The sequence below is a fragment of the Streptomyces sp. NPDC017246 genome (genome assembly GCF_044331325.1).
Taxonomy (GTDB): Bacteria; Actinomycetota; Actinomycetes; order Streptomycetales; family Streptomycetaceae; genus Streptomyces.
The window spans coordinates 56,206-279,675 of record NZ_JBIRMW010000001.1 but is presented as its reverse complement, the minus strand read 5'-3'; the positions used below and the strand labels follow the sequence as shown (position 1 = coordinate 279,675).

204 protein-coding genes, 4 tRNA genes, 1 other RNA gene, 4 pseudogenes and 1 riboswitch (2 of these 214 cut by a window edge) are annotated in these 223,470 nt (G+C 72.7%); of the genes and pseudogenes, 102 read left to right on the top strand and 111 right to left on the bottom strand.

From position 1 onward, the window contains the following. On the bottom strand, positions 1-188 hold the 5' end (the start) of the coding sequence (locus ACH4MY_RS01315) for an MFS transporter (protein ID WP_397995836.1). Its footprint begins 1,264 nt before the window's first position; the window shows 188 of its 1,452 coding nt (coding positions 1-188); it begins with the start codon at positions 186-188; its stop codon lies beyond the left edge, outside the window. Between the two features lie 52 nt (positions 189-240). On the opposite strand from ACH4MY_RS01315, the gene dusB reads away from it, so the two are divergent. From dusB to ACH4MY_RS01300, 3 genes are all read left to right on the top strand, one after another. Beyond that, on the top strand, positions 241-1,377 hold the full coding sequence (gene dusB / locus ACH4MY_RS01310; protein WP_397995833.1) for a tRNA dihydrouridine synthase DusB: 1,137 nt from the start codon (positions 241-243) through the stop codon (positions 1,375-1,377). A 355-nt stretch (positions 1,378-1,732) separates the two neighbouring features. After that, complete coding sequence (ppdK, locus tag ACH4MY_RS01305) at positions 1,733-4,444, top strand: pyruvate, phosphate dikinase (RefSeq protein ID WP_397995830.1); 2,712 nt, start codon at positions 1,733-1,735, stop codon at positions 4,442-4,444. 567 nt (positions 4,445-5,011) lie between these two features. Then, the gene (locus ACH4MY_RS01300; protein WP_397995828.1) at positions 5,012-6,034 is read left to right on the top strand and encodes a helix-turn-helix domain-containing protein; all 1,023 of its coding nucleotides are present in this window, start codon (positions 5,012-5,014) and stop codon (positions 6,032-6,034) included. Between the two features lie 37 nt (positions 6,035-6,071). Here ACH4MY_RS01300 and ACH4MY_RS01295 read toward each other — a convergent pair whose 3' ends face one another. Beyond that, positions 6,072-7,229, bottom strand: coding sequence for an alkaline phosphatase PhoX (locus ACH4MY_RS01295; RefSeq protein ID WP_397995825.1), 1,158 nt, complete (start codon positions 7,227-7,229; stop codon positions 6,072-6,074). A gap of 239 nt (positions 7,230-7,468) precedes the next feature. Here ACH4MY_RS01295 and ACH4MY_RS01290 point away from each other — a divergent pair, with 239 nt between their 5' ends. Both ACH4MY_RS01290 and ACH4MY_RS01285 read left to right on the top strand, forming a co-directional pair. Beyond that, complete coding sequence (locus ACH4MY_RS01290) at positions 7,469-7,918, top strand: group III truncated hemoglobin (protein ID WP_397995822.1); 450 nt, start codon at positions 7,469-7,471, stop codon at positions 7,916-7,918. A 111-nt stretch (positions 7,919-8,029) separates the two neighbouring features. Then, positions 8,030-8,446: a VOC family protein gene (locus ACH4MY_RS01285; RefSeq protein WP_397995819.1), complete on the top strand. Its 417-nt coding sequence runs from the start codon at positions 8,030-8,032 to the stop codon at positions 8,444-8,446. A gap of 12 nt (positions 8,447-8,458) precedes the next feature. Here ACH4MY_RS01285 and ACH4MY_RS01280 read toward each other — a convergent pair whose 3' ends face one another. The 6 genes from ACH4MY_RS01280 to ACH4MY_RS01255 form a co-directional block, all read right to left on the bottom strand. After that, the gene (locus tag ACH4MY_RS01280; protein WP_397995817.1) at positions 8,459-9,223 is read right to left on the bottom strand and encodes an SDR family NAD(P)-dependent oxidoreductase; all 765 of its coding nucleotides are present in this window, start codon (positions 9,221-9,223) and stop codon (positions 8,459-8,461) included. 111 nt (positions 9,224-9,334) lie between these two features. Beyond that, on the bottom strand, positions 9,335-10,738 hold the full coding sequence (locus tag ACH4MY_RS01275; RefSeq protein ID WP_397995814.1) for an MFS transporter: 1,404 nt from the start codon (positions 10,736-10,738) through the stop codon (positions 9,335-9,337). Between the two features lie 93 nt (positions 10,739-10,831). Continuing rightward, complete coding sequence (locus tag ACH4MY_RS01270) at positions 10,832-11,416, bottom strand: TetR/AcrR family transcriptional regulator (protein ID WP_397995811.1); 585 nt, start codon at positions 11,414-11,416, stop codon at positions 10,832-10,834. A gap of 37 nt (positions 11,417-11,453) precedes the next feature. After that, entirely contained in the window at positions 11,454-11,807 is a 354-nt protein-coding gene (nirD, locus tag ACH4MY_RS01265; RefSeq protein ID WP_397995808.1) for a nitrite reductase small subunit NirD, read from the bottom strand. Then, positions 11,804-14,350: a nitrite reductase large subunit NirB gene (gene nirB / locus ACH4MY_RS01260; RefSeq protein ID WP_397995805.1), complete on the bottom strand. Its 2,547-nt coding sequence runs from the start codon at positions 14,348-14,350 to the stop codon at positions 11,804-11,806. The genes nirD and nirB overlap by 4 nt, the downstream gene beginning before the upstream one ends. A gap of 1 nt (position 14,351) precedes the next feature. After that, positions 14,352-15,551 (bottom strand): NAD(P)/FAD-dependent oxidoreductase, encoded by a 1,200-nt coding sequence (locus ACH4MY_RS01255; protein ID WP_397995803.1) that lies wholly within the window; start codon positions 15,549-15,551, stop codon positions 14,352-14,354. Between the two features lie 217 nt (positions 15,552-15,768). Here ACH4MY_RS01255 and ACH4MY_RS01250 point away from each other — a divergent pair, with 217 nt between their 5' ends. Then, entirely contained in the window at positions 15,769-17,301 is a 1,533-nt protein-coding gene (locus ACH4MY_RS01250; RefSeq protein WP_397995800.1) for a ferric reductase-like transmembrane domain-containing protein, read from the top strand. A 272-nt stretch (positions 17,302-17,573) separates the two neighbouring features. Further along, positions 17,574-18,359: a sulfite exporter TauE/SafE family protein gene (locus tag ACH4MY_RS01245; protein ID WP_397995798.1), complete on the top strand. Its 786-nt coding sequence runs from the start codon at positions 17,574-17,576 to the stop codon at positions 18,357-18,359. A 62-nt stretch (positions 18,360-18,421) separates the two neighbouring features. On the opposite strand, the gene ACH4MY_RS01240 is transcribed toward ACH4MY_RS01245, so the two are convergent. The 5 genes from ACH4MY_RS01240 to ACH4MY_RS01220 form a co-directional block, all read right to left on the bottom strand. Next, positions 18,422-19,060 (bottom strand): class F sortase, encoded by a 639-nt coding sequence (locus ACH4MY_RS01240; RefSeq protein WP_397995795.1) that lies wholly within the window; start codon positions 19,058-19,060, stop codon positions 18,422-18,424. Between the two features lie 88 nt (positions 19,061-19,148). Further along, complete coding sequence (locus ACH4MY_RS01235) at positions 19,149-19,655, bottom strand: hypothetical protein (protein WP_397995792.1); 507 nt, start codon at positions 19,653-19,655, stop codon at positions 19,149-19,151. A gap of 363 nt (positions 19,656-20,018) precedes the next feature. Next, the gene (locus ACH4MY_RS01230; RefSeq protein ID WP_397995789.1) at positions 20,019-20,429 is read right to left on the bottom strand and encodes a hypothetical protein; all 411 of its coding nucleotides are present in this window, start codon (positions 20,427-20,429) and stop codon (positions 20,019-20,021) included. Continuing rightward, a complete protein-coding gene (locus ACH4MY_RS01225) occupies positions 20,426-22,132 on the bottom strand; it encodes a right-handed parallel beta-helix repeat-containing protein (RefSeq protein WP_397995786.1) in 1,707 nt (568 codons plus the stop codon). Before ACH4MY_RS01225 ends, ACH4MY_RS01230 begins: the two co-directional genes overlap by 4 nt. A gap of 40 nt (positions 22,133-22,172) precedes the next feature. Further along, entirely contained in the window at positions 22,173-22,934 is a 762-nt protein-coding gene (locus ACH4MY_RS01220) for an aminotransferase class IV (protein ID WP_397995783.1), read from the bottom strand. Positions 22,935-23,038: 104 nt separating this feature from the next. On the opposite strand from ACH4MY_RS01220, the gene ACH4MY_RS01215 reads away from it, so the two are divergent. The 4 genes from ACH4MY_RS01215 to cutA are packed head-to-tail and all read left to right on the top strand — an operon-like array spanning position 23,039 to position 28,013. Further along, positions 23,039-23,653, top strand: a complete 615-nt coding sequence (locus ACH4MY_RS01215) for an NADPH-dependent FMN reductase (RefSeq protein ID WP_397995780.1) — start codon at positions 23,039-23,041, stop codon at positions 23,651-23,653. Positions 23,654-23,665: 12 nt separating this feature from the next. Further along, complete coding sequence (locus ACH4MY_RS01210) at positions 23,666-25,399, top strand: ABC transporter ATP-binding protein (RefSeq protein WP_397995777.1); 1,734 nt, start codon at positions 23,666-23,668, stop codon at positions 25,397-25,399. Further along, positions 25,396-27,300 carry an ABC transporter ATP-binding protein gene (locus ACH4MY_RS01205; protein ID WP_397995773.1) on the top strand — a complete coding sequence of 635 codons (1,905 nt, stop codon included), beginning with the start codon at positions 25,396-25,398 and terminating at the stop codon, positions 27,298-27,300. The genes ACH4MY_RS01210 and ACH4MY_RS01205 overlap by 4 nt, the downstream gene beginning before the upstream one ends. Continuing rightward, positions 27,297-28,013 (top strand): divalent cation tolerance protein CutA, encoded by a 717-nt coding sequence (gene cutA, locus ACH4MY_RS01200; RefSeq protein ID WP_397995770.1) that lies wholly within the window; start codon positions 27,297-27,299, stop codon positions 28,011-28,013. The genes ACH4MY_RS01205 and cutA overlap by 4 nt, the downstream gene beginning before the upstream one ends. A 48-nt stretch (positions 28,014-28,061) precedes the next feature. Here the strand turns inward: cutA and ACH4MY_RS01195 are convergent, their stop codons facing one another. The 3 genes from ACH4MY_RS01195 to ACH4MY_RS01185 all read right to left on the bottom strand — a co-directional run bounded on the left by ACH4MY_RS01195 (position 28,062) and on the right by ACH4MY_RS01185 (position 31,744). Next, positions 28,062-30,158 (bottom strand): molybdopterin oxidoreductase family protein, encoded by a 2,097-nt coding sequence (locus ACH4MY_RS01195; RefSeq protein WP_397995767.1) that lies wholly within the window; start codon positions 30,156-30,158, stop codon positions 28,062-28,064. A gap of 110 nt (positions 30,159-30,268) precedes the next feature. Beyond that, a complete protein-coding gene (locus tag ACH4MY_RS01190) occupies positions 30,269-30,955 on the bottom strand; it encodes a vancomycin high temperature exclusion protein (protein WP_397995765.1) in 687 nt (228 codons plus the stop codon). Positions 30,956-30,994: 39 nt separating this feature from the next. Beyond that, positions 30,995-31,744, bottom strand: a complete 750-nt coding sequence (locus tag ACH4MY_RS01185; RefSeq protein ID WP_397995762.1) for an aquaporin — start codon at positions 31,742-31,744, stop codon at positions 30,995-30,997. A 79-nt stretch (positions 31,745-31,823) separates the two neighbouring features. Between ACH4MY_RS01185 and ACH4MY_RS01180 the strand changes: the two genes are divergently transcribed. The 6 genes from ACH4MY_RS01180 (at position 31,824) to ACH4MY_RS01155 (ending at position 39,420) form a co-directional block, all read left to right on the top strand. Then, positions 31,824-32,510 (top strand): hypothetical protein, encoded by a 687-nt coding sequence (locus ACH4MY_RS01180; RefSeq protein WP_397995759.1) that lies wholly within the window; start codon positions 31,824-31,826, stop codon positions 32,508-32,510. 198 nt (positions 32,511-32,708) lie between these two features. Then, a complete protein-coding gene (locus ACH4MY_RS01175) occupies positions 32,709-33,563 on the top strand; it encodes a sirohydrochlorin chelatase (protein WP_397995756.1) in 855 nt (284 codons plus the stop codon). 35 nt (positions 33,564-33,598) lie between these two features. Further along, complete coding sequence (locus ACH4MY_RS01170) at positions 33,599-34,954, top strand: deoxyguanosinetriphosphate triphosphohydrolase (protein WP_397995753.1); 1,356 nt, start codon at positions 33,599-33,601, stop codon at positions 34,952-34,954. A 120-nt stretch (positions 34,955-35,074) separates the two neighbouring features. Beyond that, complete coding sequence (locus tag ACH4MY_RS01165) at positions 35,075-36,334, top strand: NAD(P)/FAD-dependent oxidoreductase (RefSeq protein ID WP_397995751.1); 1,260 nt, start codon at positions 35,075-35,077, stop codon at positions 36,332-36,334. A gap of 29 nt (positions 36,335-36,363) precedes the next feature. After that, a complete protein-coding gene (dnaG, locus tag ACH4MY_RS01160) occupies positions 36,364-38,262 on the top strand; it encodes a DNA primase (protein WP_397995748.1) in 1,899 nt (632 codons plus the stop codon). Positions 38,263-38,310: 48 nt separating this feature from the next. Continuing rightward, on the top strand, positions 38,311-39,420 hold the full coding sequence (locus ACH4MY_RS01155) for an RNA polymerase sigma factor (protein WP_397995745.1): 1,110 nt from the start codon (positions 38,311-38,313) through the stop codon (positions 39,418-39,420). Here ACH4MY_RS01155 and ACH4MY_RS01150 read toward each other — a convergent pair. The 6 genes from ACH4MY_RS01150 to ACH4MY_RS01125 all read right to left on the bottom strand — a co-directional run bounded on the left by ACH4MY_RS01150 (position 39,417) and on the right by ACH4MY_RS01125 (position 46,254). Further along, positions 39,417-40,481: a TerD family protein gene (locus ACH4MY_RS01150; protein WP_397997336.1), complete on the bottom strand. Its 1,065-nt coding sequence runs from the start codon at positions 40,479-40,481 to the stop codon at positions 39,417-39,419. The genes ACH4MY_RS01155 and ACH4MY_RS01150 overlap by 4 nt on opposite strands. Positions 40,482-40,483: 2 nt before the next feature. Further along, positions 40,484-40,678, bottom strand: a complete 195-nt coding sequence (locus ACH4MY_RS01145; protein ID WP_397995742.1) for a TerD family protein — start codon at positions 40,676-40,678, stop codon at positions 40,484-40,486. Between the two features lie 34 nt (positions 40,679-40,712). Then, on the bottom strand, positions 40,713-42,665 hold the full coding sequence (locus ACH4MY_RS01140) for an ABC transporter ATP-binding protein (protein ID WP_397995738.1): 1,953 nt from the start codon (positions 42,663-42,665) through the stop codon (positions 40,713-40,715). Then, positions 42,665-44,398 (bottom strand): ABC transporter ATP-binding protein, encoded by a 1,734-nt coding sequence (locus tag ACH4MY_RS01135; protein WP_397995736.1) that lies wholly within the window; start codon positions 44,396-44,398, stop codon positions 42,665-42,667. The genes ACH4MY_RS01140 and ACH4MY_RS01135 overlap by 1 nt, the downstream gene beginning before the upstream one ends. Positions 44,399-44,472: 74 nt before the next feature. Beyond that, positions 44,473-45,912 carry an FGGY family carbohydrate kinase gene (locus tag ACH4MY_RS01130; RefSeq protein ID WP_397995733.1) on the bottom strand — a complete coding sequence of 480 codons (1,440 nt, stop codon included), beginning with the start codon at positions 45,910-45,912 and terminating at the stop codon, positions 44,473-44,475. A gap of 30 nt (positions 45,913-45,942) precedes the next feature. Beyond that, positions 45,943-46,254, bottom strand: a complete 312-nt coding sequence (locus ACH4MY_RS01125; RefSeq protein WP_397995731.1) for a YtxH domain-containing protein — start codon at positions 46,252-46,254, stop codon at positions 45,943-45,945. A 159-nt stretch (positions 46,255-46,413) separates the two neighbouring features. Between ACH4MY_RS01125 and ACH4MY_RS01120 the strand changes: the two genes are divergently transcribed. The 3 genes from ACH4MY_RS01120 to ACH4MY_RS01110 all read left to right on the top strand — a co-directional run bounded on the left by ACH4MY_RS01120 (position 46,414) and on the right by ACH4MY_RS01110 (position 46,807). Then, positions 46,414-46,486, top strand: a tRNA-Asn gene (locus ACH4MY_RS01120). Between the two features lie 5 nt (positions 46,487-46,491). Continuing rightward, a tRNA-Asn gene (locus tag ACH4MY_RS01115) sits at positions 46,492-46,567 on the top strand. A gap of 163 nt (positions 46,568-46,730) precedes the next feature. After that, a tRNA-Ile gene (locus ACH4MY_RS01110) sits at positions 46,731-46,807 on the top strand. 126 nt (positions 46,808-46,933) lie between these two features. On the opposite strand, the gene ACH4MY_RS01105 is transcribed toward ACH4MY_RS01110, so the two are convergent. The 5 genes from ACH4MY_RS01105 to ACH4MY_RS01085 form a co-directional block, all read right to left on the bottom strand. Beyond that, positions 46,934-47,167, bottom strand: coding sequence for a hypothetical protein (locus ACH4MY_RS01105; protein ID WP_397995728.1), 234 nt, complete (start codon positions 47,165-47,167; stop codon positions 46,934-46,936). Continuing rightward, positions 47,164-47,823, bottom strand: a complete 660-nt coding sequence (locus tag ACH4MY_RS01100; protein ID WP_397995726.1) for a hypothetical protein — start codon at positions 47,821-47,823, stop codon at positions 47,164-47,166. Before ACH4MY_RS01100 ends, ACH4MY_RS01105 begins: the two co-directional genes overlap by 4 nt. Before the next feature lie 58 nt (positions 47,824-47,881). Continuing rightward, positions 47,882-48,562: a hypothetical protein gene (locus ACH4MY_RS01095; protein WP_397995724.1), complete on the bottom strand. Its 681-nt coding sequence runs from the start codon at positions 48,560-48,562 to the stop codon at positions 47,882-47,884. A gap of 212 nt (positions 48,563-48,774) precedes the next feature. Continuing rightward, complete coding sequence (locus ACH4MY_RS01090) at positions 48,775-50,829, bottom strand: phosphocholine-specific phospholipase C (RefSeq protein WP_397995721.1); 2,055 nt, start codon at positions 50,827-50,829, stop codon at positions 48,775-48,777. A 234-nt stretch (positions 50,830-51,063) separates the two neighbouring features. Next, the gene (locus tag ACH4MY_RS01085) at positions 51,064-51,480 is read right to left on the bottom strand and encodes an organic hydroperoxide resistance protein (protein ID WP_397995718.1); all 417 of its coding nucleotides are present in this window, start codon (positions 51,478-51,480) and stop codon (positions 51,064-51,066) included. Positions 51,481-51,596: 116 nt separating this feature from the next. On the opposite strand from ACH4MY_RS01085, the gene ACH4MY_RS01080 reads away from it, so the two are divergent. Continuing rightward, a complete protein-coding gene (locus ACH4MY_RS01080) occupies positions 51,597-52,079 on the top strand; it encodes a MarR family transcriptional regulator (RefSeq protein WP_328944799.1) in 483 nt (160 codons plus the stop codon). A 72-nt stretch (positions 52,080-52,151) separates the two neighbouring features. On the opposite strand, the gene ACH4MY_RS01075 is transcribed toward ACH4MY_RS01080, so the two are convergent. From ACH4MY_RS01075 to ACH4MY_RS01055, 5 genes are all read right to left on the bottom strand, one after another. Further along, positions 52,152-53,384, bottom strand: coding sequence for a beta-ketoacyl-[acyl-carrier-protein] synthase family protein (locus ACH4MY_RS01075; RefSeq protein WP_397995715.1), 1,233 nt, complete (start codon positions 53,382-53,384; stop codon positions 52,152-52,154). Beyond that, complete coding sequence (locus tag ACH4MY_RS01070) at positions 53,384-53,614, bottom strand: acyl carrier protein (protein WP_397995712.1); 231 nt, start codon at positions 53,612-53,614, stop codon at positions 53,384-53,386. The genes ACH4MY_RS01075 and ACH4MY_RS01070 overlap by 1 nt, the downstream gene beginning before the upstream one ends. Positions 53,615-53,705: 91 nt before the next feature. After that, positions 53,706-55,352, bottom strand: coding sequence for a prenyltransferase/squalene oxidase repeat-containing protein (locus ACH4MY_RS01065; protein WP_397995709.1), 1,647 nt, complete (start codon positions 55,350-55,352; stop codon positions 53,706-53,708). A 74-nt stretch (positions 55,353-55,426) separates the two neighbouring features. After that, positions 55,427-55,927, bottom strand: coding sequence for an NUDIX domain-containing protein (locus ACH4MY_RS01060; protein WP_397995707.1), 501 nt, complete (start codon positions 55,925-55,927; stop codon positions 55,427-55,429). Then, positions 55,924-57,183, bottom strand: coding sequence for a cytochrome P450 (locus ACH4MY_RS01055; protein WP_397995704.1), 1,260 nt, complete (start codon positions 57,181-57,183; stop codon positions 55,924-55,926). The genes ACH4MY_RS01060 and ACH4MY_RS01055 overlap by 4 nt, the downstream gene beginning before the upstream one ends. A gap of 132 nt (positions 57,184-57,315) precedes the next feature. Here ACH4MY_RS01055 and ACH4MY_RS01050 point away from each other — a divergent pair, with 132 nt between their 5' ends. Then, positions 57,316-58,575 carry a wax ester/triacylglycerol synthase domain-containing protein gene (locus ACH4MY_RS01050; RefSeq protein ID WP_397995702.1) on the top strand — a complete coding sequence of 420 codons (1,260 nt, stop codon included), beginning with the start codon at positions 57,316-57,318 and terminating at the stop codon, positions 58,573-58,575. Positions 58,576-58,817: 242 nt separating this feature from the next. Here the strand turns inward: ACH4MY_RS01050 and ACH4MY_RS01045 are convergent. Next, positions 58,818-59,371: pseudogene (locus ACH4MY_RS01045) on the bottom strand (MFS transporter); the annotation flags it as partial. A 58-nt stretch (positions 59,372-59,429) separates the two neighbouring features. On the opposite strand from ACH4MY_RS01045, the gene ACH4MY_RS01040 reads away from it, so the two are divergent. The 3 genes from ACH4MY_RS01040 to ACH4MY_RS01030 all read left to right on the top strand — a co-directional run bounded on the left by ACH4MY_RS01040 (position 59,430) and on the right by ACH4MY_RS01030 (position 65,021). After that, positions 59,430-59,876, top strand: coding sequence for a GNAT family N-acetyltransferase (locus ACH4MY_RS01040; RefSeq protein ID WP_397995700.1), 447 nt, complete (start codon positions 59,430-59,432; stop codon positions 59,874-59,876). Positions 59,877-59,974: 98 nt separating this feature from the next. After that, positions 59,975-61,171, top strand: coding sequence for an MFS transporter (locus tag ACH4MY_RS01035; RefSeq protein WP_397997333.1), 1,197 nt, complete (start codon positions 59,975-59,977; stop codon positions 61,169-61,171). A 154-nt stretch (positions 61,172-61,325) separates the two neighbouring features. After that, on the top strand, positions 61,326-65,021 hold the full coding sequence (locus tag ACH4MY_RS01030; RefSeq protein WP_397995697.1) for a S8 family serine peptidase: 3,696 nt from the start codon (positions 61,326-61,328) through the stop codon (positions 65,019-65,021). Positions 65,022-65,145: 124 nt separating this feature from the next. Here ACH4MY_RS01030 and ACH4MY_RS01025 read toward each other — a convergent pair whose 3' ends face one another. From ACH4MY_RS01025 to ACH4MY_RS01010, 4 genes are all read right to left on the bottom strand, one after another. Further along, positions 65,146-66,597: an acyl-CoA synthetase gene (locus ACH4MY_RS01025; protein ID WP_397995694.1), complete on the bottom strand. Its 1,452-nt coding sequence runs from the start codon at positions 66,595-66,597 to the stop codon at positions 65,146-65,148. A 545-nt stretch (positions 66,598-67,142) separates the two neighbouring features. Beyond that, complete coding sequence (locus tag ACH4MY_RS01020) at positions 67,143-68,378, bottom strand: nitrate/nitrite transporter (RefSeq protein WP_397995691.1); 1,236 nt, start codon at positions 68,376-68,378, stop codon at positions 67,143-67,145. A gap of 72 nt (positions 68,379-68,450) precedes the next feature. Then, positions 68,451-70,004, bottom strand: coding sequence for a GAF domain-containing protein (locus ACH4MY_RS01015; protein WP_397995688.1), 1,554 nt, complete (start codon positions 70,002-70,004; stop codon positions 68,451-68,453). Positions 70,005-70,068: 64 nt separating this feature from the next. Then, positions 70,069-71,130: a rod shape-determining protein gene (locus ACH4MY_RS01010; RefSeq protein ID WP_397995686.1), complete on the bottom strand. Its 1,062-nt coding sequence runs from the start codon at positions 71,128-71,130 to the stop codon at positions 70,069-70,071. Between the two features lie 252 nt (positions 71,131-71,382). Here ACH4MY_RS01010 and ACH4MY_RS01005 point away from each other — a divergent pair, with 252 nt between their 5' ends. Beyond that, complete coding sequence (locus ACH4MY_RS01005; RefSeq protein ID WP_397995683.1) at positions 71,383-72,378, top strand: hypothetical protein; 996 nt, start codon at positions 71,383-71,385, stop codon at positions 72,376-72,378. A gap of 86 nt (positions 72,379-72,464) precedes the next feature. Here the strand turns inward: ACH4MY_RS01005 and ACH4MY_RS01000 are convergent, their stop codons facing one another. Continuing rightward, complete coding sequence (locus ACH4MY_RS01000; protein ID WP_397995681.1) at positions 72,465-72,893, bottom strand: MarR family winged helix-turn-helix transcriptional regulator; 429 nt, start codon at positions 72,891-72,893, stop codon at positions 72,465-72,467. 105 nt (positions 72,894-72,998) lie between these two features. On the opposite strand from ACH4MY_RS01000, the gene ACH4MY_RS00995 reads away from it, so the two are divergent. The 5 genes from ACH4MY_RS00995 to ACH4MY_RS00975 all read left to right on the top strand — a co-directional run bounded on the left by ACH4MY_RS00995 (position 72,999) and on the right by ACH4MY_RS00975 (position 78,166). After that, the gene (locus ACH4MY_RS00995) at positions 72,999-74,018 is read left to right on the top strand and encodes an NADP-dependent oxidoreductase (RefSeq protein WP_397995678.1); all 1,020 of its coding nucleotides are present in this window, start codon (positions 72,999-73,001) and stop codon (positions 74,016-74,018) included. A 64-nt stretch (positions 74,019-74,082) separates the two neighbouring features. Then, positions 74,083-74,505, top strand: coding sequence for an organic hydroperoxide resistance protein (locus ACH4MY_RS00990; RefSeq protein ID WP_397995675.1), 423 nt, complete (start codon positions 74,083-74,085; stop codon positions 74,503-74,505). Between the two features lie 199 nt (positions 74,506-74,704). Continuing rightward, the gene (locus ACH4MY_RS00985; RefSeq protein ID WP_397995672.1) at positions 74,705-76,438 is read left to right on the top strand and encodes a serine/threonine-protein kinase; all 1,734 of its coding nucleotides are present in this window, start codon (positions 74,705-74,707) and stop codon (positions 76,436-76,438) included. 56 nt (positions 76,439-76,494) lie between these two features. Further along, positions 76,495-77,334 carry an EI24 domain-containing protein gene (locus ACH4MY_RS00980; protein ID WP_397995669.1) on the top strand — a complete coding sequence of 280 codons (840 nt, stop codon included), beginning with the start codon at positions 76,495-76,497 and terminating at the stop codon, positions 77,332-77,334. 13 nt (positions 77,335-77,347) lie between these two features. Beyond that, positions 77,348-78,166 carry a pectate lyase gene (locus tag ACH4MY_RS00975; protein ID WP_397995666.1) on the top strand — a complete coding sequence of 273 codons (819 nt, stop codon included), beginning with the start codon at positions 77,348-77,350 and terminating at the stop codon, positions 78,164-78,166. On the opposite strand, the gene ACH4MY_RS00970 is transcribed toward ACH4MY_RS00975, so the two are convergent. After that, the gene (locus tag ACH4MY_RS00970) at positions 78,157-79,158 is read right to left on the bottom strand and encodes a LysR family transcriptional regulator (protein ID WP_397995663.1); all 1,002 of its coding nucleotides are present in this window, start codon (positions 79,156-79,158) and stop codon (positions 78,157-78,159) included. The two genes, ACH4MY_RS00975 and ACH4MY_RS00970, sit on opposite strands and share 10 nt — an antisense overlap. A gap of 76 nt (positions 79,159-79,234) precedes the next feature. Here ACH4MY_RS00970 and ACH4MY_RS00965 point away from each other — a divergent pair, with 76 nt between their 5' ends. Further along, complete coding sequence (locus ACH4MY_RS00965) at positions 79,235-81,496, top strand: M4 family metallopeptidase (RefSeq protein ID WP_397995660.1); 2,262 nt, start codon at positions 79,235-79,237, stop codon at positions 81,494-81,496. 102 nt (positions 81,497-81,598) lie between these two features. Here ACH4MY_RS00965 and ACH4MY_RS00960 read toward each other — a convergent pair whose 3' ends face one another. Both ACH4MY_RS00960 and ACH4MY_RS00955 read right to left on the bottom strand, forming a co-directional pair. Then, positions 81,599-82,321 carry a carbon-nitrogen hydrolase family protein gene (locus tag ACH4MY_RS00960; protein WP_397995657.1) on the bottom strand — a complete coding sequence of 241 codons (723 nt, stop codon included), beginning with the start codon at positions 82,319-82,321 and terminating at the stop codon, positions 81,599-81,601. Positions 82,322-82,328: 7 nt separating this feature from the next. Continuing rightward, positions 82,329-83,321 carry a LysR family transcriptional regulator gene (locus ACH4MY_RS00955; protein ID WP_397995654.1) on the bottom strand — a complete coding sequence of 331 codons (993 nt, stop codon included), beginning with the start codon at positions 83,319-83,321 and terminating at the stop codon, positions 82,329-82,331. Positions 83,322-83,379: 58 nt separating this feature from the next. Between ACH4MY_RS00955 and ACH4MY_RS00950 the strand changes: the two genes are divergently transcribed. Continuing rightward, on the top strand, positions 83,380-84,177 hold the full coding sequence (locus ACH4MY_RS00950) for an NAD(P)-dependent oxidoreductase (protein WP_397995651.1): 798 nt from the start codon (positions 83,380-83,382) through the stop codon (positions 84,175-84,177). 29 nt (positions 84,178-84,206) lie between these two features. Here ACH4MY_RS00950 and ACH4MY_RS00945 read toward each other — a convergent pair whose 3' ends face one another. Beyond that, entirely contained in the window at positions 84,207-84,782 is a 576-nt protein-coding gene (locus ACH4MY_RS00945; protein ID WP_397995648.1) for a TetR/AcrR family transcriptional regulator, read from the bottom strand. A 163-nt stretch (positions 84,783-84,945) separates the two neighbouring features. Here ACH4MY_RS00945 and ACH4MY_RS00940 point away from each other — a divergent pair, with 163 nt between their 5' ends. After that, entirely contained in the window at positions 84,946-87,402 is a 2,457-nt protein-coding gene (locus ACH4MY_RS00940; protein ID WP_397995645.1) for a glycoside hydrolase family 3 protein, read from the top strand. Between the two features lie 62 nt (positions 87,403-87,464). On the opposite strand, the gene ACH4MY_RS00935 is transcribed toward ACH4MY_RS00940, so the two are convergent. Next, on the bottom strand, positions 87,465-88,370 hold the full coding sequence (locus ACH4MY_RS00935; RefSeq protein ID WP_397995643.1) for an SGNH/GDSL hydrolase family protein: 906 nt from the start codon (positions 88,368-88,370) through the stop codon (positions 87,465-87,467). A gap of 259 nt (positions 88,371-88,629) precedes the next feature. On the opposite strand from ACH4MY_RS00935, the gene ACH4MY_RS00930 reads away from it, so the two are divergent. Together ACH4MY_RS00930 and ACH4MY_RS00925 are read left to right on the top strand one after the other, a co-directional pair. Further along, on the top strand, positions 88,630-89,124 hold the full coding sequence (locus ACH4MY_RS00930; protein ID WP_266891520.1) for a DUF3145 domain-containing protein: 495 nt from the start codon (positions 88,630-88,632) through the stop codon (positions 89,122-89,124). Positions 89,125-89,175: 51 nt separating this feature from the next. Continuing rightward, complete coding sequence (locus ACH4MY_RS00925) at positions 89,176-90,702, top strand: PQQ-binding-like beta-propeller repeat protein (protein WP_397995638.1); 1,527 nt, start codon at positions 89,176-89,178, stop codon at positions 90,700-90,702. A gap of 68 nt (positions 90,703-90,770) precedes the next feature. Here ACH4MY_RS00925 and fabF read toward each other — a convergent pair whose 3' ends face one another. The 5 genes from fabF to fasR form a co-directional block, all read right to left on the bottom strand. Beyond that, the gene (fabF, locus tag ACH4MY_RS00920) at positions 90,771-92,033 is read right to left on the bottom strand and encodes a beta-ketoacyl-ACP synthase II (protein WP_397995636.1); all 1,263 of its coding nucleotides are present in this window, start codon (positions 92,031-92,033) and stop codon (positions 90,771-90,773) included. A 79-nt stretch (positions 92,034-92,112) separates the two neighbouring features. Continuing rightward, complete coding sequence (locus ACH4MY_RS00915; protein ID WP_030220891.1) at positions 92,113-92,361, bottom strand: acyl carrier protein; 249 nt, start codon at positions 92,359-92,361, stop codon at positions 92,113-92,115. Positions 92,362-92,419: 58 nt separating this feature from the next. Continuing rightward, entirely contained in the window at positions 92,420-93,451 is a 1,032-nt protein-coding gene (locus ACH4MY_RS00910; RefSeq protein ID WP_397995632.1) for a ketoacyl-ACP synthase III, read from the bottom strand. Positions 93,452-93,469: 18 nt separating this feature from the next. Further along, on the bottom strand, positions 93,470-94,387 hold the full coding sequence (locus tag ACH4MY_RS00905; RefSeq protein ID WP_397995630.1) for an ACP S-malonyltransferase: 918 nt from the start codon (positions 94,385-94,387) through the stop codon (positions 93,470-93,472). Between the two features lie 89 nt (positions 94,388-94,476). Then, positions 94,477-95,658, bottom strand: coding sequence for a fatty acid biosynthesis transcriptional regulator FasR (gene fasR / locus ACH4MY_RS00900; RefSeq protein WP_317877325.1), 1,182 nt, complete (start codon positions 95,656-95,658; stop codon positions 94,477-94,479). A gap of 105 nt (positions 95,659-95,763) precedes the next feature. Here fasR and ACH4MY_RS00895 point away from each other — a divergent pair, with 105 nt between their 5' ends. Next, a complete protein-coding gene (locus ACH4MY_RS00895) occupies positions 95,764-96,474 on the top strand; it encodes a pirin family protein (protein ID WP_397995627.1) in 711 nt (236 codons plus the stop codon). Between the two features lie 4 nt (positions 96,475-96,478). Here ACH4MY_RS00895 and ACH4MY_RS00890 read toward each other — a convergent pair whose 3' ends face one another. Continuing rightward, positions 96,479-97,648: an Ig-like domain-containing protein gene (locus tag ACH4MY_RS00890; protein ID WP_397995624.1), complete on the bottom strand. Its 1,170-nt coding sequence runs from the start codon at positions 97,646-97,648 to the stop codon at positions 96,479-96,481. Between the two features lie 207 nt (positions 97,649-97,855). Between ACH4MY_RS00890 and ACH4MY_RS00885 the strand changes: the two genes are divergently transcribed. The 5 genes from ACH4MY_RS00885 (at position 97,856) to ACH4MY_RS00865 (ending at position 103,609) form a co-directional block, all read left to right on the top strand. After that, positions 97,856-99,031, top strand: coding sequence for a lipid II:glycine glycyltransferase FemX (locus tag ACH4MY_RS00885; RefSeq protein WP_397995622.1), 1,176 nt, complete (start codon positions 97,856-97,858; stop codon positions 99,029-99,031). Further along, on the top strand, positions 99,028-100,692 hold the full coding sequence (gene murJ, locus ACH4MY_RS00880; protein ID WP_397995620.1) for a murein biosynthesis integral membrane protein MurJ: 1,665 nt from the start codon (positions 99,028-99,030) through the stop codon (positions 100,690-100,692). The genes ACH4MY_RS00885 and murJ overlap by 4 nt, the downstream gene beginning before the upstream one ends. A gap of 51 nt (positions 100,693-100,743) precedes the next feature. Further along, positions 100,744-101,427, top strand: a complete 684-nt coding sequence (locus tag ACH4MY_RS00875; RefSeq protein WP_397995618.1) for a response regulator — start codon at positions 100,744-100,746, stop codon at positions 101,425-101,427. A 92-nt stretch (positions 101,428-101,519) separates the two neighbouring features. Beyond that, entirely contained in the window at positions 101,520-102,950 is a 1,431-nt protein-coding gene (locus ACH4MY_RS00870; protein ID WP_397995615.1) for a sensor histidine kinase, read from the top strand. A 20-nt stretch (positions 102,951-102,970) separates the two neighbouring features. Next, positions 102,971-103,609, top strand: coding sequence for a hypothetical protein (locus ACH4MY_RS00865; RefSeq protein WP_397995612.1), 639 nt, complete (start codon positions 102,971-102,973; stop codon positions 103,607-103,609). Positions 103,610-103,631: 22 nt separating this feature from the next. Here the strand turns inward: ACH4MY_RS00865 and ACH4MY_RS00860 are convergent, their stop codons facing one another. Next, on the bottom strand, positions 103,632-104,462 hold the full coding sequence (locus ACH4MY_RS00860; protein WP_397995610.1) for a serine hydrolase domain-containing protein: 831 nt from the start codon (positions 104,460-104,462) through the stop codon (positions 103,632-103,634). Positions 104,463-104,513: 51 nt separating this feature from the next. Between ACH4MY_RS00860 and ACH4MY_RS00855 the strand changes: the two genes are divergently transcribed. Then, positions 104,514-104,924 (top strand): MerR family transcriptional regulator, encoded by a 411-nt coding sequence (locus tag ACH4MY_RS00855; protein ID WP_397995608.1) that lies wholly within the window; start codon positions 104,514-104,516, stop codon positions 104,922-104,924. Then, on the top strand, positions 104,921-105,946 hold the full coding sequence (locus ACH4MY_RS00850) for an aldo/keto reductase (protein ID WP_397995606.1): 1,026 nt from the start codon (positions 104,921-104,923) through the stop codon (positions 105,944-105,946). The genes ACH4MY_RS00855 and ACH4MY_RS00850 overlap by 4 nt, the downstream gene beginning before the upstream one ends. A gap of 17 nt (positions 105,947-105,963) precedes the next feature. On the opposite strand, the gene ACH4MY_RS00845 is transcribed toward ACH4MY_RS00850, so the two are convergent. From ACH4MY_RS00845 to ACH4MY_RS00815, 7 genes are all read right to left on the bottom strand, one after another. After that, positions 105,964-107,181, bottom strand: a complete 1,218-nt coding sequence (locus ACH4MY_RS00845; RefSeq protein WP_397995604.1) for an acyltransferase — start codon at positions 107,179-107,181, stop codon at positions 105,964-105,966. Further along, on the bottom strand, positions 107,178-108,158 hold the full coding sequence (locus ACH4MY_RS00840) for an alpha/beta hydrolase (RefSeq protein ID WP_397995602.1): 981 nt from the start codon (positions 108,156-108,158) through the stop codon (positions 107,178-107,180). Before ACH4MY_RS00840 ends, ACH4MY_RS00845 begins: the two co-directional genes overlap by 4 nt. Before the next feature lie 351 nt (positions 108,159-108,509). Beyond that, the gene (locus ACH4MY_RS00835) at positions 108,510-109,190 is read right to left on the bottom strand and encodes a response regulator (RefSeq protein ID WP_397995599.1); all 681 of its coding nucleotides are present in this window, start codon (positions 109,188-109,190) and stop codon (positions 108,510-108,512) included. Further along, complete coding sequence (locus ACH4MY_RS00830; RefSeq protein WP_397995596.1) at positions 109,187-110,590, bottom strand: sensor histidine kinase; 1,404 nt, start codon at positions 110,588-110,590, stop codon at positions 109,187-109,189. The genes ACH4MY_RS00835 and ACH4MY_RS00830 overlap by 4 nt, the downstream gene beginning before the upstream one ends. A 223-nt stretch (positions 110,591-110,813) precedes the next feature. Further along, complete coding sequence (locus ACH4MY_RS00825) at positions 110,814-111,707, bottom strand: DUF4429 domain-containing protein (RefSeq protein WP_397995593.1); 894 nt, start codon at positions 111,705-111,707, stop codon at positions 110,814-110,816. A 65-nt stretch (positions 111,708-111,772) separates the two neighbouring features. Then, on the bottom strand, positions 111,773-112,987 hold the full coding sequence (locus tag ACH4MY_RS00820) for an alpha/beta hydrolase (RefSeq protein WP_397995590.1): 1,215 nt from the start codon (positions 112,985-112,987) through the stop codon (positions 111,773-111,775). A 116-nt stretch (positions 112,988-113,103) separates the two neighbouring features. Next, positions 113,104-113,763: a TetR/AcrR family transcriptional regulator gene (locus tag ACH4MY_RS00815; protein WP_397995587.1), complete on the bottom strand. Its 660-nt coding sequence runs from the start codon at positions 113,761-113,763 to the stop codon at positions 113,104-113,106. A gap of 117 nt (positions 113,764-113,880) precedes the next feature. Between ACH4MY_RS00815 and ACH4MY_RS00810 the strand changes: the two genes are divergently transcribed. Together ACH4MY_RS00810 and ACH4MY_RS00805 are read left to right on the top strand one after the other, a co-directional pair. Then, positions 113,881-115,503 (top strand): MFS transporter, encoded by a 1,623-nt coding sequence (locus ACH4MY_RS00810; RefSeq protein ID WP_397995585.1) that lies wholly within the window; start codon positions 113,881-113,883, stop codon positions 115,501-115,503. Between the two features lie 127 nt (positions 115,504-115,630). Continuing rightward, a complete protein-coding gene (locus tag ACH4MY_RS00805; protein WP_397995582.1) occupies positions 115,631-116,035 on the top strand; it encodes a peptidase inhibitor family I36 protein in 405 nt (134 codons plus the stop codon). On the opposite strand, the gene ACH4MY_RS00800 is transcribed toward ACH4MY_RS00805, so the two are convergent. Together ACH4MY_RS00800 and aceE are read right to left on the bottom strand one after the other, a co-directional pair. Beyond that, positions 116,016-116,867 carry an ion channel gene (locus ACH4MY_RS00800; RefSeq protein ID WP_397995580.1) on the bottom strand — a complete coding sequence of 284 codons (852 nt, stop codon included), beginning with the start codon at positions 116,865-116,867 and terminating at the stop codon, positions 116,016-116,018. The genes ACH4MY_RS00805 and ACH4MY_RS00800 overlap by 20 nt on opposite strands. 218 nt (positions 116,868-117,085) lie before the next feature. Next, a complete protein-coding gene (gene aceE / locus ACH4MY_RS00795) occupies positions 117,086-119,818 on the bottom strand; it encodes a pyruvate dehydrogenase (acetyl-transferring), homodimeric type (protein ID WP_397995577.1) in 2,733 nt (910 codons plus the stop codon). 428 nt (positions 119,819-120,246) lie between these two features. Between aceE and ACH4MY_RS00790 the strand changes: the two genes are divergently transcribed. The 6 genes from ACH4MY_RS00790 to ACH4MY_RS00765 all read left to right on the top strand — a co-directional run bounded on the left by ACH4MY_RS00790 (position 120,247) and on the right by ACH4MY_RS00765 (position 124,684). Then, the gene (locus tag ACH4MY_RS00790; protein ID WP_266891447.1) at positions 120,247-120,669 is read left to right on the top strand and encodes a DUF3052 domain-containing protein; all 423 of its coding nucleotides are present in this window, start codon (positions 120,247-120,249) and stop codon (positions 120,667-120,669) included. Positions 120,670-120,789: 120 nt separating this feature from the next. Further along, on the top strand, positions 120,790-121,248 hold the full coding sequence (locus ACH4MY_RS00785; protein WP_397995574.1) for a peroxiredoxin: 459 nt from the start codon (positions 120,790-120,792) through the stop codon (positions 121,246-121,248). Between the two features lie 183 nt (positions 121,249-121,431). Continuing rightward, a complete protein-coding gene (locus ACH4MY_RS00780; RefSeq protein ID WP_267043387.1) occupies positions 121,432-122,007 on the top strand; it encodes a TerD family protein in 576 nt (191 codons plus the stop codon). Between the two features lie 82 nt (positions 122,008-122,089). Then, positions 122,090-122,665 carry a TerD family protein gene (locus tag ACH4MY_RS00775; RefSeq protein WP_397995572.1) on the top strand — a complete coding sequence of 192 codons (576 nt, stop codon included), beginning with the start codon at positions 122,090-122,092 and terminating at the stop codon, positions 122,663-122,665. A 29-nt stretch (positions 122,666-122,694) separates the two neighbouring features. After that, the gene (locus tag ACH4MY_RS00770; RefSeq protein ID WP_397995570.1) at positions 122,695-123,843 is read left to right on the top strand and encodes a DUF475 domain-containing protein; all 1,149 of its coding nucleotides are present in this window, start codon (positions 122,695-122,697) and stop codon (positions 123,841-123,843) included. Positions 123,844-123,946: 103 nt separating this feature from the next. Continuing rightward, positions 123,947-124,684, top strand: coding sequence for a Tellurium resistance (locus tag ACH4MY_RS00765; protein WP_397995568.1), 738 nt, complete (start codon positions 123,947-123,949; stop codon positions 124,682-124,684). Positions 124,685-124,699: 15 nt separating this feature from the next. Here ACH4MY_RS00765 and ACH4MY_RS00760 read toward each other — a convergent pair whose 3' ends face one another. Then, the gene (locus tag ACH4MY_RS00760) at positions 124,700-125,617 is read right to left on the bottom strand and encodes a TerD family protein (RefSeq protein ID WP_397997331.1); all 918 of its coding nucleotides are present in this window, start codon (positions 125,615-125,617) and stop codon (positions 124,700-124,702) included. A gap of 177 nt (positions 125,618-125,794) precedes the next feature. On the opposite strand from ACH4MY_RS00760, the gene ACH4MY_RS00755 reads away from it, so the two are divergent. Genes ACH4MY_RS00755 through ACH4MY_RS00745 form a run of 3 tightly spaced genes read left to right on the top strand, consistent with a single transcriptional unit; the run spans position 125,795 to position 130,620 of the window. Beyond that, on the top strand, positions 125,795-126,991 hold the full coding sequence (locus ACH4MY_RS00755; RefSeq protein WP_397995565.1) for an HpcH/HpaI aldolase/citrate lyase family protein: 1,197 nt from the start codon (positions 125,795-125,797) through the stop codon (positions 126,989-126,991). A gap of 18 nt (positions 126,992-127,009) precedes the next feature. After that, on the top strand, positions 127,010-129,781 hold the full coding sequence (locus ACH4MY_RS00750) for a phosphoribosyltransferase domain-containing protein (protein WP_397995563.1): 2,772 nt from the start codon (positions 127,010-127,012) through the stop codon (positions 129,779-129,781). 11 nt (positions 129,782-129,792) lie between these two features. Next, positions 129,793-130,620: an HAD family hydrolase gene (locus tag ACH4MY_RS00745; RefSeq protein WP_397995561.1), complete on the top strand. Its 828-nt coding sequence runs from the start codon at positions 129,793-129,795 to the stop codon at positions 130,618-130,620. Positions 130,621-130,657: 37 nt separating this feature from the next. On the opposite strand, the gene ACH4MY_RS00740 is transcribed toward ACH4MY_RS00745, so the two are convergent. The 3 genes from ACH4MY_RS00740 to ACH4MY_RS00730 form a co-directional block, all read right to left on the bottom strand. Beyond that, entirely contained in the window at positions 130,658-130,870 is a 213-nt protein-coding gene (locus tag ACH4MY_RS00740) for a zinc ribbon domain-containing protein (RefSeq protein WP_397995558.1), read from the bottom strand. Between the two features lie 190 nt (positions 130,871-131,060). Beyond that, positions 131,061-132,530, bottom strand: coding sequence for a hypothetical protein (locus tag ACH4MY_RS00735; RefSeq protein ID WP_397995556.1), 1,470 nt, complete (start codon positions 132,528-132,530; stop codon positions 131,061-131,063). A gap of 77 nt (positions 132,531-132,607) precedes the next feature. Further along, entirely contained in the window at positions 132,608-133,378 is a 771-nt protein-coding gene (locus ACH4MY_RS00730) for a DUF4097 family beta strand repeat-containing protein (RefSeq protein WP_397995553.1), read from the bottom strand. A 205-nt stretch (positions 133,379-133,583) separates the two neighbouring features. Here ACH4MY_RS00730 and ACH4MY_RS00725 point away from each other — a divergent pair. The 3 genes from ACH4MY_RS00725 (at position 133,584) to ACH4MY_RS00715 (ending at position 135,225) form a co-directional block, all read left to right on the top strand. After that, positions 133,584-133,658: transfer RNA gene (locus tag ACH4MY_RS00725), tRNA-Val, on the top strand. Positions 133,659-133,699: 41 nt separating this feature from the next. Further along, positions 133,700-134,284, top strand: coding sequence for an SMI1/KNR4 family protein (locus ACH4MY_RS00720; protein ID WP_397995551.1), 585 nt, complete (start codon positions 133,700-133,702; stop codon positions 134,282-134,284). Positions 134,285-134,517: 233 nt separating this feature from the next. Then, positions 134,518-135,225, top strand: coding sequence for a hypothetical protein (locus ACH4MY_RS00715; RefSeq protein WP_397995548.1), 708 nt, complete (start codon positions 134,518-134,520; stop codon positions 135,223-135,225). Between the two features lie 58 nt (positions 135,226-135,283). Here ACH4MY_RS00715 and ACH4MY_RS00710 read toward each other — a convergent pair whose 3' ends face one another. After that, entirely contained in the window at positions 135,284-135,406 is a 123-nt protein-coding gene (locus tag ACH4MY_RS00710; RefSeq protein ID WP_397995544.1) for a hypothetical protein, read from the bottom strand. 115 nt (positions 135,407-135,521) lie between these two features. On the opposite strand from ACH4MY_RS00710, the gene ACH4MY_RS00705 reads away from it, so the two are divergent. Beyond that, positions 135,522-136,262 carry a DUF4231 domain-containing protein gene (locus ACH4MY_RS00705; RefSeq protein ID WP_397995541.1) on the top strand — a complete coding sequence of 247 codons (741 nt, stop codon included), beginning with the start codon at positions 135,522-135,524 and terminating at the stop codon, positions 136,260-136,262. Between the two features lie 72 nt (positions 136,263-136,334). Here ACH4MY_RS00705 and ACH4MY_RS00700 read toward each other — a convergent pair whose 3' ends face one another. After that, positions 136,335-136,784 (bottom strand): lamin tail domain-containing protein, encoded by a 450-nt coding sequence (locus ACH4MY_RS00700; protein ID WP_397995538.1) that lies wholly within the window; start codon positions 136,782-136,784, stop codon positions 136,335-136,337. Between the two features lie 126 nt (positions 136,785-136,910). Here ACH4MY_RS00700 and ACH4MY_RS00695 point away from each other — a divergent pair, with 126 nt between their 5' ends. Continuing rightward, positions 136,911-137,717, top strand: a complete 807-nt coding sequence (locus ACH4MY_RS00695; RefSeq protein ID WP_397995535.1) for an MBL fold metallo-hydrolase — start codon at positions 136,911-136,913, stop codon at positions 137,715-137,717. Here the strand turns inward: ACH4MY_RS00695 and ACH4MY_RS00690 are convergent. Then, entirely contained in the window at positions 137,659-138,417 is a 759-nt protein-coding gene (locus tag ACH4MY_RS00690) for a GntR family transcriptional regulator (protein WP_397995532.1), read from the bottom strand. The genes ACH4MY_RS00695 and ACH4MY_RS00690 overlap by 59 nt on opposite strands. Before the next feature lie 188 nt (positions 138,418-138,605). Between ACH4MY_RS00690 and ACH4MY_RS00685 the strand changes: the two genes are divergently transcribed. Further along, complete coding sequence (locus ACH4MY_RS00685; protein ID WP_397995529.1) at positions 138,606-138,827, top strand: hypothetical protein; 222 nt, start codon at positions 138,606-138,608, stop codon at positions 138,825-138,827. A gap of 197 nt (positions 138,828-139,024) precedes the next feature. Further along, the gene (locus ACH4MY_RS00680; RefSeq protein ID WP_397995526.1) at positions 139,025-139,285 is read left to right on the top strand and encodes a DUF2277 domain-containing protein; all 261 of its coding nucleotides are present in this window, start codon (positions 139,025-139,027) and stop codon (positions 139,283-139,285) included. Here ACH4MY_RS00680 and ACH4MY_RS00675 read toward each other — a convergent pair. The 3 genes from ACH4MY_RS00675 to ACH4MY_RS00665 all read right to left on the bottom strand — a co-directional run bounded on the left by ACH4MY_RS00675 (position 139,245) and on the right by ACH4MY_RS00665 (position 141,549). Continuing rightward, complete coding sequence (locus ACH4MY_RS00675; RefSeq protein ID WP_397995523.1) at positions 139,245-139,874, bottom strand: DedA family protein; 630 nt, start codon at positions 139,872-139,874, stop codon at positions 139,245-139,247. The genes ACH4MY_RS00680 and ACH4MY_RS00675 overlap by 41 nt on opposite strands. A gap of 305 nt (positions 139,875-140,179) precedes the next feature. Continuing rightward, on the bottom strand, positions 140,180-140,713 hold the full coding sequence (locus ACH4MY_RS00670; protein WP_397995520.1) for a DoxX family protein: 534 nt from the start codon (positions 140,711-140,713) through the stop codon (positions 140,180-140,182). A 185-nt stretch (positions 140,714-140,898) separates the two neighbouring features. After that, entirely contained in the window at positions 140,899-141,549 is a 651-nt protein-coding gene (locus ACH4MY_RS00665; protein WP_397995518.1) for an HNH endonuclease family protein, read from the bottom strand. Between the two features lie 198 nt (positions 141,550-141,747). On the opposite strand from ACH4MY_RS00665, the pseudogene ACH4MY_RS00660 reads away from it, so the two are divergent. After that, a pseudogene (locus ACH4MY_RS00660) lies at positions 141,748-142,500 on the top strand (ABC transporter permease); the annotation flags it as partial. Positions 142,501-142,712: 212 nt separating this feature from the next. On the opposite strand, the gene ACH4MY_RS00655 reads toward ACH4MY_RS00660, so the two are convergent. Both ACH4MY_RS00655 and ACH4MY_RS00650 read right to left on the bottom strand, forming a co-directional pair. Next, positions 142,713-143,381, bottom strand: a complete 669-nt coding sequence (locus ACH4MY_RS00655) for an HAD-IA family hydrolase (RefSeq protein ID WP_397995515.1) — start codon at positions 143,379-143,381, stop codon at positions 142,713-142,715. A 311-nt stretch (positions 143,382-143,692) separates the two neighbouring features. Beyond that, on the bottom strand, positions 143,693-144,748 hold the full coding sequence (locus ACH4MY_RS00650; protein WP_397995512.1) for a peptidoglycan-binding protein: 1,056 nt from the start codon (positions 144,746-144,748) through the stop codon (positions 143,693-143,695). 285 nt (positions 144,749-145,033) lie between these two features. On the opposite strand from ACH4MY_RS00650, the gene ACH4MY_RS00645 reads away from it, so the two are divergent. After that, positions 145,034-147,106 (top strand): DHA2 family efflux MFS transporter permease subunit, encoded by a 2,073-nt coding sequence (locus tag ACH4MY_RS00645; protein WP_397995509.1) that lies wholly within the window; start codon positions 145,034-145,036, stop codon positions 147,104-147,106. A 112-nt stretch (positions 147,107-147,218) separates the two neighbouring features. Then, positions 147,219-148,028 (top strand): hypothetical protein, encoded by an 810-nt coding sequence (locus ACH4MY_RS00640; RefSeq protein WP_397995506.1) that lies wholly within the window; start codon positions 147,219-147,221, stop codon positions 148,026-148,028. A 61-nt stretch (positions 148,029-148,089) separates the two neighbouring features. Here ACH4MY_RS00640 and ACH4MY_RS00635 read toward each other — a convergent pair whose 3' ends face one another. Continuing rightward, the gene (locus ACH4MY_RS00635; RefSeq protein WP_397995503.1) at positions 148,090-148,575 is read right to left on the bottom strand and encodes a GNAT family N-acetyltransferase; all 486 of its coding nucleotides are present in this window, start codon (positions 148,573-148,575) and stop codon (positions 148,090-148,092) included. A gap of 152 nt (positions 148,576-148,727) precedes the next feature. Beyond that, positions 148,728-149,051, bottom strand: coding sequence for an antibiotic biosynthesis monooxygenase family protein (locus ACH4MY_RS00630; RefSeq protein WP_397995500.1), 324 nt, complete (start codon positions 149,049-149,051; stop codon positions 148,728-148,730). A gap of 12 nt (positions 149,052-149,063) precedes the next feature. On the opposite strand from ACH4MY_RS00630, the gene ACH4MY_RS00625 reads away from it, so the two are divergent. Further along, positions 149,064-150,218, top strand: coding sequence for a serpin family protein (locus tag ACH4MY_RS00625; RefSeq protein WP_397995497.1), 1,155 nt, complete (start codon positions 149,064-149,066; stop codon positions 150,216-150,218). 51 nt (positions 150,219-150,269) lie between these two features. Beyond that, positions 150,270-150,923 carry a hypothetical protein gene (locus ACH4MY_RS00620; RefSeq protein ID WP_397995495.1) on the top strand — a complete coding sequence of 218 codons (654 nt, stop codon included), beginning with the start codon at positions 150,270-150,272 and terminating at the stop codon, positions 150,921-150,923. 27 nt (positions 150,924-150,950) lie between these two features. Here ACH4MY_RS00620 and ACH4MY_RS00615 read toward each other — a convergent pair whose 3' ends face one another. The 3 genes from ACH4MY_RS00615 to ACH4MY_RS00605 form a co-directional block, all read right to left on the bottom strand. Continuing rightward, positions 150,951-151,619 (bottom strand): O-methyltransferase, encoded by a 669-nt coding sequence (locus tag ACH4MY_RS00615; RefSeq protein ID WP_397995492.1) that lies wholly within the window; start codon positions 151,617-151,619, stop codon positions 150,951-150,953. Continuing rightward, positions 151,616-152,713 carry a DUF2330 domain-containing protein gene (locus tag ACH4MY_RS00610; RefSeq protein ID WP_397997328.1) on the bottom strand — a complete coding sequence of 366 codons (1,098 nt, stop codon included), beginning with the start codon at positions 152,711-152,713 and terminating at the stop codon, positions 151,616-151,618. The genes ACH4MY_RS00615 and ACH4MY_RS00610 overlap by 4 nt, the downstream gene beginning before the upstream one ends. Before the next feature lie 134 nt (positions 152,714-152,847). Beyond that, the gene (locus ACH4MY_RS00605; protein ID WP_397995490.1) at positions 152,848-154,095 is read right to left on the bottom strand and encodes a cytochrome P450; all 1,248 of its coding nucleotides are present in this window, start codon (positions 154,093-154,095) and stop codon (positions 152,848-152,850) included. A 251-nt stretch (positions 154,096-154,346) separates the two neighbouring features. Here ACH4MY_RS00605 and ACH4MY_RS00600 point away from each other — a divergent pair, with 251 nt between their 5' ends. Further along, entirely contained in the window at positions 154,347-155,516 is a 1,170-nt protein-coding gene (locus ACH4MY_RS00600; RefSeq protein WP_397995487.1) for a steroid 3-ketoacyl-CoA thiolase, read from the top strand. A gap of 180 nt (positions 155,517-155,696) precedes the next feature. Here the strand turns inward: ACH4MY_RS00600 and ACH4MY_RS00595 are convergent, their stop codons facing one another. From ACH4MY_RS00595 to ACH4MY_RS00565, 7 genes are all read right to left on the bottom strand, one after another. Continuing rightward, entirely contained in the window at positions 155,697-156,098 is a 402-nt protein-coding gene (locus ACH4MY_RS00595) for a transglycosylase SLT domain-containing protein (protein ID WP_397995484.1), read from the bottom strand. 284 nt (positions 156,099-156,382) lie between these two features. Next, on the bottom strand, positions 156,383-157,255 hold the full coding sequence (locus tag ACH4MY_RS00590; RefSeq protein WP_397995481.1) for an ECF transporter S component: 873 nt from the start codon (positions 157,253-157,255) through the stop codon (positions 156,383-156,385). Further along, positions 157,252-159,039 carry an ABC transporter ATP-binding protein gene (locus tag ACH4MY_RS00585; protein ID WP_397995478.1) on the bottom strand — a complete coding sequence of 596 codons (1,788 nt, stop codon included), beginning with the start codon at positions 159,037-159,039 and terminating at the stop codon, positions 157,252-157,254. The genes ACH4MY_RS00590 and ACH4MY_RS00585 overlap by 4 nt, the downstream gene beginning before the upstream one ends. Further along, on the bottom strand, positions 159,036-160,139 hold the full coding sequence (locus tag ACH4MY_RS00580; protein ID WP_397995476.1) for an energy-coupling factor transporter transmembrane component T: 1,104 nt from the start codon (positions 160,137-160,139) through the stop codon (positions 159,036-159,038). Before ACH4MY_RS00580 ends, ACH4MY_RS00585 begins: the two co-directional genes overlap by 4 nt. 141 nt (positions 160,140-160,280) lie before the next feature. Further along, positions 160,281-160,955: an SCO2322 family protein gene (locus ACH4MY_RS00575; protein WP_397995473.1), complete on the bottom strand. Its 675-nt coding sequence runs from the start codon at positions 160,953-160,955 to the stop codon at positions 160,281-160,283. After that, on the bottom strand, positions 160,952-162,202 hold the full coding sequence (locus ACH4MY_RS00570; RefSeq protein WP_397995470.1) for a prenyltransferase/squalene oxidase repeat-containing protein: 1,251 nt from the start codon (positions 162,200-162,202) through the stop codon (positions 160,952-160,954). The genes ACH4MY_RS00575 and ACH4MY_RS00570 overlap by 4 nt, the downstream gene beginning before the upstream one ends. Positions 162,203-162,277: 75 nt before the next feature. Beyond that, positions 162,278-162,413, bottom strand: a riboswitch (cobalamin riboswitch). A gap of 170 nt (positions 162,414-162,583) precedes the next feature. Beyond that, on the bottom strand, positions 162,584-163,633 hold the full coding sequence (locus ACH4MY_RS00565) for an MBL fold metallo-hydrolase (protein ID WP_397995467.1): 1,050 nt from the start codon (positions 163,631-163,633) through the stop codon (positions 162,584-162,586). A gap of 159 nt (positions 163,634-163,792) precedes the next feature. Here ACH4MY_RS00565 and ACH4MY_RS00560 point away from each other — a divergent pair, with 159 nt between their 5' ends. From ACH4MY_RS00560 to ACH4MY_RS00545, 4 genes are all read left to right on the top strand, one after another. Continuing rightward, positions 163,793-165,256 carry an aldehyde dehydrogenase gene (locus ACH4MY_RS00560; RefSeq protein WP_397995464.1) on the top strand — a complete coding sequence of 488 codons (1,464 nt, stop codon included), beginning with the start codon at positions 163,793-163,795 and terminating at the stop codon, positions 165,254-165,256. Beyond that, a complete protein-coding gene (locus ACH4MY_RS00555; protein ID WP_030321717.1) occupies positions 165,256-165,489 on the top strand; it encodes a ferredoxin in 234 nt (77 codons plus the stop codon). Before ACH4MY_RS00560 ends, ACH4MY_RS00555 begins: the two co-directional genes overlap by 1 nt. 193 nt (positions 165,490-165,682) lie before the next feature. Further along, complete coding sequence (locus ACH4MY_RS00550; protein WP_397995461.1) at positions 165,683-166,270, top strand: hypothetical protein; 588 nt, start codon at positions 165,683-165,685, stop codon at positions 166,268-166,270. A 100-nt stretch (positions 166,271-166,370) separates the two neighbouring features. After that, entirely contained in the window at positions 166,371-166,913 is a 543-nt protein-coding gene (locus ACH4MY_RS00545; RefSeq protein ID WP_397995459.1) for a hypothetical protein, read from the top strand. Positions 166,914-167,089: 176 nt separating this feature from the next. Here the strand turns inward: ACH4MY_RS00545 and ACH4MY_RS00540 are convergent, their stop codons facing one another. Then, entirely contained in the window at positions 167,090-167,716 is a 627-nt protein-coding gene (locus ACH4MY_RS00540) for a TetR family transcriptional regulator (protein WP_397995457.1), read from the bottom strand. A gap of 227 nt (positions 167,717-167,943) precedes the next feature. Here ACH4MY_RS00540 and ACH4MY_RS00535 point away from each other — a divergent pair, with 227 nt between their 5' ends. The 4 genes from ACH4MY_RS00535 (at position 167,944) to ACH4MY_RS00520 (ending at position 172,130) form a co-directional block, all read left to right on the top strand. Next, on the top strand, positions 167,944-169,278 hold the full coding sequence (locus ACH4MY_RS00535) for a glycosyltransferase family 4 protein (protein ID WP_397995455.1): 1,335 nt from the start codon (positions 167,944-167,946) through the stop codon (positions 169,276-169,278). Between the two features lie 73 nt (positions 169,279-169,351). After that, positions 169,352-170,086 carry a class I SAM-dependent methyltransferase gene (locus ACH4MY_RS00530; protein ID WP_397995452.1) on the top strand — a complete coding sequence of 245 codons (735 nt, stop codon included), beginning with the start codon at positions 169,352-169,354 and terminating at the stop codon, positions 170,084-170,086. Then, positions 170,083-171,171 carry a prenyltransferase gene (locus ACH4MY_RS00525; protein WP_397995450.1) on the top strand — a complete coding sequence of 363 codons (1,089 nt, stop codon included), beginning with the start codon at positions 170,083-170,085 and terminating at the stop codon, positions 171,169-171,171. The genes ACH4MY_RS00530 and ACH4MY_RS00525 overlap by 4 nt, the downstream gene beginning before the upstream one ends. A gap of 134 nt (positions 171,172-171,305) precedes the next feature. Next, entirely contained in the window at positions 171,306-172,130 is an 825-nt protein-coding gene (locus tag ACH4MY_RS00520; RefSeq protein ID WP_397995448.1) for a DUF2690 domain-containing protein, read from the top strand. Positions 172,131-172,172: 42 nt separating this feature from the next. Here ACH4MY_RS00520 and ACH4MY_RS00515 read toward each other — a convergent pair whose 3' ends face one another. From ACH4MY_RS00515 to ACH4MY_RS00505, 3 genes are all read right to left on the bottom strand, one after another. Beyond that, positions 172,173-173,108, bottom strand: a complete 936-nt coding sequence (locus tag ACH4MY_RS00515; RefSeq protein ID WP_397995446.1) for a hypothetical protein — start codon at positions 173,106-173,108, stop codon at positions 172,173-172,175. A 93-nt stretch (positions 173,109-173,201) separates the two neighbouring features. Beyond that, positions 173,202-173,651, bottom strand: a complete 450-nt coding sequence (locus tag ACH4MY_RS00510; RefSeq protein ID WP_397995444.1) for a hypothetical protein — start codon at positions 173,649-173,651, stop codon at positions 173,202-173,204. A 110-nt stretch (positions 173,652-173,761) separates the two neighbouring features. After that, a complete protein-coding gene (locus ACH4MY_RS00505; RefSeq protein ID WP_397995441.1) occupies positions 173,762-174,592 on the bottom strand; it encodes a helix-turn-helix domain-containing protein in 831 nt (276 codons plus the stop codon). Positions 174,593-174,830: 238 nt separating this feature from the next. Between ACH4MY_RS00505 and ACH4MY_RS00500 the strand changes: the two genes are divergently transcribed. Continuing rightward, entirely contained in the window at positions 174,831-175,379 is a 549-nt protein-coding gene (locus tag ACH4MY_RS00500) for a hypothetical protein (protein WP_397995439.1), read from the top strand. Between the two features lie 8 nt (positions 175,380-175,387). On the opposite strand, the gene ACH4MY_RS00495 is transcribed toward ACH4MY_RS00500, so the two are convergent. The 3 genes from ACH4MY_RS00495 to ACH4MY_RS00485 form a co-directional block, all read right to left on the bottom strand. Then, complete coding sequence (locus tag ACH4MY_RS00495; RefSeq protein WP_397995436.1) at positions 175,388-176,398, bottom strand: LLM class F420-dependent oxidoreductase; 1,011 nt, start codon at positions 176,396-176,398, stop codon at positions 175,388-175,390. 127 nt (positions 176,399-176,525) lie between these two features. After that, positions 176,526-177,386, bottom strand: a complete 861-nt coding sequence (locus tag ACH4MY_RS00490) for a DUF5336 domain-containing protein (RefSeq protein WP_397995433.1) — start codon at positions 177,384-177,386, stop codon at positions 176,526-176,528. Between the two features lie 109 nt (positions 177,387-177,495). Beyond that, the gene (locus ACH4MY_RS00485) at positions 177,496-178,467 is read right to left on the bottom strand and encodes an N-acetylmuramoyl-L-alanine amidase (RefSeq protein ID WP_397995430.1); all 972 of its coding nucleotides are present in this window, start codon (positions 178,465-178,467) and stop codon (positions 177,496-177,498) included. Positions 178,468-179,034: 567 nt separating this feature from the next. Between ACH4MY_RS00485 and ACH4MY_RS00480 the strand changes: the two genes are divergently transcribed. After that, positions 179,035-180,507: a hypothetical protein gene (locus ACH4MY_RS00480; RefSeq protein ID WP_397995427.1), complete on the top strand. Its 1,473-nt coding sequence runs from the start codon at positions 179,035-179,037 to the stop codon at positions 180,505-180,507. 109 nt (positions 180,508-180,616) lie between these two features. Here ACH4MY_RS00480 and ACH4MY_RS00475 read toward each other — a convergent pair whose 3' ends face one another. Both ACH4MY_RS00475 and ACH4MY_RS00470 read right to left on the bottom strand, forming a co-directional pair. Beyond that, positions 180,617-181,249 (bottom strand): class I SAM-dependent methyltransferase, encoded by a 633-nt coding sequence (locus ACH4MY_RS00475; RefSeq protein ID WP_397995424.1) that lies wholly within the window; start codon positions 181,247-181,249, stop codon positions 180,617-180,619. A 50-nt stretch (positions 181,250-181,299) separates the two neighbouring features. Next, positions 181,300-181,710: an ATP-binding protein gene (locus ACH4MY_RS00470; protein WP_397997326.1), complete on the bottom strand. Its 411-nt coding sequence runs from the start codon at positions 181,708-181,710 to the stop codon at positions 181,300-181,302. Here ACH4MY_RS00470 and ACH4MY_RS00465 point away from each other — a divergent pair. The 3 genes and pseudogenes from ACH4MY_RS00465 (at position 181,615) to ACH4MY_RS00455 (ending at position 182,798) form a co-directional block, all read left to right on the top strand. Continuing rightward, positions 181,615-182,129 (top strand): annotated as a pseudogene (locus ACH4MY_RS00465) (helix-turn-helix domain-containing protein). The gene ACH4MY_RS00470 and the pseudogene ACH4MY_RS00465 sit on opposite strands and share 96 nt — an antisense overlap. Next, positions 182,089-182,373 carry a DUF397 domain-containing protein gene (locus ACH4MY_RS00460; RefSeq protein ID WP_397995421.1) on the top strand — a complete coding sequence of 95 codons (285 nt, stop codon included), beginning with the start codon at positions 182,089-182,091 and terminating at the stop codon, positions 182,371-182,373. The pseudogene ACH4MY_RS00465 and the gene ACH4MY_RS00460 overlap by 41 nt, the downstream one beginning before the upstream one ends. Positions 182,374-182,375: 2 nt before the next feature. Then, entirely contained in the window at positions 182,376-182,798 is a 423-nt protein-coding gene (locus ACH4MY_RS00455; protein ID WP_397995418.1) for a hypothetical protein, read from the top strand. 134 nt (positions 182,799-182,932) lie between these two features. Here ACH4MY_RS00455 and ACH4MY_RS00450 read toward each other — a convergent pair whose 3' ends face one another. From ACH4MY_RS00450 to ACH4MY_RS00440, 3 genes are all read right to left on the bottom strand, one after another. Next, the gene (locus tag ACH4MY_RS00450; protein ID WP_397995416.1) at positions 182,933-184,618 is read right to left on the bottom strand and encodes a DUF4157 domain-containing protein; all 1,686 of its coding nucleotides are present in this window, start codon (positions 184,616-184,618) and stop codon (positions 182,933-182,935) included. A gap of 160 nt (positions 184,619-184,778) precedes the next feature. Further along, positions 184,779-185,207 carry a DUF4259 domain-containing protein gene (locus ACH4MY_RS00445; RefSeq protein ID WP_397995413.1) on the bottom strand — a complete coding sequence of 143 codons (429 nt, stop codon included), beginning with the start codon at positions 185,205-185,207 and terminating at the stop codon, positions 184,779-184,781. 218 nt (positions 185,208-185,425) lie between these two features. Next, on the bottom strand, positions 185,426-186,190 hold the full coding sequence (locus ACH4MY_RS00440; protein ID WP_397995410.1) for a hypothetical protein: 765 nt from the start codon (positions 186,188-186,190) through the stop codon (positions 185,426-185,428). Positions 186,191-186,357: 167 nt separating this feature from the next. On the opposite strand from ACH4MY_RS00440, the gene ACH4MY_RS00435 reads away from it, so the two are divergent. From ACH4MY_RS00435 to ACH4MY_RS00420, 4 genes are read left to right on the top strand one after another with little or no spacing between them, the layout of a single operon-like run. Further along, positions 186,358-188,583 carry an acyl-CoA dehydrogenase gene (locus tag ACH4MY_RS00435; protein WP_397995407.1) on the top strand — a complete coding sequence of 742 codons (2,226 nt, stop codon included), beginning with the start codon at positions 186,358-186,360 and terminating at the stop codon, positions 188,581-188,583. Positions 188,584-188,595: 12 nt separating this feature from the next. Further along, on the top strand, positions 188,596-189,816 hold the full coding sequence (locus ACH4MY_RS00430; protein ID WP_397995405.1) for a lipid-transfer protein: 1,221 nt from the start codon (positions 188,596-188,598) through the stop codon (positions 189,814-189,816). A 49-nt stretch (positions 189,817-189,865) separates the two neighbouring features. Beyond that, positions 189,866-191,323: an MFS transporter gene (locus ACH4MY_RS00425; RefSeq protein WP_397995402.1), complete on the top strand. Its 1,458-nt coding sequence runs from the start codon at positions 189,866-189,868 to the stop codon at positions 191,321-191,323. Between the two features lie 10 nt (positions 191,324-191,333). Then, positions 191,334-192,629 carry a phosphatidylserine/phosphatidylglycerophosphate/cardiolipin synthase family protein gene (locus ACH4MY_RS00420; protein ID WP_397995399.1) on the top strand — a complete coding sequence of 432 codons (1,296 nt, stop codon included), beginning with the start codon at positions 191,334-191,336 and terminating at the stop codon, positions 192,627-192,629. Positions 192,630-192,650: 21 nt separating this feature from the next. Here the strand turns inward: ACH4MY_RS00420 and ACH4MY_RS00415 are convergent, their stop codons facing one another. The 4 genes from ACH4MY_RS00415 to ACH4MY_RS00400 are packed head-to-tail and all read right to left on the bottom strand — an operon-like array spanning position 192,651 to position 196,056. Next, positions 192,651-193,256: a response regulator gene (locus ACH4MY_RS00415; RefSeq protein ID WP_397995396.1), complete on the bottom strand. Its 606-nt coding sequence runs from the start codon at positions 193,254-193,256 to the stop codon at positions 192,651-192,653. Further along, a complete protein-coding gene (locus ACH4MY_RS00410) occupies positions 193,253-194,419 on the bottom strand; it encodes a sensor histidine kinase (protein WP_397995393.1) in 1,167 nt (388 codons plus the stop codon). Before ACH4MY_RS00410 ends, ACH4MY_RS00415 begins: the two co-directional genes overlap by 4 nt. Positions 194,420-194,428: 9 nt before the next feature. Then, a complete protein-coding gene (locus ACH4MY_RS00405; protein WP_397997323.1) occupies positions 194,429-195,148 on the bottom strand; it encodes an ABC transporter permease in 720 nt (239 codons plus the stop codon). After that, positions 195,148-196,056, bottom strand: a complete 909-nt coding sequence (locus ACH4MY_RS00400; protein WP_397995390.1) for an ABC transporter ATP-binding protein — start codon at positions 196,054-196,056, stop codon at positions 195,148-195,150. The genes ACH4MY_RS00405 and ACH4MY_RS00400 overlap by 1 nt, the downstream gene beginning before the upstream one ends. Before the next feature lie 275 nt (positions 196,057-196,331). On the opposite strand from ACH4MY_RS00400, the gene ACH4MY_RS00395 reads away from it, so the two are divergent. Genes ACH4MY_RS00395 through ACH4MY_RS00385 form a run of 3 tightly spaced genes read left to right on the top strand, consistent with a single transcriptional unit; the run spans position 196,332 to position 199,264 of the window. Then, entirely contained in the window at positions 196,332-197,186 is an 855-nt protein-coding gene (locus ACH4MY_RS00395) for a MaoC/PaaZ C-terminal domain-containing protein (RefSeq protein ID WP_397995388.1), read from the top strand. Between the two features lie 43 nt (positions 197,187-197,229). Beyond that, positions 197,230-198,306 carry a Zn-dependent alcohol dehydrogenase gene (locus tag ACH4MY_RS00390; RefSeq protein WP_397995385.1) on the top strand — a complete coding sequence of 359 codons (1,077 nt, stop codon included), beginning with the start codon at positions 197,230-197,232 and terminating at the stop codon, positions 198,304-198,306. A 13-nt stretch (positions 198,307-198,319) separates the two neighbouring features. Then, on the top strand, positions 198,320-199,264 hold the full coding sequence (locus ACH4MY_RS00385; RefSeq protein WP_397995382.1) for a 3-oxoacyl-ACP reductase: 945 nt from the start codon (positions 198,320-198,322) through the stop codon (positions 199,262-199,264). Positions 199,265-199,394: 130 nt separating this feature from the next. On the opposite strand, the gene ACH4MY_RS00380 is transcribed toward ACH4MY_RS00385, so the two are convergent. Together ACH4MY_RS00380 and ACH4MY_RS00375 are read right to left on the bottom strand one after the other, a co-directional pair. Further along, a complete protein-coding gene (locus tag ACH4MY_RS00380; RefSeq protein ID WP_397995379.1) occupies positions 199,395-199,523 on the bottom strand; it encodes a hypothetical protein in 129 nt (42 codons plus the stop codon). A gap of 48 nt (positions 199,524-199,571) precedes the next feature. Beyond that, positions 199,572-200,753, bottom strand: coding sequence for a hypothetical protein (locus tag ACH4MY_RS00375; protein WP_397995377.1), 1,182 nt, complete (start codon positions 200,751-200,753; stop codon positions 199,572-199,574). 259 nt (positions 200,754-201,012) lie between these two features. On the opposite strand from ACH4MY_RS00375, the gene ACH4MY_RS00370 reads away from it, so the two are divergent. The 5 genes from ACH4MY_RS00370 to ACH4MY_RS00350 all read left to right on the top strand — a co-directional run bounded on the left by ACH4MY_RS00370 (position 201,013) and on the right by ACH4MY_RS00350 (position 206,305). Then, complete coding sequence (locus ACH4MY_RS00370) at positions 201,013-202,050, top strand: ABC transporter substrate-binding protein (protein WP_397995374.1); 1,038 nt, start codon at positions 201,013-201,015, stop codon at positions 202,048-202,050. Positions 202,051-202,283: 233 nt separating this feature from the next. Further along, positions 202,284-203,114, top strand: a complete 831-nt coding sequence (locus ACH4MY_RS00365; RefSeq protein ID WP_397995372.1) for a Nif3-like dinuclear metal center hexameric protein — start codon at positions 202,284-202,286, stop codon at positions 203,112-203,114. After that, positions 203,111-203,854, top strand: coding sequence for a zinc ribbon domain-containing protein (locus ACH4MY_RS00360; RefSeq protein WP_397997320.1), 744 nt, complete (start codon positions 203,111-203,113; stop codon positions 203,852-203,854). Before ACH4MY_RS00365 ends, ACH4MY_RS00360 begins: the two co-directional genes overlap by 4 nt. Then, a complete protein-coding gene (locus ACH4MY_RS00355; protein WP_397995369.1) occupies positions 203,854-205,362 on the top strand; it encodes a bifunctional RNase H/acid phosphatase in 1,509 nt (502 codons plus the stop codon). The genes ACH4MY_RS00360 and ACH4MY_RS00355 overlap by 1 nt, the downstream gene beginning before the upstream one ends. Before the next feature lie 121 nt (positions 205,363-205,483). Further along, entirely contained in the window at positions 205,484-206,305 is an 822-nt protein-coding gene (locus tag ACH4MY_RS00350; RefSeq protein WP_397995366.1) for a GNAT family N-acetyltransferase, read from the top strand. Between the two features lie 64 nt (positions 206,306-206,369). Here the strand turns inward: ACH4MY_RS00350 and eda are convergent, their stop codons facing one another. Together eda and yaaA are read right to left on the bottom strand one after the other, a co-directional pair. Then, positions 206,370-207,008, bottom strand: coding sequence for a bifunctional 4-hydroxy-2-oxoglutarate aldolase/2-dehydro-3-deoxy-phosphogluconate aldolase (eda, locus tag ACH4MY_RS00345; RefSeq protein ID WP_397995364.1), 639 nt, complete (start codon positions 207,006-207,008; stop codon positions 206,370-206,372). Positions 207,009-207,081: 73 nt separating this feature from the next. Beyond that, positions 207,082-207,849, bottom strand: a complete 768-nt coding sequence (gene yaaA / locus ACH4MY_RS00340) for a peroxide stress protein YaaA (protein WP_397995361.1) — start codon at positions 207,847-207,849, stop codon at positions 207,082-207,084. Between the two features lie 167 nt (positions 207,850-208,016). Between yaaA and ACH4MY_RS00335 the strand changes: the two genes are divergently transcribed. After that, positions 208,017-209,459 (top strand): RNB domain-containing ribonuclease, encoded by a 1,443-nt coding sequence (locus tag ACH4MY_RS00335; protein ID WP_397995359.1) that lies wholly within the window; start codon positions 208,017-208,019, stop codon positions 209,457-209,459. On the opposite strand, the gene ACH4MY_RS00330 is transcribed toward ACH4MY_RS00335, so the two are convergent. After that, on the bottom strand, positions 209,404-210,267 hold the full coding sequence (locus ACH4MY_RS00330; protein ID WP_397995356.1) for a hypothetical protein: 864 nt from the start codon (positions 210,265-210,267) through the stop codon (positions 209,404-209,406). The genes ACH4MY_RS00335 and ACH4MY_RS00330 overlap by 56 nt on opposite strands. Beyond that, positions 210,264-211,037: a MerR family transcriptional regulator gene (locus tag ACH4MY_RS00325; protein WP_397995353.1), complete on the bottom strand. Its 774-nt coding sequence runs from the start codon at positions 211,035-211,037 to the stop codon at positions 210,264-210,266. The genes ACH4MY_RS00330 and ACH4MY_RS00325 overlap by 4 nt, the downstream gene beginning before the upstream one ends. Positions 211,038-211,170: 133 nt before the next feature. On the opposite strand from ACH4MY_RS00325, the pseudogene ACH4MY_RS00320 reads away from it, so the two are divergent. Together ACH4MY_RS00320 and rnpB are read left to right on the top strand one after the other, a co-directional pair. Further along, positions 211,171-211,747, top strand: a pseudogene (locus ACH4MY_RS00320) (Uma2 family endonuclease). A gap of 30 nt (positions 211,748-211,777) precedes the next feature. Further along, positions 211,778-212,176: RNase P RNA component class A (gene rnpB / locus ACH4MY_RS00315), an RNA gene on the top strand. 67 nt (positions 212,177-212,243) lie between these two features. Here the strand turns inward: rnpB and ACH4MY_RS00310 are convergent. Together ACH4MY_RS00310 and ACH4MY_RS00305 are read right to left on the bottom strand one after the other, a co-directional pair. After that, complete coding sequence (locus tag ACH4MY_RS00310) at positions 212,244-212,765, bottom strand: DUF1203 domain-containing protein (protein WP_397995350.1); 522 nt, start codon at positions 212,763-212,765, stop codon at positions 212,244-212,246. A 239-nt stretch (positions 212,766-213,004) separates the two neighbouring features. Continuing rightward, entirely contained in the window at positions 213,005-213,982 is a 978-nt protein-coding gene (locus ACH4MY_RS00305; RefSeq protein ID WP_397995347.1) for a helix-turn-helix transcriptional regulator, read from the bottom strand. Positions 213,983-214,130: 148 nt separating this feature from the next. Between ACH4MY_RS00305 and ACH4MY_RS00300 the strand changes: the two genes are divergently transcribed. After that, positions 214,131-214,592, top strand: a complete 462-nt coding sequence (locus ACH4MY_RS00300) for a VOC family protein (protein WP_397995344.1) — start codon at positions 214,131-214,133, stop codon at positions 214,590-214,592. Positions 214,593-214,601: 9 nt separating this feature from the next. Here ACH4MY_RS00300 and ACH4MY_RS00295 read toward each other — a convergent pair whose 3' ends face one another. Then, positions 214,602-215,789, bottom strand: coding sequence for a serine hydrolase domain-containing protein (locus ACH4MY_RS00295; RefSeq protein WP_397995342.1), 1,188 nt, complete (start codon positions 215,787-215,789; stop codon positions 214,602-214,604). A 136-nt stretch (positions 215,790-215,925) separates the two neighbouring features. Here ACH4MY_RS00295 and ACH4MY_RS00290 point away from each other — a divergent pair, with 136 nt between their 5' ends. Both ACH4MY_RS00290 and ACH4MY_RS00285 read left to right on the top strand, forming a co-directional pair. Next, the gene (locus ACH4MY_RS00290; protein ID WP_397995339.1) at positions 215,926-217,230 is read left to right on the top strand and encodes a sensor histidine kinase; all 1,305 of its coding nucleotides are present in this window, start codon (positions 215,926-215,928) and stop codon (positions 217,228-217,230) included. Beyond that, positions 217,227-217,913, top strand: a complete 687-nt coding sequence (locus tag ACH4MY_RS00285; RefSeq protein ID WP_397995336.1) for a response regulator — start codon at positions 217,227-217,229, stop codon at positions 217,911-217,913. The genes ACH4MY_RS00290 and ACH4MY_RS00285 overlap by 4 nt, the downstream gene beginning before the upstream one ends. A 141-nt stretch (positions 217,914-218,054) precedes the next feature. Here the strand turns inward: ACH4MY_RS00285 and ACH4MY_RS00280 are convergent, their stop codons facing one another. Next, positions 218,055-218,489: a hypothetical protein gene (locus tag ACH4MY_RS00280; RefSeq protein ID WP_397995333.1), complete on the bottom strand. Its 435-nt coding sequence runs from the start codon at positions 218,487-218,489 to the stop codon at positions 218,055-218,057. 254 nt (positions 218,490-218,743) lie between these two features. Here ACH4MY_RS00280 and ACH4MY_RS00275 point away from each other — a divergent pair, with 254 nt between their 5' ends. Further along, positions 218,744-219,067 (top strand): nuclear transport factor 2 family protein, encoded by a 324-nt coding sequence (locus ACH4MY_RS00275; protein WP_397995331.1) that lies wholly within the window; start codon positions 218,744-218,746, stop codon positions 219,065-219,067. Positions 219,068-219,186: 119 nt separating this feature from the next. On the opposite strand, the gene ACH4MY_RS00270 is transcribed toward ACH4MY_RS00275, so the two are convergent. Next, on the bottom strand, positions 219,187-219,963 hold the full coding sequence (locus tag ACH4MY_RS00270; protein WP_397995329.1) for an SDR family oxidoreductase: 777 nt from the start codon (positions 219,961-219,963) through the stop codon (positions 219,187-219,189). A 101-nt stretch (positions 219,964-220,064) separates the two neighbouring features. Here ACH4MY_RS00270 and ACH4MY_RS00265 point away from each other — a divergent pair, with 101 nt between their 5' ends. Then, on the top strand, positions 220,065-221,705 hold the full coding sequence (locus ACH4MY_RS00265; RefSeq protein ID WP_397995327.1) for an alkaline phosphatase D family protein: 1,641 nt from the start codon (positions 220,065-220,067) through the stop codon (positions 221,703-221,705). A 46-nt stretch (positions 221,706-221,751) separates the two neighbouring features. Here the strand turns inward: ACH4MY_RS00265 and ACH4MY_RS00260 are convergent, their stop codons facing one another. Then, positions 221,752-222,756, bottom strand: a complete 1,005-nt coding sequence (locus ACH4MY_RS00260; RefSeq protein ID WP_397995325.1) for a Gfo/Idh/MocA family protein — start codon at positions 222,754-222,756, stop codon at positions 221,752-221,754. Between the two features lie 77 nt (positions 222,757-222,833). Here ACH4MY_RS00260 and ACH4MY_RS00255 point away from each other — a divergent pair, with 77 nt between their 5' ends. Continuing rightward, positions 222,834-223,470: the start of a Bcr/CflA family multidrug efflux MFS transporter gene (locus ACH4MY_RS00255; protein ID WP_397995322.1), read on the top strand. 740 nt of this gene lie beyond the right edge of the window; only the first 637 of its 1,377 coding nucleotides appear in the window; it begins with the start codon at positions 222,834-222,836; its stop codon lies beyond the right edge, outside the window.

The window sequence follows — 223,470 nt, the reverse complement described above, 5'->3', positions numbered from 1 at the left end:
ACCAGGGTGTACGCGTCGATGACCCACTGCAGTCCGGCGACGGAGGCGCCCAGGTCGCGCCGCAGGGAGGGCAGGGCGACATTGAGCGCGGTGTTGTCCAGGCTGACGATCAGCAGACTCATGCAGCAGATCGCCAGGACGACGAGTTGCCGGCCCCGGGGGAGCTGCGAGCGTGTGAGCTCGGGCATGTTCGGATAGTACGGCTAACTAATGACCGCCGCAGTACGCGACAATGGGCCAATGACCGCGTTCTCCCCTCTTGCCATCGGCCCGCACATCGTGGAGCCGCCGGTGGTGCTCGCCCCCATGGCCGGCATCACCAACGCCCCCTTCCGTACCCTCTGCCGCGAGTTCAGCGGCGGCAAGGGGCTGTTCGTGAGCGAGATGATCACGACGCGCGCCCTGGTCGAGCGCAACGAGAAGACGATGCAGCTCATCCGCTTCGACGCGACCGAGCAGCCGCGCTCGATCCAGCTGTACGGCGTGGACCCGGTGACGGTCGGCAAGGCCGTACGGATGATCGTCGACGAGGACCTCGCCGACCACATCGACCTGAACTTCGGCTGCCCGGTCCCCAAGGTGACGCGGAAGGGCGGCGGCTCGGCCCTGCCCTACAAGCGGCCGCTGCTGCGCGCGATCCTGAACGAGGCCGTGACCAACGCGGGCGACCTGCCGGTCACGATGAAGATGCGCAAGGGCATCGACGACGACCACATCACCTTCCTGGACGCGGGCCGGATCGCGGTGGAGGAGGGCGTCACGGCGATCGCCCTGCACGGGCGGACGGCGGCCCAGCACTACGGCGGTACGGCGGACTGGGACGCGATCGCGCGCCTCAAGGAGCATGTGCCCGAGATCCCGGTGCTCGGCAACGGCGACATCTGGTCCGCCGACGACGCCCTGCGGATGATGCGCGAGACGGGCTGTGACGGCGTGGTCGTCGGACGCGGCTGCCTGGGGCGGCCGTGGCTCTTCGCGGACCTGGTGGCGGGCTTCGAGGGCACCGGCGCCTATGCCGCGCCCGGGCTGCGGGTGGTCGCGGACGCGATGGTGCGGCACGCGCGGCTGCTCGGCGAGTGGCTCGGCGACGAGGCACGCGGTGTCATCGACTTCCGCAAGCATGTGGCCTGGTACCTGAAGGGCTTCTCGGTGGGTTCCGAGATGCGCAAGAAGCTCGCGGTCACCTCCTCCCTGGACGAGCTGAGCGCTCAGTTGAGCGAGCTGGACCTGGATCAGTCGTGGCCGGTGGGTGCGGACGGCCCGCGTGGCCGTACGTCCGGAAACAACCGAGTTGTCCTGCCTGACGGCTGGTTGAAGGACCCGTACGACTGCTCCGGCGTGAGCGAGGAAGCCGAGCTGGACACGTCCGGCGGCTGAGATTCGGCCTTTCCGGGGGAGTGATCCTCGCCACCCTTGAGGGGGGTGGTGCTCAGATGAGCAGGTTATGAACGGCTGCACCGCCTGAAGGGTGGCACGGGGTGCCACCCTTTTTGCGTTCAAGAATTGAACGCAAGTGCTCGTATGCGCGCTCATTCGAGCGACTTCCCTCTGCTTTGAGTCATGCAGCCTTCGGGGTCTGAAAACGGAAGCTACCTGCTGGTTACTTTCGAAGTGCTGGCGGACGGGTGGTTAAGGCCACGTGACCGCTAGGCGTACCTCCCCAGAAGCCTTCGATCTGGGTATGTTCCTCGCCGTCAGGGCAGCCAACCGAGTCATCGAGGAGTCGGGACCCGTGTCGGAAAACAATGATCAGAAGTTCGTGTACGACTTCACCGAGGGCAACAGGGACCTGAAGGACCTGCTCGGTGGCAAGGGCGCGAACCTGGCCGAGATGACCAACCTCGGTCTGCCGGTCCCTCCCGGGTTCACGATCACCACCGAGGCGTGCAAGGTCTACCTCGAGAGCGGCTCGGAGCCGGTCGAGCTCCGCGACGAGGTGAGCGCCCACCTCGACGCCCTCGAGCAGCGGATGGGCAAGAAGCTGGGCCAGGCGGACGACCCGCTGCTGGTGTCCGTCCGCTCCGGAGCCAAGTTCTCCATGCCGGGCATGATGGACACGGTCCTCAACATCGGCCTCTCCGACGCGTCCGTCGTCGGACTCGCCCGCCAGGCCGACAACGAGCGCTTCGCGTGGGACTCGTACCGCCGCCTCATCCAGATGTTCGGCAAGACCGTCCTCGGCGTCGAGGGCGAGCTCTTCGAGGACGCGCTGGACGAGGCCAAGGCCGCGAAGAAGGTCGCCAGCGACACCGACCTCGACGCCGCCGACCTGAAGAAGGTCGTCAAGGGCTTCAAGAAGATCGTGAAGGCCGAGACCGGCCGCGACTTCCCCCAGGACCCGCGTGAGCAGATGGACCTCGCCATCGAGGCTGTCTTCAACTCCTGGAACACCGACCGCGCCAAGCTGTACCGCCGCCAGGAGCGCATCCCCGGCGACCTCGGCACCGCGGTCAACATCTGCTCGATGGTCTTCGGCAACCTCGGCCCGGACTCCGGCACCGGCGTCGCCTTCACCCGCGACCCCGCCTCCGGCCACGCCGGCGTCTACGGCGACTACCTGCAGAACGCGCAGGGCGAGGACGTCGTCGCCGGTATCCGCAACACCGTGCCGCTGGCCGACCTCGAGTCGATCGACAAGACGTCGTACGACCAGCTCATGCACATCATGAACACGCTGGAGACCCACTACAAGGATCTCTGCGACATCGAGTTCACCATCGAGCGCGGCCAGCTCTGGATGCTCCAGACCCGCGTCGGCAAGCGCACCGCCGGTGCCGCCTTCCGCATCGCCACGCAGCTCGTGGACCAGGGCCTGATCGACGAGGCCGAGGCGCTCCAGCGCGTCACCGGCGCCCAGCTCGCCCAGCTGATGTTCCCCAAGTTCGACGAGGACGCCAAGGTCGACCAGATCGGGCGCGGCATCGCCGCCTCCCCGGGCGCCGCGGTCGGCAAGGCCGTCTTCGACTCGTACACCGCCGTCAAGTGGTCCCGGTCCGGCGAGAAGGTCATCCTGATCCGCCGCGAGACCAACCCGGACGACCTGGACGGCATGATCGCCGCCGAGGGCATCCTCACCTCCCGCGGCGGCAAGACCTCGCACGCCGCCGTCGTCGCCCGCGGCATGGGCAAGACCTGTGTCTGCGGCGCCGAGGAGCTCGAGGTCGACACCAAGCGCCGCCGGATGACCACCTCCGACGGCCAGGTCGTCGAGGAGGGCGACGTCGTCTCCATCGACGGCTCCACCGGCAAGGTGTACCTCGGTGAGGTACCCGTCGTACCGTCCCCGGTCGTCGAGTACTTCGAGGGCCGCATGCACGCCGGCGCCGACGACGCCGACGAGCTCGTCGCCGCCGTGCACCGGATCATGGCCTACGCCGACCGCGTCCGCCGGCTGCGCGTCCGCGCCAACGCCGACAACGCCGAGGACGCCAACCGCGCCCGCCGCTTCGGCGCCCAGGGCATCGGCCTGTGCCGTACCGAGCACATGTTCCTCGGCGAGCGCCGCCAGTTCGTCGAGCGGCTGATCCTGGCCGACACGGACACCGAGCGCGACCAGGCCCTGGAAGCCCTCCTGCCGCTGCAGAAGACCGACTTCGTCGAGCTCTTCGAGGCCATGGACGGGCTGCCCGTCACGGTCCGGCTGCTCGACCCGCCGCTGCACGAGTTCCTGCCCGACATCACCGAGCTGTCGGTACGCGTGGCTCTCGCCGAGTCCCGCAAGGAGCCGCACGAGAACGACCTGCGCCTGCTCCAGGCCGTGCACCGGCTGCACGAGCAGAACCCGATGCTGGGTCTGCGCGGTGTCCGCCTCGGCCTGGTCATCCCCGGCCTGTTCACCATGCAGGTCCGGGCGATCGCCGAGGCCGCGGCCCAGCGCATCGACGCCAAGGGCGACCCGCGCGTCGAGATCATGATCCCGCTCGTCGGCACCGTCCAGGAGCTGGAGATCGTCCGCGAGGAGGCCGAGCAGGTCATCGCCGAGGTCCGGGCCCGGACCGGCGTGGAGCTCAAGCTCGCGCTCGGCACCATGATCGAGCTGCCGCGCGCCGCCGTGACCGCCGGTCAGATCGCCGAGGCCGCCGAGTTCTTCTCCTTCGGCACCAACGACCTGACGCAGACGGTCTGGGGCTTCTCCCGCGACGACGTGGAGGCCTCGTTCTTCACCGCGTACCTGGAGAAGGGCATCTTCGGCGTCAGCCCCTTCGAGACCATCGACAAGGACGGTGTCGGCGCGCTCGTGCGCAGCGCCGTCGAGGCCGGCCGCGCCACCCGCCCCGACATCAAGCTCGGTGTCTGCGGCGAGCACGGCGGCGACCCGGAGTCGGTGCACTTCTTCCACGAGGTCGGTCTCGACTACGTCTCCTGCTCGCCCTTCCGGATCCCGGTGGCGCGACTGGAGGCCGGCCGCGCGGCGGCCGAGTCGAAGGGCAGCGACAGCCGCTGAGTCCTGCTGAACGGGGGGTCAGGAGTGGCGGTCGGGCCCTCCTGAACCCCCGTTCAGCAGCGGGAATCACGGAACCACCTCGGTACGGCCGGGGTCGCGGTCGGTCATCTCTCCACCCTCACCGGCGGGCGGCGGCTCCGGAAACACAGCGACGGGACGGACACCTTTGTGTGGAGGTGTCCGTCCCGTCGTTTGTTTGTTGAGCGGATGTGAGTAGTTGTTCAATTGCCTCTGATTGAATTATTGGCCATTGAACTTCTTCGCTTCCTCACCGCAAAGAATGGAGCGGGCGCGACCCCCGGATCCCCACCCGGAGGCCGCGCCCTTTACCGATGCCGGGCAGGTGAGCCGCAACCTCGCCGACCGCCGCCGGACGGGCAAAGCCCCCCACGGTCTTCACCACGTCACCTCGGTCCTGAAGGTTTCCTGCCCGACCCGTACAGCTTTTCGGTTCCGCCCCGATTGCCGCGATGCTTTTCAACTGTGGCTGAAACACCCTGGTAACGTGCAGTGATGCTGTGCATACTCGTTGTCGGGGGTGGTTGCGAGTGCACAGGTGGGGACGTCATGCTGCGGATTCATTTCACCGGAAACGACCTGGCGGGGGTGCGAACGGCCGCCCGGCCGGACGTTCTGTGGGAAACGATTCTGAGCTTTCACCGTTTAAGGGACCGGCGGGGCCCCGTCGTCTTCGGAGAATGGCGCTCCGAAACCCGGATGCGGCTCGGCGGTGAGACCCGGCTCCTGGCCGCGCTCGTTCCCAGCCGCGGCTATTTTCCCGACTTCCTGACGCCCGCGGAGGGCGTTCACGGGCTCGACGAAGGCCTCCAGGCGATCCGCGCGACCGACCCCGGCCGGCTGCGCGGCGAGCTCTCCCTGCTTGCCGCGGACCGCTCCGGCGGGCGGACCGTACCCCACTCGCTCCGCGCCCTCACCGACGGCGGCGCCGGGCCCTTCGACCGGCTCATGGGGGCCCTGCGGAGCTACCACCGGGCCGCCGTCGAGCCCTACTGGCCGCACATCCGGGCCCGGGTCGAGGCCGACCGCGCCCGCCGCGGACGCGCTCTCCTGGACGGCGGAGCCGACGAACTCCTCGCCTCGCTGCCGCCGATGCTGCGCTGGCGCGCGCCCGTCCTGGAGGCCGACTATCCGGTCGACCGGGACGTCCACCTCGACGGGAGGGGGCTGCTGCTCCAGCCCTCGTACTTCTGCCGGGGGACCCCCGTCGTGCTGCGCGACCCCGCGCTGCCGCCGGTCCTCGTCTACCCCGTCACCCACGGCGAGGCACCGACCGTCCGCCCGCCCGGCGGCTCCTCGCTCGCCAAACTGGTCGGCCAGACCCGCTCGACCGTCCTGCACGCCATCGGCGACGGCGGTACGACCAGCGAGCTCGCCCGCCGGGCCGGGGTGTCGCTCGCCTCGGCGAGCCAGCACGCGGGCGTCCTGCGCGAGGCCGGGCTCATCGCGACACTGCGCCACGGCAACGCGGTCCTGCACACCCTGACACCGTTGGGCGCCGCCCTGCTCGGCGGCGCCCAACGGAAGGTAGACCTGCGCTGTTACGCGCGGAACGGGGCCGTCACCTCGTAGCCGTCGGAGGGTGGACGGGCCCGTCACCGCGCCGCTGTCACGTGCGGAACGGGCCCGTCACCTCGTAGGTGATGCCGCCGGAGGAGCTGCCGCTCGTGCCCCGCTGGCTGGAGAAGTACAGGCGCCTGCCGTCGGGGGAGAAGGCCGGTCCGGTGATCTCCGAGGAGGACTGGCCGCTGATCCGCAGGAACGGCGCGACGACATCGTCCGGGGTGATCACACAGATCTCCATGTTGCCGCCGTCCTCCGCGACGAACAGGTCGCCCGAGGAGGTGCCGGTGACGTTGTCGACACCGGTGAGCGGGGCGCCGCCGCCGGAGACCAGCGAGTCGTCGTAGGCCAGCTCGTACGTACCGGCGGCGAGGTCGATCTGCCAGACCCGGTTGTCGCCCTTGGTGGTGAACCAGACGGTGTCGTCCGCGTAGTAGCAGCCCTCGCCGCCGTTGAACTTCTTCGCGGCGGCCACCTGGCTGCGGGTCGCGGTCGGCGAGCCGTCCGGGTCCGGCACGTTCTGCCAGGTGAAGGAGCCGGAGGCGGCGGTGCCCGCGACCAGGACCTGGAGGGTGCCGGAGGAGAGGTTGCCCCAGGTGGTCGGGATGAAGCGGTAGAAGCAGCCGTTCGTCTCGTCCTCGGTCAGGTAGACGACCTTGCGGACCGGGTCGGCGGCGGCGGCCTCGTGCTTGAACCGGCCCATCGCGTCACGGCGGTACGCGGTGCCGCCCCACGGATTCGCCTCGTAGACGTAGCCGAGGGACACCTCCTCGCAGGACAGCCAGGTGTTCCACGGGGTGGCGCCGCCCGCGCAGTTCTGCCGGGTGCCCGAGAGGATGCGGTACGCGCCGGTGATCGTGCCGGCCGAGTCGAACCGCACCGCGCTCGCGCCGCCGCTCGGGTTGATCTCCGAGTTCGACACGTAGATCCAGCCCGTGCCGTCGACGAAGCAGGCGCCGCCGTCGGGCGCGCTGTGCCAGGCGTACGAGGTGCCGGGGACCGACTGGCCGGACCGGGCGATCACCCGGCTGGTGAACCCGGCGGGCAGCAGGATGCCGTTCGCGTCCGCCGCACCGAGCGCCCCGTAGGGACCCGCGCCCGGCTGGGCGGGGGCGGCGAAGGCCGCGCCGTGCCACAGACTGCCGCCGAAGGCGGCGGCCGACGTGCCGATGACCGCTCCACGCAGGAAACTGCGTCGCTCCACGTCTCACTCCTGAGAAGGGTGGTGAACCGCCCCGCCACGCCGGTCGGGCGACGGGGTCGCGCGCTTCCGGAACCTAGGAGTACGGAGTTGACTGTGCGGCAACTCGGGGTGAAGGGGAAGAGGCGGGGCGCTGTCGGGCACGCCCCGCCGGACGGGCGCGAGGCGGGGGCGCCGGCCGGTGCGCCCCGGGGGACCTTCGGCACTTGGGGCCGGGCGGGTCCGGAGGGGAGACTGGGCGTATGCGCGCCACCCGGGACATCAGCGATCGTGACGACCTCGACGTGCTGTTGCGCCGTTTCTACACCGCGGCCTTCGCCGATCCGCTCATCGGGCCCTTCTTCACCGAGATCGCCGGCACCGACCTGGAGGCCCATCTGCCGCGCATCACCGACTTCTGGGAGCGTGCCCTCTTCCGTACCGCCGACTACGGCCGTGACGCCTTCGCGCCGCACGCCGCCCTCCACGCCGCCCGGCCCCTCACCGCCGCCCACTTCGGCCGGTGGGTGCAGCTCTGGCACGCCGCCGTCGACGGCCTGCACACCGGGCCGCGGGCCGAGCGGGCCAAGGCGCAGGGCGAGCGGATCGCCCTCGCCCTGCTGCGGCGGCTCGGCGGGCCCGGGGTGGACACCCGAGGCGCGGGCGGCGGATTCGTACCCTTGGCGGCCTTCGAGCTGCGCTCCGTGGCCTGAGCGCAAAAAATCCTCGGGAGAGCGATGAGTTACGGGCAGGAGGCCCGTCTACCTCGTGAAAGCGCCGGAACGCACTCAGCGGGCCGGCCGACCCAAGGAAGAGAGCGCATCATGGCCGCCCCGCAGATGATCTTCGTGAACCTGCCCGTCAAGAGCGTCGACGCCAGCAAGGCCTTCTTCGAGAAGCTGGGCTACTCCAGCAACCCGCGGTTCAGCGACGAGACCACCGCCTGTGTGGTCTTCAGCGACACGATCTTCGCGATGCTGCTCGAAGAGCCCAAGTTCACGTCCTTCATGGCACCCGGCAAGGAACTCTCCGACGCCACCAAGACCACCGAGGTCCTGGTCACCCTGAGCGCCGAGAGCCGCGAGAAGTGCGACGAGCTGGCGGACGCCGCCCTCGCCGCCGGCGGCACCCCGGCGAAGGAGCCGATGGACCTCGGCTTCATGTACGGCCGCTCCTTCACCGACCTGGACGGCCACCACTGGGAGATCTTCTGGATGGACCCGGCGGCCGCCCAGGGCTGAGCCCCGCGCGTGTCAGGCGGAGACGCCGCCGTCGATCACCAGGTCCGTGCCGACGGCGGAGCCCGCCGCGTCCGACGCGAGGTACAGCACGGCCGCCGCCACCTCGGCGGCGGTGGAGATCCGGCCGAGCGGAGACTCCTGCTTCATCCGGACCTCGCGCTCGGCCTCCGTCTCGCCGGGCCGCAGCGACATCGTGGACTCGGCGGCGCCGGGGCTGACCGCGTTGATGCGGACCCCGTCGGCGATGTGGTCCAGGGCCGCGGCCCTGGTCAGCGCCGAGACCGCCGCCTTCGAGACCTGGTAGCCGAAGACCCCCGGGATCCGGACGTGCGGGCCCAGGTTCGACGCGATGTTCACGATCGCCCCGCCGCCGTGCGCCCGCATGTGCGCCACCTCGGCCTGGAGGGCGTGCAGCACCCCCGTGACGTTGATGTCGAGCAGCGTCGCCCAGTCGTCCAGCGGGAAGTCGGCGGCGCTGTGGCCGCCGCCCCGGAAGACCCCCGCGTTGTTCACGGCCACGTCGAGACCCCCGAAGACCTCGACCGTGCGCCGGACCAGCTCCCGGGTGGACTCGGCACTGGCCACGTCGGCGGTGACGGCCGCGGCGGTGCCCCCGGCGGCCTCGATCAGCGCGACCGTCCCGGTGAGCGGTTCGGCGGTACGGCCTGCGGCGACGACCTTGGCGCCCTCGGCGGCGAAGGCGAGCGCGATGGCCCGGCCGAGACCGGAACCGGCGCCGGTGACGAGGACGACGCGGTCGGTGAAGCGTGCGGACATGTCGGTCAACTCCTGTGGGGATGATGGTCGGTTGCTCAGGACCCTGCGATGTGGACCCTGTGATGCGGGCTCTGCGATGCGGACCCTGTGGTGCGGGCCGGGTGGTCGGGGCTATGGGGTGCGGATCGTGGTGACGGCGGCGAGCGCCGCGAACAGGGCGGCGGCCGCCGCCAGCGACACCGCGTCCCCGCCGAGGGTGAGCAGCGCGGCGAAGAGCACGGTCGGCCCCAGCTCCATCGCCGTGTTCAGGACGCCGCCCGCGAGGCCCGCCCGGTGCGCCGGGACGCCCTCGGTGGCCAGGACGGCGGCGCCCGCGAAGGACAGGGCGCCGCCCGCCGGCAGCAGGAGCAGGCCGGGCAGCAGGCCGTACGCGTACGGCACGGAGCCGTCGAAGCCCGCCACGGCGAGCAGTCCGAGGCCGGCGGCGGCCGTCCCGAGTCCTGCCGCGGTCACCCGCCCGGGGCCGTACCGCCCGATCAGCGGGCCCGCGAGCCGTCCCGAGCCGAGCAGGGCGACCGCGAAGGGCACGAAGGCGGCCGAGGTGAGCAGCTCGTTCCAGCCGCGCCGCTGCTGGAACGAGAGGGAGAGCAGGACGAAGACCGTCGCCGTGCCGGCCGCGGTGAGGCCGATCGCCGCCAGGCCGAGGGCCCGGCGGCGATCGCGCAGGAAGTCCGGGGGCAGCAGGGGGTCGGCGGTGCGTCGCTCCACGGCGCCGAAGGCGGCGAGCAGGACGAGCCCGGCGAGGAGGGGCGCGAGGACCGGGGCGGAGCCCCAGGGGTGGGCGTCGGTGAGGACGAGCGCGTAGCTGGCGAGCGTGATCCCGGCGGTGGCGAGCAGGGCGCCGGGGAGGTCGAGGGTGCGGCGGCGGGCCGGGGCCCTGCCGGGCCCGGTCGCGCCCGGGGCCCCGTCGAGCCCGGTCGCGGGCAGCGCTCTCGGCGCGAGCAGCAGGGCCGCGACGGTCACCGTGACGGGGACGGCGAACGTGCCGCGCCAGGAGGTGGCGGCCGCGATCGCCCCGGAGAGCAGGTTCCCCGCCGTCGCGCCGAGCACGGAGAGGCCGCCCCAGGTGGCCATCGCCCTGCCGTACGCGGCCGGTTCGGGGAACAGGGTCCGGAGCAGTGCCATCGCCGCCGGGGCGACGAGCGCCGCGCCGACGCCCTGTCCGAACCGGGCGGCGAGCAGCGCCTCGTATCCGGGGGTGAGCGGGGCGAGGGCGGAGGCGGTGCCGAAGAGCAGGAGGCCCGCGGTGAGGGTCCGGCGTCCGCCGAAGCGGTCGGCGAGCCGTCCGCCGAGGAGGAGCAGTCCGGCGAAGGTCAGTCCGTACGCGGCGCTCAGCAGGATCAGCTGGGCGCGGTCGAGCCGGAACTCGGTGCCGATGCGGGGGAGGGGTACGGCGAGCGACGCGAGAGTGAAGATGAGCGTCATCTGCACGGCCCCGAGGAGCATGAAGCCGCCGCGTGCGAGGCGCCCGTCGGCGGTGCCCCCATGGGGCTCCCGCGCCTTCGTCAACGACATTCCCATCCCCCTGTACTTGACCGTACATTCCAGAATAACCACCGAAGAAAAGGCGCCCCCCGTGGGCGCCCGTTCCTCGGTCCCGCGTCGTCCTCAGTCCAGCAGGCTCAGGGCCTGTTCCGCCGCGTCCCTGACCCTGGCCGGGTCGCTCGACACCTTGCCGACCACGCGGACGCCCTGCAGCAGGACGAGGAGCATCCTCGCCAGCGCGCGCGGGTCCCGGCCGGCCGCGAGTTCGCCCCCGGCGCGGGCCCGGGTGAGCGCCGCGTACAGGAGCGTCTCGACCTGCTCCCAGCTGAGCTCGACCCGGCGTGCCACCGCCGTGTCGTGCGGCCCCAGTTCCGCCGCCGAGTTGGTGACGAAGCAGCCGTTCAGGCGCTGCCCCTCCGCGGACGCCTCGGCGGCGAAGCGGCGGACCAGCGCGCGGACGGCCGGCAGGGCCGGGCCCGGCGCGGACAGCTCCTCGACGAGCCGCGGGTCGCGGGTCTCCAGGTAGCGGTCCATGGCCTTCAGGTACAGCTCGTGCTTGTTCCCGAAGGTCGCGTAGATGCTGGCCCGGCCGACGCCGAGGTGCTCCACGAGGTCCGACATCGTCGTCGCCTCGTAGCCGCGCGCCCAGAACAGTTCGAGTGCGGCCCTGAGCGCGGCGTCGGGATCGAATTCCTTGGTCCTGGCCACAAGGAGACCGTACGACCATCTGGAACGAGCGGTCAAGTTACTTCGTGCGCACCTGATACACCGCGACCATGACCTCGTCGTCGTCCAGGCACTGCCCCGTCTCCAGGTCGAAGCGCTGCTTCAGAAGCGGCGACGCCACGAACGGCCGCCCCTCGGCCGAGCCGACGAGCCCCCGGGAGAGCACCTGCGCCCCCGTGAACGGGTCGCGGTTGTCGATCGCGTACAGCCGCCCCGACCGGTCCCGGAAGACCGCCGCCTGCCGGCCGTCCGGCAGCAGCGCCGCCACACCCCGGCCCGGGGTCAGCCGGGACTCCTCGCACACCGCCACCCAGGAATCGGGGGAGGGGGAGATCTCGAGCGTCGTCGTGGTGAGAGTCGTGAGGGTCGTCATCGGGAGGAAGCCCCTTCCAGCGTGCTGTTCGTCCTGCCGAGCGTCAGGATCGTGAGGTCCGGCTTGATCTGGTCGCGCTCCGGCACGAAGCGGACCGAGGGGTCCGGCGCGTCCGGCGCGTTCACGAAGGAGACGAAGCGCCGCAGCCGGTCCGGGTCGTCGAGGGTCTGCGCCCACTCGTCCTGGTAGTCGTCGACGTGCGCCGCCATCAGCCCCTCCAGCTCGTCGCAGAGCCCGAGGGAGTCGTGCACCACCACGTCCTTGAGGTGGTCGAGGCCGCCCTCCAGGCGCTCCAGCCAGGTCGACGTCCGCTCCAGGCGGTCCGCCGTCCGGATGTAGAACATCAGGAACCGGTCGATGAGGCGGATCAGTTCGGCGTCCGACAGGTCCTGGGCGAGCAGGTCCGCGTGGCGCGGGGTCGCGCCGCCGTTCCCGCCGACGTACAGGTTCCAGCCGTTGGCCGTCGCGATGATCCCGAAGTCCTTCGACTGCGCCTCGGCGCACTCGCGGGCGCAGCCGGAGACCGCCGACTTGAGCTTGTGCGGGGCGCGCAGGCCCCGGTAACGCAGCTCCAGCTGGATCGCCATCTTCACCGAGTCCTGCACGCCGTAGCGGCACCAGGTCTGCCCGACGCAGGACTTCACCGTGCGCAGCGACTTGCCGTACGCGTGCCCCGACTCGAAGCCCGCGTCGACCAGCCGCGTCCAGATCGCCGGCAGCTGGTCCACCCGGGCGCCGAAGAGGTCGATCCGCTGACCGCCGGTGATCTTCGTGTAGAGGCCGAAGTCGCGGGCCACCTCGCCGATCACGATCAGCCTGTCCGGGGTGATCTCACCGCCGGGGATGCGCGGCACCACCGAATACGAGCCGTTGCGCTGCATGTTGGCGAGGAAGTGGTCGTTGGTGTCCTGGAGGGAGGCCTGCTCGCCGTCCAGGATGTAGCCGTTGTTGAGGGAGGCGATGATCGAGCCGGCGGTCGGCTTGCAGACCTCGCAGCCCTCGCCGCCCCGCGCCTCCGGCCGCCCGTGCGAGTCGAGCAGTGCCGCGAAGGAGGTGATCCGCAGGGTGCGGGCGATCTCGTACAGCTCGCTCCGGCTGTAGGAGAAGCAGCGGCAGAGCCCCTTGTCGGCGGGCGCCGGCAGCAGCTTCTCGATCACCTTGACGCAACTGCCGCAACCGGTACCGGCCTTGGTGCACTTCTTCACCTCGGCGAGCGAGGAGCACTCGCCGATCGCGTGCTTCGTGACGTTGTGGCAGGAGCAGATCACCGCGTCGTCCGGCAGCGCCGAGGGACCGAGCGCCACCGGGGCCCCCGCACCGGCCGGAAGCACCAGCTGCTCGGCGGAGACGGGCGGCACGGTGCCGGTGAGCGGGCGGAGCAGACCGTACTGCTCGGCGTCGCCGACCAGGACACCGCCGAGGAGGACGCCCTCGCCGCTCACGACCAGCTTCTTGTAGACGCCCGAGCGGGAGTCGGAGTACACGACGTCGAGGCAGCCCTCGGTCGTGCCGTGCGCGTCGCCGAACGAGGCCACGTCCACACCGAGCAGCTTCAGCTTGGTCGACATGTCGGCGCCCGTGAAGCCGTTCCCGGCGTCGTCCGCCAGGGCGGCGGCCACCGTCTGCGCCATCTCGTAGCCCGGCGCCACCAGGCCGTACACCCGCCCGTCGGTGGCGAGCGCGCACTCGCCGATCGCGAAGACCGCAGGGTCGGAGGTGCGGCACTGCTCGTCGACCGCGATGCCGCCGCGCTCCCCGACGGTCAGACCGCAGTCGCGGGCCAGCTGGTCCCGGGGCCGTACACCGGCCGAGAACACGACCATGTCCGTGGCCACTTCGGAACCGTCCGACAGCTTCATGCCCGTCACGGCGCCGTCCGCCGTCACGACCTCCTGCGTACCCGTCCCGGTGTGGACGGTCAGCCCCATCCGCTCGATCGTGCGCAGCAGCGCGGCGCCGCCGCCCTCGTCGACCTGCACCGGCATCAGACGCGGCGCGAACTCCACGACATGGGTGTCGAGCCCGAGGCCCTTCAGGGCGCCGGCCGCCTCCAGACCGAGCAGACCGCCGCCGACGACCGCGCCGGTCGTCGCCGTCTTGGCGTACTCCTCGATCGCGAGCAGGTCCTCGATCGTCCGGTAGACGAAACAGCCGCGGGCGTCCTTGCCGGGCACCGGCGGGACGAACGGGTACGAGCCGGTGGCGAGGACGAGCGAGTCGTACGCGAAGACCTGCCCGGAACGGGCGGTGACCGTACGGGCCTCCCGGTCCACCGACTCCGCCGGATCGCCCACGTACAGCTCGATGCCGTGCTTCTCCATGAAGCCGGCCTCGACCATCGACAGGTCGTCGGGCGTCTTCCCGGAGAAGTACGAGGTCAGCTGCACGCGGTCGTAGGCGGGACGCGGCTCCTCGCAGAGGACCACGATCCTGGCCCGCTCGGTGACCCCACGGTCGGCGAGCGACTCCAGGAACCGCTGGCCGACCATTCCGTGGCCGACCAGGACGATCGTCGGGGTGTGCGCGGTCATGTCAGCGCTCATGTCAGGAGCCTCCGTCGTGGGTGAGCAGGTGGAGCAGGGGGGCCTGCGGGAGGGCTTCGTCGCCCTCCCAGGCCCGGGCGAGCGCGCCGACCGCGGCCAGGTCGCCGAGGAGGACGCCCCCGACGAGCCGGTCCCCGCGGACGACGACCTTGCGGTACGCGCCCCGGGTCGCGTCGTTGAGCTGGACGACGTCGTCGCCGGGCAGAGCCGTGACCTCGCCGAAGGCGGCGAGGTCGAGCGGGGCGGCGCCGCCGAGGGTGAGGCGGGTGAGGGCGCGGGTGCCGGTGTAGCGCGCGGCGGAGTCCACGGCCGTCTCGGCCAGCAGGATCTCCGTCAGCGCGTCGGCCTGTTCCAGGGCGGGGCCCGCCAGGCCGTAGACGCGGCCCGCGTGTTCCGCGCAGTCGCCGACCGCGTGGATGTACGGGTCGGAGGTGCGGAGTTCGTCGTCGACCACGATGCCGCCGGCGACGTCGAGACCCGCTTCCCGGGCCAGGGCCACCCTCGGGCGGACCCCGCAGGCCAGGACCACGACCTGGGCGTCGAGCACGAAGCCGTCGGCGAGTTCGACCGCCGTGACCTCGCCGTCCCGCTGCCGCAGCCCGCTGACCCGGCACTCCGTGTGCACCTCGACCCCGAGGGACTCGACGTGTTCGCGGAGCAGGGCCGAGGCGTGGACGTCCAGCTGGCGTTCCATCAGGCGCTCGCCCTGCTGGGTCAGGACCACCTCCGCGCCCAGCGCGGCCAGGGCCCGCGCCGCCGAGACCCCGAGGAGCCCGCCGCCGATGACCACCGCCCGCACCCCGGGCCGTACCCGGTCGCGCAGCGCCAGGCAGTCGTCGAGCGTACGGAAGGCGTGGACGCCCTCCGGCAGTTCCGCGCCGCGCAGTCCGCGCAGCGGCGGCAGCACCGGGTTGGAGCCGGTGGCGAGGACGAGCCGGTCGTAGCCGACGAGCGAACCGTCCGCGCACTCCACCGTCCGCGCCGCCCGGTCGATCCGCACCGCCCGCGTCCCGAGCCGTACCGGCTCCCGGGTCCCGGGCAGGGCGATCACCTCGGGGGCGTACCGCCCGGCGAGGACGTCGGCGAGCAGCACCCTGTTGTACGGGGCGTGCGGCTCCTCGCCGAGGAGGGTGACGGGCAGGCGCTGGGCGAGCCGGGCGCCCGCCGTTCCGCCCCCGACCACCACGATCCGTGTACTCATGACAGGAAGCGTGCGCGGCCGGTGTTACCCGACGGCATCCCGACTGTTTCCCGTACGGAACGCTGATCTCCGTCCCCGGGCCCGCCCGCTGTGAGGCCGGGCGGGGTGGCCGTCAGGATTAACCCGTGGTCAGGCTCGGCTCAAGTCAGTCTTAAGGATCGGGGGGAGGGAGCTGAGCTGGGGATTCCCGTATACGGGCGGACCTAGTGTGCCGGATGTGACCACCGAGGCCAGCCATCCTCTTTATGTTTCCCTCCGCTCCGAGCCGTTCCCCACCGCGCCGATATCCGCCCCGCCGATAGGGGCCGTGCCCGTGCCGACGGCGCCCGTGCCCGCTCCGGCTCCGCCCGCACCGGCCGCGTCCGCACCGCCCGCACCGGCCGCGTCCGCACAGGCCGCGTCCGCACAGGCTTCGGCCCCGCCCGCTCCGCCCGTACCGGCGCTGAGGCTTCCTCCCGAGCGGCTGCGGAACGCGGTCCTCGCCGGTGCCGGCGCCGTGGCCCTCCTCTGGGGCGTCCAGGCCCGGCCCTCCGCACGGCTCGACTCCCTCTTCGCGTCCGGCGCCCACCTCACCGGTCTCCTCGCCGGATACGGCGTCCTCGTCCTGCTGCTCCTCATGGCCCGCGTCCCGGCCGTCGAGCACGGTGTCGGCGCCGACCGGCTCGCCCGCTGGCACGCCCACGGCGGCCGGTACGTCCTCGGCCTGATCGGCGCCCACGCGCTCCTCGCCCTCTGCGGGTACGCCGTGCACACCCACACCGACCTGGTCACCGCCACCGGGGACCTCCTCGCGTACGGGGCGATCGCCACCGCGACCGCCGGCACCGCCCTGTTCGTCGCCGTCGGGATCACCTCGGCCCGCGCCGTCCGGAGCAGGCTCCCGCACGAGACCTGGCGGGCGGTCCACCTCGGCGCGCTCCTCGCCGCCGCCCTCGGCTTCGTCCACCAGCTCGCCGGACCCGACCTCGCGGGCAGCCTCCTCACCCGCTGGCTCTGGTCGATGGCCCACGGCACCGTCGCCGTCCTCCTCCTCTGGTACCGGCTCGTCGTCCCCGTCCGCGCCGCCCTCCGCCACGACCTGCGGGTCGTCGAGGTCCGCGACGAGGGCCCCGGGGTCGTGTCGGTCCTCGTCCGGGGCAGGGGAGTGGCCCGGCTCCGCGCCGAACCCGGCCAGTTCTTCCGCTGGCGCTTCCTGCGTCGCGGGCTCTGGGCGACCGCCCTGCCCTTCTCCCTCTCCGCGCCGGTCCGCGACGACACCCTGCGGATCACCGTCAAGGCGCTCGGCGACCACACCCGCCGCATCCGCCGGCTCCGCCCCGGCACCCGGGTCCTGGCCTCCGGCCCCTTCGGCGCGCTCACCGCCCACCGCCGCACCCGGCGCAAGGTCCTGCTGCTCGCGGGCGGCGTCGGCATCACCCCGCTGCGCGCCCTCTTCGAGACGCTGCCCGGCGGTCCCGGTGACGTGACGCTCCTCTACCGGGCCTCGAACGAGGCCGGTCTCGTCCTGCGCGAGGAGCTGGAGGCCATCGCCCGTGGACGGCGGGCCGCGCTCCACTTCCTGCTCGGCCGCTCGGACGACTCCTACGACCCTCTCGCGCCGCGCGCCCTGCGCCACCTGGTGCCCGACCTCGCCGCCCACGACGTGTACCTGTGCGGCCCGCCCGCGATGGCGAAGGCCGCCACCGCCAACCTCATCCGGGCCGGGGTACCGGCCACCCGTATCCACAGCGAGGACTTCGACCATGCGTAGAACCGTGCGTAGGACCATGCGGAGAGCCGGGCGCCGATCGGCCCAGGGCAGACACGGCGCGCCGCGCGTCCCGGCCGTCGCGTCGGCCCGCCGCCGGCTCGCCGCCTCCCTCATCGGCGCGGGCGCGCTCGCGGCGACCCTCCTCACGGCCTCCGTCACACCGGCCGCGCCGCCCGCCCCCGACCGGGAGCCGGGCGCCGCAAGCTCAGACGTAGCTCAACTCTCCAGAGATTGATGGACGGGGCAACGATCGCCTCCCTAGGCTCAACGGCATGCCCGAGATCTCGCTGACCACCCTTGTCCTGCTCTGCCTCGCCGCGCTCGTGGCGGGCTGGATCGACGCCGTGGTCGGCGGCGGCGGGCTGCTCCTGCTGCCCGCCCTGCTGCTCGGGCTGCCGAACGTGCAGGCCGCGCACATCCTCGGCACCAACAAGGCCGTCGCGATCGTCGGCACCACCGGGGCCGCGATCACCTACGTCCGCAAGGCGCCCGTCCAGGTCTGGACGGCGGTACGCATCGGGCTGGCCGCCCTCACGGGCTCCATGGCGGGCGCGTTCTTCGCGGCCGGCATCAGCAGCGACGTCCTGCGCCCGGTCATCATGGTCGTGCTGCTGGCCGTGGCGGCCTTCGTGATGCTGCGGCCCTCCTTCGGCGCGAGGGCCGAGGGGGAGGAGCGGGCGCCGCTGACGCGGGCCAGGATCGTGACCGCGATCGTCGTGGTCGGCGGCGGGATCGGCTTCTACGACGGTCTCTTCGGGCCCGGCACCGGCACCTTCCTGGTGCTCGCCCTCACGGCCGTCCTCCACCTCGACCTGGTCACGGCCTCCGCCACCGCCAAGATCGTCAACGTCTGCACCAACGCGGGCGCGCTCGCGATGTTCGCGTACCAGGGCAGCGTCTACTGGCAGCTCGCGGGCGTCATGGCGGTCTTCAACCTGATCGGCGGGACGGTCGGGGCACGGATGGCGCTCAGCAAGGGAGCCGAGTTCGTGCGCGGGGTGCTGCTCGTCGTGGTGCTCTCGCTGGTCGCGAAGCTCGCCTTCGACCAGTGGGCGTGACGGGCCGGCTCGGCCCGCTGCGGTGACCGGGCCGGCTCGGCCCGCTGCGGTGGCCGGACGGCTCAGCCCGCTGCGGTGACGGGCTGCCGCACCCCGATGAGGTGGCCGTACGCGACGACGTTCCCCTCGTAGCCGTTCTTCTTCGAGAAGCCGCCGCCGCAGGTGATCACGCGGATCTCCGCCCGGTCCGCCTCGTCGTAGACCTTCCGGTCCGGGAAGTCCTTGTTCCCGTACACCTCGACCGCGTCGACCGTGAACACGGCGGTACGCCCGTCCTCCCGGTCCACCTCGATCCGGTGGCCCTTCTTGAGCGCGCCGAGCGTGTAGAAGACGGCCGGCCCGTCCGCGTTGTCGACGTGGCCCGCGACGATCGCCGTGCCCTTGGCGCCGGGCGGGGTGCCGTCCCCGTACCAGCCGGCCATGTTCCGGTTCCCGGCCGGCGGTACGTCGAGCGCGCCGTTCGAGGCCAGGCCGAGCCGCATCATCGGGGTGTCCACATCGGTCTCGGGGATGCGCAGCCGGACGGGCGCCGAGGGCGGCAGCGGGTCGGCGGCGGCGTCGGTGTGCACGCTCGGACCGGCGGCGAAGGCCTGTGCGGCCGACGGTACGGGCGGGGTGACGTACTCCGAGCCGTTCTGGACGAGCCAGAGCCCGACGCAGGTGGCCACGGCTATGGCCCAGCCCTTGCTCCTGTTGCTCACCTGGGTTCCCTCGGTCGGTTCGGGATGTGGCCCTGCCCCCGCCGGGCCGTGTTCGGGCGCGCGGTGGGGGCAGGACAGGCGGGTGGTCTCAGTGCCCCTGCGCGCCGCTCGCCCGGCGGCGCAGGAACAGGACCCCGCCCACGGCAGCCGCGGCCAGCACCGCCGCGCCCGCCGTGACCTGGGCGGTGTCGGGGCCCACACTGCCCCCGACACCGGTCTGGACGTGGCCGCTCGGACGGCGGTGCTTGACGGTCAGGTCGCCCCGGGCCGTCTTGCCGTTGTCGCAGGCCACGCTGATGCCGTAGGTACCGGCCTTGGCGTGCTCCGGTACGTGGAACTGTCCGACCACGACCTCCTTGTGCGTGCTCGGATTCAGCTGGAACTCGCCCGCGCCGAGCGAGTTCGCGTCCCCGACGCCGTGACCGTGCTTGCCGCAGGCGAGCGTGTTGACGGTGACGGTGGTGCCGGGGTCGGCATCGGAGGGGAAGAGTTCGAGCCACTCGGAGTCGTTGGCGAACGCCGAGGGGGCGGCGAGGACTCCGATCGCGGCGACCGTCAGCGCGGTACCGGTGAACAGGCGGACAGTGGTGCGCATGGGGGGCCTCCGGGGCGCGCGAGCGGTCGAGCGGGCGGTCCTCCCGGGAGGGACTTCCCGGAACGACCTTCTGTGACCGAGATAAGAGCCGCCGCGCGCCCCGCGCCTGCTGATGAGGCATCAGGATTGGGCCGTCCGATACGGTGTGTCGCCTGGATTTCCGGAGTTTACGCAGGTCAGGGCAGGTCTTTTGGCCTCGGTCGACGCCTCGTGCCGAACGGGTGACCGAGGTCCCGGCCCATCGGCCGGGCCCGATACCGGCTCCCCCCGCGCCCGGCCGGGCCCGGCGCCCGGTCCGTACGTTCAGCCCGTTCAGCCCGTTCCGCCCGGCGCCCGGCGCCCGGTCCGCCCGGTCTATCCGGTCTATCCGAGCCCCGTCAGGCCGCCGATCGCCGCCAGGGCCCATTCCTGCGCCCCGATCGTCGTGCCGGCCGCGACGCCGGTGGCCACGGGGGCGAGCGCTCCCCTGAGGGTGGTCAGCGCGCGGCGCAGCCGGCCCTCCTCGACGGGCTCCGGCCGGGTGATCACCGCCAGGACCTCCGCGGCCGCCTCCTCGGCGTCCTGCCGGTCCTGCTCGCCGAGGCCGGCCCGGGGGAGTTCCCGGAGGAGCTCGTTCACCCGCTCCGCGAGTTCCTCGTACCCCGGCGCGACGGTGCTGTTGCTCTGCTGGTTCTGGGTGACGGTCCCGTTGTTCCAGGCGAGCTGGGAGTGGGAGACGTCGCCGTTGAAGACCGGACCGCCGTCGCTGCCGGGGGTGTTCCGCTGATCGCTCATGAGGGGGAGTCCTCTCCTTCGGTCTGCTGCTGGACGACGTGGTCGTTGTTCCAGGCGAACTGGGCGCCGTGGACGTCGCCGTGGATGACCGGGCCCTCGAACCGGTTGACGATCGTCGGTGCGGGCCCGGGGGGCGGCGCGGCCTCCCGGACGACCGGGAGCGAGGTGCGCAGCGAGACCAGCTCGACCTGGCCGTTGTGCTGCACGGCCTTGCCCCTGGTGCCGTTGACCGAGCAGTCCGCGAGGCGGCCGCTGCACTCGCCGCCGAAGACCGCCCCGGCGACCGCGCAGTCCGTGAACGTACTGTTCGCGACGTCCAGGTAGGCGGAGTCCCGGGCGCAGATTCCGATCCCCTCCGAGTCGGTGACGGTGAGGTTCCTCGCGAAGAGCCTGCCGTTGCCCGTGCCTGCGACCCCGCCGCTGGTGACCTCGCTCGCCTCGCAGTCGTGCAGGAACAGCTGGGCGTGCTCGGTGACGCCGAAGCCCACCGCCCCGCGCACGGCCGTCACCCGCCTGAGCGTGACCCTGGTCTGGCCTGCGGCGGTGACGGCGGGCAGCGAGAAGTCGCGGAAGACGGTGTCGGTGAGGTCGGCCGTGGTGCCGCTGTCCCCCTGGGCCTCCAGGCCGCACGGGCAGCGCTCCACCCGGACGTGGTCGAACACGGCGGCGGATCCGCTCCGGACCCGCAGTGCGAGGCTGGTCAGATCCTCGACCCGGAGGTGGGTGAAGCGGCCCCGGGCGCCCTCCGTGACGGCGATGCCGACGTTGCCTCCGGTGATCAGTCCGCCGTGCATCTCCGGGGCGCCGCCCTTGGTGGCGAACACGGCGACGTTGCCCGCGTTCACGACGTGGCAGTCCTCGAACCGGCCCCGGGCCTCGGTCTGGACGTTGATGCCGGTGTCGTGGCAGTCGGTGAGGACGCAGCCGCGCACCAGCGGGTCCGCGCCGCTCGCCGCGGCGATCCCGTGCCGCGCGCCGGTGATGTTCGTGTGGTCGACGGAGCCCCGGGACTGCTCGGTGAACACGATCCCCTCCGCGTGGACGGCGGTGATCGTGCAGTCCGTCACGGTGAGCCGCGCCCGGGCGTCCGCCCAGAGGGCCGCCTGTCCGGTGCCGGTGAGCTCGCAGCCGACGACCTCGGCCTGGGCGTCGCTGACGCGCAGACCGTGGATGCGGCTGCCCTCGATCCGACTGCCCCGGACCGTGACACGGGCCCCTTCGAGTACGGCGATCGCGTTGTCCGCGGCGTCGGTGAACCGGCAGCGCTCGACGAGCCCCGCGCCGCCGGTGAAGAGCGCCCGGCCGTGCGCGATCACACCGTCCCGCAGGGTGACGGAGGTGTGCGGCCGGGCGTGCAGGGCGACGCCGTTGTGCGCCCAGATCTCGGTGTGCTCCAGCGTCAGCGCTCCGCTGTGGCAGCCGACGACGTCCGCCTCGCGGCCGACCAGGGTGAGGCCCTGGACATGGACGGATCCGTAGGTGTCCAGGACGGTGCTCCGGGGCCGGCCGACCACGACGGAGCCGGGGCCCTCGGCCGCGACGAGCCGGACCTCGCCCCGGACGGTGAGCGTCTCCTCGTACCGGCCGGGCGCGATCTCGATCAGCGCCGCCCTGCCCCGTGCCTCCGCCGCCCGGAGCGCCGACGCGATGTCGGGGTGGGCGCGGCGGCCGCCGCGCGGCGAGACGACGTATCTCGCGATCATTCCGGTGAACTCCCCCCGTGTGAACTCCCGCCGCGGAGCTCTACAGCTCGTCCCACTCCGCCGAGTCGTACGCCGAGTACACCCGGCCCATCAGCTCCTCGTCCACTTCGAAGGCGACCTCGTCGATCGCCGTCACGGGCGCGATGGAGCGGGAGTTGGTGACGAAGGCGGCCCGGTAGCCGGAGAGGTCGGCCAGGGTGACCGGGCGCCGGACCGATTCCAGGCGCGGTGCCAGGAGGGCCATGGCGATGCCTTCGAGGCAGGGCGCCGAAGGCCGGACCACGGAAGTCCCGTCCCAGAAAGCGATGTTGGTGACCGCCCCTTCGGCGATCTCCCCGTACGGGGAGGTCAGCAGGGCCTCGTCGTAGCCGGCGCGCGCGGCCGCCTCGCGGTGGTAGTTCTGGCCGAAGCCGCCCAGGTGCTTGATGTGGGGGGCGGGCCGCCAGTAGTCGACGGTCGTGAGCCGCTGCGGGGCGCCGGGGCCGTCCGGGGCGGGGGCGGCGACGGTCACGGCGATCCGGACGTCGGGGTACACGTACACCCGTACCGAGCCGTCCCGTACCCCGGCGGTCTCCAGGGCTCCGGTGATCAGGGCGCGGACCCGCTTGCCGTCGAGTTCCCGGTCGAAGAGCTCGCGGGTGGAGCGGTCGAGGCGGGCGAGGTGCAGTTCGAGGCCCTTCACGCGCCCGTCGCGGACCTGCATCGCCGTGAAGTGGCCGAAGCCGGTCATGAGGGCGGCGAGCAGTCCCGGGTCGGTCGCCGTGACGCCGTCGATCTCGATGTGTGGGGGCGGAGTCGTCATGCACTCACCGTACGTCCCGGGAAAGGGCCTTGGGGAAGGGCGTCGGAAGGGGGGAGGGATCACCGCTTGACCTCAACCAAGCTTGAGGTACCACGATCATCGACATGGACATCACGAACGCCGTTCCGGCCACCGTCTCCCCCGCCCCCCTCACCCTCGCCCTCGTCGTCGCCAGCGACCGCGAAGGCCGCTTCGGCCACGTCGTCGCCGACTGGTTCCGCTCCCGCCTCGCCGAGCGCGAGGACTTCACCGTCACCGTCGTCGACCTCGCCGAGACCGACCTCCCCACCTCCCTCTCCCACCACCCGTCCCCGGCCGTCGTCGCCGAACTCGCCAAGGTCACACCGGTGCTGGACGGAGCCGACGCCTTCGTCGTCGTCACCCCCGAGTACAACCACTCCTTCCCCGCCTCCCTCAAGAACCTGATCGACCGGCACTACACCGAATGGCAGGCCAAGCCCGTCGGCTTCGTCTCCTACGGCGGCATCTCCGGGGGTCTGCGGGCCGTCGAGCAGCTCCGCCAGGTCTACGCCGAGATGCACGCCGTCACCGTCCGCGAGACCGTCTCCTTCCACCACGCCCACGGACAGTTCGACGAGGACGGACGCCACAAGGACCCCGCCGGCGCCGAGATCGCGGCCAAGGCGCTCCTCGACCAGATCGCCTGGTGGGGCACCGCCCTCAAGGACGCCAAGTCCGTCCGCCCGTACGGCGCGTGAGGAACCGCCATCATGCTGCTGCGACTCCTCGTGCCCCGCCTCCGGCCGTACCGGACCCTCCTCGTCCTCCTCGTCGCCCTCCAGCTCGTCCAGTCCCTGGCCTCCCTCGCCCTGCCCACCCTCAACGCCGGCGTCATCGACGAGGGCGTCCTGCGCGGGGACACCGACCGTGTCCTCGGCGGCGGCGCCACGATGATCGCTGTCACCCTCCTCCAGGCGGCGGTGGCCGCCGCCGCCACCTACACCGGCGCCAGGGTCGCCATGGGCGTCGCCCGCGACCTGCGCTCCGAAGTCTTCCGCCGTGTCCAGGAGTTCTCCGCGCGGGAGCGGGGCCGCTTCGGCGCCGCCTCCCTCATCACCCGTACGACCAACGACGTCCAGCAGATCCAGACGTTCACCGTCCTCGTCCTGACCATGCTGGTCGCCGCGCCCCTCCTCTGCTTCGGCGGCATCGCCATGGCCCTGCGCCAGGACGTTCCGCTCGCCCTGGTCCTGTTCCTCTTCGTGCCCGTGATGGCGGGGGCGGTCGGCGCGATCGTCCTGCGGATGCGGCCCCTCTTCCGGGGCATGCAGGGGCGCGTCGACCGCACCAACCGGGTGCTGCGCGAGCAGATCACCGGCGTGCGGGTGGTCCGTGCCTTCGTCCGCGACCGGCACGAGCGGGAACGGTTCGCCGCCGCCAACGACGAACTCCGCTCCGTCGGCCTCCGGGCCGGCCGCCTCCAGGCCCTGATGTTCCCGACGGTGCTCATCGTCTGGGAGCTCACGACCGTCGCCCTGGTGTACGTCGGAGCCCACCGCATCGAATCCGGCGACCTCCAGCCGGGCGGCCTCGTCGCCTTCCTCGGCTATCTGCTCCAGACCTCGATGTCCGTGATGATGGTCCTCTTCCTGCTCATGAACATGCCCCGGGCCGAGGCGGGCGCCGAGCGCGTCCGCGAGGTGCTCGACACCCGCTCGTCCGTCACCCCGCCGGCGGAGCCGGTGCGGCCCCGGAACAGCCGCGGGCATCTGGAGGTCCGGGGCGCGGACTTCCGCTACCCGGGTGCGGAGGAGTCCGTCCTCGTGGACGTCGGGCTGGTCGCCCGGCCCGGCGAGACGACCGCGATCATCGGCTCGACGGGCAGCGGGAAGTCGACCCTGCTCGGGCTCGTGCCCCGGCTCTTCGACGCCACCGGCGGCGAGGTCCTCGTCGACGGCGTCGACGTCCGAAGGCTCGACCCCGGCCTCATGGCGAGGACCGTGGGGCTCGTCCCGCAGAAGCCCTACCTCTTCTCCGGAACAGTCGCCACCAACCTGCGGTACGGAAAGCCCGACGCCACCGACGAGGAACTCTGGCACGCCCTGGAGGTCGCCCAGGCCACCGAGTTCGTCCGGGGACTCGACGAAGGCCTCGACGCGCCCGTCTCCCAGGGCGGCACCAACTTCTCCGGCGGGCAGCGGCAACGCCTCGCCATCGCCCGCGTCCTCGTCGCCCGCCCCCGCCTCTACCTCTTCGACGACTCCTTCTCCGCCCTCGACCCCCGGACGGACGCCCGGCTCCGCGAGGCCCTCCGCGAGGAGACGGCCGACTCGGCCGTCGTCATCGTCGCCCAGCGGGTCTCCACCATCCGCGAGGCCGACCGGATCGTCGTCCTCGACCGGGGCCGCAGCGTCGGCACCGGCACCCACACGTCCCTGATGCGGGACAACGCCACCTACCGGGAGATCGTCCTCTCCCAGCTCACCGAGGAGGAAGCCGCATGAGTACGGCCACGGCGAGCCGCGCCGACCGCACGGGAAGCGCCCCGAAGGGCGCGCCCACCGGATCCGCCCCCGCCCGCACCGGCCCCTCCCCGCAGCGTGGCCCCGGCCTCCCCGCCACCCCCGCCCTCGAACGCTCCCTCTCCTTCCGCTCCTCCGGCCTCCGCCTGCTCCGCACCCTCGCCCCCGACCGGGCCCGTCTCCTCGGCGTCCTCGCCGCCGGTGCCGCGGCCGTCTCCCTCTCCGTCCTCGGCCCGCTCTTCCTCGGCCGCGCCACCGACCTCGTCGTCACCGGCGCCACCGGTCCGGCCGGGGTCGACTTCGCGGCCGTCGGCCGGGTCCTCGCCCTCTCCGCGGCGGTCGTCGCCGGCGCGTCCCTCTTCACCTGGATCCAGCTGCGGATCGCCACCACCGTCGTCCAGCGGGCCGGCCACCGCCTCCGCGAACAGGCCCAGCACAAGCTGGGGAAGCTGCCCCTCGGCTACCTCGACCGGCAGTCGCGCGGCGAGGTCCTCTCCCGCACCACCAACGACATCGACAACATCACCCAGACCCTCCAGCAGGCCTTCAGCCAGATGACCCGCGCCGTGCTGACCCTGGTCGGCGTCCTCGTGATGATGTTCTGGATCTCCCCGGTGCTCGCCCTCGTCGCCCTCGCCACCGTGCCCGTCTCGGTCGCCGTCGCCGCCTTCGCCGGGCGCCGCGCCCAGCCGCAGTTCGTGAAGCAGTGGGCCGTCACCGGCCGCCTCGGCAGCCATGCCGAGGAGATGATCACCGGCCACACCGAGGTCGTCGCCTTCGGCCGGCGCGCCGAGGCCGTCCGCCGCTTCGACGAACTGGGCGAGGAGCTGTACCGGGCGAGCTTCCGCGCCCAGTTCGTGTCCGGGTTCATCCAGCCCGCGCTGACCTTCGTCGGCAATCTGAACTACGTCGTCATCGCCGTGGTCGGCGGACTCCGGGTGGCGAGCGGCACCCTCTCCGTCGGCGACGTGCAGGCCTTCATCCAGTACTCCTACGAGTTCAACGGCCCCATCACCCAGGTGGCCGCGATGACCAACCTCCTCCAGTCCGGAGTGGCCTCCGCCGAGCGGGTCTTCGACCTACTCGACGCCGAGGAGGAGGGCCCGGACCCGGCGGAGCCGCAGCGCCCCGCCCGGCTGACCGGCAGGGTCTCCTTCGAGAAGGTCGCCTTCCGCTACGAGCGGGGCAAGCCGCTCATCGAGGACCTGTCCCTCACGGTCGAGCCGGGCCGGACCGTCGCGATCGTCGGCCCCACCGGGGCGGGCAAGACGACCCTGGTGAACCTGCTCCTGCGCTTCCACGAGGTGACCGGCGGCCGGATCACCCTGGACGGCGTCGACACCGCCGCGATGACCCGGGAGGAGCTGCGCTCCGGCATCGGCATGGTCCTCCAGGACACCTGGCTGTTCGGCGGCACCATCGCCGACAACATCGCCTACGGGGTGCCCGGCGAGGTCTCCCGCGAGCGGATCGTGGACGCCGCGCGGGCCGCGCACGCCGACCGGTTCGTGCGCACCCTGCCCGCCGGGTACGACACCGTCCTCGACGAGGACGGCGGAGGCCTCAGCGCGGGGGAGAAGCAGCTGATCACGCTCGCCCGCGCCTTCCTCTCGGACCCGGTGATCCTCGTCCTCGACGAGGCCACCAGCTCCGTCGACACCCGCACCGAGCTCCTCGTCCAGCAGGCCATGTCCTCGCTCCGCGCGGGCCGCACCAGCTTCGTCGTCGCCCACCGGCTCTCCACGATCCGGGACGCGGACACCATCCTGGTGATGGACAGCGGCTCGATCGCCGAACAGGGCGGCCACGAGGAACTCCTCGCCGCCGGGGGCGCGTACGCCCGGCTGCACGCGGCCCAGTTCGCCCGTACGGTGGAGACGTGATCGTCACCGTCCGCACCACCACCGACGCTCGCGCCAAGGCCGAGGCCCTGGCGCACGGCGCCGTCGAGGCCCGGCTCGTCGCCTGCGCGCAGATCTCGGGGCCCGTCACCTCCGTCTACCACTGGCGGGGCGCGATCGAGAGCACCGAGGAGTGGCAGGTGCTGTTCAAGACCACCGAGGCCCGCTACCCGGCCCTTGAGGCACACCTCCTCGCCGCCCACGACTACGAGACGCCCGAGATCCTCGCCACCCGGGTGACCCGGGTCAGCGAGGGCTACGCGCGCTGGGTCGAGCGGGAGACCGCGGCGGCCCCGGTGTTCGAGAGCCCGGCGGACGACGAGCGGCCGTTCTTCGTGTACGGGACGCTGCGCCCGGGCGCGTACAACCACGACCGGTTCCTCGCCGGCCGGATCGGCACCGAGGCGGACGCCGTGCTGCACGGGGCGGTCCTGTACGACGGGCCCGGCTATCCGTACGTCGTCCCGGCGGAGGAGGGCCGGGTGGTCGGCACCCTGCTCACACCGGCGGACGGCTCCTACGGCGAACTGTTCGGCCTGCTCGACCGCCTGGAGCTGCCCGTCGGGTACGAGCGGGTGGCGATGGACGTCGTACGGGCGGACGGGGCGAAGGTGTCCGCATGGGTGTTCCTCGCGGCGCCGGACGCGCCCCTCGGCCCGGTCATCGAGAGCGGCGACTGGTTCGCCCGGCCGTAGCCGCCACGTCCTCCACGCGCTCCGTCCGGACTCGGACGATCACTGCGGTCAGGCGCGCTCCAGACGCACCGCGCACACCTTGAACTCGGGCATCCGGGAGATCGGGTCGAGCGCCGGGTTCACCAGGGTGTTGGCCCTGCCCTCGCCCGCCCAGTGGAACGGCATGAAGACGGTGTCCGGCCGGATGGCCGTGGTGATCCGGGCCGGGGCGACGGCCCGTCCGCGCCGGGAGACCACCGCGACCCGCTCGCCCTCGGCCACCCCGATCCGCTCGGCCACCCGGGGGTGGAGCTCCACGAAGGGCCCGGGCGCGGCGGCGTTCAGCTCGTCGACCCGCCGGGTCTGCGCGCCCGACTGGTACTGGGACACGACCCGGCCGGTGGTGAGGACCACCGGGTATTCGGCGTCCGTCTCCTCGGCCGCCGCCCGGTGCACCACCGGCACGAACCGGGCCCGCCCGTCGGGGGTCGCGAACCGGTCCAGGAACAGCCGGGGCGTCCCGGGGTGCCCGGCGGCGCCCTCCGGGGTCTCGGGGCAGGGCCAGAAGACGCCCCGTTCCTCCTCGATGCGCCGGTAGTCGATGCCCGAGTAGTCGGCGGGGCCGCCGGCCGAGGCGCGGCGCAGCTCGTCGAAGACCTCCTCCGGCTCCGCGGAGAAGCCCTTCTCCCAGCCGAGGAGCCCGGCGAGCGCGTGCAGCACCTCCAGGTCGGTGCGTACCCCGGCGGGCGGGGTGAGGGCGCGGCGGCGGAGCAGTACCCGCCCCTCCAGGTTGGTCATGGTGCCGGTCTCCTCCGCCCACTGGGTGACGGGCAGGACGACATCGGCGAGTTCGGCGGTCTCGGAGAGCACCACGTCCGCGACGGCGAGGAAGTCGAGCGACCGCAGCCGCCCCTCGACGTGCGCGGCACGGGGCGCGGAGACCACCGGGTTGGAGCCCATGAGGAGCAGGGACTTCACGTCGCCGCCGAGCGCGTCGAGGAGCTCGTACGCGCTCCGCCCGGGGCCCGGCAGCGACTCGGGGGGCACGCCCCACACCCCGGCCACGTGCGCGCGGGCGGCCGGGTCGTCGAGCTTGCGGTAGCCGGGGAGCTGGTCGGCCTTCTGGCCGTGCTCGCGGCCGCCCTGGCCGTTTCCCTGGCCGGTGAGGCAGCCGTAGCCGCTGAGCGGCCGGCCCGCCCGGCCGGTGGCCAGGCAGAGGTTGATCCAGGCGCCGACGGTGTCGGTGCCCTTGGACTGCTGCTCGGGGCCGCGCGCGGTCAGCACCATGCCGGTGGCGGCGTCGGCGAACATCGCGACGGCCTCCCGGAGCAGCGGCACCGGCACGCCCGTGATCCGTTCGACCTGCTCGGGCCAGTGGGACATGGCCCCGGCGCGCGCGGCCTCCCAGCCGGCGGTGCGCTCCTCGACGAACTCCTCGTCCACCCGCCCCTCGGCGACGACGAGGTGCAGCATGCCGAGGGCGAGCGCGAGGTCGGTGCCGGGGCGGGGAGCGAGGTGGAGGTCGGCCTGTTCGGCGGTCCGGGTGCGGCGCGGATCGACGACGATCAGCTTTCCGCCGTTCTCCCTCAGCTCGGTGAGGTAGCGCAGGGCGGGCGGCATGGTCTCGGCGAGGTTGGAGCCGACGAGGATGACGCACCCGGTCTTCGGGATGTCCTCCAGCGGGAAGGGGAGTCCCCGGTCGAGCCCGAAGGCCCTGCCGTGCGCGGCCGCGGCCGACGACATGCAGAAGCGCCCGTTGTAGTCGATCTGCGAGGTGCCGAGGACGAGCCGGGCGAACTTGCCGAGCGTGTACGCCTTCTCGTTGGTGAGGCCGCCGCCGCCGAAGACCCCCACGGCATCGGGCCCGTGGTCGGCGCGGGTCCGGCGCAGCCCGTCGGCGACGGCGGCGAGTGCCTCCTCCCAGGACGCGGGTTCCAGGACCCCCGTGTCAGGGCATCGGACCAGGGGCTCGGTGAGCCGGACCCGGGAGGAGAGTACGGAGGGGGCGGTGCGGCCCTTGCCGCACAGCGCGCCCCGGTTGACGGGGAAGTCGGTGCGGTCGACCACCTCGGCGGGCAGCTCCGGGACGCCGGTGGGGCGGAGCGACATGCCGCACTGCAGGGCGCAGTAGGGGCAGTGGGTGGGAACGGCGGTGACCTCGGGCATACGGTCAGCGTGCGTCAGGCGTGTTACGCGGGGCGGCGCCGCTTATTACGGGCGCGGTGCCAGGCCCTCCGCCGGGCACGCCCGGTGCGGTGAGCCCCGACGTCCTCCGCTCAGCGTGCCGAGGGCGAGGCCAGCGCCTCGGTGACGCCCTTCTCCTCCGGCCCGAGGAAGTGCGGGTCGGGCCGCAGACCGGCGTCGAGGGCGGCCTTGCCCGCCGCGAACAGTTCCCGGGTGGTGCCGTAGTACCAGGTGCGGTCGTGGGGTTCGGGGACCCCTACGCCGTAGGAGTCGACGCCGGCCCGGCCGCACAGGGCGACGGCCCGCTTGACGTGGAAGTCCTGGGTGACGAGCACGGCCCGGTCGACGCCGAAGACCTTGCGGGCCCGCACACAGGAGTCCCAGGTGTCGAAGCCCGCGTAGTCGCTGACGATCCGGCCGTCCGGCACCCCGCGCGCGGTGAGGTAGGTCCGCATGGCGCTGGGCTCGTCGTACGCGCTCCGGCTGTTGTCGCCGGTGACCAGCAGGACCCGTACCTTGCCCGTCCGGTACAGCTCGGCCGCGGTGTCGAGCCGGTGCGCGAGGTACGGGGTGGGGCGCCCGTTCCACAGCCCGGCGCCGAAGACGACGGCGACGTCCCGGGCGGGCACGTCGGCGGGGGTACGGAGCTTCCCCGCGGCGGCGGTGTGCATCCAGGTGACGGGCATGAGCGCGAGGACGGCGCCCAGCATCACGGCCTGGACGGTGCGGCGGCGGGCCCGGGTGGAGCGGGGGATCAACCGGGTGAGCCGTGCCGGCATGCGGGAACCTCCGTGGATCGTCGATTCGGTGTCGGTCTGTCACCCCGTCCGACGCGCGTCGGCGGGATTCGGTTCGGCCGGCGCCCCACGTGTTCCGTACAACACACCGGCCAGGACCATCCCGAGCAGCATCCCGAGCAGCTGGGCGAGGGCGAAGGCGGGCACCGAGGCGGGGGCGATCCCGGTGAAGGAGTCGGAGAAGGCGCGGCCGACGGTGGCGGCCGGATTGGCGAAGGAGCCGGAGGAGGTGAACCAGATCGCCGCGCCGATGTAGCCCGCGACCGCGACCGGCGCGAGCGAGGGGCGGCCGATGTGGCGCAGGCCCTGGACGACGAGGACGAGCCCGGCGGTGGCGACGGCCTCGCCGAGCAGCAGATGGAGGGCCGATCGCGACTCGGTGGCCCAGGCGCCGGGTACCCGCCCGAACATCGCCTCGGCGAGCAGGGCGCCCGCGACGGCTCCGGCGAGCTGGGCGCCGATGTAGGCGAGGACCTCGTGCCCTCCTCCGGACTCCGGCCGGGGGGAACCGCGGTGCCGGGGGCGCCGGGACCACCACTCGGAGAGGGTCACGACGGGGTTGAAGTGGGCGCCGGAGAGCGGGCCGATGAGGGCGATCAGCAGCCCGAGACCGATGGCGGAGGCGGCGGCGTTGGCGAGCAGCCGGACGCCGATGTCCTGGCTCAGGGAGTCGGCGCGGATTCCGGAGCCGACGACGACGGCGACGAGGGCGCCGGTTCCGATGAACTCGGCGGCGACGCGCCGGGGGAGCGCGGGCGGGGACATTCTCATAGCGGAAAAGATATTCCGTAAAGCGGAAGAGTGGAAGAAATAGGGAGAGGGAAAGAAGAACCGCCCGTACGATCCGCGCATGATCATCGAAGCCGTCCGCAACAACGCCGAGTGGTGCCAGGCCATGTGCGCCGCCCACGGACACCCCGGAGCGTTCGGCGCCCGCGCCTGGACCAGCACCCGCCGCACCCCGCTCTACTACCCGGACGCGGTGACGCTGACCGAGGACGCCGGCGTCGAGGACGTCCTGGCCGGCATCGACCGCACCACCCCCGGTGCCTCGGTGAAGGACAGCTTCGCCCGCCTCGACCTGACGGCCGAGGGCTTCCGCCTCCTCTTCGAGGCCACCTGGATCCACCGCCCGGCAGGCACCCCGGTGACCCCGCCCGCCGGTGACTGGCGCCCGGTGCGAACCCCGGAGGAACTCGCCGCCTGGGCCCTCGCCTGGAGCGACGGCGACGAGGACGAGGCCGCCCTCTTCCACCCCGGACTCCTCGCCGACCCGGCGACGAAGGTCGTCGCCGGACACGGACCCGACGGCCGCGTCCTCGGCGGAGCCGTCCTCAGCGAGAGCGGCACCGTCACCGGCGTCTCCAACCTCTTCACCGCGGGGGAGACGGACCCGGTCCAGGTCTGGTCCGGCGTCCTGGGCCTCGTGCCCGCCGACCGCCCCGTCGTCGGTTACGAGTCCGGCGACGACCTGTCCCCGGCCCTCGCCGCCGGCTTCCGGGAGACCGGCCCGCTCCGCGTCTGGCTCGACGCCTGACACCCGGCGGGCCACGGCGCCACGCCTGACACCCGGCGGGGCACGGCGCCACGCCTGACACCCGGCGGGCCACGGCGCCACGCCCGACACCCGGCGGGCCACCCGCGTGAGGTCGCCGAAACACACGCGTGAGGGCACGGAAAACAGTCGTGACCCCCACGCAACGGGCAGGCAACCTGGGACCCGCAGGATCGGTGCATGACGGAGCCGGACAGCACGTTCGCCAACGCCGCCGAGTTGCTCGGCAGGATCACCGAGCAACTCGGCGAGCGGCTCAGCCACCTCCCCCTCACCAGGACGCGAGCGCCCATGACCGCACCCACCCTCGTCGCCGTCGGCCACGGCAGCCGGGACCCCCGCGCCCGCGCCACCCTGAACCGGCTCCTCGACCGCGTCCGCGAACTGAGGCCCGGACTCGACGTACGGCTCGCCCACATCGAGCTGAACACCCCGCTCCTCGACACCACCCTCGCCGAACTCGCCGCCGAAGGCCGGGACGCCGTACTCGTCCCCCTGCTCTTCGCCCCCGGCCACCACGTCACCCACGACCTGCCCGCCGCCCTCGCCGCCGTGCCCGCCCTCCGGGCCCGCGTCGCCGAGCCCCTCGGCGCGCACCCGCTGCTCGTCGAAGCCCTCGCCGACCGGCTCGTACAGGCCGGCTGGGACACCGGGGACGGCACCTCCCGAGGCACCGGGATCGTCCTCGCATCCGCCGGATCCCGCGACCCCCGCTCCGGTGCCGAGATCCGCCGTATCGCCGCCCTCCTCGGCGAGCGGCTCGGCGGAGTCCCCGTCCTCCCCGCCTACGCCTCCGCCGCCTCGCCCACCGTCCCCGAGGCCGTCCGCGCCCTCGCCGCCCGGGGCCGTCACCGGGTCGCCATCGCCTCCTGCTTCACCGCCCCCGGTCTCTTCGCCACCCGCGCCGCCGCCCACGCCCCCTGGATCGCCGCCGCCCCCCTCGGCGCCCACCCGGCCCTCGCCCGCCTCGTCCTGCACCGCTACGACGGGGCACTCCGCCCGGCCACCCGGGAGCGGGAACTCGCCACCGTCTGAGCGCTTCTGTCGGTCCCTCCGGTTACCTTCGGTGCATGGAAGGCATCGCAGACAGCGCAGACATCAAGGGCAGCCCGGACCTCACCGACACCGCCGACACCGCCGGCGCCACCGACACCCCCGGCTACGACTCCGCCGCCACCGACCGCTGGGCCGCAGAGCCCGACAAACGCCCCGGCCGCACCGCCTTCCAGCGCGACCGCGCCCGCGTACTGCACTCCAGCGCACTCCGCAGGCTCGCCGGCAAGACCCAGGTCGTCACCCCCGGCACCCGCGGCCACGCCTGGGACGCCAGCCCCCGCACCCGGCTCACCCACTCCCTGGAGTGCGCCCAGGTGGGGCGGGAGCTCGGCGCCGCCCTCGGCTGCGACCCCGACCTCGTCGAGGCCGCCTGCCTCTCCCACGACATGGGCCACCCGCCCTTCGGGCACAACGGCGAACAGGCGCTCAACGACGTCGCCAAGGACTGCGGCGGCTTCGAGGGGAACGCCCAGTCGCTCCGCCTCCTCACCCGCATCGAACCCAAGCGCTTCGTGAAGGACGCCGAAGGCGACCTCGTCAGCGTCGGGCTCAACCTCACCCGCGCCACCCTCGACGCCGCCACCAAATACCCCTGGGCGCGCGGCGGCCACCCCGAGGACCCCGGCTCGCCCAAGTTCGGCGTGTACGAGGACGACCTGCCCGTCTTCGCGTGGATCAGGCGCGGCGCCCCCGCCGACCGCAAGTGCTTCGAGGCCCAGGTCATGGACTGGTCCGACGACGTGGCCTACTCGGTCCACGACTTCGAGGACGGCCTGCACGCCGGGCACATCGACCCCAACCTGCTCCTCGCCGAGCCCGAGCGCGCCGACATCGCGGCCGTCGCCATCGGCCGCTACGTCCCCGAGGACACCGACCCGCAGGAACTCGCCGAGGCCCTCGACCGGCTCCTCGACGAGGAGTGGTGGCCGCACGGCTACGACGGCTCGGCCGTCGCCCAGGCCCGCCTCAAGGACGCCACCAGCCAGCTCATCGGCCGATTCTGCCTCGCCGCCGAGGGCGCCACCCGGCAGGCGTACGGCTCCGGCCGCCTCACCCGCTACGGCGCCGAACTCGTCGTCCCCCGCGAGACCCGCAACGAGTGCGCGGTCCTCAAGGCCGTCGCCGACCGGTACGTGATGCAGCGCGCCGAGCAGGAGGCCCTCCGCGCCGACCAGCGCATCGTCGTCGCCGAACTCGCAGAGGCCCTCGTCGCCCGCGCCCCCGACGGCCTCGAACCGCAGTTCCGGTCCCTGTTCGACGCCGCGCGCGACGACCGGGCCCGCAAGCGCGTCATCGTCGACCAGATCGCCTCCCTCACCGACGCCTCCGCCCGGGCCCTCCACACCCACCTCCGACCGCACCACTCCTGATTCGCCCTCTTCCGCCCCCGGCGTCCGTGCGGGACGCTCGCATGCACGCCCCGAGGCGGTACGGCCCGAGGAACGCCCGGGGGCGTAGGTTGGAAGCGGTCGCAAAGAGGAGGAAACGACGTGGTCGACGCAGATCAGACCTTTGTCATCGTCGGCGGGGGCCTGGCAGGGGCCAAAGCGGCGGAGACCCTGCGCGCCGAGGGGTTCAACGGCCGGGTGATCCTCATCGGCGACGAACGCGACCACCCCTACGAGCGCCCACCCCTCTCCAAGGGCTACCTCACCGGCGCCAAGGAACGCGCCGGCGTCTTCGTCCACGAAGCCGCCTGGTACGCGCGGAACGACATCGAGCTGCACCTCGGACAGTCCGTCACCGCCGTCGACCGCGAGGCCCGCACCGTGCGCCTCGGCGACGGCACCGTCATCCGCTACGACAAGCTGCTCCTCGCCACCGGCGCCGAGCCGCGCCGCCTCGACGTCCCCGGCACCGAGCTCGCCGGCGTCCACCACCTGCGCCGGCTCGCCCACGCCGACCGGCTCCGCCAGGTCATCTCCTCCCTCGGCCGGGACAACGGCCACCTGGTGATCGCCGGCGCCGGCTGGATCGGCCTGGAGGTCGCCGCCGCCGCCCGCGGCTACGGCGCCGAGGTCACCGTCGTCGAGTCCGACCCCACCCCGCTGCACCGGGTCCTCGGCCCCGAGCTCGGCCAGCTCTTCGCCGACCTGCACAGCGACCACGGCGTCCGCTTCCACTTCGGCGCCCGGCTCACCGAGATCGTCGGCCAGGACGGTCTCGTCCTCGCCGTCCGCACCGACGACGGCGAGGAGCACCCGGCGCACGCCGTGCTCGCCGCGATCGGCGCCGCCCCCCGTACCGCCCTCGCCGAGAACTCCGGGCTCGCCCTCGTCGACCGGGCCGACGGCGGCGGCATCGCCGTCGACGAGTCGCTGCGCACCTCCGACCCCGACATCTACGCCGCCGGGGACGTCGCCGCCGCCCACCACCCGCTGCTGCACACCCGGCTCCGCGTCGAGCACTGGGCCAACGCCCTCAACGGCGGCCCCGCCGCCGCCCGCGCCATGCTCGGCCGGACCGTCTCCTACGACCGCGTCCCCTACTTCTTCTCCGACCAGTACGACCTGGGCATGGAGTACTCCGGCTGGGCGCCCCCGGGCTCGTACGACCAGGTCGTGGTCCGCGGCGACACCGGCAAGCGCGAGTTCATCGCCTTCTGGCTCAAGGAGGGCCGGGTCCTCGCCGGGATGAACGTGAATGTGTGGGACGTCACAGACCCGATCCAGCAGCTCATCCGGGCCCGTACGGCCGTGGACCCGGACGCCCTCGCCGACGCCTCCGTCCCCCTGGAGAGCCTGATCTGATCACCCCCGCCCCCACGTAGACTTCATGCGTGGCAGGCAGGATCAACGATGACGACGTGAAGGCGGTCCGGGACGCGGTCCCGATCGACGCCGTCGTGTCCGAGTACCTCCAGCTCCGCAACGCGGGCGGCGGAAACCTCAAGGGTCTCTGCCCCTTCCACGACGAGAAGTCGCCCTCCTTCCAGGTCAGCCCCAGCAAGGGACTCTTCCACTGCTTCGGCTGCCAGGAGGGCGGCGACACCATCGCCTTCGTGATGAAGATCGACCACCTCTCCTTCTCGGAGACGGTCGAGCGTCTCGCCGCCAAGGCGGGCATCACCCTGCGGTACGAGGAAGGCGGCTACAACCCCGGCCACCAGCGCGGAGAGCGCATCCGCCTGGTCGAGGCCCACAAGGCCGCCGCCCAGTTCTACATCGACCAACTCGACTCGCCCGAGGCCGAGATCGGCCGGAAGTTCCTCGCCGAGCGCGGCTTCGACCAGGCCGCCGCCGCGCACTTCGGCGTCGGCTACTCCCCGGCCGGCTGGGACCACCTCACCCGCTACCTCCGCGGCAAGGGCTTCTCCGACAAGGAGCTGACCCTTTCCGGTCTCTCCCAGGAGGGCCGCCGCGGCCCCATCGACCGCTTCCGCGGCCGCCTCATGTGGCCGATCAGGGACGTCGGCGGCGAGATCGTCGGCTTCGGCGCGCGCAAGCTCCGCGACGACGACAACGGCCCCAAGTACCTCAACACGCCCGAGACCCCGATCTACAAGAAGTCCCAGGTGCTCTACGGCATCGACCTGGCCAAGAAGGACATCGCCAAGGTCAGCAGGGCCGTCGTCGTCGAGGGCTACACCGACGTCATGGCCTGCCACCTCGCCGGGGTCACCACCGCCATCGCCACCTGCGGCACCGCGTTCGGCGGCGACCACATCAAGATCCTCCGCCGCCTCCTGATGGACAACGGCTCGGCCCGGGTCATCTTCACCTTCGACGGCGACGCCGCCGGCCAGAAGGCCGCCCTGCGCGCCTTCGAGGACGACCAGAAGTTCGCCGCCGAGACCTACATCGCCATCGCCCCCGACGGCATGGACCCCTGCGACCTGCGGCTCGCCAAGGGCGACGCCGCCGTCGCGGAGCTGGCCGAGCCCCGCACCCCCCTCTTCGAGTTCGCCCTCCGCCAGATCGTGAAGCGCTACGACCTGGAGACCCCGGCCGGCCGCGCCGGCGCCCTCGACGAGGCCGCGCCCGTCGTCGCCCGCATCAAGAACATCGGCGCGCAGCACGAGGTCGCCGTCCAGCTCGCCGGCATGCTCGGCATCCTCGACACCCAGTTCGTCGTCAAGCGGGTCGCCCAGCTCGCCCGCTGGGCCCGCGACCGCGGCGGCAAGGGCCCCGCGCAGCAGCAGACCCCGCAGCGCGGCTACGACACCGGCGCCCCCGCCACCGCGTCGGCGTCCTCCGGCCCCGCGCTCAACCTGCGCAGCCCCGCCCACCGCACCGAGCGCGAACTCCTCAAGCTCGCCCTCCAGCGCCCCGAACTGGTCTCCCCGGCCTTCGACGCCTACGGGGCCGACGAGTTCACCGCCCCGCCCTACGCGGCCGTCCGCCAGTGCGTCCAGGACGCCGGCGGCGCCACCGGCGCCCCCTCCGACTACCTCGACACCGTCCGCGAGGCCGCGCCCAACGACACCGTGCGCGCCCTCGTCACCGAACTCGCCGTCGAGACGATCTTCGCCAAGAACGTCGACGAGGCCTACGCCGGCGACCAGCTCGTCACCGTCCGCCTCCGTGCCGTCGACCGGCGCATCCGCGACGTCCAGGGCACCCTGGCCAGGCTCGGAGCCCAGGGCGACCCGGAACAGCTCGCCGCCGTCCAGAACGAACTCTGGATCCTCACCCAGTACGGACAGTCCCTCCGCAACAACGGCGCAGCCGCCCTCTGACGTACGTTCCGTCACGTACCGGTCTCAAAAAGTCACCGCACGCCCCTCGTGGGCGCACTGTGTCGTACCCCACACTGGGTGACGGTGTCGTCCCGCTGCCCTACGCCCCCGGACCGGCAGCGATCACCCCCCTGGAGGTCGCCCGCCGTGCAGACCCGGATCGTGTCCCAGGAACCGCCCACCGCCGCACCGGACGAACAGCCGGAGATACCGCCCCAGCGCCGACGCCCCGACCTCGGCGGCAACGGACCCTCCTCCGACCTCTTCCGCCAGTACCTCCGCGAGATCGGCCGCATCCCGCTGCTCACCGCCGAGGAGGAGGTCGACCTCGCCCGCCGCGTCGAGGCCGGTCTGTTCGCCGAGGAGAAACTCGTCAACACCCCCGACCTGGACTCCCGGTTGGCGAGCGACCTGGACCGGCTCGTCGTCCTGGGACGGATCGCCAAACGCAAGCTCATCGAGGCCAACCTCCGCCTCGTCGTCTCCGTCGCCAAACGGTACGTGGGCCGCGGCCTGACCATGCTGGACCTCGTCCAGGAGGGCAACCTCGGTCTCATCAGGGCCGTCGAGAAGTTCGACTACGCCCGCGGCTACAAGTTCTCCACGTACGCCACCTGGTGGATCCGCCAGGCGATGTCCCGGGCCCTCGCCGACCAGGCCCGGACCATCCGTGTCCCCGTGCACGTCGTCGAACTCATCAACCGGGTCATCCGCGTCCAGCGCCGGATGCTCCAGGAGCGCGGCTACGAACCCACCGCCGAAGAGGTCGCCGCCCAACTGGACCTGGCCCCCGAGCGGGTCGGCGAGGTGCTCCGCCTCGCCCAGGAACCCGTCTCCCTGCACGCCCCCGTCGGCGAGGAGGAGGACGTCGCCCTCGGCGACCTCATCGAGGACGGCGACGCCGCCTCACCCGTCGAGTCCGCCGCCTTCCTGCTGCTCCGCCGCCACCTGGAGGACGTGCTCTCCACCCTCGGCGAGCGCGAACGCAAGGTCGTCCAACTCCGCTACGGCCTCGACGACGGCAGGCCCCGCACCCTGGAGGAGATCGGCCGGATCTTCGGCGTGACACGCGAACGCATCCGCCAGATCGAGTCCAAGACCCTCAACAAACTGCGGGACCACGCCTACGCGGATCAGCTGCGGGGGTATCTCGACTAGTCGAGCTCGTGGACCGTGAACGTCCACGCGCACTCGGCGCGGAGGTGCAGCAGCTGCGGCCCCCGCGGGACCGGGACGGTCTGCCGGAGCGGCCCGATCTCGTTGAGGAGCAGGTCCATGTGGGGCAGGCGTCCGCCGGTGCGGCCCTCGATCCCGTAGCTCTGGATGCCGGCATAACCGCGGCCGTCCTCCGGACTGCCCTGGAAGTCGACCCGGAGGTCCGCCCCGTTGCCGAGGTAGAGAAGCAGCTCGGGGCCGTAGCCGTGCAGCGTTCCCGCCAGACGGCGGGCGGCGGCGAGCGGCTTCACCCGCAGGATCCAGCGGTTCTCGGCGTCGAGCCGCATGCGCAGCGGCCTGCCCTTGGGGACCTGGGCGAACGTGCTGCCCCTGAACTCGGGCAGGAGGTCGTTGAGGAGGTAGTCGCTCTCGTCCTTGTTGCGCCGGTCGAGCGAGAAGAGGCCCAGATACCCTCGGCCCTCCTGCGCGACCTCGACGAGGACGGGGCCGTCCCCGACCCGGTCGTCGAGGGCGATCACGTCATTGCCGAAGCCCTCGGCGACGAACGGTTCGAAGACGGGGCCGAACTCCCAGCCCCCGACGAGCTCGTACGGCCGGTCGGCCGGCGGGAACGGCCCCGCGGCGGCGGGTGAACCGACCGGCTCCGCGAGGGCGGGCATCGCGGCCTGCTCCCCGGCGGCGGGTGTCCCGGCCGTTTCTCCGGCGACCGGCTCACCACCCGTGGGCGGCGCCTGCCCCGGTACCTTCGCCACCCCGGTCAGCGGGACGGGCCCGGCGACGGCCCGGTCCGGCTCGTGGCCCTCCACCTCGACGCCGTACGCCGTGACGAGCCCGGCGAGCCCGGAGGCGTACCCCTGGCCGACCCGAGCGAACTTCCAGCTGCCCGACTCCCGGAAGAACTCGGCGAAGACGACGGCCGTCTCGTCCGGCGCGCCCGTCGCCGTGCACGAGGCGACGGCCTCCCCGTCCGGGGCGACCACCGACAGGACGCCCGTGCCCGCCGACCCGGCGACGACGATCCGCTCGACCGCCGCCTCCACCACGCTCAACTCGACGACCAGCGACGCCGTTTCGTACGGACCGCACCGGACGGATGGACCGGCTGGCCCTCGAAGACCATGTCCGCGTCTCCCCGGACCCGGCCGTCCGCCCCGAGCGGGAGCGCCGCCACGTCCACGTCCTCGGCGCCCACCCGCAGGGTGATCGACGGCACCCAGGAATTCTTGGTTGTGTGACCCATGCCGCACATCATGCGGCATGGGTCACATGCCCGTTCAGTCGACCTCGGCCACCGCCTGCGCGAACTGCGCGGCGTACAACCGGGCATAGGCCCCGCCGGACTCCAACAGCTGCTCGTGCGTGCCCTGTTCGACGATGGAGCCGTTCTCCATCACCAGGATCACGTCCGCGTCCCGGATCGTGGAGAGCCGGTGCGCGATGACGAACGACGTCCGCCCGTGGGCCAGTCGGGCCATCGCCTTCTGGATCAGGACCTCGGTCCGGGTGTCGACCGAGCTGGTGGCCTCGTCGAGGACGAGGATCACCGGATCGGACAGGAACGCCCGCGCGATGGTGATCAGCTGCTTCTCGCCCGCGCTGACCCCCGCCCCGTCGTCGTCGATGACCGTGTCGTACCCCTCGGGCAGGGTGCGGACGAACCGGTCGGCGTGCGCGGCCCGCGCCGCCTCCTCGATCTCCGCCCGGGTCACCTGGCGCGTGGCGCCGTAGGCGATGTTGTCGGCGATGGTGCCGCCGAACAGCCAGGTGTCCTGGAGGACCATGCCGATGCCGGAGCGCAGCTGCTCCCGGGACATCTTCGCGACATCCACCCCGTCGAGGGTGATCCGGCCGCCCGTCACCTCGTAGAAGCGCATGAGCAGGTTCACCAGGGTCGTCTTGCCCGCGCCCGTCGGGCCGACGATCGCGACCGTCTGGCCCGGCTCCACCGAGAGCGACAGGTCCTCGATGAGCGGCTTGTCGGCCTCGTAGCGGAAGGAGACGCCCTCAAGGGCCACCTTGCCCTTGAGGTCGGCCGTCTCCCAGCTCTCGGCCGGGGGTGCCCCCAGCTCGTGGGCCGGGGCGTCCGGCTCCTGCTCCTCGGCGTCGAGCAGCTCGAAGATCCGCTCGGCCGACGCGACGCCCGACTGCACCAGGTTCGCCATCGAGGCGACCTGCGTCAGCGGCATCGAGAACTGGCGCGAGTACTGGATGAAGGCCTGCACGTCACCGATGGAGAGCGTGCCGCTCGCCACCCGCAGCCCGCCGACCACGGCCACCAGGACGTAGTTGATGTTCGAGACGAAGAACATCACCGGCTGCATCACACCGCTGTTGAACTGCGCCTTGAACCCGGCCTCGTACAGGGCCTCGTTCTGCTCGCGGAAGTCGTCCGCGGACTCCGCCTGCCGGCCGAAGACCTTCACCAGGGTGTGCCCGCTGTACATCTCCTCCACGTGCGCGTTGAGCGTGCCCGTGGACTTCCACTGCTGGACGAAGTGCGGCTGCGAGCGCTTGCCGATCTTCGCCGCGACGAAGACCGAGACCGGCACCGTGACCAGCGCCACGAGCGCGAGCAGCGGCGAGATCCAGAACATCATCGCCAGCACGCCGACGATCGTGAGCAGCGAGTTGATCAGCTGGCCCATCGACTGCTGGAGCGTCTGCGAGATGTTGTCGATGTCGTTGGTCGCCCGCGACAGCACCTCGCCGCGCTTCGCCTTGTCGAAGTACGACAGGGGAAGCCGCGCCAGCTTCTTCTGGACGTCCTCCCGCATCCGGTAGACCGTCCGGTTGATCACCTTGATCGACATACGGGTGGAGACCAGCATCAGCAGGCCCGCCGCCACGTACACGCCGAGGACCACGAGCAGCACCTCGCCGACGGCGGAGAAGTCGATCCCCTGCCCCGGCGTGAAGTCGACCCCGGACAGCATGTCCGCCATGCCGGAGTCGCCCGAGGCGCGCAGCCGCTCGATGGCCTCCGTCTTCGTACCGCTCTCGATCTGCCGCCCGATCACGCCCGCGAAGACGAGGTCGGTCGCCTTGCCGAGGATCTTCGGGCCGACCACGGAGGCCGCCACCGACAGCACACCGGCGATCAGCATCACCCAGAGCGCACCGCGCTCGGGCGCCAGCTGCCTCAGCAGCCGCTTGCCCGAGCCCTTGAAGTCCATCGACCGCTGGTCGGGGCCGCCACCGGCCATCATGCGTCCGCCAGGACCGGCCATCAGGCTGCCTCCGCCTCGGTGAGCTGGGAGAGCACTATCTCCCGGTACGTCTCGTTCTCCGCCATCAGCTCCTGGTGCCGTCCGGTGCCGACGACCCGGCCCTCGTCGAGGACGACGATCCGGTCGGCCTCGCGGATGGTGGAGACCCGCTGGGCGACGATCACGACGGTCGAGTCGGCCGTCTCCCGGGCGAGTGCCGCCCGGAGCAGGGCGTCCGTCTCGTAGTCGAGCGCGGAGAAGGAGTCGTCGAAGAGATAGATCTCCGGCCGCTGCACCAGGGTCCGCGCGATGGCGAGCCGCTGCCGCTGCCCGCCGGAGACATTGGTGCCGCCCTGGGCGATGGGCGCGTTGAGCCCGTTCTCCAGCTTCCGTACGAAGTCGGCCGCCTGGGCGACCTCCAGGGCGTGCCAGAGTTCCTCGTCGGTGGCGTCGGGCTTTCCGTACCGCAGGTTGGTGGCGACCGTTCCGGAGAAGAGGTAGGGCTTCTGCGGGACGAGTCCCACGGTCCTCGCCATGAGGTCGGGGTCGAGCCTTCGGACGTCGACGCCGTCGACGAGGACCTCGCCGCCGGTGGCGTCGAAGAGCCGGGGCACGAGCCCGAGCAGGGTCGACTTCCCGCTGCCCGTCGAGCCGATGATCGCGGTCGTCTCGCCGGGCCGGGCGACCAGCCCGACGTCCACGAGGACGGACTCCTCCGCACCCGGGTAGCGGAAGTCCGCGCTCCTGACCTCCAGATGCCCGCGCCGGTCGAGCGTCTTCACCGGCTCCGCCGGCGGCACCACGCTGGACTCGGTCGCGAGGACCTCCTCGATGCGCTCGGCACAGACCTCGGCCCGGGGCACCATCATGAACATGAAGGTGGCCATCATGACCGCCATCACGATCTGCATCAGATAGGCGAGGAACGCGGTCAGCGCGCCGATCTGCATCCCACCGCTGTCGATGCGGTGAGCGCCGAACCAGACGACCGCCACGCTGGAGATGTTCACGACGGTCATGACCACCGGGAACATCAGGGCCATCAGCCGGCCGGTCGCCATCGAGACATCGGTCAGCTCCGCGTTGGCGCCGCGGAACCGCTCCTCCTCGTAGTCGTCCTTCACGAACGCCCGGATCACACGGTTGCCGGTGATCTGCTCGCGCAGCACCCGGTTCACCGTGTCGAGACGCTCCTGCATCGTCCGGAAGAGCGGCCGCATCCTCCGCACGATCAGGGAGACCGAGACCGCGAGGACCGGCACCACGGCGAGCAGCACACCCGAGAGCGGCACGTCCTGGCCGAGGGCCATCACGATGCCGCCGACACACATGATGGGCGCGGAGACCATCAGGGTGAACGCCATCAGGACCAGCATCTGGATCTGCTGCACGTCGTTGGTCGTGCGGGTGATCAGCGAGGGCGCGCCGAACTGCCCCAGCTCCCGAGCGGAGAACGACTGCACCCGGTCGAAGACCGCGGCACGCACGTCCCGGCCCAGCGCGGACGCGGTGCGGGCGCCGTAGAACACGGCCCCGATGTTGCAGACGACCTGGACGACGGAGACGCCGACCATCAGGGCGCCGGAGCGCAGGATGTATCCGGTGTCCCCGTCGACGACACCGTTGTCGATGATGTCCGCGTTCAGGGTCGGCAGGTAGAGGCTCGCGCAGGTCTGCAGGAACTGGAGCAGCACGAGCAGTGCGATGGGTTTTCGATAGGGCCCGAGGTGGGTTCGGAGAAGTCTTATGAGCACGGCTCCACTATCGCCCGCACCGCCGGGACGTTACGACTCGGTTTTGGGGTGCGGGCCAAGCCCTGGGGAAGACTTTACGAAGCGAACGCGCCCGGGTGGATCTGGTCCCGCGTGGCCACGTACTGCCGGCGCACCGCCTGGCCCGCGGCCAGGTCGTCGCCCGGCTCCAGGATCTGCGCGACCGCGCCCTGCCAGGCCGGGGGAGTGGACGGCGACAGTGTGCCCCGCGCCACTCCCAGCGCCCAGGCGGCCTGCCGGGCCGCACCGAGCGCCGCGTAATCGGCCGGCTGGGGGACGACGACCTGCGCGCCGAACAGCGCGGGCGCGAGCGCCTGCACGGCGGGAAGGGCGGCCGCCGCACCGAGCAGGAAGACCCGCCGCACCTCGACGCCGCGCCCGCGCAGCACGTTCATGGCGTCGGTGAGCGCGCAGAGCATCCCCTCGAACGCGGCCCTCGCCAGGTGCTCGGGCTTCATCGACTCGCGCCGCAGCCCGGTGAGCGTCCCCGCGCTGTGCGGCAGGTTCGGGGTCCGCTCGCCCTCCAGATAGGGCAGCAGGACCAGCCCGGAGGCGCCCGGCGTCGACTTCAGGGCCAGTGCGGAGAGCTCCTCCAGGGACTCGACGCCCAGCATCTCGGCGGTGCCGCGCAGCACCCGTACCGCGTTGGAGGTGTGGACGACGGGCAGGTGCATGCCGGTGGCGTCGGCGAAGGAGGTGATCATGCCGCTGGGGTCGGCGAGGGCCTCGTGGTGGACGGCCATCACGGAGCCGGAGGCGCCGAGCGAGACCACCGCGTCGCCGGGGCCGAGACCGAGGCCGAGCGCGGCGGCCATCGTCTCGCCCGTACCGGCGGAGATGAGGAGCCCCTCGGGCGTGGTGCCGGCCGCGTCGGCCGGGCCGAGGACCTCGGGCAGCACGGCCTGATGGCCGAGGGCCAGTTCCACCAGGTCGGGGCGGTACGTGCCGGTGCGGGCCGACCAGTAGCCGGTGCCGGAGGCGGCGCCGCGGTCGGTGGTGCGCCGGGCGGGCCGGCCGAGGAGCTGCCAGACCAGCCAGTCGTGCGGCTGGAGGACCAGCGCGATCCGCCGGGCGCTCTCGGGTTCGGTGCGGGCCAGCCAGCGGAGCTTGGCGACCGGCTGTCCGGCGCCGGGCACGGAGCCGACGGCCTCGGCCCAGGCCTGGCGGCCGCCCAGTGATTCGACGAGGTCGGCGGCGGCGACCTGGGCCCGCTTGTCGTTGCGGACGAGCGCGGGCCGCACCAGGCCGCCCTGCGCGTCGAGCGGTACGAGTCCGTGCTGCTGCGCGGACACGCCGATGGCCTGCACGCCTTCGAGGAGCCCGCCGGTGGCGGCCTCCCCGAGCGAGAGCAACCAGGTCTGCGGGTCGACGTCGACGGCCTTCGGTTCGCCCGGGTGAGGGGCGTAACCCTGCCGCAGTACGGCACCCGTGTCCGTGTCACAGACGACGATGCGTGTGAACTCCGCCGAGCTGTCGAGTCCTGCGACTATCCCCATGACACTTGATTCTGCCGCACGTGGGGTGGTTCAGGTGTTGCTGGTGCCCCAGTCGTCGTCCTCGACCTTCCCGTTGGCCCGTCCGCGCCCGCAGAGCGCCTGGAACCGTTCGGTCACGGAGGGCGGCAGCCGGTCGCCGACCTTGTCGCCCACGGCGTGCGCGGCCTTGCCCGCGACCTGGCGCCCGGTCTGGGCGGCGGACTCGGCGGCGTTGCGCACGGCCGGGTTCTGGCTGAAGTCTCTGGCGGACTTCTTCATCTGCTCGTAGCGCTCGCGTCCTGCGCGCGTGCCGACCACGTAACCGAGGGCGAGTCCTACGACGAACGTCAGCTTGTATCGCATGGCCACCACCTTCCCTGGAGAGCTTCCCTGATGCACCGCTGGTGCCCACGGCGATACCGATTGGCGGAGCACCCCCCTGCTTGCGCTAATGTATGTCTCGCAGCGAGCGAGCGCCCTCCCGGTTCAGCCGGACTGGGTACGTTCGGTGCAACGCAGCAATCCCCTGTAGCTCAATTGGCAGAGCAGCCGGCTGTTAACCGGCAGGTTACTGGTTCGAGTCCAGTCGGGGGAGCGCGATCCCCTGTAGCTCAATTGGCAGAGCATTCGGCTGTTAACCGGAGGGTTGCTGGTTCGAGTCCAGCCGGGGGAGCCAGACGGAAAAGGACCCTACGGGGTCCTTTTTCGCGTCTCGGGGAACCGCGCGGAGCGGGGCGCGGTCTTCATGGTCGAGCAGAGCCGATCTTCCGGAGCAGGAGATCGTATGAGCGGCTATGCTGCGGCAGACGGCGCGCACACATGTACGCGCCTCACCGTACGGGGCGGTAGCTCAGCCGGTTAGAGCAGCGGACTCATAATCCGTCGGCCGTGGGTTCGAGTCCCACCCGCCCCACCACTGCCCGTGGCCGCAGGAAGGTTTCCTCCGCGTCCACGGGCTTCTTGCTTCCACCGTGCACCCCCGGTGGTGCGCGTCACGACAGCGACACGCCCGGATTCACCCGGACGCCTCGGCCCGGACGCGTCAGTCCGAGCGGAAGGCGACCCGCACCGCGTTGTTCGCCGGCACCACGAGCACGCTCCCGCCCGTCTCCGCCCAGTTCTCGGGGATGAGGAACATCCGGCCGTTCGCCTCCGCGAGGAGGCGCAGGCCCTCGTACCGGTACCGGTACCGCTGCGAGCGGTCGGCGGCGGGCAGGACGGTCTCGCGTGCCTGCCGGGGCGGGAAGTAGAGCCGCTCCGCCGTGTCGACGGTCACCGCCGGGCGAAGCCACAGATGGCGCGCCAGATACCGGGCGTCGTCGTCCCCGTGCTGCTTCGCGTACGCGTGGACCGCCCAGAGGAGGACAGGCCGACCAGCGCGGCGACGAGCGCGAGTGCCAGTCGCTCGCGCGCCACCGGGTAGTCGGCGCCGTTCAGCTTGAAGATCAGGGCCCTGCCGTACACGACCAGCACCAGCCCGCTGCCGAGCAGCAGCGGAGTGCCCATCGCCCCGGCGTCCCACACCTCGAGCCCGCCGAGCATGCCGAGGGTGAAGAAGACCAGGCCGCAGGCCGAGAACAGGTACGGCGCGAACCGGCCGCCGGGCGGCAGGCGGCCGTTCCTGGCTCCCAGCGCGCGGGCCGCGTAGTAGACGAGGACGGCGACCAGCGCGACGGTGAGCGCGGCGCCGGCGGGTACGTAGAGGGCGCCCGCGCTGCGCAGCGCGTAGTCCTGGGTGGAGAAGCCGAGGGTCGCGGCGTCGACGCCGAAGTGCGCGTAGAGGGCGTCGGTGTAGGCGAAGCCGAAGTACAGCAGCAGGGCGCCGATGAAGGTGGTCGGGGCGAGCAGCGTGGCGAGCGTGACGGCCCAGTTGCTCCAGGGGCGCCTTCCGCTGTCGGAGTCCCCTTCGGTCATGAGGGTCTCTTCGGGCATAGGGGTTCCTCCGGCCCTCCGGCCCCGTTCGGTCATACGGCCCCCTCCGGTCGGGCGCTCAGCCGAGTCCGCCGGCCTCGCCGGTTCCCCCGTCGGTGGTGTCGCCGGTGGTCTCCCCGGTCGTTTCCCCGGTGGTCTCGCCCGTGGTCTCGCCGGTCGTTTCCCCGGTGGTCTCGCCCGACGTCTCCCCGGACGTCTCGCCGCCGGTCTCCCCGGGCGGCGACACGGGATCCGCGGAGATCGACTCGCTGACCTCGTCCGATACCCCGGCCTTGTTCCGGAGGGTCGCGCAGACGAGGCGGGACGCCTTCGAGTTCCCACCCGCCTGCGAGAACTTGAACTCCGGCGAGGCCGAGCCGCCGGGAGGCACGGTCACGGTCCGGCTCGGCGGAATGGTGGGCCGGCTCGCCTCGCCCGGTGTGCAGTCCAGGACTTCGAGGGTGCCCGTGTAGGGCTCGGACGACGGGTTCGTGACCGTTTTCTTGTAGCTCTGCGGCCAGTGGCCCGAGAAGCTGTCGGAGAGCCGGCCCGCGCGGTTGAAGCTCCCGTCGTTCTCCTCCTGCCTCCGCCGCTCCTCCTCGTCCTGGTCGCCTCCCCCCGTCGTCCCGGCGGTCGCCGTGCCGTCGGTGGCATCCGTGGCGACGCCGGGGTCGGGGGTCTGGTTCTCCCCCTCGGAGCCGGAGGAGCAGCCGGCCAGTGGGGCGGCCCCGGCGCAGAGGAGAACGAGCGCGAGAAGCACGCTCCTGGACCTGCTCCGACGACGAGTCGTCCGGCCGCGCATGGAGCCTCCCGATCCGGGGCTGGCGGAACGGACTGCGTCCGCCCCGTGTCCCGGCAGCCTAAAACGGTGTCATATCGGGTGAAACCGCCGTTCGGGTAGCTGTCCTGGGTGGCCCGCGCGCGGGCGGTGTCCCCGGCACCGGGGGCGCGGTGCCGGGGCGGGCGTCGGCGTCAGTAGGTCAGGATCGCCGGGTCGGACTGGCTCGCCGCACCCGTCTCCACATGGCCGGCGAGGCGGCGGACGTAGTCCGTGCTCGCGGAGGACGTGACGGTGACGTCGTACCAGTGGTGGGCCGCGGAGACGTCGACGCTGTGGGTGACCGTGGCGCCCTTCGCGACGGAGAGCGTCTTCTGGGCGCCGCCGTAGGCGTTGACGAGGGTCACCGTCGCGGTCGTGCCGGCGTTGGTGAACGTCAGGTCCAGCGTGCCCGTGCTCGCGTCGTGGCGGGCGGTGACCTCGGGGACGGCCGTCTTGCCGGGGGAGCGGAAGCGGCGGACGAAGCCGTTGGGGCCGTGGACCGTGAGGTCGGTGAGGCTCTTGGAGTACTTGGTGTTCCAGGTGTCCGAGATCGTCTTGCCGGCTTCCGCCGTGTACGTCCACGGGGCGTCCGTGCGGTTCGCCGACGTGACGTAGAACTGGGCGCCCGCCTGCGGGCCTCCGCCGAAGGTGAGGCGGTAGGTGCCCGCCGTGACGTCCGCCGCGCCGTCCACGTACGGGGCGTACTTCAGAGGGCGGGTGCGCCTGCCGCCCGGCTCCTGGCGCGGCATCGTGCCGGACGCCGGTGCGGTGGCGAGGAAGTCGGGGTGCCGGTTGCGGTCCGGCGGGTAGTAGCCGGCGGTCGGGGGCAGCGACGCCGCCGTGGTGTCCGTGCGCGTGAAGTCGAAGGCCGAGGTCAGGTCCCCGCAGACGGCGCGGCGCCACGGCGAGATGTTGGGCTCGCGCACCCCGAAGCGGCTCTCCATGAAGCGGATGACCGAGGTGTGGTCGAAGGTCTCCGAGCAGGCGTAGCCGCCGGTGGACCAGGGGGAGGCGACGAGCATCGGGACGCGCGGGCCGAGGCCGTAGGGGCCGGCCACGTAGCCGGCCTTGCCGCCGAAGTAGTCGAGGGCGGTCGGGGCCGTCGACAGGCCCTGCGCGGCCGAGCCCGGGGCGTACGGCGGGACCACGTGGTCGAAGAAGCCGTCGTTCTCGTCGTACGTGATGAACAGGGCGGTACGGGCCCACACGTCCGGGTTCGACGTCAGCGCGTCCAGGACCTGCGAGATGTACCAGGCGCCGTAGTTGGAGGGCCAGTTGGCGTGCTCCGAGAAGGCCTCGGGGGCCGCTATCCAGGAGACCTGCGGCAGCCGGCCGCCCTGCACGTCGGCGCGGAGGATGTCGAAGAAGCCCTCGCCGGCCTTGGCGTTCGTGCCCGTGCGGGCCTTGTCGTAGAGGGGGTTGCCGGGCTGGGCGTTGCGGTAGTTGTTGAAGTAGAGCAGCGAGTTGTCGCCGTAGTTGCCGCGGAAGGCGTCGTTGATCCAGCCCCAGGAGCCGGCGGCGTTCAGGCCGTCGCCGATGTCCTGGTAGATCTTCCAGGAGACGCCCGCCGCCTGCAGGCGCTCGGGGTAGGTGGTCCAGCCGTAGCCCGCCTCGGCGTTGTTCAGGACGGGGCCGCCGCCCGTGCCGTCGTTGCCGACGTAACCGGTCCACATGTAGTAGCGGTTGGGGTCGGTCGCGCCGATGAACGAACAGTGGTACGCGTCGCAGATGGTGAAGGCGTCGGCGAGCGCGTAGTGGAACGGGATGTCCTCGCGGGTGAGGTGGGCCATGGTGGCCTTGGTCTTCGCGGGCACCCAGTTGTCGTACCTGCCCTTGTTGAAGGCGCTCTGGCCGCCCGCCCAGTCGTGGTTGAGGCCCTGGAGGTACTCCATGCCCAGCTTGTCGCTGGCCGGCCGGAAGGGGAGTGTGACCTTGCTGCCGTCCGACTGGTTCCAGACCGACTTCCCGCTGGGCAGGGTCACGGGCCGCGGGTCGCCGAAGCCCCGTACGCCCTTCAACGCCCCGAAATAGTGGTCGAAGGAACGATTCTCCTGCATCAGGACGACGATGTGCTCGATGTCCTGGATCGTGCCGGTGGAGCCTTGTGCCGGGATGGCGGCGGCGCGCGCGATGCTCTCCGAGAGCATCGTGAACGCGGCGGTGCCGCCGGCGAGTTGAAGGAACCGGCGACGGTCGAGGTCGGCCATGGGGGAGTTCTCCTCCGGGTCGATACAGGCACGGGTGGGGGTGCGCGTGCGCCGGCCGGACGGGCCGGTCGACGGGCGCCCCAAGGAGAGCGCCCGTGGACCACCGCCCGGCGGCCGTTCCATGACTGCCCGTCGTACGGCAGACGAATCCCCCGTGCCCGAACGGGAAAACCCACAAGCGAACACCCCCGGCAGGTCGATGACCACCGGGGGTGTACGTGAAGCGACAGAGAACTACTCGACGACGAGGTCGACCTTGATGTTGCCCCGGGTCGCCTTGGAGTAGGGGCAGAAGGCGTGGGTCTTCTCCAGGAGGGACTTGCCCGCCTCGCCCTGGAGGTGGTCCGGGAACTCGGCGCGCATGATCACCGCGAGGCCGAAGCCGCCGTCCGCGGGGTCCTTGCCGATGGAGACCTCGGCGGTGATCGAGGCCTCGGAGATGTCGATCTTCTCCTGGCGGGCGACCAGGTTCATCGCGCTCGCGAAGCAGGCCGCGTACCCGGCGGCGAAGAGCTGCTCGGGGTTGGTGCCCTGACCGTTGCCGCCGAGGGCCTGGGGGTGGGCGAGGGGGAGGTCGATGTGGCCGTCGGAGCTGACGGCGCGGCCCTCGCGGCCGTTGGCGGTGGCGACGGCGGTGTAGATCGCGTCCATGGTTTCCGTTCCTGTCCTCGGGGTGCGGGGTGATGCGGTGGCCCTCTATTGATAGCGCACTATTCAGTTGTGCACAACTCAATCGCGTGTGAGGTGCCCTCGCGTATCCTGGAGCCATGGAGACGCTCGACACGGTTCCGGACGAGGACTTCCTCCGGCTCGACCACCAGATCTGCTTCTCGCTGCACGCGGCGACCCGCGCCTTCAACGGCGTCTACCGCGAAGCCCTCAAGGAGCTCGGGCTCACCTATCCCCAGTACCTCGTGATGCTCGTGCTCTGGGAGCACGGCGAGCTGCCTGTGAAGGGGATCGGCGAGCGCCTGCGGCTCGACTCCGGAACCCTGTCACCGCTGCTCAAGCGCCTGGAGGCGGCCGGATACGTCGAGCGGCGCCGCAGCCCCGAGGACGAGCGGTCCGTCACCGTCCGGCCCACCGCCGAGGGGACCGCGCTGAAGGAGAAGGCCCGGGGGGTGCCGCGCAGGATCGCCGCCGCGACGGGCCTCGACCTCGCCGACATCCGCGACCTGCGGGAACGGCTCGACGCCCTGGCCGTCCGGCTCGACGGCGTCGATCCGGACGACCTGAACGTCTGCCGCTAGGCCCTGTCGGCAGGCTCCCGCCGTCGCCCGCGGGGCAGACGGAGTGCGACGGCGGGGCCCAGCTCGGCCGGGCTACGGCGCGGTGATCACCAGCGCCGCGTTGTGGCCGCCGAAGCCCACCGAGGTGGAGACCGCGACCCGTACCCGGGAGGTCCGGGCGGCCGTGGGGACGTCCAGCTCGATCCCCTCGCCCGGCTCCGAGAAATTGGCCGTCGGAGGCACCGTGCTCTCCGCGACCGACAGCACCGTCAGCGCCGCCTCCACCGCTCCGGCCGCCCCGAGCAGATGCCCGGTCACCCCCTTCGTCGAGGTCACCGGCGGCCGGTGCGGCAGCAGCGCCGCCAGGACCGCCGCCTCCACGGCGTCACCGCGCGGTGTGCCCGTCCCGTGCGCGTTGACCAGGTCCACATCGCCCGGCGCCGCACCCGCCTCGGCCAGCGCGCCCCGGACCGCCGCCGTGAGCCCCGAGCCGTCCGGCCGGGGCGCCACCAGATGGTGCGCGTCGGACGTCGCCCCGTAACCGCTGATCAGAGCCCTGGTGCGGGCCCCGCGCGCCGCCGCGTCGGCCGGCCGCTCCAGGACCAGGAAGCCCGCGCCCTCCGCCATCACGAAGCCCGACCGGTCCACGTCGAACGGCCGGAGTCCGCCCGCCGGGTCGTGGAACCGGCGGGACAGCGCGCGGAGCCGGTCGAAGCCCGCGATGTAGAAGGGGCTCAGCGAGGCCTCCGCCCCGCCCACGAGCACCAGCTCGCACCGCCCAAGGGCCAGCAGGTCGAGCGCGACCCCGATCGCCGTGGCACCGGCGGCGCACGCGGTGGTCACCGCCATCGAAGGACCCCGGATCCCGAACTCGACCGCCAGCTGCGCCGCGACCGCGTTCGGCAGGGCGCCCGGCACCGCGAACGGCGACATGTCCGGGGGGCCGCCCGTCCGGAGCGCCTCCCGCTGGGCCTCGTACGTGAGGACACCGCCCGCCCCGATCCCGGCGACCACCCCGACCCGGACCCCGTCCCAGGTGCCGGGGTCCAGACCGGCGTCGGCCAGCGCCTCCCGCGCCGCGCACAGCGCGAGCGCCGCGGTGCGGTCGGGTCGCCGCGCCGCCGCCGCTCGGCCGAGATCGTCCGGAAGGCGGGGCGCCCGGCAGGCCAGATACGTGAGGCCGTCGCGCTCCTCCAGCCCCGCGGTGGGCTTGCCGACGCGTACGGTCTCCCAGGTCGTGGCCCGGTCCGCGCCGGCCGGGGTGAACAGGCCGATGCCGGTGACGGCCGCGCCGCCGGACGTCGGCCCGCTCCCGCGACCGGGCATCAGGCCACCCCCGCGTGGGCGGAGACCAGCCGCTCGATCGCGGCGACGGTGGTCGCCGCGTACAGCTCCTCCTCGGGGACCGGGATCCCCCGCTCCTTGCGCAGGACGATCGCCAGTTCCGTCAGCAGGAGCGAGTCGAGCCCGGCCTCCTCGCGGGTCGAATCCGGGGTGATCTCCTCCGGGTCGAGACCGAGCGAGACGAGCAGGTTCTTCAGTTCGTCGAAGGTCATGAGCGTTCCTTGGTCGGGGTCGGGGTCGGGGTCGGGGTCGGGACGGGACTGGGGTGGGGTGGACGGTCGGCGGTCGGCGGTCGGCGTGAGGTCAGCGGGTACGCGAGGCGGCCGCGCGCGCGTGGTTCAGGCCGAGCAGCACGCAGACGTCCGTCAGAAGCGGTACGTGATAGGCGAGGGGTCTCGGCCCCGCCTGGTCCGGGCGGGAGACGAAGCCCCCGTCCGGCCGCTGCCGTTCCAGGAGGTGGCGCACCGCGCGCTCCGTCGCGCCCACGGCCGACGGCACGGCCGGCGTCCTGGCCACGGCGATCAGCGCGTACGCGGTGCTGATCGGATCGCTCGGGTCGGACGGCACATGACCCCAGCCACCGTCCGCGTTCTGGGTGTCGACCAGCCGGGCCACGGCCCGCGCCCGGGCCCGGGCGACCTCGGTCCCGGCGGGGTGGCCGGGCGCCACGGCGTGGAAGGAGTCGTAGGCGAGGACCGTACGGAACAGGGCGTTGCTCTCGTTGAGGCTCCAGCTCCGCTCGAAGGGGCCCGCACCCTCCTGACGTGCCACGACGAACCGGACCGCGGCCTCCACCACGGGCCGGTGGGCCGGGTTCGGGGCCAGCGCGTTCACCGCCGCCGCCGTTATCGCCACCTCGGAGGCGGTACCGGCCTCGAAGGTCGGGAAGCCGCCGTCCTCGCCCTGCCGGGCGAGCAGGTGCCGCTCGCCGGCCGCCACCTCGGTGCCGCACCGCTCCGGAGCCGCGGTCCGCAGGAACTCCACGCAGTACGAGGTGTCGTCGACGTCGCTCTGGTCGACCTCCCGGTCGAACCCCCAGCCCCCGTCAGGGTTCTGTCGCTCGGCCAGGGCCGCGGCGAGGACCCGCAGGGTGTGCGCGGGGGCGCCCGCACCGGCCAGGGCGAGACCGCCGGTCGCGGTCGCGAACACGTCCATGCCGGTGATGAAGGGCAGCCCGCCGTCCTCGCGGAGCAGCCCGCGCAGCTCCCTTGCCCGCGCGGTGACGGCCCCCGCGTACCGGGGCCGGTGCCGGAGCGCGAGCAGCGCGAGGGTCCGGGCGAGATGGTTGCCGTACGGGGGCGCCCCGGGCAGCGCGCAGGGCGCGAGCGTCTGCCAGTCGTCCTCGCCGACGAGCCGGGGCCGGCCGATGCCGAAGGCGTACAGGACCTTCAGGGCGGCCATCTCCGTGACCAGCCACCGCTGTTGCCCGCGTTCCTCGAAGACACCCTCGGGGGAGGGGAGTTCGGGGAACGGATGGGCGCCCAGCTCCGCGAGCACCGTCTGGAACATCAGCCGCTTGCGTCCGGCGGTGAAGTGGTCGAAGCCGCCGAGCAGCCGGGTGAGGGCGGCCGGCCCGTCCACGTACTCGCCGAGAGCGGCGCGGGCCGCCGCCTCCTGCACGGGGTCGGGGGCGCCCTCGTCCACGGCGGTCTTCAGCCGCCGCGTCAGCCGCTCCTGGGCGTCCGGGTCCACCCCCGTCACCGTGAGCAGCCGCAGGGCGAGGGCGGACTCCAGGATCCGGCTGTCGCAGGGGGCCCGGAGCAGTCCGTCCGGTGCCGCCGCTCCCAGCAGACGGGTGGCGAGGCGGGCCCGTGCCCGGTCGAGCCGGCCGGTGACGGACGACGGGCCGGACGACGGGCCGGTCGGTCGGCCGGCGGCGGGCGACGGGCCCGGCGGTGGGCCGGGGACGGCGAGGGAGGCGCCGGATAAGGGCAGCGCGCAGTGCGTCATGGGTGGGGGGTCCTTCGTCTGTGGGGTGAGAAGGCGGTGGTGGTGCGAGAAGGGGGAGCGCGAGGGGGCGGCGGTCAGAGGGGGAAGAGGCGTCGTACGGCCTCCGCGCCCGCCGGGACCAGCGGCGTGTACCCGCCCGTCACGACCGTGAGCGGTGTGACGAAGCCGCACCAGGCGATCTCCTGCGGATCGGGCCGGGGAGCACGGTCGGCCACCCAGCGGTGGACCGTCAGGAAGCAGGCGCCGTGCGGGTCGTCGACGCGGATCCGGTACGCCTCGGTGAGACCGGTCGCCGTCGTCCAGCCCAGCTCCTCCCGGAGCTCCCGGAGAGCGGCCGCGCGGTACGCCTCACCGGTCCGCACCGCGCCTCCGACCAGGACGTCGTAGTGGTCCGGATAGACCGGGGCCGTGGCGGTCCGGCGGTAGAGGAGGACCCGGCCGGCGTGGTCGGTGCAGACGGTGGCCGCGTACCGGCGGAGCAGTCCCGAGGGCTGTCCGTCCGCCCTGCCGCCCTGGGTGACGACCCGGTCGCCCGGATCGACGTAGTCGACCCGCTCGAAGGGGTGCGCGTTCACGTCCGCTCGCGGACGCGCGCGTGCAGCGGTCCCGCCGGGCGCAGATTGATGCCGAAGACCGCTTCGCCGGCCGGGCCGGTCGACTCGACCGTGAAGCGGGCGAGGAGCGCGCCGAGCAGGGACTCCATCTCCCGCATCGCGAACCGGGTGCCGAGGCAGGCGCGCGGGCCGATGCCGAAGGGGAGGTACGCGCCCGGCGGCTGCGGCGTCCGGGCGGGGAAGCGCTCCGGGGCGAACGTCTCGGGCTCGGGCCAAACCTCCGGGTCCCGGTGGGTGAGGTACGGGCAGACGAGGAGGTCCGTACCGGCGGCGATGTGCCGGCCGCCGAGGGTCTCGTCGGCCGGACTGTGGCGGGGCAGCAGCCAGCCCGTCGGGTAGAGCCGCAGCGTCTCGGAGAGCACCGCCTCGACGGCTCCCGCGTCACCGGCCGCCCGCTCCATGACCGCCGGGTGCTGGTCGAGCAGGACGAAGGCCCAGGTCAATGTGCGCGCGCTGCTCTCGTACCCGGCGACTAGCAGGGTCACGAGCTCGTCCCGGATCAGCCGGTCCGTGTACGCGGGATCGGTCTCGGCCGCGTCCAGGAGGCGGTGCAGCACGCTCGCCCCGCCCTCGCCCGTGCGGTGCCGGGACCGGGCCTCGCCCAGTGCCCGCAGCACCCGCTCGTCCAGGGCGCCGAGCGCCGTCTCCACCTCCGGCGGGAGCGCGGCGACGCCGCCCACGTCGGCGGGGAGCGCGGCCACGATGTCCTGCACGGCCGCCAGGTCGACGTAGGTCTCCCGGTCGAGGGGATGATCGGTCAGCGAGCGCCAGATCGTGTCGACGGTGAAGAACTGCACGTCCTCGGCGATGTCCGTCGGCTCGCCCCGACGGGCCCGCCCGGCCCAGCGGTCGACGACGGACCGCGTCGCACCGGTGATGTGGTGCTCCCAGCGCTGGATGCCGCGACCGGTGAACATCGCCTGGAGCAGCCGGCGTTGGGAGCGCCAGGCGTCCCCGGTGGCGGTCAGCATCCCGTCGCCGAGCAGGGGTTTCGCCCGGTGCGAGCGCTTGACGAACCGGTCGCCGCCGACGCCGAGCACCTCGTGCACGTGCCGCGGTTCCGTGACCAGGACCGCCGCACGGCCGCCACGGCGGAAGCCGGTGAGCCGGCCCGGCGTGTGCGCCCGGCGCAACAGGTCGATCAGGGGGGCTCCGGAGGCGGTCCACGCCGTCACGGTGTCGTCGTCGAGGAAGTCGGGGGGCATGCCATCCGTCACGCATTGCGATTGCATGATGACGTATCGTAGCGCCCTGTGCGATCTTCAGATCCAACTCGATCTTCCGGCGGAACTCCCGGTCGGTCTCCCCGTCGACCTCCCGCCCGGCCCTCCGGCCGCCCTTCCGGGGCCGTGCCGCTCTCGGTTCTCGACCGGCTCTCTCTCGACGTGGCCGCGCTGCACGCGACGGACTCCGCCCTGCACCTCGGCGGACTGGTCACCCTCGACGGCGAACCGCCCTCCCGCGCACGGGTGTTGGATCAGCTGAGACGCCGCGTCGACGCGCTCCCGGAGCTCACCCATCGGCTCGCGGGCCGCGGCGGGCGGCCGCACTGGGAGCCCGACCCCCGCTTCGACGCCGACCGTCACCTGTACGAGCTACCCGGCTCCGGCGATCTCGCGACGGTCGCCGCCGAACTCCTCCGCCAACCCCTGCCGCGCGACCGCCCCTTGTGGGGCCTCTGGCTCGTCCGCCGGGCGGGCGCCGGATGGGGGCTCTGCTACCGGGCCCACCACGCCTTCCAGGACGGCGCCGCCGCCGTCGCCACACTGGAACGCCTCCTCGGCCCCGAGGGACCGTCCCGCGCCCGCACCCTCACCTTCCGGCCGCCCCGGCCCGTGTCCTGGGCCGCCGTACTGCCGGAGTTCCGGCCGCCGCGCCGGATCACCTGGTGGTCGGGCCTCGACACCCCGCCCTCCCAGACATACGCCGCCGCCTTCGCCGACATCGGGACGGCCCGGCTCCACGCCCTCGGACGGCTGACCGGGGCCACCGTCCCGCACCTGTGCCTGGCCCTGACGACCGAGGCCCTGCGCGCCTGGCACCCCCACGACTGGGCCCCCGGCGGCCTGGGGCACGGCCGGACCCTCCGCACCAACCTCGCGATCGGCGTCCGCGACCCCGAGGACCCCCGTCCCCTCCTCGGCAACCGCGTCGCCGTCGCCGGCGTCGACCTGCCCTGCGGCGACCCCGACCCCGCCCGGCGGTTCGCCCTCCTCGGCCGCGCCCTCGACCACACCCGCCTCGCGCGGCTCGCCGACGCCCACCGGGTCGTCCTGCGGAAACTCCCGTACCGGATCGGCCGGTTGGCGCTCGCCCGCAGCGTCGACGCCCGCTGTACGCCGCTGAGCGTCGCCGACCTCAGGGTCCGGAAGCCGCTGGGCTTCGACGGCGCCCCCGCGTCCGGGGTGTACGCGCTGCCGGTCATGGTGCCGGGCCAGCCGTTGTTCGTCGCCTGGACCGTCCACCGCCGCCGCCTCCATGTCACCTTCCTCGCCGACAGCGCCCTCGCGGGCGCCGACCGGCTGCCGGAGGCGTGGCTCGGAGCGCTGGAGGAGTGTGAACGGCGGGCTGGAGAAGGGGTGTTCGTGAAGGCGGGGGCGGCCTCGTGACGGCGGATGCGGGGCCGGATGCCGAGCCGGGCGCCGGACCGCCGCCCGGAGCCTGAAGCCGGGCCCGGCGCCAGGTCCGGCACCCGGCTGCTCGCCGACCACCCCGGGGCCGCGGCGAGGCTGCACGAGGAGGTCGACACGGTCCTGGGCCACGGGCCGGCACGCGACGGCAGGTCACCGGCGCCGATCCGACCCGGCTCCCCTTCGCGGCACGCACCGGACGGGAGGGGGTGGGAGGGCGGTCAGGAGCGGGGGACCGTGCGGAGCGGGGTCAGGACCACGGCCGCCGTCACCAGGGCGAAGAGCGCGCTCAGCGCCGAGGCCGAGTGCAGGGCCGTCGTGAACGCCTCCCGCGCCTGCTCCCGCAGCCCCCCTCGTCCGCCAGGGCCAGCGCCGCGCCCACGCTCTCGTGGGCCGCGGCCGGGGCGTCCGCCGGGATGCCGCCCCGGTAGACGGCGACCGCCACGCTGCCGGTGACCGCGATGCCCAGGGCGAGCCCCAGGTCGTACGCCGTCTGACCGGTCGCGGCCGCCGCGCCCGCCTTCTCGGCCGGGGCGGAGCCGACCGCGAGGGCCGTCCCCAGGACGCTGATCGGGGCCGCTCCGAACATGATCACCGCGAGGCCGAGAGCGGCCGCGGTCACCCCTTCGGCCAGGGCGATCACCGCGTACCCGGCGAGCGAGACGAGGAGCCCGCCGGCCAGCACGTACGCCGGGCGGACCTTCCGCGCCACGAAGGGGGTCAGCTGCGAACCGGCGATCAGCCCCGCCGCTCCCGGCAGCAGCCACAGTCCCGCCCTCCACGTTCATCAAACCGTAAGGATCGATAGCCAGAGCCGCCCCTATACTCGCCCCATGTCAGAGTTCACCGTCCGGCGGGCCAACGCCGACGATTCCAAGCGGCTCACGCGGCTCGTCCGGGCCTCCCGTGCCTATCGGGGGGACTACGCCGGCATGGTCGAGGGGTACCAGGTCGGTGGCGCGTACATCGAGCATCACGCCGTCTTCGTCGCCGTCGACGGGAGCGGCCATGTGCTCGGGTTCTACGCCCTCCTCGTCGACGAGGCCGAGCTCGACCTCGCCTTCGTCGCCGACAGCGCCCAGCGGCTCGGCATCGGACGGCTCCTCATGGAGCACATGACCGGGCAGGCCGGGGCCGCCGGGCTCAAGGCCGTGCGGGTCGTCGCGCACCCGCCCGCCGAGGAGTTCTACCTGCGCACCGGCGCCGTCCGGACCGGAACCGTCCCGCCCACCGGTCACATCCACTGGGACCGCCCCGAGCTCCGGTACGACATCGCGTGACCGCCACCCAGCCCCAGCCCCAGTCCCCGCCCCCGCCCCCGGCCGGCCCGCAGCCCGAGGCGGAGGAGCGGCGCAGGCTCTTCGCCGATCTCACCCCGCTGCGGACCTCGGCGCACTACCGCCGTCTCTGGTTCGGGAGCACCGTCTCCTGGGTCGGCCAGGGCATGACGGCCCTCGCCGTCTCCCTCCAGGTGTACGACATCACCGGCTCGCCGTTCTCCGTCGGGCTCGTCGGCCTGTTCTCGCTCGTGCCGCTCGTCGTCTTCGGGCTGTACGGCGGCGCCATCGCCGACACCGTCGACCGCCGCAAGCTCGGTCTGTTCAGCGCCTGCGGCTCCGCCGCGCTGTCGATCGCGCTGGCCGCCGCCGCGTTCGCCGGCTTCCACCGGGTCTGGTTCCTGTACGGGATCGTCGCCCTCCAGGCCGTGTGCGCCGCGCTCAACTCGCCCGCCCGCACCTCGATGATCCCCCGGCTCCTGCCGCCCGAGCAGCTGCGCGCCGCCAACGCGCTGAACTCGATGGTCATGACCTTCGGCACCCTCGTCGGCCCCAGCCTCGGCGGCCTGATCGTCGGGCTCGCCGGCTACCAGACCGCGTACCTCGTCGACGCCGTCGCCTTCTCCGCGAGCCTCTACGCGATGTGGCGGCTGCCGTCGATGCTCCCGGACCGGAAGGGCGACAAGAGGGCCTCGGTCCTCGACGGGCTGCGCTTCCTCGCCACCCGGCCCAACCTGCGCATGACGTTCTTCTCGGACTTCTGCGCGATGATCCTCGCCCACCCCCGCGCGCTGTTCCCGGCCGTCGCCGTCCTCTGGTACGGCGGCGACGCGAAGACCACCGGACTCCTCGTCGCCGCGCCCGCGTTCGGCGCGCTCCTCGGCGGGGTGCTCTCCGGCTGGCAGGGCCGTATCCGCCACCACGGGCAGGCGATCCTGATCGCCGTCGCCTGCTGGGGCACGGCGATCGCCGTCTTCGGACTCACCCGGGAGCTCTGGCTGGGGCTGCTCCTGCTCGCCCTCGCCGGCTACTCCGACACGGTCTCGATGATCTTCCGGAACACGATGATGCAGGTCGCGGCGCCGGACGAGATGCGCGGCCGGCTCCAGGGCGTCTTCATCGTGGTGGTCGCCGGCGGACCCCGGCTCGGGGACTTCCTCGCGGGCTCGGTCGCCGATCTGGCCTCGCCCACCGTGGCCATGACGGGCGGCGGCATCGCCTGTGTCCTCGCGGTCGGTGTCCTCGCCCTGTACGGGCGCAATTTCCGCCGGTACGACGCGCTCGACCCGACTCCGTGAGCAATTCTCCCCGAACGGCCCGTCCTGTTCTGGCGGTTGACCGCCACGGCGCATAACCGCCAGGAGCAACCGGAGTCAACTCCCGTCCCAGGGCCAAGACTCCTCGCGGCACCCGGAAACACCCCCGACCCCGGGTCCGCGAGGAGTTCGAACGATGACGTCGAGGACCACACCCTTCGACAGAGGAAGGGCCGCGCTGATCGCCGCGGGCGTCTCCCTCGTGATGCTCTCGGCCGGGCAGACCGCCGCCGCCGGGACCACCACCGCCTCCGCCGTACCGGACACCTTCAAGGGGGCGGCGGCGAGCACCACCGTCACCCTCGTCACCGGCGACCGCGTCACCCTCACCGACCTCGGAGGCGGCCGGCAGACCGTCACCGTCGACCGGGCCGAGGGCGCCACCGGCGCGATACGCAGCCAGATCTCCGACGGCCGGGTCACGGTCGTCCCCGACGAGGCCCGCCCCTACCTGGCCTCCGGCGCCCTCGACCCGCGCCTCTTCGACGTCACCGGCCTCGTCGAGCAGGGCATCACCGGGAACCTGCCGCTGATCGTCACGTACGGCGGCAAGGGCGCCCGTACCGCCGCGGCGACCCCGCGCGGTGCCGAGACCGTCCGTCCGCTGCCCAGCATCGGCGGCGCCGCCGTCACGGCCACCGACCCCGCCGCCTTCTGGCACGGCTTCACCGCCGCCCCGAACGCACGGGCCGCCGCCCCCGCCAAGGTCTGGCTCGACGGCCGGGTCAAGGCCGCGATGGCCGAGTCCAACGAGCAGATCGGCACCCCGAAGGCCTGGGAGGCCGGGCTCACCGGCAAGGGCGTCAAGGTCGCCGTCCTCGACACCGGCGCCGACCTCGCCCACCCCGACCTCGCGGGCCGGGTCACCGAGACCAAGTCGTTCATCGCCGGCCAGGAGGTCGCCGACCGCAACGGCCACGGGACGCACGTCGCCTCCACCGTCGGCGGCAGCGGCTCCGGCTCCGGCTCCGACGGCAAGGAGAAGGGCGTCGCCCCCGGCGCCACCCTCGCCGTCGGCAAGGTCCTCAGCGACGAGGGCTCCGGCTCCGAGTCGGAGATCATCGCCGGCATGGAGTGGGCCGCCAAGGACATCGACGCGAAGATCGTCTCGATGAGCCTCGGCTCCCGCGAGCCGAGCGACGGCACCGACCCGATGGCCCAGGCCGTCAACACGCTCACCGCCGAGACCGGCGCCCTCTTCGTCATCGCCGCCGGAAACACCGGCGCCCCCGGCTCCATCGGCTCGCCCGGCGCCGCCGACTCCGCGCTCACCGTCGGCGCCGTCGACTCCGACGACCGGGCCGCGTACTTCACGAGCCAGGGCCCCCGCTACGGCGACCAGGCCCTCAAGCCCGACCTGTCGGCGCCCGGCGTGAACATCCTCGCCGCCCGCTCCCAGCTCGTCTCCGGCAGCGGCCTCTACACCTCGATGAGCGGTACGTCGATGGCGACCCCGCACATCGCCGGCGTCGCCGCCCTGCTCGCCGAGCGGCACCCCGACTGGACCGGCGCCCAGCTCAAGGACGCGCTGATGTCCTCGTCGAAGACGCTCGACGCCTCCTCGTACGAGCTCGGCTCCGGCCGGGTCGACGTGGCCGCCGCGATCGCCGCGAACGTCACCGCGACCGGCTCCGCCGACCTCGGCTTCTTCGGCTGGCCGTACGAGTCCAACAAGCCGGTCACCAAGGCCGTCACGTACACCAACTCCTCCGACGCCCCGGTCGAGCTGAACCTCGCCGTCGAAGGCATGCCGGCCGGTGTCGCCGCCCTCGCCGACACCACCCTCACCGTCCCGGCCCACGGCTCCGCGAGCACCACCGTCACCGGTGACGGCTCCAAGGCCCCCGTAGGCCAGTCCTCCGGCCGGGTCACCGCCACCGCCGCCGGAACCGCCGTCGCGCACACCGCGCTCGGCCTGGTGAAGGAGGAGGAGCGCTACACCCTCACCGTCCACGTCAAGGACCGCGACGGCGCACCCGCCTCCGCCTACCTGGGCGTGCAGAAGCTCGCGCAGGGCGAGGACCCCTTCCCGGCCCTGGTCGGCGAGTCCGGCACCCTCGAACTGCGCCTCAAGCCCGGCACGTACACCGTCGACACCTTCCTCGACGTACGCGGCTCCCACGGCAAGGACTCCCTCGGCCTCGGCTTCCTGACCGCCCCGGAGATCACCCTCGACGGCGACCGCGAGATCACCCTCGACGGGCGGCAGCTGCGCGAGATCCGCGCCGAGGTCGAGAAGCGCACCGAGACCCGCCAGCTCCTCATGGAGTTCGACCGCGACGCCAACGGCGCCTCCTACGGCGGAGCCGTCCAGGTCCCGCCGATGTACGACTCGATCTTCGCGGCGCCCACCGCCAAGCCCGCCACCGGCACCTTCGAGTACCGGACCGTCTGGCGCCTCGGCAAGCCGATGCTGGAGGCGAGCGTCGACGGCACCCGCCTCTCCGGCGCCACCCCGCAGTCCGGCACCACCCTCCTGGAGGGCGACCACCGTCTCGGCCTCGTCGACGCGGGCACCGGCACCCCCGCCGAGTACACGGGCAAGAACGTCACCGGCAAGGCCGTCCTCGTACGCCTGACCGCCGGCGCCGACCCGACGCGGCTCGCCCAGACCGCCCAGGACGCGGGCGCCAAGGCCCTGTTCGTCACCGACGACCAGCCCGGCCGGCTGATGAAGTGGTTCGGCACCGCCGACTACGAGGAGCGGCCGCTCGCCGTCTCCACCGTCAACACCGCCGACGCCCAGCGGCTCGCGGCCGCCGCGGCCCGCGGCAAGCGCGTCGAGCTGACCGGCACCCGCTTCACCCCGTTCACCTACGACCTCTCCGAGGGCCACCCCGGCGCCATCGGCAAGGACCTCGTCTTCCGGCCCGACGAGGACGAACTGGCCACGATCCACTCCACCTACTACACGCCCACGAAGCGCGAGGAGCTCGGCGGCGAGTTCCGCTACTCGATCACCGACACCTTCCGCTACGGCATCGGCTTCAAGGAGTGGATCGCCTTCCAGAGCGAGCGCACCGAGTACGTCTCCACCGGTACCGGCCAGCGCTGGCACGAGTCCGTCGACCTCGGCGACTCCCTGGAGCAGCGCAGCGGCCTCCCCGTCTACCGGGGCGGCAGCCGGGTGAACACCGACTGGTTCGAGCCGGTCTGGCACCCGTGGCTGGGCACCGGTCTCGGCTGGGGCCAGCAGCGCGCCGGCAACGACCTGCGGTTCAACACCCCCGGCTGGGGCGACTCCGGCACCGACCACACCGGCTTCGGCAACGTGTGGAACGACGACTCGATGACCCAGAACACCAAGGTGTACGTCAACGGGACCCTCGTCGACGACAACATGGGCTCCGGCGCCTACGCCTGGGACGCGCCGGCCGAGGAGGCCGCGTACAAGGTCGTCACCGACACCGCGCTCGACCCGGCGCGCTGGCGCCTCGCGGGCAAGGGCCACAGCGAGTGGACCTTCCGCTCCGCCGAGACCCCGAGCACCTCCTTCACCTACCTGCCGATGCTCAACCTCGGCTTCGACCTGGACACCGACCTCAACGGTGACGTCCGCGGCGGAAGCAGGCTGCCCGTCGGGATCTCCGCCGAGTACGTGAAGGGCGCCACCGGCACCGGCACCATCGGCGGCGGCACCCTGGAGGTCTCCTACGACGAGGGCAGGACCTGGAAGAGCGTCACCCTCAAGAAGGACCGGCACGGCACCGCCTGGAACGGCGAGCTGCGCGTCCCGTCCGGCGCCGGCTCCGTCTCGCTGCGGGCCGGGGCGAGCGACGACCGCGGCGGCTCGGTGAAGCAGGAACTGATCCGCGCGGTGGGCGTGAAGTAGCCGACCGTACGGAGTGCCGGGCCCCCTTCCGCCTGCCGCGGGAGGGGGCCGGCGCGGTTGCCTCCGCCGCGGGAGGGGGTCCGGCGCCGTCCTCCCTGTCGTGGGAGGGCCGGGCTCCGTTCCCTCACCTTCCCTCGGCGAGCGCCTTCTTCAGGACCTTGCCCATGTCGTTGCGGGGGAGCGCGTCCAGGTGACGCACCACCCGGGGCCGCTTGTGCGGGGCCAGCAGACCCGCCACATGGTCGGCGAGCTCCGCCGCCGACGGGGGATTCTCCGCGTCCACGGGCACCACCCAGGCGACGATCCGCTCGCCGAGGTCGGGGTCGGGTTCGCCGGTGACGGCCGCCTCCCGCACCCCGGGGTGGTCGAGGAGCGCGTTCTCGATCTCGCCCGCCCCGATCTTGTAGCCGCCGCTCTTGATCAGGTCGGTCGCCTTACGGCCCACCAGCCGCACCGCGCCGTCCGCCTCCCGGACCGCCATGTCGCCCGTGCGGAACCAGTCGCCGTCGAAGGCGGCCGCCGTCGCCTCGGACCGGTTGAGGTACCCGGAGAAGAGATTCGGGCCGCGCACCTGCACCTCGCCGACGGTCTCCCCGTCGTACGCCCCCGAGACCGAGCCGTCCTCGTCCACGAGACGCAGTTCCACACCCGCGAGCGGCAGCCCGACGGTGCCGGGGCGGGGCCCGGCACCCGGCAGGACGCTGGTGTTCATGAGCGTCTCCGTCATCCCGTACCGCTCGACCACCGTCCGGCCCGTCGCCGCCGCGATCCGCTCGTGGTCGTGGACCGGCAGCGCCGCCGAACCCGACACGAGGAGCCGCGCCCCGGCCAGCGCCCGGACCAGCGCCGCGTCCCGGTCGAACGCGTCCGCGAGCCGGCGGTACATGGTCGGTACGCCGAACAGCATCGTGCCGCCGCCCGCGCCCAGCTCCCGCGCCACACCCTCCACCGAGAACGCGCCCAGGTGCCGGACCTCGCCGCCCCGCCGCAACGGCCCCAGGATCCCGAGGATCAGACCGTGGACATGGAACAGCGGCAGCGCGTGCACGAGGACGTCGTCGGCCGTCCAGGACCAGGCGACGGCGAGCGCGTCGAGCGAGGCGGCGATCGCCCGCCGGGACAGGACGACGCCCTTCGGCGGGCCCGTGGTGCCGGAGGTGTAGACGATCAGCGCGGGGGACTCGGCGTCGGCGGACTCCGCCACCGGCGGGCCGCTCGCGGTGAGATCCACGTCGATCCGGGTGAGCCCCGCGAGCCCGGCGGGCAGCACGTCCTCGGGACCCGCGAGCACCGCGGTGGCCTTGCTGTCGTCGAGGATGTGCGCCAGCTCCCGCTCACCCGTGCGCGGATTGACCGGTACGGCGGGCACACCCGCGAGCAGCGCCCCGACCACAGCGACGGCCGTGTGCGCGGTCGGCGTGGCCCAGACGGCGACCCGCCCGGCGCCACCGACCCGCCCGGCCAGGGCGCCGGCGGCCCGCGCGAGCTCGCCGTAGGTCAGGGCGTCCGCGCCGCAGCGCAGGGCGATCCGGTCGGAGGGGGCCGCGGCCGTCAGGGCGGGAAAGAGCGCACTCACCGGTCGTACTCCTCGGGTCTGCGAGGGAGAGGCTTACCGAAGGGCATTCTGCCGCTACGAAGCCCCCCGCGCTGCGGGCGCTCGCCCCATCGCTCCGCTCCACCACGCTGTGGGCAGCCGTTCCGCCGGGCCGGGACGGCTGGTCGGGTCGGGCGTCGCTCCGCCGCACCTCGTTGTGGGCAGCTGTTCCGCTGGGCCGGGACGGCTGGTCGGGTCGGGCGTCGCTCCGCCGCACCTCGTTGTGGGCATTCGTTCCGCTGGGGCGGAACGGGTGGGCACAACGGAACGTCGCCCCTTGCCGGGCCCAGGCTTTCGTGCCGTAACCCGCATCCCTGGTGCGTCGCGCTTGTTGGTGCGGGTTCAGGCGCAGGGGGCGGACGCGCCGCCAAGGGCGCCGTCCCGTGTGCCCACCCGTCCCGCCCCAGCGGGACGATTGCCCACACGGGGGTGGGCGAGGGCGGGCGGCGGGCACGTGCGCACGCGGCGGTGAGCCGGGCGGGCGGCGTGGGCGGGTCCGCACGGCGGTGGGCCCGGGCGCGGGGTCCTCAGGGGCGGGTCGCCGTGACCGTCGCCGGCTCCGGCGCCGGGTCCGAGCCCTCCGGACGGATCCCCCGCATCCGCCCCCACGCGTACACACAGCCCGCGAGCGCGAGGTCGGAGAGAAGCATGAAGCCGATCGAGTACGAGCCCTTGGCGCTGTAGATCGCGCCCATCACCAGCGGCGGAAGGAAACCGCCGAGCCCGCCCATCGCGCCGACGATGCCGGTCACGCTGCCGACCTTGGCCTGTGGGGTGACCTGGGAGACCAGGGCGAAGACGGAACCGCTCGCGGTGCCGAGCCCGGCCGCCATGATGAGCAGCGCGATCGTGCCGCCCGGGTTCAGCGGCGGATCGAAGGCCTGGACGATCGCGAGCAGCGCGACCACGCCGAGTGCCACGGCCGTGACGAGCGCGGGGTGGATCCGGTCGGAGAGCCAGCCGCCGATCGGCCGGAACACGACGGTGACCAGGGCGAATCCGGCCGCCTTGGTGCCCGCGTCCGTCGGGTCGAGCTCGTACCAGGTCTTCAGGTACGTGGGCAGGTAGACGCCGAAGGCGACGATGCCGCCGAAGCCGATCGCGTACAGCGCCGACAGCTCCCAGGTCACCCGCAGCCGGCCCGCCGCGGCGAGCCGGGTCGCCAGGGAGGCGGTGGGCACGGGCCGGTCGGGCCGGTCGGTGATGAGGAACGTGGCGAGCACCGCGTACACGGCGAGTGCGACGGCCACCACGATGAACGGCAGGTTCTCGCCGTGCTTCGCGATGCGCGGGGTGAAGTAGCCGGAGAGCGCCACACCGCCCATGCCCATGCCGAACACACCGAGCGCCAGCCCGCGCTTCTCCGGCGGGAACCAGGAGTTGACCAGGGGGATGCCGATGGCGAACGTCGTGCCGCCGAGGCCGAGGAGGAAGCCGACGATCAGCATCAGGCCGTAGCTGTCCTTGACCACGACGAGCAGCAGTACGGGAATGATCGTGAGCGCCGAGACCAGCGGGAACATCAGCTTCGCGCCGTACCGGTCGGTCAGCGCGCCGGCCGGGATGCGGCCGAGGGAGCCGACCAGGACGGGGATCGCGACGAGCAGCGACTGCTCGAAGGAGCTGAGTTCGAGCCGGTCGCCGTACCAGCTGGCGAGGGGCGCGATCAGGTCCCACGCCCAGAAGGTGAGCGTGAAGCCGATGGTGGCCGTCACCAGGTTGCGGTAGGCCGCCGCTGTCGGGGGCTTGGTCTCGGTGTCCACGTCTCCAGTCAAGATCGGGACGGGGGGCGCGGCGCGCGGGACTGCTCCGTACGGGTGTCCGCCGAACGGGACTTACGGCCAGGCCACCGTGGTCGGCGGGGTGCCGTCGTCCACGACCCGCAGCCGGGCGCCTCCCCCGCCGGCCGACACCTCGACCGTGATCGCCCCGACCCCCGACCGCCGGTGGGCCGCCGCGAGCGCCCCGCGCAGTGTCGCGAGGAGCTTCGCCGCCGTCTCCTCGTCGATGAGGGTGTCGACGGCCCCGGAGAAGTGCACGGACGGCTGGAAGCCCAGCAGGCCGGCCGCCCCGCCCGTCTCCCGCAGTACCTTGCCCCGGAACGAGGTCGGCGCGTCGGCGGGGGGCTGCTGGAGCGCGAAGATGGTCGTACGGACCTCCTGGATCGTGGAGTCCAGCTCGTCCACCGCCCGCTCCAGCAGCGCGTTCTCCTCGGAGGAGCCGGCCGCCCGCCGCCGGGTGGACTCCAGCATCATCTCCGTGGCGAACAGGCGCTGGACGACCAGGTCGTGCAGATCCCGCGCGATCCGGTCCCGGTCCTCGTACACCGCCAGCCGCTCCCTGTCGTGCCGCGCGTCCGCGAGGACCAGCGCGAGCGCGGCCTGCGAGGCGAACTGCGAGGCGAGGAGCCGGTCCACCGCCGAGTACGGCGGGCCGCCGCGCCGCCGGGGGAGGGCGAGGGTGCCGATGAGCTTCCCGCCGCTCTGCAGCGGCAGCATCATCGACGGGCCGAAACGGGACCGTACATGGGTGGTCATCCGCGGATCGGTCGCGGAGTCCTCGACGAAGACGGGCTCCCCGCCGAGCAGCTGGACGAGGACGGGGGAGCCGGGCGCGATCGTCGTACCGACCAGATCGCCGGGGTCGTCCGTGGTCGACGCGGCGACGATCTCCATCCCGCCCTCCGTGGTGGGCTGGAGGACCACCCCGGCCGAGGCGCCGGCGAGGATACGGGCCTGCTCGGCGACGGTCGTCAGGGCGTTCTCGGCGGACGCGCCGGTGAGCAGGGCCGTGGTCACCGCGGCCGCGCCGTCGATCCAGCGTTCTCGCTGCCGGGCCGTCTCGTACAGCCGGGCGTTGCCGATGGCGATCCCGGCCTGCGAGGCGAGCACCCGCAGCAGGGAGAGGTCCTCGTCGGTGAAGCCGCCCTCGGGCTTCCCGCCGAGGTACAGATTGCCGAACACCTCGGTGTGGACCCGGATCGGGACGCCGAGGAAGGTGTTCATCTCGGGGTGTCCCTCGGGGACCCCGGACGAGCGGGGGTCGGCCGACAGGTCGTCGATGCGCAGCGGCTGCGGGTCCTGGACGAGGACGCCGAGGAGTCCGGTGTGGCCGTCGGGGAGACGGCCGGCGCGCTGCCGCTCCTCGTCCGTCATGCCGGAGGTGAAGAGCTCGGTGATGCGGCGGCGCTCGGGGTCGACGACCCCGAGCGCGCCGTAGCGGGCCCCGGTGAGCTCGGTGGCGGAGTCCACGATGTGCTGGAGGGTGGTGCGGAGTTCGAGGTCCGTGCCGACGCCGAGGACGGCTTCGAGCAGCATGGGCAGGCGGGGCGCGTCCTCGCCCGTGCCCGGGTCCGCGTCCTCGGCCCTGCCCTCGTCCATGATCGTCATGGTCTCATTGTCGTACGAATAGTGGGATTTCGTCGGCTTGTGTCCGGGGCCTGAGCGAGGGGGCTCATTCCTCGTCGGCGAGTGGATCCCGCTCGGCGAGCGGGTCGAGGATCATCGGCTGGACCTTGCCCTCCAGCATCGCGCCGAGGCCCATGACCGCGCACACGTCGGGTCGTTCGGCGATGTGGACCGGCATGCCGGTCGCCTCGCGCAGCATCTGGTCGAGCCCCGGCAGCAGGGCGCTGCCGCCGACCATCATGATCCCGCGGTCGGCGAGGTCGGCCACCAGGTCCGGCGGGCAGTCCCGCAGCACCTTCCCGATGCCGTCGAGGACGGCCGTCAGCGGGGTGTGGATCGCCTCCCGCACGGCGGCGGTGTCGACGGTCACCGAGCGGGCCAGGCCCGTGGCGACGTCACGGCCGTGGATCTCGGTCCAGGCCGGTCCGTGGGGCGTCAGGCCGTTTCCGCTGAGGGCCAGTTGGAGCGGGCGCACCGACTGGCTCGGCAGCATCAACTCGTGATGGTGGCGCAGGTGCTGGATGATGGCGTGGTCGATGGCGTCGCCGCCGACGGGCATCCGCTCCGCCGTGACGATCGACCCGAGCGAGAGCACCGCGACCTGCGTGGTCGCCGCCCCGCACACCAGGATCATGGTCGCGGTCGGCTGCTCCACCGGCAGTCCGCAGCCGACGGCGGCCGCGATCAGCGTGTCGACCAGCTCGACCCGGCGGGCCCCGAGACCGACGAGGGTCTCCACGGCGGCGCGCTGCGCGAGAGGGTCGCTGTCGTGCGGGGTGCAGGCGGCGGCGCGCAGCCGGGGCTTGCGGCGGAGCTGGCGGCGCAGCTTCTCGCCGAGGAGATGACGGAGCATGCGCTGCGCCATCTCGATGTCGACGACCGTGCCGCCCGAGACGGGGCGGACGACGCGGATGTAGTCGGGGGTGCGGCCGGTCATCTTCTCCGCCAGCGCGCCGACGGCGATCAGCGCTCCGGTGCGGGTGTTGACGGCGGCGACGCTCGGCTCGTCGACGACGAGTCCGGCGCCCTTGACGAAGACCCGGGTGCGGGCGGCACCCAGGTCGACGGCGACATGGCAACGACGCAGCTGCTCAAGGCTGACGGTCACGGCGGATCCTCCGGAGTGCGGTGCTGGCACGGGCGAGGTGTTTCGCGTTTCGCGGTCCTCCTCGCATCGTCCGACCGTCCGGGGCGCGGCGCGCGCTGGGCTGAGCCGCCCGGGGCCCGTTCCGAGGGGTGCGGCAGGACGTACCGAAGCGGGAGAATCGCGACGCACCGCCGCCGACCTGCGGTTTCCTCACAGAATCCTCACGTCCGCGCCTACCTGTGGCCGTACCCGGCCGCATAGCCTGCGGGCCCCATGGACTACTGCCACGCGTGTCGGCGGCATCTCAACGGGGCCCTCGCCTGTGCCGGGTGCGGGACTCCCGTCGAGGAACTGCGGTACGAGACCCCCCACATACCCGTCCAGCAGGCCCGGCCGGTCCAGCCGTCGTACCCGGACCAACGGTCTTACCAGAACCAGCCGTCGTACCAGGACCGGCCGTCGTACCCGGACCAGTCGTCGTACCCGGACCGGCAGCCGGCCGATCCCGCCGGAGCCGATCCCGCGGGGCCCGATCCCGCCGAGCCCGATGCCCTCGGGGCCGAGCACGTCTACGAACTGGACGTCCTCGAACCGCCGAACCGGACCACCGTCGCCACCGGCGGCCGCCGCGCTGCCCGCGTCGCCGCGCGGGGCCGCTCCGACCGGGGCCGCTCCGCCGCACGCAAGGGCAGGCGCGCGCGCGGCCGCCGGGGCCGTACGGTCCTGGTGGGAACGCTGGGCCTGGTGCTCGCGGCCGGGACGCTGAGCCTGGCGCGCCTGGCCCTTGAGGAGCCGGAGGCGCTGGGCGCCGCCACGGCGGTGGAGGAGCAGGAGGTCACGAAGTCCCCGCTGGCCCCGGAGCCGGTGGAGACCACGGCCCTCCCGGACGGCACCGACCCGTCCCCGGTCTCGGCCACCCCGACCCGTCAGCGCCAGGTGAGCGCGGACACGGGCAGGGGCGAGGGCACGGGCAAGGCGTCGGACGCGGGAACAGGCTCGGGGACGGGCCCGGGCTCAGGATCCGGTACGGGTACGGGTACGGGCCCCGGCACGGGCGACGGGAACGGTGACGACCCTCAGGACCCGCCCACGCCCACGGCCACGGCGACCCAGCCGCCGACTCCCACCGCGACCCCGTCCGCCACGAACGGCGACACGACCGCGTCCCCCACGGCCACCCCCACCGCCCCCACCCCCTCGACCACGGCCCCCACCCCGACCCCGAGCCCCACCCCGACCTGCACCCGCTTCCTCTGGTGGTGCGTGTAGGTCCCGTCCGGCGGATCATGGCCGATCGGCAGGATCCCGACGCCGTCCGCGCCGGATCCGTGCGCGCGTGCGGCGTCCGTCGCGGGTCAGACCTCGCCCAGCATCCGCTTCAGCAGGTCCCTGAGCAGCGTCCGCTCCGCCTCGGTCAGTTCTCCGAGGGGTTCGCGGGCGAAGTCCAGGGACTCCCGGAGGCGGCGGGCCGTCGTGCGGCCCGCTTCCGTGGGGGCGGCCAGTTTGACGCGGCGGTCCGCCGGGTCCGGGCGGCGTTCGACCAGGCCGCGGGCCTCCAGGCGGTCGACGATGCCGGTGATGTTGGACGGCTCGCACTTCAGTTTCTGGGCGATGCGCCGCATCGGCAGCGGGTCCAGGGAGAGCAGGCCGAGGACGCGGGCCTGGGCGCCGGTCAGCGCGTGCTGCGCGGCCGCCTGCTCGTACTCCTCGTAGTAGCGCGCCACGACCGTGCCGATCAGCTCGACGACTTCGAGGGTCAGGGGGTCCGTGTGTGAGGTGGCCATGCCCTCCATCCTACCCAGATGCTTGACAACATAAAATATCTAGGTGCATGGTTGTTTCAGTTGATGAACCTTTTGTGATCCGAAGCTTTTCTGGAGGCCGTGCTCATGTCCGTTCTTCCCGCGTCCAGCCGTGAGTGGCACCTCGTCGCCCGTCCGCACGGCTGGCCCACCCCCGCGGACTTCGCGCTCGTCGAGACCCCGGTCACCGAGCCGGCCGAGGGCCGCATCCTGGTGCGCAACCTGCACTTCTCCGTCGACCCGTACATGCGCGGCCGCATGAACGACGTGAAGTCCTACATCCCGCCGTTCAAGCTCGACCACCCCATGGACGGCGGCGCGGTCGGCGAGGTCGTCGCCTCCAACGCCGAGGGCTTCGCCGTCGGCGACCACGTCCTGCACGGCCTCGGCTGGCGCGAGTACGCCGACGTACCGGCCCAGCACGCCACCAAGGTCGACCCGGCGCTCGCCCCCCTCTCCGCGTACCTCGGCGTGCTCGGCATGACCGGCCTCACCGCCTACGCGGGCCTCTTCGACGTCGCCTCCTTCAAGGAGGGTGACGCGGTCTTCGTCTCCGGCGCCGCCGGGGCCGTCGGCAGCCAGGTCGGCCAGATGGCCCGCCTCAAGGGCGCCTCCCGCGTCATCGGCTCGGCCGGCTCCGACGAGAAGGTCAAGTTCCTCGTCGAGGAGCTCGGCTTCGACGCCGCCTTCAACTACAAGAACGGCCCGGTCAAGGACCAGCTCCGCGAGGCCGCCCCGGACGGTATCGACGTCTACTTCGACAACGTCGGCGGGGACCACCTCGAAGCCGCGATCTCCTCGCTCAACGTGCACGGCCGCGCCACCATCTGCGGCATGATCGCCCAGTACAACGACACCGAGCCGGTCCCCGGCCCGCGCAACATGGCGATGATCATCGGCAAGCGGCTGCGCCTCCAGGGCGTCCTCGTCGGTGACCACTACGGCCTCCAGCAGCAGTTCGTGCAGGAGGTCGGCGGCTGGCTCGCCTCCGGCGAGCTCAAGCACCGCGAGACCTTCGTCGAGGGCATCGAGAACGGCGTGGAGGCCTTCCTCGGACTGCTCCGCGGCGACAACACCGGAAAGATGATCGTCTCGGTGACCCGTTAGTCTTCCCTCAGCCGTCGCGATCGTGGGCGCGAGTCGCGGCGAACCCATGAAGGAAGTACCTCGCATGTCGATCCAGCACTCCGACGTCCTCTACACCGCCGTCGCCACCGCCGAGAACGGGCGTGACGGCCGTGTCGCCACCGACGACGGTCAGCTCGACGTCGTCGTGAACCCGCCCAAGGCCATGGGCGGCTCCGGCGAGGGCACCAACCCCGAGCAGCTCTTCGCGGCGGGCTACAGCGCCTGCTTCCAGGGCGCGCTCGGCGTCGTCGCCCGGAACGAGAACGCCGACATCTCCGGCTCGACGGTCACCGCCGAGGTCGGCATCGGCAAGAACGACGACGGCTTCGGCATCATCGTCAAGATCTCGGCGACCATCCCGAACGTGGACGTCGAGACCGCCAAGAGCCTGATCGAGAAGGCCCACCAGGTCTGCCCGTACTCCAAGGCGACCCGCGGCAACATCACGGTCGAGCTCGCCGTCTGAGCTTCGAGCTGTGAGTTCTGAGCCCTGAGCCCTGAGTTCTCGACCCTCGGTTCCGGGTTCCGGGTTCCGGGTTCCGGCGCCGGCACCTTGCGCGTCGGCCGTGCCGTACGAGGACCGCATCCCTCCCCGGGGTGCGGTCCTCGCTGCTTTCCGGGCCACTGCGGCATCATGGCCCTGTCCGGCGGACAGGGGGAGTCGAGTGACGTCGTACGACGGGTCGGAGCGTGCCGACCAGGGGCTGATCGGCGGTCGCTACCGCCTGGGCGAGCGGCTCGGGCAGGGCGGGACCGGAGTCGTCCGGCGTGCCACCGACGAACTCCTCGGCCGCCCGGTCGCGGTCAAGACCCTCACCCTCGACACGGACGCCGACCCCGCCGGCGCCCTCCGTGAGGCCCGGGTCGTCGCCCGCGTCCGCCACCCCCATGTGATCGTCGTCCACGACGTCGTCGAGCACGACGGCCGCCCCGCCCTGGTGATGGAGCTGGTCGACGGCGGTTCGCTCGCCGACCGTCTCGCCCGCCCCGACGGCGCCCTGTCCCCGCGCGAGACCGCCCGCCTCGGCCTCGCCCTCCTCGACGCGCTGTCCGCCGCCCATGCCCACGGGGTCCTGCACCGCGACGTGAAACCGGCGAACGTCCTCCTGGAGAAGGGCACCGGCCGGGCGGTCCTCACCGACTTCGGCATCGCCAGCCTCCCCGGCGCCACCACCCTCAGCGGCACCGGCGTCTTCGTCGGTACCCCCGAGTACACCGCCCCGGAGCGCATGCGGGGCGAGGGCGCGGGCCCGGCCGCCGACCTGTGGTCGCTCGGCGCGCTGCTGTGCGCGGCGGCGACGGGTGTCTCGCCCTTCCGCCGGGACTCGATCGGCGCCGTGCTCCACGCGGTCGTGTACGGGGAGATCCGGCCGCCCGAGCGGCTCGGGCCCCTGCTGCCCGTGGTGCGCGGGCTGCTCGATCGCGACCCGGAGCGGCGGCTGGACGCCGAGCAGGCCCGCCGGCTGCTCACCGCGTGCCTGGCGGGGACAGGAGCCGGGGAGGGAGCGGGGGAGCCCCCGGGTCCGGCCCCGGGCCCGGGGGCGGGTGAGCCGTCCCCCACGCCGGTGTACGACACTCCCCGGCTCGGTGCCGCACGGGCGGACACCCCGCGGATCAACGCCTCCGAGCGCGACGACCCCGAGCGCGATGCCTCCGCGTACAACGCCCCCGAGCCCGACGCCTCCGAGTTCGACACCCCTCATCTCGACCCCCCTGCCGTACGGGACCGGGTCGGCGACCCTGCGGTACGGGACCGATCCGGCGCCCCCGGCGAGCCCGCCCGCCGTCGGGCCGGCCTCGCGCTGCCCCTCGTCGCCGCGGTCGTCGCCGGCTGTGTCGCCGCCGTGACGGTCACCGTGCTGCTCGCCGTCCGTGACGAGCGTGCGGCGGAGGCGGGGCCCGCCGGCCCCACCCGTACGACGGCGCCCGCGCTCGGGCCCCTGCCCGCCGGGTACACGGCCGTCGCCGACGAGCGCGGCTTCACCCTGGCCGTGCCGGCCGGGGCGACCCGGTCGACCGACGGCGAGCGGGTCTTCTACACGACGGGGGACGGGGCCGTCTGGGTCGGGATCAGGATCCGGGCGGTTCCCTCCGGCGGGGCGATCGGGGCGATGCGTACCGCCGACGCGAGCGGGCCGCGTACCAACCCCGGGTATCGCGACAGCTCGGTGGGGGAGACCCGGCACAAGGGGCTGCCCGCCGCGCGCTGGGAGTTCACCTGGAACGGCTTCACCGCCGCCGAGGGGCCCCGGCGCACCGTCGATCTCTGCTGGGAGCAGGCCGGGACCCTGTACGACGTGTGGGCGTCGGCCCCGGTGGGGCGGGCCGCCGAGGCACGGGCCCATCTCGACGCGGCGCTCGGCTCCTTCCGTACGTCGGGAGGGACCCCCGCGAGCTGACCCGGCAGGTGGGACGCCCGCGAGGTGATCCGGGGGCCACCGATAAAGTGGCTCCCATGCGCGAACTCGGGGTGGGCTTCAAGTACCTGCTACAGGGCCAGAAGTGGGTCGGTCTGCACGGGCGGTGGTTCGGTTTCGGGCTGTTGCCCGGACTCGTGACCCTCGTGCTCTACACGGGCGCGCTCGTCGGCCTCGGCTACGGCGCCGACGACCTGGCCTCCTGGGTGACCCCCTTCGCCGACGACTGGACCTCTCCCTGGCTCGGGATCCTCCGCGGCACCCTGACGGTCCTGGTCTTCTCCTTCGGTCTCTTCCTCGCGGTCATCACGTTCACCGCCGTGACCCTGCTCGTCGGCCAGCCCTTCTACGAGTCGCTCTCCGAGGAGGTCGACCGCAGCCTGGGCGGCGAGGTGCCCGAGTCCGGGCTTCCGCTCTGGCGCGAGCTGTGGATCTCGGCCCGGGACAGCCTGCGGATCCTGCTGCGGGTCGCGTTCTACGGCATCCTCCTCTTCGCCTGCGGTTTCATCCCGGTGATCGGGCAGACCGTCGTTCCCGCGATCGGCTTCTGCGTCTCCGGGTTCTTCCTCGCCGAGGAGCTGACGGCCGTGGCGTTCCAGCGCCGGGGTGTCGAGCTCAAGGAGCGGCTGGGGCTGCTCCGCGGGCGCCGACTGGCCGTCCTCGGCTTCGGCGTTCCGCTGACCCTCGCCTTCCTGGTGCCCTTCGTCGCGGTCTTCCTGATGCCGGGAGCCGTCGCGGGCGCCACCCTGATGGCCCGTGACCTGCGGGGCGAGACGGCCGGCGGCGACCGGGACGGCGACTCCGAGGGAAACGATCAAGAAGGCGGCAACCTTCTCTCCTCCGGTGGCGACCAGGAGGTGCACCACCTCCCCCACTGAAGAGAGAAGCGGCATGACGTCACACAAGCGGAAGACGGGCCGCCGGCGCGCGGTCATCGGCGGCCTGAGCGCCCTCGGCATCACCGGCGCGGCCGTCGTCACCACCACCCTGCTCGCCCCGGCGGGCGCGGCGAGCGCGGTGGCCGCCTGGCCCCAGGCGAAGGGCGGCAAGGCGGTCCCCGCGTCGATCGAGGTCTCCGGCACCTACGACGGCAAGCTCCAGCGCTTCTACGGGACCGGTGAGCTCGGCTCGGACGGTCAGGACGAGGACCAGAAGCCCGTCTTCGTCCTCAAGGACGGCGCGGTCCTCAAGAACGTGATCATCGGCTCCCCGGCCGCCGACGGGGTCCACTGCCTCGGCAGCTGCACCCTGCAGAACGTCTGGTGGGAGAACGTCGGCGAGGACGCCGCCACCTTCAAGGGCACCTCGGCCTCCTCCGTGTACGCGGTCCACGGCGGCGGCGCGAGGAGCGCGTCCGACAAGGTCTTCCAGTTCAACGGCGCGGGCAAACTGGTCGTGACCAGGTTCCAGGTCTCCGACTTCGGCAAGCTGGTCCGCTCCTGCGGCAACTGCAAGAAGCAGTACGCCCGCACGATCCTGATCAACGACGTGGACATCACCACGCCCGGAAAGTCGGTCGTCGGCGTCAACGCCAACTACGGCGACACCGCCACCCTGCGGAACATCCGCATCCACGGCGACACCAAGAAGAAGATCAAGCCGTGCACCCGCTTCACCGGCAACAACACCGGTAAGGAGCCCAAGGAGATCGGCACCGGACCGGACGGCACCACCTGCCGCTACGCCGCGGGGGACCTCTCCTACGACTGATCCCGGCGGGGCACCCGGTCCTCGTCGTCCCGGACGTCGAGGACCGGGTGCAGTTCCGGCCGGGCGTCCCACCACGTCCGGTAGAAGGCGTTGTTGTCGATGTTCGCCAGATACGCGCGGACCGCGGCCCGGTAGAGCAGCTCCGCGTGCGGGGCGGGGACCGCCGCCCTGTTCCAGGCGAGCCGGATCCGTCCCAGGACCGGGTCGCCCTCCAGGGGACGGAGTACGGTGCCCTCCGCGTACGGGGCCGTGGGCTGGCTCATCGAGATGGCCCGGCCCGCGGCGATCAGGTCGTAGTGCATCTTGCGGTCGGCCACCCGGTGCCGCAGCGAGGGTGTGAACCCGGCCTTCGCGCAGGCGGCGATCAGCGCCTCGGGCCCGCCGTCGTCGTCCTCCACCAGCGTCATCCAGGACTCCCCGGCCAGCTCGGCCAGCGCGATCCGTTCCTTCCCGGCCAGCGGGTGCGCGGCCGACAGGCGGACGCAGAACGGCTCCTTGGGGACCAGGGTCCTCGCCGTGGTGCCCTCCGGGAGCGCCACCTCGTGATCGTTGACCTCCCCGTACAGCACGGCGTCGTACCGTCCCGCGCCGAGCTGCCGGGTCAGTGTCGTGGCCGAGTGCTCCACGGTCACCGCGATGTCCTGCCCGGCCATGACCCGCTCCAACTGCCCGAGCAGTCCGTCGACGAGGACGAGCAGGATGCAGCCGAGGCGCAGCGGGGTGTGCGGGGCGACGGCCCGCGCCCCGGCGGAGAGCGCGTCCATCTCGCCGAGCACGAGCCGGGCCTTGGAGAGGACGAACTCGCCCAGCGGGGTGGGCTCCACGCCGTGCCGGCCGCGGAGGAAGAGCTCCCCGCCCGCGACCCGTTCGATGCGGCGGAGCTGCGCGGAGAGGGCCGGCTGCGAGACCCCGAGCCGCCCCGCGGCGCGGCCCAGACTGCCCGCTTCCGCTATCCGGCAGACGGCCTCTAGATGCCTCAACTCCAGCTGCATTTCAGCAGCGTACGCAGCACCGCCCGGTCGCACCATAACCCGCGTCTTATGCCGGATGGGATGTCCCGAACTGGCCATGTCCACGCCCATACTCGGCGCGACGATCCGTCTCCCCCACCGCGATGCCCACCCCGATCGGAGCAAGACGTTGCACCCCACCAGACTCACCGCGGCCGTGGCCGCCCTGGCGCTCTCGGCGAGCCTCGCGACCGCCCTCGCCGGCACCGCCACCGCGGCCCCGCAGGTGCAGCCCGTACCCCCGGGCCACGGCAAGTCCCTCGCGCTCGCCGCCGCCGACGGCGCCGCGGCCAGCGGTCTCGACGAGCTGCGGCACGGCGCCGACGAGGACCTCGTCCGGACGTCCGTCACCCCCTGGGCGAACGGCCTCTACTACGCCTCCTACGAGCGGACCTACCGCGGTCTCCCCGTCGCCGGCGGCGGCGACGCGGTCGTCCTCTCCGACAGCTCCGGCAAGGTCAGGGACGTCACCGGCGCCCCCGCGCCCACCATCAAGGTCTCCACCACGGCGAAGGTGACCGCCGCCGCGGCCCTCGCCACCGCCCGCGGGCAGCTGGCCTCGGTGGAGTCCGCGAGCACCCCCGAGCTGACCGTGCTCCTCAAGGGCGGCAAGGCCGTACTGACCTGGCACACCCTGGTCGTCGGCCGCACCGCGCAGAACACGCCGAGCTCCCTCGACACCTACGTCGACGCCCGTACCGGCTCCGTCGCACAGGCCACCGACAAGATCCTGCACGCCGACGGCCGCGGCTACCACAACGGCAACGTCACCATCGACACCGCCGCGAGCTCCATGACCGACACCAGCCGCGGCGGCTTCAAGTGCGGCGGCCAGAACGGCAGCGCCTACACGGGCTCCTCGCCGTGGGGCAACAGCGGCGCCAACGACCTCGTGACCGCCTGCGTCGACATCATGTACGCGGCGCAGAAGGAACACTCCATGCTCAAGGAGTGGTTCGGCTACAACGGACAGAACGGCCAGGGCGGCATGGTCCCGGCCCGCGCCGGACTCTCCGAGGTCAACGCGTACTACGACGGCACGAAGACGACCTACGGGCGGGCCCAGACCGGCTCGAACCAGCTCACCGGCATCGACGTCGTGGCGCACGAGTACGGCCACGAGATCTTCGACCGGACCCCGGGCAGCTCCGGCTCCTCGAACGAGAACGGCGGACTCAACGAGTCCACCGGCGACATCTTCGGCGCGCTCACCGAGCACTACGCCAACAACCCGAACGACACCCCGGACTACACGGTCGGCGAGAAGGTCAACTTCTTCGGCGACGGCAAGCCGATCCGGAACATGTACAACCCCTCGCTCGTCGGCAACGACCCCAACTGTTACCCCCAGTTGAGCTCGGGCACCGAGGTCCACGCGGCCGCGGGACCGCAGAACCACTGGTTCTACCTGCTCGCCGAGGGCTCCAACCCGGGCGGCGGCAAGCCCAGCAGCCCCATATGCTCCGGCGGTCCCTCCTCCGTGACCGGCATCGGCATCCAGAAGGCCGGCAAGGTCTTCATGGGCGCCCTGCTCCTCAAGACCTCCTCCTGGAACCACCTCGCCGCCCGCAGGGCGACGCTGACCAGCGCCAAGAACACCTACGGCAGCGTCGAGTGCAACGCGGTGAAGGCGGCCTGGAGCGCGATCGGCGTCCCCGCCCAGTCCGGTGAGACCGACTGCGGCGGCACCACCAACCCGGACTTCTCGCTCGCCCTGAACCCGTCCTCGGGCTCGGTCCAGCCGGGCGCCTCCGTCACCTCCACGGTGAACACCAGCACCACCGGGGGCAGCGCGCAGACCGTCCAGCTCTCCGCGAGCGGCGCCCCGAGCGGCGTCACCGTCTCCTTCAGCCCCACCTCGGTGACCTCGGGCTCCTCGTCCACGATGACCGTGCAGGTCGCGGCGGGCACGGCCAACGGCACCTACCCGATCACCGTCACCGGTACGGGCTCCGCCACGCACACCGTGACGTACCAGCTGTCGGTCGGCACCACGACCCCGCCCACCGGCTGCGACAACACCGAGCACAGCTACCAGGGCAGCCTGACCTCCGGCCAGACCGCGGTCCAGCCGGACGGCTCGTACTACTACTCGGCGACCTCGGGCACCCACGTGGGCTGCCTGCGCGGCCCGGCCGGCAAGGACTTCGACCTGTACCTGCAGAAGTGGAACGGGTCCGGCTGGGTGGACGTGGCGGTCGGCGGCACGGCGACGGCCGACGAGGACACCAGCTACAACGGCACCGCGGGCTACTACCGGTACGTGGTCCACGCGTACAGCGGCTCCGGTACGTACACGCTGGGCCTGAGCGCCCCGTAATGGGGCCGGGGCGCCGTCATGGACCGGGGGTTCCGTGACGGCTCCCCCGGAGCCGGGCAGCCGAATGTCCCTCGGCCGCCCGGCTCTTCCACGTCCGGCGGATCACCCCGCTCGGCCGACCTCGGCGAGGACGAACCCCGGTTCCGTCCCGCCCGCGTCCGCGATCCGCTCGCCGTCCGGGCCCCAGGCCCCGGCGGCGCCGCAGCCCACACCGTCCTCGTTGGCCCCGAGGACATTGCCGAGCACCACGTACAGCCCGAAGTCCCGGGCCCGTACCGGATACACCTTCTCGAACGAGTCGTTGTCGGCGGCGAGCACCGAACTCGCCAGATACACCGCGCAGTCGTCGGCCGCCGCGCGCTCGGCCAGTTCGGGGAAGCGGTTGTCGTAGCAGGTGGCCGTCGCGAACCGGACCCCGTCGAGCGCGAACCGCCCGTCCGCCGTGCCCGGCGCGAACACCTCCTTCTCGATCCCGTACAGGTGCTGCTTGTCGTAGCGGGCGAGGAGCGCACCGTCCGGGCCGATCACCAGCGAGGCGACCGCGGGCCGGCCGTCCGCCGTCCGCACCGGCCCGTTGACGACGGCCGCCGCCGAGACCGCGCGGCAGGCCTCCCGCACCGGTTCGAGCCGGGGGTCGTCCTCGGTGAGGGCCAGCGCGGGGGTGTCCCGGATCAGGGAGGGCTCGTACCCGCTGAGGCAGAGCTCGGCGAAGACGACCACACGGGCGCCCTCGGCCCCGGCGGCCCTGATCAGGCCGGCGACGGTCCGCACATTGGCGGCGATGTCCCCGGCGACCGGGGCGAACTGCGTGGCTGCGACGATCATGCGCCCATCATCCCGCCCGCCCGTCCCCGGTCTCCACCCGCCCGTCCCCGGTCTCCACCCGCCCGTCGGCCCCTTCCGCCCGCGCACCGGCCGGGAATCCCCGGGACTCCCGCATCGTCTCCGCCGTCTCCCGCAGCAGCCGGAGGAACGCGGTCGCCGCCGCGGTCGGGATCGGCGGGGTCGCCGCGCAGATCCGCCGGTACGGGACGTCGTCCGGGTGGATCGTGACGAGCGTGACCTCCCGGGGGACGGACGCCGCCGCCAGCGCCGGTACCAGCGTGATGCCGAGACCGGCCGACACGGCGCCGAGCTTCGCGATCCAGTCGTGCGCGAGCAGCCCGGTGCGCGGCCGGAACCCGGCGGCGACGGCCGGCCGGAAGAGGGTGTCCTCCAGGCGCTCGGAACCGACGATCCACTCCTCGCCGGCGAGCTCGGCGAGCCGTACCGCCCGCCGCCGCGCGTGCGGGTGCCCGCGCTCCAGGGCCACCAGCATCGGCTCGTCCAGGAGATGATGGAGCGTCACGCCCTCCGGAGGGGGAGCGCCGTGGGCCGGAGCGACCACCGCGAGGTCCTGCTCACCCGCGGCGAGCTGCCCGAGATGCTTCACCGAAGGACCCTCGGCGCGGGTGACGGTCACGCCCGGATGCCGGGTGCGGAACGCGGCCTGCGCGCAGGGGACGAGCGCGGCGTTGGCGCTGGAGAACGAGCCGAGCCGGAGCAGCCCGCCCTCCAGGGTGCGCAGCGCCTCCAGTTCGGCCCGGGCCGCGACCAGCCGGTCCCGTACGGCCTCGGCGTGCGGCAGCAGCACCCGGCCCGCCTCGGTCGGGCGCACCCCGCGCGGCAGCCGCTCGAACAACACCGCGCCCGTCTCGTCCTCCAGGGCCTGTACCTGGCGGGAGACGGCGGACTGGGTGTAGCCGAGGACGCGGGCGGCGGCGGTGAAGGACCCCTCGCGGGCGACGGCGAGGAAGACCTCGTACAAGGCATGACCATGGGGCATGGGAGCCATGCTAGACATTCGCTTGTCGCATGGGAGGGCCGCGCCTAGCGTCGTCCCCATGGACAGTACGCAGCAGAAGATCGCCTTCCTCGGCCTCGGCTCCATGGGGCTCCCCATGGCCCGTCGACTCCTCGACGCGGGACACCCGTTGACCGTGTGGAACCGTACGGCCGGCAAGGCCGACACCCTGGTCGCCGCCGGCGCCGTGCGCGCCGCGACCCCCGCCGACGCCGTTCGCGACGCCGACGTCGTCGTCACCATGCTGGCGGACCCGGCCGCCGCCCTCGCCGTCGCGGACGCGCTCCTCCCGGCCCTGCGGCCGGGCACGCACTGGATCGACACCTCGACGATCGGCCCCGACGCCGTCCGGACCCTGACCGCCCGGCTCCCCGAGGGGGTCGTCCTGATCGACGCGCCCGTCATGGGCAGCGTGGACCGGGCCGCCGCGGGCGAACTGCTGATCCTCGCGGGCGGCGACACGGCCCCCGTCGCCGCCGTCCTCGACCGGCTCGGCACGGTCACCCCGTGCGGCGGCCCCGGCACCGGCGCGGCCCTCAAGCTGGTCCTCATCAACGCCGTCATCGGCGGGGTCGCCCTGATCGGGGAGAGCCTCGCGCTCGCCGGCGCCCTCGGGCTGCCCCGCGAACTCGCCCTGCGGGCCCTCGCCGAAGGGCCCCTCTCCGGAGCCGTCGCCCGCGCCACCGCCACCGGCTCGCACTTCCCGGTCGCCCTCGCGGCGAAGGACGTCGCCCTGGCGACCGCGACGGCGGAACTCCCCGTCCTGGGGGCTGTCCACGCGGTCCTGACCGGGGACGAGGCGCTGCTCGGCGAGGACCTCGCGGCCGTCGCCCGCTAGCGTCGCCCGTCGGTTCCGGCCCTCGCCCGCTAGCTCCGGCCCTCGCCCCCGTGCAGCAGGTGCAGGAAGTCGCGGAAGGCGGCCGGCATGTCCACCGCCGCGGGGTCCAGGAGCCACTGGTACTGGAGTCCGTCCATCACCGCCGTCAGCAGCGGTGCCGCCCGCTCCGGGCTGAGCCCGCCGGGCAGCCGGTCGCCGAACTCCAGGCGCAGCACCTGCGCCATGTTCGCCCGCACCTGCGCGTACCGGTCGGTGAAGAAGGCGCGCGCCGGGTGCTCGTCCGTCACGCTCTCGCCGAGCAGCGCGGAGAAGGTCTGCACGATGCCGGGCCGCATCGCGTTGTACTCGACGAGGGACTCCAGCAGGTCGAGCCGCCAGCCCTCGCGGTCCCGGCCGCCGCTGGTGTCCCAGCGGTCGCGTTCCTCCAGTACGGCGACGAGCAGCGCCTCCTTGGTGGGGAAGTAGTGCAGCAGCCCCTGCTGGGTGAGACCGACCCGTTCGGCGACGGAGCCGAGGGTGGCGCCCCGGTAGCCGCGCTCGGCGATCACTTCGAGGGCGGCGCGGAGGATGTCCGCACGCCGCTCCTCGCTCCTGGCCCGCACCATCGCCGTGGCCCCTTCCCGGTCGTCTTCCGCTCGTCAACGTCCGACAGGACCGTACCCCCTCCCTAAAAATAACAAACAGGTAACATCACCTACCGATCTACAGGTAGGTGGGTGCACGATGGGCGCATCGGGGTCACCAGTACGTCAACGAGGAGGTACGGCCATGACGGAGACCGGTGCGGACACGGCACGGGCGGCGCAGGACACGGCACGGGAAGAGGCCGTCGAGGCGGCGCTCGCCAAGCTCGACCTGGACGCCAAGACCCGGCTGCTCGGCGGCCAGGACATGTGGTCCCTGCCCGCCCTGCCCGAGATCGGCCTGAAGTCCCTGGTCATGTCCGACGGCCCCGTCGGCGTCCGCGGTGTCCGCTGGACCGCCGACGACCCGTCCGTCGCCCTGCCGTCCCCGACCGCGCTCGCTGCGGCCTGGGACCCCGCCCTCGCCCGCCGCGCCGGCCGCCTCCTCGCGCAGGAGGCCCGCCGCAAGGGCGTCCACGTCGTGCTCGCGCCCACCGTCAACCTGCACCGCACCCCGCTCGGCGGCCGCCACTTCGAGGCCTACAGCGAGGACCCGTACCTCACCGGCGAGATCGGCACCGGCTACGTCCAGGGCGTCCAGGACGGCGGCGTCGGCACCACCGTCAAGCACTTCGTCGCCAACGACGCCGAGACCGACCGCTTCACCGTCGACAACAGGATCGCCCCCCGCCCGCTCCGCGAGCTCTACCTCGCCCCCTTCGAGGCCATCGTCAGAAACGCCCGCCCCTGGGGCATCATGACCGCCTACAACCAGGTCAACGGCGTGACGATGACCGAGCACCACCACCTGGTCAACGAGGTCCTGCGCGGCGAGTGGGGCTTCGACGGCGCCAACGTCTCCGACTGGATGGCCGCCCGCTCCACCACCGGCGACATCGAGGGCGGCCTCGACATCGCCATGCCCGGCCCCGTCACCGTCTACGGCGAGGCCCTCGCCGCCGCCGTCCGTTCCGGCGAGGTCGAGGAGTCCGCCGTCGACGCGGCGGTACGCAACGTCCTGCGGCTCGCCGCCCGCGTCGGCGTCCTCGAAGGCGCCCCGCCGGTCGTCACCGAACACCCCGCCCCCATCGACGGGGACGCCCTCGCCCGCGAGATCGCCCGCCGCGGCTTCGTCCTCGTACGCAACGAGAACGCGGCCCTCCCGCTGCGCCCCGGAACCGTCGCCCTCTCCGGCGCCGCCGCCCGCGACGCCCGCGTCCTCGGCGGCGGCTCCGCCCAGGTCTTCCCCGACCACGTCGTCTCCCCGCTCGACGGCCTCACCGCCGCCCTCCCCGCCGGGGCGCTGACCTTCACCGTCGGCGCCGACCCCAGTGACGAACTCGCACCCGCCGACCAGGGGTTCACCCTCCGCGCCCGCTGCCGCGACGCCGGGGGCCGGCTCCTCGGCGAAGGCTCCCTGCCCAACGGGCAGGTCCAGTGGATCGGCGACGACCTCCCGGCCGGCGTCACCCACGAGGCCCTCGCCTCCATCGAGGTCATCGGCACCTTCACCCCGCGCGAGTCCGGAGAGCACTCCTTCGGCACCCGCGGCCTCGGCGCCTACACCCTCGCCGTCGGCGGCGAGACCGTCTTCGAGGGCGTCCAGACGATGGGCCCCGAGAGCGACCCCTTCGAGGCGTTCTTCGGCTCCCCGGTCGAGCGGGCCAAGGTCGGGCTCACCGCCGGCGAGACCGTCGAGGTGTCCCTGCTGCACACCCTGGACAAGGAGTTCGCGGCCCCGCTGCCGGCCGTCATGTTCTCCTTCGTCCACCTCGGTCCGCGCCGTGACCCCGACGAACTGATCGCCGAGGCCGTCGAGGCGGCCCGCGCCGCCGACACCGCCGTCGTGGTCGTCGCCACCACCGAGCGCGTCGAGTCCGAGGGCTTCGACCGCAAGGACCTCGCCCTCCCGGGCCGCCAGGACGAGCTCGTACGGGCGGTGGCCGCCGCCAACCCGAACACCGTCGTCGTGGTCAACGCCGGCTCCCCGGTCGAACTGCCCTGGCGCGAGGAGGTGGCCGCGATCCTGCTCGGCTGGTTCCCCGGCCAGGAGGGCGGCGCCGCCCTCGCCGACGTCCTCACCGGCGCCGAGGAGCCCGGCGGCCGGCTCCCCACCACCTGGCCCGTCGCCCTCGCCGACGTCCCCGTCACCGACGTCACCCCGGTCGAGGGCGAACTCGCCTACAGCGAGGGGATCCACATCGGCTACCGCGCCTGGGACCGGACCGGGGCGGAGCCCGCGTACGCCTTCGGCCACGGCCTCGGCTACACGACCTGGTCGTACGACTCCCTGGACGTCACCCCGGACTCGGCGAAGGTCCGGATCACCAACACCGGCGACCGGCCCGGCCGCGAGACCGTCCAGCTCTACCTCGCACCCCGGACCGGTGGTCCCGACCGCCCCGAACGCCTGCTGGCCGGCTTCGCGAGCGTCGAGGCCGGACCCGGCGAGAGCGTCGAGACCGAGATCGCGCTGCCCCGCCGCGCCTTCGAGATCTGGGACGAGGCGAAGAACGACTGGACCCTCGTCCCCGGCGGCTACGAGGTGCGGGCCGCCCACTCCCTCGCCGACGTCCGGCTGAGTGCCACCCTGGAGATCTGAGGTCCGCGAGGACCCTCACGACCGGCCCCGGGGCGGCACCTGACAACCGCCCCGGGGTCCCTTCACTCCTTCGTGATCCGCCGGTACGCGAGCTCCGCGAGCCGCGCCTGGCCGTCCCTGCTCGGATGGAACCAGTCCCAGGGGCTCAACTGCCCGCCGTCGAAGCGGAAACCGAAGACGGCCCCTTCGTCGTACCGGCAGCGCTCGTCCTTCGCGCACACCTCGGAGAGCACCCGGTTGTACGCCACCACCCGGCCCTGCACCTCGGCGCGCCGCCGTTCCGCCGCGGCGCCGAGGTCCTCCGCGTCCGCCAGCATCGATCCGCAGATCCCCAGCTTCCACACCTCGAGCCCCGTCGGGCTGAGCCGCCCGGTCGACCACAGGTGCATCAGGGACGGCACGCTCGCCACGTACACCTGTGCCTTCGGGGCGCCCTCGCGCAGCCGGGCGAGCGCCGTCTCGAAGGACGTCCGGAAGTCGTCGACCGGTGTCATCAGGGCCGGGGTGGGCCGGCAGGCGTCGTTCGCGCCCATCATCACCGTGACCAGCTCGGGCCGTTCGGCCGCCGCCCCGGCCATCTGCTCCGGGAGCTCGGCCATCCGCGCCCCCGTCCTGGCCAGGTTCCAGCTGCGGCCGGCCACCTTCTCCGGGCCGAGGAGGCGCAGCGCGAGGCTGTTCACCGCGGTGTCCGTGCCGGTCGCCCAGGACACCTCGGGACAGTCGGCGAGGACCGAACAGGCGTCGAAGGCGCGGGTGACGGAGTCGCCGACGGCGGCGACGGAGGCGGGGGAGACGTCCCACAGGGACGTCGGGCCCGGCTTCGGCTTCGGGGCCGGCTTCTGGGCCGGTCTCGCCGAGGACGACGTCGCCGAGGGCTCCCCGGCGGTGCAGCCGGACAGTGCCCCCGCACACAGCAGCGCCGCCGTCGCGGTGGCGACAGCGGTACGAAATCGGCGTCGGCCGCGCATCCTCGGCCCCTCCTTCGGCGTCCTGGCGGGTGAAAGCTTCGTGTTCACCGGCCCCCGGACCGACCGTACGTCACACCGATGACGGTGCGGCACGGTAGCTTTTCCCCCGTCGAACCAGAGGCACCTTTGCCGACCGGCTCCGGTAAATTACATCACGTCACATGCTGTCCCCTTTTTGAGGGTTTGCCATGTATTGCTCCTGATGATGTTTACTGAGGCCGCTGGGAAAGGCGAACCTCGTCCCACACTGGAGGTCCCGGTGACGACACGTGGAGTCCTGTACGTACACTCCGCACCGCGCGCGCTGTGCCCGCACGTCGAATGGGCGGTCGCGGGTGTCCTCGGTGCGAGGGTCCAGCTCGACTGGATCCGCCAGCCGGCGTCCCCCGGCACCTGGAGAGCCGAGTTCTCCTGGCAGGGCCGCACCGGCACCGCCTCCGAACTCGCCTCCGCCCTGCGCGGCTGGCAGATGCTCCGCTTCGAGGTCACCGCGGAGCCCTGTCCCACCGCCGAGGGCGAGCGCTACAGCGCCACCCCCGACCTGGGCATCTTCCACGCCGTCACCGGCATGCACGGGGACATCCTCGTCCCCGAGGACCGGCTGAGGGCCGCCCTCGCGCGCTCCGCGCAGGGCGAGACCCAGCTGGAGGCCGAGATCGCCAAGCTGCTCGGAAAGCCCTGGGACGACGAGCTGGAGCCCTTCCGGTACGCGGGTGAGGGCGCCCCCGTCCGATGGCTGCACCAGGTCGTCTGACGCGGGTAGATTCCGCCCGGGCGCGCAGGGGGTGCGCCGGGTGGGAGAGAAGTGACGCGTGAACGCACGGCGCCGGTCACGGCCGCCGTACTGCTGTCGGGCGCCGCGTTCGGCGCGGCGGCGGTCTTCCTGGGGGCGGGGGTCGTCGCCGGTTCCTGGCCGAAGGGCTGGACGGCGCTGGGAGGCGCGCTGGCCCTGGCGGCGGTGGGCACGGGGCTGCTGGTGGGCCGACGGAGCCGCCGTACGGACGCGGAACCGCGGGACGCGGCGCCGGGCCCGGAGCTCGCCAAGGCCGACGGAAGTCCCGCCCCCGCCCGATCCCCGGCGCTGGTCGCCGGAGTCGTCTGGCTGCTGGCGCTCGCCGCGGCCGGGACGTGGGGCCTGGCGGCGGCGGGTGACGACGATGACGACGAGAACCGGTCCTCGGGGAGACCCGCCGCGACCGCCTCCGCGTCGACGACCCCGCGGAAGGCCGCGATCGCCTGGTCCGTCCCGCCCGTCGGCGCGCGGTACGACGAGGGCGTCGGTGCCTGGGCGCTCGGCGACGCCGTCGCCCAGGGGCGGCTCGACGGACTCTTCGCGTACGACTCCGCGACCGGCGCCGCCCGCTGGAACGTCTCCGCGCCGACCCGCCACGCCCTCTGCGGCATGTCCTCCGACACCGAACGGGGCATCGGCCTGATCGCCCACGGCCGGCACGAGAAGTCCTGCGCCGAACTCCTCGCCGTCCGCGTCTCCGACGGCAGGGTCATGTGGCGCAGGACCCTCACCGGCACGGGCCTCCTCCCTCGGGGCGCCGCCGTCGGCGGCGGCACCGCCGTCACCGCCGAGGACGGCGCCGTACGGGGCCGGTCCTCCGAGACCGGCGACCAGCGCTGGCAGCGGCCGTCGGCGAAGGGATGCCGGGTGCGGGCGGTGGACGCGGACGCCACCCGTACCCTCGTCGTCGAACAGTGCGGCAAGGGCGCCCGGCTCGTCGTCCTGGACACCCGTACCGGCGCACAGCGGTGGCTCAGGGAGCTGCCCGTCGAGTCCCGGGCCTACGCGGCGGTGGTCTCGGTCTCCCCGGTCGTCGTCGCCGTGCACGAGGACGACAAGCGCGGCACCCGTGCCTTCCTGGGATTCGACGACACGGGCACGCCGACGGTGACGATCCCGTTCGCCGGCCCCGAAGGGCAGCTGACCGCCCCGGGGGACGCGGGCGACGGGCGCACCGCCCGGATCGTCGTCCGCGACGGACGCCTGATCACGACCGCCGAGCGGGACATGGTGCCCGACCGGGTCGTCGCGTACTCCCTCACGGACGGCCGGAAGGCCTGGGCGTACGTCTCCGAGGAGCAGACGGCGGCAGTGGCGACCGAGCCGGACGGCCGCATAGCGGTCCTGGAGGGACATGCCGGAGCGAGGGTCGTACTCCTCGACCCCGCCACGGGCAGGGCGGGGACGGTGATCGCCCCGGGGGACCCCGGGGCGCGACTCTCCATCGAACCGGAACTCGTCGTCGCCCCCGACGGCGGGCACATCGTCGTCAACCACCTCCTGATGGAGGCGGAACCGTCGGTCTTCGCCCTGCGCTGATCCGCCGGAACACGGCGGAGGCCCACCCCCGGGAAGGGGTGGGCCTCCGTCATGCGCCAGGCGCGAGGTCAGACCGTGCGGAACGCCAGGACCACGTTGTGGCCGCCGAAGCCGAACGAGTTGTTGATCGCGGCGATCGTGCCCTGCGGGAGTGCGCGGGGCTCGTCGCGGACGATGTCCGCGTCGACGTCCGGGTCCAGCTCGTCGACGTTGATCGTCGGCGGGGCCAGGCGGTGGTGGAGCGCCAGGACCGTCGCGACGGTCTCGATGCCGCCCGCGCCACCGAGGAGGTGACCGGTCATCGACTTCGTCGCGGAGATCGCGACGTGGTCCAGGTCGTCGCCCAGGACCTTCCGCAGCGCCTTGATCTCGGCGACGTCACCCTGCGGCGTCGACGTGGCGTGCGCGTTGAGGTGGACGACCTCGGACGGCTTGAGGTCCGTCGCGTCGAGCAGGTTCTGCATCGCGGCGGCGATGCCCCGGCCGGTCGGCTCGGGCTGCGCGATGTGGTGGCTGTCGGCCGACAGGCCCTGGCCGAGGACCTCGCAGTAGACGCGCGCGCCGCGCGCCTTCGCGTGCTCCTCGGACTCCAGGATCACGACGCCCGCGCCCTCGCCGAGGACGAATCCGTCGCGGCCGGTGTCGTAGGGACGCGAGGCCTTCGTCGGCTCGTCGTTGCTCTTGGACATCGCCATCATGTTGGCGAAGGCGGCGATCGGCAGCGGGTGGATCGCGGCCTCGGTACCGCCGGCGACGACCACGTCGGCACGGCCGGTACGGATCATCTCGACGGCGTAGCCGATCGCCTCGGCGCCCGACGCACAGGCGGAGACCGGGGTGTGGACGCCCGCCCGGGCGTTCACCTCCAGGCCCACGTTGGCGGAGGGGCTGTTCGGCATGAGCATGGGCACGGTGTGCGGGGAGACGCGGCGGACGCCCTTCTCCTTCAGCACGTCGTACTGGTCGAGCAGGGTGGTGACACCGCCGATGCCGGAGGCGATGACGGAACCGAGCCGCTCGGGCACGATCTTCTCGTCCTCGCCGGCGGGGGCGGTGTAGCCCGCGTCGGCCCAGGCCTCACGGGCCGCGATCAGCGCGAACTGCGCCGAGCGGTCCAGCTTGCGGGCGAGCGGGCGGGGCAGGACGTCACCGGGGTCGACGGCGGCCGTCGCGGCGATCTTGACGGGCAGTTCGGCGAAGCGCTCGCCCTCCAGGGGCCTGACGCCGGAGCGCCCCGCGAGAAGACCTTCCCAGGTCGACGCGGAGTCGCCACCCAGCGGTGTGGTTGCGCCGATACCGGTGACGACCACGGTGCGATTGGTCGAGCTCACAGGAATTCGTTCTCCATGTGTGTGATGGTCGGAATACGGCGCCACCGCCGGGTGGCGGACCGAGTCAGCGAGGGCCGAATCAGGCCTGGTGCTTCAGGATGTAGTCGGCAGCGTCGCCGACCGTCTTGAGGTTCTTGACGTCCTCGTCCGGGATCTTGACGTCGAAGCGCTCTTCGGCGGCGACGACGACCTCGACCATGGAGAGCGAGTCGACGTCCAGGTCGTCGGTGAACGACTTGCCCAGCTCGACGTCCTCGACCGGGATGCCGGCGATCTCGTTGACGATCTCGGCGAGGCCTTCGACGATCTGGTCCTGGGTGGCGGCCATGGTGGCGCTCCTTCTTGTGATTGCTTGGGTAAGGGGGCTTCCGGATGATCCGGAGTGCCTAGGGGAGGGTAACGACCGTCGCGGCGAAGACGAGACCCGCCCCGAAACCGATGATGAGCGCGGTGTCGCCGCTCTTCGCCTTGCCGGTCTCCAGGAGACGTTCCATGGCGAGCGGAATCGAGGCGGCCGACGTGTTGCCGGTGGTCTCGATGTCCCGGGCGACCGTGACGTGCTCCGGCAGCTTGAGTGTCTTCACCATCGAGTCGATGATCCGCATGTTCGCCTGGTGCGGGATGAAGACGTCCAGGTCGTCCGCCGAGATACCGGCGGCGTCCAGGGCCTGCTGGGCGACCTTCGCCATCTCGAAGACGGCCCAGCGGAAGACCGCCTGACCCTCCTGCGTGATGGCGGGGAACTTGATCTCGCCCTGCTCGTTGAGCGGCAGGTTCGTGACATCGCCGACGTGGAACTCGTTCCACGGCACGGTCTGCTTGATCGTCTCGGACTTGTCGCCCTCGGAACCCCAGACGGTGGGGCCGATGTGCGGCTCGTCCGAGGGGCCGACGACCACGGCGCCGGCGCCGTCGCCGAACAGGAAGGCCGTCGCGCGGTCCTCCAGATCCGTCAGGTCGCTGAGCCGCTCGACACCGATGACGAGGACGTACTCGGCGGAGCCCTCGACGACCATGCCCTTGGCGAGCGTCAGGCCGTAGCCGAAGCCCGCGCAGCCGGCGGAGATGTCGAACGCGGCCGGCTTCCCGGCGCCGATCTTGTCGGCGATCTCGGTGGCGACGGCCGGGGTCTGCTTGAAGTGCGAGACCGTGGAGACGATCACGGCGCCGACCTGCTCCGGGGTGATCCCGGCGTCGGCGATGGCCTTGCCCGAGGCCTCCACCGACATGGCGGCGACGGTCTCCTCGGGAGAGGCCCAGTGACGGGTGGAGATACCGGAGCGCGAGCGGATCCACTCGTCGGACGAGTCGATCTTCTCGAGGATCACCTCGTTCGGCACGACCCGGGTGGGGCGGTAGCCGCCGACACCGAGGATCCGCGCGTACGGGGCGCCCTTGCTGGGCTTGATCTTCGACATGCTTCTCGACACTCCTTGTCAGACGGCCGCGTGCTCAGCGATGAGCGTACGGGCCGCGTCCAGGTCGTCGGGAGTCTTGAGCGCCACCGTGGCAACACCCGGCAACGCGCGCTTGGCGATGCCGGTGAGCGTGCCGCCGGGGCACACCTCGATCAGCGCGGTCGCGCCGAGGGCCTGGAAGGTCTCCATGCACAGGTCCCAGCGGACCGGGTTCGCGACCTGGCCGACGAGACGGGACACGACCTCGGCGCCGTCGGTGACGACCCGGCCGTCCTTGTTGGAGACGTAGCGGGTGGCCGGGGCGGCCGGGGACAGCTCCTTCGCCGCCTCCTCCAGCTTCGCCACGGCCGGGGCCATGTGGTGCGTGTGGAACGCGCCGGCGACCTTGAGCGCGACGACCCGGCGGACACCCTCGGGCTTGTCCGCCTCCAGGGCGGCCAGCTGCTCCATGGTGCCGGCGGCGACGATCTGGCCGGCGCCGTTCACGTTGGCCGGGGTCAGACCGAGCTTCTCCAGGTGCGCGACGGTCGTCTCGGGGTCGCCGCCGAGCAGCGCCGACATACCGGTCGGGGTGATCGCGGCGGCCTCGGCCATCGCGAGCCCACGGGTCCGTACGAGACGCAGCGCGGCGGTGTCGTCGAGGACGCCCGCGAACGCGGCGGCGGTGAACTCGCCGACGCTGTGGCCGGCGACGACGCCGGGGGACACCTCGCCGAGCGCGGCGGCGGACAGCAGGCCGGCGGCGACGAGGAGCGGCTGGGCCACGGCGGTGTCACGGATCTCGTCCGCGTCCGCCTTCGTGCCGTAGTGGGCGAGGTCGAGCCCGATGGCCTCGGACCACGCCGCGATGCGGTCGGCGGCACCGGGGAGTTCGAGCCAGGGGGTCAGGAAGCCGGGCGTCTGGGCGCCTTGGCCGGGAGCGACGAGTACGAGCACCCTCACACTCTCTCTTGGGGACGGCTTCGAGCGCCCGTGGGGACAGGGACGAAGAACCGTCGGGGGAATTGTTGGTGTTCGACAAAAGTCTAGGACTGCGGATCTCCGTCGGCCAAGCGTCCCAGGATGAGGGCGATCCGCAGCGTGAAGGCCGAACGAACATCGGAGGGTGACCAGCCGGTGACGTCGGTCACACGTCGAAGCCGGTAGCGCACGGTGTTCGGGTGGACGAAGAGCATCCGGGCCGCGCCTTCCAGGCTGCTGGCCTGCTCCAGATAGACACTGAGAGTTTCCAGGAGCGCCGAGCCCGCTTCTTCCAGCGGTCTGTAGATCTCCTCCACCAGCTGCTCGCGTGCCGAGGGGTCGGAGGCGATGGCGCGCTCCGGCAGAAGATCGTCCGCGAGTACGGGGCGGGGGGCGTCCTGCCAGGCGGAGCACGCCTTGAGGCCCGCCGCGGCGGCCTGTGCGGAGCGGGTCGCGGCGAGGAGGTCGGGGACGACAGGTCCCGCGACGACCGGGCCCGCGGCATACGGTCCGATGAGCGCCTTGGCCACGGCCAGCGGGTTGTCGTTGCCGCCGGCGATGACGACCAGGCGGTTGCCGAGGACGCCGGTGAGGACCTGGAGCTTGGCGTGGCGGGCGGCCCGGCGGATCGCCTCCACCGTCAGCTCGCTGTCGCCGTCGGGGGCCGTGCCGAGGATCACGCACACATGGTCCGGGGAGTTCCAGCCGAGGGCCGCCGCGCGGGAGACGGCGCCCTCGTCGGCCTCGCCGGAGAGGACCGCGTTCACGACCAGCGATTCCAGGCGCGCGTCCCAGGCGCCCCGGGCCTCGGCGGCCTGCGCGTACACCTGGGCGGTCGCGAAGGCGATCTCCCGGGCGTAGACGAGGAGCGCCTCGCGGAGGATGGACTCGTCGCCGGGGGCGGCGACCTCGTCGATCGCCGTCTCCATGACCTCGATGGTGGTGCGCACCATCTCGACGGTCTGGCGCAGGGTGATCGCGCGGGTCAGCTCCCGGGGCGCGGTGCCGAAGACGTCCGTGGAGATGGCCTGGGGGGTCTCCGGGTGCCGGAACCACTCGGTGAACGCGGCGATACCGGCCTGGGCGACCAGGCCGATCCACGACCGGTTCTCGGGCGGCATCGCCCGGTACCACGGCAGCGTCTCGTCCATGCGGGCAATGGCATTGGCGGCGAGCCGCCCGGAGGACTGTTCGAGGCGCTTCAGGGTCGCGGCGTGCGGGTGAGGGGCGTTCGTGGGTTCTGGCACGGGGACAAGACTGCCTTATCGGGACGGCAGTGTGCGGGGTCGGGGCGGTATCGCCCGCGGCGGGGGTCCGGGTGCGCCTCGGCGGGCCGCACTACCGTAGGGCGCGTGATACGCATCCAGCGCGCCGGTGAGCGGTACCCCGGGGGAGACCCGTCGGCCGGGATCGAGACCCGGCACGCCCTGTCCTTCGGGCCGCACTACGACCCCGACAACCTCCGCTTCGGCGCGGTCCTCGCCTGCAACGAGGAGCGGCTCGCGCCGGGGGCGGGCTTCGACGAGCACCCGCACAGTCACACCGAGATCGTCACCTGGGTCGTCGAGGGGGAGCTCACCCACCACGACACCGCCGGCCACACGACGGTCGTCCGGCCCGGCGACCTCCAGCGGCTCGGCTCCGCCGGGGGCGTCCGGCACGTCGAGCGCAACGACGCCGGCGTGCCGCTCGTCTTCGTGCAGATGTGGCTGGCGCCGCTGTCGCCCGGCGGGGAGCCCTCCTACGAGGTGGTGCGGGGGCTCGGGGACGGTGTCCCGTACGAGCTCCCCCAGGCGGACGCGCGGCTGCGGGTCCGCCGGCCGGCGGCGGGAGAGAGCGTGACCGTACCGGCCGCCGACTTCGCGTACGTCCATGTCGTCCGGGGCGCGGTCCGGCTCGACGGCGGGGAGCCCGGTACGGATCCGGGCGAGGAGCTCGCTCCCGGCGACGCGGTCCGGCTCACCGATGCCGGGAACCGCACGCTCGTCGCCACGGCCGGTGCGGAGGTCCTGGTCTGGGAGATGCGGGACTGGCGCAAGGCGCTCCCCGGGGCCCCGCGCTGAGCCTTCAGGCGAGGGCGCTCTTCTTCTTCCACTGCTCCCAGCTCAGGTTCCACGCCCCGTAGCCGTTGCCCTCGGCGACGGTGCCCTTGGTCTCCGCGCCGGTGATCTCGAAGGGGTCGCCGACGTTCACGGAGGCGTAGAACGAGGCGGCGTTCTCGTCACTCATGCCGATGCAGCCCGAGCTCTTGTTGGCGCGGCCGAAGTACGCCGCGTTCCACGGGGCCGCGTGCGCGTACATGCCCGACCAGGTCAGCCGCATCGAGTAGTCGACATCCTTGTCATAGGCGTCCCCGAGCCCGACCGTCTCGGAGTTCATGTTGATGGTGCCCTCCTTCGCCATCAGCACGGCCGTGCCCCGCCAGGACCGCTTGTCGCCGCCCGGGGTGCCGCCGGAGACCGGGATCGTGCGAACCGTGCGGCCGTCCCTCTTCACGGTCAGCTCGTGGCTGTCCAGGTCGACCTTGACGATCTGCGCGGCGCCGATGGTGAAGCCGGTGCGGTAGTCCCGTACGAACCAGCCGCCGCCGGAGTCCGTGCCGTTCAGGTCCGCTTCCAGGGTGATCCTGGTGCCGGGCTTCCAGTACTCCCGGGGGCGCCAGTCCGCCCTGTCCCGGCCCGAGTAGTCCTTGACCCAGCCCCAGGAACCCTCGGTGGAGTTCGAGGTGGTCACCTTGAGCTGCTTCTCCACGTCCGCCTTCCGCGTCACCGGGAGGTCGAAGACGATCGAGAGGGGGTGGGCGATGCCGACGGTGGTGTTCTTGCCGGGGGCGAGGGTCAGCTTGTTGACCTTGTCCGCCTCGGCCGTGTCGAAGGTCGACGTGCTCTTCGACTCCTTGCCGTCGGCCGTACGGGAGGTGACCTCCACCGTGTACGTGGTCCCCGGCACCGCCTTCCGGTCCGACACCCACCGCGCCCCGCCCGCGCCCGGCCGGCCGGTGAGGGCCCCGCCGTCCGCGTCCACGACCTTGACCGAGGCGATCGTGCCGCCCGTGGCGGTCACCGTCACCGGCCGGCCGGCCGCCGGGTCCACGACGGTCACCTTCGCCGGCGAGGTCTTCGACGCGGGAGCCTTGTCCTCCGTGGGGCCGCTCGCCGCCTGCGCCGTACAGGCCGTGAGGGAGACGCTCAGCGCTACTGCCGCGAGAACGGGACGGGGTGTGCGTATTCGCAGCACGGAAGACCTCCGCAAGGGTGAGGAACGGGTGGGATGTTCCGGACTGTAGGTCGCTCCGGGCGCCTCGCGGGGACTTGAGGCCCCATGTGACCAGGCCTGCGACGGAACGGTCATCGTCCGGTCACATTCGCCGCGCGCGTCCGTCGAATTCGGCTGTGAGCCTGCTGTGCGCCCCACCACCGAGGGGCGGAACAAGGAGGCTCCGTTGTGTCAGCCCTGCTCGTGACGGCCGCACCCGCTGAGCGCCGTGCCCTGCGGCTCGGTCCCGTGTCCCCCGAGGTATACCGTGCCTTCCTCGCGTCCCGCTCCGGCGCGGACGGGCCCAGCTTCCTCCAAGTCCCCTCCTGGGCGCAGGTGAAGGACGGCTGGCAGCACCAACTCGTCGGCTGGGGGCCGGAGTCCGGTGCGCTGACCGGTGTCGCCCTGGTGCTCCTGCGACCCTTCCCCGGTACGCGGAAGTACTTCGCCTACCTTCCCGAGGGGCCCGTCGCCGACTGGGCCGATCCCGACGTCGACGGATGGCTCGCCCCGCTCCTCGGCCATCTGCGGGCCTCCGGCGCCTTCGCCGTACGGATCGGCCCCGGGCCCGCCTACCGGCGGTGGAACGCCGCCACCGTCAAGGCCGCCTCCGGCCCCGGCCGCCGGCTCTCCGACGTCCTCGCCGACGAGGTCGACCCGCTCGGGACCATCGTCGCCGAGCGGCTCCGCGCCCGCGGCTGGCGGCGCTGCGGCGGCGAGTCGGAGGACGGCGCCGACGCCCAGCCCCGGCACGTCTTCCAGGTGCCGCTCACCGGGCGGACCTCCGACGACCTGTGGACCGGCCTCAACCAGGAATGGCGGCGCAACGTCCGCAAGGCCCGCAAGTCCGGGGTCGAGATCACCGTCGGGTCCGCCGCCGACCTCCCCGAGTTCTACCGGCTGCTGCGCATCACCGAGGAACGCGACGGCTTCCGGCTCGGCCGCTCCCTCGCGTACTACGAGCGCCAGTACGCCGTCCTCAACGCCGAGCAGCCGGGCCGCATGAAGCTCTATCTCGCCCGGCACGAGGGCGAGATACTCGCCGCCCACACCATGGTCACGGTGGGCGGACGCGTCTGGTACCAGACCGGCGCCTCCGCCGACCACCGCCGCGAGGTCCGCCCCTCCAACGCCCTCCAGTGGCGCATGCTGCTCGACGCCCACGCACAGGGCGCCGCCGTCTACGACCTGCGCGGGGTACCCTCCACCCTCGATCCGGGCGACCGCGCCCACGGGCTCCTGCGCTGGAAGCTCGGCACGGGCGGACAGGTCGTCGAGACGCTGGGGGAGTGGGAGACACCGATGCAGGGCACGACCAACCAAGCGCTGTACCGCGCCTTTCAGGCGTACATGGCCCGCCGATGACGGCCACGCTCACCGCCGAGCGCCCCCGGGCGAAGTCCGGGCCGTCCGCGCTGCGCAGCGGTGCGCTGATGGCCGCCGGGTCGCTGGTCTCCCGCGCCACCGGCTTCGTCCGTGCCTCCGTCGTCGCCGCGGCGCTCGGCGCCGCGGCCGTCGCCGACGGCTACGCGGTCGGCAACTCCGTCCCCACGATCGTCTACATGCTCCTCCTCGGCGGCGCCCTCAACGCCGTCTTCGTCCCCGAGCTGGTCAAGGCCGCCAAGGAGCACGAGGACGGCGGCGTCGCCTACACCGACCGGCTGCTCACCCTCTGCGCGCTCGCCCTCGTCGCCCTCACGGCCGTCGCGGTCCTCGCCGCGCCCCTGATCGTCGACACGTACACCGACTACACGGGCGACCAGCGGGAGATGACGGTCGCCTTCGCCCGCGCCTGCCTGCCCCAGATCTTCTTCCTCGGGCTCTTCACCCTCCTCGGCCAGGTCCTCAACGCCCGGGGCCGGTTCGGCGCCATGATGTGGACCCCCGTCCTCAACAATGTGGTCGTCGTCGCCGTCTTCGGCCTCTTCCTCGTGGTGAGCGACGGCGGCACCCTCACCCCCGGCGAGACCGCGCTGCTCGGCTGGGGCACCACCGCCGGCATCGCGCTCCAGGCCCTCGCCCTCGTGCCCTCGCTGCGCGCCGCCCGCTTCCGCTGGCGGCCCCGCTTCGACTGGCGCGGCAGCGGCCTCGCCCAGCCGCTGCGCTCGGCCGGCTGGCTGGTGCTCCTCGTCCTTACCAACCAGGGCGCGTACTGGGTGACCACCCTGCTCGCCACCTCGGCGGGCGGCACGGTGAGCGGCGGCGGCCTCGCCGCGTACAACAACGCCTATCTGCTGTGGACCGTCCCGCACGGCATCATCACCGTCTCCCTCGTCACCGCCCTGCTGCCCCGGATGAGCGGCGCGGCCGCCGACGGGGACCTCGCCGGCGTCCGGCGCGACGTCTCGTACGCGCAGCGGACCAGCGCGGCGGCCGTCGTCCCCGCGGCCTGCGCGCTCCTCGCCCTCGCCGTACCGCTGATGACGGTGGTCTTCCGGTACGGGGCCACCACCGACGACGACATCCGCGCGATGTCCTGGATCCTGATGGCCTTCGCGCCCGGCCTCGTCGCCCTCTCCGGGCAGTACGTGTGCACCCGCGCCTTCTACGCGCTGCGGGACACCCGTACCCCCTTCCTGCTCAATCTGGTGATCGCCGGGCTCAACGCGGCGCTCTCGGTCGCCGCCTACCAGTACCTGCCCACGCGGTGGGCCGTCGCCGGCATGGCGGCCGGCTACTCGCTCGCCCTGTGGGCGGGCTGGGGCCTCACGGCGTACGTGCTGGGGAAGCGGCTCAAGGGCGGCGACCGGCAGGCCGCGGCCCCCGAGGCCACGGCCCCCGACGGCCCCGCAGGCTCGCTCTCCGCGCTCGTGCGGCTGATGCTCGCAGCCGTGCCCGCCGCCGGCTACGGACTGCTCGTCACCGACCTCACCGAACCCGCCGGGGCCGTGCCCGCCGGTCTCGTCGGCGCGCTGACCGTCCTCGCCGTCTTCGCCGTCCTCGCCCGCCCCCTCCGCCTCACCGAGGTGCGGTCCCTCCTCGCGGCCGGCAGCGGCCGCCTGCGCGGTCTCGCCCGCCGCGCCTGAGCCCCACCCCCTCCTGCCGGAGGGGCCCGTCGACCTTGGGATACTCCACAGATGCCCCGCGTGCTGCTGATAGAAGACGACCCCTCCGTCCGCGAAGGCGTCGAGCTCGGGCTCCGGCGCCGCGGGCACGAGGTGCGCACCGCCGCGACCGGGGAGGCCGGCCTCGACGCGCTCGGGGAGTTCCGCCCGGACCTGCTGCTCCTCGACCTGATGCTGCCCGGCATGAACGGCGTCCAGGTCTGCCGCCGCGTCCGCGAGAGCAGCCAGCTGCCGATCATCATGCTGACCGCCCGCGGCGACGACTTCGACGTCGTCATCGGCCTGGAGGCGGGCGCCGACGACTACATCGTCAAGCCCGCCCGTACCGAGGTCATCGAGGCCCGGATCCGGGCCGTGCTCCGGCGCATCGAGGAGCCGAGCAGCGGCCGGTCCGCCGTCGAGTTCCACGGTGAGCTGGCCATCGACCGGGCCGGGCTCACCGTCGCCAAGGCGGGGGAACGCGTCGGCCTCGCGCCCTCCGAGCTGAAGCTGCTGCTCCATCTCACGGCCGCCCCCGAGCAGGTCTTCAGCAGGCAGCAGCTCCTCGAACACGTCTGGGAGCACAGCTACCACGGCGACGCCCGGCTGGTCGACGCCTGCGTCCGCCGGCTGCGGAACAAGATCGAGGACACCCCGGGCGAACCCCGCTACATCCAGACCCTGCGCGGCTTCGGCTACCGCTTCGGACCGCTGTGAAGGCCTGTGTGGCCCCGGAGGCGGACGCCGGGGACGAGACGACCGCGGGACACGGCCGCGCGTCCCGGCGGAAGGGCGGCCGGAGCCCCCGGTTGCGCCCGCACCCCTTCGGGCTCCGCACCCGGCTCGTCCTCGCCTTCTTGCTCGTCGCCGCCGTCGGCTGCGGCACCACCGCCGCCCTCACCTACCGGGCCGCCCGCAACGCCATCCTGGAGCAGGCCCAGGACACCGCCGTCTCCGCCTTCCGCGAGCAGGTCGAGGCCCTCAACACCACGCTGCCCGTCGACCCGGACATGCTGCGGTCCTCGCTCCTGATGATCGCCCGCCAGGGCAAGCCCCGCCCCTGGCGCGTCTACGCCGAGTACGGCAGCCTCCGCGTCTCCTCCACCGACCGGCCCACCTCCACCGTCATCACCCCGGAGCTGCGGGCCCGCGCCGCCGACCAGGACATCCCGCACGGCAGCTTCCAGCGGGTGGTCAAGGGCGGCGTCCCGTACCTCACCATGGCCGTCCCCGCCGTCTTCCTGGCCCGGTCGGCCGAGGGACCGCCGCAGCGCACCGGTCTCGTGATCTACGCGGTGATGGCCCTCGACGAGGAGGAGGCGAACGTGGAGGCCATGGTCGCGGCCGCCCGCGACGGCGCCCTTCCCGCGCTCGCCGTCGCCCTCATCCCCGCGCTGATCGCCGCGCGGGGCGTGCTCCGCCCCGTACGGGAGCTGCGGCACGCGGCGCACAGCATGGGGCGCGGCCGGCTCGACACCCGTATCCACGCCAAGGGCAGCGACGAACTCGCCGACCTCGCGCGGACGTTCAACGAGTCCGCCGCCGAGCTGGAACGTTCCGTCACGGAACTCCGCAACGCCGAGGCCCGCGCCCGCCGCTTCGCCTCCGACGTCTCGCACGAACTCCGCACCCCGCTCGCCGGGATGCTCGCGGTCACCGAGGTCCTCGACGAGGACGCCGAGGGCCTCGACAGCGACACCGCCCGCGCCGTCCGTCTGATCAGCGCCGAAACCGGCAAGCTCGCCGTACTCGTCGAGGACCTCATGGAGATCTCCCGCTTCGACGCCCGCGCCGCCGAACTCCACACGGACGAGGTCGACGCCGCCGACTGCGTCCGCAAGACCCTTCAGCACCGGCACTGGACCGACTCGGCACAGGTCGTCCCGTACCTCACCGAGGGGATCAGGGCCCGGCTCGACCCGCGCCGCTTCGACGTCGTCGTCGCCAACCTCGTCGGCAACGCCCTGCGGCACGGAGGGGCGCCGGTGACGGTCCGGCTGTACGCGGAGGGGGACCGGCTCGTGACGGAGGTCGCCGACCGGGGGCCGGGCATCCACCCGGACGTCCTGCCGCACGTCTTCGACCGCTTCTACAAGGCGGACCAGGCCCGGACGCGCTCGGCGGGCAGCGGCCTCGGCCTCGCGATCACCCAGGAGAACGTACGGCTCCACGGAGGCACCGTCACAGCGGCCAACCATCCCGAGGGCGGGGCGGTCTTCACGGTCCGGATGCCGCTGTGAACCGCCGCGGGGACGGTTCCGTGTACCGCCGCGGGGCCGCCGCCGTCGCCGCCCTGCTCGCCCTGACGGCCCTGCCCGGGTGCGGCATACAGAAGACCGACGTCGTCGAGGCGGGCGGGGCCGCGACCGTCATCGTCGGACCGATACCCGAGCAGCGGATCGTGCTCTACTTCCTCGGCCCCGACGGCAGGTCGATGCCGGTGGCCCGCGACCCCAGCGGTCCCCACCCGGCCGACACCCCCGAGTCGGGGTCGGGCGGATCGGGAGCCGAGCGGGTCCCCGCCGACGTGTTCGGCCCGGAGTACGAGATCGACGCAGAGCAGCTGCGGAACTCGCGGGTGGGCACCGACAAGGTCCTCGCCATGCTCCTCGCCGGCCCCCGGGCGTCCGAGGCCGCGGCGGGCATCACCACCGCCCTGCCGCCCAACACCGCCGGCGGACCGCACGTCTCGCCGGACCCCGGCGGGGCCGGGTCGGGCTCGGCGCGCCGGCTGTTCCACCTCAAGACGCCCTTCCCCGTCAAGGAGCTGACGGAGGCGGCCGTCCGGCAGCTGGTGTGCACGATCGCCTACGCGGAGGACCCGGTCGGCCTGGTCGACGTGACGGTCGGCGGCCCCGACGGGACGCTGCCCGCCGTCCGCTGCGACGAGGAGGAGTAGGACGGGTCCGACGGCGGGCCGGTCAGGAGGCCCGCAGGTCCGCGAGCACCGCGTCCGTGAACGGCGGCCAGGCCTCGACCGCCCACGCCCCGAAGGGCCGGTCGGTGAGCGCCACGCACGCGGCCCGCGCGTCCGGGTCGACCCACAGGAACGTGCCGGACTGCCCGAAGTGCCCGAAGGTGCGCGGCGAGGACGTCGCACCCGTCCAGTGCGGGGCCTTGCCGTCGCGGATCTCGAAGCCGAGACCCCAGTCGTTCGGCCGCTGGTGCCCGTAACCGGGCAGGATGCCGGTCAGACCGGGATACGTGACGCTCATCGCCTCCAGGACCGTGCGCGGGTCCAGCAGCCGCGGCGCCTGCACCTCGGCGGCGAACCGCACCAGGTCGTCCACGGTCGACACGCCGTCCTTGGCGGGCGAGCCGTCCAGCGTCGTCGACGTCATGCCGAGCGGCTCCAGGACCGCCTGGTGGAGGTAGTCGGCGAAGGGGATGTCGGTCGCCTTGGCGAGATGGTCGCCGAGCGCCTCGAAACCGGCATTGGAGTAGATCCTGCGGGTGCCGGGCGCGGCCATGACCCGGTTCTCGTCGAAGGCCAGCCCCGAGGTGTGGGCCAGCAGGTGGCGGACGGTCGCGCCCTCGGGCCCGGCCGGCTCGTCGAGGTCGATCGCCCCCTCCTCGTACGCGACGAGGACGGCGTACGCCGCGAGCGGCTTGGTGACCGAGGCGAGCGGGAAACGCCGTCCGGTGGGGCCGTGGGACCCGGCCAGGGTGCCGTCCGCGCGGACCACGGCGGCGGCCGCGGTGGGGACGGGCCAGTTCTCGATCGACGCCAGGCTCGGCACGCTGCTCTGCATGGGGCCGAGCCTACTTGCTTCGAGTGCACTCCAACGTTTTAGCGTGGGGGCATGAGCGTGATGGCGAGCACGAGCCCGAGCGGTACCCGGACGCACTACACCATCAGCGAGGTCGCCTCCCTGACCGGTCTCTCGGCGCACACCCTGCGCTGGTACGAGCGGATCGGTCTCATGCCGCACGTGGACCGGTCGCACACCGGTCAGCGCCGGTTCACCGACCGGGACCTGAGCTGGCTGGCCTTCGTCGGCAAGCTGCGGCTGACCGGGATGCCGGTCGCCGACATGGTCCGGTACGCCGAGCTGGTCCGCGCGGGCGACCACACCCGGGACGAGCGACGGGAGCTCCTGGAGACCACCCGGCGCGATGTGCTCTCCCGGATCACCGAGCTCCAGGACACGCTCGCCGTGCTCGACATCAAGATCAGTCATTACGGGACCGCATGCGGAGGAGCATCTTCATGACCAGCGTGAGCAGGATCGACACCGTACGACTCGGCGGCCAGGACGGCCCCCTGATCGGCGTCCAGGGCTTCGGCGCCATGGGCATCAGCGAGTTCTACGGCGACACCGACGAGGCCGCCGCCCGCGACACCCTCGACGCGGCCCTGGAGGCCGGCGTCACCCTCATCGACACCGCCGACATCTACGGCAGCGGCGCCAACGAGGAGTTCCTGGCCCCGTTCCTCGCCGCCCGCCGCGACGAGGTCACCCTCGCCACCAAGTTCGCCATAGAGCGCCGCGCCGACGACCCCACGTACCGTGCCGTGCGCAACGAACCGGCCTACATCAAGAAGGCCGCCGAGGACAGCCTGCGCCGGCTCGGCATCGAGACCATCGACCTGTACTACATGCACCGCCGCGACCCCGGGATCCCCTTCGCCGAGTCCGTCGGCGCGATGGCCGAACTCGTCCAGGAGGGCAAGGTCCGGTACCTGGGCCTGAGCGAGGTCACCGGCCCCGAACTCCGCGAGGCCCACGCCGTGCACCCGATCACCGCCCTCCAGTCGGAGTGGTCGCTCTTCTCCCGGGACGTGGAGCGCAGCGCCGTAGGCGCCGCCGCCGAACTCGGCGTCACCTTCGTGCCGTACTCGCCGCTCGGCCGCGGCTTCCTGACCGGTGCGTTCGCGGACGCCTCCAAGGAGCTGTCGGGCGGCGACTTCCGCCGGTACCAGCCCCGGTTCACCGGCGAGAACGCGGAGCGGAACGCCGCCCTGCTCGACCCGGTCCGGAAGATCGCCGCCGCACACGGGGCGTCGCCGGCGCAGATCGCCCTCGCCTGGGTGCAGCAGCGGGCCGCCGTGCACGGACTGACGGTCGTCCCGATCCCCGGCACCCGCAAGCGCTCCCGCCTGGAGGAGAACGCGGCCGCCACCCGCATCACCCTCACCGCCGCCGAACTCGCCGAACTGGAGCCGATCGCGGGCCTCGTGGCGGGCGACCGCTACCCGGACATGGGCTCCACGTCCGCGGCGCGCGAGGTCTGAGGCACCGGTTCCACGGGTCACGCCAGGCCCAGGGCGAAGACCGCGAAGCCCGCCGCCAGCAGGCCCGCGAGGGTGCGGCGGCCCGGGCCGGTCTTCGCCCAGGGGGCCTCGAAGCCCCGGGCGTACCGGCCGATCAGGACGAGCAGTCCGGCGAAGACCGGCATCCACGCCAGCCGGGCGAGGATCCAGCCGGCCGAGTCCGGCGCGCCGACCAGGCCCGGGACCTCCCCGAGGTACGAGGCGGGGACCGCGGCGGTGAGCATGGCCGTCTGGTGCCAGCACAGGATCGTCATCGCCGAGAGGTTGACGACCACGACCGGCGCCCAGAGCGCGGGCCGCTTCAGGAGCCTGCCGAGGCGGTCCCTGAGCAGGATCGCCGCACCGCTCTGCGCGGCGGCGAGGGCGAGGACGAGCAGCGACGGCGGGTGCGAGTTGGTGCGGGCCTCGCCGGGGACGCCGACCATCGACGCCGGGTAGCCGAAGGCGAGGAGGAGGACGGCGAAGAGGGCGGCGCCGCCGAGCAGCAGGGCCCGGGCGTGCCGCCGGGTGACCCGGCCCTCGCCCCACGAGACGCCGAGCTGGTACGCGAACAGCCAGCCGGGCAGGATGTTCAGCAGGCTCAGCCAGGACGGCACGGCGTCCGCGTACGGCCCGTACCGCAGGAAGTCGACCAGGGCGACCGAGCCCAGCAGCGGGGCCGCCGCCCAGACCCCGAGGCGCCGGGCAGCCCGTACGCACAGCGGGGTGAGCGCGGTGACCACCGTGTACACCCCGACGAACCAGAGCGGCTGGATCACCAGCGTGGACGCCGTCCGCAGGGTGTCCACGGGCACCCCCACCCCGAAGTGCAGCACGGGAAGGAGCGCCGCCCACACGGCGGTGACACCGAGGACCGGGCGGCCGAGCCGGGCCAGGCGGCCCTTCAGCCACTCGCCCGTGGAACCCTTCGCGCGCCGGTACGAGAGCACCGAGGCGTAGCCGCCGACCAGGAAGAAGATCCCCAGCATCTGGAGGACCCAGCTGACCGGCGCGAGACCGGCGAAGGTGCCCAGCGGGCTGGCGTTGTGGATCGCCCCGTCGGAGGAGAGCGTGAAGCCGCCGAGCAGCCAGTGCCCGGTGGGCACGGCGAGCAGGGCCAGGGCGCGCAGCCCGTCGATCGCCCGGTCGCGGTGGGCCGGGGTGCCGGACTCGATCTTCCGGGCCGTGCGGCGGGCCGCGGTCGCGAGGGCGCTCATCGGACGTCTCCCGCGGCGATCGCGGCGAAGGTGCGCAGGGAGGTGGTGCCGGGCGCGAAGTACCCGCCGTGGCCGGCGGCGTCCTCGGCCGGGACCCGGCGGGCCCCGAAGGTGGGATCGGTGGGGTCGGCGCCGTGCCCGAGGTCCCCGACCTCGACGTTCGGGATCCGGTCGATCCAGTCGGTGGGATCCTTCGCGGCCCAGACGCGGGCGCTGGTGCCCAGCTCGGTCACGTTCTCGGCGCGCATCCCGGGGGAGCCGAAGACCACCAGGTCCTTGGCCTTCAGATCGTGGGCGGCGAGACCGCAGACCACGGAGCCGTAGCTGTGGCAGAACACGGACGGCTCGGCCGCGCCGACGGCGGCGAGACCGTCCACGAAGCGGGTGAGCCGGTCCGCCCCCGCCTCGGCGAGGCGGCCGGTGGCCGCGTCGATGCCGACACCGACCGGGGTCGTGTAGCCGGCCCAGGCGACGACCGCCGTCCGGCCGCCGGTCTCCCGGCGCAGCGAGGCCGCCATGTCCGTGAGCGGCCGCACGTGGCCGGTGTCGGTGTCGGAGCCTGGCACGATCACCGCGATGTGCTCGGCCCGCGCGAGATCCCCGTAGACCAGAGCCACCTGACCCCGGCCGCGGGTGTCGTGAGCGAGGATCCGGGCCCCGTCGAACGCCCCCTGCGTGGACGGGGCGTTGGCCTCGTACCGCAGCTCCAGGGGCGCCCCGTCGAGGTTCCCGACGACCGTCGGATGGTTCCGGGCCAGCTCCCGCTGCCGTACGGGGCTCAGCCCGGCGAAGAACCGCGCCACCTCGGCCGGGTCCATCCGCTCGGGGTCCGGCAGCCCCGCCGCCCGCCACGCCGCCGTCCCGACCGGCGCGCCCGTCACGGCCTCCTGGCTGTGACCGGAAGCCCAGCCGGCCGTCCCGCCGACCACGGCGGTCACCAGGGCCGCGGTGATCAGGGTCCTCGAAATGCGGCGCATGGGGTCGCCCCTCCCTCTTCGACTGCTCGCTCGTTCGCTGGCGAGAGGAAGGTAGGAAGACGACGGGTGACGGCACGTCACACCGGGGAGCCAACTCCGGTCCGATACTGGGGTAGGGGGTGGAGGAGCAGGCAACACCAGGGGAGGGGTGGGGTTTTCCCCCGGGGGGTGGCCTCCCGGGGGCGGGGGCGGGGGGCGGGGGCCGCCCGACGGCAGGGACGTGCCGGCCCCGGGGGGAGGTGCGGGCCCTCGGCGGGTACCGGACCCGAGGAGGCGTGGGCCCTCGGGCCGGGTCGGCCCTCAGTACGTGCCGTACCTCGGGTGGGGTCGGCCCTCAGTACGTGTCGTACCTCAGGCCGTACCCGGGGTCACCAGGCCCGACTCGTACGCGAAGACCACCGCCTGCGCCCGGTCGCGCAGGTCCAGCTTGGCGAGCACCCGGCCGATGTGGGTCTTGACCGTCTGCTCCGCGAGGACCAGGTGATCGGCGATCTCCTGGTTCGACAGGCCCCGGGCGATGAGTTCGAGGACCTCGGTCTCACGGGGGGTGAGACCGTTCAGCCGCAGCGCCGTGGTGTCCTTGCGCGGCGCCGGCCGGGAGGCGGCGAAGTCGGCGATGAGCCGTCGGGTCACGGACGGGGCCAGCAGCGCCTCGCCCGCGGCCACCACCCGGACCGCCGCGATCAGATCGGCCGGCGGCGCGTCCTTCAGGAGGAAGCCCGACGCGCCGGCGCGCAGCGCCTCGTACACGTAGTCGTCCACGTCGAAGGTGGTCAGCATCAGCACCTTCGGCCGGTGTGTGACCCCGGTCGGCGGGTGGAGGATCTCCCGCGCGGCGGCGAGCCCGTCCAGCTCCGGCATCCGTACGTCCATGAGCACCACGTCCGGGTGCGTCGAGCGGGCCACGTCGACGCCCTGCCGCCCGTCCGGGGCCTCGCCCACGACGTCGATGTCGGGCTGGGCGGCGAGCAGCGCGGCGAAACCGGCCCGCACCATGGCCTGGTCGTCGACGATGATCACGCGGATGGTCACTCGGAGTCCTTGGCGGTCGGGGTCGGGGGCGTGGCCGGGGCCGGGTTCTGGGCCGGGGGCGTCGCCACGGCCGGGATCGGGTCCGGGGTCAGCGGCAGCCGCGCGGCGACCCGGAAGCCGCCGTCCGGCAGCGGCCCGGTGTCGAGCGAGCCGCCCGTCAACCGTACGCGCTCCCGCATGCCGACGAGCCCGTGCCCGGTACCGGACGCGCCCCGCTCGACCGCGGAACGCGCCTCCACGGTGGGCCCGTTGACGACGAGGATCGTCAGCCATCCCCCGTCCGCCCGGATCGACACCCGGGTCGACGCCGCCGGCGCGTGCCGGACGACATTGGCGAGGGCCTCCTGCACGATCCGGTACGCGGACAGGTCCACCGCCTGCGGTACGTCCCCGAGGTCGGCGGCGAGCCGCAGCTCGGCCGGCACCCCCGCCCGTACCGTCGCCTCGACCAGCTGCTGGACCCGGTCGAGGCCCGGCTGCGGGGCCCGCTCGCCCTCGCTGCCGTCACTGCGCAGCACGGAGAGGAGCCGTCGCATCTCGGCCAGCGACTCCCGCGCGCTCGCCGCGATCGAGGTGAACTCCTCGCGGGCCGCGTCCGGGAGTTCGGGGATGCGGTACGGGGCCGAGTCGGCCTGCACGGTGATCACGGACATGTGGTGGGCCACCACGTCGTGCAGTTCGCGCGCGATCCTGGCCCGTTCCTCCAGGAGCGTCCGGCGGGACCGCTCGGCCTCGCTGATGGTCTCCTGCTCCACCAGCCTCCGCTGGGCGTCCCCACGCGCGCGTACCGCCGAGGTGAGGAGCAGCAGCACCCCGCTCAGAACGAGCAGCAGGGTGTGGACGCTGGTGTACCCGGCCGGCCGGAAGGCCTCCAGGACGTATCCGGCCACGCCCGTCGCGAGCCAGACGCCGAACAGTGCCCGGCGGGACTCGCGCAGGCCGAGCGCGACCATCAGCGCGCAGTAGCCGACGACGGCCGGCGGGGTCCAGGGCCACAGATGGGCGCGCGGGCCGTCGGCGGCGAGCAGGACGAGGGCGCCGAGCACATCGGCGGCGAAGATGATCCACCAGGCCTGCAGGGGGCGGGCGACGGCGAGCAGCAGGGGCGCGGTCTGCGCGGTGCCGATGGCCCCGGCGAGGGCGCCGTTGACGCCGTAGTCCCCGGCGAGGAGCTGGACCGTGGTGGGGAGGAGCGAGGCGACGAAGGCGAGGGCGACGACGTACGGCAGCAGCCGCACCCACCGTGAGGCGGCGTCGGCGAGCAGGGGCGCTCCCGGAGTGGTGGGCGTGGTGAGCGCGGTCCCCAGCCCCTGGAACATCTCGCGTGTCCGGGTGGTGAGCCGGCCGAGGGAAGGGCGGTGTCGGGGGGTGAGCGGCTCGTGCCGCGGTTCGGTAGCCATGACCCGCCCAGGGTAGGCAGCGGCCCGGGCCTCCGGCGTCATACCGGGGACCGGGCCGTGGGCTGATACCGGAGTATGACGTCGGCGGGCGGGGAGGGTCGCGGACGCCGTGGATCTCGGGCGCGGTGGGGCGTGGGCGGCCCTGGCCGCGGTGGGATGTGGGCGGCCCTGGCCGCGGTGGGATGTGGGCGCCGCGGGACCTGTGCGTGGGGCCGTCGTGCGGTCACAGCTCCGCGAGGAGCTCCGCCTTCTTCGCCGAGAACTCCTCGTCCGTCACCAGTCCCGCCTGGTGCAGTTCACCCAGGTGCCGAATCCTTTCGGCGACGGCACCGGGAGTGGCGACGCGCGCGGGCACACGGTCCGAGCTCCGGATCGCCGCGAGGACCGCCGCCGCGAAGGGGAGGGACAGGTGCACCGGCCCGTAGCCGAGGCCGAACACGACGGAGGCGGGGTCCCGGTCGGCCTGGGAAGCCCGGGGTTCGCCGCCCCGGGGCACCAGACGCAGATGCCCGTCGAGGACGTCCGGCGAGCGCCATTCGACCCCGCAGAGGTCCCGTACCTGGAAGAACTGGTCACCCGCCTTCCACTTCTCGGAGGACGCCCCCGTCCACGACCAGCGGAACGCCACCTCCGACTGCCCGTCGAAGCTCGCCTTCCCGTCGTACGCCTTGAAGGACTGCGGCCCCTGCGGCGGTGCCACCAGGAAGCGGTCGGCGGGCGTCACGTCCGAGGCGTCCGCGGGGTCCTCGGCGTACGGCGAGCCCGCCGCCCGGGCGGCGAGGAGCGTCCGCAGCTCGTCCCGGTAGTACTCGGCGAGCGTCTCCCGGTCCGCCGGGAGCACCAGACGGTACGGATCGCAGTTCTCCGCGAGCTGCCCGGCGGCCGCCTCCATCAGCGGATCGGCACCCGGCCTCGGCACGGCGTGCAGTACGACGGTGCCCCGCTTGCCGGGCGTGAGCGTCACCGACGCCAGCGCCTCGTGCGGTACTCGTCGTTCGCGCAGCACGTTGAAGAGTCTTGGCGCACGGTTCCCCCGATCGAAGCGGATGACGAGGGCGTCGCTCTCGAACTCCCAGGTGGCATGAATTCCGGCCAGCACATCACCCATACGCCACATCGTAAGCGGCGCGTGCCCGTGCGTCGCCCCTGCGAAAGGTCCCGAAATTACGTGATCTACGCGCGTCAGCGCCCTTCCGCGCCGGATATTCCCTTGTGGCAAGCGCTGTCGGCACGTGCGCAGACGAGGTTCCCGTAGGCGCCGACGCCTATCGCGGCGAAGTTGCCGAGGCTCTCCGTGCCGGGCTCGAAATAGCCGCTGTGGCCGATCGCGCCCTGCGCCGAGAGCAGCCGGGCACCGAACTCCGGGGCCACCGGATCGGCGCCGTGCCCGACGCCGCCCAGCTCCAGGTGCGGCACGTCCTCGATCCAGTCGTCGGCGTCCCGCATCGCCCACACGCGCGCGGGGGTGGCGAGCTCGCTCGCCCGCTCCACCCGCATCCCGGGGCTCCCCGCCACGGCGAGGTCCGTCACCCGGGCGGGCAGCCGGGGCGCCGCGACCCCGCAGAGCACGGAGCCGTAGCTGTGGCAGAACAGCGCCACGCGCGCGTCCCCGGGCAGCGCCTCGGTCAGCCCCACGAGGCGTTCGGCACCGCTCGCCGCGAGCCGGCCGGTCATCGCGTCGACGCCGACCCCGACGGGCGCGGTGTAGTCGGCCCAGGCGATCACCGCGACCCTGGTGCCGGGGGAGGCCCGCCGCTCGGCGGAGTAGAGCGCCTCGGCCATACCGGCGGGCGCCCGGTACCGGCCGTGGGTCTTCTGGAAGGTGAGGAGATTGGTGTCGACGCCGGGCACGATCACCGAGACCCGCCCGGCCCGCTCCAGATCCCCGAGGACCTCGGCCGCCCGCCCCGTACCGGTGGGATCGAAGGCGAGGATCTGCCGGCCGGTCCGCAGCAGCGAGCTGAACCGGTCGAGCCGGCGCCGCGCCTCGTGCCGTCCCTCGGCGGAGAGCCGGGGGTCGTGGATCCTGCTCCGCTCGCTCGTGAGCGCACGGCCGAGGGTGATCCGGTTGGCGCGGTAGCGCAGGGCGACCGGCACGCCGTTGAGATTGCCGACGACGAGCGGGTGCCGCTCGGCGAGCCCGGCCGCACGCGCGCTGCCGAGACCCGCGAAGAAGGCGGCGACGCCCTTGGCGGGGGTGGCCGGACCCGGCAGCGGGCGGTCGTCGATCCGGTCGCGCGCCCAGGCGGCGAGCGCGGCCTCGCGGGACGGGCCCGGCTCGGGGCGGTGCCTGATCGACGTCCACCCGGTGGTCGCGAGCAGCACGAACACGACGGCGAGCGCGAGCAGGGTGCGCACGACGATCAGCGAGGGGGAGGCGGCTTCGACTGAGGTCACGGGCGGTCACCCTACGGGGCGCGGGTGAATTTCCGCAGATCAGGTTTCGCGGGGCGGTGCGGTGACTCGGCGACGGCGCTTCCCGGGCGGCGTGCCGCGGCCTCGCCGAGCGGGTTCTACGGGGCTCCGTGCCCGCTCTCGTCCGGGCGGGTCCGCCAGCGCGGGGCGAGGGCAGGGCCGAGGTGGTCGAGGTACTTCTCGGTGAGGGAGCGGATGGCCTCCAGACTCTGGTCCGTACCCCGGCCCCACAGCTGGCCTGTCACACGCATCACACCGCTGAACGCCGCCACCGCGATCCGGGGACGCGGGTCCACGTCCACGTCGAGGCCCTCGCGGTCGGCGATGATCCCGGCGATCGTCTCCTCCATCTCCGTGGAGCGGCGCAGATGGACGGCGAGCAGCGCGGGCGTCGACTCGATCGTCTGGAGGCTGCGCAGATACAGCTCGACCGGCACGACCTCGGTGATGGCGTCCCCGATGGTGTCCCAGGCGCAGAGCACGGCGTCGCGCAGCGCGTCGAAGGGGCCCTCGCCGGGCGGCCGCTGCCGGAGGGCTTCGAGGAAGCGCTCCTCCACCATCTGCTGGACGGCGAAGGCGACCTCCTCCTTGGAGGAGAAGTACCGGAAGAAGGTGCGCTGGGAGACCTCGACGGCGTCGACGATCTCGTCGACGGTCGTCCGCTCGTACCCCTGGGTCGTGAAGAGCTCCAGGGCCACCCGGGTCAGCGCGTCGCGCGTGCGTTGCTTCTTCCGCTCACGCAGGCCGGGCAGGGTCACGTCGGGATCCTCTTTTCAGGCATTTCGTCCAGCTCAGCGTACCTGTGAGCTACGTGACAGTTACCGACGTGTGAATCGCTTTGTCAATTGTCAGTGACTGTCACTAGCCTCGTTCGCATGACTAGTCAGACCACAGTGGAAAAGGCCCCGCAGGGTCAGGGGGGTGTCCGGGAACCCGTTCCGGTCCCGGCGAAGGGACTGCGCGGCCACCCCTGGCTGACCCTGTTCGGCGTGGCCGTGGGCGTGATGATGGTCGCGCTCGACGGCACGATCGTCGCCATCGCCAACCCCGCCATCAAGAACGACCTCGGCGCCACCCTCGCCCAGGTCCAGTGGATCACCAACGGCTATCTGCTCGCGCTCGCCGTCGCCCTGATCACCGCCGGCAAGCTCGGTGACCGCTTCGGCCACCGGCAGACCTTCCTCATCGGCATCGCCGGCTTCGCCCTCGCCTCCGGCGCCATCGGCCTCTCCGACTCCATCGGGGCCGTGATCGCCTTCCGTGTCCTCCAGGGCCTCTTCGGCGCCCTGCTGATGCCCGCCGCGCTCGGCCTGTTGCGCGCCACCTTCCCCGCCGAGAAGCTGAACATGGCCATCGGCATCTGGGGCATGGTGATCGGCGCGTCGACGGCCGGCGGCCCGATCGTCGGCGGTCTGCTCGTCGAGCACGTCAGCTGGCAGTCCGTCTTCTTCGTCAACGTGCCGGTGGGTGTCGTCGCCCTCGTCCTCGGCCTGATCATCCTCAAGGACCACCGCGCGGAGAACGCGCCGCGTTCCTTCGACGTCTTCGGCATCGTGCTGCTCTCCGGCGCCATGGCCTCCCTCGTCTGGAGCCTCATCAAGGCCGGCGAGTCCTGGGGCTGGTCGAGCGGCAAGACCTGGGGCTGCCTGCTCGGCGCCGTTCTGCTCTTCGCGGTCTTCGCCGTCTGGGAGACCAAGGTCAAGGAGCCGCTCATCCCGCTGGCCATGTTCCGCTCCGTGCCGCTCTCGGCCGGTGTGGTGCTGATGGTCCTGATGGCCTTCGCCTTCATGGGCGGCCTGTTCTTCGTGACCTTCTACCTCCAGGGCGTGAAGGGGCTCAGCCCGGTCGACAGCGGTCTGCACCTGCTGCCGCTGACCGCGATGATGATCGTCTCCTCGCCGCTCGCGGGTGCGCTGATCACCAAGTTCGGCCCGCGTGTGCCGCTGGTCGGCGGCATGGTCTGCACGGCCGTCGCGATGTTCGGCATGATCACGCTCTCCGCCGGGACCGGCACCTTCGTCATGTCCCTCTGGTTCGCCCTGCTCGGCCTCGGGCTCGCCCCGGTCATGGTCGGCGCCACCGAGGTCATCGTCGGCAACGCGCCGCTCGAACTCTCCGGTGTGGCCGGCGGTCTGCAGCAGGCCGCGATGCAGGTCGGCGGCGCGCTCGGTACGGCGGTGCTCGGCGCCGTCATGTCCTCCAAGGTCGCCGACGCCTTCGAGGGGAACTGGCAGGAGGCCGGCATCCAGGCGCCGGTCAACCCGCAGCTGGAGCAGGCCGCCGAGTTCGGCATGGCCCCGCCGGAGCTGGCCCAGGCACCGGGGATGACGCCCGGCGTCCTCCAGCAGATCACCGGCGTGATCCACGACACCTTCCTCGACGGCATGGGCCTGGCCTTCACCGTCGCCGGCGCCGTGGCCGTCGTCGCCGCCCTGGTCGCCATGCTCACCAAGCGCGGCGAGAACGCGGAGGCGGGTGGCATGGGCGGTCACATCTGACGTCCTCGGGGTTCCCGTAGGGGGCCGTCACCCGTTCGCGTGAACGGGGGCGGCCCCTCTTCCGTCGGTGGGTGACCTCCGCCATGCTTTTGATTACAGAGAGTGACCAAGTGGGGGGTTCATCAGCATGTACGCACGGGGGTTCACCAGCATGTACGGCAGCAGGGGTACGAAGACCGCACTGGCCGTCGCGGCCGTCCTGACCGCGCTCCTGGCGGCCCCGGCGGCAGCCGTGCCGTCCGGGACCGCTCTCGGGGCCTGCGGGCCCGGACGGCTCTGTCTCTGGTCCAAGCCGGACTTCAAGGGCCGGGCGCAGACCCACGAGCTGGCCACGACCGACATCGACAGCTGTGTCGCCCTGCCGCCGGGCACCTCGGCCCAGTCCCTCGCCAACCGCACGGGACGGCCGGTCACCACCTACCAGTCGGCCGAGTGCGCGGAGGCGGGGGAGTTCGAGACCTATCCCGGGCGCGGGACCTGGGTGCCGCAGACGCCCTACGAGGTCAGAGCGTTCAAGATCTGGGAGCGGTAGGCGCGGGGGCGCTCCGCGCCTCGTCGGGCGCGGAGACCGGGGCGGGGAGGTCCGGGGCGGGGAGGTCCGGGGAGGGCAGCTCCGGGGCGGGGACGGACGGGCTCGAAGTCTCCGCCGCTCCCGGGGCGGGGGACAGCCGGGCGACCTCGGCGCGCAGTTCCCGGACCTCCCGGGTCAGCGTCTCCAGGAGCTCGGTGTGCCGGCGCTCCACCGCGTCGTCCCGGTCGAAGCGGGAGATGAACCAGGCCGCGATGTTGGCGGTGACGACACCGAGCAGGGCGATGCCCGAGAGCATCAGGCCCACCGCGAGGACCCGGCCGAGGCCCGTGGTCGGGGCGTGGTCTCCGTAGCCGACCGTGGTCATCGTGGTGAAGGACCACCAGACCGCGTCCCCGAGCGTCTTGATGTTGCCGTTCGGGGCGTCCCGCTCGACGTGCAGCACGGCCAGCGAGCCGAACATCATCAGCCCGACGACCGCGCCCGCCACATAGGTGGTCAGCGTTATCTGCGGGGCCATCCGGGCCCGCCGGCCCACCAGGAGGAGCGTGGAGACGACCCGCAGCAGCCTCAGCGGCTGCACCATCGGCAGCAGGACCGCGAGGAGGTCGAGGGGGTGGGAGCGGACGAAGGCCCAGCGCGCCGGGGCGAGCACGAGCCGGACCAGGTAGTCGAGGGCGAAGGCCGCCCAGACCGCCCACTCGACGTGGGTGCACAGCCGGTGCACCCAGGGTGCGGCGCCGGGAGCCACGATCGGCACGGCGTACGCGCCGCCGAACGCCACGGCCAGCACGAGCAGCGGCACCTGTGTGCGTTCTTCCCAGCGATCCTTCATGCGGGGAATCGTAGAGAACGCAGAAGGGCGGCGAGACCGTGGTCCCACCGCCCCTCACCAGGCACTCCGTACCGGCGAAGACCGCCCGGGGGAAACCCGGCGCTGCCGGGGATCCGCCCGGTGGCCGCCGGACCGGACGTCGCCGCCCGGAAGCCACCGGATCACGGGGCGCCGCCCGGGGTCACCCGATCAGGCGTCGCCGCCCGGGGGTCACCCGATCACGCGTCGCCGCCCGCGGGGCCCGGGTCGGCGGCCGCCACGTCGAGCAGCTGGTAGCGGTCCACGGCCTGCTTCAGGGCGGAGCGCTCGACCTTGCCCTCACGGGCGAGCTCGGTCAGCACCGCCAGCACGATCGACGGGGCGTCGATGTGGAAGTAGCGACGGGCCGCGCCCCGCGTGTCCGCGAAGCCGAAGCCGTCCGCGCCCAGCGAGCCGTATGTGCCCGGCACCCAGCGGGAGATCTGGTCCGGCACGGCGCGCATCCAGTCCGAGACCGCCACGAACGGGCCCTCGGAGCCCTGGAGCTTGCGCGTCACGTAGGGGACGCGCTGTTCCTCGTCCGGGTGGAGCAGATTGTGCTCCTCGGCGGCCACGGCCTCGCGGCGCAGCTCGGTCCAGGAGGTCGCGGACCAGACGTCGGCCCGGACGTTCCACTCCTCGGCGAGGATCCGCTGTGCCTCGATCGCCCAGGGGACGGCGACACCGGAGGCCATGATCTGCGCCGGGATCGTGCCCGCCTCGGCCGGCTTGAAGCGGTGGATGCCCTGGAGGATGCCCTCGACGTCCACGTTCTCGGGCTCGGCCGGGTGCTGGATCGGCTCGTTGTAGACGGTCAGGTAGTAGAAGACGTCCTCGGCCTCGGGGCCGTACATGCGGCGCAGACCGTCCTTGACGATGTGCGCGATCTCGAAGCCGTACGCCGGGTCGTAGGCGATACAGGCCGGGTTGGTCGAGGCCAGCAGGTGCGAGTGGCCGTCCGCGTGCTGGAGGCCCTCACCGGTCAGCGTCGTACGGCCGGCGGTGGCGCCGAGCACGAAGCCCCGGGCCAGCTGGTCGGCCATCTGCCAGAACTGGTCGCCGGTCCGCTGGAAACCGAACATCGAGTAGAAGACGTACACCGGGATCAGCGGCTCGCCGTGGGTGGCGTACGCCGAACCCGCGGCAATCAGCGAGGCCGTGCAGCCGGCCTCGGAGATGCCGTCGTGCAGCATCTGGCCGGTCGGCGACTCCTTGTAGGCGAGCAGGAGTTCGCGGTCCACCGCCTCGTACTGCTGGCCCAGCGGGTTGTAGATCTTGGCGCTCGGGAAGAACGCGTCCATGCCGAAGGTGCGGTACTCGTCGGGGGCGATCAGCACGAAGCGCTTGCCGATCTCCTTGTCCCGCATGAGGTCCTTCAGGATGCGGACGAAGGCCATCGTGGTGGCGATCGACTGCTGCCCCGAGCCCTTCCTGGCGGCCGCGTAGGTCTTGTCCTCGGGGAGGACCAGCGGCTTCGCCCGCACGACACGGGTCGGGACGTACCCGCCCAGCGCCTTGCGGCGGTCGTGCATGTACTGGATCTCCTCGGAGTCCCGGCCCGGGTGGTAGTACGGCGGCAGGCCGTCCTCCAACTGGCGGTCGGTCACCGGGATGTGCAGCCGGTCGCGGAAGCGCTTGAGGTCGTCGACCGTCAGCTTCTTCATCTGGTGGGTCGCGTTGCGGCCCTCGAAGTTCGGGCCGAGGGTCCAGCCCTTGACGGTCTGGGCGAGGATCACGGTCGGCTGGCCCGCGTGGCCCTTCGCCGCCGCGTACGCCGCGTAGATCTTCTTGTGGTCGTGACCGCCGCGGCCCAGGTGCAGGACCTGCTGGTCCGTCATGCCCTCGACCATCGCCCGCAGCCGGTGGTCGTCGCCGAAGAAGTGGTCGCGGATGTACCCGCCGGTCTCCGTGGCGTACGTCTGGAACTGGCCGTCCGGGGTGGTGTTCAGCCGGTTGACCAGGATGCCGTCGCGGTCCTGCGCGAGCAGCGGGTCCCAGGAGCGGTCCCAGATCAGCTTGATGACGTTCCAGCCGTTGCCCCGGAAGATCGACTCCAGCTCCTGGATGATCTTGCCGTTGCCGCGCACCGGGCCGTCGAGCCGCTGGAGGTTGCAGTTGACGACGAAGGTGAGGTTGTCCAGGCCCTCGCGGGCGGCGATGGAGAGCTGGCCGAGCGACTCGACCTCGTCCATCTCGCCGTCGCCGAGGAACGCCCAGACGTGCGACTTGGAGGTGTCGGCGATGCCGCGCGCCTCCATGTACCGGTTCATCCGGGCCTGGTAGATCGCGCCGAGCGGGCCGAGGCCCATCGAGACGGTCGGGAACTCCCAGAAGTCCGGCATGAGGCGCGGGTGCGGGTAGGACGAGAGCCCGTTCGGGAACCTCGACTTCTCCTGGCGGAAGCCGTCGAGCTGGGTGTCGTTCAGCCGGTCCAGGAGGTACGCGCGGGCGTAGATGCCGGGGGAGGCGTGTCCCTGGAAGAAGATCTGGTCGCCGCCGTCGCCCTCGTCCTTGCCGCGGAAGAAGTGGTTGAAGCCGACGTCGTACAGCGAGGCGGAGGAGGCGAAGGTCGCGATGTGGCCGCCGACGCCGATGCCCGGACGCTGGGCGCGCGAGACCATGACGGCCGCGTTCCACCGGGTGGCGTTGAGGACCTTGCGCTCGATCTCCTCGTTGCCGGGGAAGAAGGGCTCGTCCTTGGTGGCGATGGTGTTGACGTAGTCCGAGCTGCGCATCTCGGGCACGGCCACGCGCTTCTCGCGGGCCCGCTCGATCAGTCGGAGCATGAGGTAGCGGGCTCGCTCACGGCCCCGCTCGTCGACTGCCGCGTCGAGGGAGTCGAGCCATTCCTGGGTCTCTTCCGGGTCGAAATCCGGGACCTGGCTGGGAAGGCCGCCAATGATGATCGGGTTGCGATCGGATCCGGGAGCCACGCTCTTCCTTCGCTGTTCGGGGGTGCCCACGGGGCCACGAAGTGGTCGGGATGTCCATCGTGTACCCCGCCTGCGCCAGACGTCACACTTACCGAGGGGTAACCCCCGGGGGTGTCCTCCACGTGTCCGGGTACGTGTCTGTTGCGGTCAAATCGCAACCTTACGCTCAACCCGCGCATGCGTTTCGTCCGGGCGTTCGGCAGACTGAAACCTCAGAAGTCCTCAAACCAGGATGATTCGTGTGTGCCCGATCACGGAGCGGGAGCCTACGGCGCCGGAAGTTGCGGCGAGACGGCCCCAAACGTCACCGTTTCGGCGGTCTCCACGGCCGGGTACTTGCGCGATCCACCCCGGCACGTGTGGACTACGGCCAGCGCCGCGCGCTTACGCGCGGCCCAAGCATTTACCGAATGAGCAGGAGGCAAGCCGTGAGCGCGACCGCGGACCACGCGGAGGAGCGGACCAACCCGGCCGTCAGGCTGGGGTTCGAGCCCGGACAGGTGGTCCAGGAGATCGGCTACGACGACGACGTCGACCACGATCTCCGTGAAGGTATCGAGTCCATCATCGGGGCCGAGCTCGTGGACGAGGAGTACGACGACGTCGCTGACGCCGTGGTCCTCTGGTTCCGCGACGAGGACGGCGATCTCACCGACGCCCTGGTGGACGCCATCGGTCTTCTGGAGGACGGCGGCACCATCTGGCTGCTGACGCCGAAGACCGGCCGCGACGGCTACATCGAGCCGAGCGACATCAACGATGCCGCGCAGACAGCTGGTCTCTCCCAGACCAAGAGCATCAGCGTCGCCAAGGACTGGACGGGCACCCGCCTGACCGCCCCCAAGCGCTGACCACCACGCTGCGAGAAGCCCCCGTCGGTTCGCCGGCGGGGGCTTTCGTGCACAGGCCGTAGGGTGGGGTTCACCGGTTCGGCCCAAGGTCAGGGGCCCCGTCGAAGGGATGCGTACGCGATGGCGATCGAGGTCGGAGCCGAGGCCCCGGATTTCGAGCTCAAGGACAATCACGGGCGTACCGTGCGGCTCTCCGACTTCCGCGGCGAGAAGAACGTGGTGCTGCTCTTCTACCCCTTCGCCTTCACCGGCGTCTGCGCGGGTGAGCTCGGCGAGCTGCGCGACCACCTCGCGACGTTCGTCAACGACGACACCCAGCTCCTCGCCGTCTCCAACGACTCCATCCACACCCTGCGCGTCTTCGCCGAGCAGGAGTCCCTGGAGTACCCGCTGCTCTCCGATTTCTGGAAGCACGGCGAGGCCTCCCGCGCGTACGGCGTGTTCGACGAGGAGAAGGGCTGCGCGGTGCGCGGCACCTTCATCATCGACAAGACGGGTGTCGTCCGCTGGACCGTCGTCAACGCCCTGCCGGACGCCCGTGACCTCGGCGAGTACGTCAAGGCCCTCGACGCCATCTGAGCCCCGCGGGGCTCGCCCGGTGAGCCCCGCGGGGCTCACCCGGGACGCCTTTCCGGGCCCGACATCTGGATTCACCGGGCGAATCGACTGTTTCGACCGGGAACCCGTCACTAGGATCCAGACGTTGATCCGATGCCAACGCACGACCGGGGGCGCTGCCCCCGGAAACCTATGGAGGGACTCGTGGGAGTCAGCCTCAGCAAGGGCGGCAACGTCTCGCTGACCAAGGAGGCCCCTGGCCTCACCGCCGTGACCGTCGGTCTGGGCTGGGACGTCCGCACCACCACCGGTACGGACTTCGACCTCGACGCCAGCGCCATCCTGGTGAGCGAGGAGGGCAAGGTCCGCAACGACCAGGACTTCGTCTTCTTCAACAACCTGAAGAGCGCCGACGGCTCCGTCGAGCACACCGGTGACAACACCACCGGCGAGGGCGAGGGCGACGACGAGCAGGTCAAGGTCAGCCTGGCCACCGTGCCGGCCGATGTGGCCAAGATCGTCTTCCCGGTCTCGATCTACGACGCCGAGAACCGCCAGCAGTCCTTCGGCCAGGTGCGCAACGCGTTCATCCGCGTCGTGAACCAGGCCGGCGGCGCCGAGATCGCCCGGTACGACCTCTCCGAGGACGCCTCGACCGAGACCGCCATGGTCTTCGGCGAGCTGTACCGCCACGGAGCCGAGTGGAAGTTCCGCGCCGTCGGCCAGGGCTACGCCTCGGGCCTGCGCGGTATCGCGCAGGACTTCGGCGTCAACGTCTGAGCCGAACCGTTCGAACCGTCCGGCGCCGCACACTCCGTGCGGCGCCGGACGTGCCTCATCACCACCGGGGAGGAACCGCATCATGGGCGTCACGCTCGCCAAGGGAGGCAATGTCTCCCTCTCCAAGGCCGCACCCAACCTCACCCAGGTCCTCGTGGGGCTCGGCTGGGACGCGCGCTCCACCACCGGAGCCCCCTTCGACCTCGACGCCAGCGCGCTGCTGTGCCAGGCCGGACGGGTGCTCGGGGACGAGTACTTCGTCTTCTACAACCAGCTGCGCAGCCCCGAGGGCTCCGTCGAGCACACCGGTGACAACCTCACCGGCGAGGGCGACGGGGACGACGAGTCCCTCGTCGTGGACCTCTCCAAGGTGCCGGCCCACTGCGACAAGATCGTCTTCCCGGTGTCGATCCACGACGCCGACGACCGGAGCCAGAGTTTCGGCCAGGTCAGCAACGCGTTCATTCGCGTGGTGAACCAGACGGACGGCCAGGAACTCGCCCGCTACGACCTCTCCGAGGACGCCTCCACGGAGACCGCGATGATCTTCGGTGAGCTCTACCGCTACAACGGCGAATGGAAGTTCCGTGCGGTCGGTCAGGGGTACGCGTCCGGGCTTCGGGGCATCGCTCTAGACTTCGGGGTCAACGTTTCGTAAAGCCATGTAATTTCACGATGGGGTAGACAGTGGTTCTGAAAACCTTCGGCTGGTCGTTCGCCATCACGGCGCTCGGGCTGGTCGCAGCGGTGTTCTACGGGGGGTGGGAGGCGTTCGGGATCGTCGCGATCCTGTGCATCCTCGAGATCTCGCTGTCCTTCGACAACGCGGTGGTCAACGCCGGAATCCTGAAGAAGATGAATGCCTTCTGGCAGAAGATCTTCCTCACCGTCGGTGTGCTCATCGCCGTCTTCGGCATGCGGCTGGTCTTCCCCGTCGTGATTGTCGCGATCAGTGCCAAGATCGGCCCCATCGAGGCCGTCGATCTCGCGTTCAACCAGCCCGAGCGCTACGAGCAGCTCGTGACCGACGCGCACCCGTCGATCGCGGCCTTCGGCGGAATGTTCCTGCTGATGATCTTCCTCGACTTCATCTTCGAGGACCGTGACATCAAGTGGCTCGCCTGGCTCGAGCGCCCGCTGGCCAAGCTCGGCAAGATCGACATGCTCTCCGTCTGCATCGCCCTGATCGTCCTGCTGGTCTCCGCCATGACCTTCGCGACCGAGGCGCACCAGCACGGCGGCGTGCACGTGGACAAGACGGCGACCGTGCTGCTCTCCGGTGTCGCGGGTCTGATCACGTACCTCGTCGTCGGCGGCCTCTCCGGCTACTTCGAGAACAAGCTGGAGGAGGATGAGGAGCGCGAGCACGAGGTCGAGGAAGAGGCCAAGCGCAGCGGCAAGCAGGTCACCGTCGTGCAGATGGCCGGCAAGGCCGCCTTCTTCATGTTCCTCTACCTGGAGGTCCTCGACGCCTCCTTCTCCTTCGACGGTGTCATCGGCGCCTTCGCCATCACCAACGACATCGTCCTGATGGCGCTCGGCCTCGGCGTCGGTGCCATGTACGTCCGGTCGCTGACGGTCTACCTGGTCCGCCAGGGCACCCTCGACGACTACGTCTACCTGGAGCACGGCGCGCACTACGCGATCGGCGCCCTGGCCGTGATCCTCATGATCAGCATCCGGTACCAGATCCCCGAGGTCGTCACCGGCCTCATCGGTGTCGCCCTGATCGCCTGGTCCTTCTGGTCGTCCGTCCGCCGCAACAAGCGGCTCGCGGTGGCCGAAGGCGGGTCCGGTTCGCCGGGGGGCAAGACCGAGGTGTCGTCCGGGGTGTGACACCCCCGGCAATGAGGAACGCTTCACTGCGGGGCGGTCGGTGTACCCGGCCGCCCCGCAGGCATGTGCGCGGTGTTGGCGATCAGTGGGGGGTGAAGGCGACATGGCCTTCTGGGACAACTTGTTTCCGGCGAGGACGGCACAGTTCGACTCGGGCAACGCCGCGTCGAACACGATCGACCTGACGAGGCGACGCCCGTCGGTGTCGCTGACCAAGCAGGGCGCCGCGACCGGCAACCTCCGGGTGAACCTCTCCTGGCGGATGCGGACCTCCGACCTGGAGGGGCGCTCGCGCCAGAGCGGCCGGCTGCTGCGCAACCCCTCCCAGCTCTTCAAGCCCGAGGTCGTCCAGGCGCACACCCAGGGCATGGTCAACGTCGACCTGGACCTGGGCTGCCTCTACGAGCTCGCCGACGGCAGCAAGGGCGTGGTGCAGCCGCTCGGCGGCTTCTTCGGCGACCTGAACGGCGCGCCGTACGTGAAGCTCAGCGGCGACGACCGCTTCGGGGGGTCCTCCGGAGAGACGGTCTTCGTCAATCTGGACCACAAGGACGAGATCAAACGGCTGCTGTTCTTCGTGTACATCTACGACCAGACGCCGGCCTTCGACCGGACGCACGCCAAGATCACGCTCTATCCGAGCAACGGCCCCCGGATCGAGATCGAGCTCGACGAGCGCGCCCCGCAGGCCCGCTCCTGCGCGGTCTTCTCCGTGGAGAACGCGAAGGGCGAGCTGACGGTCCGCCGCGAGGTGCGCTTCGTGTACGGCTTCCAGGCCGAACTGGACCGGCTGTACGGCTGGGGTCTCCAGTGGGGGCGCGGCTACAAGACCAAGGCGTAGCCGTTGCCCACGTCCTCAGGACCGGACGAACTGGGGTCCCATGGGGGGCATCCGGAAATCCGGCGCCGGGTTCTGCTCGGGGGCGGTCACCTGCTGCGGGTAGCCGTACGCGGGAGCCGGGGCGTTCGCCGGCTGCCCCGCCGGGCCCTGCGGGTAGCCGTAGGCGGGTGCCCGGTCGGGCATGGGCGGCGGCATCGTCGGCTGCGGGGGTACGGGGGCGGGGACGACGGCGGTCAGATCGAGGTCGGGGGAGCCGTTGGCGGGCGTGGGGGCCGCCGCGGCCTCCTGGGGCTCCTGGAAGCCCTCCGGGGCGTCCGGCGTGTCAGGGGTCCGGTGAGGGGCCACCCGGCCGTCCTGGATGCCCTGAGCGTCCTGGGTGTCCTCGTCGACGGAGATGCCGAAGTCGGTGGCGAGGCCGATCAGGCCGGTCGGGTAGCCCTGGCCCACCGCGCGGAACTTCCAGGTGTCCCCGCGCCGGTACAGCTCGCCGCAGATGACCGCGGTCTCCTCGCCCGTCTCCGCGGTCACGGAGAACAGGGCGAGCGGCTCCTGATCGGGCCCGGCCGTGGCGTCGTACAGCAGGATCCGCAGGTCGGAGACGGACCGGAAGGTGCCGCCGTCGGAGGAGGCCGCGATGACCACCCGGTCGATCGAGACGTCCATACCGCCGAGATCGGCCTCCACGGTGTCCGTCAGGCCCTTGGAGTCCCGCTTCTTCGGCAGCCGCCGCACCAGGCCCGAGGGGTGGCGCGGCTGGTTGTAGAAGACGAAGTCCTCGTCGGACCGCACGCGGCCGGTGGGTCCGAGCAGCAGAGCCGAGGCATCCACGTCGGGGACCCCGGGGCCCGGGGTCCAGCGGAGCACGGCCCGTACGGCCGCGGTGTCGAGAGGGACGTTGGAGCCCTTCAGCATCGCGTGCGTCATGACCGTAATCCTGCCCTCCCGGCGGACCCGCGGACAACGCGGGGGCGTCACCGATACCGGGCCGAGACGACGGATGCTGACGAGTTACCTGAATTTCATCCTGGAGGGGAACTGAGGACACCCGCACCTACGTACTATTACCGGCCACATGTCGTCATGGTCCAGAGAGGTAGACGGAGGACTTATATGCGTCATTTCGGGCACATTCCCTCCGCGACACGGACCGGTCTGTTCCTCCGGGAACCGGCCGTGTTCACGGCGGATTCGCCCGCGCGCACGCTCGCCGTGGCTCTCGGGGCCACGCTCTACAGCCCGGCCACCCGGCCGAGGCTGGCCGACGACGTGCGCAAGCAGGCGGCCCGTGGAGTGGTCTCCATGGTGCTCTGCCTGGAGGACTCCATCGGCGACGCCGACGTCGAGGCCGGCGAGGCGAACCTCGTCCGGCAGTTCGCCGACCTCGCGGCCGGGACCGTGACGGACGCCGACACCGCCACGGACACCGCCACCGATGTGCCCCTGCTCTTCATCCGGGTCCGCGATCCGCGCCAGATCACCGACCTCGTCGACCGGCTCGGAGAAACGGTCCGCCTGCTGTCCGGATTCGTACTGCCCAAATTCACCGAGACGCGTGGCCACGCCTTCCTCGAAGCGCTCACCCTGGCCGAGCGGACCAGCGGCCGGCGCCTCTTCGCCATGCCCGTCCTGGAGTCCCCCGAACTCCTCCACCTGGAGACCCGGGCCGAGACCCTCGCCGGCATCGCCTCGATCACCGACAAGTACCGCGACCGCGTCCTCGCCCTCCGCCTCGGCGTGACCGACTTCTGCTCCGCGTACGGACTGCGCCGCTCGCCCGACATGACCGCCTACGACGTCAAGATCGTCGCCAACGTCATCGCCGACGTCGTCAACGTCCTCGGCCGCTCCGACGGCACCGGCTTCACCGTCACCGGACCCGTCTGGGAGTACTTCCGGCCCGGCGAGCGCATGTTCAAGCCACAGCTCCGCCGCAGCCCCTTCCTGGAAGGCCGCGCCGAGGACCTGCGCACGGCCCTCATCGAGCACGACCTCGACGGACTGCTGCGCGAGATCGAGCTCGACCGGGCCAACGGCCTGCTCGGCAAGACCTGCATCCACCCCACCCATGTGGTGCCGGTGCACGCGCTCTCCGTGGTCAGCCACGAGGAGTGGAGCGACGCCCAGGACATCCTGCGGCCCGAACGGGGCGGCGGCGGAGTCCTCCGCTCCGCCTACACGAACAAGATGAACGAAGTGAAGCCGCATCGCGCGTGGGCCGAGCGCACCCTCCTGCGCGCCGAGGTCTTCGGCGTCGCCAACGAGGACGTCGGCTTCGTGGATCTGCTCACCGCCGGACTTGCCGGCTGACGAAGGGACGTCGACGACGTGGTGTGGACCGGAACGTGGGTCGCGGAGCGACTGGGCGTCGAACTGATCGGCGACGAGGAGCTACCTGCCCTGTTGGGCCTCGCACTGCGTCGCAACCCCAAGCGCGCGCATCTGCTGGTCTCCAGCGTGCTCGGCAAGCACGTGCCCCAGCGGCCCTCCGTGGTCTACGGCTCCGGCCTCGACCTCGGCCGGCGCGTCCGGGCCCTCCTCGGTGACGAGGAGGCCGCGCGCTCCGTCGTCCTCGGGTACGCGGAGACCGCCACCGCCCTGGGACACGCCGTCGCCGACGGCCTCGGACTCGCCCCGTACCTCCACTCCACCCGGCGACCGGTGGACGGGGTCGCCCGCGCGGGCGGCTTCGAGGAGTCCCACTCGCACGCCACCTCGCACCTGCTGCTGCCCGAGGACCCCAAGCTCCTCGCCGGCGACGGCCCGCTGGTCCTCGTCGACGACGAGTTCTCCACCGGCAACACCGTCCTCAACACCGTCCGGGCCCTGCACGAGCGCTACCCGCGCGACCGGTACGTCGTCGTCGCCCTCGTCGACATGCGCTCGGCGGCCGACCTCGGCCGCCTGGACGCCTTCGCGGCGGAGATGGGCGCCCGCGTCGACCTGATATCGGGCGCCGCCGGCACCGTACGCCTCCCGGAAGGGGTCCTGGAGAAGGGCCAGGCGCTGGTGGCGGAGCACGAGCGGGCCCACGAAGCGGCGAACGGCGAGGGAACCGCCGCCACCGCCGTGGCCGGGCACGGTTCCGCTTCCGGCTCCGCCGTGGCCGAGCGCCGCTCCGCTTCCGCCGTGCCTGAGCACGGCCCTGCTTCCACCCCCGCCGGGGCCCCGCAGCGGTACGAGCCCGTGCGCGTGGCCCTGGGCTGGCCCGAGGGAGTACCCGACGGCGGGCGGCACGGCTTCGCACCCGACCAGCGGGACCGCCTGGACGCGGCGCTGCCCGCCATGGCGGGCAGGATCGCCGAGGCGCTGCGAGGCCCGGCCGCGGAGGCGCCCGTCACGCGCGCCACGCCGGGCGCCGAGGCGTCGTCCGGCACCTGCGCCACGCCGGCCGCCGAGGAATCGCCCGGCATCCCCGCCACGCCGGCCGCCGAAGAACCGTCCGGCACCCCCGGCACCCCCGGCACCCCCGGCACCCCCCGCACCCCCGCCACGCCGCCCGCAGGGCCCCGCGTGCTCGTCCTCGGTTTCGAGGAGCTGATGTACGCGCCGCTGCGCCTCGGCACCGCCCTGGAGGACGCCGGACACGACGTCCGCTACTCCACCACCACCCGCTCACCCGTCCTCGCCGTCGACGACCCCGGCTACGCGATACGCACCCGGCTCGTCTTCCCGGCCCACGACGACCCCGCCGACGGCCCCGGTGAGCGCTACGCCTACAACGTGGCCGGCGCGGGCTTCGACGCCGTCGTCCTCGTCGTCGACTCCACCGCCGACACCCCGGCCCTGCACGCTCCGGACGGCCTGATCGCCCAGCTCGCCGCGCACATCCCGCGCGTCGTGCTCGCCGTCGTCCCCTCGTACACGCCCACGGCCGCGCCGTACTCCGCGTACGGCGCCACGCCCCAGGTCACCGAAGCTCCCGAAAGGAGCTCCATGCTGCCCGAGCCCCTCCGCGGCCCCGCCTTCTCCTCGTACGCACCCGAAGAGGTCGGCTGGCTGCTCCAGGACCTCTCGGACGTCGAGCTCGAGGCGCCCACCGAGGAACGCGAGGAAGCCATCCAGAGCGGCGGCGCCCACTACGCCGAGTCGCTCCCCGTCGAGTACCAGCCCAGCGACCGCTACCAGGAGCTCTTCCACGCCGCCCTGGAGACCTCCGCCGCCCGGATCGCCCGCGCCGTCGGCACCGTCACCGAGACCGTCCTCGCCGAGCGGCCCGGCCGCCGCCCCGTGCTCGTCTCGCTCGCCCGGGCCGGCACTCCCGTCGGCGTCCTCATGCGGCGCTGGGCGCAGGCCCGCCACGGCCTCGACCTTCCGCACTACGCCGTCTCCATCGTGCGCGGCCGCGGCATCGACGCCAACGCGCTGCGCTGGCTCGCCGCCCATCACGACCCCGCCGACGTCGTGTTCGTCGACGGCTGGACCGGCAAGGGCGCCATCACCCGCGAACTCGCCGACGCCATGAAGGAGTTCGAGGCCGGCGACGGCATCACGGGCTTCGACCCGGAGATCGCGGTCCTCGCCGACCCCGGCTCCTGCGTCCGTACCTACGGCACCCGCGAGGACTTCCTCATCCCCTCCGCCTGCCTCAACTCCACGGTCTCCGGCCTGATCTCCCGCACGGTCCTGCGCGCCGACCTCGTCGGACCCGGTGACTTCCACGGCGGCAAGTTCTACCGCGAGCTCGCCGGCGCCGACGTCTCCCACGACTTCCTCGACGCCGTCGCCGCCCGTTTCGACGAGGTCGGCGGAGCCGTCGACGCCGACGTCAAGGAACTCCTGGCCGCCGACCGCACCCCGACCTGGGAGGGCTGGGCCGCCGTGGAGCGCATCAGCGAGGAGTACGGCATCCACGACGTCAACCTGGTCAAGCCGGGCGTCGGCGAGACCACCCGCGTCCTGCTCCGCCGCGTCCCCTGGAAGATCCTCGCCAAGCGCGGCGCCGACGCCGACCTGGCGCACGTCCGCCTGCTCGCCGAGCAGCGCGGCGTACCCGTCGAGGAGGTCGACGAACTCCCGTACAGCTGTGTCGGCCTGATACACCCTCACTACACCAGGGGTGCGACAGGCTCCGACGGCAAGGCGGTGGTGTCCCAGTGAGTACGCACCCGGTGAGTACGACGACGGCCCCGGCCTCCGTCCTGGTCGCGAGCGACCTCGACCGCACCCTCATCTACTCGTCCGCGGCCCTCGCCCTCGGCATGCCCGACGCCCAGGCGCCCCGGCTGCTCTGCGTCGAGGTCCACGAGTCCAAGCCGCTCTCCTACATGACCGAGGACGCGGCCGACATCCTCGCGCGACTGGCCGACGAGACCGTCTTCGTCCCCACCACGACCCGGACGCGCAAGCAGTACCAGCGCATCCAACTCCCCGGCACCGCGCCGAAGTACGCGATCTGCGCCAACGGCGGACACATCCTCGTCGACGGTGTCACCGACGCCGACTGGCACGCCTCGGTGCTGCGCCGGCTCGCCGAGGAGTGCGCGCCGCTCTCCGAGGTCCGCGCCTACCTCACCGCCACCACCGACCTGTCCTGGGTACGCAAGCACCGCGTCGCCGAGGACCTCTTCGCCTACCTCGTCGTCGAGCGGGAACGCCTCCCCGAGGACTGGCTGGTGCGCTTCGGCGCCTGGGCGGCGGAGCGCGGCTGGACGGTCTCGCTCCAGGGCCGCAAGGTGTACGCCGTACCGAAGCCGCTCACCAAGAGCGCGGCCGTCCGCGAGGTCGCCCGCCGCATCGGCGCCACGCTGACCCTCGCCGCCGGGGACTCCCTCCTCGACGCCGACCTGCTGCTCGCCGCGGACCGGGCATGGCGGCCCGGCCACGGCGAACTCGCCGACAGCGACTGGACCGCCCCCCACCTCGACGTCCTCGCGGAACGCGGAGTCGCGGCGGGGGAGGAGATCCTGCGCCGTTTCCGGGCGGCCGCTCTGGTGTGACGCCGCCTGCGCGCGAGCCCCTCGTGGGACCGAGGGGCTAGCCGCAGCAGCCTCCACCGCAGCAGCCGCCGCCCCCGCCGCCGCTCGGCGCGGGGGCGGCGGACGATCCGCCGACGGCCACGGCCGAGAGCAGCTTCACGGTGTCGTCGTGCCCGGCGGGGCAGGAGGCCGGAGCGGAGGACTCGGCCATGGGACGGCTGAGCTCGAAGGTGTCGCCGCAGGTACGGCAGCGGAATTCGTAACGAGGCATGGGGACAGGCTAGAGCCTGCGGGCACGGACGGGCAGAGGCCCCGGCCGGGCGAAGGCCCGGTCCCACCGGAAGGAGGGCCGCTGGGGGCCCGCTCCCACCAGGAGGAGGGCCAGGGGACAGGCCCCCCACCGCCTCGGCAGAAGGCGGGGAGGCACACCCCGACGCCCCGACCGCCCCGCCCGCCCCGGCTCAATGCGCGGCGCCCCGCTCCTCCCTGATCCGCCCGACGACGTGCGCGGCCGCGGCCCGTACGCCCTCCAGCTCGGTCAGGAAGTGCCAGTAGTCGGGGTGGCGGCCCTCCAGGCTGTCGACCGCCCGGTCGAGCCGGGCGACGGCCTCGTCGAGGGGCCGGGCGTGGCGCGGGTCGGGAGTGTTCCGCCCGTCCATCGCGAGGCGCTGGGCGTCCCGTACCGCGAACCGGGTGCGGTCGATCTCCGCCTTCGGGTCCTCGGCGACGGCGTCCAGGCGGCGCAGCCGGTCCCCGGCGGCCGAGACGGCCTCGTCGGTGGAGTCGAGCAGCGCGCGGACGGTGGAGAGCAGCGAGGTCGCGTCCGGCCAGCGCTGCTCGGCACGCGCCTTCCCCGCCTCGGCGAGCCGCTCCTCGGCCTGCCGGAGCGTGGCGGCGGCCTGCTCCGGGACGTGCTGGAGGTCCTGCCAGCAGGGAGCGGTGAAGCGCCGCCGCAGCTCCGAGAGGATCGGTTCGACGCCACCGGTACGGGTGGTGAGCGCCTCGGTGCGGGTACGGAGGGAGACGAGGCGCCGGTCGATCTCGGCGGCCCGCGCGGGCAGCCGCTCGGCCTCGGCCCGGACGGCCTCGGCGTCGCGCAGCACCTGGTCGGCCCGCTGGAGGGTCTCGGGGACACCGTGCCGTCCCGCGCCCTCGTTGAGCCGGGTGAGCTCGGGCCCGAGGGCGGCGAGCCGGGCGGCGAGGTCGTCGGCGCGCAGCCCGCTGTCCCGTACGGCGTCGAGGGCACCGCTCGCGCCGCGCAGGGCCTGCCGGGCGCGCTCGACGGCGGGGGCGAGGCGGGCGAGCTGAGTCTCGGCGCGACCGAGCAGCGGCCCGAGGCTCTCCTCGAACCGGTCGAGCTCGCCCTTCACCCGGTCCAGCTCGTCCTTGGCGCGGGTGAGTTCGGCGCGCGCCCTGCCGGCGGTCGCGGCGTCGAGCTCGTCGCGGTCGAGGTCGTGCGCGTCGACGGCGCTGATGTAGGTGTGGCTGACCTCGTCGATCCGGCGCCCGAGCGCGTCGAAGCCCTCGACGGCCTGACGTGCCTCGGGGGAGCTGTCGACGGCGGTGATGGTCTCGATGGAGATACGGAGCCCGCGCTGGGCGGTGTCGAGCTCGTAGAAGGCCGCGGCGGCGGCGTCCTTGGCGGCCTGCGCCTCGGCCCGCTGGCTCTCGCCGCGCCCGCCGAACCAGCGGCGGGTGCCGCCGCCGGCGAAGGCGTGCGGCAGCAGGCCGCCGACGAGCAGGGGAAGGGCGAGGGCGAGCCGGAGCCCGGAAGGCGCCCGCCGCGGCCCACCGTCGGATCGGACCTCTCCCGGCCGACCGCCGGATCGGGTCTCTCCCGACCGCGGCCCGCCGTCGGGCCGGGTCTCTCCCCGCCTCGGCGCGTCACGACGCCGAACGCCGCCCGCCCCCCTCGCGTCGCTCGCCGCCACGTACCTCTCCCGTGCTGTGTCCGCCGTGCCCGGTCCGGTTCATTCTCCCACCCGGTAAGGACGAACACACGGGCCGATCAGTTCGCGGTGAGGACGGAGACGTCTCCGTTGTCACTGCGGACGCTCACGGAGTGGCCGCTCCTGTCGCGGCGGGGGACGTCGATCCGGACGTCACCGTTGTCGCTGGCTCCGGTCACCTCGTACTCGGCGGAGGGGACGGAGACGGTCACATCGCCGTTGTCGGTGACGACGTCGACGCTGCGGGGAGCCTGGCCGAGGGCGACCCGTACGTCGCCGTTGTCGGACCGGACGCGGACCTCGGGCGCGGTGGCCCCGCCCTCGACGACGACATCGCCGTTGTCGGTGCCGAGGTCCAGCGGGCCGCCGCTCTTGCGCACCCGTACGTCCCCGTTGTCGGAACGCACCTTCAGCGGGGTGGCGAAGCCCTCGGCCCGCACGCCCCCGTTGTCGTCCTCGACGGTGACGGCGACGTTCCGGGGGACCTGGATCCGGTGGACGGCCTGGCAACTGGCGGCGACACCGTCACAGTCCACCCGCAGGGTGAGCCGCCCGTCGACCAGCTTCCAGCTGGCATCGGGCCCCGACCCCATGAACACCCACCCGTCGACCTGCCGCTCGACGCGCACCTCGTCGATGTCGGCGGGAGTGATCACCAGCTCGGAGTCGTCGGAGTCGACGGTGAGCGCGTCCCCGCCGAACGCGAACGACTTCCGCTCGACGGGAGCCTCCTCGACATCGGCCCCACCGCACCCGGCGAGTGCGAACGAGGCGAGCAGAACCCCGGCGGAGGCGAGCAGCACTCGGGACGGACGACCTACGGCAGCCATGACGTGGAACCCCCACCAGAAACAACGCGGACAGTGCTCCGAAGGTAGGCCCCCACCACCCCACGTCACGATCCGGCGACCCACCGTCCCGGGGGTGGGGCTACCCCCCCCACCGGGGTACCGGTCCGGACCGAAGCCCCCTCCCCACCGGGGTATCGGTTTGCGGCACCCACCGGTGCGCCATGTAGGCTGTTTCCTCTTCCACGGGTGCGTAGCTCAGGGGTAGAGCGCTGCTCTTACAAAGCAGATGTCGGCGGTTCGAAACCGTCCGCGCCCACCAGTGCACAGGCCCCTCGCCGGTCATGGCGAGGGGTCTCTTGCATGATGGCCGGCATGAACACGGAAACCTGTGACTCGGGTGAGCTGGCCGTCCTTCGCGAGATCTTCGCGTCCCGTCCCGGGGCCGTGCCGCCGGCCGGTTGGGGGGCGGTGTGGTCCTTCGAGGCGGAGCACGGTGTCGTGCTTCCGGAGCCGTACCGGACGTTCGTGGCGGAGATCTGCGACGGACTGCGTGCCGGACCGCCGTACTACGGTCTGCTGCCCCTCGCCCAGACGCCCTCGGACTGGGGCTCGCACCGCCCCGAGCGGCTGCTTGCCGAGCCCTTCCCGCTCACGGCGGCATGGCTGTGGGAGGAGGACGAGACGGAGCTGTCGGAGCAGGAGTTCGAGGCCCGGACGGACCCCGTGTTCGACCACGGCTCGCTGCTGCTGGGCACCGACGGCTGCGGCATGTACTGGCACTTGATCGTCACCGGTCCGCAGCGGGGTCACGTCTGGCAGATCGCCGGCGAGGGCGCGATGCCATTCGGTCCCCAGTCGCCCGAGGCCCTGATGCCCGGCACGCCCGGGTTCGCCGGCTGGGCGACCCACTGGTCCCAGGGCCGCTCCTGGTTCGTGGACGCCTGAGGGGCGGTCCGCCGGGGGTTTCGCCGCTGGTCGGGCCTCCGGCCGTGCCCGCCCCTCGGCCGCACGGGGGATTCTTCCGGGCCGTTCGGGGGGTGTGGGGTGTCGGTTCGGCGTGTCTGCCGCGTGGGCGGGGCATCGGTTGCCTTCGGGTGCGGGCGCTTCGGGCCCGGGCCCGTGGGCTGCCGCGGGGCCGGGTGTTCGGCGTGCCGCGCGCGGAGAACAGGAGAGGCCGGATGCTCAAGGGATCTGCTTCTGCCGTGCTGTCGGCGACGGTGCTCGTGGCGACGTCGGGGGCGGTCGCACTGGGCGGGGCGGCGCCGGCCGTGGCCGGCTCGGTCGCTCCGGTGGACTGTCGTGGGAATCCCGCGGCTCTTCGGGCCGCCGTCGGCAGTGCCGTCCCCGGGGCGACGCTCCTCGTGAGCGGGACCTGCACCGGCCCCTTCGTCGTCGAGAAGGACCTGACCCTGATCGGTCTCGGGGCCGCCGTGCTCGACGGTGCCCAGGCCGGTTCCGTCGTGACCGTGAGCGGGGACGTCCGGGTACGGCTGCACACGCTGACCCTCACCAACGGCGCGGGCGGCGACGGCGGCGGCATCTACAACAACTTCGGCGCCACGGTGACGCTGACCGCCTCCACGGTGCGCGACAACACGGCGGCGAGGTCCGGTGGCGGCGTCTTCAACTTCTTCAACAGCACGGTGACGCTGACCGGTTCCTCGGTGAGCGGCAATACGGCGGGTGCCTACGGTGGCGGTATCTGGAACGACATCGGCAGCACCGTGGGGCTGAACGCTTCCACGGTGCGTGACAACACGGCGGGAATCGACGGCGGCGGCGTCCACAACGACGACGGCACGGTGACGCTGACCGGCTCCGCGGTGCGCGGCAACCGTCCGAACAACTGCGGCGGGCTCGTTCCGGTCCCTGGCTGTACCGGCTGATCCTCCCGTGTCCCGTCGCCGTCCCCCGGCCGGTGCGCCATGGCGCACCGGCGGTCCGTCACTTGATGACTTCGGCCTTCCTCTCGCCGGCGCTCTTCGCCTCCGTGACCCACGTGACCGTGCCCGTCTCGCGGCTGCCGGCCTTGACGGCGGACGGGTACGCGGCACGGGTCTGAGCCACGGGAGCCTCCCTTGAATCCTGCGATGCCGCGGTGAGTTGAACCCATCTTGCGGTGGGCTGTGGGGGAATGGGTGACGGGTTGACGGGGGCCTGACGGGGCCGGTCTACTCGGCGTATGGCTGAGGTGGGGGACGCGCCCGAACCCGGGGCGCAGGGTGGCGAGATGACGCCGCAGCGGTACATCGAGACGAGGCTCTCGCAGTACCAGGAGTGGTACGACGTCAAGGCGACCCGGATGAAGGCGATGCATCTGCGGATGCGGACCGTCTCCGTCGTCGGCGGGGCGCTGGTGCCGGTGTTCGTGAATCTGGATCTGGTCTTCGCCCGGGTCACGGCGACCGTCCTGAGCGTGGTCGTCGTCGCCGCCGTGTCGCTGGAGAGCGTCTACCGGTACCGCGAGCAGTGGAAGAACTACCGGTCGACCGAGCAGCTGCTCGGGCACGAGCGCGTGTACTTCGAGGCCAAGGTCGGGCCGTACCAGAACCTGCCGAAGCGGCAGGCGTTCTCGACGCTCGTCGCCCGGGTCGAGAAGGCCATCGCCAACGAGAACTCCGCGACCCTGAACGTGATGACGCTCGGCGGGCAGGTCAGCGCCGATGTGCAGCAGCAGGGGATCCCGGCCGCCCGCGAGCCCGAGTCGAGGACTGCCGCCTCCTCCGAGTCGAGGGAGCCGGACGGGGCCGGCGAGCCGGGAAGGGCCGGAGGGTCGGGAGGGGCTGGCGAGCCGGGAGGGGCTGGACCTTCGGGCGGGGCCGGCGAACCAGGAAGCGCTGGAGCTTCGGGCGGGGCCGGCGAGCCAGGAGGGGCTGGAGCTTCGGGCGAGGTCGGAGTCTCGCGGGAGTCGGGGAAGGCGTGAGAGGGCCCCGGGATCACCCGGGGCCCTCGTCCGCAGTCCTCGTTCGTCGCCCCCGTCAGGCGTGAGGAACGATCAGCACCACTTGTAGTCGACCCGTGTCGAGTTGTACGAGCAGGTGTCGATCCGCGTGCCGTTCGACTTCTTCAGCGTCGCGGTGTCCCGGTCGTTGTTCCAGACGTACGCGCCGCGGTTCTGGTAGACGTTCGCGGCCGTGTTCGTGCCGCGGCCCGTGCGGACCGTCACGATCTTGCCCTTGCCGAGGACGTAGTTGCCGAAGGTGTACTTGTGGTTCGCCGCGTCCGTCAGCGTCCAGCCCTTCAGGTTGACCGCCGCGCCGGTCGTGTTGCGGATCTGCACGTACTCGCCGTTGAGGCTCGCGTTCGAGCGGAGGTCCGAGCCGGGGCTGTCGTAGTAGATCTTGTACAGGTGGACCGAGCCGGCGGCCTGCGCCTGTGTGGGCAGCAGGAGTATGCCGGAGGCGGCGGCCGCGGTCACGGCCGCGAACGTGCGTGCGCGAAGCATGAATGTCCCTCAGTTTCTGCCGGACGCCCGCCGATGGGGCCCGACGAGCACACAGAATACGCACGCCCTTCACCTCTTCCGCACAACTTCCGGCGAGTTGGCGCGGGGGTAATTTAATCTTGTCTCATGTTCGACGTGCCCCTGCGGATCACCGTCCTCGGCTCGGCCACCCCCTTCGCCCGGCCGGGCAACGCCTGCTCCGGCTATCTCGTCGAGGGCGGCGGTGTCCGCCTCTGGGTCGACGCCGGAAGCGGCACCCTCGCCGAACTCCAGCGGTACGTCGCCCTCGGCGACGTGGACGCCGTCTGGATCTCCCATCTGCACGCCGACCACTCCGCCGACCTGCTCACCGCCTACTACGCCCTCCTGTACGCGGGGCTCGACCTTCGGGTGCCGGTGCCGCTGTTCGGGCCTCCCGGCATCGCCGACCGGCTCGCGGGGTTCCTCACCAACGGACCCGAGCGGAGCCCCGTGGAAAGAGCCTTCGCCGTCGAGGAGTTGCACGATGGGCATGTCGTCCGGATCGGTGGGCTGACCCTGACGTCGAGGGCCGTCGAGCACGGTCTGCCCGCCTTCGCGCTGCGCGTCGAGGACGAGGAAGGGCGCTCGCTCGTCTACTCCGGCGACTGCGAGCCCTGCCCCTCCCTCGTCGAACTCGCCCGGGGCTGCGATCTCTTCGTGTGCGAGGCGGACGGCGAGGTGGCCGGGCACCACTCGGCCGCGCAGGCCGGCGGGAGTGCGGCCGAGGCCGGTGCCGGGCGGCTCGTCCTGACCCATGTGGGGTCCGCGGTGACGCCCGAGGAGGCCGTCACGCTGGCCGCCGCCGTGTACCCGGGGGAGGTCGCCCACGCCGATCCCGGACTGCGGTTCGACGTCACGCGTCGAAGTCGTACTCCAGGACGTACGACGACGAGTCCAGCGTCATCTCGTTGAGCTCCACCGCCGTCCCCGGCTCCGTGAACGCCGTACGCCCGATGAGGACCACCGGCGTCCCGAACTCCAGGGCGAGCCGGTCCGACTCGTCCGCCGTCGGCATCCGGCAGCGGATCTCCTCACGGAACCGCACCGGCCGGTGGCCCAGCTCGGTGAGCCGGGCGTAGGTCCCGCCCGGACCCGTGTCCGGCTCGGTGATCGGCGTACCCCGGACCAGCTCCGCCGAGAGGTACGAGACGGAGAGCAGCACCGGCCTGGCGTCCAGGACGAAGCGGCGGCTGCGAACGCACACGGGTGCGCCCGGACTCAGGTTGAGCGCCCCCGCGACCCGTGCGCCGGCCTCCGTCTCGCCCACCTCGATCTGGTCGACGACCAGGTCCCGGTCCTCCACGTCCGCCGACCACACCGAACGTCCGTTGCCCCACTGCTCGCCGGACAGCCGCGGGATGCCCCGGCGGCGCAGCGGCCGGAAGACGCGGACGAAGACCCCGGCGCCCTTGCGGGCCTCGGCCAGACCTTCGGTGCGCAGCACGGAGAGGGCCTGGCGGGCCGTCATCCGGGCCACGGCGTAGGTCGTCATGAGGTCGTTCTCGCCGGGGAGCCGGTCACCCGGCGCGAAGGCGCCTGACTGGATCGCGGTTCTCAACTCGTCCGCGATGCGCTGGTACTTGGGCCGACGAGCGCTGTCCTGGTCGGTCACGGGTGGACCACTCCCTCCATTTGCGGGACACCCTACGGCGCACCCCGAGGTCAGGGTGCACGCGTGTACGCCGTCCCGGCCGGTCGATCCATCCATCGGGGGACATCTCTAGAGATACGTTGACAGGGAGGGGGCGGGGGGCTTCTCTGGTTCTCCCCAGGATTCGGGAACCGGGACGGAGGGGATGCGTGCAGCCATTGCCGGAGGTCGGTGACCTCGTCCGCGACACCGCCACCGGGCGGGTCGGTTTCTATGTGGAGAGCGTCTCCGGGCGCCTTCGGATCCGGGCCGTCCACGGTGGCGCCGAGTGGGAGGCCGAGCCCGCCGACGTCCTGCCGGCCACGCCCCTGCGTGAGCTGCGGGCCCGCGCCGCCGAGATCAACGCGCGAAGCCGGCGCGGTCTGTCCTGAGACCCCGCGAGGGGGATCCGGGCCGGATCAGGGCCGGACCAGGGCTGGATCAGGGCCGGATCCGGGCCGGATCAGGGTTGGACCAGGGTTGGACCAGTGCCGGACCAGGGCCGGACCAGGGTGAGATCCAGGCTGGATCAGGGCTGGTCCCGGGCTGCGTCCGGGCGCTTGTCAGTGGTGCGCGCCACACTGGAGGCATGTGCCGCAGTATCAAGACGCTCCGACCGCCCGCGCTGCCCGAGGAGGCGACCGTGGACGACATCCGCGCCGCCGCCCTGCAGTACGTCCGCAAGGTCTCCGGCTTCCATCACCCCGCCGCTCACAACCGCGAGGTCTTCGAGCGGGCCGTGGACGAGATCGCCGACGCCACCGCGAGACTTCTCGACGGCCTGGAGGTGCGCGGGGCGCACCCCGCCGTCAGGAGGCCGGAGCGGGAGCCGCAGCCGGACGCCGTATGAGGTAGGCGGCGAGGCCGCCCGCCAGGAAGAGCGCGAGGGTCGACACTCCCGCGCTGAACCAGGTCGCGCCCAGCCACTGGCCGCCGAGCCAGCCGAGCCCCACGCTGTACGAGGCCCAGGTCACGCCCGCCAGCGCCGACCACGGCAGGAACTCCTCGATCCGCCGCTTCGCCGCGCCCGCGCCGATCGAGACCACGGAGCGGCCCGCCGGGGCGAAGCGTGCGAGGACCACGAGCAGCCCGCCGCCGCGGACCAGCGCGGTGCCGAGACGTTCCTGCGCGACGGACAGGCGCTTCGAGCGGGCGATCGCCCGGTCGAGCCTGGCGCCGCCCCGGAGCGCGACTCGGTACGCGAGGAAGTCGCCGAGCACCGAGGCGGTGGCCGCGCAGAGGAGCAGGAGCAGGAGGGACGGTACGTCGGGGGTGGCCGCGGTGGCGGAGGCCGCCGCGGTGGCGGCGGTGATGACCAGGAAGCCGCTCGGCAGCACGGGCAGGAAGACGTCGAGAAGGATCGACGTCGCCACCACCGGGTAGATCCATGGACCGGCGGTGAGCGACCGCAGCGAGCCCAGGCTGTCGAGCAGATTCACAGGGCCAGAGCCTACGCGGGGGCGGGGTGCCGCCCGCCGGGTGGGTGCCGGGGCCTGCCGGACCCCGCGCGAACCTGTGCGACTTTGCGGGAAAGTGCACGAGCGAGGGGCCGGTTCCGGGTGGTTGGGGGGATGAGAAAGGGCCGGAACGCGCGCTGCGCACTCCGGCCCCTTCCTGTAAGCGACTGAGGCGTCTCGGGCGCCCGGGGGGACTTGGGCGCCCGAGGAGGCCGGGGCGAGCGAGGTGACGGGGCGGCCCGGGGGATTCGGACGGCCCGGTCGGCTCGGCTCGCCGGCGCCACGGCTCAGGCCGTGACCGGCGCGCCCTTCTCCTCGTGTTCCTCGCTCGTCCTGCGCGTCGTGGCGCCCGCGCCGACCCGGCTCCCGAAGAGCCGGTCGAGAGCCAGCGCGCCCGGGCCGGTGAACACGAGCAGGGCGAAGGCCCAGCAGAAGAGGACCGCGGTCTCGCCGCCGTTCTGCAGCGGGAAGAGGGACTCCGGCTGGTGGACCTTGAAGTACGCGTACGCCATCGAGCCCGAGGCGAGGAACGCGGCGCTCCGGGTGCCCAGACCTGCGAGGACGAGGCCGCCGGCGCCGAGCTGGATCACGGCCGCGTACCAGCCCGGCCAGGTGCCGGCCGGGATCGTGCCGCCGCCCATCGAGCCGCCGAGGACGCCGAAGAGCGAGGCGGCGCCGTGGCAGGCGAAGAGCAGGCCGACGACGATGCGGAAGAGACCGAGCGCGTACGGCTGGGCCTGGTTGAGGCGGCCCGTGAAAACGCTCGCGCCGCCGGGGCCGCTCGTACCGCTCGGATCGTGCTGATGGTTCGGGGTGTTCATGGGGGGACTCCTTCGGCCTGGCCCCGTCCGTGGGGTGGACGGGGAGTGGGGACGGAAACCGATGAGGCCGCAAGGTTAGGCACCCCTCACTAGTGCTTGCAAGTTCAACATTTGGCCACCGGGAAGTGTGTGGTGAGGTTCACTTCCCGGTGGCCGTTGTTGACGTGATGTCAGTGGTGGAGTCCTCAGCAGCCGTTGAGCACGGACTGGAGGGCGCTCTTCTCGGCGGAGTCGACGCTGAGGTTCCAGTAGTACTTCACGTGCACCCACGCGCGGGCGTACGTGCAGCGGTACGCGGTCCGCGAGGGCAGCCACGTGGCGGGGTCCTGGTCGCCCTTCGACTGGTTGACGTTGTCCGTCACGGCTATCAGCTGCGGCCGGGTCAGGTCGTTCGCGAAGGACTGGCGCTGCGAGGTGGTCCACGCGTTCGCGCCCGAACGCCAGGCCTCGGCGAGCGGGACCATGTGGTCGATGTCGAGGTCGGAGGCGACGGTCCAGGTGGCGCCGTCGTACTCCGAGTACCAGCTGCCGCTGGTCGCGGCACAGCTGGAGTCCGTGACGACGTTCACGCCGTCGCGCTTGAGGACGGTCTCGCGGGTGTTGCAGGCGCCGGACTGGGTGATCCAGTGCGGGAAGAGGTCCCGGCTGTAGCCCGAGGAGGAACCTTCCGCCTTCACGGTGAGCGCGGCCAGGTAGGTGCGGGCGGTGGCGGCGCTGACCGGGGTGGGCATGGCGGCCTGGGCGGCCGGGGCGGTGGCGAGGAGGCCGGTGACGGTGAGGGTGGCGGAGGTGGCGAGCACAGCGAGTCGACGCGCGTAGACGTTGCCGAGGGGCATGGGAACTCCCTTGAGTGGGGGGACCTTGGCGGGTGCCGTCCCCGTGGGGTGCCGGGCGACGGCCCGGTCATCGTGGCGGCACCAGGTTTCGGTGGGGGGTGCGCCAGGTAACAGGGTGGCGACATGAGCACGTCACATCAAGGGGTGTGACACACCTGATGGAGCGCCAGGTTCCGCCCGGCGTCCTAGGGTTGGCGCGTGCTTCTCGAAGTGGACGTCACTTTCGGGGCGGTCCTCGCCGTGCTCCTCGCCCTCGCCGCGGGCGTCGTCGCCGTCACCCGCCTGGGCCGGGCCCGCGACACGCTGCTCGCCGGCGCCCGCGCCGCCGTCCAGCTCGTCGCGGTCTCGCTCGTCATCGGGTGGGTGGTGCGCTCCGTACCGCTGCTGCTCTGCTTCCTGCTCCTCATGTACGCGGTGGCGGTACGCACGGCCGGGCGCCGGGTCGTCCCGGCCCCGGGGCGCGGCTGGTGGTGGGCGGGCGTGCCGATCGCCGCCGCCGTGGCGCCGGTCGTGCTCGCGCTCGTCCTCACCGGCCTCGTACCGGTGAAGGGCGTCACGCTCGTCCCCGTGACCGGCATCCTGGTCGGCGGCGCGCTCACCGCCACCGTCCTCGCCGGGCGGCGCGCCCTCGACGAGCTGGAGACGCGCCGGGGCGAGGTGGAGGCGGGGCTCGCGATCGGGCTCGTCGAGCGCGACGCCCGGCTCGAAGTGGCACGGCCGGCGGCGGCCGACGCGCTGCTCCCCGGCATGGACCAGACGCGCACGGTCGGGCTCGTCACGCTGCCGGGGGCCTTCGTGGGCATGCTGCTCGGGGGCGCGTCACCCCTGCACGCCGGGGCCGTTCAGCTCTTCGTGCTCATCGCCCTGCTCATGGTCCAGGCGGTGGCCGCGGCGGCCACCCTGGAACTGGTGGCACTGGGCAGGATCGTCCGGCCGCGGGTGGGGGGAGGGGGGGACGCCGAGGGTGAGGGGCCGGCGGCGGGCCCGGGTGCGGGGCTATCCCGGGTGCGGGTGCGGGTGCGGTCAGGCTTCGGGGAGCGGGTGCAGGGGATCTCCCGGCGCGGGTACGGCGAGACCCCCGGGTGCGGGTACGGCGAGACCCCGGGCCGTATCCGGTCCGGGGTCTCGCCGTGGTGAAGTCCGGGGTCCCGGCGTCCGGGGTCCTACGGGAGGACGGTCAGCGTGATCGAGCCGTCGGCCGCGGGCTCGACCCGCAGACGGGTCAGATCGGCGATGTGGACGTCCGGTGCGAAGGCCGCCGCGCGCGGGCCCACGCCCACGATCCGCATGCCGGCCGCGCGGCCCGCCTGGATGCCGGCCTCGGAGTCCTCGAAGACGATGCAGTCCGCCGGCTCGAAGCCCAGCTCGGCCGCGCCCTTGAGGAAGCCCTCGGGGTCCGGCTTGCTGGCGCTGACTCCCTCGGCGGTGACCCGGGTCTCCGGCACGGGGAGCGCCGCCGCACCCATCCGGGCCTGCGCGAGCGCCTCGTCGGCCGAGGTCACCAGGGCGTGCGGCAGATTCGCGAGGGCGGCCATGAAGGCGGGGGCGCCGGGGACGGGCACGACGCCGTCGAGGTCCGCGGTCTCCTCGGCGAGCATGACCCGGTTGTCGGCGTAGTTCTCGTCCATCGGGCGGTCCGGGAGGAGGACGGCCATCGTCGCGTACCCCTGGCGGCCGTGGACCACCTTGAGGACGGCGTCCCCGTCGAGGCCCTGCCGTTCCGCCCAGCGTCGCCAGCAGCGCTCGACGACGGCGTCCGAGTTGACGAGGGTGCCGTCCATGTCGAGAAGGAGGGCGCGGGCGGTGAGCGTTGCCGGGGTGGTGGCAGGCATCGGGTCTCCAGAGAGGGTGGCGCGGAGAACGAAGCGGTCCCGCCCACCGGTCAGGGATTGCGGGCGGGGCCACTTTGTTTTTCTACGATACAAAACCGAGGGCCGTCTTGGCCAACCGGTCCGCATGCCGGAACCCGGGCGGGACCTGGAAGGGGACCTTGGCGGGACCTGGAAGGGGACCTTGGCGGTACCCGGGCGGTACCTGGGCGGTACCTGGGCGGCGCCTGGGCGGAACCCGGACGGGGACCGGGTGGGGCCTTGACGGGGCCTTGGCGGGGCCTTGGCGGGGCCTGGGCGGGGTCGCCCACGGCTCAGATGTCGGGAGTGTTCTCCTCCAGGATCCGACGCGTGTCGGGGCCGTAGACGCCCACCGGATCGCCGGGGATGTACCGCCACGACTGGTAGAGGGCCACCGCGTCCCGGACCTCCTCGTCGTACCGCCCGTCGATGCGGCCGTCGTAGACCCACACCGCGGCGAGTCGCCGCTGGAGCTCCCGCACCTCGTGCCCGGAGGAGCCCAGACTCAGGGTGACCCCCGCGTCCACGCCCTCCTCCGGGGACTCGGCCGGGGGTGTCTTCGTGGCCGGCGGAGCGGTCGTCGGCGCGGCCGTCGACGACGAGGCGGAGGGGTCGGCCGCGGGCGCCGACGTTCCGGTCGTGCTCGCCGAGGCGCTCGGCGACGCGGTCGTGCCGGTCGCGGAGGGAGTGGGCGACGGGGACGCGGACGTGGCGGTCTCGCGCGGGGTGGGCGACGACGAGGTCGGCTCCGGGTTCTCCGACGAGGGGGACGGCGCCTCCGAGACGGCGAGGTTCAGGGACGCGCTCGTCGTCACCTCGGGTACGGCCGCCCGGTCGTCGGAGTCGTCCCCGCCGCCGAGTACGGCAGCCGCCAGGGCCGCGGTGCCCGCCACGGCGACGGCGGCGACGGCCGCGACCACCATGCCCCGCCTGCGGCCCCGGCCCCGCCCCTGCCCGCGCTCGTGGCCCGGCGGCGGGGGGATGTCGCCGACGCCGCGGAGCAGCAGCGGCATGGTCTCGGACGGGTCGCCCCCGGGGTGGAACTCACCCGGATACGACTCCGCCGCGTACATCCCGGCTTCGGTCCCCGCCCCGGCCTCGGCCCTGGCCCCTGACCCGGACCCTGACCCGACTCCGACTCCGACTCCGACTCCGGCTCCGGCCCCGCCCCCAGGGCCGGCGGTGGCGTCGCCCGGACGCCCGTCCGGCCGGATCGCCGCCAGCTGAGCCGTCGGCGGATCGTCCGCCCCGTACGAGCCCGTCGCTCCCGCCCCGTACGAGCCCGTTCCCCCCGCCCCGTACGAGCCCGGCGCGAGGCCGTCCGCGTCCCCCGTCGCGTCCAGCGTCACGTACGGCCTGATCCGCAGCGGATCGAAGTCCTCGGCCGCCGCTATCTCCGCCCGGGTGCAGGCGCAGCCAGGTCTTTGTACACCGCATTCAGGACAGGCATGTCCGGTCATGATGGGTCCCCTCCCCGAGACAACTGCGAGCGATTATGCAGCCCACCCCCTTCGGGTGGGCGAACAGCCGTGCCCTTCCGCAGGCCATAACCGGACATTCGGACCAGGATGGAGGGGCCCGCCCCCCTGGGCCGTCCGGCGGGACGCCCGACGAGACGCCCCGAGGAGTCGCCCATGGCCCAGGAAGTCAGCCCCTCCCCGCCCGGCGGCGCCGCCCCCGCGCCCGGGGAGGGCCAGAGCCACCGCACCGTCCTCGTCGCGATCGGCGCGCTGCTGCTCGGCATGCTGCTCGCGGCCCTCGACCAGACCATCGTCTCCACCGCCTTGCCGACCATCGTCAGCGAGCTCGGCGGCATGGAGCACCTGTCCTGGGTGGTCACCGCCTACATGCTGGCGTCCACGGCGGCCACCCCGCTGTGGGGCAAGCTGGGCGACCAGTACGGGCGGAAGAAACTCTTCCAGGCGGCGATCGTCCTCTTCCTGATCGGCTCCGCCCTCTGCGGCATCTCCCAGAACATGCCGCAGCTCATCGCCTTCCGCGCGGTCCAGGGCCTCGGCGGCGGCGGACTCATGGTCCTGTCGATGGCGATCGTCGGCGACCTGGTGTCCCCCCGGGAACGCGGCAAGTACCAGGGCCTCTTCGGCGCCGTCTTCGGCGCCACCAGCGTCCTCGGACCGCTGCTCGGCGGGCTCTTCACCCAGCACCTCTCCTGGCGCTGGGTCTTCTACATCAACCTGCCGATCGGCGTCGTCGCCCTGTTCGTGATCGCCGCCGTGCTCCACATCCCGGTGCGCTCCACCCGGCACACCATCGACTACCTCGGCACCTTCCTCATCGCCTCGGTCGCCACCTGTCTGGTCCTCGTGGCCTCCCTCGGCGGCACGACGTGGGCGTGGGGTTCGCCGCAGATCATCGGCCTCGCCGTCCTCGGGGTCGTCCTCCTCGTCTGGTTCGTGTACGTCGAGCGGCGGGCCGTCGAACCCGTCCTGCCGCTCGCGCTGTTCAGGATCCGGACGTTCAGCCTGGTCGCGGTCATCAGCTTCGTCGTGGGCTTCGCGATGTTCGGCGCGATGACCTATCTGCCGACCTTCCTCCAGGTCGTGCAGGGCGTCACCCCGACCATGTCCGGCGTGCACATGCTGCCCATGGTCGCGGGCCTGCTGATCTCCTCGACGGTCTCCGGACAGATCGTCTCCCGCACCGGCCGCTGGAAGGTCTTCCCGATCGCCGGCACGGCCCTCACCGCCCTCGGCCTGCTGCTGCTCCACCAGCTGACGGAGACCAGCCCCACCTGGGAGATGAGCGTCTACTTCTTCGTCTTCGGCGCCGGACTCGGTCTGGTCATGCAGGTCCTCGTCCTGGTCGTGCAGAACGCCGTCCCGTACGAGGACCTCGGCGTCGCCACCTCCGGAGCCACCTTCTTCCGCTCCATCGGGGCCTCCTTCGGTGTCGCCGTCTTCGGCACGATCTTCACCAGCCGGCTCACCCACAAACTCGACGAGGTGTTCGCGGGAGCGGCCGCAGCGGGCCAGGAGCTCCCGCCCGGCGTCGGCGCCGAGCAGGTCGCCGCCGACCCGCGCACCGTCGCCGCACTCCCGGCCGAGCTGCGCCCCTCCGTCCTGCACGCCTACGCCACGTCCATCACCGACGTCTTCCTGTACGCGGCCCCCGTCGTCCTCGTCGCCTTCGTCGTCGCCTGGTTCCTCAAGGAGGACAAGCTGCGGGGTTCGGTCACCGCGCCCGACACCAGCCAGACGCTCGCCTCCAACCCGGTCGAACGCTCCTCGTACGAGGAATGCGCCCGCGCCCTGTCCCTCCTCGGCTCCCGCGAGGGCCGCAGGGCGGTCTATGTGAAGATCACCGCCCGCGCCGGGTTGGACCTGCTGCCCGCCGCGAGCTGGCTGCTGCTGCGCGTCCGCCGCCACGGCACCGTCGAACCGGTCCGGCTCGCCGAGACCGTGCCCGTACCGCTGCGGGTGATCACGGAAGCCGCCCGGCAGGTGGAGGAACGGCAGCTCGCCACCCGGGAGGGAGCGCAGCTGATCCTCACCGAGGAGGGCGTACACGTGGCGACACGGCTCGCCGAGGCCCGCGAGGAATCGCTCGCCGAGCTGCTCGGCGACTGGTGGGGGCCGGACCGGCCCACCGACCTGGTGAAACTGGTGGAGGAACTCACGGCCGAACTGAGCGGCTCGGACGCGGAGCGGCCCCAGGACCCGGAGCCGCCCCGAGGCCACCAGATCTAGCGGGAGGGCGGGGCGGGGGTAACTCGGCTACCACACGCCCGGTATGACAATCACTCAGAACTGCTCAGTACGCTGTCCCCTCCAAGATCGCATCACAGGGGGAATGGGCAGGATGAACAGCGAAGAGCCACGCCAGGGCCGGCCGACGCCTCCGGCGTACCCGCCGGCCGGTCAGGGGCGGGGCGGGTACGACGGATACGACGGGTACGGCGGTGGATACGGCGCACCCGCCCCGACCGCCCCGGTGGTCCAGGTGCGGACGAGCTCGCACCGAGGAGCCTGGATCGGCGCGGGCGCCACGATGGTCGCGGCGGTGATCGGCGTCGTCGGTACGTACATGGTGAGCGGCAACAACGCCGCACCGCCGCAGGCACAGACCCCGGTGACCTCGGCCACGCCCTCCGCCACGGAGGCCGGGGGCGGTGACGACGCTCCGGCGGACTCCTCGCGGGGCACCGACTCCGCGCAGAGCACGGCCACGCCGGGCACGGACTCCACGCGGTCCCCGGAGCCGCAGGCGCCCCGGAGCCCCGCAGGGAAGCCGGCCGGCACGATCGAGTGGCAGGGCGCCCTGGCGATCACGTTCACGGACTCCAAGGACCTGGACTCCGCACCGCCCGTGGAGTCCGAGATCAGGGAGGAGAACGACTTCTCCATCTACCCGTTCGGCAGCATCATGCTGCGGCCCGAGGGAGGAGCCAAGGCGCTGGTGTGGAAGGACACGGCGAAGGCCCCCTCGTACGCGGACTGCGCCGGCGTCATCGAGACCCTGGGCACCTCCGGGGAAATCAAGGTGAAGACCGGCATGGTCCTCTGCGCCTCCACGAACGACGGCCGCGTCGCCCGACTGACCGTCAAGGAACTGAACGCCCAGTCCTCCGACACCCGAGGCGTCTTCGACGTCGTCGTCTGGAGCCACTGACCGGCACCCCCGGGCGGTGCCGTGCCGCCCGGGCCGGATCAAGGGACGGGCAGGGCCCGCGTCAGAGGTCCTTGCCGTACCAGATGTCCATGTACGGGCCCGTGCAGTACGCCGGGATCTCCTCGTAGCCGTGGCGTGTGTAGAGGGTGCGGGCCTCGATCAGGTCGAGGCGGGTGTTCAGGACCATGCGGCGGGAGCCGAGCCCGCGGGCCGCGTGTTCCAGCTCGGTGAGCAGGGACCCGGCTCCGCCCAGGCCCCGGAAGGCGTGGCGCAGGAAGACCCGGGTCAGCTCGGCGCGGTCCCCGTCGAGGAGGAGCACCCCGCCGCAGCCCGCCGCCCTGCCCTCGTACCGCGCGACCAGGAACTGACCGGTGGGCGGGGCCAGCAGTTCGACCCCGTCGTCGGCCAGGCCCTCGTCGATCTCCGTCTTCGTCGCGGGGCGCTTCCAGTAGCGGCTCGCGACGTCGTCGTAGTAGTCGCGGCGCAGGGCGGCGGCGTCCCGGGTGTCGACGCGCTCGGGGGAGAAGGTCCAGGTCATGCGCGCCATTGTGCGGCGCGCACGGCCCGGGACGCAGCCGGGTTTCGGGCGCGCGGCGGTGGGCCGCGCCGGCGGGGTTCCGCGCGTACGGCCCGGGCCCCGGGCCGGCTCTGTCCGTACGGCCCGGGGCCCGGCCCGGTCTCGCTCGTCCGACGAGGAGGTCAGTTCTTCGGGGACGCCTGCTGGACGACCTCGAAGGACCAGAGGGTGGAGCCGGAGGCGGCGGGCTTCGGCCGCTCGGCACCCTCGCCGCCGCCCCCGTGGGCGGCCTTCATGGAACCGTTCATCCACGCCTGGAAGTCTTCCTCGCTGCGCCAGCGGGTGTACACCAGGTACTGGTCGGTGCCCTCGACGGGACGCAGCAGCTCGAACCACTCGAAGCCGTCGGAGCCTTCCACGGACCCGGCGCGGGAGGCGAATCGCTGCTCCAGGACCTCGCGCTGCTCGGCCGGCACGGTCAGGACGTTGATCTTCACGATGCTCATGAAAGGCAGGATATGACTCCCGGTCCCGCCGCCTTCGAGGCGGCCGCGGTACAGACCCTCGCGGCGCGCTGGCTGCCCTGTCTGGGCGACGACGACTTCGTCTGCTCCCCGGTGGGGCTGTGGCTGGCGCTCGCCGCCGTGGCGTCCGGGGCGCGCGGCCGGACGGCCGGGGAGCTGCGGGAGCTGCTCGGGGTCGACGGGGAGGCGGCCGCCGAGGCGGTGACCGTCGCCGGGCGCCGGCTCGGGGCGACGGACGGGGTGGTGTCGGCGACGGGCGTGTGGAGCCGGGTGCCGGTGCTCGGCGGCTTCCGGCGCGGGCTGCCCGGTGTGCGGTTCGGCGTGCTGCCGGGGGCGGTCCTGTTCGCGCTGCCCGACGAGGTGTTCGGAGCGACGGACGACATGTCCCTCGGTGAGGTCCCCGACGCCCAGGACGAACTCGACGACTGGGTACGGGAGGCCACCGGCGGCCGGATCGACGGCCTGCCGCTCGATCTGGACGGCTCCGAGGACCTGGTCCTGCTCAACGCCCTCGCCCTGAAGGCCTCCTGGTCGACCGCCTTCCCCGCGCACCTCACCCGCGACGAGCCCTTCACCGACGGCTGCGGCGACACCCGGCCCGTACCGACCATGCGGAGGCTGATCCCCGCCTCCTGGGTCTGGTCGGTGGCCGGGGTCACCGTCGTGGAGCTGCCCTGCGCGGGCGACGAGGCCCCTCGGGTGCGGTTCGTGCTCGGCCCGGAGGGCACCGGGCCGGCCGGGGTGCTGCCCGCCGCCTGGGCGGGACCGGCGGCGCGGAAGCCGCTCGCGGCCGACTCGGCCGACCTCACCCTGCCGCGTTTCTCCCTCCGTACGAGGTCCGAGGTCGACGGGGCTCTGACGGCGCTCGGGGTCACCGGGGCGCTGCGCCCCGGGGCCGACTTCTCGGGCCTCTCCGCGGCGGATCTCTTCATCTCCAAGGTGGTGCAGGAGGTCATGGTCGAGGTGGCGGAGGAGGGGGTCGAGGCGGCTGCCGTCACGCAGGTGACGATGAGCCGCAGCGCGGCCGCGCCTCGCCGCCGGGTGGTGGAACGGGTCGCCTACGACCGTCCGTTCGGCGTGGTCGTGCTCGACGCGTCGGGCGAGGTGCCGCTCTTCGCGGGCTGGCGGCAGAGCGCGCCCGGCTCCTGACGGGCCGGGTGTGTGGATAGGGTCGGCTGAACCGACGATCACGGGGGTCCCATGTTCAGGTCCAAGGCCGCGTCCATGTCCATGTCCACGTCCATGTCCGCGTTCACGTCCTCGGCCACGTCCGAGTCGACGCCCGGGTCCGCGCCCATGGCCCGGGTGCGGGGCGTGGCCGTCGCCGTCCTCCTTCTCGGTGCGCTCAGCGTCTCCTGCGGCGCGTCCGACAAGGGCGACGACCGGTCGGCCGGCTCGACGGGCAGCTCGGGAGCCACCGTCACCGCGACCGCCACAGCGGATGCGACCGCGGAACCGACCGCCACCGACGCTCCGACCGGGGCCGGTACGACCGCGCCCGCGCCCGCGACCCCGGGCGCCACGCCCTCGGAGACCGACTCGGAGCCGGTCTCCCTGGTCCGTGACGCCTTCGCGGGACTTCAGGCGACCCTGAACGACTCGTGCACCCCGAGCGACTGCGCGTACTTCCTCGGGCGGGTCTACGACGAACTCCACCGTCTGGACCGGGCCATGAAGGCGGACGCCAAGGGGCCCGGCCACTTCCCCGAGCCCCTCAGGCTCATCGCGAAGCTCGACACGGAGCTCGGTGGCGACCGGTCCTTCGAGAACCTGAAGAAGCACCAGCCCCTGCTCCTCGGCACCCGCGACAAGATCAACACCTGGATGCAGGGCCACCCCGACGACTACCGCTGACGGCCGGCCCCCGGCGCGTCAGCCCGGTCAGCCGATCACGCGGGCGAGCAGCAGGCCGTCGTAGCCCTTCGTGCCGACCGTCTGGACGGCCGTGGCGTCCAGACGGGGTTCGGCGGCGACCAGCTCGAACAGCTCGCGGGTGCCGGTGATCGCCGGGTCGTCCGGCTGCGGGGTGGTGATCCTCCCGCCGCGCACCACGTTGTCGACGATGATCACGGTGCCGGGGCGGGAGAGCTTCAGGGCCCACTCCACATAGCGCGGGTTGTTGACCTTGTCGGCGTCGATGAAGACGAGGTCGAAGGGGCCCGCGCCCTCCGCCTCCAGCAGCGGCAGGCTGTCCAGGGCCGCGCCCGTACGGACCTCGACGATCTTGTCCAGGCCGGCGCGGGCGAGGTTGGCGCGGGCGACGTCCGCGTGCGCCGGGTCGTATTCGAGGGTGATCAGCCGGCCGTCGGTGGGCAGGGCGCGGGCCAGCCAGATCGTGCTGTAGCCGCCGAGGGTGCCGATCTCCAGGATGTTCCGCGCGCCCTGCATCCGGGCGAGCAGGTGGAGCAGTTTGCCCTGGTTGGGGGCGACGGCGATCTCGGGCAGTCCGGCCGCCGCGGAGTCGGCGAGCGCCGCGGTGAGCGCCTCGTCGGCCGGGGCGATGGTCTCGGTGAAGTAGGCGTCGACTGCGGTCCACTGAGGGTTCGTCATACGGCCGAACGTACACCGGGGCCGGTCTCCGGGCGGCGCCTTGAGGCCCGTACGGCCAGGAGCGTCGCGAGGGCGCCGAGCAGCAGCCCGCCGCCGACCGTCAGCAGCCAGACGGGGATCCCGTCGCCCACGGTCAGCAGCCGGTCGGTGTACTCGACCCGGCGGTACGGGGTGTCGGCGACGTTCCGCAGATGGTGGTCGTCGTCGATCCGCTCCGGGTGCGGGAACTCCTGTTCAAGGACCGTCAGATGGACGGGCCGCTCTCCGGCGAGCCCGGCGACGGCGCCCTCGGGGCGCTCGATCCGCCCGGCGAAGGTGACCTCGGGCCGGTCGCCGCCGATGGGGGAGCGGGGTTCCATGCGGTGCTCGGCCAGGATGTAGAGGCCGAGGCTCTGGGAGGTCGCCGCGAGCCGGGAGAGCCGCATGGGGTAGACGAGTTCGGGTGAGCCGAAGGTGATGCGCAGCGGGGTCAGCTCGCCCTGGAGGACGGCGTCCTTCTCCTGGGGAGCGAGGCGGACGGCGACGTACTCCCACTTCCGGTCGACATACGGCTGGAGCGCGCCCGTCAGCCGTTCGGGCAGCTCGAAGCCGTGGGTGCGCAGCCAGTCGCCGAGGGCCGCGGGGTCGGTGGCGGTCAGCCGGGCCACGTCGAAGGGGCCGAGCCGCTCACGGCCGACGACCCCGACACCGCCCCGGCCGGGGGCCGGTGCCCCCGCCGCGTCCCCGTGGTCGAGGTCGAAGGGCCAGTCGCCCTCGCGCGGCCAGAAGTGGAAGCGGTCGCGCTGCTCGGGCTCGGTGAGCCGTTCGAGCGCGTCGAAGAGCTCGGGGTCCCCGAGGGTGACGTCGGCGCGGCTCGGCACCGGCATGATCCAGGCGGCGTGCCGGGCGTCGCCGTGGACGCTGAAGCGCATGACGACGGTCTCGGTCCGCCCGTCCCAGCGGACGGCCGACTCCTCGCGGTCGACGCCGATGCGCTGGTCCTTGCTCGGGATCATGGCGCCGCAGCCGCAGGCGTACGCCGGTGCGACGAGCGAGCCGAGCTGGAGCGCGAGCAGCGCGACGATGGTGGTCAGAATTCTGTGTGTCCCCCGCATGCGGGGTGGGACGTACGGGGTGAGGTTCCGGTTCCGCATACGGGGGACGGTGCGAGGGAGAGGGAGAGGGAGAGGGAGCGGGGGAGGGAGCCGGGGCGGGAGTGCGGCGTGGTCCGGGCGGGGCTCGCGCCGGTTCACGCCGAGGCGCGGACCCGGAGTTCCTTCACGCCGTTCAGCCAGGCCGCCCGCAGCCGGCGCGGCTCGCCCACGAGGGTGAGGTCGGGCAGGGCGTCCGCGAGCGCGTTGAAGATCAGCTCGATCTCCTTGATGGCGAGGGACTTGCCCAGGCAGAAGTGGGGTCCGCCGCCGCCGAAGCCGAGGTGCGGGTTGGGGTCGCGGGTGATGTCGAAGCGTTCGGGGTCGGTGAAGACCTCGGGGTCGTTGTTGGCGGAGGAGTAGAAGAGGCCGACCCGGTCGCCCTTGGCGATCTTCTGGCCGCCGATTTCGGTGTCCTGGGTCGCGGTCCGCTGGAAGGAGACCACGGGGGTCGCCCAGCGCACGATCTCCTCGGCGGTGGTCGCCGGCCGTTCCCGCTTGAAGAGTTCCCACTCGTCGGGGTGGGTGAGGAAGGCGTGCATGCCGTGGCTGATGGCGTTGCGGGTGGTCTCGTTGCCGGCGACGGCGAGCAGCAGGACGAAGAAGCCGAACTCGTCGGAGGAGAGGTTGCCCTGGCCCTCGGCGGCGACGAGCTGGCTGACGATGTCGGAGGCCGGGCATTCCTTGCGGGCGGCGGCCATGTTCATCGAGTAGCCGATGAGTTCCATGGCGGCCTCGGCGCCGATCTCCTCGGTGATGGCGTACTCGGGGTCGTCGTAGGCGACCATCTTGTTCGACCAGTCGAAGATCCGGGAGCGGTCGCCCTGGGGGACGCCGATGAGTTCGGCGATGGCCTGGAGGGGGAGTTCGACGGCGACCCGGGTGACGAAGTCGAAGGTGCCGTCCGCGTCCGCGCCGTGCTTGGCCTCGGCGACGATGGCGTGGGCGCGGTCGCGCAGGGCGGTCTCCAGGTTCCGGATCGCCCGGGGGGTGAAGCCGCGCTGGACGATCTGGCGGACCCGGGTGTGCTCGGGCGGGTCCATGTTGAGCATGATCAGTTTCTGGACCTCGATCTGGTCCCGGGTGATGTGCTCGTTGAAGCGGATGACGGCCGTGTTCTCGTTCGAGGAGAACAACTCCGGGTGGGTGGAGACGTATCTGACGTCCGCGTGGCGCGTGACGGCCCAGTACCCGCCGTCGGCGAAGCCCGTGACGCCGGGCTGCTGGGGACACCACCACACGGGCGCGGTCTGCCGCAGCCGGGCGAACTCCGGGAAGGGGATGCGGTCGCGGAGCAGATCGGGGTCGGTGGCGTCGAACCCTTCGGGGAGATGGGGGCAGGGCATCGGCAACACACTCCGCATCTGAGGGGATCCGACAAAAGGATCTGATGGGCCGTCAGGAGTTGCCGGGAAAGTTAGTAACGAGTTCTACAAGTAGCAAGGGGCGGAACGGGAACTGTTGCCTCCCGGACCCTTGCGTACCCGCGGTAGCAGTCATAAGACTGCACTCAGAACTAGAACGCGTACTAGTTCCCCCGTGACGCCGACCGACGGGATGCCGGGACGCCCCGTCCGGTCGAGGAGAGGACGAGCTCATGGCCGCGGAACCCGTCATCGTCGAAGCCGTACGCACCCCCATCGGCAAGCGCGGAGGCGCGCTCGCCAACCTCCACCCCGCCTACCTCCTGGGCGAGACCTACCGAGAACTCCTCGGCCGCACCGGCATCCACGCCGACTGCGTCGAACAGATCGTCGGCGGCACGGTCACCCACGCCGGCGAACAGTCCATGAACCCGGCGCGCACCGCCTGGCTCACCATGGGCCTCCCCTACGAGACGGCCGCCACCACCGTCGACTGTCAGTGCGGCTCCTCGCAGCAGGCCAGCCACATGGTCGCCAACATGGTCGCCGCCGGGGTCATCGACATCGGGATCAGCTGCGGCGTCGAGGCCATGTCCCGCGTTCCGCTCGGCTCCGGATCCAAGCACGGCCCCGGAAAGCCCTTCCCCGACGAGTGGAACGTCGACCTGCCCAACCAGTTCGAGGCCGCCGAGCGCATCGCCCGCCACCGCGGCCTCACCCGCGAACGCGTCGACTCCCTCGGCCTGCTCTCCCAGGAACGGGCCGCGAACGCCTGGGCCGAGGAGCGCTTCAAGCGCGAGACCTTCGCCGTCCAGGTTCCCACCACCGAGGAGGAGCAGGCCGCCGGACAGGGCATGTGGCGGCTCGTCGACCGGGACGAAGGCCTGCGCGACACCACCATGGAGGGCCTCGCCCGGCTCAAGCCCGTCATGCCGACCGCCGTCCACACCGCCGGGAACTCCTCCCAGATCTCCGACGGCGCCGCCGCCATCATGTGGGCCTCCAAGCGCATGGCCCGCGCCCTCAAGCTCAAGCCCCGCGCCCGGATCGTCGCCCAGGCCCTGGTCGGCGCCGACCCGCACTTCCACCTCGACGGACCGGTCGACGCCACCCGGGCCGTCCTCGGCAAGGCCGGGATGTCGCTCAGGGACATCGACCTCGTCGAGATCAACGAGGCCTTCGCGTCGGTGGTGCTGAGCTGGGCGCAGGTCTTCGACCAGGACCTGGAGAAGGTGAACGTCAACGGCGGAGCCATCGCCCTCGGCCACCCCGTGGGGGCCACCGGGGCACGGCTGATCGCCACCGCCCTGCACGAGCTGGAGCGCGGTGACAAGGAGTTCGCGCTGATCACGATGTGTGCGGGCGGTGCCGTGGCGACCGGGACGATCATTCAGCGGCTGTAGCCGCCCCGTCCCCGCCCGCCCGGGCCGTGGTCGTCTCGGCCTCCGCGGTGCCGGAAGGCGCCGCGGGTCCGCCCACCCGGGCCGTCTTCGTCTCGGCCTCCACGGTCCCGGAAACGCCGCAGGCCCCGCCCTCCCTGACGGGAGGCGGGGCCTTGCGGGTGCGCTGTGCGGCGGTGACTCTTAGTACCAGCCGTTGGCCTGCCAGAACGCCCAAGCGGCGTTCGGGGAGCCGTAGCGCTCGTTCATGTAGTCGAGACCCCACTTGATCTGGGTGGCGGGGTTCGTCTTCCAGTCGGAACCGGCCGAGGACATCTTCGAGGCCGGCAGGGCCTGGACCAGGCCGTACGCGCCACTGGAGGAGTTGGTCGCGGTGTGGTTCCAGTGCGACTCGTGCTCGACGATCTTGCTGAAGGACGCGTACTGCGAAGCAGGCACGATCTTACGAGCAAGGTCCTGCGGGCTGGCGGCGGACGCCGAGCCCGTCGTGCCGAGCACCGCTCCCGAAGCGGCCAGCAGGACGGCTGCGGTGCCGGCGAGGGACTTCTTGCGGGCGACGACACGAGTGGTGAGCGAGCGGATCAAGGTTTCGACCTAACGTCGGGGACAAAGGGCGTGTCAGGCGTTTTCGGCAAGCCGGAACCAGAGCCCGGGAGACCCGGAAACTGGGGGAACCGGCCGACCGAGGCGCTGTGGTGAGCACCGGCTGCCTGGCGACGTCCACCAGACAACCAGGGCCGGAACGCCGATGCAACGACCCCCTGTACGAGGAAGGTTCGGACCCGAGGGGAAGGCCCCGGGGGCGGGTGTGAGAGGTTTCCGCAGGTCATGCCCTGTTGTGGGCGGTTTGGGCGGGTACCGCCCGGCTACTATTCCACGTCGTACGTGACGTGGGTCCTGTGGGGCGCCTCACCCGTGGAGGCCCTCTCGGACCCCTCGAATGTGACCTGGGCCTCGAAGTTCGCCCGCCGCGTGGCCCGTCGAAGCGCCTTCAGGAGCGTGCCGCCGACGGTGAGGGTGAGGACGACGGTGAGAACGGCGCGGCCGAGGTCCCAGCCGAGGGAGGTGGCGACGACATAGGCGAGGAAACGGACCAGGTTCTCGTCGAGAGGGGCACCCGGCTGGAACGAGATCCCGCTGCTCAGGCCCTGGAGCAGCACCCAGCCCTGGAGATTCATGATCGTGCCGTACGCGAACGCCGCCACGAACCCGTACGCCGAGAGCATCAGCAGCTCGGCCCGGCCCCGCAGCCCGCTCGGCCCCGGCAGCAGCCCGGCCCCCATCGTGAACCAGCCCATCGACAGCATCTGGAACGGCATCCAGGGCCCCACACCGCCCGTGAGCAGGGCCGACGCGAACATCGTCACCGCCCCGAGGACGAAACCGAAGCCCGGCCCGAGGACCCGGCCGCTCAGCACCATCAGGAAGAACATCGGCTCCAGGCCGGCCGTCCCCGCCCCCAGCGGCCGCAGGGCCGCGCCCACGGCGGCGAGCACCCCCAGCATCGCCACCGCCTTGGCGTCCATCCCGCAGTCGGCGATCGTCGCCACGACCACCGCGACCAGGAGCGGCAGCAGCGCGGCGAACAGCCACGGGGCGTCACCGGCGTGCGACGTCACGGCGGAGCCGGCGTCCGCGAAGAGGGGCCAGCAGAAGGCGATCGATCCGGTCACGGAGACCAGGACGAGCGCGGTCACGGAACGCGGGCCCAGCCGGACCGGGCGGGAACTCGCCGTACTCACAGCGCCTCCTCCACCTGTTCGACCGTGAGCCAGGGCTGCGGGGCGAGGATCTTCGCCACCTGCGGCGAGAACGCGGGGGAGGAGACGACCACCTCGGCCGTCGGCCCGTCCGCGACCACCTCGCCGTCCGCGATGATCACCACCCGGTGCGCCAGCTCCGCCGCCAGCTCCACGTCGTGCGTGGCGAGCACGATCGCGTGCCCGTCCGCCGCGAGGGCCCGGAGGTGGGCGACCAGCCGGGCCTTCGCCGCGTAGTCCAGGCCGCGGGTCGGTTCGTCCAGGAGGAGCAGGGGCGGGCGGCCGGTCAGCACCACGGCGAGCGCGAGCGCCAGCCGCTGTCCCTCGGACAGGTCCCGGGGGTGAATGCCGTCCGCGACACCCGGCAGCAGCTCGGACACCAGCGCCCGGCAGGTCCCGGGCGCCACGCCCGCGTCCGTGTCCGCCGCCGCGCACTCGGCGGCGACGGTGTCCGCGTACAGCAGGTCACGGGGCTCCTGCGGGACCAGACCGACCTGGCGGATCAGCTCGCGCGGGGCGGTGGTGTGCGGGGCGCGGCCCGCGACGTGGACGGTGCCGGAGGTCGGGGCGATCATGCCGACGAGGGTGGAGAGGAGGGTGGACTTGCCGGCGCCGTTGCGGCCCATGAGCGCGATGGTCTCGCCCGGGGTGACGGTCAGGTCGATACGGCGGAGGGCTTCGACGCGGCCGCGGCGGACGGCGAGGGCGTCGACGAGCGCGAGGGGGGCGGGGGCAGGGGGTGCCGGTGTTTCGGTGCGGCGGCGCTTGAAGGGGTTGATTCCCCCGCGCCACGCCTTCCCGGACCCGGGAATCCGCCCCGGACCCCGGTCCTCGAACGCCGGACGGTCCGAAAGGTCCGGACCCGCGGGGACCTGGCCCTCAGGCGGCGCCTTCGGCGATCCCGCGGGGACCTGCCCCTCAAGCCGTGCCTTCGGCGATCCCGCGGGGACCCGCCCCGCGAGCCGCTCCTTCAGCGAGCCCGCCCGCCTCCGCGCGTCCCGCACCGTCAGCGGCAGCGGCTCCCACCCGGCGAGCCGCCCGAGACCCACCACCGGCGGATGCACCGGTGAGACGGCCATGATCTCGGCGGGGGAGCCCATCACACCCTCCGGCAGCAGCAGCACCTGGTCCGCGTACTGCACCACCCGCTCCAGGCGGTGCTCCGCGAGCAGCACCGTCGTCCCCAGGTCGTGGACCAGCCGCTGGAGGACCGCGAGGACGTCCTCCGCCGCCGACGGGTCCAGCGCCGAGGTCGGCTCGTCGAGGACGAGGACCTTCGGGTGCGGGGTCAGGACGGAGCCGATCGCGACACGCTGGCGCTGGCCGCCGGAGAGCGTGGCGATCGGGCGGTCGCGGAGTTCGGCGAGGCCCAGGAGGTCGAGGGTCTCCTCGACGCGGCGCCGCATGACGCCCGGCGCGAGGCCCAGGGACTCCATCCCGTACGCCAGCTCGTCCTCGACCGTGTCGGTGACGAAGTGCGCGGACGGGTCCTGACCGACGGTGCCGACCAGGTCCGCGAGCTCGCGCGGCGGATGCGTGCGGGTGTCGCGGCCGTCGACCGTGACCCGGCCGTTCAGGGTGCCGCCGGTGAAGTGGGGGACGAGGCCGGAGACCGCGCCGAGGAGGGTCGACTTGCCGACGCCCGAGGGGCCGACGAGCAGCACCAGCTCGCCCTCGGGGACGGTGAGGTGCACATCGCGCAGGGTGGGCTGGTGCTGCTCGTCGGCCCCCTCGTAGGTCACCGAGACGTTCTCGAAGCGGATCACGCGTTCTCCTTGGGAACGGGGGCCACGAACGCGGGCACCAGGCCCACCAGGATCGACAGGGCCGGCCAGAGCGGGAGCTGCGGCGCCTCCAGGGGGACGACCCCGGGGTGCAGAGCCTCCGGCGCGTACGTGTTCGCCCAGATCATCAGGACCGCGACCGTCACTCCGGAGCCCGCGACCAGCCAGGCCCGGACCCCCCAGCGGTCCGGCCGGTACCGGGTGCGGACGGTCCGCCGCCCGCCGAGCCGCAGCCCGGCCATGGCGGCGAGGAGCCCGGCGCCCAGCAGCGGCAGCCCGTACCCCGCGCCCTCCGCCGCGAGCAGCCCGTACGAACCGGCGCAGATCCCGAGCAGACCGCCCAGGGTCAGCAGATTCGTGGTGCGTCGGACGGCGGCGGGGACCTGTGCCGTCCGCCCGTACCCGCGCGCGTCCATCGAGGCCGCGACCGCGATCGACCGTTCGAGGGCGCCCTCCAGGACGGGCAGGCCGATCTGGAGCACCGCCCGCACCCCGCCGGTGGGGCGGCCGCGCAGGCGTCGGGCGGTCCGCAGCCGGACCACGTCCGCGACCATGTTCGGCGCGAAGGTCATGGCGACGACGACGGCGACCCCGGCCTCGTACAGCGCGCCCGGCAGCGACTTGAGCAGCCGCGCCGGGTTGGCCAGGGCGTTCGCCGCGCCGACGCAGATCAGCAGGGTCGCCAGCTTGAGACCGTCGTACACCGCGAACACCAGTTGTTCGGCCGTCACCCGCCCACCGATCCGTACCCCCTGCGCCCAGTCGGGCAGCGGCACCTCGGGCAGGGTGAACAGCTCGTGCGTGCCGGGGATCGGGGAGCCGAGCAGCAGCGAGAAGACGACCCGCAGGAAGACGACGAACAGGCCGAGCTTCACGAAGGCGCCGTACGAACGGGCCCAGGGCGCGTCCGTACGGCGGGCCGCCACGACGTAACCGGCCACTCCGACGAGCAGACCGAGCAGGAGCGGGTTGGTGGTGCGGGAGGCGGCGACGGCCAGGCCGAGCGCCCACAGCCACCAGGCACCGGCGTGCAGGGCATTGGCCCGGCTCGCCTCCGGGGCGCGGAGAACGGCGGGCGGCATCAGCGGCGTCCTGCGGGACTCGTCGTACGGGAGGTACGGGAGGTACGGGCTGCATGGGCCGCGCGGGAGACGCGGGCCATAGAAGAGGTACCGGACGCACGGGAGCCGCGGGCCGTACAAGAGGTGCGGGTCATACGGGGCTCATCCGCGACGGCGGGCCTTCCAGACCGCCGCCCCGCCCAGGGCCAGGACGGCCGCCCCGCCGACGAGCACGCCCAGCGACGGGCCCCCGCCGTGCTCGCCGGCCGAGGCCGGCGCGGTGGGCGCCGCCGACGCCGGGGCGTTCTCCGCGACCTGCTCGCCGCAGCCCCGCGCCGGGTAGCCGGCGATCCCGCACAGCATGGCGGCGCTGTCGTACCGCAGCGGCTTCGCCACCGTGGCGAGCGCCTCCGCGCTCGTCGCGTCCTCGCGGACCTGCGCGCAGCCGGCCTTGACCGGCTTCTCCGGCGGGGTGTCGCCGGGCGGCGCGTCCGCGGGGCCGCCGAAGTCGACGACGACCGCGACCCGCTTGGTGCCGTCCTTCTTCTCCACGCCTCCGCAGATCCTCGCGAAGTCGGGGGCGGCGGAGGGCAGCGAGGTGTCGTCCGTGCCGTTGCTGATCGCGAAGCGGAAGCCGATCGCGTCGCCGTCGGCGGGGCGGGCGGTCGCCGGCCCCTGGGTGGCGTACGCCCAGGGCTTTCCGCCGTCGCTCTCCCAGAACGACCAGTAGCGGTAGCCCGCGGCCTGCGCGGGAGCGGCCGCGACGGCGGTCAGGGTGAGCAGCGCCCCGGCCGCGGCGCCCGCGAGCCGGGCGCCGTTCCTCGCCGCCGCGGTCACTTCTTGCGGCCGCTCACGAGGAAGCCGATGCCGACGCCGACCACCATGCCGATCCCGATGATCCACCACACGTCGAAGCCCGACTCGTCGTCGTCACTCGTCGAGGAGGCCGAGGTGTCCGGGGTCTTGGGCGCGGGACCGGTGGCGTTGAGCTGCTCCACCAGGTCCGCCGTGCCGAACTCGCGGGGGTCGGTGTCCGTCGCGCGGGCGGCCAGGATCAGCTGTGCGTACGCCGCCGGTCCGCTCTCCTTCGCCCAGGCGGCGGAGTTCTTCTCCAGCCACTCCAGGGCGGGCTTCGCCTCCTTCGCGGCACCGGACGCGGCGAGCGCGACGACGGCGTCGGCGGTGTTGCCGATGTCGGGCTGCTCGGTCGTGTCGGTGGCACCCGGCATCGGGGGCAGGGTCAGGTGGCCGGTCTTCGCGAGGGCCTTCGCCAGGTACGAGGCGCCGTTGAGCGCGGCCCGCTCGACCGTCGGCTTCGACAGGTCGGTGCAGGCCGGCGGTTGCTCGGGGGAGGCCTTGGTGGCGACGATGCTCTTGCCGAGCCCGGCGAGGGTGGCGGCGGCGGTGGCGTCGGCGTTCGCGAGCAGCTTGCCGGTCTTGTCCGGCTGGTACGCGAAGGAGCCCGCGCCGGCCTTGTCGGAGCAGGGCAGTGCGAAGGTGAGGAGCGCGTCGTAGGGCGTACGGCCCTCGGCGGAGGTGAACGAGCCGGGCTTCACGCTCGTCGCGGCGAGCGCGCCGACGACGACCGAGGTGGAGTTGGCGTCGCTGGCGCCGCCGGAGCTGTAGCCCCAGCCGCCGTCCTTGTTCTGTACGTTCCGCAGCCAGCCGGCGCCCGCCTTGACGGCCTTGTCGATCTGCTCGGGGTCGGTGGCCTGGCGGCGGACCGAGCCGAGCGCCTGCACGGCGAGGGCGGTGGCGTTGGTGTCCCGCATGGTCTTCGCGTCGCAGGGCTTCGTGGCGTCGGCGCGGTACGAGCTGAACGAGCCGTCCTCGCACTGCTGGCCGAGCAGCCAGTCCACGGACTGGTCGGCGGGCTGGTAGCCGGTGGCACGCTGGGCGAGGAAGGCGAGCGACTGACGCCAGACACCGTCGTACGTCGGGTCCTTCGTGCCGTACAGACCGGGCGGGATCGTGACGGCCGACGGCGACGGGGAGGGCGCGGCGGTGGCCGCTCCGGCTGCTCCGGTGCCGAGCAGGACGGTGGCGGCGGCGAGCGCGGCTGCGCCGCGGCGGACGGTGTTCATGGGGCCCTCTCCTGCGGCCGGGCACCGGCACGCCTCAGGGCACCAGGCTCGGCTCCGTATTCCTCGACGGTGCCGGCGGTCACGTCCCGGACGGGCAGTCCGACTCGCCGTTCCCCCGAGGGGAGACGGCTCACGGTTGCGGGGTCAGTGCCGGATTCGCACCGGCTTTCCCCGTACGGGCATGATGACGACCGGCTCAGTCTACCGGCCCGTAGGCCCTCCGCCCGGTGGGTGCGAGGCGCCTCACACCGGGACCGGAGACCGCCCCGCGCGGGCGTCCGGAGACCTCCTCGCGTGCGCGTGAGGAGTGACGTCGTGGCGGCGGGGTCTCCCCGGTGGACCTGATCGCGCAGGTCGTCCGTCCGGTGCGGGGCCGAGGCCTCAGACGGCGACGAACTCCACCGGGTCCGTGCCGGGAACCGCCTCCGCGCGGCCCAGCTTCACCAGGCGGCGGACATGGGCCTCGGCCTCGCTGACGGCGATGTTCCGGGAACCGAAGGGGATCTGTTCCCAGGGGCGGTTCCACTCCATCCGCTCGGCGAGCTGCCACGGGGTGAGCGGGACGGCGAGGAGCCCGAGGAGCCCGGTGAGCCGTTCCTCGTGGTGGTCGAGGAGTTCACGGACCCGCCCGGCGGCGTCGGGGAAGGCGTGCTGGTGGGCGGGGAGGACCTCGGCGACGCCGAGGCGGCCGATGCGTTCGAGGGAGTCGAGGTAGTCGCCGAGGGGATCGGCCCCGGTGGCGTCGTCGGGGTCCTCGTACAGCCCGATGTGCGGGGAGATCCCGGGCAGCAGGTGGTCGCCGGAGAAGAGCCGGCCGTGGCCGGGCAGCCGGGAGGGGTGCTCCTCCTCCAGATGGAGGCAGACGTGGCCGGGGGTGTGGCCGGGGGTCCAGATCGCCCGGAGCCGCCGACCGGAGAGGTCGAGGAGTTCGCCGGGGACGATCTCCCGGTCGGGGAGGGCGGAGCGCAGACCGGGGAGGGTACGCATCCGGCCCGAGGAGCGCGCGGCCCGCAGCGGGGCGAGATGCTCCTCGGGGGCGCCGGCGGTGGCGAGCTTGCGGGCGAGGTAGTCGAGCCAGGTGCCGGGGTCGGCCTCGCGGGTGCGGCGGACGACGGCGGTGTCGGCGGCGTGCATGGCGATCCAGGCCCCGGACTCCTCACGGACCCGGCCGGACAGCCCGTGGTGGTCGGGATGGTGATGGGTGATGACGACCCCGTGGACCTCGCGCACGGAGAGCCCCAGCGCGTCGAGCCCACCGACGAGTTCGCTCCAGGAGGCGGGGTCGTCCCACCCGGTGTCGACGAGGACCGGGCCGCGGCCGGTGTCGAGGACGTGGACCAGGGTGTGGCCGAGTGGATTGTCGGGGATGGGCACCCGGAGCGACCAGACGCCTCCGCCGTGCTCGGTCACCTGGGGCAGGGGTCCTTGCATGGATCCTCATCTCTCCACGGCGGTACGGAAGCCCTCCACGACATCGCGGAGGCCCTCCGCGGCGGTACGGAGTGTGCTCGACCGTTGCCCATCATAACTAGAACTGGTATCAGTTCTGAGGCATCGTCAGGAAATCATCTCCTCGTGAAGGCGGCGGTCATGACCGAGCTTGTGGAGCACGCGAAGCTGTTCATCGGTGGAGAGTTGACCGATCCGCTCGGCGAGGAGGTCATCGAGGTCGTCTCCCCGCACACCGAGGAGGTCATCGGTCGTGTCCCGCACGCCTCCGCCGCCGATGTCGACCGGGCCGTGGCCGCCGCCCGGCGGGCCTTCGACGAGGGGCCCTGGCCGCGGATGTCCGTGGAGGAGCGGATCGCCGTCGTCAGCCGTATCAAGGACGCGATCGCCGTCCGCCACGAGGAGATCGCCCGCTCCATCAGCGCGCAGAACGGCTCCCCGTACTCCTGGTCCGTCCTCGCGCAGGCGCTCGGCGCGATGATGGTCTGGGACGCGGCGATCACCGTCGCCCGTGACTTCACCTACGAGGAGCGGCGCGGCGGCGTGCTCGGGCCGCTGCTCGTCCGGCGTGAGCCGGTGGGTGTGGTCGCGGCCGTCATCCCGTGGAACGTGCCGCAGTTCACCGCCGCCGCCAAGCTGGGGCCCGCGCTGCTGGCCGGCTGCACGGTGGTCCTCAAGCCCTCGCCGGAGTCGCCCCTCGACTCGTACATCCTGGCCGACATCGCCACCGAGGCCGGGCTGCCCGAGGGTGTGCTCAGCATCCTGCCCGCCGACCGCGAGGTCAGCGAGTACCTCGTGGGGCACCCCGGGGTCGACAAGGTCTCCTTCACCGGGTCCGTCGCCGCCGGCAGGCGGGTCATGGAGGTCGCCTCCCGCAACCTCACCCGCGTCACCCTCGAACTCGGCGGGAAGTCGGCCGCCGTGATCCTGCCCGACGCCGACACGGCGACCGCCGTCGCCGGGATCGTGCCGGCCGCCTGGATGAACAACGGCCAGGCGTGTGTGGCCCAGACGCGGATCCTCGTCCCCCGCGCCCGGTACGAGGAGACCGCCGAGGCCTTCGCCGCGGCGGCCGGCGCGCTCGTCGTCGGCGACCCGCTCGACCCGGCCACCCAGGTCGGCCCGCTCGTCGCCCGCCGTCAGCAGCAGCGCTCCCTCGACTACATCCGGATCGGCCAGGAGGAGGGCGCCAAGGTGCTTGCCGGCGGCGGGCGTCCGGCCGGTCTCGACCGCGGCTGGTACGTCGAGCCGACCCTCTTCGGCGGGGTCGACAACTCCATGCGGATCGCCCGCGAGGAGATCTTCGGCCCGGTGATCTGTCTCCTGCCGTACGGGGACGAGGCCGAGGCCCTGCGGCTCGCGAACGACTCCGAGTTCGGGCTCAGCGGCAGCGTCTGGACCGCGGACGTGGAGCGCGGTATCGACTTCGCCCGGGGTGTGCGCACCGGCACCTTCAACGTCAACACCTTCAGCCTGGACATGCTCGGCCCGTTCGGCGGCTACAAGAACTCCGGTCTGGGGCGGGAGTTCGGCCCCGAGGGCTTCGGCGAGTACCTGGAGCACAAGATGATCCACCTGCCGGCCGGTTACGACGGCGGCGCCTGATGGGCGACCGCTGGCACGTAGAGGTCGACCGGAGCGTGTGCATCGGCTCCGGCATGTGCGTCAACCACGCCCCTGACGGCTTCCGGCTCGACACCGCCCGGCAGTCCCACGCGCGGGAACCGGAGTCGGACGCGGGCGAGAAGCTGCTCGCGGCGGCCGAGGGCTGTCCGGTGGAGGCCATCATGATCACGCTCGCGGACGGCGGGGAGCCGGTCTTTCCGCCGGAGGAGTAGCCGGTCCGGAGGAGTGGCCGGTCCGGAGGACACCGGATCCTGGCCGACGGGGCCCCGGATCGTGGCCGCGGGCCCCGGTCCCGCCCGGGTCCGCGGCCCCCCGCCCCGACCGTCCGAACCGCTGTGACCTGTGCGTACCGCGTGTGTGAGACTCCTCCGGCACACGTACGTACACGCAGGGAGCGGGGCAGACATGCGGGGTCGGGACAGCCGATGGGCGACGGTCGCGGGAGCGACGGCGGTGGTGCTTCTCGGGGCGGGGTGCGGGCCCGGCGCGGGGTCCGGGGGAGGGGGCTCGGCCTTCGGCCGTGAGGCGGCGCACGCCGAGATCGTCGCCGCCGTCGAGAAGGCGGGGCTGCCGAAGTCCGACCTTCCGGGGCTCGGCGGGGCGACCCCCACGGGTTCCACGCCGCTCCCCACCCCGTCCACGGAGCGGGAGCGGCTCGCGGAGCGTGCCGCCGCCTGCACCGCCGCGTGGCAGTACATCGGCCCTCCCGTCGACGGATCGCGCGGCGGCTTCGACAAGGCGGTCGCCGCCCTCGTCGGCGAGGAGTGGGTCCAGGGGCAGCGTCAGGTGGAGAAGCTCGACGAGAAGGGGGGCACCCTGGTTCAGGTCACCCTCAGGAAGCGCGGCTGGACGATGTTCGCCCGCCACACCGGCGTACAGCAGTCGCTGACCATGGAGATGATCTCCCTGCAGGCGACCGAGAACGCGTGCATGGGCCGGTTCACCGAGCAGGAGAGGAAGTCCTTGTTCGGGGAGGACGGCGAACAGGGGTGACGACAGGTGTCTTTGCGTACGCCGTCCGTTTCCACGTGCAAAACTAAGCCCTTGAAAACGGGGGCAAGGGGCCTTCGTGCATGCGTATTTCGGGAGTGCTGTGCGCAAGGTGATGGGGGTGGCCGCGGCCGCCTGTGTGGTGCTGCTGGTCGCGGGCTGCGGGAGCGAGGGCGGCGGCACGGACAAGGGCGGTTCGTCCTCGGCCGGTTCGGCCGCGACGGGCGGCTCGGGTACGGGCGGTTCGGGCGGTTCGGACGGCGAGCGGCTCTCCGGTGCGGCGGTCACCAAGGAGCTCACCGACGCGGCGACGGGGGCCGGCTTCGCGCAGGACTCCTCGGGCGAGCAGATTCCGGCCGAGGCCGAGGACTGCATGGTCAGCTGGACGGCCGACGCCGAGAAGGCCGCGGACCCGGCGAAGTCCTACACGGACACCGTCGCGACCCTGACCAAGGGCGGCTGGACCGAGGAGCGGAGCTCCGGGCAGGGCGGCTCGGTGATCAAGTCCCTGAAGAAGAGCGGCTGGCAGCTCCAGGCCAGCAACCACTCCGCGGGCCCGCTGAAGCTCGTCATGTTCGTCGCCGTCGACGGCACCCCGGAGTGCGCCCCGATCCTCGCGAAGGCCAACGCGAAGACCTCGTCCTGAGCCGCCGCCGCCCGTATCCCCGGTGCGTCGGGCGCCCGGGGTGCGAGCGGCGCTCCTCGGTCCGCCGGGGTGTGAGCGTCAGCGGTTCGGCCCGCCGGGACGTGAGCGGCCGCGACTCGACGCACCGGGGCAGGCATGGCGGCGACTCGGTCCGCCGGGGCCCGCGTGGCAGCGGCTCAGCGTGCCTGTGTCTCCGGGGCCGTCAGGTCGATCAGCCGGCAGACCGTCTCGATGTCGATCTTCACCTGTGCGATCGAGGCGCGTCCCGAGAGCCAGGTGATCAGTGCCGAGTGCCAGGTGTGCTCGATGACCCGGACCGCCGAGAGCTGCTGCGGGGTCGGGTGTTCGGCGCCCATCGCGTCCAGGATGATCGCCGTCGTCAGCCGGGAGACCGTGTCGACCTCGGGGCTCACCCCGCGGTCCGCGAAGGTCAGCGCCCGCACCATCGCGTCGGCGAGCTGCGGCTCCCGCTGGAGCGCGCGGAAGGCCCGCATCAGGGTCTCCGCGACCCGCTCCGCCGGATCGGCGCCGGCGGGCGGCCGCTTCCGCAGGGTGGTGTGCATGTGCTGGAGCTGGTCCTGCATGGTCGCGACCAGCAGATGGATCTTGGAGGGGAAGTAGCGGTACAGCGTTCCCAGCGCCACCCCGGCCGCCTCGGCCACCTCCCGCATCTGCACGGCGTCGAAGCCGCCCCGCGCCGCGAGCTGGGCGCTGGCGTTCAGGATGCGGCGGCGCCGCGCCTCCTGGCGCTCCGTGAGGGGCGGCGACGCGGGTCTGTGGTCCGCTCTGATGTCTGCGGTCATGAGGTCCCGTTCCGTGCGGTGGGGAGCGACAGTATGGCGGTGCGGGCGCCGTGGCGCGAATCACCTGTTCCGGCTCTCACCACAGAGCTACCTGCCGGTAGATTCTGTCCTCCTTGAAGGATCAAGAAGATCAGGCCAGAAGATCAAGAACGATCAAGTCTGTAACTTGTTCTAGATTAGCGCGAGCGGTTACGCTCCGGCGAAACCACGCTCGAAGGGGGTCGCGCATGACCGCTGAGGCCATAGAGGCAAGCCCCCGACAGGGCGTCACCGCAGCCGGTGACAGACCGTTGCGGATCGCTCTCCTCACGTACAAGGGAAACCCCTTCTGCGGCGGTCAGGGCGTCTACGTCCGGCATCTCTCCCGCGAGCTCGCCCGCCTCGGTCACAGCGTCGAGGTCATCGGCTCCCAGCCGTACCCCGTCCTCGACGAGGGGGAGGACCTGGCCGGGCTCACGCTCACCGAGATCGCCAGCCTCGACCTCTACCGCTCACCGGATCCCTTCCGGACGCCGAAGCGGGACGAGTACCGCGACTGGATCGACGCGCTCGAGGTCGCCACCATGTGGACCGGCGGCTTCCCCGAGCCGCTCACCTTCTCCCTGCGGGCCCGGCGCACACTCGCCGCCCGCCGCGGGGACTTCGACGTCGTCCACGACAACCAGACCCTCGGGTACGGGCTCCTCGGCGGCCCGCGTGCGATCGGCGCCCCGCTCGTCACCACGATCCACCACCCCATCACCGTCGACCGGCAGCTGGAGATCGACGCCGCCGCCGACTGGAAGCGCCGCGCCTCCGTCCGCCGCTGGTACGCCTTCACCCGCATGCAGAAGCGCGTCGCCCGCCGGCTGCCGTCCGTGCTCACCGTCTCCGGGACCTCCCGGCAGGAGATCGTCGACCACCTCGGCGTCCGTGACGACCGCATCCGCGTCGTCCACATCGGCGCCGACACCGACCTGTGGTCGCCCGACCCGTCCGTCGCCGAGATCCCCGGCCGGATCGTCACGACCTCCAGCGCCGACGTCCCCCTCAAGGGCCTCATCCACCTGATCGAGGCGCTCGCCAAGCTCCGTACCGAGAACCCCGACGCGCACCTCGTCGTCGTCGGCAAGCGCGCCGAGGACGGCCCGGTCGCCGCCGCCATCGAGCGGTACGGGCTCGACGGCGCCGTCGAGTTCGTCAAGGGCATCAGCGACGCGGAGCTCGTCGACCTGGTGCGGTCCGCGCAGGTCGCCTGCGTGCCGTCGCTGTACGAGGGGTTCTCGCTGCCGGCCGCCGAGGCCATGGCCACCGGGACGCCGCTGGTCGCCACGACCGGCGGGGCGATTCCCGAGGTGGCCGGGGCCGACGGCGAGACGTGTCTCGCGGTGCCGCCGGGGGACGCGGGAGCACTGGCCGCGGCGCTGGGGCGGGTGCTGGGTGACCCCGGGCTCCGGACGCGGCTCGGCGCGGCCGGGCGTGCCCGGGTCCTGGAGCGGTTCACCTGGGCGCGCGCCGCGCAGGGCACGGCCGAGCTGTACCGCGAGGCGGTCGCCCGCCAGGGAACCGGAGCCCGCCGGTGACATCCCGCCGTTGTTCCCGGGCGCGGCCCGGTACCGGCCCCCAACGACTCTTCAACCGCGAAAGCAGGACCTCGTGCTGACCGTCGACTTCACCCGCTTCCCGCTCGCCCCCGGCGACCGTGTGCTCGATCTGGGCTGTGGTGCGGGCCGGCACGCCTTCGAGTGCTACCGGCGTGGCGCCCAGGTCGTGGCGCTCGACCAGAACGGCGAGGAGATCCGCGAGGTCGCCAAGTGGTTCGCGGCGATGAAGGAGGCCGGGGAGGCCCCCGCGGGCGCGACCGCCACGGCGATGGAGGGCGACGCGCTCAACCTGCCCTTCCCCGACGAGTCCTTCGACGTCGTCATCATCTCCGAGGTCATGGAGCACATCCCGGACGACAAGGGTGTGCTCGCCGAGATGGTCCGTGTCCTCAAGCCGGGCGGCCGGATCGCGATCACCGTGCCCCGGTACGGCCCCGAGAAGATCTGCTGGACGCTCTCCGACGCGTACCACGAGGTCGAGGGCGGCCACATCCGCATCTACAAGGCCGACGAGCTCCTCGGCAAGATCCGGCAGGCCGGCCTCAAGCCGTACGGCACCCACCACGCGCACGCGCTGCACGCGCCGTACTGGTGGCTGAAGTGCGCCTTCGGTGTCGACAACGACAAGGCGCTGCCGGTCCGCGCGTACCACAAGCTCCTGGTCTGGGACATCATGAGGAAGCCCGCCCTGACCCGGGTCGCCGAGCAGCTGCTCAACCCGGTCGTCGGCAAGAGCTTCGTGGCGTACGCGACCAAGCCCCACCTGCCCAAGGCCGACACCCAGTGACCTCTCCCGAGCGGATCGCGGAACACCTCGTCCTGCCCGGGGTGCTCACCGCGGAGCAGGCCGCCGAGACCGTCACCGGGATACTCGCGGTGCAGCGCGAGGACGGCGCCCTGCCCTGGTTCCGGGGCCACCACCTCGACCCGTGGGACCACACCGAGGCCGCCATGGCCCTGGACGCGGCCGGTGAGCACGCCGCCGCGACCCGCGCCTACGAGTGGCTCGCCCGGCACCAGAACGACGACGGCTCCTGGTACGCGGCCTACCACGACGGCGAGCCCGACCGGGTCACCGACCACAGCCGGGAGTCCAACTTCGTCGCGTACATAGCCGTCGGCGTCTGGCACCACTACCTGTCGACCGGCGACGACGCCTTCCTCGACCGGATGTGGCCCGTCGTCTACGCGGCCGTCGAGTTCGTCCTCGGGCTCCAGCAGCCGGGCGGCCAGATCGGCTGGAAGCGCGAGGCCGACGGCACCCCGGTGAACGACGCGCTGCTCACCGGCAGCTCCTCGATCCACCAGGCGCTCCGCTGCGCCCTCGCCATCGCCGAGGAGCGCGAGGAGCCGCAGCCCGACTGGGAGCTGGCGGCCGGGGCGCTCGGTCACGCGATCCGCCGGCACCCCGAGCGTTTCCTCGACAAGTCCCGCTACTCGATGGACTGGTACTACCCGGTCCTCGGCGGCGCGATCACCGGACCGCAGGCGAAGACCCGGATCGAGGCCGACTGGGACACCTTCGTCGTGCCCGGTCTCGGTGTGCGGTGTGTGGTCCCCAACCCCTGGGTCACCGGCGGCGAGAGCTGTGAGCTCGCCCTCGCCCTCTGGGTGATGGGGGAGTCGGACCGGGCGCTCACGATCCTCCAGGACATCCAGCACCTGCGGGCCGCGAACGGCATGTACTGGACGGGGTACGTCTTCGAGGGCGAGACGGAGAGCGACAAGGCGATGTGGCCGGAGGAGCAGACCAGTTGGACGGCCGGCTCGCTGCTGCTCGCGGTGGCGGCCCTGGGCGGCGAGGAGGCGACCGTGGCCGTCTTCGGCGGCGAACGCCTGCCGACGGGCCTCGAACCGGACTGCTGTGCCTGAAAACCCGGCGGATTCCGGCCTGATGGGTGCTTGACACACGTACATCCGGTTGCGTGGAGCACCCCTGACGGCGCTCTAGGATATGCACGTTCATGACTGGCATGGACATGCATATCGGGGGGAATCGGTCACAGATGGACCGTGCGGGGTCGGTCAAGGACCTGGCGGGCGAGCTGCTCGCGTTGAAGAAGGCGTCGGGTGCGAGCTTCGTCCAGCTCAGCGAGAAGACGCACTACGCCAAGTCGTCGTGGGAACGCTGGGTCAACGGCAAGCAGTTCCCGCCGCGCGACGCCGTGGAGCGGCTCGCCCGGCTCTGCGACACCGATCCGGCCCCGCTGCTCGCGCTCTGGGCCGAGGAGGACGCCCGGCGCACGGCACCGGAATCCGGGGCCGAATCCGGGGCCGGGGATGAATCCGGGGCCGGAACGGAGCTCGGGCCGGCGACGCTCCGAAAGCGACGCGTCCAGTGGGCGTCGCTCGTGCTCGCCCTCCTCCTGGCGGTGGGCGCGATCTCCTACGCCGCCCTCTCCGGCTCCGACGAACCGCCGGCCGACCCTCGCCCGAAGCCCGTCGTGACGGTCGCGGGACCGGCCACCGGCTGCACCCTCACGGCGTGCGAGGGCCGCGACCCGAAGAAGATGAACTGCGGCGCCGACGCCGTCACCGTGCGGACCGGCTCCATCCCCAAGGACCTCGTCATCGAGCTCCGTTACAGCCAGGCCTGCCGGGCCGCCTGGGGCCGGATCTCCTTCGCGCAGGTCGGTGCCACCGTCGTCGTCAACAACTCCGACGGCGCCGCCCAGGCCGACGTCGTGCACTACGACCGGGACGTCTACACACCGCTGATCGCGGCGCCCGACGACGGTTCGGTGTGGGTGTGCGCGGCCCTCCCGAAGGACGTCCGGCGCAGCTGCACCGGCCGCTTCATTCCGAGCGAGGAGAAGGCGCAGCAGCCCTGAGGGGTGTCCTGCCGATCAGGCCGGGCCCGCGGGCCCGCCACGTCACCCCTTGGTCGCGAGCACCTCGCGCGCGGCCCCGTCCTGGCGGGCCAGCAGCGCGGTCCAGTCCTTGGCGACGGCCGGGTTGCGGTCCAGCCAGTCCTGCTGGACGGCGGCGAGCCGGGTGTAGGCGATGCTCAGATAGCCGGTCTCGCTCTTGCAGTGCAGATCGGCCCGCAGGACGTCGCGGCCGCCGAGCCGGGCCCGCTGGGTGGGCAGGGTCTTCAACAGCGTCGTCGGGTCGGTCTGCCCCGGGAAGCCCGCCCGGTCCATGCACTGCTGCCAGCGGCCGGTCGCGTCCCGGAACCGGGGGTCCTTCTCCAGGGCCGAGCGGGCCTGTTCCTGCCCCTCGAAGTGCAGGATCCGCGTCCGGAGCCAGCGCGTCCGGCCGTCGCCGAGCATGCGCGTCTCGGCCTCGGCGAGACAGCCGTTCCCCGGCCGGGACACGCTCGTGCCCTGCGTGCCCTTGACCGTCACCCGCTTGTTCTCGTCGCCGAAGAGTGCCTTCGCGTACGCGGGGGAGGCTTCGGGACTGCCGGGCTTCGGGGGCGTCTCGCCGGCCTGCGCCGGTGCGGGCGTGGCTGAGGAAGGGGGCGTCTCCAGGCCGAAGGGGCGGGGTCGTTCGTCCTCGCCGGAGCCCGCCGGGGGAGTGGCCTTCGGGGCGTAGCGGAAGCCCTTGCGTGCCATGCAGTCGATGGAGTACCGGCGTTGGGCCTCGGCGCTGCGGGCCTGGGTGTCGGTCCAGGCGAAGAGGCGGTCGGTCACGGGCGGCAGCCGGTGCAGCCGCTCCAGGGCGGCCGTCGACGCGTAGGCCTCGTCGGAGACCGGAGGCGCGCCTTCGGCGGAGGCCAGCAGTGTGCCGCCGACGACGGCCGCTCCGCCCGCCAGGACGGCGGTGAAGGTGAGCAGGACACGGCGGGGGCGGCGGGTGCCGGGCATGGTGACGGATGCCTTTCGTCGGCGGTGGGGTGGGCGGGGCCCGGTGCACCCCAGTAGCACCGGGCCCCGTTCACGCGCGGTGCGCGGGGTGGCTCAGAAGCAGTGCACGGTCGTCGACGGGCGCAGCTGGAGCGAGCTGGCGGAGTCCCTCTGCGCGGCGCTGAGGCTGCCCATGAAGACCTGGCTGCCCGGGTTCACGCAGAACAGCAGGCCGCCGCCGTAGTTGATGTCCCGGTAGTAGTGGCTCTCGTAGCCGCCGGTGCTGGAGTTGCTCGCGGACGAGACGTTGTCGTTGACGACTTCACCGGAGCCGGGCGCCGGGTTGTTGTCGTTGAAGTAGTCGTTGGTGAAGTTGGTGTCGCTGTTGTAGAAGTCGTGCGAGCCGCTGTCGCCCAGGTTGCCCCAGTACGCACAGTGGTAGCCGGCGCCGCACATGTAGCCCGCGGAGGCCGAGGTGGCGGTGACGACACCACCGCCGACGAGCAGCGCGGTGGTGGCGGCGACGATCGCGGCCTTCTTGCGGAGCCCCGTGGCCATGCTCATGCTTCGTTCCTTCTGTCCGTGTCGACGTTGCGTACGCGACCGCACGCGGGCGTAAGACTTCCGTCCGGCGCCCCGTCCCGTATTGGAGAAAACCGCCGGATCCGCAGGGCTCAGCCCGCGATCCAGGTGCTCGACGTCTCCCGGTCCGCGAGGAAGCGGCCGGGAGGCATCCCGGTCATCGCCTTGAATTCGAGGCTGAGATGGGCCTGGTCGTAGTAGCCGCACCGGGCGGCCGTGTCGGCGGGCCCGTCGCCCGCCGAGAGCAGCCGGATCGCGCGGTTCAGGCGCAGGATCCGCGCGAGCCGTTTCGGGCTGAGGCCGATCTGTTCCCGGAAGCGGCGCTCCAGGTGCCGCAGGCTGCTGCCGGTGGCCGCCGCGACCTCGCGGATCTGCAGGGACCCGGCGGACCGCTCCAGGAGCCGCCATGCCTCCAGGACGGCCGGGGAGGGCCCGCCGTCCGCGTCCGCCTCGGCCGCCCAGCGCAGCAGCGTCTCGTCGAGCAGGGCGAAGCGCTCGGCCCAGCCCGGGGCGTCCGCCAGGGCCTCGCACAGGCTTCGGGCGCGGTCGCCCAGCACCTCGGCGGGGTCGGCGAGGACGTCGGCGAGCTCCCCGAGCGGGGTGCCGCCGAAGAACCGGTGCGCCGCCCAGGGGGCGAGGGCGAGCTCCACGCCGTGGACGTCGCCGCCGTGCCCGAGGACCCGTGCCCGGGTGTGCAGCCCCGACACCAGGGAGGCGTGCCGGCCCGCGCCGCGCACCCGCAGCTCGCCGCTGAAACCGATGAGCAGGGACACCCGCCCGCTCGGCACCACCAGCCGCTCCTGCGGCACGCCCGCCGTCGAGCGGAACCCCCGGTACGTGCCGATGCCGGGCCCCAGCCGGGCGTCCGGTCTCCCGTAGTACCAGTGGCAGCGGCCGCCCCCCGTACAGACGCGGCGTCTCACCATCGACTCCTCGTACCTCTCGCGCCCGGGTCCTTCCCGGGCCGGGATCCACTGTCGGGAGGGTGGGGAGGCGGTGCCAGGGGTGGCGGCGTCCCAGGGACGTCGAGGGATGTCCCTCGGTCCTGACCTGCGGAGATGTCGAGCGACGGGGATGGCGGAACCCGTACGGGGTCACACCGGTGGCGGGCCGGAGGGCCGCGGGCGAGGCTGGCGGCACTGTCCCCAGGGAGGTCCTGTCGTGCCCAGAAGTCTTTCGCGCGGTGTCGTGGCGCTGCTGCTGTCCTGCACCCTGCTCATGACCGCCGCCGCCTGCGGCGACGACGACGGGCAGAGCGCGAGTGGTGCCGCGACCCCGACGGGTTCGGCGAGCTTCGAGCAGCAGAAGCTGGCGAAGACCCGGTTCGTGGCCAACGCGGGCCTGGCCGCGGGTGCCACGTACCAGTGGATCGTGAAGCCGTACCGCGCGGGCAGGTTCCAGAAGGGCGCGGACGGGCGCACCCTCGCGCTGGTGAAGGCGGGGCTCGCGGGCGCGTTCACGTACAACCGGCTCAAGGCGGCCGTGAACAACGCCAAGGGCGACCCGCTGCTCTCGAAGGCGGTCGTGCCGCTCACGGCCGGGATCGAGTCGCTCAAGGACCTGGGGACGAAGCTCCGCAAGGGCGAGGCGGGCGCCGCGGACGTGGGCGCCTTCGAGGGCATCATCAACAGCGTCAAGGACGCGGGGAAGAGCGCCGGCGCCGAGGTCGTCGAGAAGGTGCCCAGCGCCTCGCAGCTCGGCGGCGGGTGACCCGCCGGTCAGCTGTTGAGCTCGGCCAGCAGGCGGAGCGTGGCGGGGTCCGGTGAGGTGACGAGGAGGTCCGTCACCGGGCCCCGCCGCCATGTCTCCAGGCGTGCGGCGATCCGCTTCCGGGGGCCGACGAGCGAGATCTCGTCCGCGAAGGCGTCCGGCACGGCGAGGACGGCCTCGTCGCGCCGTCCGGCGGCGAACAGCTCCTGGACGCGCCTCGCCTCCTTCTCGTACCCCATCCGCCCCATCAGGTCGGCGTGGAAGTTGCGGGCCGCGTGGCCCATGCCGCCGATGTAGAAGCCGAGCATCGCCTTGACCGGCAGCAGTCCGGCCGTCACGTCCTCGCAGAGCTGGGCGCGGACCATGGGGGCGACGAGGAAGCCCTCGGGGAGGCGCTCGGGGAGCGCGTACACCTGGGACCAGCGCTCGGGGGTCCAGTAGAGCGGCAGCCAGCCGTCGGCGACCGTGAGGGTCTGCGCGATGTTCTTCGGCCCCTCGGCGCCGAGGAGGATCGGGAGCCCGGCGCGGAGCGGGTGGGTGATCGGTTTGAGCGCCTTGCCGAGTCCGGTGCCGTCGGGGCCGGTGTACGGGTGGGAGTGGTGGCGTCCTTCGAGCCGGACGGGGGCCTCGCGGCGCAGGACCTGGCGGACGATGTCGACGTACTCGCGGGTCGCGGTCAGCGGGGAGCGGGGGAAGGGGCGTCCGTACCAGCCCTCGACGACCTGCGGCCCGGACAGGCCGAGCCCGAGCATGACCCGCCCGCCGGAGAGGTGGTCGAGGGTGAGCGCGTGCATCGCGGTGGTGGTGGGGGCGCGGGCGGCCATCTGCGCGACGGCGGTGCCGAGGGTGATCCGGCTGGTGTGGGCGGCGATCCAGGTGAGTGCGGTGAAGGCGTCGGAGCCCCAGGCCTCGGCCGTCCACACGGAGTCGTAGCCGAGCCGTTCGGCCTCGCGGGCGAGGTCGAGATGGGCGGGGGAGGGGCCGCGGCCCCAGTAGCCGAGGGCGAGTCCGAGTCGCATGCCCGCATCCTTTCTGACGATCCGTCAGGTATTGCGATGCGGGGGACTGTACGCCAACGGCCCCTCGCCCGGAAGGGATTCCGGGCGAGGGGCCGTCGAAGTACCGCGAGGTGCTCGGCTCGGTCGGTCAGCCGCGCTGGATGCTCGTGGTGTCCTGGAGGACACCGCGGCGGCCGTCCTGCGTCTGGGCCACCAGGGCGGCACCGCGCTGCTCGACCGCCAGGTACCAGGTACCCGGGGCCAGTTCGGCGATCGGCGCCTGCGAGCCGTCCTCCGCGTACAGCGGACGGGCGACCGGAACCGCGAACCAGAACGGCGTGAAGTCCGAGGCCGCCTGGCCCTGCGGGGCCTGGGCCTGCGGCTCGGGCTGCTGCGGGGCCTGCGGCTGCTGCTGGGCGGCCGCCTGCGCGCCGAACGGCTGGCCCGCACCCTGCGAGGGGTCCTGCGGCCCGCCGTACTGCGGGTGCTGCGCGCCCGGGTAGCCGTAGCCGCCGGGGACGCCCTGCTGGCCGGGCTGACCCGGCTGCATGCCGTACGGCTGCGGGGCCTGCGGGCTCGGCGCGCTCATCAGCGGGGCCTTGAGGGCGGGCACCAGCGGACCGGCCACGGCGGCACCGGCCAGGACCAGGGAGGCGATCAGGCCGAGGACCAGGCCTCCGCCGGCGTTCGTCGCCTCGAAGATCCACATCAGCAGGGTCCACGCGGCGGCGACGGTGAAGGCGGCACCGACCTGGCCGAGCTCCAGGCCGACCACCTTGCGCTGCTGCGGCAGGCCGCGGGAGACGACCACGAGGGCGGCACCGGCGATGCCGAGGAAGAAGGAGCCCCAGCCGAGGTAGGAGATCTCCCAGGAGTTGGTGGACGGGACCTGGTCACAGATCGCCGCGGGGCCGTCGCAGCCGCTGATGTCGAGGAACGAGGCGATGAACAGCACCACCGCTGCACCGATCAGCACGCCATCGCCTCGGGTGAGGGAGCGGATATTCACGTAAGAAGTCCTTCGTCGGGTCGTCGCGTCGGGGTGGCGCTCAGGTCATGGCACGGGGGATGGCACGGAGCTGCCCCATCGTACGGAGCGAATCTATCGCCCGCGGGTTCTACCCCTTGAGGTAGGTCGCGATGCCGTCCGCGATCCCCTGGGCCGCCTTCTGTCGCCACGTCGCCGACGTGAGCAGCTGTGCGTCCTTCGGATCACGCATATTGCCGCATTCGACGAAGACCTTGGGGACGGTTGAGAGATTGAGTCCGCCCAGATCGTCGCGGACGTCCAACCCCGTACCGGAGCCGAGGTAGTTGGAGGGTGCCGTTCCGGTGGCACGGGCGAACCGGTCGGCGATGTGCTCGCCCAGCTCGCGGGAGGGGCCCACGATCTTCGCGGTGTCGGCGGATCCGCCGCGCACGGATGCGGGCAGGATCACATGGAATCCGCGGTTGCCGACGGCGGAGCCGTCCGCGTGGACGGAGACGACGGCGTCGGCGCGGGCCGCGTTGCCGATCCTGGCCCGCTCGTCGATGCACGGGCCCCAGGGGCGGTCGGCGTCGTGGGTGAGGACCACCTTCGCGCCGCGCGCGGTGAGGAGGTCCCGCAGCCGGTGGGAGACGTCGAGGGTGAACGAGGCCTCGGTGTATCCGGCGTTCGTCGAGGTGCCGGTGGTGTCGCACTCCTTGCGAGTGGTCCCGATGTTCACCTTCTGGTTGATTTCCGAGGAATGGCGGAAATTGCCGGAGTTGTGGCCGGGGTCGACGACGACGGTCCGCCCGGCGAGGGACCGGCCCGCCGGGTTCGCCCCGCTCGCGTCGACGGTCCCGGTCGCGTCGCCGCCACCGTTCGCGCCGCCGGCCCCGGTCGACCCGCCCGCCCCGCCGGCCTCCGCGGAAGGGGCCTGGGCGGAGGGGGCAGCGGAGCGGGTCGGCTGCCCGTCGGAGGCGGACGGCGGGCTCGGCCGCTTCCCGCTCTCCGGCTGCGAGGCCTGCGAGGCTCCGCAGCCCGTGAGCACGGCGCAGCAGCCCGTCGCGGCGAGGACGAGGGCGAGAGTACGGCGGGCGGTCTTCCGGTGGTCGTACGGCACCCCGCGACTTTAGGCCCTGTCCGGTGCGAAATGCGGCAGCGGGTACGTCGCAGGTTGGTCACCGGTTCGCGGAACGGTGGACGCGTGTGAGGAGACCGTGAAGGGTAGGTGCCTTGAGGCGACGGTGGGGTGTCACCGCGCATGGACCCACGAGGGGGAACCGTGGTGGGGGAAGAACCGAACGACGCACGTCCCGAGCCGTCCGACCGACCTGTCGGGGACGGCGGGTTAGACCGACAGGCTCCGACGGCACCGTGGGAGGCGCCTCCCGCGCCGCCCGCGGCGCCGCCCGCACAGGGCTTCGGCCCGCCGCCGGGTGCGGCGGCGGCCGGAGCCGATTCCGGTGCCCCCTCGGGCGCCGGCCCCGCTCCGGGCCCGGCTCCGGCCGCCGGACCCGCCGCGGCTCCCGGCTGGGGCGGAGACGGGACGCCTCCGCCGCCGCCCGGCGCCCCGCCCGGCTACGGTCCGCCGCCGGGCTACGGTCCGCCGGGCTACGGTCCGCCCCCCGGCGCCGGCGGACAGCCGCCCGCGCAGCCGCCCGGCGAGGCGAACGGGGCCCAGGCCGCCATGATCGGCCTGCTCAACCTCTCCTGCCTGGGCCTCGGTTACGTCCTGCTGCGCAACTGGATCGGCGCCGCGCTCTGCTGGATCGCCACCGTCGCCCTGCTCGTGCTGGCCCTCCCCGCCGACGTCGACGGCGTGCCCCTCGGGCTCCTCGTCGGCTACGGCGTCTTCCTGCTGCTCGCCGCCGCCGACGGCGCGAGACGCGGACTGCGCGCGAACCTCCGGATCGGCGCCTCCTTCCGCCGCCTCGCCCTGCCGCTCGCCCTCGTGCTGCTCGCCGTGCCCGCGGGCGGTTCGCTCGCCTACGGGGCGGCCCGCGACGAGGCGAAGGAGCAGGCGCTGCTCGAACGCCTCGCGGCGGCGGACACGCTGGTCGAGACCGCCGACGACGGCCTGACCTTCGACAAGGCCGAGCCGATCTACCGCAAGGCGCTCGCCACCTACCAGGAACTCGGCACGAAGCACGCCGGTTCGCGGGCCGGGAAGCTCGTCCCCGCGCGCCTCGACACGTACTACGAGACGGTCTCCCGCCCGTACGCGAAGAAGGCGTTCTGCGAGGCCGTCGCGCCGCTCAAGCACCTGCGCGGACTCGCCGGCACCGTCGACAAGGAACTGCTCGGCGTCCGGCCCGCCAAGACCGACGAACCGCTGGCCGAGTCCCTCTTCAAGTGCGGGACGGACGCGCTCGGCGTCGAGGCGGCCGACCCGCCGGCCAGCGAGAGCCTCAACGCGCTGTACGACACCTTCCCGAAGTCGTCCCAGGCGACCCGGGTCGAGCCGGCCGTCCGGGCGGCGATCAAGACCCGGACGACCGCCCTCAGCGGCGGCGCCACCCCGTGCGAGACCACCGACGAGCTGCGCGCGCTCCACTCCTCGCTCGACAACATGACGGACCCGGCCGTCGAGGACGCGACGAAGGAGGCCGCGGGCGCCGTCCAGAAGGGCGACTTCGCCTGTGGCAGCTCGCAGTTCCGGAGCAAGGAGTACGACGACGCGATCAAGACCATGACCCAGTACGCCAAGGACTACCCGAGCAGCCCGGACGCGGCGCACGCCCGCTCCATCGCCATCGCCGCCGAGATCGCCGACGAGGAGCCCGCGGCGGGCAAGAAGCTGCCCCCGGCCGAGGTGCCCGGCGGTTCGCGGATGGTGCTGGTGGTGAGCAACGACGGCCCGGGCGAGGTCGAGCTGCTCTACACCGGCCCGATGACCGGCAAGGTCACCCTGAAGGCGTGCGCGACCTGCACGAAGTACCCGAGCCCGATCTTCGCGGGCTCCAAGAAGATCGAGGCCTGCAAGGGCCCGTCCTCGAAGTACCCGAAGGCGACCCTGCTGCTGCCCGCCGGCGACTACCACTTCCTCCAGAAGCGGGCCTCGACGGGCACGTCAACGGCCGGGGACACCAAGACGAGCAAGGTGAAGATCGAACCGGGCTACAGCTACACCAACTGCCTGTACGTGACCTCGGGGTTCTGACCCCGAGGCGAGGCGCGACACGGCGGCCGTCCCCTTCCGAGGGGGCGGCCGCCGGTGTGTTCCGTACGGTGCCGGGGTCGGCGGCGGCGTGTTCCGTACGGCGCCGGGGTCAGCGGCGGCGCAGGACCCGCAGCGAGTCGGTGACCGAGATCTCCTCGAAGTCGCCCGACTCCAGCGCCCGGAGGTAGATCCGGTACGGGGCCTGGCCACCGTCCTCCGGGTCCGGGAAGACGTCGTGGATGAGGAGCAGGCCCCCGGGAGCGACCTTGGGCGCCCAGCCCTCGTAGTCGTTGCCGGCGTGCTCGTCGGTGTGCCCGCCGTCGACGAACACGAGGCCCAGCTGCCCGCCCCACACCTTCGCGACCTGCGGCGACCGCCCGACCACGGCGATCACATACTCCTCAAGACCCGCCTTGCGCAGCGTCCGGCGGAAGGTCGGCAGGGTGTCCATGAGCCCCACCTCCGGGTCGACCACGCTCTCGTCGTGGTACTCCCAGCCCGGCTGCTGCTCCTCGCTGCCCCGGTGGTGGTCCACGGTCACCGCGACCGTCCCCGCCTGCCGGGCCACGTCGGCGAGCAGGATCGTGGACCGCCCGCAGTACGTCCCGACCTCCAGGAGCGGCAGCCCGAGCTTCGCGGCCTCCGTGGCCGCCTCGTACAGCGCGAGCCCCTCCACGACGGGCATGAAGCCCTTGGCCGCCTCGAAGGCGGCAAGGATCTCGGGAGTGGGCTCGGCGGGCATGGGCAGGTCCTCCTACTGGCGGGTACGCGGGTACGGGCGCCCATCGTGCCCTACGCGTCGCACTCGAACCACACCGTCTTCCCGTCGGCCGTCCCGACGACCCCCCACCGGTCCGTCACCGCCTCCACCAGGACCAGTCCCCGCCCGCCCTCGTCCAGCGGACCGCCCGCCTTCGCGTGCACGGCCCCGGGCACCGCGTCCGCGACCTCGACCCGGAGCCCGTACGGCTCCCGCAGGATCAGCACCGAGCACCGGCGGCCCGGCACGTGCCGGACGACGTTGGCGACGAGCTCGGTGAGCGCGAGGGCGGCCGGGTCGGACAGATGGCCGAGCTCCCACCGCGTGAGCTTGGGGGTGACCTCGCCTTGGTCAACATCCGCAGCCTGGATCCCAGCGCGTCGCCGCTGGACTACTACGGATACGAACTCCGCCGTCTGAGAGAGGCTGCTGAGCTCAGCCAGTCGCAGCTCGGCGACATCCTCTTCTGCACCGGCTCGCTCGTGGGGCAGATCGAGACGGCGAAGAAGGTGAGATCGGCGGCCGCGCGGTCATGCGGAATCAACTACGCCATCTGTTGGCGATGCAGGAGCGTGAGTGGGTGAAGATCCAGATCCTGCCGTTCGAGGTCGGGGCGCATGCGGGGCTGATGGGTTCGTTCAACCTGTTGCGCTTCGAGGACGACCCCGATCTCGTGTACACCGAGGACTTCGTCCAAGGGCATATGACCGCCTTTCCGCCCGCGTTCAGGGAGAGGTCGCTCCGTTACGATCACCTCCGGGCCGCTGCCCTCTCCGTGGAGGAATCGGCCTCACTGATCGCCCGTGTCATGGAGGAGCACTATGGGGACCAACCAGTACCTGGCGGGCGCGAACTGGCGTAAGTCCTCCTTCAGCGGGGACAACGGCGGTGACTGCATCGAGTGCGCCCCGCTCGGACCCGCCGCCTGGCGTAAGTCGTCCTACAGCGGCCCCAACGGCGGCGAGTGCATCGAAATCGCCGACCTCTCCGCGCACGTTGCCGTCCGCGACTCCAAGGACCCCCAGGGCCCCGCCCTCCTCGCCACCCCCGCCGCCTTCACGGCCTTCGTGGTCGCCGCCGCCGAGGGACGTATCGGCGGTCGCTGATCATGGCGACCCTCATAGGGACGATGATCCTCGCCATCGGCCTGCCGGCCTGGGCGGGGGTCACCTGCGTCGGGCTGGTCCGGGCCCGGCGGGGCGACGAACTGCCCCAGCCCCGTCCGCCCCGGCTCCGCCGTTCGCCCGCGAAGAAGGCCGCCTGGATCGCAGGGCTTGCCTACCTCGTGGGCGGCGCCCTGCACGTGTACGGGCTGTCGTACATGCCGTTCCTCGATCCGAGGGACGCGTGCTGGTTCAACGCGGGGATGCTGGCCTACCCCGACTCCAGCAGCGCGCTCCCCGTGAGCCTGGTGTGCCACGGCATCGAGGTCGTGCCGTGGTGGGTCAACCCCGGTCTCCTCGTGCTCGCGGTGACCGCCGTCGGTGCGACGGTCACGAGTGCCGTCCTCGCGTTCAGAGGGCGCCGGTAGCGGGTCTGCCCGTCCGGTCAGCTCACACTGCCCGTCCGTACCGGCGCCGGTCGAGGCCGACTCGTCCACCACGACCGGCACCGTCCCGTGCTTGGCCCTCCGCGTCGCGAACAGCACGCGGAGCCTGGGTACGGTCAGAATTGGTTGCCCAAGTTTTCGACCTGCTCCAGAGTGGTCTTGCTGCTCGCCTCCGAGAACGTGGAGGCGGCCTGGTTCAGGGCCTTGTCACGGGCTTCCCGGAGTTTCGCGTAGGTGTCGGGGCTGGCCTCTTCGACCTGCTTGAGGACGTCCGCGACCTGGCCGGCTTTCTGCGCAGTCGCCACGCCTCCGAGGACCGTCGAGGTAACCTTGGCCGCCACCTTGGCGCCAGGGTGCGGGATGAAATTCGCGGCCTGGCCGATCGCCGCACCCACCACCCCGGAGCCGATGACGGACCCCTCCAATTCCTGCTTCTTCGCCTCCAGTGATTCATTGAACTGAGCGAGAAGTTTCGTTCCCTCCTCCGGACTCACACGCTTTGCGGCATCTTCCACCTTCCGGCGCACCGCGTCCTCGCCTTCAAGCATGACCCAGGCACCCCAACGTGCCACTTCCGACAAGTTGTCCGCGCTTGGCATAGGCCCGGAGAGCGCGCCGACACGGTCGGTGACAGCCGACTGCATTCCGGTCCCCAGCCCGGTCAGGAACGGGCTTTCCGGCGTCCTTTCGGCCATCTCCTGCCGGGCGAACTTCGACAGCGCGTCGGTGACGGGCGCGCGCCCGGGGCCGCCCGGGGTCTGTCCGAAACCACCGGCCTTCGGCTGCTGCTGGTTCATCTGCCGCAGCATCTCGGTCGGAGTGGGGCGAGCGGACTGCCCCGGTGTCCCCGAGAGCGATTCGATGACTCGCATGCAGATGACGTGGGCCAAATTCTCCGCGCCGGCCTTGCTGTCCTCGTAGGAGAGTTCTTCTCCACTGTCTATGAGTGTTGATATCACGCCGGTGGCTTTGAACTCCACGCTGGCCGCTGCCATCATGCTGAGGGGCCCACGCAGAAGAGTTTCGACGGTTTTGGTTATCGAGACACCGTACTTTCCGAGGAATTCCCGGACGCTCTGATCAGTGCCCAACTCCCGCTTGCTCTCCGGATTCTGCGCGTCCCTGAGGCTCACCCGCCGCTGGACCGCGCCCTCGACCGGGCCGCCGCCGCTTTCGGCGGGTGCCTCGGCGTGCTGCGGAAGTGACGTGCTGCTCCGCATCACCCGCGTCGCGTTGGCCTCCGCCTCGCGTTCGAAACGGTCACCGGGGTCGCTGACGGAAAGGCCCTGGCCGTTGTCGGTCCCCGCGACCGGGCCCTGACGCTGCTGGATGACGTGGGTGAGTTCATGGGCCAGGGTGTGCTTGTCGCCACCGCCCTCACCGATGACCACGTGGTTCCCGCTGGTGTAGGCGCGAGCGCCGACCTCGGCGGCGGAGGCGCGGGCCGCGCCGCCCTGGTGGATCCGGACGTCGGAGAAGTCCGCGCCGAGCCGGGCCTCCATGTCCGTGCGGGTGGCCTGGTCGAGCGGGCTGCCACCGGTGCTCAGCACGTCGTGGACGGCGGAGCGCTGCACGGCGGGCGCCTCCCCCTGATGACCGCAAGCGGCGGAGTGCTGGTGCTGCTCGGGCTGAGCCCATGAGTGGCCGGACTGACGGAGCAGTTGCACGACCGCCGCGTTGCCGGCCGCCCGCTGAAGGCCGAGCAGGCCCTGTAGTTGTCCGGGAAGGGCCGGCCCGGACCGCTGCGGTGAACGCGCGGCCTTCTCGGCCCTGCCCGTCTTGGCTTTTTCGTGACTGTACAAGGAAGTTCCTCCGATGACGTGGGCCACGAACTTCCTACACGCCGACTTCCCTCAGCCGCCAGGTACTCCCGGGTACCACCGGCTGCTCGAACGGGCAACCGAGGCAGGGCGGATGGCGGTCGACCCGGACCGGAGACCGGGATCGGTCGTGACCGGCGCGTCAGACGTCCGTCCCGGCGTCCGCGCCCGCACCGGCCAGGACGCCGCGGAGCTTGCGTACCCCCGCCTTCCACTCCTCGCCGTCCGACTCCTCCCAGAGTTCGAGCAGTTCGGACGGCTCGGTGAGAATCCGGTCCAGGGCCGTCACGGCCTCCGGGCGGAGTGCGGCGGGGAGTTCGGGCAGCGGGTCCTTCGGGGCGTACGAGGTGGTGACCGGGTCGCCGCCCGGGCACCGCGCCGCGAGCAGGGCCGCCGAAGCGATGGCCACGACCGCCAGGTACGCGTCCAGGTCGTCGTCGCCGGTCTCGATCACCTCGCGGAAGGTCGCGCCCAGCACCTCCGCCTTCTTCTCCGCCGGGGCCTCGTCCACCCGGTACGAGAAGTCGGCGGCGGTGTCGTTGTCGAAGGGGCCGATGTCCCAGGTGCCCATGGTGTGCTCGCTCTCTCCGTGCTCGGTCGTTCCGCTGTACCGACAGCGTGGCAGGCACCACTGACAACGCCGTTCCGCCGTCAGGGTGCTGTGCTTCGATCCCGGTCGTGCCGAAGGACGACGACACGCACTGCCCTTTGACCCGCTCGACGCCGATGGGGTCGTCCTACGCGGACGTCGCGGACCTCACCGATTCCGCCCCTTGGCGCGCGGCCGCTTCAGCGCAGTCGCGCGGGCCAGTGCGGGTCCTCCCAGCGGGCCGGGCCGGTCAGTCCCATGAGCCTGATCCGGTGGAGCAGTTCCTCGTGACCGTCCTCGGGCCGAAGCCGTGCGGGGGCGTGGCGGACCAGCCAGCGGGTGAGTTCGATGCGCTTGCTGTCCGCGTCCTCGCTCCGGGGGTCCCAGGGGAGTTCGTCGCGCAGGAGGTCGAACTCCCAGTCGTCGGCGGCTGTGGCCAGGTGCCGGTCGGCCGTTTCGTCGTCCAGGGCCTCCCAGACCGCGAGCCACGGGCCGGGCGTGCCGGACGCCTCCGTACACAGGGCGAGCAGCTCATGGACGGGGTGGACGGGATCCGGGTCCGTGAGGCTCAGGCCCCACCAGGCGTGCAGGAACTCGCGTACCGCCGCGGCCTGGTGCGCGGGCCATTGCCGCCAGTGGCCACGGGCGAACGACTGCCCCACCTCGTACGGGCCGAACAGGGGCTCCACGCGGCCGGCGGCCAGCGCGCCGGCGAACTGGGGCAGGATGCGGCGCAGTACAGCGCCGTGGTCGGACCAGTCGACGGCGGTCCACGTGCGGTGCAGGAGGTCCGGGTCGAGCTCGACGTCGGGGACCTTCAGCAGCGCGACTTCCTCGCTGCTGCCCCAGTGGCAGTCGCACTGGACCTCGTCGCTCCGGGCGGTCGCCCCGCGGAAGGCGACGGCCAGGCCGTCCAGGGCCAGGTCGAGTCGGAGGCGTGCGGGAGTGTCGTCGATGTTCGTCATGGTCGGTGCGGCCTCAGGGGGACTCCGGGGCGTGTCCGCCGACCGAAGACTCACACTTTACGGGGCGGTCGCGGCCGTTGTCATGCGGGGGCGGTGAGACTTCCCACCCGTTTCCCACCTCGTATCTGACCTTCCGTCAGAATGGAACGTGTTCTAGTCTGCCGCGCATGGGCATCGCCATCACGCACGAACAGCGGGAGCTCGCCCGATCCGTCCGGGGCTGGCTCACCCGCGCCGTACCGCCCGAGGAGGTCCGCAAGCACCTGGACGTCCCCGACACCGCCACCGGACGGCCCTCGTACTGGGACGCCGCCGCCGAACAGGGACTCCTCGGCCTCCATCTCCCCGAGGAGTACGGGGGAGGGGGCGGCGACCTCGGCGACCTCGTCGTCGTCGTGGAGGAGGCCGCCCGGGCCCTGCTCCCGGGGCCGTACCTGCCCTCCGTCCTCGCCGCCGAACTGCTGCGCCGGGCCGGACAGGGAGAGCTGGCCGGCGCCCTCGCGCGCGGGGAGCGCATCGGAGCCGTCGCCCTCGGCAGCGGGCCGGGGACCGGGACCGGCACCCTCGCCGCCGTCCGCACCGCGAGCGGATACCTCCTCGACGGCGCCGCACCCCCCGTCCTCGGCGGCGCCCAGGCCGACCTCGTCCTCCTGCGGGCCGCCACCGCCGACGGCAGCGTCTGGCTCGCCGTCGACACCGACGGGCTCGCCGTCCGGCCCCACGAGAGCGCCGACCCGACCCGCCCCACCGCCGAGATCACCGCCCGCGCCGCGCACGTGCCCGCCGCCCGCGCACTCGCCCCCACCACCGTCACCACCCCCACCGGCGCGGCCGCCACCGGGTCCGCCGCCTTCACCGCGCTCGTCCACGACATCGCCGCCGTCCTCTTCGCCGCCGACGCCTGCGGCACCGCCGCCCGCGCCGTCGAGACGGCCGCCGAACACGCCCGCACCCGCGAACAGTTCGGCCGCCCCATCGGACAGTTCCAGGGCGTCAAACACCTCTGCGCCGACATGCTCGTCCGGCTCGAACAGGCCCGCGCCCTCACCTGGGACGCCGCCCGCAGCGGCGACGACGAGGCCCGCCCCCTCACCGCAGCCCTCGCCGCCGCCACCGCCCTCGACACCGCCCACAGCTGCGCCAAGGACTGCATCCAGATCCTCGGCGGCACCGGCTTCACCTGGGAACACGACGCCCACCTGCTGCTCCGCCGCGCCCTCGTCGCCCGCCAGCTCCTCGGCACCGGCGACCGCCACCGCCTCGCCGCCCTCCGCCACGCCACCGCCGGCGTCCGGCGCGGCCTCCGCCTCGACCTGCCGCCCGAGGCCGACGCGTACCGCAGAGAGGCCCGCGCGGCCGTCGCCCCCGCCACCGGACTCGACCCGGCCGCCGCCCGGCGCGCCCTCGCCGCCACCGGCTACGCGGCCCCGCACCTCCCGGAGCCGTACGGACTCGGCGCGGGCCCCCTCCAGCAGCTCGCCGTCCAGCGCGCACTGGACGAGGCCGGGATCACCGTCGCCGGGCTGGGCATCGCCACCTGGGTCGTCCCCTCGCTCCTTGCCCACGGCACCCCCGCCCAGCAGGCCGAACACCTCGGCCCGACCCTGCGCGGCGAACGCCTCTGGTGCCAGCTCTTCTCCGAGCCCGGCGCCGGCTCCGACCTCGCCTCCCTCCGCACCCGCGCCGAACGCACCGAGGACGGGCGCTGGCGGATCAACGGCCAGAAGGTGTGGACGAGCGCCGCCCAGTGGGCCCACCACGGCATCCTGCTCGCCCGGACGAACCCGGCCGCCCCCAAGCACCGGGGCCTCACCTACTTCCTCGTCGACATGCGGAACACCCCCGGCATCGACATCCGGCCGCTCAAGGAGATCACCGGGGACTCCCTCTTCAACGAGGTCTGGTTCGACGACGCGATCCTCCCGGCCGACGCCGTCGTCGGAGAGGTCGACGACGGCTGGCGGGTCGCCCGCAACACCCTCGGCAACGAACGCGTCCACATGGCCGACCAGGTCGCCTTCGACACCGGCCTCGAAGCCGTCATCGACCGGGCCGCGGGACAGGACAGCTCCGTCCGCGTCCGGATCGGGGCCCTCCTCGCCGAGGCGCACGCGCTCGCGTGCATCGGCCTGCGCACCACCCTGCTCCAGGTGTCCGGGCTCGAACCGGGCGCGGGCGCCAGCGTCCGCAAGCTCGTCCAGACCCTCCACCAGCAGAAACTCGCCGAACTCACCCTCGAACTCCTCGGCCCCGAAGGCGCCGTGCGCGAGGGCCCCGGCGAACGCGCCGTCCACGGACTGCTCATGTCCCGCTGCCTCACCATCGCGGGCGGCACCACACAGGTACAGCTCAATGTCGTCGCCGAGCGCCTGCTCGGCCTGCCGCGAGACTGAGGGGGAACAGCGATGACCAGGGAAACGACCGCCAAGGCGTATGTCGTCGGGGTCGGGATGACCACGTTCGAGAAGCCCGAGACCCGCGACTGGCAGTACTGGGACATGGCCAGGGAGGCCGGCACCGCGGCCCTCGCCGACGCCGGCGTCCCCTACGCGCGCGTGGAGCAGGCCGCCGTCGGCTACTGCTTCCAGGCCTCCACCGCCGGACAGCGCGCCGTGTACGAACTGGGCCTGTCCGGCATCCCCGTCTACAACCTCAACAACAACTGCGCGACCGGCTCCACCGCCCTCATGACCGCCCGCCAGTTCGTCGAGGGCGGCATCGCCGACTGCGTCCTCGCCCTCGGCTTCGAGAAGATGAGCAGGGGCTCGCTCGGCGGCGGGTCGGGCGCCGGAGCCGCTGCTGTCGGGGGCGCGACCTCACCCGTCGCCCGGCACTACGGCGTCATGGCCGCCTCCCACGGCTTCGAGGCGTCCCCGCCCACCGCGCAGATCTTCGGCAACGCGGCCCGGGAGCACATGGAGCGGTACGGCACGACCGAGGTGCAGCTCGCGGCCGTCGGCGCCAAGAACCACCAGCACTCGGCGAACAACCCCCGCGCCCAGTTCCAGGACGTCTACACCGTCGACGAGATCCTCGCCGCGAAGACCGTCCACCGGCCCCTCACCAGACTCCAGTGCTCGCCGACCTCGGACGGCGCGGCGGCGGCCCTCGTCGTGTCGGAACGCTTCGTCGACGAGCACGGGCTGCGGGGACGGGCGGTGGAGATCGCCGCACAGGCGATGACCACCGACACCGAGGAGTCCTTCGCCTCGGGCTCCTGCATCGACGCCGTCGGCCGCCCGATGTCCCGGGCCGCCGCCCGGCAGGTGTACGAGCGCTCCGGGCTCGGCATCGAGGACGTCGACGTGATCGAACTCCACGACTGCTTCTCCATCAACGAACTCCTCACCTACGAGGCGCTCGGCATGTGCGAGGAGGGCGCGTCCGGCAAGCTCGTCGAGTCCGGCGCCACCACGTACGGCGGCCGCTGGATCGTGAACCCCTCCGGCGGCCTCATCTCCAAGGGCCACCCGCTCGGCGCGACGGGCCTCGCACAGGCGGCCGAACTCGTCTGGCAGCTGCGGGGCGAGGCCGGCGCACGGCAGGTGACGGGTGCCCGCGTCGGGCTCGCCCACAACATCGGCCTGGGCGGCGCCGCCGTGGTGACCCTGCTCCGCAAGGCGTAGGACCTTATCCCCATGTACGGGGCGGATGCGGTCTGCGACCATCACACTCATGCCGCAGACCGACTCCGACTCCGTACGGACGACCCCCGCCACCTCCCTGCCCGCGCCCCGCGCCTGGGCGGTCGTCCTGACCGCCTGCGCGGGACAGTTCCTCGTCGTCCTCGACGTCTCCGTCGTGAACGTGGCACTGCCGTCGATGCGGACCGACCTCGGACTCTCGGCCCTCGGCCTGCAATGGGTGCTCAACGCGTACGCGATCGCCTTCGCCGGCTTCATGCTGCTCGGCGGGCGGGCCTCCGACATCTACGGCCGCAAGGCGATGTTCCTGCTCGGGCTCGGGCTCTTCACCGCCGCCTCGGTCGCGGGCGGCCTCGCCCAGGAAGGCTGGCAACTCGTCGCCGCCCGCGCCGTCCAGGGCCTCGGCGCCGCCGTCCTCTCACCCGCCACCCTGACCCTGGTCACCGGCGCCGTCCCGGCCGGCGCCGCCCGGACCCGGGCCATCGGCACCTGGACGGCGGTCGGCGCGGCCGGCGGCGCGGCGGGCGGCTTCGTCGGCGGAATCCTCGTCGACCTGCTGTCCTGGCGCTGGGTCCTCCTCATCAACGTGCCCGTCGGCGTCCTGGTCCTCGCGGGCGCCCTGCTGTGGCTCCGCGAGTCCCGCACCGGCGCGGGCCGCCGCCTCGACCTGCCGGGCGCCGTCCTCGTCACCGCCGGCCTGGCCACCCTCGCGTACGGCATCGTCCAGACCGAGGAGGCGGGCTGGACCGCCCCGGCGACGCTGCTCACCCTCCTCGGCGGGCTGGCGCTCCTCACCGTCTTCGTGGTGGTGGAGGCCCGCACGGCGGAGCCGCTGACGCCCCTGAAGATCTTCCGCACGCGCGCGGTGACAGCGGCCAACGTGGCGATCCTGCTGTGCGGTTCGAGCTCCTTCGGCATGTGGTTCTTCATGACCAACTACGCGCAGAGCGTCCTCGGCTACACCCCGCTCCAGGCCGGCCTCGCCCTGGTCCCCAGCTCCCTCAGCGTCATCGTCGGCTCCAAGGCGGCCCCGCACCTGATGCCGGCCCTCGGCGCGCGGAACGTCGCCGTCCTCGGCGCCCTCGTCGGGGCGGCGGGCTTCGCCTGGCAGTCGACCCTCACGGCCGACGGCACCTTCCTCGGAACGATCCTGGGCCCCGGCATCCTGATGATGGCGGGCCTCGGCCTGGCCACCACGCCCCTGGCCACGCTCGCCACCTCCAGCGCGGCCCCGTCCGACGCGGGCCTCGTCTCGGGCCTGGTCAACACCTCCCGCACGATGGGCGGCGCCCTCGGCCTCGCGATCCTCTCCACGATCGCCGCGGCGGCCACCCCCACCCTCGCCACCTCCGGCGCGGCGGACCCGTCGTCCCTGGTCCCGGGGTACGCGACGGCCTTCCGCGTGGCTACGGGCGTCCTGGTCGGGGCGGCGGCGCTGATGCTGCTCTGGCTGCCGAAGCCGGACGGGCGCGTGGCCCGCCGCGGGTGACAATGCCCGCGTGATATCGATCAAGAGCAAGTTCAGAACCGCCGTGACCGCGCTGGCCGTCGGCGCCTCCCTCACGGTCGCGCCCTCGGCGTCGGCGGAGCCGGTCCTCGCCGTGACCACCGGAGCCGTGTTCAACGAGCCGTCGAGCGCGGACGCCGCCGCCAGGGGACGGATCCTCTTCCACCTGGCGGACCTCGTCGACGGCGCCGAGACCGGGTCGTCCGTCCGGATCTCCCTCTACCTGTTCCAGTCCCAGTACCTGGCCGACAAGCTGGGCGCCGCCCACCGCAGGGGTGTCACCGTCCAGGTCGTCCTGGACCACGACAGCAAGTCCGGCGCGGCCGACAGCCTCACGAGCCAGCTGGCGGCGCCGGGCGCCGCGGACTCCTGGGTGCGCAGCTGCAAGGACCGGGAGGCCTGTCTGGCCCTCGATCCGGGCACCTCGGAGGGCGACCCCGACGGCTGGTACGACAACGTCAACCACAACAAGTTCTTCCTGTTCTCCCGCACCAGGGGCAAGGGCACCGTCGCGGTCGACAACGTCGTGGTGCAGTCCTCGGGCAACCTCACGGGCCAGGACCTCGGTTCCTGGTGGAACGACGCGCTGACGGTCGCCGGCAACAAGGAGCTGTCCGACGCGTACACCGGGTACTTCACCGACCAGGCCGCCGCCGCGATCGGGCAGACGCCGCAGGTCGCCGACTACGCGCACGACACCCAGGCCGGCAAGGCCAAGGTCTACTTCTTCCCCCGCTCGGGCTCCGACACCGTGGTCAACATCCTCAAGACGGTGGCGCCGGCCGGCACCGCGACGCCCTGCCAGGGCAACGGCCCCGGATTCGGCACCTCGGACGGGCGGACGAGGATCCGCATCGCCCAGGGCCACATCACCCGCCCCGAGGTGGCCCGTCAGCTGTGGGAGCTCGCCGAGGCGGGCTGCCACATCGAGATCGTCTACCGGTCGCTCGACAACTGGGCACCCGACAACACCCCCATGTCGCAGGTGGCCAACTGGCTGACCAGGCCCACGACCGGGAAGGGCCGCATCGTCCTGCACCAGCTCGACAACGACGGCCGCGGCGGTACCGACTCCCACACGAAGTACCTGCTGATCGAGGGCACGTACCTCAACGGAGTCAACAAGAAGATCGTCTTCACCGGCAGCCACACCTACACGGTGACGGCGCTCAGGTACAACGACGAGGCGCTGCTCAAGTACGAGGACAACCAGGACACGGCGGTCTTCGACGCGTACGTACGGAACTTCGACGCCCAGCGGACGGCGGCGCAGTCCGAGGGCCTGTAGCACCGGCCCGCCGCCTCCCGCTCACAGCCACCCCTGCCGACGGGCGGCCCGGACCGCCTCCATGCGGTTGCGGGTGCCCGTCTTGCCGATGGCGGAGGAGAGGTAGTTGCGGACCGTGGACTCCGAGAGGTGGAGGGCCGCCGCGATGTCCGCGATCGTCGCCCCGTCCACCGCGGCCGCGAGCGCGTCCCGCTCACGGGCCGTCAGCGGGTTGGGGCCCGCGCCCAGGGCCGCCGCCGCGAGGGCCGGGTCGATGACCGTCTCCCCGCGCAGGACCTGACGGATCGACTCGGCCAGCTCCTCCACCGGGCCGTCCTTCACCAGGAAGCCCGCCGCACCCGCCTCCATCGCCCGGCGGAGGTACCCCGGGCGGCCGAAGGTCGTCAGGATCAGCACCCGGCAGTCCGGGGCCTCGGACCGCAGGTCCGCCGCCGCGTCCAGGCCCGAGCGGCCCGGCAGCTCGATGTCGAGGAGGGCCACGTCGGGTCGGGAGAGCAGGGCCGCGTCCACGATCTCGTCACCCCGGCCCACCTGCGCGACGACCTCCATGTCGTGCTCCATCCCGAGCAGCAGGGCCAGCGCCCCGCGCATCATCCCCTGGTCCTCCGCCAGCAGCAGTCGGATCATCTCGTCGGCTCCCCCTCGCACTCGTGCGGGCCGGGGGTCTCCACGGGGAGCTCCGCGGCGACCCGGAACCCGCCCCGCGGAGCCGGTCCCGAGTCAAGAGTGCCGCCTGCCGCCGCGAGCCGCTCGCGCAGGCCCCGCAGGCCGCTCCCCGGGGTGGTGCCGGCGGCGCCGACCGGGCCCCGGCCGTCGTCGGTGACCGTGAGGCGGACCCGGTCGGCGGTGCCGTCGAGGGCGATCACACAGCGGGACGCGCCGCTGTGCCGTACCGCGTTCGTCGCGGACTCCCGTACGACCCAGCTGAGGAGTGCTTCCGTCTGGGGTTCCAGGAGCGGGCCCGAGCGGCGTACCACCGGCTCGATGCCGGCCGAGGTGAGCGCGTCGCGCGCCCGGTCCAGCTCCGTGGCGAGACTGCCCTCGCGGTAGCCGGTCACCGCCTCCCTGATCTCCGTGAGCGCCTGACGGCCCACCGACTCGATGTCCGCGACCTGTGCCAGGGCCGCGTCCAGGTCGCGCGGGGCGAGCCGGCGGACGACCTCCGACTTCACCACGATCACCGAGAGGGTGTGGCCCAGCAGGTCGTGCAGGTCGCGGGAGAACCGCAGACGCTCCTTCTCGACGGCCGCCGTGGCCAGTTCCTCCCGGGTCGCCCGCAGCTGCCGGACCGTCTCGTCGAGCGCGAGGATCGCCGCCGTCACCATGATCGAGATGAACGTGCCGTACACGATCCCGACGGAGTTCCAGCCGTCCCTCCAGAAGGTCACCACCCCGACCGCGAGGACCAGCGGGAACGCGATCACGGGCAGGAGCGGGCCGCGCCGCACCACCGCGCCGACCCCGAGGCCGAGGAGCGGGAAGAGGAGCAGCCACTCCCGGCCGTACCCGATGGCGAGACCGAAGGTGAGCGCCCCGAGGCCGAGGAGGAGTCCCCAGGTGAGGGGGGTCTCCCGGCTGCGCGGGTCGAAGGCCCGGAACACGATCGCGATGTACACCGTGTTGAAGGCGAGCAGGCCGAGGCCGCCGATCCAGGGGTTGGGCGCCTGACCGCCGAGGAGGTGGGAGAGCGCGCCCAGGCCCATCAGGAGCCAGGGGAGGAGGCTCAGTCCGCTCGGACCCCGCTCGCCGCGTGCCCTCGACCTCGTTCGCCACCGCTGCCGGATCGTCATGCCCACTCCCTACACCGTCCTCGCCGAACGACGGTACGAGACCGCCGCGTACGTGCCGAACAGGGCCGCCCAGCAGGCGATGACCGCGAGCGCCGCCGCGCCCGGGGCGTGGCCGCCGGCGACCGAGACGCCGAGCTCGGCGAAGCGGTTGGTCGGGGTGTACGCGGAGAGGGAGCGCAGCCATTCGGGGAAGAGGCTCACCGGGAACCACAGACCGCCGAGGACCGCGAGGCCCAGGTTGCAGGCGATGTTCACGACCCCGGTCGTCTGCGCGGTGAGCCGGTAGCCGTTGCCGATGCCGAGGAGGGTGAAGGGGAGCGAGCCGAGCCAGAGGGTGAGAGCGACCACGGCCCACTCCCAGGCCGCCAGACGGACGCCGTTGACGAGGCCGCCGGCGAGGAGCACTCCGACGATCGACGGCAGCACGACCACCGAGCCGGTGAGGGCGCGGCCGGTGACGACCTGGCGCGGGCTCATCGGGGTGATCCGCAGCTGCCGCAGCCAGCCGGTTCCCTTGTCCTCGGCGACGCCCGTGCCGATCGACAGGGCGGCGCCGAGCGCCCCGTACGCCGCCATGCCGACCATGGAGGCGGTCTTCCACTCCTCTTCGTTCTGGCCGCCGAGGTTGGTGAAGAGGAGGTACATCATCACCGGGACGGCGATGGTGCCGATGGCGAAGCCGGTGTCGCGCAGGGTGCGGCGTACTTCGAGGCGTACGTACTCGGTGATCATCGGGCCGTCTCCAGAGGGCGGGCGTGCGTGGTGAGGGCGAGGAAGGCGTCGTTGAGGGACACGGGGGCGACTTCGAGGCCCCGGATCGCGTTCCGTTCGGCGAGGGCGCGGACGGTCGCGTCGGAGTCGTCGGTGCGGAGCCGGGCGCGGTCGCCGCGGATCTCCACGGAGGTCACTCCGGGGAGCCGGTCCAGGCCCTCGCTGGGGCCGCCGGCCAGGTCGAAGGCGACGAAGCTGCCGCCGGCCGCGCGCTTGAGCTCCTCGCCGGTGCCGTCGGCGAGGACGCGGCCGGAGTCGAGGACGACGATCCGGTCGGCGTGGGTGTCGGCCTCCTCCAGGTAGTGGGTGGAGAACAGGACGGTGTTGCCCCGGCGGGCGTAGCCGCGCATCGAGTCCCAGAACTCCTGCCGGGCCTCGACGTCGAGGGCGGCCGTCGGCTCGTCCAGGACGATCAGTTCCGGGTTCCCGGCGAGGGCGACGGCGAACCGGACCCGCTGGGTCTGGCCGCCGGAGAGCCGGTCGACGCGGCGGCCGGCCAGTTCGGTGAGGCCGGCGAGGGCCAGGGCCTCCGCGACCGGCATCGGCGCCGGGTAGGTGCGGGCGACGAAGCCGACGAGCTCGCGCACGGTGACCCGGGGGACGGCGCGCCCCTCCTGGAGCATCGCCCCGATCCGGCCGGCCGCGACGGCGCGGTCCGGGGAGTCGCCGAAGAGGGCGACCCGGCCCGTGTCGGGCTCGTCGAGGCCGAGGAGCAGGCTGATGGTGGTGGACTTCCCGGCGCCGTTCCGCCCGAGCAGGGCGACGGTCTCGCCGCGCGGGACGGTGAGGTCGATGCCGTCCACGGCACGGACCGGTCCGAAGGACCGGGTGACCCCGGTGAAGGCGACCGCTGTCTCGTTCGTCATGGGTACGACGCTACGAATCGGGGGCGGGGTCCGGCAGGCGTGGATGTACGGACCTGGCCGTGACAAATGTCCCGGGTCCCTTTTCTGACGTACCGTCAGTTGAGCCTATCCGGGAGGGTTCACAACTCCCCCCGCCTCGGCTATACATGGGGATCACCGACCTAGAACGCGTTCTAGAACGGCCGCGTACGGGACGGTCCCCGCACGGCCTCGGTGCGGCCGACGGTGCGGACGGCCGCGCCGAGGTCTTCCCCGCCACGAGGAGCAACAGCCCGATGCCCATCGACCCCGCCAAGGCCGTCGCCGCCGAACCCCGCAGCGCCGAGATCTCCTGGGACCACAAGGACGTCCAGCTCTACCACCTGGGACTGGGCGCCGGCACCCCGGCGACCGACCCCGACGAGCTCCGCTACACCCTCGAATCCAGGCTCCACGTCCTGCCCAGCTTCGCCACCGTCGCGGGCGCCGGAATGGGCGTCGTCGGCGGGCTCTCCGCCCCCGGCATCGACATCGACCTCGCCTCCGTCCTGCACGGCGGCCAGTCGATCACCCTCCACCGGCCCGTCCCCGCGGCCGGCCGGGCCGTCACCACCTCCCGCGTCGCCGCCGTGTACGACAAGGGCAAGGCCGCCGTCCTCGTCCTGCGCTCCGAGGTCACCGACGACGACGGCCCGCTGTGGACGAGCGACGCGCAGATCTTCGTCCGGGGAGAGGGCGGCTGGGGCGGCGACCGCGGCCCCTCCGAGCGCCTCGAACTCCCCGGCCGCGACCCCGACAAGACCGTCGAGCGGGCCGTACGCGAGGACCAGGCACTCCTCTACCGCCTCTCCGGCGACTGGAATCCCCTCCACGCCGACCCCGAGTTCGCCGCACTCGCCGGCTTCGACCGGCCGATCCTGCACGGACTGTGCACCTACGGCATGACCCTCAAGGCGGTGGTGGACACGATGCTCGGCGGAGACGTCGCCCGCGTCCGCTCGTACCGCACCCGATTCGCCGGGATCGTCTTCCCCGGCGAGACCCTGCGCATCCGGATGTGGGCCGACGAGGGCCGCGTCCAGGTGACCGTGACGGCCGTGGAGCGCGACGACGCCCCCGTGCTCGCCGACACCCTCGTCACACATTCGTAGCCCAGCCCGGCACTCGTAGAACCCTTCCGGAGGGAGCCGCACCATGCGCGCAGCCGTACTGCACGAGATCGGCCAGGACAAACTCGAAGTCGTCGACGACGTCGAGGCGGTGGGCTTCGGCCCCGGCAAGGTGAAGATCCGGGTCCGGGCCACCGGTCTCTGCCACTCCGACGTCTCCGCGATGAGCGGCGTCCTCCCGCAGCCCGCCCCCTTCATCCCCGGCCACGAGGGCGCGGGCGAGATCATCGACGTCGGCGACGGCGTCACCGGACTCGGCCAGGGCCAGCGGGTGCTGCTCTGCTGGCTGCCCGCCTGCGGGAGCTGCCCCGCCTGCAGGCGCGGCCAGACCCAGCTCTGTCTGGCCGGCTTCATGAACGCCGGCACGCCCAACTTCAAGCGCCCCGGCGGCGACGTCTTCGGCTTCGCCGGCACCGGCACCTTCACCGAGGAGGTCGTCGTCGACGCGGGCTGCGCCGTCCCGATCCCCGACGACGTGCCCTTCGACATCGCCGCCCTCATCGGCTGCGGCGTCACGACCGGACTCGGCGCGGCCATCAACACCGCCAAGGTGGAGGCCGGTTCGTCGGTCGCCGTCATCGGCTGCGGCGGCGTCGGCATCTCCGCGATCCAGGGCGCCAAGCTCCAGGGAGCCGCCCAGATCATCGCCGTCGACCCGGTCGAGTCCCGGCGCGAGGCCGCGCTGCGCTTCGGCGCCACCGAGGCCGTCGCCCCGGACGCGCTCGCCGACGCCAAGCAGCGGATCACCGGCGGAGAGGGCTTCGACTACGTCTTCGAGGTCGTCGGACGCTCCGCCACCGCCCGCACCGCGTACGAGACCACCCGGCGCGGCGGCACCCTCTGCGTCGTCGGCGCGGGCGCCCTCGACGACCACCTCCAGCTCAGCATGTTCGAGCTGTTCTTCGACGAGAAGCGGATCCTGCCCTCCATGTACGGCGGCGGGGACGTGCTCCGCTCGTACGAGCGGGCCATCGCGCTCTGGCGGGCCGGCCGCATCGACCTGGAGTCGCTCATCACCCACCGGGTCCCGCTCGCGGGCATCAACGAGGCCCTGGAGCAGATGCGCACGGGTGCCGCCCTCCGCACCTGCATCGAGATCTGAGAGGACCCGACCCATGTCACTCCCGCTTGAGGGACTGAGTGCGATCGTCACCGGCGCCGGGCGGGGGCTCGGCCGCGCCGAGGCCCTGGAACTGGCCCGCCTCGGTGCCGCCGTCGTCGTCAACGACTACGGACAGCCCGGCCGCGACGGCTCGGGAACGGCCTCCGCCGCGCCCGCCGAGAAGGTCGTGGCGGAGATCCGCGCCGCGGGCGGCCGGGCGGTCGCCCACCTCGGAGACGTCTCCGACTTCGAGTCGGCGCGGGCCCTCGTCGACCTGGCCGTCGCGGAGTTCGGCAAGCTGGACATCCTGGTCAACAACGCGGGCATCCTCCGCGACCGGATGGTGTTCTCGATGAGCGAGGACGAGTGGGACTCGGTCGTACGCGTCCACCTCAAGGGCCACTTCAACACCACCCACTTCGCCGCCGTGCACTGGCGGGGCCGGGCCAAGGCCGGGGAGACCGGTGTGTACGGCCGGATCGTCAACACCTCGTCCGAGGCCTTCCTCGCCGGCTCGGCCGGCCAGCCCAACTACGCGGCGGCCAAGGGCGGCATCGTGGGCCTGACCACCTCGACGGCGCTCGCGCTCGCCCGGTACGGGGTGACGGCCAACGCCATCTGCCCCCGGGCCAGGACCCGGATGACCGAGGACGTCTTCGCCGGCTTCGCCGAGCCGACGGCCGAGGGCGAGCTCGACCCGCTGTCCCCGGAGCACGTGGCACCCCTCGTCGGCTATCTCGCCTCCCCGGCGGCGGCCGGCGTCAACGGCCAGCTGCTCGTCGTGCACGGCGGGATGGTGGCGGTCGTGGACCGGCCGCGGGTGTCGGCCAAGTTCGACACGGCCAAGGAGGCGTTCACGTACGAGGAGCTGGACGGCCTGCTGACCCCGCACTACGCCTCCCGCCCGGCGGGCGAGACGTTCGCGGCGTCGGAGGTGCTCGGCCTGAAGAAGGGCTGAGGACCGGGCCCGGGGGCCCCGGCGGGCGACTTCCCGGCGGCCGGGGTGCGGCCCGGCCGGAGGGGGAGGGTGGGGAGGACGAAGGGCCCCGGGGTGACCCGGGGCCCTTCGCCCTGCCTGCCGCTTCTTCCTACTGCCCGTCGGGCTCGCGGCGGTGGCGGCCGTGCGGGGAGGACGCGGAGTCCTCCGTCGGCGCGGCCTCACCGCGGTGCTTGCCGGAGCCGTTCGGCTCCTGCCCGTTCGTGCTGTTCTCCGACATGGTCGAACTCACCCCGTTGACATCGGTCCTGCTGTGCAGCCCGAGAGTCTAGCCAGCGGGTCTGCGGTCCGTGAGAGGTGCCTGCTGAAGCGGGACCGGACGGCACACCCGGGGCTCCTCGACGGCCGCCGCCACCGCCGCGGCCACCGGCTCCGCCTCCCGCCCGGGCCCCGGTTCCGGCTCCTCCGGAGGCTCCACGTCCGCGAGACCGCACGGCGCCCCGGCCGTCGCGTACGGCAGCCTGAGCACGCCCCCGGCCGTCCACAGCCCCGACCCCGCAAGCCAGCCCACGGGTACGGCCAGTTGGCCCATCCGGCGGGCCGAGGGCTGCCAGGTCCCCACCCAACTGCCGCCCGCCGCGTCGATCCGCAGGGCCACCCGGCAGCTCTCCGGCATCAGCACCTGCCCCGGCTGGACGGCGAACGGCGTCACCGCCGCGTCGTCCAGCCGCAGGCACTCCGGGAACCGCACCGGCAGCAGACTCCCGAGCACTCCCCAGCCCAGCCGGTCGTGGCCCGGCGAGGGCGCGTCGGAACGGATCAGGAGCAGCCCGCTGTCCGGGTCCGCGAGGAGCAGCCGGTCGTCGCTGTCCTCGGTGATCTGGAGCAGCGGCGTCACCTCCCCGCCGCGCTCCAGGTCGACGGCGACGGCCTTCACCGGCCCGCCGTCGAGCCGCCGGTCGAGCGCGAGCATCCGGCCCGTACGGTCGAGCCATATCCCGCCCGTGCAGCGGCCCTCGACCTCCGCCACCCGCTCCGGGCCGAAGGCCCCGCCCGCGACCAGCCACAGCGTGGTCGTGTCGGGGCCGACGCACATCGCGTACGCGCAGATGCCGTCGGGAGAGGGCGGCAGCAGCACCAGCCGCTCGGAACCGGGGGCCTCCACCGAGCCGAGCCGGAGCTCGCCCGTGGCCGGGCCCGTGGGGTAGAGCAGCGAGAACGTGTTCCGCCGCCCGTCCACGCGGCGGGCGACCAGGACCCGGCCGTCGGCGAGGGGCAGCAGCTGGGTGCCCGGCTCCTCCGGCTGGCCCAGGGGGAGCGGTACGGCGTACGGCTCCGGGCCGTCGAGGGTCCACCTCTCCACATACAGGGCGTCCCCGTCGCCCGCGAGCCTGGCCGCGTACGCGCCGTTCGCCGTGATCGTGAAACCCGTCGGCCAGCCGGCGCCGCCCGGGCATTCCCCGTCGCGGTCGTCGTCCTCGGCCGTGGTCTCGATGGCACACGCTGTCATCGACTCGTCACCTCCGGCCACGAAGCTAGTTTTCGCACTTCCAGCCGAACAACACGAGCAGGGTCACTTCACACATAAGGGTGGCCCTGCGGCGGTTCTGCTGAGCTGTGGGGGGTGGCTGTGCTGGAGTGACCGGTGATGAGTAAGGTAAGGCGAACCTAAACGGAGTTACGGCTTCCGGCCGGGCGCCCCGGACGGAGCCCCGCGCTCCCGCCGGTCGCGCCCGTCTCCCCGCCAGGACACGTACAGGAGCCTTCTCATGTCCCTCCGCCGCCGCGGCACCGCCGCCGTCGTCGCCCTCGCCGCCACGCTCTCGCTCGCGGCCTGCGGAGGAGGCGACGGAGGAACCGACGCCTCCTCGAAGGAGGACACGACCAAGAAGAAGGACGTGGCCACCGGCGGCAAGGACTTCGGCGACGCCGCGGCGAAGACCGCGGCCATGGGCACCGACGCCAAGGCCGGCCAGTTCCCGCGCACCCTGACCCACGCCCTCGGCACGACCGAACTGAAGGCCGCCCCCAAGCGGGTCGTCGTCCTCGACGTCGGCGAGTTCGACAACGTCGTCTCCCTCGGCATCCAGCCCGTCGGCTACGCCCCCTCCGAGGGCGACGACGGCATCCCCGGCTACCTCAAGAAGGACGCCGGCGCCCCCAAGTCGGTCGGCACGATCAACAACCTCAACCTCGAGGCCATCGCCAACCTCCAGCCCGACCTGATCCTCGGCAGCCAGCTGCGCGCCGCGGACAAGTACGACGAGCTGTCGAAGATCGCGCCCACCGTGTTCTCCATCCGCCCGGGCTTCACCTGGAAGGAGAACTACCTCCTCAACGCCGCCGCGCTCGACAGGACCGCTCGCGCGAAGGAGAAGCTCGCCGCGTACGAGACCAAGGCCAAGCAGCTCGGCACGGACATCGGCGCGAACAAGCCGACCGTCTCGATGGTCCGCTACCTCCCCGGCAAGATCCGCCTCTACGCCAAGGCGTCCTTCATCGGCACGATCCTCGACGACACCGGCCTGCCGCGGCCCGAGAACCAGCGGGTCAACGAGCTCGCCGCCGAGATCAGCCCCGAGAAGATCGACGAGGCCGACGCCGACTGGATCTTCACCGGCGTGTACGGCGAGGCCAAGGCCACCAAGAAGGACGCCGCCCAGGCCAACCCGCTCTGGAAGAACCTCAAGGCCGTCAAGGCCGGCCGGGCCAAGGACGTCCCGGACGAGACCTGGTACCTCGGCCTCGGCGTGACGGCGGCCGACAGCGTCCTCGACGACCTGCGCGCCGACCTCGTCAAGAAGTAACCGCGGGCCGCGTCACGGAGAAGGCGCGACCTCGCCGGGAAGTCGCGGAGAAGTCGCCGCGACCTCGTGGAGAAGCGGGCGGCCGAAGCCCCGACGCCGACGCACGGCGCCGGGGCTTCGCTCCGCGGCGGGCCACCACGACCCGCCGCCGGGCAACCCCGACCGCCCCCCGCCCCCCTCCGCGACAGCGGCGCCGGTCCAGGCGCAAAACGAAGCCAGGTAGCCTTTCCTTCGTGCCCCGTCTGTCTGAAGTCATCGCCGAGCTCGACGCCCTCTGGCCACCCGAGCGAGCCGAGTCGTGGGACGCCGTCGGCACCGTCTGCGGCGACCCCGACGCCGAGGTCACCCGCGTGCTCTTCGCCGTCGACCCCGTCCAGGAGATCGCCGACGAGGCGATCGCCCTCGGCGCCGACCTGATCGTCACCCACCACCCGCTCTATCTGCGCGGAACGACGACCGTCGCGGCGGGCCACTTCAAGGGCCGCGTCGTCCACGGCCTCATCAAGCACGACATCGCCCTGCACGTCGCGCACACCAACGCCGACACCGCCGACCCCGGCGTCTCCGACGCCCTCGCCGGCGCGCTCGACCTCCGGGTCACCGGCCCCCTCGTGCCCGAGAGCAACCTCGGCCGGATCTGCGAGCTCGACCACCCCGAGACCCTCGCCGAGTTCGCCGCCCGCGCGGCGAAGCGGCTGCCCGCCACCGCGCAGGGCATCCGGGTCGCGGGCGACCCCGGCATGACCGTGCGCCGCGTCGCCGTCAGCGGCGGCTCCGGCGACAGCCTCTTCGACGCCGTACGGGCCGCCGGAGTGGACGTCTTCCTCACCGCCGACCTGCGCCACCACCCCGTGTCCGAGGCCACCCAGCACGCGACACGGACCCGGCCGCTCGGCCTGGTCGACGCCGCCCACTGGGCCACCGAATGGCCCTGGTGCGAGCAGGCCGCCGCCCAGCTCGACGCGATCTCCGACCGCCACGGCTGGGACCTCCGCGTCCACGTCTCGAAGACGGTCACCGACCCCTGGTCCTCCCACCACACCTCCCCTGGAGCCCCCAACTGAACGCCGCGCCCGCCGACCAGATCCGCCTCCTCGACGTCCAGTCGCTGGACGTCCGCCTCCAGCAGCTCGCGTACAAGCGCCGGTCGCTGCCCGAGCACGCCGAGATCGAGTCGCTGACCAAGGACCTCACCCAGCTGCGCGACCTGCTCGTCGCCGCGCAGACCGAGGAGAGCGACTGCGGCCGTGAGCAGACCAAGGCCGAGCAGGACGTCGACCAGGTCCGCCAGCGGGCCACGCGCGACCAGCAGCGCCTCGACTCCGGCGCCGTGTCCTCCCCGAAGGACCTGGAGAACCTCCAGCGCGAGCTCGTCTCCCTCGCCAAGCGCCAGGGCGACCTGGAGGAGATCGTCCTCGAGGTCATGGAGCGCCGCGAGTCCGTCCAGGACCGCCTCGCCGAGCTGACCGAGCGGGTCTCAGCCGTCCAGGCCAAGACCGACGACGCGAACGCCCGCCGCGACGCCGCCGAGGCCGAGCTCGACACCGAGGACGCGTCCGTGACGAAGGAGCGCGAGCTCATCGCCGGCTCCGTCCCGGCCGACCTCCTGAAGCTGTACGAGAAGCTGCGCCAGCAGCAGGGCGGCGTCGGCGCGGCCCGGCTGTACCAGCGCAAGTGCGAGGGCTGCCACATCGAGCTCAACATCACCGAGCTCAACGATGTCCGTGCCGCCGCCAAGGACACCGTCGTCCGCTGCGAGAACTGCCACCGCATCCTCGTCCGCACCTCGGAGTCCGGCCTGTAATGACGTCGTCGTCTTCGCGTGAGGTGATCGTCGAGGCGGACGGCGGTTCCCGGGGCAACCCGGGGCCCGCCGGGTACGGCGCCGTGGTCCTGGATCCGGTGACGGGCGAGACGCTCGCGGAGGCTGCCGAGTACATCGGCGTGGCGACGAACAACGTCGCCGAGTACAAGGGCCTGGTCGCGGGCCTGAAGGCGGCGCGGGCGCTGTTCCCCGACTGCACCGTCCACGTCCGGATGGACTCCAAGCTGGTCGTCGAGCAGATGTCCGGCCGCTGGAAGATCAAGCACCCGGACATGAAGCCGCTGGCGGCCGAGGCGGGCCGGGTCTTCCCGGCGGGCCGGGTCCGCTACGAGTGGATCCCGCGCGAGCGCAACAAGCACGCGGACCGGCTCGCGAACGAGGCGATGGACGCGGGCAAGCAGGGCCGCCGGTGGGAGCCGTCCGCCTCGACGGCCGCCCTGGACGCCTCCGCCGCGCGCAACGCCGCCACCCCGGCCCCCTCGGGCCCTCCGGGAGACGCGACGGCGGGCGCTGCCCGCGCGAGGGCGGCGCTGGCACCGCGATCGGCGGACACCTCCGGGGCAGCCCCGGCGACCGGGCCCCGCGCGGCCGGTACCGGCGGCTCCACGGGCACGGGACCGGGCGCCTGGCCCGGCAGCACCTCGCGCCCGTCCGGCTCCGCCGAGGACCTCTTCACGACCGAGCCCGACGACGGCCTGTTCGCCGCCGGAGAGGCCCTCACGGCCTCGGGCGACTTCGAGGCGGAGGCGGGCCACCCGGCGACGGCCCCGACCGCCCCGCCCCCGCCCGCAGCGACCGCCGCGCCCATCGCGCCCGCACCCGTGGTGCCGGCGTCCCCGGGCCGGTCCGGCGCCCCCGACATGGGCGCGCCCGCCACCTTCGTCCTCCTGCGGCACGGCGAGACCGCCCTCACGCCCGAGAAGCGTTTCTCCGGGAGCGGGGGGAGCGACCCCGAGCTCTCACCGGCCGGGCTGCGGCAGGCCGAGGCCGTCGCGGCGGCACTGGCCGCGCGCGGCACCGTCCAGGAGATCGTCAGCTCGCCGCTCACCCGCTGCCGGCAGACCGCCGACGCCGTCGCCGCCCGCCTCGGGCTCGACGTGCGCGTCGAACAGGGGCTGCGCGAGACCGACTTCGGCGCCTGGGAGGGGCTGACCTTCGGCGAGGTGCGGGAGCGCCACCCCGAGGACCTCGACGCCTGGCTCTCCTCGCCGAAGGCCGCGCCGACCGGCGGCGGCGAGAGCTTCGCGATCGTCGCCCGGCGGGTCGCCGCGACCCGCGACCGGCTGGCGGCCGCCTACGCGGGCCGTACCGTCCTCCTCGTCAGCCACGTCACGCCGATCAAGACCCTCGTCCGGCTCGCGCTCGGCGCCCCGCCGGAGTCGCTGTTCCGGATGGAGCTGTCGGCCGCCTCGATCTCGGCGGTGGCCTACTACGCCGACGGCAACGCGTCCGTACGCCTCCTCAACGACACCTCCCACCTGCGCTAGCCGAAGGAGCGCCGGCACCGGGCGGCGGGCGCTCCTGTGTCCGGCGGGTGCGCCCGCGCCGGCCGGCGGGTGCGCCGAACGGGTGGCGCGGTGCCCCGTCCCCGTACCAGCATCGCCGTTCATGACCTGGTACTTCACCGAGGACGTCGCCGCCTTCCGTGCGGCCGCCGCCCCTCTGCTGGCCGCCGAGCCGGCCCGTAACACCGCCGTCCTCACCCTCATGGACCGCGCCGAACGGCTCGGCTGGTGGACCGCGCCGGACGGCGGGGTCGCCGGGGTGCTCGCGGTGTCCCCGTCGCGCGTGCTCGCCTTCGGGGCGATCACGGTGGAGGCGGCCCGCGCCCTCGCGTCCGAGGTCCTGGGAGGAGCCGCGGAGGAGCCGGCGGAGGTACGGGGGGAGACCGGGCCCGCCGAGGCCTTCGCCGAAGCGTTCGCGACCGCCACCGGCCGGTCCTGGACCCCGACCGTCCGCATGCGGCTCTTCCGGCTCGGCGCCCTCACCCCGCCGGACCCCGCGCCCCCGGGCCGGGCCCGTGCCGCCGGCGCCGCCGACATCCCGCCGGTCGCCGCCTGGGCCCGGGAGTTCGCCCGGGACATCGGGGAGGACGCCGACGCCGAGGACTTCACCGGGCCGGTCACGGAGCGGATCACCGAGCGCCGTCTCCTCCTCTGGGAGGGCCCCGACGGGCGCCCGGTGTCGACGGCGAGCGTCTCCCGCACGATCGAGGGCCAGGCCCGCGTCCACCTCGTCTACACCCCGCCCGCCGAACGCGGCCGCGGGTACGCCGCCGGTGTCACCGAGGCGGTCAGCCGTGCCGCCCTGGACGGCGGGGCCGCCCAGGTCCTGCTCTTCACGGACCTCTCCAACCCCACGAGCAACGCCCTCTACCAGCGCCTCGGCTACCGGCCGGTGGCCGACCACCTGGGGGTGACGTTCCGCTAGGGCCTGTCGTCACATTCCCGTCTGCCCCGCGGGCGACGACGGGAATCTGACGACAGACCCTGGGTCACCCGTCGGCGGGCACCCGCAGAGCCGCCGCCTCGCGGGCCAGCGTCTCCACCCGCGCCCAGTCGCGGGCAGCGAGGGCGTCGGGCGGCAGCATCCACGTACCGCCGACGCAGCCGACGTTCGGCAGGGAGAGATAGCCGGGGGCGTTGGCGAGGGAGACGCCGCCGGTCGGGCAGAAACGGGCCCGGGGGAGCGGTCCCGCGAGGGACTTGAGATACGGGACGCCGCCCGCCGCCTGGGCCGGGAAGAACTTCATCGCGTCCACGCCCTGTTCGAGCAGTGCCACGACCTCCGAGGCCGTCGACACGCCCGGAAGGAACGGCACCCCCGACTCCCGCATCGCGCCCAGCAGCCGCTCGGTCCACCCGGGGCTCACCAGGAAGCGGGCCCCGGCGCCGACCGCGTCGGCCACGCCCGCCGTCGAGACGACCGTCCCCGCGCCGACGACCGCGTCCGGGACCTCGGCCGCGATCGCGCGGACGGCGTCCAGCGCGGCCGGGGTGCGCAGGGTGACCTCGATCAGGGGCAGTCCGCCGGCGACCAGGGCGCGGGCCAGGGGTACGGCGTCGGCGGCGTCCTCGATCACGACGACCGGGACGACGGGGGTTTCGGGGGCAAGGTCGAAGACGCTCGTCATGGGCCTCATCCTGCCCACGACGAGCGCCTGCCGCAACGACCATTGCGGAGGGTGCAACGAACCTCGTCGGGTTCTAGTGGATCTCGTCCACCAGAACGTCCAGCGACCCCGGCTTCCCGGTCTCCTCCACCACGTACCCGAGGTCCCGCAGAGCCTCCACCAGCTCCTCCGGCGACCGCGGCACCGCGCCCGCCTCAAGGAGACTCCGGACGATCCGCCCCTTCGTCGCCTTGTTGAAGTGGCTGACCACCTTCCGGGTCGGCGCGTGCAGCACGCGCACCGTCGCCGTCCGCGCCGCCACCTCCCCCTTCGGCTTCCACGCCGACGTGTACGCCGACGAACGCAGATCCAGCACCAGCCCGTCACCGGCGGCCTCGGGAAGCACGGAGGCCATCGCACCCCGCCAGTGCCCGCCCAGCGCGCCGAGCCCCGGCAGCTTGACCCCCATCGAGCAGCGGTACGACGGAATCCGGTCGGTCACCCTCACCGCGCCCCACAGCCCCGAGAACACCAGCAGGGACTGCCCCGCCCGCCGCTTGGCCGCCGTGTCCAGGGTCGCCAGACCCAGCGCGTCGTACAGCACGCCCGTGTAGATCTCCCCGGCCGGACGCGCGCCCGCCGTCCGCAGCTCCACGTTCTTCGCGACCTCGCCGCGCAGCCCCTCGCTCAGACCGAGCACCCCGCGCGCCTTCTCCTCGTCGGCCGCGCACAGCTCGACCAGCTCCTCCAGGACGGCCGCCCGCGCCCCGGCGAGCCCCGGCAGGGACAGCGACTCCGGCTTGAGCGGCGCCCCGCGCCCCGAGGAGGCCTTGCCCTCGGAGGGCGGCAACAGCACGAGCACGGTGGTTCTCCTTCGTCCGTACGGGGATGGGGGTGCGGCCCCAGGAGCCCAGCGTACGAGGTACGACACCCGACCCCGTACAACGAGCCGCGACCCCCCACCGCGCGAGGTGCCGTGCCCTCCCCGTCCAAGGTGCCGCGCCCCTCCCCGCCCCATACGCTCGGTCCATGCCCCGCCGCCACATTCACGTGACCGGCGCAGCCGAGGCTCCGCTGCGGGCCGCCCTGCGCGCACTCCGTACCGAGCTCGCGATCCCCGAGGACTTCCCGCCCGCCGTCCTCGCCGAGGCCGAAGCCGCCGCGAAAGCCCCCCGGCTCCCCACGTACGACGCCACCGACCTGCCCTTCCTCACCGTCGACCCGCCCACCTCCACCGACCTCGACCAGGCCATGCACCTGGCCCGCAGGTCCGACGGCGGCTACCGCGTCCACTACGCCATCGCCGACGTCGCCGCCTTCGTCACCCCCGGCTCCGCCCTCGACACCGAGGCCCACCGGCGCGTCCTCACCCTCTACTTCCCCGACGGCAAGGTCCCCCTCCACCCCACCGTCCTCTCCGAAGGCGCAGCCAGCCTCCTCCCCGGCGAACCCCGCCCCGCCCTCCTGTGGCGGATCGACCTCGACTCCGACGGCCGCCGCGTCGCCACCGACGTCCGCCGCGCCCTCGTCCGCAGCCGCGCCAAACTCGACTACGCGGGCGTACAACGGCAGATCGACAGCGGAACGGCCGAGGAACCCGTCGCCCTCCTCCGCGAGATCGGACTCCTCCGCGAAGCCCTCGAAGGCGAACGCGGCGGAATCTCCCTCAACGTCCCCGAACAGGAGATCGTCGAGCAGGACCACACCTACTCCCTCGCCTACCGGGCCCCGCTCCCCGCCGACGGCTGGAACGCCCAGATCTCCCTCCTCACCGGCATGGCCGCCGCCGACCTCATGACCGCCGCCGGCACCGGCATCCTGCGCACCCTCCCCACCGCCCCCGACGGCGCCGTCGCCCGCCTCCGCCGCTCCGCGCAGGCCCTCGGCGTCGACTGGCCGCACCACGTCTCGTACGCCGACGTCGTCCGCGCCGCCGACCCCACCGACCCGCGCCAGGCCGCCTTCCTCCAGGAGTGCACCACCCTGCTGCGCGGCGCCGGATACACCGTCTTCACCGACGGCCACATCCCCACCCCCGCCGTGCACGCCGCCGTCGCCGACGAGTACACCCACTGCACCGCCCCGCTGCGCCGGCTCGTCGACCGGTACGCGGGCGAGCTGTGCGTCGCGGCGGTCGCGGGCGACGAACCGCCCGAGTGGGTACGGGCCGCCCTGCCCGCCCTCCCCGACGAGATGGCCGAGGGCTCGCGCCGCGCCAACACCGTCGAGCGCGAGAGCGTCGACATCGTCGAGGCGGCGCTGCTGCGGGAACGCGTCGGCGAGATCTTCGACGCGTACGTGATCGACGTGAAGGAACGCGAACCGGCCGTGGGCACCGTCCACCTCGACGACCCGGCGGTCGTCGCCCGCATCGAGGGCGGCGACTCCCGGCTGCCGCTCGGCGAGTGGCTGCGGGTCAGACTCGCGGAGGCGGACCCGGGGACGGCGAAGGTGCTGTTCGCGCCCGCGTGAGCGCCGCGTCGACGGCGCGGTACAGGGCCCGAGGGTCGTCCGCGTGGAACCGGATCAGCCGTACCGGTCGGGGCGCGCCGAGCAGCCGGGGCACGTCCACCGGCCCGGTCAGCTCGACGGTCACGGAGGTCTGCGAACCGACGGCGAGATTCAGCTCGCCCTCGGCCTTCTCGTGCGAGAACAGCAGCTCCTGGCGCACCGCCGTGATCCGGTCCAGCGGAACGCCCAGATCGACGTGCGCGGCCTGACGCAGCCGCAGGACGTCACCGGTGAGGGTGTGCGGACGGGTCACGGCGGCGGCGTGCAGCCCGAGGACGAAGAGCACGGTGTAGACGTCCAGGACGAGGACGATCGCGTGGACCAGGGGCCAATCGGCGAGCAGGTACGACATGCCGACGGTCTCGACCAGGCACACGAACGCGAAGCCGTACATCAGCGCCGCCTGGTCACGCGCGTGCGGGAACACGGCGTCCGCGCCGGCGACCCCGTGCGGCCGCCGCGCCACCCACCGCACCAGACTCACGGTGATCCGCAACTCGTGCCCCAGCAGCCGCAGCACGGCCTCGGGCACCAGCTCGGCGACCGCCTCCCCCCGGGACAGCCCCCGCCGCCGCAGTCGCAGATAGACGAGACCCTCGGCGAGCAGCAGCGCGACGACGACCAGCTCGGCGACGGCGACGACGGACCCGGGTATCCGGACCCCGCCGAGGAGAAGGACGACGAGGACGGCCTCGGCGGGAAGAGCGAGGCGCGCGACCAGCCGGAGAAGACGAAGAAGAGGCGGGCGGGTGCCGCCGTGATCCGTCACTGCCCCCGCTCCCGTCGCTCCCGCACCAGGCGCATCGCCAGACGGACGGCCGCGGACTGCGCCGGAGCGAGGTCCGCGAAGAGGGCGTCGGCGAGCGAGGCACCGGCGGCACCGCCGGTGCCGCCCGACGCGGCGGTCGGGATCTCGACCCCCAGCTCGTCCGGCAGACAGGCGGCGAGCACCCCCGCGGCCTCCGCGACCCGGGGATCGTCCGCAGCCGCCCCGGAGAGGGCGTCGAGGAGCGGGTACACCTCACGCGCGTGCTCCGCCGCGCCCTCCATCAGACCCAGCAGCCGGGACCGTTCCTCCTCCGGCACGACGACGTCGAGCAGCGCCAGGATCTGCCGGTCCTTCGCCGCCATCGGGGACTCCGGCAGCTCGCCCAGACCCGCGAGCAGCGCGGAGAGCTCGGGGGAGACGGGCCCGTCGGCGGGCAGCCGGCCCGCCCGCGCCTCGTCGAGGAGCACCGCGAGGCGCTCCCGGCGCTCCCGGATCTCCGCCTCCTGACGGGCCAGGTCCCGCGACAGCTCCTCCAGCACCTCCACGAGCCCCCGCCCCTCGTCGTCCGCGAGCACCCCGCGTACCTCGTCGAGACCGAGCCCCAGCTCGGTGAGCCGCCGGATCCGGGCGAGCAGCACGGCGTCCCGGACGCCGTACTCCCGGTATCCGTTGGCCCGCCGCGCGGGCTCGGGCAGCAGACCCGACTGGTGGTAGTGCCGCACGGCCCGAGGGGTGACCCCGACCAGCGCGGCGATCTCGCCGATACGCATGCGCCCAGTAGAAACCCTGACGCTGCGGCAAGGTCAAGCGCGGTCCGCCGCACCCTCCCGGTCATGTGCCACGATCGAGCGAACGACCCCGATCACAGGGACGGCGGGTACCTCGATGTCCGACGATCACGACATGACTGCCATGTCGCACGAACCGCTCACGCAGGCGGACATCCTGTTGGAGGGCTTCCTCGCTGAACACGCCGGAGGGCTTCCGGGCGGAGCTGATCGAGGGGGAGATCGTCGTGACACCGCCGCCGGACGGGGACCACGAGGACTACATCGGACTGATCGTCGGGCAGGTGTACCGGCGGTCGAAGACCGAGATGCAGTTCTCGGGGAACAAAGGCCTGACGCTGAAGGAAGCGCCCGGTGCGCCGAGAGACCACGTCATTCCGGACGGTACGTTCGCGCCCGAGGCGCTGCGTCTGTACCGGGGAGCGGACTCCTGGATGCCGTGCGCCGGTGTCGAGCTGGTACTGGAGGTCACCTCCCGCCGCCCCCACGTGGACCGGGAGACCAAACGGCGCTGCTACGCCCGGGGCGGCATCCCGCTCCACCTGCTCGTGGACCGGGACGCGTCCACCGTGACGCTGTTCAGCGATCCGGAGGACGGCGAGTACCTCCGTCGAGACCTCGCACCGTTCGGCAAGTCCCTTCCCCTGCCCGCCCCCTTCCGCTTCGACCTCGACACGGCCGACTTCCTCTGAATCGGCGGGTAGCATGGTCGGCACGGCAGACGAGCCGGGCGGGCGGCCGCGTGGAGATCCCCGGATCTCCCCGAGGAACGTCCGGGCTCCACAGAGCAGGGTGGTGGCTAACGGCCACCCGGGGTGACCCGCGGGACAGTGCCACAGAAAACAGACCGCCGAGGACTTCGGTCCTCGGTAAGGGTGAAACGGTGGTGTAAGAGACCACCAGCGCCTGAGGTGACTCAGGCGGCTAGGTAAACCCCACTCGGAGCAAGGTCAAGAGGGGACACCTCGGTGTCCCTGCGCGGATGTTCGAGGGCTGCTCGCCCGAGTCCGCGGGTAGACCGCAGGAGGCCGGCGGCAACGCCGGTCCTAGATGGATGGCCGTCACCCCGATGACCGCGAGGTCCCGGGGGACAGAACCCGGCGTACAGCCCGACTCGTCTGCCGGCTGACGTGAAGAGGGCCCCTGCCCGGGCGCGACGCCTGGGCAGGGGCCCTTTCCCGTGACGTCTCAGGGGCGCCGGACCTCGAAATGGAAGCAGCCGTACTCGACGGCGCGGACGTGCACCACGGCCACCGCCGGGTCGGCGAACGCCTCAGCGAAGGCCTGGTCGAAGCCCTCGCCGGTGGCCTCGGGGATCTCCAGGAGGCGCCCCCCGACGATCCGGCCCGCCGCGTCGTACCGACGGAGGGTCCGGAGCGCCCCGGCCCGGGCGAAGGGGTACTCCTCCGAGGGCGCGGGCCCACCGCACTCCGCGGCGTGGACGAAGACGGGCCCCTGCTCGTCGTACGCGCCGGGCTCGGCCCCGGTCTCGGCGGCCCAGCGCCGCAGCGGAGCGTAGGAGACGAGCGCGATCAGCTCGCCGGGCTCGGAGAGACGCAGGCAGCAGCGCAGCGGATCGCCGCCCTCGGCGGCGGTGTAGGGCAGGCAGGCGCGCCCCGCGTCGTCGGCGACCCGCAACTGGGCGAGGGCGGAGGGCGGGACGGGGCGGGCGGGGTAGGTGGTGGGGTGGACGGTGGCGTTGGTCGTCATACGGCCAGGGTCACGCGGTGCGACGTGGAGTGCTGGCGCTATTCGGACGCGGCGTTGGAGGGCCTGTGGCGAGAGGGCGCTGTTCGGGGCGGGCGTCTCCCAGGTGCTGGGGGTGGGCCGGGTTGGTGGGTGGCGCGTGGGACCGCCGCCGCACCCACCCCTGTCGCCCACCCCGTGTACCACGTGCGGAACGTCCTGTTCGCGGGCGTGAAACCGCGGCCGCGGGACCGTCAACGGCGTCAGCTCACCTCCGTCCCCGCGCTCGTCGTTCCCGCCGACAGCAGCCTCTCCGCCAGCACGCGACAGCGCTTCCCCAGTTCCGGCGGGTCCAGCACCTCGAAGTCGTGCCCCAGGAGCAGTACGTGCAGGAGCACGGAGTCCAGGTCGGCGCCGCCGCCGAGTACCTCGCAGTGCTCGTTTCCCCGCTCGTGCACGACGGCCGCCGACGGCGGGACCTGCGCGCGGACCGTGTCGGCCGGCGCGCGCACGAGGAAGCGTGCCCGGTGCGGGTAGACCCGGCTCGCCACCCCCTCCTGCACGTACGCCGCCGCGTCGGGCGCCTCCCGGGGCCGGAACCGCCAGGTCCGGGCGGCCACGGCGGTCATCCTGTCGACGCGGAAGGTCCGCCAGTCGTCGCGGTCGAGGTCGTACGCGAGGAGGTACCAGCGGCGGTCCGAGCCGACCAGGCGATGGGGCTCGACCCTGCGCTGCCGCACCTCGTCCCCGGAGGGATAGCCGAAGCCCGCCTCGACCTCGTCGCGGCAGGCCCGGGCCAGCGTCATGAGCACCTCCGGGTCGACCGGCGTACGGCGGTCCGTGCCGAAGAACTCCACCGAGCCGGAGAGCGCGCGCACCTCGTGCCGCAGCCGGGTGGGCAGCACCTGGTCCAGCTTGGTCAGGGCCCGCAGCGTGGCGTCGCCGGAGCCGGCGGCCGCGCCGGCGAGCAGCGAGACCGCGGTGGCGATCGCCTCCTCGTCGTCGAGGAGCAGCGGCGGAAGGTCCTGCCCCCGGCCGAGCCGGTAACCGCCGCCGACCCCCTGGCCGGCGTGCACCGGATAGCCCAGCGCGCGCAGCCGTTCGACATCGCGCCGTACCGTCCGCGACGTGACCCCGAGCCGGGCGGCGAGCTCCGGGCCGGTCCAGAGCCGGCGCTGTTGCAGCAGCCCGAGCAGGGTGAGTACCCGCTCCGTCGTACCCCGCTCGTTGCTCGCGTCCATGGCGACCACCCTCCCAGAGGCAGCGGGGAATGGCGGACCGATTCTGTCCGCCAGGGATGTCACGGTGGCCGCACGGCCGCGGACGCGCTCGACTGGGAACAGGGCGTACACCCGCTACCGCTTTCGCTCAATCGAACGGAGCAGCACGATGAGCCGCCATATCCAGGTCACCTTCGACGCTCACGACCCGCGGGCCCTGTCGTCCTTCTGGCGCGACGCGCTGGGCTACGTCCACCCCGGCCCGCCCGGGGTCGACCTGCCAGAGGGGGCCGACCCGCTGGCCGCCTGGGACGACTTCCTCGCGCGGATCGGCGTACCGGAGGAGGAGCGCAACACGCGGTCGGCCATCGAGGACCCGGAGGGGAGCGGCCCCCGGGTGTTCTTCCAGCGGGTGCCGGAGGACAAGGCCGCCAAGAACCGTGTCCATCTCGACGTCCGTGCGGCCCCAGGGCTGGCGGGGGACGAGCGGATGGCGGCGCTGGAGGCCGAGTGCGAGCGGCTCGTCGCGCTGGGAGGGAAGCGGCTGCGCCGCTTCGAGCCGGAGCCCCCGATGAGTGCCGGATGGATCGTGATGGCCGATCCCGAGGGCAACGAGTTCTGCCTGGACTGACGTTCCCGTTCAGCTGCGGCAGAGCGCCGTGTCCACGGCCTTCAGCACACCGTCGATGCCCGCGTCCTCCGTCGGGATGCTCGTCACCGCGACGTTGGCGGCGCGGCCGTCGTCGGTGACGCCGCCCCGGGTCTCGTAGCCGGCGATGTCACCGCCGTGGCCCCAGTAGACGCCGCCGCACGACAACGGCCTGCTCATGAGCCCCAGTCCGTAGTGGTAGTCGGTGCCCACGATGGGGACGGTGGTGCGCATCTGGGCGCGCTGGGCCTCGGGGAGGAGGAGGTCGCTGCCGAGGAGCGTGCGGAAGAAGCGGTTGAGGTCGGAGTTGGTGGAGATCATCTGGCCCGCCGCCCAGCCCGCAGAGGGGTCGATCTCGGTGAAGTCGCGCAGCGGCGCGTCCGGAGTCAGCCGGTGGTAGCCCTTCGGGTGGCGTTCCCGGATGGTCCTGTCCCCGGGTGCGGGGAAGTAGGTGTGGCGCAGCCCGGCGGGTTTGACGACGCGCCGGTCGATCTCCTCGGGGAGGGGGCGGTGGGTGACCTTCTGGACGATCAGGCCGGCCAGCACGTAGTTCGTGTTGCTGTACGCCCACTTGTCTCCGGGCTCGAAGTCGGCCTTGTACCGCAGGGCGATGTCGACGAGGTCGCGGGGCTCGAAGTACTGGTGCTGCAGCAGCTCGTCGGGGACGTACCGCCCGTAGTCGGGGATTCCGCTCGTGTGCTGGAGGAGCTGACGGACCTTGATGCGGTTCCCGTCGATCCCCTCCCCGCGTACGAGTCCCGGGAGATAGGTGTCGACCGAGGCGTCGAGGTCGATCTTCCCCTCGGCGACCAGTTGCAGCACGACCACGGCGGTGAAGGTCTTCGTGTTGCTGCCGATCCGTACCTGACCGTCCCTGGGCACCTTCGCGCCGGTGGCCAGGTCGCCGACTCCCGCCGTGTAGGTACGGGTGCGGCCGTCGCGGTCCCTGACGGTCGCCAGCGCGGCGGGCTGGCCTTCGCGCACCAGGACGTCGAGGCCCTGCTGGACGGTGTCCGGCTTGGCGACGGCGAACGCCGGGGGCGGCGCCAGGGCGCCCGCGGTCACCACGGCGAGGGCCACCGCCGCCGCGGCGGCCGGCGCCCCGCGTCGGCGGCCCCTCGTCCGCGTCCGGGGGAGACGGAACCTCGACGTATTCGTCTTCGCGGCCTGCGAGTTCATGTGCTGTCCTTCCGTCGAACGGGCAGGACACGATCATGATTTCCGGGGCGCGGACGCGCATCGCGGGAAGGCGGGAGAAAGTACTCCCCCGATCGGGGGAGGCCGGGCGGGGGCCGCCCGTTCATACTGGCCGATGATGATCAAGGGAATCGGGGCGCTGCTGCGCCGCTCCACGTACGCGGGCGCGCTGTTCGGCGGGGCCGGTGTCCTGGCGAGCCTTCCCCTGCTGTCCTTCGCGCTGTTGCCCGCGCTCGCCTGGCGATCCGCCCCCGCGGCCGTGCGGTTCGTCGTGGTCCTGCTCGTCTGGGCCGCGCTGATCGGGCTGGTCGGCCTCGCGCGCACCACGCGACGGGTGCTGATCGTGTCCGCCCGCCGCCTGCTGAAGGTGTCGCTGCCGGACCCCACGGCCGCGCGCGGGCCCACGCGTTCGCCCGCGCCGTCCGTCGCCGACCGCTGGCGGACCCCTCTCTGGCTGCTCCTCCATGTGACGCTGGGCTGGTCGGGGGCGCTGGCGGGCGGGGTGCTGCTCTTCGTCGCCCTGACCCTCCCGGGGGGCTGGCTCGACGCCGAACTGGGGCTGAGTCTGTTCGGCCGGTCGGTGCGGGTGGCGGGCGGCTGGCAGAGCTGGGTCCTGGCGCTCGGCTGTCTGTTCCTCGCGGCGGTCGTGTGCGCCGCGGTGACCAAGGCTCTGCGGTGGTCGGCGCCCCGGCTCCTCGGACCGTCGGCGGCCGAGCGGCTCGCGCTGGCGGCCGAGCGGGAACTCCGGCTGGCCGAACGCAACCGGCTGGCGCACGAGTTGCACGACTCCATCGGGCACACGCTGACGACGACCACGATCCAGGCCGCGGTGGCGGGCGAGCTGATGTCCGACGACCCGGTGGCGGCGCGGGCCGCCCTGCGCAGCATCGAGGAATCGGCCAGGGCCGCCCTTGAGGACCTGGACTACGTCCTCGGCGTCCTGCGTGAACGGGAGGCCGAGACGGCCCCGTCCCGCACCCTGGCCGACCTGCCCGAACTGCTCGACCGGCTGCGGCACGCGGGCGCGGTGGTGGAGCTCGACGTGTCGGGGGACCCGGCGCGGGTGCGGGGGACGCTGTCGCGGGCGGCGTACCGCATTCTTCAGGAAGGCCTGACGAACGCGATGCGGCACGGCGCGGGCGGACCGATCGAGGTCCGGGTCGCGGCCGCGCAGGACGTCCTGGAACTCGGTGTGGTCAACCGGGCCGGGGCCGGGGCCGGGGCCGGAGCGGAAACGGGTGAGGGTGCCGGTGAAGGCGTGGCCCGGGGTGCGCGCCGCGCGGGCGCCTTCCCGACGTCCGGGCACGGACTGCCCGGCCTCGCCGAGCGGGTGCGCCTGCTGCACGGGCAGATCGTCGCCGGCCCGGACGGGCCCACGCACTGGCGCCTGGCGGTCACGCTGCCCGTACGGTTGCCGGCATGACCGGCCCCGATACGAGCGAAGTCGTCACCGTCCTCATCGCGGACGACGACGAGGTGACCCGCAGCGGACTGCGGACCCTGCTGTCCGCGCAGCCGGGGCTCGCGGTGATCGGGGAGGCGGCCGACGGCGTCGAAGCGGTCGAGCGGGCGCGGCGACTGCGCCCCGACGTGGTCCTGATGGATGTACGGATGCCGCGCCGGAACGGGATCGAGGCCACCCGGCACCTCCTCGCCGACCCGGCGGAGCAGGGCGAACCGCCGAAGGTCGTCGTGATCACCACCTTCGAGAACGACGACTACGTCACCGCCGCGCTCGGCGCGGGAGCCAGCGGATTCGTCCTCAAGCGCCTTCCGGTCCGGCAGATCGCGGAAGCCGTACGAGTGGTGGCGGCGGGGGAGGCCATCCTCTTCCCGGCGACACTGCGCCGGATGGTCGCCGCCCGCCCGCTGGACTCCGCCGAGGCCCTGCCCAGGGCGGCGCTGACGGGGCGGGAGGAGGAGGTGCTGCGCCTGATGGCCACCGGCCTGTCCAACCCGGAGATCGCGGAGTCGCTCACGGTCAGCCTGGAGACGGTCAAGACGCACGTCGGGAACGTCCTGACCAAGCTCGGCGCCCAGAACCGCACCCACGCGGTGGTCATCGCGTACGAATCCGGTCTGGTGGTGCCGGGCTTCACCGCCTGATCCGGCCGTCCGACCCGGCTGATCGCCCCGGCCGCCCGACCCGGCCCGGCCGATCCGGCCGGGGAGGCCCTCACCGCCCTGCCCCACCCGAGGGTTCCGGATGGGGCGGGTGCTCCGTGGGCGCGCTCGTGTTCCGCGAGGTCAGTCGAGGACCTCGACGGTCCATTGGGGGTCCCGGTCGTCCGTGCGGACGAAGACGCGCTTGGGGAACATGGACCGGTCCTCGAACAGGTCGCGGCCGAGGGCCAGTCCGTTCTGGTCGAGCACGTACGTGCCGTCCCGGAGGTCGGCGAGCGAGGTGATGGTGGTGGTGCCGTCGTCGTCGACGCGCTGGAAGCGCCAGACGGAGGCGGGGGAGTCGTCGGGGCGGACGACCGCGGGGGCGCGGTCTGTGCCGTTCGACGCGATGGTCTCCTCCGTGCCCTTCGCGGTGAGGCGGAAGCCCTCGCCCGCCCGGGTGATCAGCCATTCCCCGGCCCGCGTCGGGTCGGCGAGGAAGCCGACCAGGGCTCCGTCCTCGACCCCGACCGGGGCCCCCTTCGCGTACAGCTTGACGACCTTGCCGGCGTGCGACATCGCTCCTCCTGGGGTGGGTGCGGCAGTTGTCCCGGAGACTGCCCGGGCGGTCGTGCCCGGGGCCAGTGAACACGCAGTTCATAGGCTGTGTGGCGCTGAGAAGTCGTCAGGGAGGGGGTCTTCCGTACGTCGTGGGGCCCGAGCGGCACCAATCGCTGCGGGGAGCCGGCCGGTGTCGGTCATCCGGGGCAGGCTGCCGGTCTCCTTCGGCGCGCGACACGCGCCGGGGGCCCGGTGCGGTGTACGGGTAGGGCATGACCATCCCCGTGGACCGGCTCACCGATCCGGCCGTGCGCGCGTTCGTCACGGCCCTCAACGCCAACGACCAGGCCGCCTTCCAGGAGGCGCTCACTCCCGGCGCGACCATGTCCGACGACGGGTCCGACCGGGACCTGGAGCAGTGGACGGAGAAGGAGATCTTCGCCTCGCGCGGACACATGGAGATCGAGTCCGAGAAGAGCGGTGGCCTCGGTCTCGTCGCCCGCTTCCGCAACGACACCTGGGGCGAGATGCGCACCCGCTGGAGCTTCACCGTCGACGGCGGCAAGATCGCCCGCTTCGAGACCGGCCAGGCCTGACACGACCGCGCGGGTCCGGCACCGGCCGGGCCCGACTCCGACGGGGCCCGACTCCGGCCGGGCCTCACTTCCGCCGGGCCCGACTCCGTCCGTCCCCGGGCGGGGTGGTCCCCGAGGGGCTAACCCCGCCCGATGTACGGCATCGCCGTGGCCATCACCGTCGCGAACTGCACGTTCGCCTCCAGCGGCAGGGCCGCCATGTGCACCACCGTCGCCGCCACATCCGCCGCGTCCATCACCGGCTCCACGGCCAGGTCGCCGTTGGCCTGGAGGATGCCGGTCTGCATGCGGGCGGTCATCTCCGTCGCCGCGTTGCCGATGTCGAGCTGACCGCACGCGATCCGGTACGGGCGTCCGTCGAGCGACAGGGACTTCGTCAGGCCCGTCATCGCGTGCTTCGTCGCCGTGTACGCGATCGAGTGCGGGCGCGGTACGTGGGCGGAGATCGAGCCGTTGTTGATGATCCGGCCGCCCTGCGGGTCCTGTTCCTTCATGGTCCGGAAGGCCGCCTGGGCGCAGAGGAACGAGCCGGTCAGGTTGACGTCGACGACCGCGCGCCAGGTGGCCGGGTCCAGGTCCTCGACGGGGACGCCGCCGCCCGCGAACGTACCGGCGTTGTTGAAGAGGAGGTCGACGCGGCCGTAGTGGTCACGCACCGCGGCGAAGAGGGCGGTCACCTCCTCCGGTGAGGTGACGTCCGTCGGCACGGCCAGGAAGTCGCCGGCCGGCAGGGCCGCGGCCGTCTCCTCCAGGGCATCGGCCCGGCGTCCCGCCAGGGCCACCGACCAGCCGGCCGTCGCCAGGGCCAGGGCCACACTCCGGCCGATGCCCGAACCCGCTCCCGTCACCACTGCGATGCTCATGGGCGCGCAGCGTACGCGAGACGTGTGCCCCATGAACTCATTGTCCCGACACGTGGATGTTCTGTACCCGACAACGTGCGGTCGTCCGGTCCCCCTCGAATGACGGACGGACCGCATCCGTCTGGGGAGGGCACATGATCCACGTACGCGACGTACCCGAGCACTCCGAGGAACTCCGCGCCGCCGCACGGCACTTCGGCCGACGCCGGTTCCTCACCGTCACCGCCGCCGCCGCGGCGCTCGCCTTCGCCACCCAGTTGCCGGCGGCCGGCGCCGCGGCCGCCGCCGAGCTCGACGGCCGGCGTGTCGCCGAGGACCCGTTCACCCTCGGCGTGGCGTCCGGCGACCCGCTGCCCGGGTCCGTGCTGCTCTGGACCCGGCTCGCGCCCCGCCCCTTCGAGCCCGACGGCGGACTGCCCGCCAACCGGGTCTCCGTCCACTGGGAGCTGGCCCGCGACGAGCGCTTCACCCGGATCGTGCGGCGCGGCCGGGCCACCGCGCATCCGGAGTTCGGGCACACCGTCCACGTCGAGGTCGAGCACCTCGACCCCGACCGGGCGTTCTTCTACCGCTTCCGCGTCGGCGACTGGACCAGCCCCGTCGGCCGTACCCGCACGGCGCCCGCCCCCTGGGCCCGCACCACCGCGCTCAAGCTGGCGGCCGTCTCCTGCCAGGCGTACCACGACGGGTACTTCACGGCCTACCGGCACCTCGCCCAGGAGGACGTCGACGTCGTCTTCCATCTCGGCGACTACCTGTACGAGTACGCCGTGAACGCCACCGGCGGCGCCCGCGCCTACACCGACCGCACCCTCCCGGCCGTCTTCAACCGGGAGACGCTCACCCTCGACGACTACCGGCTCCGCTACGGGCTCTACAAGTCGGACCCCGACCTGCGGGCCGCGCACGCCGCCCACCCCTTCGTCGTCACCTGGGACGACCACGAGACGGAGAACAACTACGCGGGCGGCATCCCCGAGAACAGCGTCCCGCCGGAGGAGTTCCTGCTCCGCCGCGCCGCCGCCTACCGCGCCTACTGGGAGCACCAGCCGCTGCGCGCGCCCCAGCGGCCCCAGGGTCCCGACATGCGGCTCTACCGGCGGCTGGGCTTCGGGCGCCTCGCCCAGTTCGACATCCTCGACACCCGCCAGTACCGCTCCGACCAGGCGTACGGCGACGGCTGGCAGGTGCCGGGTCCCGAGTCCGAGAATCCGGCGCGGACGCTGACCGGCGCCACCCAGGAGCGCTGGCTGCTCGACGGCTGGCGCCGGTCCCGGGCCCGCTGGAACGTCCTGCCGCAGCAGGTCGTGTTCGCCGAGCGCCGCGACCGCCCCACCGCGGACTTCCTGCTCTCCATGGACTCCTGGGACGGCTACCCGGCCTCCCGGCAGCGGATCCTCGCGGGGGCGGACGCCGCCGGGGTGGAGAACCTGATGGTGCTCACCGGGGACGTCCACGTCGGCTACGGCCTCGACATCAAGGCCGACTTCCGCGACCCGGCCTCCCGGACCGTCGGCACCGAGATCGTCGCCACCTCGATCAGCAGCGGCAAGAACGGTGCCGAGCGGCCGGCCAACTACGACCGGCTCCGCCAGGCCAACCCGCACCTGGGGTTCTACGACGGACGGCGCGGCTATGTGACGGTCGCGCTCGGCGAGGACGGCGCCCGCGCCGACTTCCGCACGGTTCCGTACGTGACGACCCCGGGCGCCCCCGTCACCACGGCCGCCTCCTTCGTCACGGAGGCGGGCGACCCGGGCCTCAAGCCCGCGTGAGGTCGTCCGCCTCCCGTGTTCGGGCGGGGGCGTCCGCCCGCCGCGTTCAGGCCGGGGTGGCCGTCTCCTGCGGATAGCGGACGCCGATGCGGTCCCGTACCGCGTCGAGCGTCCGCATCACCGCCAGCGAGCCTTCGAGCGGGACGAGCGGGGACTCCGTCTCGCCCGCCCGGAGGCAGCGCATGACCTCGGCGGCCTCGTGCCGGAAGGAGTGCGGGTCGTTCCGCGACACGAACTCCTCCGGCTCCCGGCCGTCGCGGTGCAGCGTGAACCGCTCCGGGAAGAAGAAGCCGCGCGGGACGTCGATCCGGCCGAGCGAACCCGTCACGGACGCCGTCAGCGGCGTGTCCGCGACGAGGGAGCAGGACAGCAGGGCCGACGCGCCCGAGCCCCAGCCGAGGAGCATGCCCGTGTTGAGGTCCACGCCCTCCGGCGAGAGCAGCGCGTGTGCCTGGACGGTGTCCGGCTCGCCCAGGATCAGCTGCGCGAAGGACACCGGGTACACGCCGAGGTCGAGCAGCGCCCCGCCGCCCACCGCCGGGTCCCGCAGCCGGTGGTCCGCCGGGAACGGGCCCGCGAGCCCGAAGTCCGCCTGTACGGTCCTGACCTCGCCGATCGCCCCGTCACGGACCAGTTCCACGAGTTGCCGGATCAGCGGGTTGCAGTACATCCACATGGCCTCCATCAGGAAGAGGCCCCGGTCCCGGGAGAGTGTGACGAGTTCCTCGGCCTCGCGCGCGTTGAGCGTGAGAGCCTTCTCGCAGAGCACCGCCCTGCCCGCCTCCAGGGCGCGGCCGGCGGCCTCCCGGTGCGCGTGGTGCGGGGTCGCCACGTACACGACGTCGACGTCCTCGTCGGCGAAGAGCCGGTCCCACTCGCCGTACGCCCGCGGAATCCCGAACCGGTCGGCGAAGGCCTTGGCCGAGGCCTCCGTGCGGGAGGCCACGGCGACGACCTCGGCGCCGTCGAGCGTCAGCAGGTCCGTGGTGAACCGCTCCGCTATGCCACCCGTCGCCAGGATTCCCCAGCGCACTGTTCTGTTCGCGTCCATCCCCACCCCAAAAAAGGTCTCGACCATGCCGGTCGAGCTGAGAGCATAGGCAAGAATTCAACGAAATGGAGCGGTCGATGCCGGAGAGCGGCCAGAAAACAACACAAGGGCACATAACCGAAAGCGCTCCCCGGGCTGACGCCGCGACCGCCGCGGCCGCGACCGCCGCCGCGACCGCCACCGGTGTGACCGCCGCCGGGGTGACCGCAGCCCGGCGCACCGGGCTGCTCGTCACCCTCGTCCTCGGTGGACTGACCGCGCTGCCCCCGCTCTCCATGGACATGTACCTCCCGGCACTTCCGGAGGTCACCGGCGCGCTCAACGCCCCCGCCGCCACCGTCCAGCTCACCCTCACCGCCTGCCTCGCCGGCATGGCCCTCGGCCAGCTCGTCGTCGGCCCCATGAGCGACAAGTGGGGCCGCCGCCGCCCGCTGCTCATCGGCATGGTCGTCTACGTCCTCGCCACCGCCGTCTGCGCCCTCGCGCCCAGCGCCGAACTCCTCATCGGCTTCCGGCTGCTCCAGGGCCTCGCGGGCGCCGCCGGCATCGTCATCGCCCGCGCCGTCGTCCGCGACCTGTACGACGGCGTGGAGATGGCCCGCTTCTTCTCCACACTCATGCTGATCTCCGGCGCGGCCCCGATCGTCGCGCCCCTGATCGGCGGCCAGATCCTGCGGATCACCGACTGGCGGGGCGTCTTCTACGTCCTCACCG

Excerpts from the sequence above, each read along its gene's own strand:
- dusB (WP_397995833.1), top strand. The coding sequence starts at position 241 with ATGACCGCGTTCTCCCCTCTTGCCATCGGCCCGCACATCGTGGAGCCG.
- ACH4MY_RS01300 (WP_397995828.1), top strand. The coding sequence starts at position 5,012 with ATGCTGCGGATTCATTTCACCGGAAACGACCTGGCGGGGGTGCGAACG.
- ACH4MY_RS01290 (WP_397995822.1), top strand. The coding sequence starts at position 7,469 with ATGCGCGCCACCCGGGACATCAGCGATCGTGACGACCTCGACGTGCTG.
- ACH4MY_RS01285 (WP_397995819.1), top strand. The coding sequence starts at position 8,030 with ATGGCCGCCCCGCAGATGATCTTCGTGAACCTGCCCGTCAAGAGCGTC.
- ACH4MY_RS01280 (WP_397995817.1), bottom strand. The coding sequence starts at position 9,223 with ATGTCCGCACGCTTCACCGACCGCGTCGTCCTCGTCACCGGCGCCGGT.
- ACH4MY_RS01275 (WP_397995814.1), bottom strand. The coding sequence starts at position 10,738 with ATGTCGTTGACGAAGGCGCGGGAGCCCCATGGGGGCACCGCCGACGGG.
- nirD (WP_397995808.1), bottom strand. The coding sequence starts at position 11,807 with ATGACGACCCTCACGACTCTCACCACGACGACGCTCGAGATCTCCCCC.
- nirB (WP_397995805.1), bottom strand. The coding sequence starts at position 14,350 with ATGAGCGCTGACATGACCGCGCACACCCCGACGATCGTCCTGGTCGGC.
- ACH4MY_RS01255 (WP_397995803.1), bottom strand. The coding sequence starts at position 15,551 with ATGAGTACACGGATCGTGGTGGTCGGGGGCGGAACGGCGGGCGCCCGG.
- ACH4MY_RS01245 (WP_397995798.1), top strand. The coding sequence starts at position 17,574 with ATGCCCGAGATCTCGCTGACCACCCTTGTCCTGCTCTGCCTCGCCGCG.
- ACH4MY_RS01235 (WP_397995792.1), bottom strand. The coding sequence starts at position 19,655 with ATGCGCACCACTGTCCGCCTGTTCACCGGTACCGCGCTGACGGTCGCC.
- ACH4MY_RS01230 (WP_397995789.1), bottom strand. The coding sequence starts at position 20,429 with ATGAGCGATCAGCGGAACACCCCCGGCAGCGACGGCGGTCCGGTCTTC.
- ACH4MY_RS01225 (WP_397995786.1), bottom strand. The coding sequence starts at position 22,132 with ATGATCGCGAGATACGTCGTCTCGCCGCGCGGCGGCCGCCGCGCCCAC.
- ACH4MY_RS01220 (WP_397995783.1), bottom strand. The coding sequence starts at position 22,934 with ATGACGACTCCGCCCCCACACATCGAGATCGACGGCGTCACGGCGACC.
- ACH4MY_RS01215 (WP_397995780.1), top strand. The coding sequence starts at position 23,039 with ATGGACATCACGAACGCCGTTCCGGCCACCGTCTCCCCCGCCCCCCTC.
- ACH4MY_RS01210 (WP_397995777.1), top strand. The coding sequence starts at position 23,666 with ATGCTGCTGCGACTCCTCGTGCCCCGCCTCCGGCCGTACCGGACCCTC.
- ACH4MY_RS01205 (WP_397995773.1), top strand. The coding sequence starts at position 25,396 with ATGAGTACGGCCACGGCGAGCCGCGCCGACCGCACGGGAAGCGCCCCG.
- ACH4MY_RS01195 (WP_397995767.1), bottom strand. The coding sequence starts at position 30,158 with ATGCCCGAGGTCACCGCCGTTCCCACCCACTGCCCCTACTGCGCCCTG.
- ACH4MY_RS01190 (WP_397995765.1), bottom strand. The coding sequence starts at position 30,955 with ATGCCGGCACGGCTCACCCGGTTGATCCCCCGCTCCACCCGGGCCCGC.
- ACH4MY_RS01185 (WP_397995762.1), bottom strand. The coding sequence starts at position 31,744 with ATGAGAATGTCCCCGCCCGCGCTCCCCCGGCGCGTCGCCGCCGAGTTC.
- ACH4MY_RS01180 (WP_397995759.1), top strand. The coding sequence starts at position 31,824 with ATGATCATCGAAGCCGTCCGCAACAACGCCGAGTGGTGCCAGGCCATG.
- ACH4MY_RS01175 (WP_397995756.1), top strand. The coding sequence starts at position 32,709 with ATGACGGAGCCGGACAGCACGTTCGCCAACGCCGCCGAGTTGCTCGGC.
- ACH4MY_RS01170 (WP_397995753.1), top strand. The coding sequence starts at position 33,599 with ATGGAAGGCATCGCAGACAGCGCAGACATCAAGGGCAGCCCGGACCTC.
- ACH4MY_RS01145 (WP_397995742.1), bottom strand. The coding sequence starts at position 40,678 with ATGGGTCACACAACCAAGAATTCCTGGGTGCCGTCGATCACCCTGCGG.
- ACH4MY_RS01140 (WP_397995738.1), bottom strand. The coding sequence starts at position 42,665 with ATGGCCGGTCCTGGCGGACGCATGATGGCCGGTGGCGGCCCCGACCAG.
- ACH4MY_RS01130 (WP_397995733.1), bottom strand. The coding sequence starts at position 45,912 with ATGGGGATAGTCGCAGGACTCGACAGCTCGGCGGAGTTCACACGCATC.
- ACH4MY_RS01125 (WP_397995731.1), bottom strand. The coding sequence starts at position 46,254 with ATGCGATACAAGCTGACGTTCGTCGTAGGACTCGCCCTCGGTTACGTG.
- ACH4MY_RS01100 (WP_397995726.1), bottom strand. The coding sequence starts at position 47,823 with ATGCCCGAAGAGACCCTCATGACCGAAGGGGACTCCGACAGCGGAAGG.
- ACH4MY_RS01090 (WP_397995721.1), bottom strand. The coding sequence starts at position 50,829 with ATGGCCGACCTCGACCGTCGCCGGTTCCTTCAACTCGCCGGCGGCACC.
- ACH4MY_RS01085 (WP_397995718.1), bottom strand. The coding sequence starts at position 51,480 with ATGGACGCGATCTACACCGCCGTCGCCACCGCCAACGGCCGCGAGGGC.
- ACH4MY_RS01080 (WP_328944799.1), top strand. The coding sequence starts at position 51,597 with ATGGAGACGCTCGACACGGTTCCGGACGAGGACTTCCTCCGGCTCGAC.
- ACH4MY_RS01075 (WP_397995715.1), bottom strand. The coding sequence starts at position 53,384 with ATGCCCGGTCGCGGGAGCGGGCCGACGTCCGGCGGCGCGGCCGTCACC.
- ACH4MY_RS01070 (WP_397995712.1), bottom strand. The coding sequence starts at position 53,614 with ATGACCTTCGACGAACTGAAGAACCTGCTCGTCTCGCTCGGTCTCGAC.
- ACH4MY_RS01065 (WP_397995709.1), bottom strand. The coding sequence starts at position 55,352 with ATGACGCACTGCGCGCTGCCCTTATCCGGCGCCTCCCTCGCCGTCCCC.
- ACH4MY_RS01040 (WP_397995700.1), top strand. The coding sequence starts at position 59,430 with ATGTCAGAGTTCACCGTCCGGCGGGCCAACGCCGACGATTCCAAGCGG.
- ACH4MY_RS01030 (WP_397995697.1), top strand. The coding sequence starts at position 61,326 with ATGACGTCGAGGACCACACCCTTCGACAGAGGAAGGGCCGCGCTGATC.
- ACH4MY_RS01015 (WP_397995688.1), bottom strand. The coding sequence starts at position 70,004 with ATGACGATCATGGACGAGGGCAGGGCCGAGGACGCGGACCCGGGCACG.
- ACH4MY_RS01005 (WP_397995683.1), top strand. The coding sequence starts at position 71,383 with ATGGACTACTGCCACGCGTGTCGGCGGCATCTCAACGGGGCCCTCGCC.
- ACH4MY_RS01000 (WP_397995681.1), bottom strand. The coding sequence starts at position 72,893 with ATGGCCACCTCACACACGGACCCCCTGACCCTCGAAGTCGTCGAGCTG.
- ACH4MY_RS00995 (WP_397995678.1), top strand. The coding sequence starts at position 72,999 with ATGTCCGTTCTTCCCGCGTCCAGCCGTGAGTGGCACCTCGTCGCCCGT.
- ACH4MY_RS00990 (WP_397995675.1), top strand. The coding sequence starts at position 74,083 with ATGTCGATCCAGCACTCCGACGTCCTCTACACCGCCGTCGCCACCGCC.
- ACH4MY_RS00980 (WP_397995669.1), top strand. The coding sequence starts at position 76,495 with ATGCGCGAACTCGGGGTGGGCTTCAAGTACCTGCTACAGGGCCAGAAG.
- ACH4MY_RS00975 (WP_397995666.1), top strand. The coding sequence starts at position 77,348 with ATGACGTCACACAAGCGGAAGACGGGCCGCCGGCGCGCGGTCATCGGC.
- ACH4MY_RS00970 (WP_397995663.1), bottom strand. The coding sequence starts at position 79,158 with ATGCAGCTGGAGTTGAGGCATCTAGAGGCCGTCTGCCGGATAGCGGAA.
- ACH4MY_RS00965 (WP_397995660.1), top strand. The coding sequence starts at position 79,235 with ATGTCCACGCCCATACTCGGCGCGACGATCCGTCTCCCCCACCGCGAT.
- ACH4MY_RS00960 (WP_397995657.1), bottom strand. The coding sequence starts at position 82,321 with ATGATCGTCGCAGCCACGCAGTTCGCCCCGGTCGCCGGGGACATCGCC.
- ACH4MY_RS00955 (WP_397995654.1), bottom strand. The coding sequence starts at position 83,321 with ATGCCCCATGGTCATGCCTTGTACGAGGTCTTCCTCGCCGTCGCCCGC.
- ACH4MY_RS00950 (WP_397995651.1), top strand. The coding sequence starts at position 83,380 with ATGGACAGTACGCAGCAGAAGATCGCCTTCCTCGGCCTCGGCTCCATG.
- ACH4MY_RS00945 (WP_397995648.1), bottom strand. The coding sequence starts at position 84,782 with ATGGTGCGGGCCAGGAGCGAGGAGCGGCGTGCGGACATCCTCCGCGCC.
- ACH4MY_RS00940 (WP_397995645.1), top strand. The coding sequence starts at position 84,946 with ATGACGGAGACCGGTGCGGACACGGCACGGGCGGCGCAGGACACGGCA.
- ACH4MY_RS00935 (WP_397995643.1), bottom strand. The coding sequence starts at position 88,370 with ATGCGCGGCCGACGCCGATTTCGTACCGCTGTCGCCACCGCGACGGCG.
- ACH4MY_RS00915 (WP_030220891.1), bottom strand. The coding sequence starts at position 92,361 with ATGGCCGCCACCCAGGACCAGATCGTCGAAGGCCTCGCCGAGATCGTC.
- ACH4MY_RS00910 (WP_397995632.1), bottom strand. The coding sequence starts at position 93,451 with ATGTCGAAGATCAAGCCCAGCAAGGGCGCCCCGTACGCGCGGATCCTC.
- murJ (WP_397995620.1), top strand. The coding sequence starts at position 99,028 with ATGACGGCCACGCTCACCGCCGAGCGCCCCCGGGCGAAGTCCGGGCCG.
- ACH4MY_RS00875 (WP_397995618.1), top strand. The coding sequence starts at position 100,744 with ATGCCCCGCGTGCTGCTGATAGAAGACGACCCCTCCGTCCGCGAAGGC.
- ACH4MY_RS00860 (WP_397995610.1), bottom strand. The coding sequence starts at position 104,462 with ATGCAGAGCAGCGTGCCGAGCCTGGCGTCGATCGAGAACTGGCCCGTC.
- ACH4MY_RS00855 (WP_397995608.1), top strand. The coding sequence starts at position 104,514 with ATGAGCGTGATGGCGAGCACGAGCCCGAGCGGTACCCGGACGCACTAC.
- ACH4MY_RS00850 (WP_397995606.1), top strand. The coding sequence starts at position 104,921 with ATGACCAGCGTGAGCAGGATCGACACCGTACGACTCGGCGGCCAGGAC.
- ACH4MY_RS00845 (WP_397995604.1), bottom strand. The coding sequence starts at position 107,181 with ATGAGCGCCCTCGCGACCGCGGCCCGCCGCACGGCCCGGAAGATCGAG.
- ACH4MY_RS00840 (WP_397995602.1), bottom strand. The coding sequence starts at position 108,158 with ATGCGCCGCATTTCGAGGACCCTGATCACCGCGGCCCTGGTGACCGCC.
- ACH4MY_RS00830 (WP_397995596.1), bottom strand. The coding sequence starts at position 110,590 with ATGGCTACCGAACCGCGGCACGAGCCGCTCACCCCCCGACACCGCCCT.
- ACH4MY_RS00825 (WP_397995593.1), bottom strand. The coding sequence starts at position 111,707 with ATGTGGCGTATGGGTGATGTGCTGGCCGGAATTCATGCCACCTGGGAG.
- ACH4MY_RS00810 (WP_397995585.1), top strand. The coding sequence starts at position 113,881 with ATGACTAGTCAGACCACAGTGGAAAAGGCCCCGCAGGGTCAGGGGGGT.
- ACH4MY_RS00805 (WP_397995582.1), top strand. The coding sequence starts at position 115,631 with ATGTACGCACGGGGGTTCACCAGCATGTACGGCAGCAGGGGTACGAAG.
- ACH4MY_RS00800 (WP_397995580.1), bottom strand. The coding sequence starts at position 116,867 with ATGAAGGATCGCTGGGAAGAACGCACACAGGTGCCGCTGCTCGTGCTG.
- ACH4MY_RS00785 (WP_397995574.1), top strand. The coding sequence starts at position 120,790 with ATGGCGATCGAGGTCGGAGCCGAGGCCCCGGATTTCGAGCTCAAGGAC.
- ACH4MY_RS00775 (WP_397995572.1), top strand. The coding sequence starts at position 122,090 with ATGGGCGTCACGCTCGCCAAGGGAGGCAATGTCTCCCTCTCCAAGGCC.
- ACH4MY_RS00765 (WP_397995568.1), top strand. The coding sequence starts at position 123,947 with ATGGCCTTCTGGGACAACTTGTTTCCGGCGAGGACGGCACAGTTCGAC.
- ACH4MY_RS00755 (WP_397995565.1), top strand. The coding sequence starts at position 125,795 with ATGCGTCATTTCGGGCACATTCCCTCCGCGACACGGACCGGTCTGTTC.
- ACH4MY_RS00740 (WP_397995558.1), bottom strand. The coding sequence starts at position 130,870 with ATGCCTCGTTACGAATTCCGCTGCCGTACCTGCGGCGACACCTTCGAG.
- ACH4MY_RS00730 (WP_397995553.1), bottom strand. The coding sequence starts at position 133,378 with ATGGCTGCCGTAGGTCGTCCGTCCCGAGTGCTGCTCGCCTCCGCCGGG.
- ACH4MY_RS00720 (WP_397995551.1), top strand. The coding sequence starts at position 133,700 with ATGATGGCCGGCATGAACACGGAAACCTGTGACTCGGGTGAGCTGGCC.
- ACH4MY_RS00715 (WP_397995548.1), top strand. The coding sequence starts at position 134,518 with ATGCTCAAGGGATCTGCTTCTGCCGTGCTGTCGGCGACGGTGCTCGTG.
- ACH4MY_RS00705 (WP_397995541.1), top strand. The coding sequence starts at position 135,522 with ATGGCTGAGGTGGGGGACGCGCCCGAACCCGGGGCGCAGGGTGGCGAG.
- ACH4MY_RS00700 (WP_397995538.1), bottom strand. The coding sequence starts at position 136,784 with ATGCTTCGCGCACGCACGTTCGCGGCCGTGACCGCGGCCGCCGCCTCC.
- ACH4MY_RS00695 (WP_397995535.1), top strand. The coding sequence starts at position 136,911 with ATGTTCGACGTGCCCCTGCGGATCACCGTCCTCGGCTCGGCCACCCCC.
- ACH4MY_RS00680 (WP_397995526.1), top strand. The coding sequence starts at position 139,025 with ATGTGCCGCAGTATCAAGACGCTCCGACCGCCCGCGCTGCCCGAGGAG.
- ACH4MY_RS00670 (WP_397995520.1), bottom strand. The coding sequence starts at position 140,713 with ATGAACACCCCGAACCATCAGCACGATCCGAGCGGTACGAGCGGCCCC.
- ACH4MY_RS00665 (WP_397995518.1), bottom strand. The coding sequence starts at position 141,549 with ATGCCCCTCGGCAACGTCTACGCGCGTCGACTCGCTGTGCTCGCCACC.
- ACH4MY_RS00655 (WP_397995515.1), bottom strand. The coding sequence starts at position 143,381 with ATGCCTGCCACCACCCCGGCAACGCTCACCGCCCGCGCCCTCCTTCTC.
- ACH4MY_RS00645 (WP_397995509.1), top strand. The coding sequence starts at position 145,034 with ATGGCCCAGGAAGTCAGCCCCTCCCCGCCCGGCGGCGCCGCCCCCGCG.
- ACH4MY_RS00640 (WP_397995506.1), top strand. The coding sequence starts at position 147,219 with ATGAACAGCGAAGAGCCACGCCAGGGCCGGCCGACGCCTCCGGCGTAC.
- ACH4MY_RS00635 (WP_397995503.1), bottom strand. The coding sequence starts at position 148,575 with ATGGCGCGCATGACCTGGACCTTCTCCCCCGAGCGCGTCGACACCCGG.
- ACH4MY_RS00630 (WP_397995500.1), bottom strand. The coding sequence starts at position 149,051 with ATGAGCATCGTGAAGATCAACGTCCTGACCGTGCCGGCCGAGCAGCGC.
- ACH4MY_RS00625 (WP_397995497.1), top strand. The coding sequence starts at position 149,064 with ATGACTCCCGGTCCCGCCGCCTTCGAGGCGGCCGCGGTACAGACCCTC.
- ACH4MY_RS00620 (WP_397995495.1), top strand. The coding sequence starts at position 150,270 with ATGTTCAGGTCCAAGGCCGCGTCCATGTCCATGTCCACGTCCATGTCC.
- ACH4MY_RS00615 (WP_397995492.1), bottom strand. The coding sequence starts at position 151,619 with ATGACGAACCCTCAGTGGACCGCAGTCGACGCCTACTTCACCGAGACC.
- ACH4MY_RS00610 (WP_397997328.1), bottom strand. The coding sequence starts at position 152,713 with ATGCGGGGGACACACAGAATTCTGACCACCATCGTCGCGCTGCTCGCG.
- ACH4MY_RS00605 (WP_397995490.1), bottom strand. The coding sequence starts at position 154,095 with ATGCCCTGCCCCCATCTCCCCGAAGGGTTCGACGCCACCGACCCCGAT.
- ACH4MY_RS00600 (WP_397995487.1), top strand. The coding sequence starts at position 154,347 with ATGGCCGCGGAACCCGTCATCGTCGAAGCCGTACGCACCCCCATCGGC.
- ACH4MY_RS00580 (WP_397995476.1), bottom strand. The coding sequence starts at position 160,139 with ATGCCGCCCGCCGTTCTCCGCGCCCCGGAGGCGAGCCGGGCCAATGCC.
- ACH4MY_RS00570 (WP_397995470.1), bottom strand. The coding sequence starts at position 162,202 with ATGAACACCGTCCGCCGCGGCGCAGCCGCGCTCGCCGCCGCCACCGTC.
- ACH4MY_RS00565 (WP_397995467.1), bottom strand. The coding sequence starts at position 163,633 with ATGCAAGGACCCCTGCCCCAGGTGACCGAGCACGGCGGAGGCGTCTGG.
- ACH4MY_RS00560 (WP_397995464.1), top strand. The coding sequence starts at position 163,793 with ATGACCGAGCTTGTGGAGCACGCGAAGCTGTTCATCGGTGGAGAGTTG.
- ACH4MY_RS00555 (WP_030321717.1), top strand. The coding sequence starts at position 165,256 with ATGGGCGACCGCTGGCACGTAGAGGTCGACCGGAGCGTGTGCATCGGC.
- ACH4MY_RS00550 (WP_397995461.1), top strand. The coding sequence starts at position 165,683 with ATGCGGGGTCGGGACAGCCGATGGGCGACGGTCGCGGGAGCGACGGCG.
- ACH4MY_RS00540 (WP_397995457.1), bottom strand. The coding sequence starts at position 167,716 with ATGACCGCAGACATCAGAGCGGACCACAGACCCGCGTCGCCGCCCCTC.
- ACH4MY_RS00535 (WP_397995455.1), top strand. The coding sequence starts at position 167,944 with ATGACCGCTGAGGCCATAGAGGCAAGCCCCCGACAGGGCGTCACCGCA.
- ACH4MY_RS00520 (WP_397995448.1), top strand. The coding sequence starts at position 171,306 with ATGGACCGTGCGGGGTCGGTCAAGGACCTGGCGGGCGAGCTGCTCGCG.
- ACH4MY_RS00515 (WP_397995446.1), bottom strand. The coding sequence starts at position 173,108 with ATGCCCGGCACCCGCCGCCCCCGCCGTGTCCTGCTCACCTTCACCGCC.
- ACH4MY_RS00510 (WP_397995444.1), bottom strand. The coding sequence starts at position 173,651 with ATGAGCATGGCCACGGGGCTCCGCAAGAAGGCCGCGATCGTCGCCGCC.
- ACH4MY_RS00495 (WP_397995436.1), bottom strand. The coding sequence starts at position 176,398 with ATGCGACTCGGACTCGCCCTCGGCTACTGGGGCCGCGGCCCCTCCCCC.
- ACH4MY_RS00480 (WP_397995427.1), top strand. The coding sequence starts at position 179,035 with ATGATCGGCCTGCTCAACCTCTCCTGCCTGGGCCTCGGTTACGTCCTG.
- ACH4MY_RS00475 (WP_397995424.1), bottom strand. The coding sequence starts at position 181,249 with ATGCCCGCCGAGCCCACTCCCGAGATCCTTGCCGCCTTCGAGGCGGCC.
- ACH4MY_RS00460 (WP_397995421.1), top strand. The coding sequence starts at position 182,089 with ATGGGGACCAACCAGTACCTGGCGGGCGCGAACTGGCGTAAGTCCTCC.
- ACH4MY_RS00455 (WP_397995418.1), top strand. The coding sequence starts at position 182,376 with ATGGCGACCCTCATAGGGACGATGATCCTCGCCATCGGCCTGCCGGCC.
- ACH4MY_RS00445 (WP_397995413.1), bottom strand. The coding sequence starts at position 185,207 with ATGGGCACCTGGGACATCGGCCCCTTCGACAACGACACCGCCGCCGAC.
- ACH4MY_RS00440 (WP_397995410.1), bottom strand. The coding sequence starts at position 186,190 with ATGACGAACATCGACGACACTCCCGCACGCCTCCGACTCGACCTGGCC.
- ACH4MY_RS00435 (WP_397995407.1), top strand. The coding sequence starts at position 186,358 with ATGGGCATCGCCATCACGCACGAACAGCGGGAGCTCGCCCGATCCGTC.
- ACH4MY_RS00430 (WP_397995405.1), top strand. The coding sequence starts at position 188,596 with ATGACCAGGGAAACGACCGCCAAGGCGTATGTCGTCGGGGTCGGGATG.
- ACH4MY_RS00425 (WP_397995402.1), top strand. The coding sequence starts at position 189,866 with ATGCCGCAGACCGACTCCGACTCCGTACGGACGACCCCCGCCACCTCC.
- ACH4MY_RS00415 (WP_397995396.1), bottom strand. The coding sequence starts at position 193,256 with ATGATCCGACTGCTGCTGGCGGAGGACCAGGGGATGATGCGCGGGGCG.
- ACH4MY_RS00410 (WP_397995393.1), bottom strand. The coding sequence starts at position 194,419 with ATGACGATCCGGCAGCGGTGGCGAACGAGGTCGAGGGCACGCGGCGAG.
- ACH4MY_RS00400 (WP_397995390.1), bottom strand. The coding sequence starts at position 196,056 with ATGACGAACGAGACAGCGGTCGCCTTCACCGGGGTCACCCGGTCCTTC.
- ACH4MY_RS00395 (WP_397995388.1), top strand. The coding sequence starts at position 196,332 with ATGCCCATCGACCCCGCCAAGGCCGTCGCCGCCGAACCCCGCAGCGCC.
- ACH4MY_RS00390 (WP_397995385.1), top strand. The coding sequence starts at position 197,230 with ATGCGCGCAGCCGTACTGCACGAGATCGGCCAGGACAAACTCGAAGTC.
- ACH4MY_RS00385 (WP_397995382.1), top strand. The coding sequence starts at position 198,320 with ATGTCACTCCCGCTTGAGGGACTGAGTGCGATCGTCACCGGCGCCGGG.
- ACH4MY_RS00380 (WP_397995379.1), bottom strand. The coding sequence starts at position 199,523 with ATGTCGGAGAACAGCACGAACGGGCAGGAGCCGAACGGCTCCGGCAAG.
- ACH4MY_RS00375 (WP_397995377.1), bottom strand. The coding sequence starts at position 200,753 with ATGACAGCGTGTGCCATCGAGACCACGGCCGAGGACGACGACCGCGAC.
- ACH4MY_RS00370 (WP_397995374.1), top strand. The coding sequence starts at position 201,013 with ATGTCCCTCCGCCGCCGCGGCACCGCCGCCGTCGTCGCCCTCGCCGCC.
- ACH4MY_RS00355 (WP_397995369.1), top strand. The coding sequence starts at position 203,854 with ATGACGTCGTCGTCTTCGCGTGAGGTGATCGTCGAGGCGGACGGCGGT.
- ACH4MY_RS00350 (WP_397995366.1), top strand. The coding sequence starts at position 205,484 with ATGACCTGGTACTTCACCGAGGACGTCGCCGCCTTCCGTGCGGCCGCC.
- eda (WP_397995364.1), bottom strand. The coding sequence starts at position 207,008 with ATGACGAGCGTCTTCGACCTTGCCCCCGAAACCCCCGTCGTCCCGGTC.
- ACH4MY_RS00335 (WP_397995359.1), top strand. The coding sequence starts at position 208,017 with ATGCCCCGCCGCCACATTCACGTGACCGGCGCAGCCGAGGCTCCGCTG.
- ACH4MY_RS00325 (WP_397995353.1), bottom strand. The coding sequence starts at position 211,037 with ATGCGTATCGGCGAGATCGCCGCGCTGGTCGGGGTCACCCCTCGGGCC.
- ACH4MY_RS00310 (WP_397995350.1), bottom strand. The coding sequence starts at position 212,765 with ATGACGACCAACGCCACCGTCCACCCCACCACCTACCCCGCCCGCCCC.
- ACH4MY_RS00305 (WP_397995347.1), bottom strand. The coding sequence starts at position 213,982 with ATGGACGCGAGCAACGAGCGGGGTACGACGGAGCGGGTACTCACCCTG.
- ACH4MY_RS00300 (WP_397995344.1), top strand. The coding sequence starts at position 214,131 with ATGAGCCGCCATATCCAGGTCACCTTCGACGCTCACGACCCGCGGGCC.
- ACH4MY_RS00295 (WP_397995342.1), bottom strand. The coding sequence starts at position 215,789 with ATGAACTCGCAGGCCGCGAAGACGAATACGTCGAGGTTCCGTCTCCCC.
- ACH4MY_RS00290 (WP_397995339.1), top strand. The coding sequence starts at position 215,926 with ATGATCAAGGGAATCGGGGCGCTGCTGCGCCGCTCCACGTACGCGGGC.
- ACH4MY_RS00285 (WP_397995336.1), top strand. The coding sequence starts at position 217,227 with ATGACCGGCCCCGATACGAGCGAAGTCGTCACCGTCCTCATCGCGGAC.
- ACH4MY_RS00280 (WP_397995333.1), bottom strand. The coding sequence starts at position 218,489 with ATGTCGCACGCCGGCAAGGTCGTCAAGCTGTACGCGAAGGGGGCCCCG.
- ACH4MY_RS00275 (WP_397995331.1), top strand. The coding sequence starts at position 218,744 with ATGACCATCCCCGTGGACCGGCTCACCGATCCGGCCGTGCGCGCGTTC.
- ACH4MY_RS00270 (WP_397995329.1), bottom strand. The coding sequence starts at position 219,963 with ATGGGGCACACGTCTCGCGTACGCTGCGCGCCCATGAGCATCGCAGTG.
- ACH4MY_RS00265 (WP_397995327.1), top strand. The coding sequence starts at position 220,065 with ATGATCCACGTACGCGACGTACCCGAGCACTCCGAGGAACTCCGCGCC.
- ACH4MY_RS00260 (WP_397995325.1), bottom strand. The coding sequence starts at position 222,756 with ATGGACGCGAACAGAACAGTGCGCTGGGGAATCCTGGCGACGGGTGGC.